The sequence below is a fragment of the Streptomyces flaveolus genome (assembly GCF_000716535.1).
Classification (GTDB): Bacteria; Actinomycetota; Actinomycetes; order Streptomycetales; family Streptomycetaceae; genus Streptomyces; species Streptomyces flaveolus_A.
Genome location: NZ_JNWV01000031.1, coordinates 1 through 170,583, shown reverse-complemented (window position 1 = coordinate 170,583; position 170,583 = coordinate 1). Strand labels below are relative to the sequence as shown.

The 170,583-nt window shown below is 72.6% G+C and carries 173 protein-coding genes, 1 rRNA gene, 3 pseudogenes and 1 riboswitch; of the genes and pseudogenes, 90 read left to right on the top strand and 87 right to left on the bottom strand.

The window, feature by feature from the left end:
* Positions 1-95: 95 nt before the first annotated feature.
* Positions 96-587, bottom strand: a complete 492-nt coding sequence (locus OO52_RS31480) for a hypothetical protein (protein ID WP_231406661.1) — start codon at positions 585-587, stop codon at positions 96-98.
* A gap of 125 nt (positions 588-712) precedes the next feature.
* Here OO52_RS31480 and OO52_RS31475 point away from each other — a divergent pair, with 125 nt between their 5' ends.
* The gene (locus OO52_RS31475; protein WP_030655256.1) at positions 713-1,072 is read left to right on the top strand and encodes a DUF779 domain-containing protein; all 360 of its coding nucleotides are present in this window, start codon (positions 713-715) and stop codon (positions 1,070-1,072) included.
* Positions 1,073-1,212: 140 nt separating this feature from the next.
* On the top strand, positions 1,213-2,385 hold the full coding sequence (locus OO52_RS31470; RefSeq protein WP_037630569.1) for a phosphodiester glycosidase family protein: 1,173 nt from the start codon (positions 1,213-1,215) through the stop codon (positions 2,383-2,385).
* A gap of 7 nt (positions 2,386-2,392) precedes the next feature.
* Here OO52_RS31470 and OO52_RS31465 read toward each other — a convergent pair whose 3' ends face one another.
* From OO52_RS31465 to OO52_RS31440, 6 genes are all read right to left on the bottom strand, one after another.
* Positions 2,393-2,587: a hypothetical protein gene (locus OO52_RS31465; protein ID WP_030655251.1), complete on the bottom strand. Its 195-nt coding sequence runs from the start codon at positions 2,585-2,587 to the stop codon at positions 2,393-2,395.
* A gap of 103 nt (positions 2,588-2,690) precedes the next feature.
* Positions 2,691-3,554, bottom strand: coding sequence for a phosphatidylinositol-specific phospholipase C/glycerophosphodiester phosphodiesterase family protein (locus tag OO52_RS31460; RefSeq protein WP_030655247.1), 864 nt, complete (start codon positions 3,552-3,554; stop codon positions 2,691-2,693).
* Between the two features lie 158 nt (positions 3,555-3,712).
* Positions 3,713-4,786, bottom strand: coding sequence for an acyl-CoA dehydrogenase family protein (locus tag OO52_RS31455; RefSeq protein ID WP_030655244.1), 1,074 nt, complete (start codon positions 4,784-4,786; stop codon positions 3,713-3,715).
* The gene (locus OO52_RS31450; protein ID WP_030655241.1) at positions 4,783-5,964 is read right to left on the bottom strand and encodes an acyl-CoA dehydrogenase family protein; all 1,182 of its coding nucleotides are present in this window, start codon (positions 5,962-5,964) and stop codon (positions 4,783-4,785) included. Before OO52_RS31450 ends, OO52_RS31455 begins: the two co-directional genes overlap by 4 nt.
* The gene (locus OO52_RS31445) at positions 5,961-6,932 is read right to left on the bottom strand and encodes an NADPH:quinone oxidoreductase family protein (RefSeq protein WP_030655237.1); all 972 of its coding nucleotides are present in this window, start codon (positions 6,930-6,932) and stop codon (positions 5,961-5,963) included. Before OO52_RS31445 ends, OO52_RS31450 begins: the two co-directional genes overlap by 4 nt.
* An 86-nt stretch (positions 6,933-7,018) precedes the next feature.
* Positions 7,019-7,591 carry a helix-turn-helix domain-containing protein gene (locus OO52_RS31440; RefSeq protein ID WP_030655234.1) on the bottom strand — a complete coding sequence of 191 codons (573 nt, stop codon included), beginning with the start codon at positions 7,589-7,591 and terminating at the stop codon, positions 7,019-7,021.
* Positions 7,592-7,656: 65 nt separating this feature from the next.
* On the opposite strand from OO52_RS31440, the gene OO52_RS31435 reads away from it, so the two are divergent.
* The 8 genes from OO52_RS31435 (at position 7,657) to OO52_RS31400 (ending at position 15,597) form a co-directional block, all read left to right on the top strand.
* Positions 7,657-8,607, top strand: a complete 951-nt coding sequence (locus tag OO52_RS31435; protein WP_030655232.1) for an NAD(P)/FAD-dependent oxidoreductase — start codon at positions 7,657-7,659, stop codon at positions 8,605-8,607.
* A 106-nt stretch (positions 8,608-8,713) separates the two neighbouring features.
* Positions 8,714-10,252 (top strand): ATP-dependent DNA ligase, encoded by a 1,539-nt coding sequence (locus OO52_RS31430; protein ID WP_030655230.1) that lies wholly within the window; start codon positions 8,714-8,716, stop codon positions 10,250-10,252.
* Positions 10,249-10,737, top strand: a complete 489-nt coding sequence (locus OO52_RS31425; RefSeq protein ID WP_030655228.1) for an NUDIX domain-containing protein — start codon at positions 10,249-10,251, stop codon at positions 10,735-10,737. Before OO52_RS31430 ends, OO52_RS31425 begins: the two co-directional genes overlap by 4 nt.
* Positions 10,738-10,832: 95 nt before the next feature.
* The gene (locus tag OO52_RS31420; protein ID WP_030655226.1) at positions 10,833-12,218 is read left to right on the top strand and encodes an NADP-dependent succinic semialdehyde dehydrogenase; all 1,386 of its coding nucleotides are present in this window, start codon (positions 10,833-10,835) and stop codon (positions 12,216-12,218) included.
* Between the two features lie 25 nt (positions 12,219-12,243).
* On the top strand, positions 12,244-12,477 hold the full coding sequence (locus OO52_RS31415; RefSeq protein ID WP_030655224.1) for a DUF6213 family protein: 234 nt from the start codon (positions 12,244-12,246) through the stop codon (positions 12,475-12,477).
* Positions 12,478-12,783: 306 nt separating this feature from the next.
* Positions 12,784-13,848, top strand: a complete 1,065-nt coding sequence (locus tag OO52_RS31410) for a type III polyketide synthase (RefSeq protein WP_030655222.1) — start codon at positions 12,784-12,786, stop codon at positions 13,846-13,848.
* Positions 13,845-15,068, top strand: coding sequence for a cytochrome P450 (locus OO52_RS31405; RefSeq protein WP_030655220.1), 1,224 nt, complete (start codon positions 13,845-13,847; stop codon positions 15,066-15,068). Before OO52_RS31410 ends, OO52_RS31405 begins: the two co-directional genes overlap by 4 nt.
* A 7-nt stretch (positions 15,069-15,075) precedes the next feature.
* On the top strand, positions 15,076-15,597 hold the full coding sequence (locus OO52_RS31400) for a cupin domain-containing protein (RefSeq protein ID WP_030655218.1): 522 nt from the start codon (positions 15,076-15,078) through the stop codon (positions 15,595-15,597).
* Between the two features lie 14 nt (positions 15,598-15,611).
* On the opposite strand, the gene OO52_RS31395 is transcribed toward OO52_RS31400, so the two are convergent.
* Positions 15,612-16,838 carry an acyl-CoA dehydrogenase family protein gene (locus tag OO52_RS31395; RefSeq protein ID WP_030655216.1) on the bottom strand — a complete coding sequence of 409 codons (1,227 nt, stop codon included), beginning with the start codon at positions 16,836-16,838 and terminating at the stop codon, positions 15,612-15,614.
* A 170-nt stretch (positions 16,839-17,008) separates the two neighbouring features.
* Between OO52_RS31395 and OO52_RS31390 the strand changes: the two genes are divergently transcribed.
* Positions 17,009-17,653, top strand: coding sequence for a TetR family transcriptional regulator (locus OO52_RS31390; RefSeq protein WP_030655215.1), 645 nt, complete (start codon positions 17,009-17,011; stop codon positions 17,651-17,653).
* Between the two features lie 10 nt (positions 17,654-17,663).
* On the opposite strand, the gene def is transcribed toward OO52_RS31390, so the two are convergent.
* Complete coding sequence (gene def, locus OO52_RS31385) at positions 17,664-18,263, bottom strand: peptide deformylase (protein WP_048910391.1); 600 nt, start codon at positions 18,261-18,263, stop codon at positions 17,664-17,666.
* A gap of 152 nt (positions 18,264-18,415) precedes the next feature.
* On the opposite strand from def, the gene OO52_RS31380 reads away from it, so the two are divergent.
* The 8 genes from OO52_RS31380 to rocD all read left to right on the top strand — a co-directional run bounded on the left by OO52_RS31380 (position 18,416) and on the right by rocD (position 25,703).
* A complete protein-coding gene (locus OO52_RS31380; protein WP_030655212.1) occupies positions 18,416-19,654 on the top strand; it encodes a MurT ligase domain-containing protein in 1,239 nt (412 codons plus the stop codon).
* A 29-nt stretch (positions 19,655-19,683) separates the two neighbouring features.
* Positions 19,684-20,412, top strand: a complete 729-nt coding sequence (locus OO52_RS31375; protein ID WP_030655209.1) for a type 1 glutamine amidotransferase — start codon at positions 19,684-19,686, stop codon at positions 20,410-20,412.
* Positions 20,413-20,639: 227 nt separating this feature from the next.
* Positions 20,640-21,665, top strand: coding sequence for a 6-phosphofructokinase (locus OO52_RS31370; protein WP_030655206.1), 1,026 nt, complete (start codon positions 20,640-20,642; stop codon positions 21,663-21,665).
* 103 nt (positions 21,666-21,768) lie between these two features.
* On the top strand, positions 21,769-22,719 hold the full coding sequence (locus OO52_RS31365) for a cytochrome c oxidase assembly protein (protein ID WP_030655203.1): 951 nt from the start codon (positions 21,769-21,771) through the stop codon (positions 22,717-22,719).
* Positions 22,720-22,832: 113 nt separating this feature from the next.
* Positions 22,833-23,000 (top strand): hypothetical protein, encoded by a 168-nt coding sequence (locus OO52_RS50035; RefSeq protein WP_014671269.1) that lies wholly within the window; start codon positions 22,833-22,835, stop codon positions 22,998-23,000.
* A gap of 37 nt (positions 23,001-23,037) precedes the next feature.
* Positions 23,038-23,523 (top strand): Lrp/AsnC family transcriptional regulator, encoded by a 486-nt coding sequence (locus OO52_RS31355; RefSeq protein ID WP_030655198.1) that lies wholly within the window; start codon positions 23,038-23,040, stop codon positions 23,521-23,523.
* A gap of 153 nt (positions 23,524-23,676) precedes the next feature.
* Positions 23,677-24,486: a dimethylargininase gene (gene ddaH / locus OO52_RS31350; RefSeq protein WP_030655195.1), complete on the top strand. Its 810-nt coding sequence runs from the start codon at positions 23,677-23,679 to the stop codon at positions 24,484-24,486.
* Complete coding sequence (gene rocD / locus OO52_RS31345) at positions 24,486-25,703, top strand: ornithine--oxo-acid transaminase (protein WP_030655192.1); 1,218 nt, start codon at positions 24,486-24,488, stop codon at positions 25,701-25,703. Before ddaH ends, rocD begins: the two co-directional genes overlap by 1 nt.
* Before the next feature lie 48 nt (positions 25,704-25,751).
* Here the strand turns inward: rocD and OO52_RS31340 are convergent, their stop codons facing one another.
* From OO52_RS31340 to OO52_RS31325, 4 genes are all read right to left on the bottom strand, one after another.
* Positions 25,752-26,396: a DUF305 domain-containing protein gene (locus OO52_RS31340; RefSeq protein ID WP_030655190.1), complete on the bottom strand. Its 645-nt coding sequence runs from the start codon at positions 26,394-26,396 to the stop codon at positions 25,752-25,754.
* Positions 26,397-26,489: 93 nt separating this feature from the next.
* A complete protein-coding gene (locus tag OO52_RS31335) occupies positions 26,490-26,900 on the bottom strand; it encodes a DUF6153 family protein (protein WP_030655187.1) in 411 nt (136 codons plus the stop codon).
* Positions 26,901-27,031: 131 nt separating this feature from the next.
* Positions 27,032-27,469, bottom strand: a complete 438-nt coding sequence (locus tag OO52_RS31330) for a cupin domain-containing protein (RefSeq protein WP_030655184.1) — start codon at positions 27,467-27,469, stop codon at positions 27,032-27,034.
* 238 nt (positions 27,470-27,707) lie between these two features.
* Entirely contained in the window at positions 27,708-28,478 is a 771-nt protein-coding gene (locus OO52_RS31325; RefSeq protein WP_030655181.1) for a methyltransferase domain-containing protein, read from the bottom strand.
* Positions 28,479-28,506: 28 nt separating this feature from the next.
* Here OO52_RS31325 and OO52_RS31320 point away from each other — a divergent pair, with 28 nt between their 5' ends.
* The 3 genes and pseudogenes from OO52_RS31320 to OO52_RS31310 all read left to right on the top strand — a co-directional run bounded on the left by OO52_RS31320 (position 28,507) and on the right by OO52_RS31310 (position 30,958).
* Entirely contained in the window at positions 28,507-29,016 is a 510-nt protein-coding gene (locus OO52_RS31320) for a MerR family transcriptional regulator (protein ID WP_078877368.1), read from the top strand.
* 142 nt (positions 29,017-29,158) lie between these two features.
* Positions 29,159-29,881 carry a lysophospholipid acyltransferase family protein gene (locus tag OO52_RS31315; RefSeq protein WP_030655165.1) on the top strand — a complete coding sequence of 241 codons (723 nt, stop codon included), beginning with the start codon at positions 29,159-29,161 and terminating at the stop codon, positions 29,879-29,881.
* Between the two features lie 58 nt (positions 29,882-29,939).
* Positions 29,940-30,958 (top strand): annotated as a pseudogene (locus OO52_RS31310) (NAD-dependent epimerase/dehydratase family protein).
* A 72-nt stretch (positions 30,959-31,030) separates the two neighbouring features.
* Here the strand turns inward: OO52_RS31310 and OO52_RS31305 are convergent.
* The 9 genes from OO52_RS31305 to OO52_RS31265 form a co-directional block, all read right to left on the bottom strand.
* Positions 31,031-32,596, bottom strand: a complete 1,566-nt coding sequence (locus tag OO52_RS31305) for an alpha/beta hydrolase (RefSeq protein ID WP_030655163.1) — start codon at positions 32,594-32,596, stop codon at positions 31,031-31,033.
* Between the two features lie 186 nt (positions 32,597-32,782).
* Positions 32,783-33,541 (bottom strand): urease accessory protein UreD, encoded by a 759-nt coding sequence (locus OO52_RS31300; protein ID WP_030655160.1) that lies wholly within the window; start codon positions 33,539-33,541, stop codon positions 32,783-32,785.
* A complete protein-coding gene (gene ureG / locus OO52_RS31295) occupies positions 33,538-34,215 on the bottom strand; it encodes an urease accessory protein UreG (protein ID WP_030655157.1) in 678 nt (225 codons plus the stop codon). The genes OO52_RS31300 and ureG overlap by 4 nt, the downstream gene beginning before the upstream one ends.
* A gap of 57 nt (positions 34,216-34,272) precedes the next feature.
* Positions 34,273-34,947 (bottom strand): urease accessory protein UreF, encoded by a 675-nt coding sequence (locus tag OO52_RS31290; RefSeq protein WP_030655154.1) that lies wholly within the window; start codon positions 34,945-34,947, stop codon positions 34,273-34,275.
* Complete coding sequence (locus tag OO52_RS31285) at positions 34,947-36,668, bottom strand: urease subunit alpha (protein WP_030655151.1); 1,722 nt, start codon at positions 36,666-36,668, stop codon at positions 34,947-34,949. Before OO52_RS31285 ends, OO52_RS31290 begins: the two co-directional genes overlap by 1 nt.
* The gene (locus OO52_RS31280) at positions 36,661-36,972 is read right to left on the bottom strand and encodes an urease subunit beta (RefSeq protein WP_030655148.1); all 312 of its coding nucleotides are present in this window, start codon (positions 36,970-36,972) and stop codon (positions 36,661-36,663) included. Before OO52_RS31280 ends, OO52_RS31285 begins: the two co-directional genes overlap by 8 nt.
* Before the next feature lie 9 nt (positions 36,973-36,981).
* On the bottom strand, positions 36,982-37,284 hold the full coding sequence (locus OO52_RS31275; protein WP_030655145.1) for an urease subunit gamma: 303 nt from the start codon (positions 37,282-37,284) through the stop codon (positions 36,982-36,984).
* Between the two features lie 247 nt (positions 37,285-37,531).
* Complete coding sequence (locus OO52_RS31270) at positions 37,532-37,810, bottom strand: type II toxin-antitoxin system Phd/YefM family antitoxin (protein WP_030655143.1); 279 nt, start codon at positions 37,808-37,810, stop codon at positions 37,532-37,534.
* Positions 37,811-37,841: 31 nt separating this feature from the next.
* The gene (locus OO52_RS31265) at positions 37,842-38,876 is read right to left on the bottom strand and encodes a S1C family serine protease (RefSeq protein WP_048910392.1); all 1,035 of its coding nucleotides are present in this window, start codon (positions 38,874-38,876) and stop codon (positions 37,842-37,844) included.
* Between the two features lie 253 nt (positions 38,877-39,129).
* On the opposite strand from OO52_RS31265, the gene OO52_RS31260 reads away from it, so the two are divergent.
* The 3 genes from OO52_RS31260 to OO52_RS31250 all read left to right on the top strand — a co-directional run bounded on the left by OO52_RS31260 (position 39,130) and on the right by OO52_RS31250 (position 41,127).
* Entirely contained in the window at positions 39,130-39,765 is a 636-nt protein-coding gene (locus OO52_RS31260) for an ATP-dependent Clp protease proteolytic subunit (protein ID WP_030655137.1), read from the top strand.
* A 7-nt stretch (positions 39,766-39,772) separates the two neighbouring features.
* Positions 39,773-40,078, top strand: a complete 306-nt coding sequence (locus tag OO52_RS31255) for a hypothetical protein (protein ID WP_030655135.1) — start codon at positions 39,773-39,775, stop codon at positions 40,076-40,078.
* Positions 40,079-40,653: 575 nt separating this feature from the next.
* The gene (locus OO52_RS31250) at positions 40,654-41,127 is read left to right on the top strand and encodes a C40 family peptidase (protein WP_030655132.1); all 474 of its coding nucleotides are present in this window, start codon (positions 40,654-40,656) and stop codon (positions 41,125-41,127) included.
* 305 nt (positions 41,128-41,432) lie between these two features.
* On the opposite strand, the gene OO52_RS31245 is transcribed toward OO52_RS31250, so the two are convergent.
* Complete coding sequence (locus tag OO52_RS31245) at positions 41,433-41,888, bottom strand: ATP-binding protein (RefSeq protein WP_030655129.1); 456 nt, start codon at positions 41,886-41,888, stop codon at positions 41,433-41,435.
* A gap of 213 nt (positions 41,889-42,101) precedes the next feature.
* Between OO52_RS31245 and OO52_RS31240 the strand changes: the two genes are divergently transcribed.
* Positions 42,102-42,962, top strand: coding sequence for a helix-turn-helix domain-containing protein (locus OO52_RS31240; RefSeq protein ID WP_030655126.1), 861 nt, complete (start codon positions 42,102-42,104; stop codon positions 42,960-42,962).
* 9 nt (positions 42,963-42,971) lie between these two features.
* Positions 42,972-43,193, top strand: coding sequence for a DUF397 domain-containing protein (locus OO52_RS31235; RefSeq protein WP_030655123.1), 222 nt, complete (start codon positions 42,972-42,974; stop codon positions 43,191-43,193).
* Positions 43,194-43,267: 74 nt separating this feature from the next.
* Here the strand turns inward: OO52_RS31235 and OO52_RS31230 are convergent, their stop codons facing one another.
* On the bottom strand, positions 43,268-44,395 hold the full coding sequence (locus tag OO52_RS31230) for an 8-amino-7-oxononanoate synthase (protein ID WP_030655121.1): 1,128 nt from the start codon (positions 44,393-44,395) through the stop codon (positions 43,268-43,270).
* Positions 44,396-44,542: 147 nt separating this feature from the next.
* On the opposite strand from OO52_RS31230, the gene bioB reads away from it, so the two are divergent.
* The 4 genes from bioB to OO52_RS31210 all read left to right on the top strand — a co-directional run bounded on the left by bioB (position 44,543) and on the right by OO52_RS31210 (position 48,832).
* Positions 44,543-45,691 (top strand): biotin synthase BioB, encoded by a 1,149-nt coding sequence (gene bioB, locus OO52_RS31225; RefSeq protein WP_030655120.1) that lies wholly within the window; start codon positions 44,543-44,545, stop codon positions 45,689-45,691.
* Positions 45,684-46,964, top strand: a complete 1,281-nt coding sequence (locus OO52_RS31220) for an adenosylmethionine--8-amino-7-oxononanoate transaminase (RefSeq protein ID WP_030655117.1) — start codon at positions 45,684-45,686, stop codon at positions 46,962-46,964. The genes bioB and OO52_RS31220 overlap by 8 nt, the downstream gene beginning before the upstream one ends.
* A 1-nt stretch (position 46,965) precedes the next feature.
* Positions 46,966-47,682: a dethiobiotin synthase gene (gene bioD, locus OO52_RS31215; RefSeq protein WP_030655113.1), complete on the top strand. Its 717-nt coding sequence runs from the start codon at positions 46,966-46,968 to the stop codon at positions 47,680-47,682.
* A gap of 457 nt (positions 47,683-48,139) precedes the next feature.
* A complete protein-coding gene (locus OO52_RS31210; RefSeq protein WP_030655110.1) occupies positions 48,140-48,832 on the top strand; it encodes a class I SAM-dependent methyltransferase in 693 nt (230 codons plus the stop codon).
* On the opposite strand, the gene OO52_RS31205 is transcribed toward OO52_RS31210, so the two are convergent.
* Positions 48,833-49,207, bottom strand: a complete 375-nt coding sequence (locus OO52_RS31205) for a hypothetical protein (RefSeq protein WP_030655107.1) — start codon at positions 49,205-49,207, stop codon at positions 48,833-48,835.
* Positions 49,208-49,211: 4 nt separating this feature from the next.
* Entirely contained in the window at positions 49,212-49,454 is a 243-nt protein-coding gene (locus OO52_RS31200) for a hypothetical protein (protein ID WP_030655098.1), read from the bottom strand.
* 211 nt (positions 49,455-49,665) lie between these two features.
* Between OO52_RS31200 and OO52_RS31195 the strand changes: the two genes are divergently transcribed.
* From OO52_RS31195 to mug, 7 genes are all read left to right on the top strand, one after another.
* The gene (locus OO52_RS31195) at positions 49,666-50,553 is read left to right on the top strand and encodes an LLM class F420-dependent oxidoreductase (protein WP_030655095.1); all 888 of its coding nucleotides are present in this window, start codon (positions 49,666-49,668) and stop codon (positions 50,551-50,553) included.
* 45 nt (positions 50,554-50,598) lie between these two features.
* Positions 50,599-51,024 carry a GNAT family N-acetyltransferase gene (locus tag OO52_RS31190; protein ID WP_030655092.1) on the top strand — a complete coding sequence of 142 codons (426 nt, stop codon included), beginning with the start codon at positions 50,599-50,601 and terminating at the stop codon, positions 51,022-51,024.
* A gap of 151 nt (positions 51,025-51,175) precedes the next feature.
* Positions 51,176-52,627 (top strand): hemolysin family protein, encoded by a 1,452-nt coding sequence (locus OO52_RS31185; RefSeq protein WP_030655091.1) that lies wholly within the window; start codon positions 51,176-51,178, stop codon positions 52,625-52,627.
* The gene (locus tag OO52_RS31180; protein WP_030655087.1) at positions 52,624-53,643 is read left to right on the top strand and encodes a hemolysin family protein; all 1,020 of its coding nucleotides are present in this window, start codon (positions 52,624-52,626) and stop codon (positions 53,641-53,643) included. The genes OO52_RS31185 and OO52_RS31180 overlap by 4 nt, the downstream gene beginning before the upstream one ends.
* Positions 53,644-53,912: 269 nt before the next feature.
* Positions 53,913-54,701 carry an SGNH/GDSL hydrolase family protein gene (locus OO52_RS31175; RefSeq protein WP_030655084.1) on the top strand — a complete coding sequence of 263 codons (789 nt, stop codon included), beginning with the start codon at positions 53,913-53,915 and terminating at the stop codon, positions 54,699-54,701.
* A 167-nt stretch (positions 54,702-54,868) separates the two neighbouring features.
* Positions 54,869-56,311 (top strand): adenylosuccinate lyase, encoded by a 1,443-nt coding sequence (gene purB, locus OO52_RS31170; RefSeq protein ID WP_030655081.1) that lies wholly within the window; start codon positions 54,869-54,871, stop codon positions 56,309-56,311.
* Positions 56,312-56,400: 89 nt separating this feature from the next.
* Positions 56,401-56,931 carry a G/U mismatch-specific DNA glycosylase gene (mug, locus tag OO52_RS31165; protein WP_078877364.1) on the top strand — a complete coding sequence of 177 codons (531 nt, stop codon included), beginning with the start codon at positions 56,401-56,403 and terminating at the stop codon, positions 56,929-56,931.
* On the opposite strand, the gene OO52_RS31160 is transcribed toward mug, so the two are convergent.
* Genes OO52_RS31160 through OO52_RS31150 form a run of 3 tightly spaced genes read right to left on the bottom strand, consistent with a single transcriptional unit; the run spans position 56,892 to position 59,014 of the window.
* The gene (locus OO52_RS31160) at positions 56,892-57,335 is read right to left on the bottom strand and encodes a hypothetical protein (RefSeq protein WP_030655075.1); all 444 of its coding nucleotides are present in this window, start codon (positions 57,333-57,335) and stop codon (positions 56,892-56,894) included. The two genes, mug and OO52_RS31160, sit on opposite strands and share 40 nt — an antisense overlap.
* Positions 57,336-57,380: 45 nt before the next feature.
* Positions 57,381-58,091 (bottom strand): ABC transporter permease subunit, encoded by a 711-nt coding sequence (locus OO52_RS31155; RefSeq protein ID WP_030655072.1) that lies wholly within the window; start codon positions 58,089-58,091, stop codon positions 57,381-57,383.
* 2 nt (positions 58,092-58,093) lie between these two features.
* Positions 58,094-59,014 (bottom strand): ATP-binding cassette domain-containing protein, encoded by a 921-nt coding sequence (locus OO52_RS31150; RefSeq protein WP_030655069.1) that lies wholly within the window; start codon positions 59,012-59,014, stop codon positions 58,094-58,096.
* 107 nt (positions 59,015-59,121) lie between these two features.
* Here OO52_RS31150 and OO52_RS31145 point away from each other — a divergent pair, with 107 nt between their 5' ends.
* The 3 genes and pseudogenes from OO52_RS31145 to OO52_RS31135 form a co-directional block, all read left to right on the top strand.
* A complete protein-coding gene (locus OO52_RS31145; protein WP_030655068.1) occupies positions 59,122-60,276 on the top strand; it encodes a sensor histidine kinase in 1,155 nt (384 codons plus the stop codon).
* 14 nt (positions 60,277-60,290) lie between these two features.
* The gene (locus tag OO52_RS31140; RefSeq protein WP_030655066.1) at positions 60,291-60,947 is read left to right on the top strand and encodes a response regulator transcription factor; all 657 of its coding nucleotides are present in this window, start codon (positions 60,291-60,293) and stop codon (positions 60,945-60,947) included.
* 98 nt (positions 60,948-61,045) lie between these two features.
* A pseudogene (locus tag OO52_RS31135) lies at positions 61,046-62,117 on the top strand (ROK family transcriptional regulator); the annotation flags it as partial.
* 641 nt (positions 62,118-62,758) lie between these two features.
* On the opposite strand, the gene OO52_RS31130 reads toward OO52_RS31135, so the two are convergent.
* A complete protein-coding gene (locus OO52_RS31130; protein WP_030655061.1) occupies positions 62,759-63,520 on the bottom strand; it encodes a GntR family transcriptional regulator in 762 nt (253 codons plus the stop codon).
* A 285-nt stretch (positions 63,521-63,805) separates the two neighbouring features.
* The gene (locus OO52_RS31125; RefSeq protein ID WP_030655058.1) at positions 63,806-64,690 is read right to left on the bottom strand and encodes an RNA polymerase sigma-70 factor; all 885 of its coding nucleotides are present in this window, start codon (positions 64,688-64,690) and stop codon (positions 63,806-63,808) included.
* A gap of 121 nt (positions 64,691-64,811) precedes the next feature.
* On the opposite strand from OO52_RS31125, the gene OO52_RS31120 reads away from it, so the two are divergent.
* The 6 genes from OO52_RS31120 to OO52_RS31095 all read left to right on the top strand — a co-directional run bounded on the left by OO52_RS31120 (position 64,812) and on the right by OO52_RS31095 (position 74,365).
* The gene (locus OO52_RS31120; protein WP_030655055.1) at positions 64,812-65,465 is read left to right on the top strand and encodes an NADPH-dependent F420 reductase; all 654 of its coding nucleotides are present in this window, start codon (positions 64,812-64,814) and stop codon (positions 65,463-65,465) included.
* A 164-nt stretch (positions 65,466-65,629) separates the two neighbouring features.
* Positions 65,630-66,460, top strand: coding sequence for an alpha/beta fold hydrolase (locus OO52_RS31115; RefSeq protein ID WP_030655052.1), 831 nt, complete (start codon positions 65,630-65,632; stop codon positions 66,458-66,460).
* Between the two features lie 117 nt (positions 66,461-66,577).
* A complete protein-coding gene (locus OO52_RS31110) occupies positions 66,578-68,164 on the top strand; it encodes an alkaline phosphatase D family protein (RefSeq protein WP_030655048.1) in 1,587 nt (528 codons plus the stop codon).
* A gap of 496 nt (positions 68,165-68,660) precedes the next feature.
* Positions 68,661-70,070, top strand: a complete 1,410-nt coding sequence (locus OO52_RS31105; protein WP_030655044.1) for an SWIM zinc finger family protein — start codon at positions 68,661-68,663, stop codon at positions 70,068-70,070.
* Positions 70,067-72,778: a DUF6493 family protein gene (locus tag OO52_RS31100; protein WP_030655041.1), complete on the top strand. Its 2,712-nt coding sequence runs from the start codon at positions 70,067-70,069 to the stop codon at positions 72,776-72,778. The genes OO52_RS31105 and OO52_RS31100 overlap by 4 nt, the downstream gene beginning before the upstream one ends.
* Positions 72,779-72,964: 186 nt before the next feature.
* A complete protein-coding gene (locus OO52_RS31095; RefSeq protein WP_234339904.1) occupies positions 72,965-74,365 on the top strand; it encodes a GNAT family N-acetyltransferase in 1,401 nt (466 codons plus the stop codon).
* 40 nt (positions 74,366-74,405) lie between these two features.
* On the opposite strand, the gene OO52_RS31090 is transcribed toward OO52_RS31095, so the two are convergent.
* A complete protein-coding gene (locus OO52_RS31090) occupies positions 74,406-75,608 on the bottom strand; it encodes a trans-sulfuration enzyme family protein (protein ID WP_030655035.1) in 1,203 nt (400 codons plus the stop codon).
* 60 nt (positions 75,609-75,668) lie between these two features.
* Between OO52_RS31090 and OO52_RS31085 the strand changes: the two genes are divergently transcribed.
* Positions 75,669-76,154: an Lrp/AsnC family transcriptional regulator gene (locus tag OO52_RS31085; RefSeq protein ID WP_030655033.1), complete on the top strand. Its 486-nt coding sequence runs from the start codon at positions 75,669-75,671 to the stop codon at positions 76,152-76,154.
* A 53-nt stretch (positions 76,155-76,207) separates the two neighbouring features.
* Complete coding sequence (locus tag OO52_RS31080; protein ID WP_030655032.1) at positions 76,208-77,899, top strand: DUF885 domain-containing protein; 1,692 nt, start codon at positions 76,208-76,210, stop codon at positions 77,897-77,899.
* A 55-nt stretch (positions 77,900-77,954) separates the two neighbouring features.
* On the opposite strand, the gene OO52_RS31075 is transcribed toward OO52_RS31080, so the two are convergent.
* Complete coding sequence (locus OO52_RS31075) at positions 77,955-78,797, bottom strand: SDR family oxidoreductase (protein WP_030655031.1); 843 nt, start codon at positions 78,795-78,797, stop codon at positions 77,955-77,957.
* A gap of 136 nt (positions 78,798-78,933) precedes the next feature.
* On the opposite strand from OO52_RS31075, the gene OO52_RS31070 reads away from it, so the two are divergent.
* From OO52_RS31070 to OO52_RS31055, 4 genes are all read left to right on the top strand, one after another.
* On the top strand, positions 78,934-79,611 hold the full coding sequence (locus tag OO52_RS31070; protein WP_037630563.1) for a hypothetical protein: 678 nt from the start codon (positions 78,934-78,936) through the stop codon (positions 79,609-79,611).
* A 158-nt stretch (positions 79,612-79,769) separates the two neighbouring features.
* A complete protein-coding gene (locus tag OO52_RS31065; RefSeq protein WP_030655029.1) occupies positions 79,770-80,000 on the top strand; it encodes a ferredoxin in 231 nt (76 codons plus the stop codon).
* Positions 79,990-81,381, top strand: a complete 1,392-nt coding sequence (locus OO52_RS31060; RefSeq protein ID WP_030655028.1) for an NAD(P)/FAD-dependent oxidoreductase — start codon at positions 79,990-79,992, stop codon at positions 81,379-81,381. The genes OO52_RS31065 and OO52_RS31060 overlap by 11 nt, the downstream gene beginning before the upstream one ends.
* Positions 81,382-81,417: 36 nt before the next feature.
* Complete coding sequence (locus OO52_RS31055) at positions 81,418-82,656, top strand: cytochrome P450 (protein ID WP_030655026.1); 1,239 nt, start codon at positions 81,418-81,420, stop codon at positions 82,654-82,656.
* A gap of 13 nt (positions 82,657-82,669) precedes the next feature.
* On the opposite strand, the gene OO52_RS31050 is transcribed toward OO52_RS31055, so the two are convergent.
* The 5 genes from OO52_RS31050 to OO52_RS31030 form a co-directional block, all read right to left on the bottom strand.
* Complete coding sequence (locus OO52_RS31050) at positions 82,670-83,770, bottom strand: sensor histidine kinase (protein WP_030655024.1); 1,101 nt, start codon at positions 83,768-83,770, stop codon at positions 82,670-82,672.
* The gene (locus OO52_RS31045; RefSeq protein ID WP_030655022.1) at positions 83,767-84,420 is read right to left on the bottom strand and encodes a response regulator; all 654 of its coding nucleotides are present in this window, start codon (positions 84,418-84,420) and stop codon (positions 83,767-83,769) included. The genes OO52_RS31050 and OO52_RS31045 overlap by 4 nt, the downstream gene beginning before the upstream one ends.
* Before the next feature lie 134 nt (positions 84,421-84,554).
* Complete coding sequence (locus OO52_RS31040) at positions 84,555-85,211, bottom strand: histidine phosphatase family protein (protein WP_030655019.1); 657 nt, start codon at positions 85,209-85,211, stop codon at positions 84,555-84,557.
* A 156-nt stretch (positions 85,212-85,367) separates the two neighbouring features.
* A complete protein-coding gene (locus OO52_RS31035; RefSeq protein ID WP_030655017.1) occupies positions 85,368-85,871 on the bottom strand; it encodes a GNAT family N-acetyltransferase in 504 nt (167 codons plus the stop codon).
* 76 nt (positions 85,872-85,947) lie between these two features.
* Positions 85,948-86,424 (bottom strand): rhodanese-like domain-containing protein, encoded by a 477-nt coding sequence (locus OO52_RS31030; RefSeq protein ID WP_030655014.1) that lies wholly within the window; start codon positions 86,422-86,424, stop codon positions 85,948-85,950.
* A 94-nt stretch (positions 86,425-86,518) separates the two neighbouring features.
* Here OO52_RS31030 and OO52_RS31025 point away from each other — a divergent pair, with 94 nt between their 5' ends.
* The gene (locus OO52_RS31025; RefSeq protein WP_030655013.1) at positions 86,519-86,965 is read left to right on the top strand and encodes an Lrp/AsnC family transcriptional regulator; all 447 of its coding nucleotides are present in this window, start codon (positions 86,519-86,521) and stop codon (positions 86,963-86,965) included.
* On the opposite strand, the gene OO52_RS31020 is transcribed toward OO52_RS31025, so the two are convergent.
* The 5 genes from OO52_RS31020 to OO52_RS31000 form a co-directional block, all read right to left on the bottom strand.
* Positions 86,962-89,955: an AAA family ATPase gene (locus OO52_RS31020; RefSeq protein WP_030655010.1), complete on the bottom strand. Its 2,994-nt coding sequence runs from the start codon at positions 89,953-89,955 to the stop codon at positions 86,962-86,964. The two genes, OO52_RS31025 and OO52_RS31020, sit on opposite strands and share 4 nt — an antisense overlap.
* Positions 89,952-91,115, bottom strand: coding sequence for an exonuclease SbcCD subunit D (locus OO52_RS31015; protein ID WP_030655008.1), 1,164 nt, complete (start codon positions 91,113-91,115; stop codon positions 89,952-89,954). The genes OO52_RS31020 and OO52_RS31015 overlap by 4 nt, the downstream gene beginning before the upstream one ends.
* Before the next feature lie 107 nt (positions 91,116-91,222).
* A complete protein-coding gene (locus tag OO52_RS31010) occupies positions 91,223-91,849 on the bottom strand; it encodes a YigZ family protein (protein ID WP_030655005.1) in 627 nt (208 codons plus the stop codon).
* Positions 91,850-91,885: 36 nt separating this feature from the next.
* Positions 91,886-92,428, bottom strand: coding sequence for a SixA phosphatase family protein (locus OO52_RS31005; RefSeq protein WP_030655002.1), 543 nt, complete (start codon positions 92,426-92,428; stop codon positions 91,886-91,888).
* Positions 92,429-92,713: 285 nt separating this feature from the next.
* Positions 92,714-93,556, bottom strand: coding sequence for a hypothetical protein (locus tag OO52_RS31000; RefSeq protein ID WP_030655000.1), 843 nt, complete (start codon positions 93,554-93,556; stop codon positions 92,714-92,716).
* Between the two features lie 142 nt (positions 93,557-93,698).
* On the opposite strand from OO52_RS31000, the gene OO52_RS30995 reads away from it, so the two are divergent.
* The 3 genes from OO52_RS30995 to OO52_RS30985 all read left to right on the top strand — a co-directional run bounded on the left by OO52_RS30995 (position 93,699) and on the right by OO52_RS30985 (position 97,254).
* Positions 93,699-94,106 (top strand): CoA-binding protein, encoded by a 408-nt coding sequence (locus tag OO52_RS30995; protein WP_030654997.1) that lies wholly within the window; start codon positions 93,699-93,701, stop codon positions 94,104-94,106.
* A gap of 201 nt (positions 94,107-94,307) precedes the next feature.
* A complete protein-coding gene (locus OO52_RS30990; protein WP_037630558.1) occupies positions 94,308-95,948 on the top strand; it encodes an APC family permease in 1,641 nt (546 codons plus the stop codon).
* A gap of 85 nt (positions 95,949-96,033) precedes the next feature.
* The gene (locus OO52_RS30985) at positions 96,034-97,254 is read left to right on the top strand and encodes a 4-hydroxybenzoate 3-monooxygenase (RefSeq protein WP_030654992.1); all 1,221 of its coding nucleotides are present in this window, start codon (positions 96,034-96,036) and stop codon (positions 97,252-97,254) included.
* Positions 97,255-97,258: 4 nt separating this feature from the next.
* Here OO52_RS30985 and OO52_RS30980 read toward each other — a convergent pair whose 3' ends face one another.
* Positions 97,259-97,624 (bottom strand): ArsR/SmtB family transcription factor, encoded by a 366-nt coding sequence (locus tag OO52_RS30980; RefSeq protein ID WP_234339903.1) that lies wholly within the window; start codon positions 97,622-97,624, stop codon positions 97,259-97,261.
* 61 nt (positions 97,625-97,685) lie between these two features.
* Between OO52_RS30980 and OO52_RS30975 the strand changes: the two genes are divergently transcribed.
* Positions 97,686-98,756 (top strand): cation diffusion facilitator family transporter, encoded by a 1,071-nt coding sequence (locus OO52_RS30975; protein ID WP_030654989.1) that lies wholly within the window; start codon positions 97,686-97,688, stop codon positions 98,754-98,756.
* Between the two features lie 29 nt (positions 98,757-98,785).
* Here OO52_RS30975 and OO52_RS30970 read toward each other — a convergent pair whose 3' ends face one another.
* Complete coding sequence (locus OO52_RS30970) at positions 98,786-99,343, bottom strand: YbaK/EbsC family protein (protein ID WP_030654984.1); 558 nt, start codon at positions 99,341-99,343, stop codon at positions 98,786-98,788.
* Positions 99,344-99,375: 32 nt separating this feature from the next.
* Positions 99,376-99,948 carry a helix-turn-helix domain-containing protein gene (locus OO52_RS30965; RefSeq protein ID WP_030654982.1) on the bottom strand — a complete coding sequence of 191 codons (573 nt, stop codon included), beginning with the start codon at positions 99,946-99,948 and terminating at the stop codon, positions 99,376-99,378.
* Positions 99,949-100,057: 109 nt separating this feature from the next.
* Between OO52_RS30965 and OO52_RS30960 the strand changes: the two genes are divergently transcribed.
* Entirely contained in the window at positions 100,058-100,915 is an 858-nt protein-coding gene (locus tag OO52_RS30960; protein ID WP_030654978.1) for an EamA family transporter, read from the top strand.
* 10 nt (positions 100,916-100,925) lie between these two features.
* Here OO52_RS30960 and OO52_RS30955 read toward each other — a convergent pair whose 3' ends face one another.
* Positions 100,926-101,690: an acyltransferase gene (locus OO52_RS30955; RefSeq protein ID WP_030654976.1), complete on the bottom strand. Its 765-nt coding sequence runs from the start codon at positions 101,688-101,690 to the stop codon at positions 100,926-100,928.
* 109 nt (positions 101,691-101,799) lie between these two features.
* Here OO52_RS30955 and OO52_RS30950 point away from each other — a divergent pair, with 109 nt between their 5' ends.
* Entirely contained in the window at positions 101,800-102,327 is a 528-nt protein-coding gene (locus OO52_RS30950; protein WP_030654973.1) for a gamma carbonic anhydrase family protein, read from the top strand.
* A gap of 21 nt (positions 102,328-102,348) precedes the next feature.
* Here the strand turns inward: OO52_RS30950 and OO52_RS30945 are convergent, their stop codons facing one another.
* Complete coding sequence (locus OO52_RS30945) at positions 102,349-102,993, bottom strand: DedA family protein (RefSeq protein WP_030654971.1); 645 nt, start codon at positions 102,991-102,993, stop codon at positions 102,349-102,351.
* 251 nt (positions 102,994-103,244) lie between these two features.
* Between OO52_RS30945 and OO52_RS30940 the strand changes: the two genes are divergently transcribed.
* The gene (locus tag OO52_RS30940; protein ID WP_030654969.1) at positions 103,245-104,297 is read left to right on the top strand and encodes a lysylphosphatidylglycerol synthase transmembrane domain-containing protein; all 1,053 of its coding nucleotides are present in this window, start codon (positions 103,245-103,247) and stop codon (positions 104,295-104,297) included.
* 88 nt (positions 104,298-104,385) lie between these two features.
* Here the strand turns inward: OO52_RS30940 and OO52_RS46180 are convergent, their stop codons facing one another.
* Both OO52_RS46180 and OO52_RS30930 read right to left on the bottom strand, forming a co-directional pair.
* Entirely contained in the window at positions 104,386-104,640 is a 255-nt protein-coding gene (locus tag OO52_RS46180) for a hypothetical protein (RefSeq protein ID WP_051818927.1), read from the bottom strand.
* On the bottom strand, positions 104,628-106,544 hold the full coding sequence (locus OO52_RS30930) for an RICIN domain-containing protein (RefSeq protein WP_051818925.1): 1,917 nt from the start codon (positions 106,542-106,544) through the stop codon (positions 104,628-104,630). The genes OO52_RS46180 and OO52_RS30930 overlap by 13 nt, the downstream gene beginning before the upstream one ends.
* Positions 106,545-106,844: 300 nt before the next feature.
* Here OO52_RS30930 and OO52_RS30925 point away from each other — a divergent pair, with 300 nt between their 5' ends.
* Entirely contained in the window at positions 106,845-107,273 is a 429-nt protein-coding gene (locus OO52_RS30925; protein ID WP_030654965.1) for a VOC family protein, read from the top strand.
* A 264-nt stretch (positions 107,274-107,537) separates the two neighbouring features.
* On the opposite strand, the gene OO52_RS30920 is transcribed toward OO52_RS30925, so the two are convergent.
* A complete protein-coding gene (locus OO52_RS30920) occupies positions 107,538-107,999 on the bottom strand; it encodes a DUF4442 domain-containing protein (RefSeq protein ID WP_030939710.1) in 462 nt (153 codons plus the stop codon).
* Positions 108,000-108,060: 61 nt separating this feature from the next.
* Here OO52_RS30920 and OO52_RS30915 point away from each other — a divergent pair, with 61 nt between their 5' ends.
* Positions 108,061-109,119, top strand: coding sequence for a hypothetical protein (locus tag OO52_RS30915; protein ID WP_030654960.1), 1,059 nt, complete (start codon positions 108,061-108,063; stop codon positions 109,117-109,119).
* Between the two features lie 79 nt (positions 109,120-109,198).
* Positions 109,199-110,497, top strand: coding sequence for an MFS transporter (locus OO52_RS30910; protein WP_030654958.1), 1,299 nt, complete (start codon positions 109,199-109,201; stop codon positions 110,495-110,497).
* Here the strand turns inward: OO52_RS30910 and OO52_RS30905 are convergent.
* Both OO52_RS30905 and tuf read right to left on the bottom strand, forming a co-directional pair.
* The gene (locus OO52_RS30905) at positions 110,459-111,304 is read right to left on the bottom strand and encodes a spermidine synthase (protein WP_030654955.1); all 846 of its coding nucleotides are present in this window, start codon (positions 111,302-111,304) and stop codon (positions 110,459-110,461) included. The two genes, OO52_RS30910 and OO52_RS30905, sit on opposite strands and share 39 nt — an antisense overlap.
* A gap of 60 nt (positions 111,305-111,364) precedes the next feature.
* Positions 111,365-112,534, bottom strand: a complete 1,170-nt coding sequence (gene tuf, locus OO52_RS30900) for an elongation factor Tu (RefSeq protein ID WP_030654952.1) — start codon at positions 112,532-112,534, stop codon at positions 111,365-111,367.
* Between the two features lie 374 nt (positions 112,535-112,908).
* Here tuf and OO52_RS30895 point away from each other — a divergent pair, with 374 nt between their 5' ends.
* The 3 genes from OO52_RS30895 (at position 112,909) to OO52_RS30885 (ending at position 115,501) form a co-directional block, all read left to right on the top strand.
* On the top strand, positions 112,909-114,060 hold the full coding sequence (locus tag OO52_RS30895; RefSeq protein ID WP_030654949.1) for a glutathione-independent formaldehyde dehydrogenase: 1,152 nt from the start codon (positions 112,909-112,911) through the stop codon (positions 114,058-114,060).
* 196 nt (positions 114,061-114,256) lie between these two features.
* Positions 114,257-115,024, top strand: a complete 768-nt coding sequence (locus OO52_RS30890) for a TVP38/TMEM64 family protein (protein WP_030654946.1) — start codon at positions 114,257-114,259, stop codon at positions 115,022-115,024.
* A gap of 33 nt (positions 115,025-115,057) precedes the next feature.
* On the top strand, positions 115,058-115,501 hold the full coding sequence (locus OO52_RS30885) for a hypothetical protein (RefSeq protein WP_030654943.1): 444 nt from the start codon (positions 115,058-115,060) through the stop codon (positions 115,499-115,501).
* A 68-nt stretch (positions 115,502-115,569) separates the two neighbouring features.
* Here OO52_RS30885 and OO52_RS50030 read toward each other — a convergent pair.
* Together OO52_RS50030 and OO52_RS30880 are read right to left on the bottom strand one after the other, a co-directional pair.
* A pseudogene (locus OO52_RS50030) lies at positions 115,570-115,710 on the bottom strand (steroid 3-ketoacyl-CoA thiolase); the annotation flags it as partial.
* A gap of 88 nt (positions 115,711-115,798) precedes the next feature.
* On the bottom strand, positions 115,799-116,968 hold the full coding sequence (locus OO52_RS30880) for a thiolase family protein (RefSeq protein WP_030654940.1): 1,170 nt from the start codon (positions 116,966-116,968) through the stop codon (positions 115,799-115,801).
* 105 nt (positions 116,969-117,073) lie between these two features.
* Here OO52_RS30880 and OO52_RS30875 point away from each other — a divergent pair, with 105 nt between their 5' ends.
* The 3 genes from OO52_RS30875 (at position 117,074) to OO52_RS48090 (ending at position 118,893) form a co-directional block, all read left to right on the top strand.
* Positions 117,074-117,544: a winged helix-turn-helix transcriptional regulator gene (locus OO52_RS30875; RefSeq protein ID WP_030654937.1), complete on the top strand. Its 471-nt coding sequence runs from the start codon at positions 117,074-117,076 to the stop codon at positions 117,542-117,544.
* A gap of 96 nt (positions 117,545-117,640) precedes the next feature.
* Positions 117,641-118,516 carry an undecaprenyl-diphosphate phosphatase gene (locus tag OO52_RS30870; protein ID WP_030654933.1) on the top strand — a complete coding sequence of 292 codons (876 nt, stop codon included), beginning with the start codon at positions 117,641-117,643 and terminating at the stop codon, positions 118,514-118,516.
* A gap of 197 nt (positions 118,517-118,713) precedes the next feature.
* Entirely contained in the window at positions 118,714-118,893 is a 180-nt protein-coding gene (locus OO52_RS48090) for a hypothetical protein (RefSeq protein WP_078629772.1), read from the top strand.
* 57 nt (positions 118,894-118,950) lie between these two features.
* Here OO52_RS48090 and OO52_RS30865 read toward each other — a convergent pair whose 3' ends face one another.
* The gene (locus tag OO52_RS30865; RefSeq protein ID WP_030654930.1) at positions 118,951-119,571 is read right to left on the bottom strand and encodes a DUF4291 domain-containing protein; all 621 of its coding nucleotides are present in this window, start codon (positions 119,569-119,571) and stop codon (positions 118,951-118,953) included.
* Positions 119,572-119,666: 95 nt separating this feature from the next.
* Here OO52_RS30865 and OO52_RS30860 point away from each other — a divergent pair, with 95 nt between their 5' ends.
* Together OO52_RS30860 and lnt are read left to right on the top strand one after the other, a co-directional pair.
* Positions 119,667-120,131 (top strand): nuclear transport factor 2 family protein, encoded by a 465-nt coding sequence (locus OO52_RS30860; protein ID WP_030654926.1) that lies wholly within the window; start codon positions 119,667-119,669, stop codon positions 120,129-120,131.
* A 100-nt stretch (positions 120,132-120,231) separates the two neighbouring features.
* The gene (lnt, locus tag OO52_RS30855; RefSeq protein WP_030654923.1) at positions 120,232-121,806 is read left to right on the top strand and encodes an apolipoprotein N-acyltransferase; all 1,575 of its coding nucleotides are present in this window, start codon (positions 120,232-120,234) and stop codon (positions 121,804-121,806) included.
* Here lnt and OO52_RS30850 read toward each other — a convergent pair.
* Together OO52_RS30850 and OO52_RS30845 are read right to left on the bottom strand one after the other, a co-directional pair.
* On the bottom strand, positions 121,724-122,635 hold the full coding sequence (locus OO52_RS30850; RefSeq protein WP_030654922.1) for a Gfo/Idh/MocA family protein: 912 nt from the start codon (positions 122,633-122,635) through the stop codon (positions 121,724-121,726). The genes lnt and OO52_RS30850 overlap by 83 nt on opposite strands.
* A 10-nt stretch (positions 122,636-122,645) precedes the next feature.
* A complete protein-coding gene (locus OO52_RS30845; RefSeq protein WP_030654919.1) occupies positions 122,646-123,821 on the bottom strand; it encodes an FAD-dependent oxidoreductase in 1,176 nt (391 codons plus the stop codon).
* Between the two features lie 74 nt (positions 123,822-123,895).
* On the opposite strand from OO52_RS30845, the gene OO52_RS30840 reads away from it, so the two are divergent.
* On the top strand, positions 123,896-124,528 hold the full coding sequence (locus OO52_RS30840) for a TetR/AcrR family transcriptional regulator (RefSeq protein ID WP_030654916.1): 633 nt from the start codon (positions 123,896-123,898) through the stop codon (positions 124,526-124,528).
* A 675-nt stretch (positions 124,529-125,203) separates the two neighbouring features.
* On the opposite strand, the gene OO52_RS30835 is transcribed toward OO52_RS30840, so the two are convergent.
* From OO52_RS30835 to OO52_RS30805, 7 genes are all read right to left on the bottom strand, one after another.
* The gene (locus tag OO52_RS30835; RefSeq protein ID WP_030656447.1) at positions 125,204-125,716 is read right to left on the bottom strand and encodes a hypothetical protein; all 513 of its coding nucleotides are present in this window, start codon (positions 125,714-125,716) and stop codon (positions 125,204-125,206) included.
* Positions 125,717-125,825: 109 nt separating this feature from the next.
* Positions 125,826-126,509 (bottom strand): uracil-DNA glycosylase, encoded by a 684-nt coding sequence (ung, locus tag OO52_RS30830; protein ID WP_030656445.1) that lies wholly within the window; start codon positions 126,507-126,509, stop codon positions 125,826-125,828.
* A gap of 119 nt (positions 126,510-126,628) precedes the next feature.
* Positions 126,629-128,206 carry an ABC transporter substrate-binding protein gene (locus OO52_RS30825; RefSeq protein WP_030656443.1) on the bottom strand — a complete coding sequence of 526 codons (1,578 nt, stop codon included), beginning with the start codon at positions 128,204-128,206 and terminating at the stop codon, positions 126,629-126,631.
* Between the two features lie 193 nt (positions 128,207-128,399).
* Entirely contained in the window at positions 128,400-129,161 is a 762-nt protein-coding gene (locus OO52_RS30820; protein ID WP_030656440.1) for an SDR family oxidoreductase, read from the bottom strand.
* A 21-nt stretch (positions 129,162-129,182) separates the two neighbouring features.
* The gene (gene fabG / locus OO52_RS30815; RefSeq protein ID WP_030656438.1) at positions 129,183-129,944 is read right to left on the bottom strand and encodes a 3-oxoacyl-ACP reductase FabG; all 762 of its coding nucleotides are present in this window, start codon (positions 129,942-129,944) and stop codon (positions 129,183-129,185) included.
* A 147-nt stretch (positions 129,945-130,091) separates the two neighbouring features.
* Positions 130,092-130,541: a DUF3037 domain-containing protein gene (locus OO52_RS30810; RefSeq protein WP_030656435.1), complete on the bottom strand. Its 450-nt coding sequence runs from the start codon at positions 130,539-130,541 to the stop codon at positions 130,092-130,094.
* Complete coding sequence (locus OO52_RS30805; RefSeq protein WP_030656433.1) at positions 130,538-131,326, bottom strand: HipA family kinase; 789 nt, start codon at positions 131,324-131,326, stop codon at positions 130,538-130,540. Before OO52_RS30805 ends, OO52_RS30810 begins: the two co-directional genes overlap by 4 nt.
* A gap of 170 nt (positions 131,327-131,496) precedes the next feature.
* Here OO52_RS30805 and OO52_RS30800 point away from each other — a divergent pair, with 170 nt between their 5' ends.
* Positions 131,497-131,946: a Rieske (2Fe-2S) protein gene (locus OO52_RS30800; protein WP_030656431.1), complete on the top strand. Its 450-nt coding sequence runs from the start codon at positions 131,497-131,499 to the stop codon at positions 131,944-131,946.
* A 6-nt stretch (positions 131,947-131,952) separates the two neighbouring features.
* Here the strand turns inward: OO52_RS30800 and OO52_RS30795 are convergent, their stop codons facing one another.
* Complete coding sequence (locus tag OO52_RS30795; protein ID WP_030656429.1) at positions 131,953-132,597, bottom strand: cysteine hydrolase; 645 nt, start codon at positions 132,595-132,597, stop codon at positions 131,953-131,955.
* A 99-nt stretch (positions 132,598-132,696) separates the two neighbouring features.
* Between OO52_RS30795 and OO52_RS30790 the strand changes: the two genes are divergently transcribed.
* Positions 132,697-133,167, top strand: coding sequence for a pyridoxamine 5'-phosphate oxidase family protein (locus OO52_RS30790; RefSeq protein ID WP_030656427.1), 471 nt, complete (start codon positions 132,697-132,699; stop codon positions 133,165-133,167).
* 16 nt (positions 133,168-133,183) lie between these two features.
* On the opposite strand, the gene OO52_RS30785 is transcribed toward OO52_RS30790, so the two are convergent.
* Complete coding sequence (locus OO52_RS30785; RefSeq protein WP_030656425.1) at positions 133,184-134,086, bottom strand: LysR family transcriptional regulator; 903 nt, start codon at positions 134,084-134,086, stop codon at positions 133,184-133,186.
* Positions 134,087-134,160: 74 nt separating this feature from the next.
* Between OO52_RS30785 and OO52_RS30780 the strand changes: the two genes are divergently transcribed.
* Positions 134,161-135,102, top strand: coding sequence for a DMT family transporter (locus tag OO52_RS30780; protein WP_199820044.1), 942 nt, complete (start codon positions 134,161-134,163; stop codon positions 135,100-135,102).
* 118 nt (positions 135,103-135,220) lie between these two features.
* On the opposite strand, the gene OO52_RS30775 is transcribed toward OO52_RS30780, so the two are convergent.
* Positions 135,221-136,552 carry an aminotransferase class I/II-fold pyridoxal phosphate-dependent enzyme gene (locus OO52_RS30775; RefSeq protein WP_106972092.1) on the bottom strand — a complete coding sequence of 444 codons (1,332 nt, stop codon included), beginning with the start codon at positions 136,550-136,552 and terminating at the stop codon, positions 135,221-135,223.
* Positions 136,553-136,603: 51 nt separating this feature from the next.
* On the opposite strand from OO52_RS30775, the gene OO52_RS30770 reads away from it, so the two are divergent.
* Positions 136,604-137,284: a pyridoxamine 5'-phosphate oxidase family protein gene (locus OO52_RS30770; RefSeq protein ID WP_030656420.1), complete on the top strand. Its 681-nt coding sequence runs from the start codon at positions 136,604-136,606 to the stop codon at positions 137,282-137,284.
* Between the two features lie 10 nt (positions 137,285-137,294).
* Here OO52_RS30770 and OO52_RS30765 read toward each other — a convergent pair whose 3' ends face one another.
* The 3 genes from OO52_RS30765 to OO52_RS30755 form a co-directional block, all read right to left on the bottom strand.
* Positions 137,295-138,248, bottom strand: coding sequence for a DMT family transporter (locus tag OO52_RS30765; protein ID WP_030656417.1), 954 nt, complete (start codon positions 138,246-138,248; stop codon positions 137,295-137,297).
* Between the two features lie 199 nt (positions 138,249-138,447).
* Positions 138,448-139,452: an EamA family transporter gene (locus OO52_RS30760; protein WP_030656415.1), complete on the bottom strand. Its 1,005-nt coding sequence runs from the start codon at positions 139,450-139,452 to the stop codon at positions 138,448-138,450.
* A 130-nt stretch (positions 139,453-139,582) separates the two neighbouring features.
* Positions 139,583-140,182, bottom strand: a complete 600-nt coding sequence (locus tag OO52_RS30755) for a Clp protease N-terminal domain-containing protein (protein WP_234328792.1) — start codon at positions 140,180-140,182, stop codon at positions 139,583-139,585.
* A gap of 243 nt (positions 140,183-140,425) precedes the next feature.
* Here OO52_RS30755 and OO52_RS30750 point away from each other — a divergent pair, with 243 nt between their 5' ends.
* Positions 140,426-140,854: a type II toxin-antitoxin system Rv0910 family toxin gene (locus tag OO52_RS30750; protein WP_030656411.1), complete on the top strand. Its 429-nt coding sequence runs from the start codon at positions 140,426-140,428 to the stop codon at positions 140,852-140,854.
* Positions 140,855-140,952: 98 nt separating this feature from the next.
* Here OO52_RS30750 and OO52_RS30745 read toward each other — a convergent pair whose 3' ends face one another.
* Complete coding sequence (locus OO52_RS30745) at positions 140,953-141,588, bottom strand: PadR family transcriptional regulator (protein ID WP_030656409.1); 636 nt, start codon at positions 141,586-141,588, stop codon at positions 140,953-140,955.
* A 234-nt stretch (positions 141,589-141,822) separates the two neighbouring features.
* Here OO52_RS30745 and OO52_RS30740 point away from each other — a divergent pair, with 234 nt between their 5' ends.
* Positions 141,823-142,635: a PhzF family phenazine biosynthesis protein gene (locus OO52_RS30740; protein ID WP_030656406.1), complete on the top strand. Its 813-nt coding sequence runs from the start codon at positions 141,823-141,825 to the stop codon at positions 142,633-142,635.
* An 8-nt stretch (positions 142,636-142,643) separates the two neighbouring features.
* Here OO52_RS30740 and OO52_RS30735 read toward each other — a convergent pair whose 3' ends face one another.
* On the bottom strand, positions 142,644-143,444 hold the full coding sequence (locus tag OO52_RS30735) for a CPBP family intramembrane glutamic endopeptidase (protein ID WP_030656404.1): 801 nt from the start codon (positions 143,442-143,444) through the stop codon (positions 142,644-142,646).
* A gap of 332 nt (positions 143,445-143,776) precedes the next feature.
* The gene (locus OO52_RS30730; protein ID WP_030656402.1) at positions 143,777-145,294 is read right to left on the bottom strand and encodes a glutamate--cysteine ligase; all 1,518 of its coding nucleotides are present in this window, start codon (positions 145,292-145,294) and stop codon (positions 143,777-143,779) included.
* Between the two features lie 569 nt (positions 145,295-145,863).
* Between OO52_RS30730 and OO52_RS30725 the strand changes: the two genes are divergently transcribed.
* Positions 145,864-146,448 carry a hypothetical protein gene (locus tag OO52_RS30725; protein ID WP_030656400.1) on the top strand — a complete coding sequence of 195 codons (585 nt, stop codon included), beginning with the start codon at positions 145,864-145,866 and terminating at the stop codon, positions 146,446-146,448.
* Between the two features lie 286 nt (positions 146,449-146,734).
* Positions 146,735-146,941: a DUF5999 family protein gene (locus tag OO52_RS30720; RefSeq protein WP_030603474.1), complete on the top strand. Its 207-nt coding sequence runs from the start codon at positions 146,735-146,737 to the stop codon at positions 146,939-146,941.
* Positions 146,942-147,124: 183 nt separating this feature from the next.
* Here OO52_RS30720 and OO52_RS30715 read toward each other — a convergent pair whose 3' ends face one another.
* Positions 147,125-148,603 (bottom strand): glycoside hydrolase family 43 protein, encoded by a 1,479-nt coding sequence (locus OO52_RS30715; protein WP_030656398.1) that lies wholly within the window; start codon positions 148,601-148,603, stop codon positions 147,125-147,127.
* 218 nt (positions 148,604-148,821) lie between these two features.
* Here OO52_RS30715 and OO52_RS30710 point away from each other — a divergent pair, with 218 nt between their 5' ends.
* From OO52_RS30710 to OO52_RS30675, 8 genes are all read left to right on the top strand, one after another.
* On the top strand, positions 148,822-149,352 hold the full coding sequence (locus tag OO52_RS30710; RefSeq protein ID WP_030656396.1) for a universal stress protein: 531 nt from the start codon (positions 148,822-148,824) through the stop codon (positions 149,350-149,352).
* 143 nt (positions 149,353-149,495) lie between these two features.
* The gene (locus OO52_RS30705; protein WP_030656394.1) at positions 149,496-150,053 is read left to right on the top strand and encodes a hypothetical protein; all 558 of its coding nucleotides are present in this window, start codon (positions 149,496-149,498) and stop codon (positions 150,051-150,053) included.
* A 249-nt stretch (positions 150,054-150,302) separates the two neighbouring features.
* Positions 150,303-152,261, top strand: a complete 1,959-nt coding sequence (locus OO52_RS30700; protein ID WP_030656392.1) for an APC family permease — start codon at positions 150,303-150,305, stop codon at positions 152,259-152,261.
* 114 nt (positions 152,262-152,375) lie between these two features.
* The gene (locus OO52_RS30695; RefSeq protein ID WP_030656391.1) at positions 152,376-152,771 is read left to right on the top strand and encodes a TOBE domain-containing protein; all 396 of its coding nucleotides are present in this window, start codon (positions 152,376-152,378) and stop codon (positions 152,769-152,771) included.
* Between the two features lie 200 nt (positions 152,772-152,971).
* Complete coding sequence (gene modA / locus OO52_RS30690) at positions 152,972-153,796, top strand: molybdate ABC transporter substrate-binding protein (protein WP_030656389.1); 825 nt, start codon at positions 152,972-152,974, stop codon at positions 153,794-153,796.
* Positions 153,793-154,653 carry a molybdate ABC transporter permease subunit gene (gene modB / locus OO52_RS30685; protein WP_030656387.1) on the top strand — a complete coding sequence of 287 codons (861 nt, stop codon included), beginning with the start codon at positions 153,793-153,795 and terminating at the stop codon, positions 154,651-154,653. The genes modA and modB overlap by 4 nt, the downstream gene beginning before the upstream one ends.
* Complete coding sequence (locus tag OO52_RS30680; RefSeq protein ID WP_234339935.1) at positions 154,650-155,873, top strand: ABC transporter ATP-binding protein; 1,224 nt, start codon at positions 154,650-154,652, stop codon at positions 155,871-155,873. The genes modB and OO52_RS30680 overlap by 4 nt, the downstream gene beginning before the upstream one ends.
* A gap of 28 nt (positions 155,874-155,901) precedes the next feature.
* Positions 155,902-156,321 carry a TOBE domain-containing protein gene (locus OO52_RS30675; protein WP_030656379.1) on the top strand — a complete coding sequence of 140 codons (420 nt, stop codon included), beginning with the start codon at positions 155,902-155,904 and terminating at the stop codon, positions 156,319-156,321.
* Positions 156,322-156,375: 54 nt separating this feature from the next.
* Here the strand turns inward: OO52_RS30675 and gcvP are convergent, their stop codons facing one another.
* Positions 156,376-159,261 (bottom strand): aminomethyl-transferring glycine dehydrogenase, encoded by a 2,886-nt coding sequence (gene gcvP / locus OO52_RS30670; RefSeq protein ID WP_030656376.1) that lies wholly within the window; start codon positions 159,259-159,261, stop codon positions 156,376-156,378.
* Positions 159,262-159,435: 174 nt separating this feature from the next.
* Positions 159,436-159,530, bottom strand: a riboswitch (glycine riboswitch).
* A gap of 119 nt (positions 159,531-159,649) precedes the next feature.
* Here gcvP and OO52_RS30665 point away from each other — a divergent pair.
* Positions 159,650-160,021: a PRC-barrel domain-containing protein gene (locus tag OO52_RS30665; protein ID WP_030656372.1), complete on the top strand. Its 372-nt coding sequence runs from the start codon at positions 159,650-159,652 to the stop codon at positions 160,019-160,021.
* Here the strand turns inward: OO52_RS30665 and OO52_RS30660 are convergent.
* The 11 genes from OO52_RS30660 to rrf form a co-directional block, all read right to left on the bottom strand.
* Entirely contained in the window at positions 159,943-161,433 is a 1,491-nt protein-coding gene (locus tag OO52_RS30660) for a DNA polymerase IV (RefSeq protein ID WP_030656370.1), read from the bottom strand. The two genes, OO52_RS30665 and OO52_RS30660, sit on opposite strands and share 79 nt — an antisense overlap.
* A 66-nt stretch (positions 161,434-161,499) precedes the next feature.
* Positions 161,500-162,183, bottom strand: a complete 684-nt coding sequence (locus OO52_RS30655; protein ID WP_106972091.1) for a MerR family transcriptional regulator — start codon at positions 162,181-162,183, stop codon at positions 161,500-161,502.
* 261 nt (positions 162,184-162,444) lie between these two features.
* Positions 162,445-162,918 carry a bifunctional nuclease family protein gene (locus OO52_RS30650; RefSeq protein ID WP_026253112.1) on the bottom strand — a complete coding sequence of 158 codons (474 nt, stop codon included), beginning with the start codon at positions 162,916-162,918 and terminating at the stop codon, positions 162,445-162,447.
* A gap of 85 nt (positions 162,919-163,003) precedes the next feature.
* Positions 163,004-163,741, bottom strand: coding sequence for a transcriptional regulator FtsR (gene ftsR / locus OO52_RS30645; RefSeq protein WP_030656365.1), 738 nt, complete (start codon positions 163,739-163,741; stop codon positions 163,004-163,006).
* Between the two features lie 44 nt (positions 163,742-163,785).
* A complete protein-coding gene (locus OO52_RS48080; protein WP_199820043.1) occupies positions 163,786-164,616 on the bottom strand; it encodes an FHA domain-containing protein in 831 nt (276 codons plus the stop codon).
* Positions 164,617-164,806: 190 nt separating this feature from the next.
* The gene (locus OO52_RS30635) at positions 164,807-165,670 is read right to left on the bottom strand and encodes a DUF881 domain-containing protein (RefSeq protein WP_030656363.1); all 864 of its coding nucleotides are present in this window, start codon (positions 165,668-165,670) and stop codon (positions 164,807-164,809) included.
* A 5-nt stretch (positions 165,671-165,675) separates the two neighbouring features.
* Positions 165,676-166,008 (bottom strand): small basic family protein, encoded by a 333-nt coding sequence (locus OO52_RS30630; RefSeq protein WP_003988855.1) that lies wholly within the window; start codon positions 166,006-166,008, stop codon positions 165,676-165,678.
* The gene (locus OO52_RS30625; protein ID WP_199820042.1) at positions 166,005-166,913 is read right to left on the bottom strand and encodes a DUF881 domain-containing protein; all 909 of its coding nucleotides are present in this window, start codon (positions 166,911-166,913) and stop codon (positions 166,005-166,007) included. The genes OO52_RS30630 and OO52_RS30625 overlap by 4 nt, the downstream gene beginning before the upstream one ends.
* A 131-nt stretch (positions 166,914-167,044) precedes the next feature.
* A complete protein-coding gene (locus OO52_RS30620; protein WP_030656361.1) occupies positions 167,045-169,540 on the bottom strand; it encodes a mannose-1-phosphate guanyltransferase in 2,496 nt (831 codons plus the stop codon).
* Positions 169,541-169,654: 114 nt separating this feature from the next.
* A complete protein-coding gene (locus OO52_RS30615) occupies positions 169,655-170,263 on the bottom strand; it encodes a CDP-alcohol phosphatidyltransferase family protein (RefSeq protein WP_030656360.1) in 609 nt (202 codons plus the stop codon).
* 71 nt (positions 170,264-170,334) lie between these two features.
* Positions 170,335-170,463: ribosomal RNA gene (rrf, locus tag OO52_RS54710) — 5S ribosomal RNA — on the bottom strand.
* Positions 170,464-170,583 lie beyond the last annotated feature (120 nt).

The following is a 170,583-nucleotide window of genomic DNA, read 5'->3' as shown; positions in this document are numbered from 1 at the left end:
CAACGGCCGGACGAACTCCCACTCGGCATCGGACAGTTCATGGCGACGTATCACCCGTCCATGATCCACCACTCAAGATCATTTGAAGACACTGCCTAGCGCCCCTTGCCGTCCTTGCGGCGCTTCCGGTTCGGCCGGTGAGGCCGGTGTACCGTGTCCAGCTCCCCCACCGCCGCGCGCACATGGGCCGGATCGCCGGGCCGGCCGCCGCCGGCGCAGCTCCAGACCGGGCGGCCGGACTCCTCCCCCAGGTGCATCCCGAGGCCGTGGAGCGTGCAGACCGGCCACGCCTGCCACAGGCACCCCGTGATCGTGTCCTGGGCGGCCTCGGCGACGCCCCACAGCGCCCAGTCGGTGGAGCCGGTCGGCTGCAGGGAGTTGCCGTGCGCGTTGCCGTCGGCCAGCGCGACGTAGACCTGTTCGTCCTCGCGTTCGTCCGCCGGGTACGCGATGAGGCACAGGGGGCGCTGTTCGGGGAGGGTGGCCGCGAGGTCCCGGTTGACCGCTGCCAGTGCCTCGTCCCACAGCGGGTGTTCACCGGCGGGGACGACGTGCGGCTCGGGCGGGCTCGGGAAGGAAGGGTGCATGGGCCCCATGGTCCCAGCTCACCGCGGGGGCGGACGCGGCGGGCAACGAGGCGTTCTGGACGGGTTCGTGGCCATCCGTGAGACTGAGCGGACGATCCGACGCTCCCGCTGTCCAGGACGGTGCCATGGAAGAGGAAGTCCCACGCGTCGCGCTGACCCCGCAGGCCGCGGAGCTGGTGCGCCGCCTGCGCGCCGAGCACGGCCCGCTGATGTTCCACCAGTCCGGCGGCTGCTGTGACGGCAGTGCTCCGATGTGCTACCCGGACGGCGAGTTCCGCACCGGCGGCTCGGACGTGCTGCTGGCCGAGCTGACGGTGGACGGCGTGCCGGAGCCCGTCACGTTCTGGATGTCGCGCAGCCAGTACCAGGCCTGGAGCCACACCCGGCTGATCGTGGACGTGGTGCCTGGACGGGGCAGCGGTTTCTCCCTGGAGGCACCCGAGGGGGTGCGTTTTCTCACCCGTTCTCGCGTCGTCGACGCCTAGTCGGCCCGCCGGTCGCCCGATTCTGGTCCACTGCCCCTGCATTCAGGGCAGTTGACGAGACATCAGGGGGCACGGTGACGGGACCTCGCAGGCGTTCGGCGGCGGGCAGAGCGGTTCTCACGGTTGTCACGGCGTTCGGTGTGCTGGCCGGTGCGGCCCTGGCGGGGGCGGCCCCCGCCGGTGCTGCGCCGGCCGGCAGACGGCTCGCGCCGGGCGTCACCTACCGGCAGTTCGACATCGACGCGGCGGCGGGGACGGCCCGCGCCCACCTCCTCACGGTGGACCTGGCCGATCCGCACGTCCACGTCGACCTGCTGTACCCGGGCGCGGTGGCGGCCCGGGCGACGGTATCCCGGCTGGCGAACTCGTCCGGCGCGGTCGCCGGGGTGAACGGCGACTTCTTCAACATCACCGAGACGCAGCACCCGGGCGTGGATGCCACGGGTGCGGCCGTCGGACCGGCCGTGGCCGACGGGCAGGTGCTCAAGGCGGCGGTGCCGAAGGGCCAGCGGTTCGGACCCGCGCTGCCCCCGGGGACGACCACCCGGGACGTGTTCGGCGTGGGCACCGACCGGCGGGCCCGCCTGGACCGCCTCTCCCTCTCCGGCTCGGTCGGCACGCCGGAGGGGCGGCTATCGCTGAAGGGCCTCAACCAGTACGCGCTGCCGGTGGATTCGGTCGGCGCCTTCACCGCGCGCTGGGGCAGCGCCTCCCGGGTGCGGGCCGTGTGCGGCACGGACACCGAACGCGCGGCACCGTGCAGCGACGACACCTACGAGGTCAAGGTGCGCGGGGGCCGGGTGGTCTCCGCCACCGACGCCCCGGGCAGCGGCTCGATCCCGGCGGACACCACGGTCCTGCTGGGGCGCGAGGAGGGCGCGCGGCAGTTGCGCAAGCTGTCGGTCGGTGACCTGGTGGACGTGACGCACACCCTGGTGGCGGCCTCGTCCGGGGTGCCGTACACGTTCGCCATCGGCGGCTTCCCGATCCTGCGCGACGGCAGTCCGCTGTCCGGCCTGGACGACAGAACCTCGGCGGTGCGGACGGTCGTCGGGTACAAGGGCGGTGGACGGCAGATGCTGCTGCTGGCGCTGGACGGCTCGGCGAACTACCGCGGTGGGCTGACCGTCGCCGAGGAGGCGGAGACGATGCGCTCGCTGGGGGCCACCGCCGCCTTCAACCTCGACGGCGGCGGCTCGACGGAGATGGTCGCCCGCGACACGGGCGCCGCCTCCGTGACGGTGCGCAACCACCCGAGCGGCGGCGCCGAACGCCCGGTGCCCAACGGCGTCGGCGTCTTCTCCACCGGCTGAGGACGGCTCAGGGCCGCAGGCCGCTCACCAGGTCGGCGGTCGCGGTGAGCCCGCTGTGGATGGTGGGCGCCATGCTGGTGCTGGCCAGGTAGAACCCGAGCAGCAGGCAGACCAGGGCGTGGGAGATCTTCAGTGAGCAGTTGCGAATGAAGATCACGGCCAGGATCAGCAGCAGCAGCACCACAGAGATGGAAATGGCCATCGGGAACCCTCCTCCGCCACGCCCCGTGTACGGCGTTCGGCCGCAAGTGTGGCGTAGCGGAGGGTTCGTCCGGGCTGCTGACGTGTCCTCCGATCGTGTGGTCTTACGCGGAGGGGTGGGCGTCGAGGAAGGACTCCAGGCCGGCGAGGTCGTCGGTGTTGAGGTAGTCGACCCCGGCGGCGAGCAGTTCCGTCCACAGCGCGTCCCGGGCGGGGCCTGCGGTGTCGGGGGTGGCCCAGAACCGGACCTGCTGCCCGCGCGCGTGGGCGGCGCCGGTGATGCTCCGCAGCTTCTGCCGCTCGGCGTCCGGGAACGTCCCGACGCCCGTCCAGGTGAAGTTCTGCGTCCAGTTGTCGCTGATCAGCGAGATGAAGGAGGCCGGGGCGGGGCCACCGAGGTCGGCGAGGCGGCCGTCGTAGAAGGCGCGGCGCTCGGTCTGCGCCTCCATCGGGGTACGGGCCGCCCGGTCACCGGAGATGACCGCGGTGACGGGGCCGGGGTGGACGCGGCCGTGCGCGTACCGGGTGAACAGGTGCGGGTAACGGCGCAGGTGGCGGTCGAGTTCGAGGTACGTGGCGGAGCCCTCGGTCTTGATGTCGATCAGGAGCTGGAGCGGGCGGCGCGAACCCCGGGAAACCTGGCCGTGATTGGCCTTGACCCGGGCGGCGAGCGGTTCCAGGTAGAGGGATTCGAGGGTGCGGGACGGATCGAGGTCGGATGCCTCGTGGCCGATGAGGAGCTGGTCGCCGACGAGGAAGATGTCGGCTTCGACACTGCCGAAGCGGTGGTCGAGGGCGTCGAACAGGGGCCGCGGGTGCTCGTAGTCGTTGTGGGCGTGGGCGTGCCACAGCGGGCGCGGGTGCCGCGTCCGTTCGCCGGCCAGGGCGTGGCTCGCGGGCAGGGCGAGCGTGCCCGCGAGGGCGGCACCGAGGGTGGTGAGGGCTCTGCGACGGGTGGTGAGGGCCATGTACTGCCTCCCTGGGGGTGATGGGGACCGGGGAGAGTATGCGTGCGCCTGCCACCGAAGGGGCCCCCTCGCACCGGGAGTTGGCGCTCTGTTCACTTCGTCGGTGTGCGCGAACGAAAAAGCCCGCCCCGGGTGGGGCGGGCTTCACCGTGGATGTGTCAGGGTGCCTGGAGGTCGACCAGCGCGGCCAGCGCCTCCCGGTGGGCGCCCGCCGTGCCGTACGCGATCGAGTCCGCCTTGGCCCGCTTGAGATACAGGTGGACCGGGTGCTCCCAGGTCATCCCGATCCCGCCGTGGAGCTGCAACGCCTCCTCGGTGACATGGACGGCGACGGGCGCCGCGTACGCCTGTGCGACGACGACCGAGACCTCCGCGTCCTCTCCGGTGGCGAGCGCGTCGGCGGCGGCGCGGGCGGCGGCCCGCAGATGGACGACCTCCAGCCACAGCTGGGCGAGCCGGTGCTTGAGCGCCTGGAAGCCGCCGACCGGCCGGTTGAACTGCTTGCGCTCCTTCAGGTACCGGACGGTCTCCGTCAACGCCCAGTCAGCGATGCCCAGTTGCTCGGAGACGAGCAGTCCGGCGGCAGCGCGCAGGGCACGGCGTACGGCGGGTTCGGCGGCGCCGACCCTGCGGCCGGGAGCGCCCTCCAGCCGTACGCTCGCCAGGGGGCGGGTGAGGTCCAGGGAGACCTGCGGGGTGATGGTGACGGCGTCGGCGGCGACGGCGTACAGGCCGCCGTCGTCGGCCGGAACGAGCAGGACGTCGGCGACGGCCGCGTCCGCGATCCCCGTCAGCTCGCCGTGCAGGGTGCCGTTCTCCACGCGTACGGCCGTGACGTCGGCGCCCGGGGCCGTGTGCAGGCCGACCGCGAGGGCGCCGATGGTGCGCCCGGAGGCCAGCCGCCCGAGCAGCTCTGCGTCGTCGCAGGCCAGCAGGGCCTCGGTGGCCACGACCGCGCTGGTGAGGTACGGCACGGGAGCCACCGCCCGCCCCAGCTCCTCCAGCACGACGGCGACTTCGCGCGCGGAGGCGCCCTGGCCGCCCCGCTCCTCGGGCACCAGGAGGCCGGCGAGGCCCATGCCGTCGGCGAGCAGCTTCCACAGGGCGCGGTCGTGCGGGGCGTCCGACTCGGCGCGGGTGATCACGTCGGCCGGTGGGCAGTGGTCCGTGAGCAGGTCGCGGACGGCGGCCCGCAGCGCCTCTTCCTCCTCGGAGTACAGCAGGTCGGTCATCGGGCGAGGTCCTTCCAGGCGACGTCCTTGTCGGTGCGCGGCTCGGCGGGCAGGCCCAGGACGCGCTCGGCGACGATGTTCAGCAGGACCTCGCTGGTCCCGCCCTCGATGCTGTTGCCCTTGGAGCGCAGGTAGCGGTACCCGGCGTCGCGGCCGGTGAAGTCGACGAGTTCGGGCCGGCGCATGGTCCAGTCGTCGTACAGCAGGCCCTCCTCGCCGCGGAGTTCGACCTCCAGGCCGCTGATCTCCTGGTTGAGGCGGGCGAAGGCGAGCTTCATGCCGGAGCCCTCGGGGCCGGGCTGGCCTGCGACGAGCCGCTGGCGCAGGCGTTCGCCGGTGAACCGGGCGACCTCGGCCTCGACCCACAGCTTCAGCAGGCGCTGGTGCAGGTCGTGGGTGCGCAGTTCGGGGCGTTCCCGCCAGGTCTTCGCGACCGGGCCGATCATGCCGCCCTCGCGGGGCAGGGCCATGCCGCCGATGGAGACCCGTTCGTTCATCAGCGTGGTCTGGGCGACCCGCCAGCCGTCGCCGATCTCGCCGAGGCGGCGGTCGTCGGGGATGCGGACGTCGGTGAGGAAGACCTCGTTGAACTCGGCCTCGCCGGTGATCTGGCGCAGCGGCCGGACCTCGACGCCCGGGTCGGTCATGTCGCAGACGAAGTAGGTGATGCCCTGGTGCTTGGGGACGTCCGGGTCGGTGCGGGCGATGAGGATGGCCCAGCGGGCGACGTGCGCGCTGGACGTCCACACCTTCTGCCCGTTGACCACCCAGCGGTCGCCCTCACGGACCGCCCGGGTGCCGAGCGCGGCCAGGTCCGAGCCGGCGCCGGGCTCGCTGAAGAGCTGGCACCAGACCTCCTCACCGGTCCACAGGGGGCGCAGATAGCGCCGCTTCTGTTCCTCGGTGCCGTACTTCAGGATGGTCGGCGCGGCCATGCCGAGGCCGATGCCGATGCGCCGGGGGTCGTTGTCGGGGGCGCCGGCCGCCGCCAGCTCGGCGTCCACGACGCCCTGGAGGGTGCGCGGGGCGCCCAGTCCGCCGAGGCCTTCCGGGTAGTGCACCCAGGCGAGGCCGGCGTCGAAGCGGGCCCGGAGGAAGTCCAGGCGGTCGGTGCTCGCGGGCGGGTGCTGCGCGAGCAGCTCGCGGGTACGGCGGCGCAGTTCCTCGGCGTCGGTCATGCGACGGCTCCGTTCTCGAGCACGACGGCGATCCGGCCGGTGGTCACCCCGTCGGCGACCCGCTGCACGGCACCGGCCGCCTCGGCTAGCGGCACCCGCTCGCTGACGAGCGGCTTGACGACGCCCCGGGCGGCCAGCTCGGTGAGCTGCTCGTGGCACTGCTGGACCAGCTTGGGGTTCTTGGTGTTGTACAGGCCCCAGTGCAGGCCGACGATCGAGTAGTTCTTCACCAGGGCGTGGTTGAGGGCCGGGCTGGGGATGCCGCCGCTGGCGAAGCCGACCACGACGATGCGGCCCTCGAAGGCGACCAGCTTGGCGGACTGGGCGTAGGCCTCACCGCCGACGGGGTCGTAGATCACGTCGGCGCCCCGGCCGCCGGTGGCCTCCTTCACGGTGGCCACGACGTCCTCGGAGCGCCGGTCGACCACCACGTCACAGCCCAGCTCCCGGGCGACGGCGGCCTTGTCCGCGCCGCCCACGACACCGATGACCGTGGCACCGGCCGCCTTGCCGAGCTGCACGGCGGCGCTGCCCACGCCTCCCGCGGCGGCGTGCACCAGCAGGGTCTCCCCGGCCTCCAGGCGGGCGCGGCGGTGCAGGCCGAACCAGCCGGTCTGGTAGCCGATGTGCAGGGCGGCGGCCTCGGCGTCGTCCAGCGACTCGGGCGCGGGGAGCAGGGCGCGGGCGTCGGCGAGGGCGTACTCGGCGAAACCGCCGTACGGCAGCGCGGGGTTGGCGATCACCCGGCGGCCGTCCTCGGTCTCGCCGCAGATCTCCACGCCGGGCGTGAAGGGCAGCGGCGGACGCACCTGGTACTGGCCGCGGCACAGCAGCGCGTCCGGGAAGTTGACGTTGGCGGCGCGTACCCGCAGCAGCACCTGGCCGTCGCCGGGCGTGGGCCGCTCGACGTCGTGGAGGCGCATCACCTCGCTCGGCTCGCCGTTCTCGTGCACTTGCCATGCCTGCATGCGGGGCCTCCACGGGACTGCTTCGTCTGACCGGGTCCGACGGCATACTAAGCGGTCGCTTGCCGATCAGGGAACAGTCGCGTGGGTCACGTCCCGGCGGGCCGTGCCCGTACGTGCATCCGCTCGCCCTGCGGCCCGAACAGACTCAGGAACTCCACCGGCCCCTCCCCCGTCGACCCGAACCAGTGCGGCACCCGGGTGTCGAACTCGGCCGCCTCGCCCGCGGACAGCACGACGTCGTGCTCGCCGAGGACCAGACGGAGCCGGCCCGAGAGGACGTAGAGCCACTCGTAGCCCTCGTGGGTGCGCGGGTCGGGCTCCTGCCTGCGCTGGGGTTCGAGGACCTTGAAGGCCTGGAGGCCGCCCGGCTGGCGGGTCAGCGGCCAGTGGGTGCGCCCGCCCCGGACGATCGGCCTGGACCGCACCCGCGGGTCCCCGACGGGCGGCGCCCCGACCAGCTCGTCCAGCGGCACCTGGTGGGCCTGGGCGATCGGCAGCAGCAGTTCGAGGCTGGGCTTGCGCAGGCCGGACTCCAGCCGGGAGAGGGTGCTCACGGAGATGCCGGTGGCCTCGGACAGCGCGGCCAGGGTCACCTCCCGCTCCTTGCGGATGCGGCGCAGCCTCGGGCCCACGTCCGCCAGTACGTCGTCGGTGCTCATGGCCACTATTGCAGGAACGGCAAATCTGTTTGTCAATCCCGCGGCCGTCGGGCGACCGTCCCCTCATGACCGAGAACAACAGCTACGAAGTTGTCGTCGTCGGCGGCGGAGCCGCCGGCCTGTCCGCCGCGCTGGTGCTGGGCCGGTCCCGGCGCCGCACGCTGGTCGTCGACGCGGGCGAGCCGCGCAACGCGCCGTCCGCGCACATGCAGGGCTACCTGTCCCGGGACGGCATGTCCCCGGCCGAGTTCCTCGCCGTCGGGCGTGAGGAGATCGCCCGGTACGGGGTGGAACTGGTACGGGACCGGGTCGTGGACGTGACCCGGGAGGGGGACTTCACCGCCGTCCTCGCGAGCGGCCGGACCGTACGGGCCCGGCAGCTGGTGATCGCGACCGGCCTGAAGGACGAGCTGCCGCCGGTCCCCGGGCTCGCCGAGCGGTTCGGCCGGGACGTGGTCCACTGCCCGTACTGCCACGGCTGGGAGGTACGCGACCTGCCGACCGGCGTCCTCGCCACGTCACCGCTCAGCGTGCACCAGGCGCTCATGGTGACCCAGTGGTCCAAGGACGTGCGGCTCTTCCTGCACGAGGTGGGCGAGTCGGAGCTGACGGACCAGGACCTGCGCCGGCTGGCCACCGCCGGGGTCGCGGTCGTACCCGGCGAGGTGGCGGAACTCGTGATCACCGACGACCGGCTCACCGGCGTCCGGATCGCTGGGGGCGGCCCCTCCGGGGAAGGCACGGTCCACGACCTCGAGGTCCTGTACGCCGCCCCGCGCGCCGTCCCGAACAACGACCTGCTGATCAGGCTCGGCGCCGAACTGCGCGAGACCCCGTTCGGCAGCTATCCGGTGATCGACGAACGGGGTCTGACGACCGTGCCCGGCCTGTGGGCGGCCGGCAACGCGAGCGGCTTCGCGGAGCAGGTGATCAACGCGGCCAGCAGGGGGTACCGGGCGGGGGCGGCGATCAACGGAGAGCTCCTGATGGCCGACCTCGACGCCGGCACCCCGTGAGGGGCGCGGCGAACCGCGCGATCAACCCCCGCACACCCGCGGGCCACAACGCACCCGCGCGGAACGGAACCGCGCACCCGGCGGAGCGCTGGGGCACGATGACTGCATGCTGCTGACCCGGTTGGCCCAGGTGTCCCGGGAGGTCGCCGCGACAGCGGCGCGGTCCCGGAAGATCGCGCTGCTCGCGGAGTTGTTCCGGGACGCGGAGGCGGACGACGTACCGATCGTCATCCCCTATCTCGCCGGACGGCTGCCGCAGGGCCGGCTCGGCGTCGGCTGGAAGGTGCTGAGCCACCCGGTCCCGCCCGCCGCCGAGCCCTCCCTCACCGTGCGGGAGGTCGACGTCCGGCTCACCGAGCTGGGCAAGGTGTCCGGGCCCGGCTCCCAGGCGGAGCGGACCCGGATCGTCGGGGAGCTGATGGGCGCGGCCACCGAGGAGGAGCAGCGCTTCCTGCTCGGCCTGCTCACCGGTGAGGTCCGGCAGGGCGCGCTGGACGCGGTCGCGGTGGAGGGACTGGCCCGGGCGACCGGCGCGGACCCGGCGGACGTGCGGCGGGCCGTGATGCTGGCGGGGTCGCTGCAGACGGTGGCGCAGGCCCTGCTCGGCGAGGGGCCCGGATCGCTCGACCGGTTCCGGCTGACGGTCGGCCGGCCCGTGCTGCCGATGCTGGCGCACAGCGCGTCCTCGGTCGCTGAGGCGGTGGAGAAGCTGGGCGCGTGCGCGGTGGAGGAGAAGCTGGACGGCATCCGGGTCCAGGTCCACCGGGACGGCGACTCCGTCCGGATCCACACCCGCACCCTGGACGACATCACCGACCGGCTGCCCGAAGTGACGGCCGCCGCGCTGGAGTTGCGGGGCGAGCGGTTCATCCTGGACGGCGAGGTGATCTCCTTCGACGCGGCGGGCCGGCCCCGGTCCTTCCAGGAGACCGCGGGCCGGGTCGGCTCGCGCATGGACGTGGCGAGGGCGGCCGAGGAGACCCCGGTCTCCCCCGTCTTCTTCGACGCCCTCGCGGTCGACGGCCGTGACCTGCTCGACCTGCCCTTCGCCGAGCGGCACGCGGAGCTGGCCCGGCTGGTGCCCGAGCCGATGCGGGTCCGGCGCACGGTGGCCTCGGGCCCCGAGGACATTCCGGAGGCGGAACGGTTCCTCGCCGAGACCCTGGCCCGCGGCCACGAGGGCGTGGTGGTCAAGGCGCTCGACGCGCCCTACAGCGCGGGCCGGCGCGGCGCCGCCTGGCTGAAGGTCAAGCCCGTGCACACCCTCGACCTGGTGGTGCTGGCCGCCGAGTGGGGCCATGGCCGGCGCACCGGCAAGCTCTCCAACCTCCACCTCGGCGCCCGCACCCCGGACGGCGGCTTCGCGATGCTCGGCAAGACCTTCAAGGGCATGACCGACGCGATGCTCGCCTGGCAGACCGAGCGGCTGAGGGAACTGGCGGTCGAGGACAACGGCTGGGTGGTCCGGGTCCGCCCGGAACTCGTCGTGGAGATCGCCTACGACGGTCTCCAGCGCTCCACCCGCTACCCGGCCGGTGTCACCCTCCGCTTCGCCCGCGTGGTCCGCTACCGCGAGGACAAGCGTCCCGAGGAGGCCGATACCGTGGAGGCCCTGTTGGCAGCCCACCCGGAGGTCACGCCGTGACGGTGCGGACGACGAAGCGCAGCGCGGGACTGCTGTTGTTCCGGCACACCGACCAGGGGCTGGAGGTATTGCTCGGCCATATGGGCGGACCGCTCTGGGCGAAGAAGGACGCGGGCGCCTGGACCGTGCCGAAGGGCGAGTACGACCCGGCGGAGCCGGCCTGGGAGGCGGCCCGGCGGGAGTTCCAGGAGGAGCTGGGGGTGGCGCCGCCCGACGGGGAGGCCGTACCGCTGGGCGAGGTCGTGCAGCGCAACGGCAAGATCGTCACGGCGTGGGCGGTGGCGGCGGACCTCGACCCGCGGGCGATCACGCCGGGGACCTTCACGATGGAGTGGCCGCCGCGGTCGGGCCGGACGCAGGAGTTCCCGGAGCTGGACCGGGTGGCGTGGTTCGGGCTGGCCCGGGCCCGTGAGGTGATCATCACGGCACAGGCCGCGTTTCTCGACCGGCTGGCGGAGCACTCGGGCCATGAGGGACGCTCCTGAGGCGACCGGAAGAAAACGCCCGAGGGCCTGTCGCGTTGCGCCTTGCCGGGCCGCGCGCGAAGGTCGAGACAAGCCCGCTCCCAGGGAGGTCAGCCATGCCCATCGCGACGGTGAACCCGGCGAACGGCGAGACGCTCAAGACGTACGAGCCCATGGACGAGGACGAGCTGGAACGCCGGCTCGAACTCGCCGAGGCCACCTTCCGCACGTACCGGACGACCTCCTTCGCCGAACGCGCCCGACTGCTGAACAAGGCCGCCGACCTGCTGGACGAGGACCAGCGGGAGATCGGCCGGATCATGACCACCGAGATGGGCAAGCCGGTCAAGCAGGCCCGCGCGGAGGCCGCGAAGTGCGCCAAGGCGATGCGCTGGTACGCGGAACGCGCCGAGGGGCTGCTGGCCGACGAGGAACCGGCCGAGTCGGACGTGACGGACTCCGGCGCCTCCCGGGTCCGGGTCCGCTACCGGCCGCTCGGCCCGGTGCTCGCGGTGATGCCCTGGAACTTCCCCCTGTGGCAGGTCGTCCGGTTCGCGGCGCCGGCGCTCATGGCGGGCAACGTGGGCCTGCTCAAGCACGCCTCCAACGTCCCGCAGACGGCGCTGTACCTGGAGGACCTGTTCCACCGGGCCGGCTTCCCCGAGGGCTGCTTCCAGACGCTGCTGATCGGCTCGGCCGCGGTGGACGACATCCTGCGCGACGAGCGCGTGAAGGCGGCCACCCTGACCGGCAGCGAGCCCGCGGGCCGGGCGGTCGCCTCGACCTCCGGGGAGATGATCAAGAAGACGGTCCTGGAGCTCGGCGGCAGCGATCCCTACGTCGTCATGCCCTCCGCCGACCTGGACCGCGCGGCCGCGGTCGCGGTGACCGCCCGCGTGCAGAACAACGGGCAGTCCTGCATCGCGGCCAAGCGTTTCATCGTGCACACCGACGTCTACGACGCGTTCGCCGAGAAGTTCGTCGCGGGCATGAAGGCCCTCAGGACCGGCGACCCGCTGGCGGAGGACACCGAGATCGGGCCGCTCGCCAGCGAGCAGGGCAGGAACGACCTGGAGGAGCTGGTCGACGACGCCAGGCGGAGCGGGGCCGAGGTGCTGTGCGGCGGGCAGCGGCCGGACGGGCCCGGCTGGTACTACCCGCCGACCGTCCTCGCCGGCATCACCCGGGAGATGCGCATCCACCGTGAGGAGGCGTTCGGGCCGGTCGCCACGCTGTACCGGGCGGGCGACCTGGACGAGGCCGTGCTGATCGCCAACGACTCGCCGTTCGGGCTGAGTTCGAACGTGTGGACGCGGGACGAGAACGAGGTGGAACGGTTCGCGCGCGACCTGGAGGCCGGCGCCGTGTACGTCAACGGGATGACCGCCTCCCACCCGGCGTTCCCGTTCGGCGGTGTGAAGCGGTCGGGGTACGGGCGTGAGCTGTCCGGGCACGGAATCCGGGAGTTCTGCAACATCACCACGGTTTGGCAGGGTGCGTGAGCACCGCACGGCTACCATCCCGTTTGTGAACCGCGAAGTGACCCTGCCTCTGATCGTCGACGACCGCGGGACCTTGCAGGTGGCCGCGGTGGACGTGAGTAAGTTGTTGCGGACCGTGGGAGCGCGGTGGCTGCACCTTGTCGAGGCCGGGGAGCAGGGGCTGGACGAGGACACGGTCGCCGCGCTGACCATCGAGCTGGCGAAGCTGGCCGACCGTATCGACGTGGCGTGCATCGCCCACAGCAGCGGGGCGCCCTGACAGCCCGGTGCCTGCCTGTGCTCGCCTGTGCCCGGCTGTGCTTGCCTGCGGGCGGCTGCGCCGGCCTGTGCGCGGCTGTGCTTGCCCGTCGTCACAGCCGCCCCCCTTGTAACGGCCGTACCCGCGTTTTCCCTCGTCCGGCGGCATGAATCGCCCTGCGCGCCTGACCCCCGGGTCCCCGATTCGGAGTAACCCAGCGCGAGATCGTCGTCCTCCCGGGTGACGGTGGGTGTAGCACCCACAAGGTGAACCCACCTTCTCGCCGGTGGGCGAAGGACCCCGGAGAGCGGAAAGCAGGGACGGTTCATGGCGACTTTGTGCAAGCCCTCGGTGTCGGTCCCGGAGCACGTGATCACGATGGAGGAGACGCTGGAGCTGGCGCGTTCGCGCCACGCGGACCACCCCCAACTGCCACTGGCCCTCAGGCTGATCGAGAACACCGGCGTCAAGACACGGCACATCGTGCAGCCCATCGAGGAGACCCTGAAGCACCCGGGCTTCGAGGAGCGCAACAAGCTCTACGAGGCCGAGGCCAAGGCCCGCGTCCCCGCCGTGATCCAGCAGGCGCTGGACGACGCGGAGCTGCTCACCAGCGACATCGACGTGATCATCTACGTCTCGTGCACGGGCTTCATGATGCCCTCGCTCACGGCCTGGCTGATCAACGAGATGGACTTCGACAGCACCACCCGCCAGCTCCCCATCGCCCAGCTCGGCTGCGCGGCCGGCGGTGCGGCCATCAACCGGGCGCACGACTTCTGCTCGGCCTACCCGCACGCCAACGCGCTCATCGTGGCCTGCGAGTTCTGCTCGCTGTGCTACCAGCCCACCGACCTGGGCGTCGGCTCGCTGCTCTCCAACGGACTGTTCGGTGACGGCATCGCCGCCGCCGTGGTCCGCGGGCGGGGCGGCACGGGCGTCCGTCTGGAGCGCAACGGCTCCTACCTCATCCCGAAGACCGAGGACTGGATCGCCTACGACGTCCGGGCCACCGGCTTCCACTTCCTGCTGGACAAGCGGGTGCCCGCGACCATGGAGCCGCTCGCCCCGGCGCTGAAGGACCTGGCGGGCGACCACGGCTGGGACGCCTCCGACCTGGACTTCTACATCATCCACGCGGGCGGTCCACGAATACTCGACGACCTGAGCAAGTTCCTCGAGGTCGATCCGCACGCCTTCCGGTTCAGCCGGTCCACGCTCACCGAGTACGGCAACATCGCCAGCGCCGTCGTCCTGGACGCGCTGCGCCGGCTGTTCGACGAGGGCGGCGCCCATGACCGGGCGCGCGGACTGCTCGCCGGCTTCGGTCCCGGCATCACCGCGGAGATGTCGGTGGGCCGCTGGGTCACCGCGGACGGCGACTCCCGATGATCGAGGAGGCGACGCGCACCGGCGTCGAGGTCATGCCCCCGATCCGGCACTGGCCGGCGCTCGACCTCACGGGCACGGACTTCGACCCGGTGCTGGCCGAGCTGATGGCCGAGGGCCCGGTCACCCGCGTCCAGCTGCCCAACGGCGAGGGCTGGGCCTGGCTGGTCACCCGGTACGACGACGTACGCCTGGTGACCAACGACCCCCGCTTCAGCCGGGAGGCGGTCGTCGACAAGCCGGTCACCCGGCTCGCCCCGCACTTCATCCCCGACCCGGGCGCGGTCGGCTTCCTCGACCCGCCCGAGCACACCCGGCTGCGCCGCTCGGTCGCCGCCGCCTTCACCGCGAAGGGCGTGGAGCGCGTCCGCGACCGGGCGCGCGCCATGCTGGACGAGCTGGTCGACGACCTGCTCGCGGCCGGCCCGCCCGCGGATCTCACGGCGGCGGTCCTCGGCCCGTTCCCGATCGCGGTGATCTGCGAGCTGATGGGCGTCCCGGCCGGCGACCGGCACAGCATGCACACCTGGACCCAGCTCATCCTGTCCTCCGCGCACGGCAAGGAGGTCAGCGAGCGGGCCAAGCGGGAGATGAGCGCCTACTTCGCCGACCTGATCGGGCTGCGCGAGAACAGCGCGGGCCAGGACGTCACCTCGCTGCTCGGTGCCGCCGTGGGCCGCCGCGAGATCACCCTGGACCAGGCCGCCGGCCTGGCCGTCCTCCTCCAGATCGGCGGCGAGGCGGTCACCGCCAACAGCGGGCAGATGTTCCACCTGCTGCTGACCCGCCCCGGTCTGACGGAGCGGCTGCGCGCGGAGCCGGCGATCCGCCCCCGGGCGATCGACGAACTCCTGCGCTACATCCCGCACCGCAACGCGGTCGGCCTGTCCCGGATCGCCCTGGAGGACGTGGAGATCGCGGGCGTCCGCATCCGCGCGGGCGACCCGGTGTACGTCTCCTACCTGGCCGCCAACCGGGACCCGGACGTCTTCCCCGAGCCGGACACCATCGATTTCTCCCGCTGCCCGAACCCGCATGTGGCGTTCGGCTTCGGCCCGCACTACTGCCCGGGCGGCATGCTGGCCCGGCTGGAGGAGGAACTGCTGATGAACGCCCTGCTGGACCGGGTACCGGGCCTCAGACTGGCCGTACCGCCGGATCAGGTCCCCTTCATGAAGGGCGCGTTGATCCGGGGGCCCGAGTGCCTGCCGGTGACGTGGTGAGGGTCCCATGACAGAGACCGAGGGACTGTACGTGCCACCGGGCCACGGCCGGGTCGTCGAGACGCCGGCCCAGCGGGTGACCTTCAAGGTCACCGGCCTGCACTCGCGCATGGCCTCCACCTTCGAGGTGGAGGTCCCGCCCGGCTTCGACGTGGGCGCCCATGTGCACACGCGCAGCGAGGAGTTGTTCTACGTCCTCGAAGGCGAACTGGACGTGCTCGCCTTCGAGCCGCGCGTGCGCACCCCCGACAACTGGCGGAAGTGGGAGTCGTCCTCGGGCAGCCGGGTGGTCCGGGCGACACCGGGCACGGTCATCGTCGTGCCGCCCGGCTGCCCGCACGCGTTCGCGAATCCGACGGAGGCACCGGCGAAGATGTTCTTCCAGGCCTCTCCCCCACCGGACCACGAGCGCTATTTCGAGGAGCTGCTGGACATCCTCGGCAACGGTGGTCCTCCGGACCAGGAGGCCATCGAGGCGCTGCGGGCCAAGTACGACATCGAGCAGCTCACACCGCTCAGGCACCGGTGAGGCGCCGGTGACCGCTAGCGGATGGGCATCCCCGACAGGGTCCGCGCGATGACCAGCCGCTGGATCTCGCTCGTGCCCTCGAAGATGGTGTAGATGGCCGCGTCCCGGTGCATCCGCTCGACCGGGTACTCGCGGGTGTAGCCGTTGCCGCCGAGGATCTGGATCGCCTGGGCCGTCACCTTCTTGGCGGTCTCACTGGCGAACAGCTTCGACATGGAGCCCTCGGCGGCGGTGAACGGCTTGCCGTTGATCGCCATCCAGGAGGCACGCCACACCAGCAGGCGGGCGGCGTCGATCTGCGTACGCATGTCCGCCAGCTGGAAGGCCACGCCCTGGTTGTCGATGATCGGGCGGCCGAACTGCTCCCGGGTCGTGGCGTAGTCGAGGGCGACCTCGTACGCGGCCCGGGCGGTGCCGACCGCCATGGCGCCGACCGCCGGGCGGGACGCCTCGAACGTGGCCATGGCCGCGTTCTTCACGCGTTCGCCGCCCTTCTTCGCCTTCTCCCGCGCCCGGGCCAGCCGCTCGTCCAGCTTCTCCTTGCCCCCGAGCAGGCAGGACCCGGGCACCCGGACGTTGTCGAGGATGACCTCGGCGGTGTGCGAGGCGCGGATGCCGTGCTTCTTGAACTTCTGGCCCTGGGAGAGTCCGGGCGTCCCCGGCGGGACGATGAAGGAGGCGTGGCCCTTGGAGCCCAGCTCCGGGTCGACGACGGCGACGACGACGTGGACGTTGGCGATGCCGCCGTTGGTCGCCCAGGTCTTCGTGCCGTTGATCACCCACTCGTCCTTGGCCTCGTCGTACACGGCACGGGTGCGCATGGAGGCGACGTCGGAGCCGGCGTCGGGCTCGGAGGAGCAGAACGCGGCGACCTTGACGTCGTTCTGGTCGCCGTACATCTGGGGTATCCAGGTGCCGATCTGTTCCTCGGTACCGTTGGCGAGCACGCCCACGGCGGCCAGGCCGGTGCCCACAATGGAGAGGGCGATGCCCGCGTCGCCCCAGAACAGCTCCTCCATGGCCATCGGGATGCCGAGGCCGGTGGAGTCGAAATACTGCTGCGCGTAGAAGTCGAGGGAGTAGATGCCGACCTTCGCCGCCTCCTGGATGACCGGCCAGGGAGTCTCCTCGCGCTCGTCCCACTCCGCCGCCGCGGGGCGGATCACGTCCGCCGCGAAGCCATGGAGCCAGTCGCGTACTTCCTTCTGTTCCTCGTTCAGCTCCATGGTGAACTCGGCCATGTCCCCTCCAGCGGCGGTGGTGCGATGTTACTTGCGGTAACCCGAGTGTGTTACTGATCGGTAGGAAAAGTCAACCGCCGATGACGCCTCGGCAGCCCGTTCGATGTCAGAGGCCCGGTCAGTGCTAGTTTGCGCAGGCGTCACCGAATCAGCACGGGTGGGGAGAGCACATGGACACCACGCAGCGGACCGATCAGCAGCGGTCCGCCGACCGCCGACGGCGCGAGCTGCTGGAGGCCGCCGACCGGGTGGTGCTGCGCGACGGCCCGCAGGCGTCGATGAACGCGATCGCGGCGGAAGCGGGTATCACCAAGCCGATCCTCTACCGGCACTTCGGCGACAAGGGCGGTCTTTACGCGGCCTTGGCCAAGCGGCACACCGACGCGTTGCTGGCCTCGCTGCGGGCGGCGCTGGACGCGCCGGCCGACCGTCGCGAGCGGGTCGAGTCCACACTGGACACGTACCTCGCCGCGATCGAGGCGCGGCCCCAGGTGTACCGGTTCCTCATGCATCCGGCGGAGGGGAGCGCGGGCGGCGACCAGGGCTTCGACGTCGGCAAGCACTCGGCTCCGCTGCTGCGGCGGATGGGCGAGGAGCTGGCCCAGGTCATCGAGGAGCGGGTGGACCTCGGCCCGGAGAGCCAGCGGCTCGCGCGGGTGTGGGGCCACGGGATCGTCGGGATGATGCACGCGGCAGGTGACTGGTGGCTGGGAGAACGGCCCTGTTCCCGGGCCGAGTTGGTGCGGTCCCTCGCCGACCTGCTGTGGGGTCGCCTGGCCGCGGCCGGGGACAGGGTGGGAGGCCCGGGGTTCTGACGGTCGCTCGTCAACCGCGGGCCGGCGGGGGCTGGTCGCGCGGTTCCCCGCGCCCCCGAGTCGGACCGCTCGCCCGGTGCCACGAGGCTCGGGAGACCTGTCGCATCAGCCTTCGGCGGCGCCACCCCACCAAGTGGTCGGCGTACACCGTGCCCTCCAGGTGGTCGCACTCGTGTTGCAAGCATCTGGCAAAGAAGCCGGTGCCGTGCAGGGTGACCGGATCGCCGTCCAGCGTGAAGCCCTCGACGACCGCGTGGTCGTAACGCTCGGTTCCCGCCTCCAGGCCCGGCAGGGACAGGCAGCCCTCGGGACCGCGGACCACCACGCCGTCCGCCTCCACCAGGCGGGGGTTCACCACGTGCCCCAGGTGACGCACGTCCTCGTCATCCGGACAGTCGTACACGAACACCCGCAGACCGACCCCGATCTGATTCGCGGCCAGGCCCACCCCCTGCGCCGCGTACATCGTGGCGAACAAGTCCTCCACGAGGGCGGCGAGGCCGGGGCCGAAGTCGGTGACGTCCCGGCAGGGCTCGCGCAGTACCGCGTCGCCGAGCAGGGTGAGGGGCCGGACGCGCCCGTGGGCGCCCGGAATGGAACCGTGTCGCATGGCGGCAAGGGTACGGTTCGTTCAGCTCATGCCCGCCGCTCAAGGCCTGGGCCGGGATTCGGGTGTGGGAATGGATCTCGATAGGCTGAGGTTCACACCACGTTGCCGGATGGCCCCAGGCGCGGCGCGTACGCAAGGAGGATCGAGAACTGATGGCAGGCAACTCGGACCCGCTCACGCCGCGGGCCAAGCTGGCCGTGACCGCGGGCAAGGCGGTCGCTGCGGCATCGCGGGCCGCTGGGCGCGGCAGCGGGTCGGTGATCGGTGGCCGGGTCGCGCTGAAACTCGACCCCGATCTGCTCGCGCGGCTCGCCCAGAACCTGGACGTCGTCCTGGTGTCCGCCACCAACGGCAAGACGACGACCACCCGGCTCATCGCGGAGGCGCTGCGCGCCGCGGGCCCGGTCGTGTCGAACGCGCTCGGCGCGAACATGCCGGCCGGTATCACCTCCGCGCTGGCGGGCGGCTCGGACGCCAAGTTCGGCGTCATCGAGGTCGACGAGAAGTACCTGGCCGGTGTGGCCCGGGACACCAGCCCGAAGTGCATCGCCCTGCTGAACCTCTCCCGTGACCAGCTCGACCGCGCCGCCGAGACCCGGATGCTCGCCGAGAACTGGCGGGAGGGCCTGGCCGGCTCCAAGGCCGTCATCGTCGCCAACTGCGACGACCCGCTGGTGGTGTGGGCCGCGTCCTCGTCCCCGAATGTGATCTGGGTCGCGGCCGGGCAGATGTGGAAGGACGACGCCTGGTCCTGCCCGTCGTGCGGTGGCGTGATGCAGCGCCCGGGTGACGACTGGTTCTGCGGTGAGTGCGGGTTCCGGCGTCCGACGCCGACCTGGGCGCTCTCCGGCGACCACGTGCTGGATCCGCACGGGTCCGCCTGGCCGATCCACCTCCAGCTTCCGGGCCGTGCCAACAAGGCGAACGCGGCCTCCTCCGCGGCCGTCGCCGCCGTCTTCGGGGTGCCGCCGCAGGTCGCCCTGGAGCGGATGTACCAGGTGCAGGCGGTGGCCGGCCGGTACGACGTCGTCCAGTTCCAGAACCGCGATCTCAGGCTGCTGCTGGCCAAGAACCCGGCCGGCTGGCTGGAGACGTTCTCCCTGATCGACCCGCCGCCCGCGCCGGTGATCCTGTCCGTGAACGCGCGCGGGGCCGACGGCACCGACACCTCCTGGCTGTGGGACGTCGACTACACCCGGCTGACCGGCCACCCGATCTTCGTCATCGGCGACCGGAAGCTGGACCTCGCCGTCCGTCTGGAGGTCGCCAACCAGCACTTCCAGGTCTGCGACAACCTCGACCAGGCCGTGCAGATGTGCCCGCCGGGCCGGATCGAGGTCATCGCGAACTACACCGCGTTCCAGGACCTGCGCCGCCGCGTCGGCAACTGATCTTCTGATCTTCGAAGGGCGATCACCTCATGAGCGACAACCAACTGCGGCTGGTGTGGATCTACCCGGACCTGCTGAGCACCTACGGCGACCAGGGCAACGCGCTCGTCGTGGAGCGGCGGGCCCGGCAGCGCGGCCTGGACGTGGCCCGGCTGGACGTGCGCAGCGACCAGCCGATCCCGACCTCCGGTGACATCTACCTCATCGGCGGCGGCGAGGACCGTCCGCAGCGACTCGCGGCGGAGCGGCTGCGCCGGGACGGGCATCTGCACCGGGCGGTGGAGAACGGCGCGATCGTCTTCTCGGTCTGCGCCGGCTACCAGATCCTCGGCCACGAGTTCATCAACGACCTCGGCCAGCGCGAGCCCGGCCTCGGCCTGCTCGACGTGGTGTCCGTGCGCGGCGAGGGCGAGCGGTGCGTCGGTGACGTGCTGGCCGACATCGACCCGCAGCTCGGTCTCCCCCCGCTGACCGGCTTCGAGAACCACCAGGGTGTCACCCACCTGGGCCCCACGGCCCGCCCCTTCGCCCGGGTGCAGATCGGCAAGGGCAACGGCACCGGGGACGGCACGGAGGGCGCGTACAACGGGACCGTGTTCGGTACGTACATGCACGGGCCGGTCCTTGCCCGCAACCCGCAGATCGCCGACCTGCTGCTGAAGCTGGCGCTCGACGTCAACGCGCTGCCGCCGATCGACGACCGCTGGTACGAGGCGCTCCGCAACGAGCGCATCGCGGCTGCGCAGCAGCCTGCGTGACGACAGCTGCGCAGCAGCCTGCGTAACCCGTTCTTCAGCCGGATTTCAGTGTGGTCCGGCAGGCTCGTGGCGGGCCCGCCTGACGGTCCGTCCGCTCACATGTGCGGGCGCGTCCAGCAGGCGGACGCCCGCTACGGCGACACCCCCTCACGCCGGTAGGGTGACCGGGAATCCGCCGGACAACGTGGTCCGGTTACCCGGCCCACGTTGAGAAGGTATTTCGGGCTATGCGCATTGGTGTCCTCACGTCCGGTGGCGACTGCCCCGGCCTGAACGCCGTCATCCGGTCCGTCGTGCACCGTGCCGTCGCCGACCACGGCGACGAGGTCATCGGTTTCCGGGACGGCTGGAAGGGCCTCCTGGAATGCGACTATCTGAAGCTCGACCTCGACGCCGTGGGCGGCATCCTCGCGCGCGGCGGCACCATCCTCGGCTCCTCCCGGGTCCGCCCGGAGCATCTGCGGGACGGTGTGGAGCGGGCCAAGGGCCATGTCGCGGAACTCGGCCTCGACGCGATCATCCCGATCGGCGGTGAGGGCACGCTGAAGGCGGCCCGGCTGCTGTCGGACGCCGGGCTGCCCATCGTGGGCGTGCCCAAGACCATCGACAACGACATCGCCGTCACCGATGTCACCTTCGGTTTCGACACGGCGGTGACCGTGGCGACCGAGGCCCTGGACCGGCTGAAGACCACCGCCGAGTCCCACCAGCGCGTGCTGATCGTCGAGGTCATGGGCCGGCACACGGGCTGGATAGCGCTGCACTCCGGCATGGCGGCCGGCGCCCACGCCGTGGTGGTGCCCGAGCGGCCCTTCGACATCGACGAGTTGACGAAGAAGGTCGGCGAGCGGTTCGAGGCGGGCAAGCGGTTCGCCATCGTGGTCGCCGCGGAGGGGGCCAAGCCGCGGCCCGGCTCCATGGACTTCGACGAGGGCGGCAAGGACATCTACGGCCACGAGCGCTTCGCGGGCATCGCGCGGCAGCTGTCGGTCGAGCTGGAGCAGCGGCTCGGCAAGGAGGCCCGGCCGGTGATCCTCGGGCATGTGCAGCGGGGCGGCACGCCGACGCCGTATGACCGGGTGCTGGCGACCCGCTTCGGCTGGCACGCGGTGGAGGCCGTGCACCGGGGTGAGTTCGGCAAGATGACGGCGCTGCGCGGGACCGACATCGTCATGGTGTCGCTGGCGGAAGCCGTGGAGACGCTGAAGACCGTACCGGCGGAGCGGTACGACGAGGCGGAGTGCGTGCTGTAGTCCGGCCGCGAACAATGCGCCCCCGGTCACAGCCGTGACCGGGGGCGGTTCTACTCTTGGGGGCGGACAACTCGCACAACCCCCATGAAACAGGAGCCGGCGGATGGATCACAGCGGGCACGGCATGACCATGGATCTGCCGCCGTTCACGCTGGGGCGGGGGCTCGAATGGTCGGCGGACCCCTTCTTCCTCGTCGCCTGCCTGGCCGGTCTGGCCCTGTACGGCTGGGGTGTCGTGCGGCTGCGGCGGCGCGGGGACGCCTGGCCGGTGAGCCGTACCGTCTCGTACGTCGTCGGTGTCCTCACCATCGCGCTGGTGATGTGCACCAGGCTGAACGACTACGGCATGGTCATGTTCAGCGTGCACATGGTGCAGCACATGGTGATCAGCATGCTGTCGCCGATCCTGATCCTGCTCGGTGCCCCGGTCACGCTGGCGCTGCGCGCGCTGCCGGCGGCCGGCAAGGGCCGCAAGGGGCCGCGTGAGCTGCTGCTGATGCTGCTGCACAGCCGGTACATGCGGATCATCACCCACCCGGCGTTCACCATTCCGCTGTTCATCGCGAGCCTGTACGCCCTGTACTTCACCCCGCTGTTCGACTTCCTCATGGGCTCGAAGACCGGGCACGTCGCGATGATGGTGCACTTCCTCGCGGTCGGTGTCGTGTTCTTCTGGCCGATCATCGGTGTCGACCCGGGCCCGCACCGGCCGGGCCATCTGATGCGGATGCTGGAACTGTTCGCGGGCATGCCGTTCCACGCGTTCTTCGGCATCGCGCTGATGATGGCGTCGACGCCGATGGTGGAGACCTTCGAGCACCCGCCCGCCTCGCTGGGCATCGACGCGCTGTCCGACCAGAGCGCGGCGGGCGGCATCGCCTGGGCGTTCAGCGAGATCCCGTCGGTGCTGGTGCTGATCGCGCTGCTGTTCCAGTGGTACCGCTCCGAGCAGCGGCAGGCCAAGCGCAAGGACCGGGCCGCCGACCGGGACGGCGACAAGGAGCTGGAGGCGTACAACGCCTATCTGGCCTCGCTGAACGCGCGCCAGGGCTAGCCGCACCGCGTGCCGGGGCCGGCCGGACCGCGTGCGCGGACCGGCCGCACCTATCCCGTCGGGCTCGAACCGGGGCACCATGGTCGTGGACGGACCATGAGGAGGGTGTCGCGATGCCCGGTTCCACGAACGGTTCCACCAAGACGATGGGGGCGCTCACGGTCGGCGGGCTGGTCGTCGTGACCGCCTACACGGTCGCGCTCGGCAGCAACGGCTGGTTGTGGTTCGGATGGGTGGTGCTGGGGCTGCTGACGCTCGCCCTGGTGGTCACCCAGTCGTGAGCCGCGCGGGGCGGGCGGGGCTGGCTACAGTGCCCGCATGAACAGCAGGACGCCCTCGTTCGACGAGCTGGACCGCCAGATCACCACCGCGCTCATGGCGAACGCGCGGACCAGCTTCGCCGAGATCGGAGCCGCGATCGGGCTGTCCGCCACCGCGGTCAAGCGGCGGGTGGACCGGCTGCGGGAGACCGGGGTGATCACCGGGTTCACGGCGACGGTCAAGCCCTCCGCGCTGGGCTGGCGCACGGAGGCGTACGTCGAGGTGTACTGCGAGGGCGCGGCCCCGCCCCGGCGGCTGGCGGAGGTCGTCCGCAACCATCCGGAGATCGCGGCGGCCATGACGGTGACCGGCGGGGCCGACGCGCTGCTGCACGTGCGCGCCCGGGACGTGGAGCACTTCGAGGAGGTGCTGGAGCGGATCCGCGCCGAGCCGTTCATCCGGAAGACGATCAGTGTGATGGTCCTGTCCCACCTGCTCCCGGAAAGCCCGGAAGCGGGCGCCACCCACGCGGCCCCCGAGTGACCGGACCGGCGCGCAGCAGTCGTGCGTGCGCCCCGGCAACAACGCAGCGATGCTGCGCAACCGCGCAGCTTTCCTCGCTTGTCGCCCGTCTTCCTCCCTTCCTACCGTGGTGTCACCCCTCAGTGACACACAGGAAAACGGAGGAAACCCTCTGTGTCCGACAGTCGTGTGCCGCGTTCCCGGCGTTTCCTCGTCTGTGAACCCAGACACTTCGCCGTCCAGTACGCGATCAATCCGTGGATGCATCCCGACAAGCCCGTCGACGTGGATCTGGCCCAGGAGCAGTGGCAGCAGCTGATCCGCGCCTACCGGGACCACGGCCATGCCGTGGACGCCGTCGAGCCGGTCCCCGGCCTGCCGGACATGGTGTTCGCCGCGAACGCGGCGTTCGTCGTCGGCGGCCGGGTCTTCGGCTCCCTGTTCCACGCTCCGGAGCGCCGCCCGGAGTCGGAGCACTACGACACGTGGTTCAAGGCGGCCGGCTACGACGTGTACCGGCCCGAGTCGGTGACCGAGGGCGAGGGCGACCTGGTGTGGACGGGCCGGTACGTGCTCGCCGGCACCGGGTTCCGCACGACCCGTGAGGCGCACCGGGAGGCACAGGAGTTCCTCGGCCACCCGGTGATCGGCCTGACCCTGGTGGACCCGTACTTCTACCACCTGGACACGGCACTGTTCGTCCTCGACGACGACAACATCTGCTACTACCCGGAGGCCTTCTCGGCGGGCAGCCGGGAGGTCCTCAAGCGCCTGTACCCGAACGCGGTGCTCGCCACCCGCGAGGACGCGATGGCGTTCGGCCTGAACTCCGTCTCCGACGGCCGGAACGTCTTCATCGCGCCCCAGGCGGAGGCGCTCGCCGAGCGCCTGGCCGGCCACGGCTATGTCCCCGTCCCCGTCGACCTGTCCGAGTTCCACAAGGCCGGCGGCGGCATCAAGTGCTGCACCCAGGAGATCCGCTGATGACCGCACCCGCGCGCACCCGTACGTCCGACGACCTGATCCGCGCGGAGGAGCCGGTTCTCGCGCACAACTACCATCCGCTGCCCGTGGTGGTGGCCCGTGCCGAGGGCACCTGGGTGGAGGACGTCGAGGGCAACCGCTACCTCGACATGCTGGCCGGCTACTCGGCCCTCAACTTCGGCCACCGGCACCCGGCGCTCGTCGAGGCGGCGCACCGCCAGCTCGACCGGCTCACCCTCACCTCCCGCGCGTTCCACAACGACCGGCTGGCCGAGTTCGCCGAGCGGCTCGCGGAGCTGACCGGCCTGGACATGGTGCTGCCGATGAACACCGGCGCGGAGGCGGTGGAGAGCGGCATCAAGGTGGCCCGGAAGTGGGCGTACGACGTGAAGGGCGTCCCGGCCGGTCAGGCGACGATCGTGGTCGCGGCGGAGAACTTCCACGGCCGTACGACGACCATCGTCAGCTTCTCCACGGACGAGACGGCCCGGGCCGGCTTCGGCCCGTTCACGCCCGGCTTCCGGATCGTGCCGTACAACGACCTGGCCGCGCTGGAGGCGGCGGTCGACGACACCACGGCGGCGGTGCTGATCGAGCCCATCCAGGGCGAGGCCGGGGTGATCGTCCCGGACGACGGGTACCTCGCCGGGGTGCGGGAGCTGACCCGCCGCAAGGGCTGCCTGTTCATCGCGGACGAGATCCAGTCGGGCCTCGGCCGGACGGGTCGTACCCTCGCCGTCGAGCACGAGGACGTCGTCCCGGACGTGCTGCTGCTCGGCAAAGCGCTCGGCGGCGGCATCGTGCCGGTGTCGGCGGTGGTGGCCCGGCGCGAGGTGCTGGGGGTGCTGCACCCGGGTGAGCACGGTTCGACGTTCGGCGGCAATCCGCTCGCCGCGGCGGTCGGCACGGCCGTGGTGGAGCTGCTGGAGACCGGTGAGTTCCAGCGCCGGGCGGCCGAGCTGGGTGTGCTCCTGCGGGACGGGCTGACCGAGCTGACCGGCAAGGGTGTGACCGGGTTCCGGGCGCGCGGGCTGTGGGCCGGCGTGGACGTCGACCCGGCGCTCGGCACCGGCCGGGAGATCAGCGAGCGCCTGATGCGCGAGGGGGTCCTGGTCAAGGACACCCACGGGTCCACGATCCGGCTCGCGCCGCCGCTGACGATCACGGCGGAGGAGCTGCGGTCGGCGCTGACGGCCCTGGAGAAGGTGCTGGCCTGAGGGACGGGCGGGGGCCGGTGGCGGCACCGGTCCCCGCCCGCCGTGCCGTCAGTCCGTGCCGAGGAGCTTCTTCATCTCCTTGATCTCGGCGTTCTGCGCGGTGACGATGGCGTCCGCCATGGTCTTGGCGGGACCGTACTGGCCCTTCTCCTTCTCGGTGGTGGCCATCTCGACGGCGCCCTCGTGGTGGTCGACCATCATCGACAGGAACTCGGTGTCGAAGTCCTTGCCGGTGGCCTTCTTCAGGGCCGTCATGTCGGACTCGCTCATCATCCCGGACATCCCGGAGTGGGCGGAGTGGTCCATGCCGGCCATGGGGACCTGCTCGCCCCAGGACGTCAGCCAGCCGGTCATGGTGCGGATCTCCGGGTCCTGCGCCTTCTCGATGCGCGAAGCGAGGTCCTTCACCTGCGCGGAGGAGGCCCGGCCGTCGGCGAGCTTCGCCATCTCCAGGGCCTGCTGGTGGTGCGGGATCATGCCCTGCGCGAAGGAGACGTCCTGGGCGTTGTGCGCGGTGGCCGACGCGCTCGCAGTGGCGGACGCGCTCCCGGAGGCCGGGGAGCCGTGTCCGGTGTGGCCACCGCCGGCGTTGTCGTTGTCGCCGCCGCAGGCGGCCAGGACGAGGGCTCCGGTGATGGCGACCGTGGCGAGGGCGGCACGGCGCGTCAGGGTACGGACGTTACGGATGGTCATGCGGGAACTCCTGCTGTTCTGGGGGGATTCGGGGCACGCGTGGGCACGACCGCGACACCTGCGCCGTGGCAGGGCGGGCGGCCGGGGCGGCCTCTAGATCCGCAGGAGTTGGAGTTCCGCCAGATCGGGCGGGGCACGGGCGCCGTCCGGCGCGGTGGCCGGACCGGGGCGCGGGCAGGGGGCCGGTGCTACGACGGCCACCGGGCCGGGGGCCGGCACGGGGAGGTGGGGGCCGCCGTCCAGCGCGCCCGAGGCACAACTGGGGTCGGCGTGGTGCAGCCGGTGGCCGCCGCAGTGGCCGGCGGCGTCCGGGCAGTCGTCCGGTGCGCTGACGGCGACCGCGCCGTGCGCGGCCCGGGGGTGTCCGCCGTGTCCGGCGTGTGTCATGCCCCCGCCGGGCGCCAGCGCGTGCATCCCGAGCAGTCCGGCCAGCAGGGCGAGCACGAGCAGCGCGCGGTGCCGCCGCTGGGGCGGTCGCAGGGCGCGTGCTCGGGTGCCGGTCATCGGGGACATCGTACGAGGGCCGGATGCGGCCGGTGTGCGGGGGCACGCCGGTCGCGGCCGGCACGCCGAAGCGGAGCGGGGAGGGAGCCGGACCGAGGGGCCGTGTCCGGGGCGTCCGACGCTCTCGCGGGTCAGCTTTCGGAGGGACGCGGGGCGCGCAGGTGCGCCCGTTCCTTCAGCTCGTCCTCCTCGACCAGCGTGAGCATCGGCTGACCCGGCGCGCACACCATGGTCACCACGAACCTGGTCGGTGCGTCCGACAGGGCGTTGCCGTCCTGGTAGTGGATCACGTCACCGCCCGGCTCCCAGAACGTCCCTCCCGCCTCGACCACACGCTCCGGCTCACCCTCGAGCTCGAACCGCAGCGCGCCCTCCATCACGTAGCCGAACGACGGGCCCGAGTGGCGATGCGGAGGGAGCCCGGGGTGACCGGGAGGCCAGTCGACGAGGATGGTCATTCCCGAACCGCCTTCGGGAAAGAAGGGGGGAGTGACGTCCTGCAGCACCTTGACTTCGGGCGGCAAGGAGGTCTCGCGGGCGGTCCTGTGCTCGGGGTTCTTCTCTGACATGCACCACACCTCCGTCGGTGTACCGGCCCACTCGTTCGGTGGCACCGTGACAGGCCGTGCCCTCTGATCCGTGACAGGCCGTGCGCCTTCCGCCTCGCCCGAACGTTCTCAAGACCACCCTGCCTCCCGTCGGCGGCCGCCACAATCCGGGGTTCGCCCTCACCACGGCCCGCGTCGGGAGATCAAGGCACCGGAGAGCGCAACACTGGACGCGGGAGCCGCAGCGAAGACGGCACTCTCAGATGGGCGCGGTGGCCGCGGCCAGGAACATGGGCAGTGCCAGGAAAAGCCGGTCGGCTTCGCCCCGTGCCCGCTGCTCCGCGGTCCAGCCGTCTGCCTGCTCGCGGGTGACGGCTCCGACGGAACAGGCGCGCTCGGCCAGTCCGACCAGCAGCGGCAGCATCGCCGGCCCGGTGAACACGCCGGTGCGGACCTCCACCGTCACCTCGTCGAATCCGGCGTCCAGCAACAGATTGCGGTACCGGCGGGCAACCCGCGGGCCTGCGGTCAGGTCGGCCCGGGCGTGCAGGATCGTGCGAGTGAGTTCCGGGTCCCCGGAGTCGATGACGAAGGTGTCCCAGTCCTGTCCGACCAACACGATACGGCCACCGGGCCGAAGCACCCGGCGGGCCTCCGTCAGCGCCGCCTCCGGCTCGGTCAGTTCATGGAACACCTTGTCGGCCCGGTAGCCGGCCGTCGAGGCGTCCGCCAGCGGCAACTCGTACGCTCCGGCGACCCGGAAGTCCGCTTCCGGCCACCGGCTGCGGGCAACGTTGATCATTCGCTCGTCCGGGTCCACCCCGACCGTCCTCACCCCCCGCTCGGCGAGTTCGGCAACGGCTCGCCCGGCTCCGCACCCGACGTCCACCACAGGCGTTCCGGGGCCCGCATGGAGCAACTCGTAGCTCCGCGCCCGCAGTTCGGCTGCACCCGGCAGTCGCTCGCCCGCATCGAGCAGCGCGATCAACTCGTCCGTCGAGGTCTGGATCGTTTCCGACTTCTTGGTCATGCGCGCCAGGTTGCGACTTAATGTCGACATGAAGTCAAGCGAGTACGGTACGCCAGCCGACGGCGCGGACGAACCGCTGAGCATCGGCGCCCTGGCAGGGCATTTCGGTCTGGCCGCCCACGTCCTGCGCCACTGGGAGGCGATGGGCCTTCTGAACCCCCCGCGCGACTCCGCCGGCCGCCGCCAGTACGGCTCCGCCCATATCACCCGAGTCGCCGTCATCATGCGGGCCAAGGAAGCCGGGTTGTCTCTGGAGACCATCCGCTCGCTGTCCGCCACAGCCGATCCCGTGCAACGACGCGGCATCCTGCGCGAACAAGCGGAGGCATTGCGCTTCCGCATCGCGGCCGCACGGGCATCCCTGGAGCTCATCGAGTGCGCGCTCGACTGCGATCACGAGGACGTCACCCAGTGCCCCCACTTCCAGCAGACGGTGGCGGACGGTATCGGCGGCTTTTCACCTGGTTCGCCTACGAGGCGCGAGCCGACCGATGGGGTGCCAGGCGTTCGAAGGGGATCTCGTCCCCGTTGCTCGTAACCGCATTCGGCAAGGGTCAGCATAAGACCGCACCAACATGGCTACAGATGACGGCAAGTGTGCATCAGCCCGTGCCCGTAATCCCGGGTTGACCTGGGAAAACGCCGGTTCCAAGGGGAGCCGGCCGAGTGAGGAGCGAGCCGTGTTCTACTACCTGCTCAAGTACGTGGTCCTGGGCCCGCTGCTCAGAGTGGTCTTCCGGCCCCGGATCGAAGGCCTGGAGCACGTGCCCGCGTCGGGGCCGGCGATCATCGCCGGGAACCACCTGTCGTTCTCCGACCATTTCTTGATGCCGGCGATACTCAAACGCCGCATCACCTTCCTCGCCAAGGCGGAGTACTTCACCGGCCCCGGGGTGAAGGGCCGGCTCACCGCGTTCTTCTTCCGCAGCGCCGGTCAGATCCCGGTGGACCGCTCCGGCAAGGAGGCGGGGCAGGCCGCGATCCGTGAGGGGCTCGGGGTACTGCGCAAGGGGGAGCTGCTCGGTATCTATCCGGAGGGCACCCGTTCGCACGACGGCAGGCTGTACAAGGGCAAGGTCGGGGTCGCCGTCATGGCGCTCAGGGCAGGCGTCCCGGTCGTGCCGTGCGCGATGATCGGCACGTTCGAGGCACAGCCGCCCGGGAAGGTCGTCCCCAGGATCCGCCCGGTGACCATCCGGTTCGGCGAGCCCCTGGACTTCTCGCGCTATGCCGGCATGGAGCACGAGAAGGCCGTGCTGCGCGCGGTCACCGACGAGATCGTCTACGCCATCCTGACGCTCTCCGGGCAGGAGTACGTCGACGAGTACGCGGCCGTCGTCAAGGAACGGCAGGCGGCGGAGGAGAACGCCAGGCGCAGGTTCCCGCGGGCGCCGCTGAGCTGATCTCCGCCATCGGCAGAAAGAGGGCGGCGGGCCGGGGCCGGATGCCTGGGCTCGGCGCATGAGGACAGCTGTGGTGATCGGGGCGAGCGGGCAGATCGGGCGTCCGGTGGTGGCGCCGGCGCGGGGCGGCTGGGAGGTGACGGCCGCCTCGCGCGGCGGCGGCCGGGACACGGCGTGGGGTGACGGATTGCGGACCGTCCGGCTGGATCATGCCGACGACACGGCCCTGGCCGCGGTGGTGGACGACGGCTGCGATCCGCTGGTCGACGTGGTCGCCTACGACGCGGGGCGCGCGCGGCAGGTGACGGGGCTCGCGGGCCGGGTCGGCTCGGCGGTGGTGATCTCCAGTGTGGCCGTGTACGAGGACGGCGCGGGACGGGGCTTCGACGCGATGGGCGAGCCGGACGGCTTCCCGGACTACCCGGTGCCGGTCCCCGAGACCCAGCCGACGGTCGCTCCCGGTGAGGCCACCTACAGCGCCCGCAAGGCCGCGCTGGAGCGGGAACTCCTCGGTGCCGGCGTCGGCTCGCCGGTCACCGTGCTGCGGGCGGGCGCGGTGCACGGGCCGTACAGCCCGCTGCCGCGGGAGCTGTACTTCGTGCGGCGGAATCTGGACGGTCGGCAGGGCCGGGTGCTGGCGTACCGGGTGAGAGCCGGTTCCATCCGGCGAGTGCCCGGAACATCGCCGAGCTGGTGCGGCTGGCGGCGGCCCGGCCGGGCTCTGGGGTGCTCAACGCCTGTGACGGTCAGGCGCCGACGGTCGCCGGGATCGGTGCCGCGATCGACGCCGTGATGGGGGTGGAGGCCCGGACCGTGTACGTCGACGGGCCGCCGGCCGGCCCGGTGGGTCGGACGCCGTGGTCGGTGCCGCGGCCGGTGGTGTGCGACATGTCGGCCGCCGAGCGGGAGTTGGGCTACCGGCCGGTGGTGTCGTACGCCGAGAGCCTGCCGGAGACGGTGGAGCGGCTGACCGGGGCGCTGCGCGGCCGGGACTGGCGGGAGGTCTTTCCGCTGCTCGCCCGGGCCTGTCCGGACCCGTTCGACTACGCGGCGGAGGACGCCTGGCCCACGGCGTAGCGGCGGGGACGGGGGCACGGGGAAGGGGCGGTCGGGAAGGTCCGGCCGCCCCTCGTCACCGTGTCGGCACGGTCACGGCTTGGGCGTGGCGTGCGGGGCGCAGGTCACGTCCTTGCCGTCCAGCGAGCCGTCGAGCAGGTAGGCGTCGACGCGCTGGTTGATGCAGGGGTTGACCAGGCTGGTCACGCCGTGGGAGCCCGCGTCCTTCTCGGTGATCAGGCGGGAGCCCTTGAAGCGCTTGTGCAGTTCGACGGCGCCGGCGTACGGGGTGGCGGCGTCACGGGTGGACTGCACGATCAGGACCTTCGGCAGTCCGCTGTGCGTCTTGACCTCGAGCGGGGTCTGCTGCTTGCTCGGCCACGTGGCACAGGGGAGGTTCATCCAGGCGTTGGCCCAGGTCATGAACGGGTGGTCCTTGTGCAGCCGGGTGTTGTCCCGGTTCCACTTCTGCCAGCTCGTGGGCCACTTGGCGTCGGCGCACTCGACGGCGGTGTAGACGGCGTTGCCGTTCTCCGCGCTGATGTTGCCGGCCGTGTCCGACAGGTCGGGGGCGGCGGCGTCGACCAGCGCCTGGGTGTCACCGGCGACGTACTTGCTGAAGACCGTCGCCACCGGCACCCACGAGGAGTCGTAGTACGGGGCGCTCTGGAAGAAGGAGATCAGCTCGGCCGGGCCGACGACCCCGCCGATCGGGTTCTTCTTGGCGGTGGCGCGCAGTTCGAGCCACTTGTCCTGGACGGCGGCGCGGGTGGTGCCGAGGTGGAAGGCCGCGTCGTTGGCGGCGACCCAGTCCTGCCAGTCCTTCCAGCGGCCCTCGAAGGCGACGTCCTGGTCGAGGTTGGCCTCGTACCAGATCTTCTCGCGGGAGGGGTTGACCACGCTGTCCACGACCATCCGGCGGAGGTGGCCGGGGAAGAGCGTGCCGTAGACGGCGCCGAGGTAGGTGCCGTAGGAGACGCCGAGGTAGTTGAGCTTCTTCTCGCCCAGGGCGGCGCGGATGACGTCGAGGTCGCGCGCGGTGTTCGGCGTGGTCATGTGCGGCAACATCGCGCCGCTGCGTTCGGCGCAGCCCTCCGCGTACTCACGGGCCAGCTTGCGCTGCGCGGTCTTGTCGGCCTCGCTGTCGGGCACCGGGTCCAGCTTGGGTGCCTTGACGAACTCCTGCGGGTCGACGCAGGAGATGGGCGCGGAGTGGCCGACGCCGCGCGGGTCGAAGCCGACGAAGTCGTAGGCCTTGGCGACGTTCGCCCAGACCGGGGCCTTCGTGGTGACCCGGCGCGGGAAGCGCAGGCCGGAGCCGCCGGGCCCGCCCGGGTTGTAGACGAGCGCGCCCTGGCGTTCCTTCTTGGTGCCGGTGTTGCCGATGCGGTCCACGGCGAGCTTGATCTGCTTGCCGTAGGGGTGGGCGTAGTCGAGCGGCACGCTGACCCAGCCGCACTGGATGGGCTTCTCCAGCCCCCAGTCGGCCGGACAGTCCTGCCACTTGACGCCGGCCTTGGCGGCCCGGGCGGCGGCGATCTCGACGCCCTTGGCCTCCCGGTCCTGCGCGGGCCGGCCGGCGGCACCGGCCGTGGGTGCCGAGACCGCGCCGGCGATCAGGGTGGCGGTGACGAGTGCTCCAGCGGAACCGAGTGCCATCAGGCGGCTCTTCGGTCTGTTCTCCCTCAAGTGGGCCCCTCCCCGTACCTCGCTGTGAGTTGTCAGGCGGGGATCCTCTCGGCTGTGAGTCGGCTGAGAACAGGGGTCGACACCTATCTTTACCAATCCGATAACCGGATGATCATGTTCGGTTCCTCGAACTGCCCGGACACTTCGCCGGATGCGTCAGCCGAGCCCGGTCAGTGCCTCGTCCAGGAGCCCGCGCAGTCGCAGCGCGTCCGGCGCGACGGCGGTGACGAGGGCGGCGGGGCCCGCCAGGGGTACCAGCGAGGCGTACTCCCCCAGCATCCGCGCGGCCACCGGTGTTGCCGCGAACTCAGGGCGCACGACGACGAGTTGTCCCACCGCACGAAACCCCGACAGCACGGCCGGCCCGTCCCAGCCGCCCGGCGCGCCGGGGCCGCAGGCCAGCTCCTGGTCCAGTACGGTCCGGCCCGCGACCCGCACGGTGAGCCGGCTGGTGAGGCGCCCGGGCTGCTCCCCGGTCCGCCCCAACACCTGTTCCTCGCGCAGCACGAGCCGGGCGCCGGCGGCGAGGTCGGCCCGGGTGGTGACGCGCAGGTCGCTCCCGCCGGCGGAGATCAACTGTTCCGGCAGCCAGCGCAGTTCGGCACCGGAGGCCACGTCGAGCCGGACGTCGTACCGGGCCTCGCCCTTGGCCTGGCCCGGCAGGGCGAGGGTGGCGGCGGCCGATCCGACGTGCAGCCGGGCGCCCTCCTCCACCCGTGCGGTCAGGGTGAAGCGGTCGCCGCCGAGCGGCCCGCTCATCGCGCCGACGACCATGACCCTCGCCTCGGCTCCGGCCGACCGGGTGCGGCGCGGCGCCAGCGGGCCCTCGCCGTCCAGGACGGGCAGGGCCGTACCGCCGCGGCCGTCGGGGCGGGCGACGATCCGGGCGCTTCCCCGGACCCCGGTGACGGTCACGCCGTCCACGCGGCGAGCCGCTCCCGGACCCAGGCGGCCACGTCGGCGACGCCGGTCTCGCCGCGCAACGACTGGAAGACGACGGGGAGTTCGGCACGCTGCGCCTTGGCGTCGGCGGCCATCCGGGCGAGGTCGGAGCCGACGTAGGGGGCGAGGTCGGTCTTGTTGACCACGAGCAGGTCGGCGGTGGTGACGCCAGGGCCGCCCTTGCGCGGGATGTCGTCGCCGCCGGCCACGTCGATCACGAAGATCTGGGCGTCCACGAGCCCCTTGGAGAAGGTGGCGGTGAGGTTGTCGCCGCCGGACTCGACGAGGATCAGGTCCAGGGGGCCGACCGCGTCCTCCAGGTCCTCGACGGCTTCGAGATTGGCGGAGATGTCGTCACGGATCGCGGTGTGCGGGCAGGCGCCCGTCTCGACGGCGGTGATCCGCTCGGGCGGCAGCACGGCTTCCCGGAGCAGGAACTCGGCGTCCTCGCGGGTGTAGATGTCGTTGGTGACGACGGCGAGGGACAGCTCGTCGCGCAGCGCCCGGCACAGGGCGGCGACGGTGGCGGTCTTGCCCGAGCCGACCGGGCCGCCGAGCCCGATCCGCAGGGCACGGCGGGTCCCGTCGGGGCGGCGCGCGTCCGCGCTGAGGGCGGCGGGGGCGGGGTGCGTGTGGTCGAGGTGCATGTACGGCTCCTGGGGTGGGTCAGTCTTCAGCCGAGCGAGTCGGGCGGGTGGGCGAGCTCATGACGCGAACAGCCGCACGGGCCAGCCGGCGTGCCACTCCGCGCCCACCTCCAGCAGGGGCGCGGACGCCGCGGGCAGCGCGTCGACCCCCGCGTCAGCCACTCTCCGTGCGGCCTCCACGGCGGTGTCGGCCACGCGGTCCAGTTCGGGCGCCAGCCGGGCGAGGACTCCGGTCGCGTCGAACGGGTCGAGGCTCAGCAACCGCACGGTGGCCGTCGCCGGCCCGCTCACGCTCTCGTACACCGCGCAGTGGGCCGCGTCCTCGGGCGTGAGTCCGGCCGCCCGGGCGGCGAGACCGAGCACGACCGGCTGATGGGCGCCCTTGGGGAACCGGCGGGCCAAGGCGTCGAGTTCGGCGGACGGCCAGGTCGCCCGGGCGGCCCGGAGCAACTGTCGGCCGAGGCGCCGCGCGGCGGCCCGCAGGGCCGGGGACGGCGTCCGCGCGTCGGCCGCCGCGTCCAGCTCGCCCGGGTCGGCGCCGAGGACGGCCGCCGCCGCGAGTGCCGCCGCGACCAGCCCGGAGGTGTGCAGCCGGCCCCGGCAGAACCGCTCCAGGGTCGGCGCGTCGGTGATGCGGCCCGCCTTGACGGCGGCCTCCGCCCCGCCGGAGTGCGCGTGCCCTCCGGCGGGGAAGCGGCCGTCGGCCAGGACGAGCAGTGCTGCCCTGGACACTAGAAGAGGAAGTAACGCTGGGCCATGGGCAGTTCGGCGGCCGGGGTGGCCTCGACCAGTTCGCCGTCGATGTGCACGGCGAAGCTGTCGGGGTCGATCCGGACGTCCGGCCGGGCGTCGTTCTCGCGCATGTCGGCCTTGGTGACCGCGCGCGTGGACTCGATCGCCACGAACCGCTTGCCGAGTCCCAGCCGTTCCGGCAGCCCGTCCTCGATCGCCGGGCCGGCCACGAAGTTGACGGAGTTGGCGGCGGGGGCCCGGCCGATGGCGCCGTACATCGGCCGGGGCAGGATCGGCTGCGGGGTGGGGATGGAGGCGTTGGCGTCGCCCATCTGCGCGTACGCGATCTGCCCGCCCTTGATGACGAGGAGCGGCTTGACCCCGAAGAAGGCGGGTTCCCACAGCACCAGGTCGGCGAGCTTGCCGGTCTCGACGGAGCCGATCTCGGCGGCGAGGCCCTGGGCGAGCGCCGGGTTGATCGTGTACTTGGCGACGTAGCGCCGTACCCGGTGGTTGTCGGCGCGGCCGTCGCCCGGCAGGGCACCGCGCCGGCGCTTCATGACGTGGGCCGTCTGCCAGGTGCGCAGGATCACCTCGCCCACCCGCCCCATCGCCTGGGAGTCGGAGGAGATGATCGAGATCGCGCCGAGGTCGTGCAGGATGTCCTCCGCGCCGATGGTGGAGGGGCGGATCCGGGACTCGGCGAACGCCAGGTCCTCGGGGACGGCCGGGTTGAGGTGGTGGCACACCATCAGCATGTCGAGGTGTTCCTCGGTCGTGTTGACGGTGAAGGGCCGGGTCGGGTTGGTGGAGCTGGGCAGGACGTTCGGCTGCGAGACGACCGTCATGATGTCCGGGGCGTGGCCGCCGCCGGCGCCCTCGGTGTGGTACGAGTGGATGCCCCGGCCCGCGATGGCGGCGAGGGTGTCGCCGACGAACCCGGCCTCGTTCAGGGTGTCGGTGTGGATGGCGATCTGGATGCCGGTGCGGTCGGCGACCGTGAGCGCCGCGTCGATGACGGCGGGCGTGGAGCCCCAGTCCTCGTGCAGCTTGAGACCGACGGCGCCGCCGCGGATCTGGGAGAGCATCGCCTCGTGGCTGACGGTGTTGCCCTTGCCGAGGAAGCCGACGTTGACCGGGTAGGCCTCCATCGCCTCCAGCATCCGGGCCAGGTGCCAGGGGCCGGGGGTGACCGTGGTGGCCTTGGAGCCCTCGGCGGGTCCGGTGCCGCCGCCGACCAGCGTGGTGACACCGGAGGCCAGCGCCTCGTCGGCCACCTGCGGGCAGATGAAGTGGACGTGGGCGTCGATGGCGCCGGCGGTCAGGATGCGCCCGTTGCCCGCGATGATCTCGGTCTCGGGGCCGATGACCAGGCCGGGGTGGACGCCGTCCATGGTGTCCGGGTTGCCGGCCTTGCCGAGGGCGGTGATCCGGCCGTCGCGGATGCCGACGTCGGCCTTGACGACGCCCCAGTGGTCGACGACGACGGCACCGGTGATCACGGTGTCGGGGGTGCCCTCGGCGCGGGTGGCACGGGACTGGCCCATGGACTCGCGGATGACCTTGCCGCCGCCGAAGACCGCCTCGTCGCCGGAGGCCCCGGGGCCGCCGGAGCGGTCCTCCTCGATCTCGATGAGGAGGTCGGTGTCGGCGAGGCGGATCCGGTCGCCGGTGGTGGGCCCGAACAGGTCGGCGTAGGCGGCGCGGGAGATCTCAGGCATCGAGGGCACCTCCGGTCTCCCCGCGCAGCCCCGGCACGATCCGGGCGCCGGTCAGGGGCACGAGCTCGACTTCCACGGGGATGCCGGGCTCGAAGCGGACGGCGGTGCCGGCGGCGACGTTCAGCCGCTTGCCGCGGGCTGCGGCGCGGTCGAACTCCAGGCCGGGGTTGGCCTCGGCGAAGTGGTAGTGGGAGCCGACCTGGACCGGACGGTCGGCGGCGTTGAGGACGGTCAGCCGGGTGACCTCGCGGCCCGCGTTGCAGACGACGGGGTCGTCCGCGAACAGGATCTCTCCGGGAATCATCGCGGCCCCTCAGACGATCGGCTCGTGGACGGTGACGAGCTTGGTGCCGTCCGGGAAGGTGGCCTCGACCTGGACGTCGTGGATCATCTCGGCGACGCCGTCCATGACGTCGTCCCTCGTCAGGATCTTGCGGCCGGAGGACATCAGCTCGGCGACGGTACGGCCGTCCCGCGCGCCCTCCAGGATGTGCGACGTGATGAGGGCGACCGCTTCCGGGTGGTTGAGCCTGAGCCCGCGGGCCCTGCGCTTCTCGGCCACGTCGGCCGCCACGTGGATCAGCAGCCTCTCTTGCTCATGCGGGGTCAGTTGCACGTCCCACCTCACAGTCCTCGCTCCGGACCGTGCGGGGTCCGGTTGCCGCGGCCACCACGACGGGGACAGATGTAACACACAGACAAATCCCCGGAGCTTCCTCAATCCGGGCAGAAAAACCCCTGGTGGCGTGGATCGGCAGGCTAGAACGCCGGAGTTTCAACGACGTTAACCAGACCTTGACGCGCGCATGACCGCGCTATGGGTTCGTGCAGAGACGGAGACGTGGGCTCGCGCGCGGACGGGCTCAGGAGGTGCCGGGCCGGCGGTGCTCCGCCGCGATACCGAAGCGCTGCTGTCCGCGCGGCGCGGAACGGGGCTCGCGGACCCCGGACACCGAGCTGATGACCTGCTCCCCGGCCTGCTCGTCCAGCGCTTCCAGCCGCTCCAGGTCGGCGGCCGAGACCAGCGCGACCAGCGGCTTGCCGTGCCGGGTCACGACAACGCGCTCACCGCCGTACACGACCCGGTTGATCAGGTCGGCGAGTTCAGCTCTGGCTTGCGTCACCGGAATCTCGTAGGCCATACCCCCAGCTTACGGGGCGCCCCCGCGGGACCTACTTCTTCGGCAGGAGCAGATCGGTGCTCCAGTCTTCACCGAAACGAGTGACGTGGCCCTCGTCCGTGGTCGCGCCGGCATTGAGGCTGTACTTGCCTTCGAGCGGGAGCTTCTCCCCGGGAGTCGCGGACTGCAGGACGTCGCAGAGGTCGCCGACCGTGGCCACGGGAGTGTCCTTGACCGCGGTGATCACGTCGCCGATCTCCAGGTTGGCCTTGGCCGCCTCCGAGTCGGTCGCCACGTCCTCCACGAACAGCCCGCTGGTGCCGTCCTTCAGCAACCGCTCCTGCGTGTCGGCCACCAGCCGCTCCGCCTTGGGATCGTCGCGGTAGGTGGAGCTGAGTTCCGGGTCGTCCAGCGAGCCGACCAGCCAACCGGGGTCGTTGTGTCTGTCACCGGCGGCCAGCCCGTCCAGCAGCGGGCGCACGTGGTCGCTGCTGATCGAGTAGTACTGCCCCTGCGCCTCGGGGTTCCCGAGGGTGTTCACGCCGATCACCTTGCCGTCGGCGTCGAGCAGCGGCCCTCCGGAGTTCCCGGGGTTGATGGTGGCGGAGTGCTGGATCGTCTCCGCGTAGTGGGGCAGGGAGGGCGAGGGATCCGCCGGCACGTTCGGCGACTGGACGCTGCCCGCGGTGTAGACGGGCTTCTGCGCCTCCACGTTCTTCTCGAAGGACGTCGGGTAGCCGATGGCCGTGACGGCGTCGGCGGCCTTGACGTCGCGGCTGTCGGCGAACTCCAACCCCTTGAGGTCCTCCTGCGGCGTACTGAACTGCAGGACGGCGACGTCCTCGCACGGATCGGTGCCCAGGATCCGGACGGGCATCTCCCCCTTGTCCTGGACGACGACCTTGAGGGCGTTCTCCCCCGCGACGACATGCGCGTTGGTGACGATGAGCCCCTTGTCGGCGTCGTAGATGAAGCCACTTCCCGCCCGGGTCTTGCCCACCACGTGGACGGTGCCCGGCGCGGCCTCCTCGAAGATGTCCTGCGGCGAAACGTCCGCCGGGGCCGCGTTCGCCACCGTTCCGCCCATGACCAATGACGCGACCGCTGTTCCGACGAGCGCGGCTCTTACTTTCGCACCCACGGCGTGGAGCCTTCCGACGACGGGCGGCACCCACCGGGACCAGCCCGGAAATGATCGCTTACACCTCCAGCTTAGGCGCGCGACCACGCGCTGTCCTGATGAGTCGTTACCGCAGCCGACCCCCTGCGTTCTGTACGTGCTGTACATTTTTTACAGAGAGCCCACCGAAGGTGGCTCCGCCGTGAGGAGGGGTATGTCCATGTCCCGACCGTCCGCCCGCCACGTCCTGCCCGAGTTCACCGAGCGCACCGGGAGCGCCGTACGCACCCTCGATCCGTACGCGAAGCTCTTCGAGGACCGGATCGTCTTCCTCGGCACGCCGGTCGACAACGCGGCGGCGAACGACGTCACGGCACAGCTCATGTACCTCGAACACGCGGCGCCGGACCGGGACATCACGCTGTACGTCAACTCGCCGGGCGGCTCGTTCGACGCCATGGCGGCCATCTACGACGTGATGCAGTACGTCGGCTGCGACGTGGCGACCTACTGCCTGGGGCAGGCGTCCGCGTCGGCCGCGGTGCTGCTCGCGGCCGGCACCCCGGGCAAGAGGTTCACGCTGCCCGGCGCCCGCATGGTGATCGAGCAGCCGGCGCTGCCCGAGCCGGTGCGCGGACAGCCCAGCGACCTGCTCATCCAGGCGGAGGAGTTGACCCGGATCCGCGCGACGCTCGCGCAGATGCTCGCGCGGCACACGGGGCGCACGGCCGGGCAGGTCCACGAGGATCTGGAGCGTGACCTGATCCTGGACGCCGCCGGGGCGGTCGCCTACGGTCTGGTGGACGGCATCGTGCCGAGCCGCCGGGACACGCCCGGCGCACCGGACGCGAGGTGAGCCGCTCATGCTGCCGGACTTCCCCCCACTGCCCGCGCTGACCCGCGCGGAGGGCGAGTTGATCGACCGTTACCTGGAGGCGGTCGACCTGCTGGGCCGTATCAATCCGGCCCGGCCCGGGGACACCTACCGCGGGCTGCGCGCGGCCCAGGCGCTGGTGCGCAAGGCGGCAGAGCTGCGGGACGCGCTCGCACTGATGCACCAGCGGGGCGAGACGGAGCTGCACGGGGACACGCTGGCACGCGCGTTGCGGGTGCTGGACGGTGAGCGCCGGGCCGCTCGCGTCGCGCTCCCGCCGGACGGCGTCGGCTGAGGCGGACGCTCCTGCGGTCCGGTGGGTGCCGCGCGTCGACACGCGTCGTTCGGACGGGACTTGAAACGGCCCGAACGACGTACCGCCGACCGGTGTACTTCCAGATCGTTTTCCGGGCCTCCCGAGTTGCGCGCAGCGCGACCGCATGAGCCGCCGGGAGGCGCTTCGCCCCAGGTCGGGGGCTACGTCCGGGATCTGACGGACGCTCGAACAGAGCAGTGTCCACCCGAACGGGTGAGTGGTGAGTAACGCCACAAATCCCCGATTCCGTTGGGATTTTCGGACAGTCGTGAGCCAAGATCCCTGTCTGACGACAAGCCCCCGCCACCGCGGCGGGGCGATCCGGGCGGACGCCGAGTCCTGCCGCCGCCCGGATGACCGGTCGACGGAGTGGATCGGCAGGAGTGGAGGACCCAAGCAAGGCGGGTCGCCGGAACAGATGTTCGTCCGTACGACACGGACGGGTGTCGGCTCCGGGCGACCCTTGGGGTGAAGCCGTGGCAACGCGGCCGGGCAACTTCGCCAGCCCGAATCCGACAGGTCATCCTTCACAGGCGGCTGACGAAGGGTTGCGCATGACTGCGCTCAATCGTGTCCCGTCGCTGATGGCCCGGGCCGGCACGGCCTCGGCCCTGACCCTCGCCGCCGTGGGCGGCTCGATCGCGGTGCCCGGCCTCGCCACCGACGCCTCCGCCGCGACCATGGCGACGAAAGCGCTCAAGGTCGCGGCTTCCAAGAAGGGCGCGCCCTACGCGTGGGGAGCCACCGGGCCGCGCAGGTTCGACTGCTCGGGGCTGACGCTCTACTCGTACAAGAAGGCCGGCAAGAAGCTGCCGCGCACCGCCGCCCAGCAGTACAACAAGACGCACCACATCTCCGCCAGAAGCCGCAAGGCGGGCGACCTGGTCTTCTTCCACTCGGGTTCGTACGTCTACCACGTGGGCATCTACGCCGGTCACGGCAAGATCTGGCACGCCCCGAAGACCGGGGACGTGGTGAAGCTCGAGAAGATCTGGACGCGGAGCGTCTGGTACGGCCGGGTCAGCTGACCCGTCCTCGGGCCGGGAGCGGCTCCAGCAGCAGGGCCGCTCCCAGCGCCGTCAGCGCCACCCCGGTGCCCGCCCGCAGCCCACGGGCGGCCCGGGGCCGACGGCGTGTCACGGGCCCACGAAGGGGACGAGCGCCCCGGCTGGTGTTCGCCGGTGGGGTCGAGGTCAGCGCCCGCCCCTCCACGGCTCCCTCCCGCGTCTGGACGGGCCGCCGTAGCGCCACAGGGCGCACGTCCCGAGCTGGAGCACACGGACGCCGCCCAGCGCTCGCCCTGCCCGGGAACGCCCCGGCCCCGCCCGGAGGACTAGGGCTCCTGCTGGCCCGCCGGTACCGGGGCCGCCGGGATCGTCCAGGGAAGTTCGATGGATACCGTCTTGCCGCCCTCCCGCGTGGGGCGGATGCGGAGTCTGCCGCCGCACTCCGCGGTGAGCCAGCGAATGATGACCATGCCGCGACCGTTGTCCTGCTGGACAGCGGCGGGCAGTCTCTTCGGGAAGCGGGGATGGCTGTCCGTGACGCCGATGCGCAGATGTTCGTCATGGTGCAGCGCGATGTCGACCGTGAAGGTGGGTGACTGGCCGAAGGTGTGCTGTACGGCGTTCGTGGCGAGTTCGGAGACGATGAGCCGCACGGTGTCGGCGACGTCGCTGTCGGACGGCAGGCCCCACTCCGCCAGGGTGCCGACGACGTAGGAGCGGGCGGCGGCGACCGAGGCCGGATCGCTCGGCAGAGTGAGGGATGCTTCCAGGTGGTCTGCCATGGCGACGTCGTCCCTTTCCCACGGGGCCGTGGTCCGACATGTGGCGGAGGGTTCGAGTACGGTCCCGGACTGGTGCTTGTTCGCCAGACTGCCACCAACGGGCCGGTCACGGGGAGCCATCCACCAAGATATGCATATATCTGTCGCTCGAAGCGGTGAACTCTGCGACGCGAGACCGTATGTGGGCGGCCCGGAAGGAGTAAGGAGGAGCCCATGCAGAACGGTCCGGCAGTGCGCCGCCGCAAACTGGGCGCCGAACTGCGCATGCTGCGTACCGGCGCGGGGCTCACGAGCGGTGACGCCGCCCGGCTGGTCGGCTGGCACCAGTCGAAGGTGAGCCGCATCGAGACCGGCGCCAGCGGTGTGAAACCGGCCGATCTGCGGTTACTGCTCGACGCCTATCAGGTGCGGGACACGCATCTGCGCGAGTTGCTGCTGATGCTGGCGGGGTCGGAGGACGCGGGCGGCCGGCACCGCTGGTGGCACGCCTACCGCGGGGTGCTGCCACCCACCTACCGCGACTTCATCAGCCTGGAGTCGCAGGCGAGCGCGATGCGCACCCTGGAGACGACGGTGGTGCCGGGCCTGCTCCAGACGCCGGAGTACGCCCGCGCGGTGACCCGGGCGGCCGTGAAGGACCTGGACGAGGAGCGCCTGGACACGCTGGTGGAGGTACGTCTGGCCCGGCAGGACGTGCTGCGTTCCGATCCGCCGCTGGTGCTGAGCGCCGTACTGGACGAGGCGGTGCTGCGCCGCGAGGTCGGCGGTCCGGAGGTGATGGCCCGGCAGCTCGAACGGCTGATGGAGGCCGCCCGGCTGCCCCAGGTACGGCTCCAGGTGCTGCCGTTCGCCGCGGGAGCGCATGTCGGACTCACCGGCCCTTTCGTTATCTTCTCATTTCCGAGCACTTCTGATCTGGACGTGGTTGTTCTCGACCAGTTGACGAGTAGCCTCTACCTGGAGCGGAAAGAAGACCTCATGGCCTACTCCGAGGCCTTCAACACCCTTCAGTTCCACGCCCTTTCCCCCGAGGAATCGTTGGACTACATCGCCGGGATAGGTGACGGCGCGTAAGGAGGCACCATGTCAGCTCTGCCTCGGAACGTCCCTGCCAGTACCGACCTGCACCCCGTGCGCTGGCTGCGCAGCAGCTACAGCACGGGAGCGAACAACTGCGTGGAGACGGCCCGGCCGCGCTCCGGCCCCGCCGCCGGACTGCTCGCCGTGCGCGACTCCAAGAACCCCGCCGGACCCGCGCTGCTCTTCTCCGCCGGCAGCTGGGCGGAGTTCGTCACCAGGCTCTGATCAGAGGTCACGTCCCCTGATCGGACCCCTTGCCGTTCATCACCCTCGTGCGACACACGGCCGTGTACGCCGACTCATGGTCGGGTTTCGCCGATGACTCGTACAGCGCGTTCGATCTCCGCCCCGGAGAGGTCCGCCCGGGCGGTCAGCCTCAGCCGTGAGATGCCGTCGGGCACGGAGGGAGGACGGAAACAGCCCACGGCCAGGCCTGCCGCACGGCAGTCGGCCGCCCAGCGCACCGCCTGCTCCGGGGACGGAGCCCGCACGGAGACCACCGCGGCGTCCGGACGCACCGCTTCCAGACCCGCGGCGGTCAGCCGTGCGTACAGCTCCGCGGCCACCTCGCGGGCCCGAGCCGCCCGTTCGGGCTCGCGCTCCAGCAGCCGCAGCGCGGCCAGCGCGGCACCGGCCGCCGCCGGCGCCAGGCCGGTGTCGAAGATGAAGGTCCGGGCCGCGTTGACCAGGTGGTCGATCACCCGGGCCGGGCCGAGCACCACCCCGCCCTGGCTGCCCAGCGACTTGGACAGGGTGGCCGTGACGACCACGTCCTCCGCGCCCGCGAGCCCGGCCGCGTACGGCGCGCCCCGGCCGCCGTCGCCCAGCACGCCGAGCCCGTGCGCGTCGTCCACGACGAGTCCCGCGCCGTGCTCCCGGCACACCTCGGCCAGCGCGGCCAGCGGTGCCCGGTCCCCGTCGACGGAGAACACCGTGTCGGAGACGACGATCGCCGCGCCCCCGCGCGTCGCCAGGGCCTTGCGCACGGCCTCCGGATCGGCGTGGCCGACGACCTGCGTCTCGCCCCGGGCGAGCCGGCAGCCGTCGATGAGGGAGGCGTGGTTGCCCGCGTCGGACACGATCAGCGAGCCGTGCGGGCCCAGCGCGGTGACCGCAGCGAGGTTGGCGGCGTACCCGGAGGAGAACACCAGGGCCGCCTCGAACCCGCAGAACGCGGCCAGCGCCCGCTCCAGTTCGGTGTGCAGGGCGGTGGTGCCGGTGACCAGCCGGGAGCCGGTGGAGCCGCCGCCCCAGGTCCGGGCGGCCCCGGCCGCTCCCTCGACGACCTCCGGATGGCGGGTCAGACCCAGGTAGTCGTTGCTCGCCAGATCCAGCAGCGGCGCGTCGGCGGGACGCGGACGCAGGGTGCGGACGAGTCCGGCGCGGCGGCGCGCCTCGGCCTGCTCGTCGATCCAGCCGAACGCCATGGGTCCTCCGGTGCTTTTGTAGGTAGCGGACAGACCCTAGCGGTACGACCAGCCGCCCAGGGTGTGGCAATACCCACACGGTGAACCTGCTCCGTTGTGCAAAGTCTCCTTGGCCCGGGGCCGTCCCGTAGGACAGGATCAGGCCTCATGGACCTGCTGAACACGCTGGTGGACAAGGGGCTTCGGCGCGAGCTGCCGACCCGCGAGGAAGCGCTCGCCGTGCTGGCCACCTCCGATGACGACCTGCTCGACGTGGTGGCCGCGGCCGGCAAGGTGCGCCGGCACTGGTTCGGGCGCCGGGTGAAACTCAACTATCTGGTGAACCTCAAGTCGGGCCTGTGCCCGGAGGACTGCTCGTACTGCTCCCAGCGGCTCGGTTCCAAGGCCGACATCCTGAAGTACACCTGGCTCAAGCCGGACGAGGCCTCCCAGGCCGCCGCCGCGGGCCTCGCGGGCGGCGCCAAGCGGGTCTGTCTCGTGGCCAGCGGGCGCGGCCCGACGGACCGGGACGTGGACCGGGTCTCGGAGACCATCAAGGCCATCAAGGACCAGAACGAGGGCGTCGAGGTGTGCGCCTGCCTCGGCCTGCTCTCCGACGGCCAGGCCGAACGGCTTCGCGAGGCAGGCGCGGACGCGTACAACCACAACCTCAACACCTCGGAGTCCACGTACGGGGACATCACGACCACCCACACGTACTCCGACCGGGTGGACACGGTGCAGAAGGCGCACGCGGCCGGTCTGTCCGCCTGCTCGGGTCTGATCGCGGGCATGGGCGAGAGCGACGAGGACCTGGTCGACGTGGTGTTCTCGCTGCGTGAACTGGACCCGGACTCCGTTCCGGTGAACTTCCTGATCCCGTTCGAGGGCACCCCGCTGGCCAAGGAGTGGAACCTCACGCCGCAGCGCTGCCTCAGGATCCTCGCGATGGTCCGGTTCGTCTGCCCGGACGTGGAGGTCAGGATCGCGGGCGGCCGTGAGGTCCACCTGCGCACGATGCAGCCGCTGGCACTGCACCTGGCCAACTCCATCTTCCTCGGCGACTACCTGACCAGTGAGGGCCAGGCCGGCAAGGCCGACCTGGAGATGATCGCGGACGCCGGGTTCGAGGTGGAGGGCGCCGACCAGGTGACGCTGCCGGAGCACCGGACGGAGGCCGGGGGCTGCGGGGACACCGGGGGCTGCCACGACGGCGGCGTCTGCGGGTCGGCGCCGGCGCCGGCGGGCGAGCCGCGGACCGACCTGGTCGCGGTCCGCCGCCGGGGCGCCGGGACGGACCTCGCGCCCAATGCCTGAGCTCGGTGTGCCGGAGCTGCTGGAACTGGACCGGCGGCACGTGTGGCATCCGTACGGCCCGATGCCCGGGCGCGCGGAACCGCTCGTCGTGGAGGCGGCGAGCGGGGTCCGGCTGCGGCTGGCGGACGGGTCCGGCGAGCTGGTCGACGGCATGTCGTCGTGGTGGTCGGCCATCCACGGCTACCGGCACCCGGTCCTCGACGAGGCCGTGCGCGAGCAGCTCGGGCGGATGAGCCACGTCATGTTCGGCGGGCTCACGCACGAGCCCGCCGTGCGGCTCGCGAAGCTCCTTGTCGACATGTCGCCTGATGGCCTGGAGCACGTCTTCCTGGCCGACTCGGGGTCCGTGTCGGTCGAGGTCGCCGTGAAGATGTGCCTCCAGTACTGGCGCTCGCTCGGCCGGCCGGGCAAGCAGCGGCTCCTGACCTGGCGCGGCGGCTACCACGGCGACACCTGGAACCCGATGTCCGTGTGCGACCCCGAGGGCGGGATGCACCAGTTGTGGTCCGGTGTGCTGCCCCGTCAGGTTTTCGCGGACGCGCCGCCCGCCGGGTACGAGGAGGCGTACGCGGACCATCTGCGGGAGCTGATCGCGCGGCACGCCGACGAGCTGGCCGCGGTGATCGTGGAGCCGGTGGTGCAGGGCGCGGGCGGGATGCGGTTCCACTCCCCCGCCTATCTGCGGGTGCTGCGCGAGGCGTGCGACGCGCACGACGTGCTGCTGGTGTTCGACGAGATCGCCACCGGCTTCGGCCGCACCGGCGCGCTGTTCGCGGCGGACCACGCGTCCGTCAGCCCGGACGTGATGTGCGTCGGCAAGGCGCTGACCGGCGGCTACCTGACGATGGCGGCCACCCTGTGCACCCCGCGGGTCGCCGACGGCATCTCGCGGGGCGAGGTGCCGGTGCTCGCGCACGGACCGACGTTCATGGGCAACCCGCTGGCCGCTGCCGTGGCCTGTGCCTCCGTCGAGCTGCTGCTCGGACAGGACTGGCTCGCGGAGGTGGGGCGGATCGAGGCGGCCCTGCGGGAGGGCCTGGCGCCGGCGCTCGACCTGCCCGGGGTACGGGATGTCCGCGTCCTCGGCGCCATCGGGGTCGTCCAGCTCGACCACGCCGTGGACATGAAGGCCGCGACCGACGCCGCCGTACGGGCGGGCGTGTGGCTGCGCCCGTTCCGCGACCTGATCTATACGATGCCGCCGTACGTCACCTCGGACGAGGACGTGGCACGGATCGCGCGCGCGGTGTGCGCCGCGGCGCGGGAGGGATGACATGCCGGTACTGGTGATCACGGGGACGGGCACGGAGATCGGCAAGACCGTCACCACGGCCGCCGTCGCCGCCGCGGCGCTCGCGGCCGGGCGCTCGGTGGCCGTACTCAAGGCCGCCCAGACGGGCGTGGGGCCGGACGAGCGGGGGGACGCCGACGAGGTCGCGCGCCTCGCGGGCCCGGTTACGACAGCCGAACTCGCCCGTTTCCCCGAGCCGTTGGCGCCGGGTACGGCGGCCCGGCGGGCCGGGATGACGCCGGTGCACCCGCACGAGGTGGCCGAGCGGGCCGCCAAGCTGGCCACCGAGCACGATCTGGTGCTGGTCGAGGGAGCGGGCGGGCTGCTCGTCCGGTTCGACGCGGCCGGCGGCACGCTGGCCGACGCGGCCAAGCTGCTGGGGGCGCCGGTGCTGGTCGTCGCGCAGGCCGGGCTGGGCACGCTCAACGTGACGGAGCTGACGACGCGCGAACTGCGGCGCCGCGGCCTGGAGCCGGCCGGAGTGGTGATCGGCAGCTGGCCCACCACGCCCGATCTCGCCACCCGCTGCAACGTGGCCGACCTGCCGGAGGTCGCCGCCGCCCCCCTGCTCGGCGCGCTGCCCGCGGGCGCCGGCGCCCTGCCCCCCGCGGAGTTCCGCACAGCGGCCCCGGCCTGGCTGTCCCCCCGCCTGGACGGCACGTGGGACGCGGAGGCGTTCCGGGTACGGGAGACGCCGTAGCCGTACCGGGCCCGGACGTCGGCCGCGCGCCGCGGCGGTGCCGGGCGGCCGAGACCGGCGGAGCAGCGCTGCGGTGCCGGGCCCGGGCGTTGGCAGCGCACGGCGGCGGTGCCGGACGGCCGACGTTGGCGGGATACCGGCACCGAGCCGGGTCCGGACATCGACGGAGCACCGCAGCGGTACCGGGCAGCCGAGGCCGACGGATGGCCGCGCCGAACCGGGCCCGGACGTCCTTGGAGCGCCGCAGCGGTTCCAGGCGCCAGCCTGCGCAACGCCCGAGTGGCTCAGCGGGGGCAACGCCGCAGAACCTCCACCCGGCGACGGACTCCCGTGCCGTGCGGGCCGCCGCGCGCGGCCTGCGGCGACCGGCCCGGCATGCCGCAGGCTGTTCGATGGGGTGCGTCGGGGCGAGTCTGGGGACACTGTTCCCAGGGGCGTGCTGTCCAGGGAGGTTGCCATGCGGCTGCTGTCCGCCCGTTCCGGCCAGGTGGCGCGGGGTCCCGTCCACCATCCGCTGTTCGCCCGTTACTACGCCCGGATCAGCGTCGGCGCCGAGTCCCGGCTCGGGATGGCCGGGGTGCGGGAGCGGATGCTAGCGGGGCTCGCCGGCCGGGTGATCGAGATCGGCGCGGGCAACGGGCTGAACTTCCGGCACTACCCCGGCACCGTCGCGGAGGTCGTCGCGATCGAACCGGAGCCGTTGCTCAGGCAGTTGGCGCTGGAGTCCGCGCTGCGCGCCGAGGTGCCGGTCGACGTGGTGCCGGGTGCGGCGGAAGCGCTCCCGGTCAAGAGCGAGGCGTTCGACGCGGCCGTGCTGTCGCTGGTGCTGTGCAGCGTGCGGGACGTCGCGCGGACGCTCGGTGAGGTACGACGGGTGCTGCGGCCCGGCGGCGAGGTGAGGTTCTTCGAGCACGGGCGGGGCGGCGGCCGGGTGATGACGGTGACCCAGCAGGCCCTGGACCGCACCCTGTGGCCGGTGCTCAATGGCGGCTGTCATCTCTCCCGTGAGCCCGTCGCCGCGCTGCGCGCCGCGGGATTCCGCCTCGGCCCGCACCGACAGGTACTGCTCCCGGAGAAGGGCCCCACGCTGCCGACCTCCTACTGCGCGCTCGGCGTCGCCTGGCGGCCGGACGAGCCGGAGGCCCGCTGATCACAGGCTCCAGCCGCGCAGCTCCCGCGCGATGTCGTCGACGTTCGCCGAGCCGTCCTTGACCAGCCGCGCCAGCTCCCGGACCTGCTCGGGCGTGGTGGCGACCTTCTCGCCGCTGGCGACCAGATAGGCGTAGGCGACCGCCGAGGCGAACAGCGCGTTGGCCCGTTCCAGCGCCGGGACGTGGATCAGCAACTGGAGCAGGGAGGCGGCGCGGGCGTGCGGGGTGTCGTACACGGGCACGCCGAATATCTCGGCCCGGTGCCGGGCGACGGCGGCGACCAGGGCGCCCCAGTCGGTGACCTGAGGATCCCCCGGGGTCTTCTGTTCGGCGAGCATGAGCAGCCAGGCGAGGTCGATGCTGAGACCGTTCAAGGGATCAGCGGCGGCCTTCACCGGCGTCGGTGCCGCGGGTCTCGGCGAACTCCTCCGCGAACACGGACTCGTACTGCTTCATGAAGTCGGCGGCGGCCTCGACGAAGGTGCGGCCCGCCTCGCCGGCGTCCTGTCTGACCAGCTCTTCGATGTAGCGGTTGACGCTCATCCCGCGGGCCAGGGCACGCTCGCGGGCGGCACGGGCGGTGCCCTCGTCCACGCGCACGTTCAGCTGGGTCTTCGCCATGCCTCGACGCTAGCGCCGGAACGCTAGCTGCGGCAAGGGCGCACGGAAGCACGAGGCGGGGCCTTCCCGAGCCGGTCCTTCGTGGACGAGCGGACCGGCGGCCCCTTCCTCGCCGGCGGGCGGATCGTCGACGAGGTTCTGATCGCTGGGGCCGAGGTCGGACATGATGGAAGCGGACCAGACTCATGTCACCGCTGACCGGGGAGAGTTCATGCCGCGTCCGTTCCGCTTCGGAGTCAACCTGCTCGCCTCCGCGCCCGCCGACGAGTGGCGCGCCAAGTGCCGCCGCGCCGAGGAGCTGGGGTACGACGTGATCCTCGTCCCGGACCACCTCGGCATGGTGGCGCCGTTCCCGGCACTGGTCGCGGCGGCGCAGGCGACCGAACGGCCCCGGCTCGGCACGTTCGTGCTCAACGCGGGCTTCTGGAACCCGGCGCTGCTGGCCCGTGAGGTGGCGACCACCGACGCGCTGACCGGCGGCCGGCTCGAACTCGGCCTGGGCACCGGGTACGTACCGGCGGAGCACGAGGCGGCCGGGCTGCCGTACGGCTCCCCGCGCGAGCGGGTGGACCACCTGGAGCGCACGGTGGCGGAGCTGGAGCGGCTGCTCGGTTCCGCGGAACACGCGCCGCGGCCCGTCCAGCCCCGGGTGCCGCTGCTGATCGGCGCCAACGGCGACCGGATGCTGCGCCTGACCGCGGCCCACGCGGACATCGCGGCCTTCACCGGTGCCCGGCCCGGCAGGACACCCGGCACGCTGGATCCACTGAGTGCCGAGGAGCTGGACGAGCGGGTGGCCCGCTACCGCGCGTCGGCGGCGGACCGGGCGGAGCCCGCCGAGCTGAACCTGCTGATCCAGGTCGTGGCCGTCACCGACGATCCCGAGCCGGTGCTCAAGCCGCTGCTGGAGCGGCGGCCCGGTCTGACCGTGGACCGGGCGCTGGCCCTGCCCCTCGTGCTGGCCGGTCCGCTGGAGGAGGTCGTGGCGAAGGCGCGGGCCCAGCGGGAGCGGTTCGGGTTCTCGTACCTGACCGTGCTGGAGCCGTTCATGGAGGCGTTCGCGCCTGTGATGGAACGGCTGCGCGCACAGCCCGCATGACGGAATCCGGGGCGGCGCGCGGACGTCCCCGATCATGATGAGCGCATGACTGATCTGCGTCTGCGCGCCGCCGTGTCCGACGATCTCGACGCCGTCCTCGCGTTCTGGAAGACGGCCGCCGAGGGCACCAGCATCAGCGACGACCGCGCCGGGCTGGAGCGCCTGACCGACCGCGACCCCGAGGCCCTGATCCTCGCCGAACGGAACGGCGAGCTGGTCGGCACGGTGATCGCCGGCTTCGACGGCTGGCGGTGCCACCTGTACCGGCTCGCGGTGCACCCGGAGCGGCGGCGGCAGGGCATCGCCTCGGCGCTGCTGGCCGCCGCCGAGGAGCGGTTCGTACGGCTCGGCGGGCGGCGCGCGGACGCGATGGTGCTGGTGCGCAACGAGACCGCGCACCACGCCTGGGGTGCCGCCGGGTACGGGCCGGAAGAACACTGGCGGCGCTGGGTGAAGCCGCTCACGGACTGAGACCGAAAGCTTCTTTGCTCATCCTTTACCCTTGAGGGAGCACTCGGCCCTCTATGAAAGGTTGTGAGCGTCCGCCCATGGGCGAGCCTCCCAGTCCGCGATACCGCGCGTTCTCCCGAACCCTGTCCGATCCTGGGACGGGGGTGACCTGATGACCGAAGTGCTCCTCCTTCTGGTGGCGATCCTGCTGTCGCTGGCCTGTGGCGCCTTCGTGGCGGCGGAGTTCTCGCTGACCACGGTGGAACGCGGCGAGCTGGAACGGGCCGCCGCGCGCGGCGAGCGCGGTGCCGCCGGCGCCCTGAAGGCCGTACGGAACCTGACCTTCCAGCTGTCCGGCGCGCAGCTCGGCATCACCGTCACCAACCTGGTGGTCGGCATGCTCGCCGAGCCGTCGATCGCCAAGCTGCTCGCCGGCCCGTTCCAGGCGGTGGGTCTGTCCCGGACCACGGCGAGCTCGGCCGCGCTGGTCCTGGGCACGGCGCTGTCGACGGTGGTCCTGATGGTCGTCGGCGAGCTGGTGCCCAAGAACTGGGCGATCTCCTCGCCACTGACCATGGCCAGGCGGGTCGGCAACGCGCAGCGCTTGTTCAGCGCCGCCTTCCGGCCCTTCATCACCCACCTGAACAACACCGCCAACCGCTTCGTGCGCCGGCTCGGCATCGAGCCCGCCGAGGAGCTGGCCTCCGCGCGCGGGCCACAGGAGCTGGCCGCCCTCGCCCGGCACTCGGCCAAGGAGGGCGCCCTGGAGGCGGACACGGCCGAGTTGTTCGTCCGGACGCTGAACCTGGCCGACCTCACCGCCGAGAACGTGATGACCCCGCGCGTCCAGGTCGTCGCCCTGGACACTCAGGCGACCTGCGAGGACGTGGCCAACGCCACCCGGGCGACCGGCCTGAGCCGGTTCCCGGTCTACCGGGGCAACCTGGACTCGGTCGTCGGCACCGCCCACATCAAGGACGTGCTGGCCGTCCCGGCCGACCAGCGGCGCCACCGCACGGTCGCCCAGGTGATGCGCGAGCCGCTGCTGGTTCCCGAGTCCCTGACGGTCGACCGGCTGCTCGACCGGCTCGGCGGCAGGCGCACCATGGCCGTCGTCATCGACGAGTACGGCGGTACGGCCGGGGTGGCCACCCTCGAGGACATCGTCGAGGAGGTCGTCGGCGAGGTACGGGACGAGCACGACCCGCACGAGACGCCCGACCTCGCCCCCGCCGGCGCGGACGAGCGGGGCCGGGCCCTGTACGCGGCGGACGGCGCCGCCCGCACCGACCAGCTCGCGCGCGTGGGGCTCCGCGTGCCCGAGGGGCCGTACGAGACCCTGGCCGGCCTGGTCGCCACCGAGCTGGGCCGGATACCCGCCGCCGGTGACAGCGTCGAGGTGGCCGGCTGGCAACTGGACGTGGTCGACGCCTCGGGCCGCCGGGCCGCCAGGGTGCTGATGCACGCGCCGCTGGACGACGAACGGTCCGTCGGACCCGACGGATCCGACCGGACCGCCGGAACCGGCCGGACCGCCGGAACCGGCCGGACCGAGCGCAGCGGCGGGACCGGGGGACGCCGTGGGACCGACGGTCCCCGTGGGACGCGGGAGGGGACGCGATGACCGCCGTACAGCTCCTGATCGGGCTGGCGACCCTCGTCGTCAACGCCTTCTTCGTCGGCGCCGAGTTCGCGCTGATCTCCGTGCGCCGCTCACAGATCGAGCCGCTGGCCCAGGAGGGCGACCGGCGCGCACGCAGTGTGCTGTGGGGTCTGGAGCACGTGTCCGCGCTGCTGGCCGCCGCCCAGCTCGGCATCACCCTGTGCACGCTGGTCCTGGGTGTGGTGGCCGAGCCGGCCATCGCGCATCTGCTGGAACCGGTGTTCCACGCGGTGGGCGTGCCCGTGAGCGCGGGTCACGTCGTGTCCTTCGTGATCGCGCTGACCCTCGCGACCTATCTGCACATGCTGCTGGGCGAGATGGTGCCCAAGAACATCGCGCTCGCCGAACCGGTGCGCAGCGCGCTGCTGCTCGGTCCGCCGCTGGTCACGCTGTCCCGGGCGCTGCGTCCGGTGATCTTCGCGATCAACGCCTTCGCGAACGGACTGCTGAAGCTGCTGCGCGTGGAGGCGAGGGACGAGGTCGCGGCGACCTTCACGGACGCCGAGCTGGCCGAGATCGTCAAGGACGCCAGTGAGGCCGGCCTGATCGACAACCGGGCGCAGGAACGGCTGCACGACGCGCTGGAGCTGGGCAGCCGGCCGGTGCGGGACGTGGTCGTACCGCTGCAACGCGTCGTCTACGCGCGCGTGGGCGTCACCCCCGAGCAGGTGGAGCGGCTGTCGGCCGAGTCGGGCTTCTCCCGGTTCCCGGTGGTCGACACCAGCCGCCGGATCGTGGGCTACCTGCACGTCAAGGACGCGCTGGACGCCTCCCCGCGGGACATGCCGTTCCGTCTGGGCGACATGCGGTCCATCGCCCGCGTCCGCGAGAGCACCCCCCTGGACGACGTCCTCACCGCGATGCGCGGCAGCCGCACCCATCTGGCGGCCGTCCTCGGCGACGACGGCCGGCTGGCGGGCCTGGTGACGATGGAGGACGTCCTCCGAGAACTGTTCGGCCAGCCCGTGCAGGGCTGAGCGGGGCGCTGACGCCGGACGGCCGAAGGGGCTTCGTCCCGCGTCAGGCGCCGGCCGGCGCCTGACGCGGGGGCGGCTCACGGGTCGCTCCCGGGCGGGCCGTGAGGGGACGGGCGGGTCCGCAACCACATCGGACCAGGCCTCGAACCCGGCCTGTCGGGCGGAACAAGGCGGCCCGGACGACGGGGCGGGCCCCGGGGCTGGGCCGGACGGGTGGCGCGGGCCGACCGACCGGCAGGTATTGGCCTCGGGATACCATCTCTGTCGCCATGCAGACGAACCCCACTCCTCCCCCGTACACCAGCCTCGTCGCGGTCGGCGACTCCTTCACCGAGGGCATGTCGGATCTGCTGCCCGACGGCTCCTACCGCGGCTGGGCCGATGTGCTCGCCGCGCGAATGGCCGCCCGCACGCCCGGGTTCCGGTACGCCAACCTGGCCGTGCGCGGGAAGCTGATCGGGCAGATCGTCGACGAGCAGGTGCCGGTGGCCGCGGCCATGAACGCCGACGTCGTCACGCTGGTCGGCGGGCTGAACGACACCCTGCGCCCCAAGTGCGACATGGGCCGGGTCCGGGGCCTGCTCACCGAGGCCGTGGAACGGCTCGCGCCGTCCTGCAAGCAGCTGGTGCTGATGCGCAGCCCCGGCCGCCAGGGCCCGGTGCTGGAGCGGTTCCGGCCGCGCATGGAGGAGCTGTTCGCCTGCGTGGACGAGCTGGCCGAGAAGCACGGCGCCCTGGTGGTCGACCTGTACGGGGCGCCCGCGCTGGCCGACCCCCGGCTGTGGGACGTGGACCGGCTGCATCTGACGGCCGAGGGACACCGCAGGGTCGCCGAGGCCGTGTGGCAGACGCTCGGGCACGCCGCCGAGGACACCGAGTGGCATGTGCCGATGGCGGCGACGGCTCCGCCGGGCTGGGTCACGCGCCGGGTCGCGGACGCCCGGTTCGCCCGGCAGCACCTGCTCCCGTGGATAGGCCGCCGCCTGACCGGCCGGTCCTCCGGCGACGGCCGGCCGCCGAAGCGGCCGGAGCTGCTGCCGTACGAAGCCGAGGCGTAGCCTGCTCCGGGACCTGCCCGGCACCCCCTGGACAACCCGTTCGCGCTGTGCCACGCCGATGTGCCGGCGGAGCCGGCCGACGCCGACGAGGTGACCGGGGTCTCGTAGCTTCCACCGAACACACCCATGGCGCTGGCCTGCACGAACCGCCAGTAGAATCTGGACACGTGACTTCTGCGCCCGCCAAGCCCCGCATCCCCAACGTCCTCGCCGGACGCTACGCCTCCGCCGAGCTCGCCACGCTCTGGTCCCCCGAGCAGAAGGTGAAGCTGGAGCGTCAGCTCTGGCTCGCCGTGCTGCGGGCCCAGAAGGACCTCGGGATCGAGGTGCCGGACGAGGCGATCGCCGACTACGAGCGCGTGCTCGACACCGTCGACCTGGCCTCCATCGCCGAGCGCGAGAAGGTCACCCGGCACGACGTGAAGGCGCGGATCGAGGAGTTCAACGACCTCGCCGGGCACGAGCACGTGCACAAGGGCATGACCTCCCGCGACCTCACGGAGAACGTCGAACAGCTCCAGATCCGGCTCTCGCTGGAGCTGGTGCGCGACCGTACGGTGGCCGTGCTGGCGCGCCTCGGCAAGCTCGCGGGCGAGTACGCCGAGCTGGTCATGGCCGGCCGCTCCCACAACGTGGCGGCGCAGGCCACCACCCTCGGCAAGCGGTTCGCGACCGCCGCCGACGAGCTGCTCGTCGCCCACGGCCGGGTGGAGGAGCTGCTGGCCCGCTATCCGCTGCGCGGCATCAAGGGCCCGGTCGGCACCGCTCAGGACATGCTGGACCTGCTGGGCGGGGACGCCTCGAAGCTGGCCGAGCTGGAGAACCGGATCGCGCGGCACCTGGGCTTCTCCCAGGCGTTCACCTCCGTCGGCCAGGTCTACCCGCGCTCGCTGGACTACGAGGTCGTCACCGCGCTGGTGCAGCTTGCGGCGGCGCCCTCCTCGCTGGCCAAGACGATCCGGCTGATGGCCGGGCACGAGCTGGTCACCGAGGGCTTCAAGCCGGGCCAGGTCGGCTCCTCGGCGATGCCGCACAAGATGAACACCCGCTCCTGCGAGCGCGTCAACGGCCTCATGGTCGTCCTGCGCGGCTACGCCTCCATGACGGGCGAGCTGGCGGGCGACCAGTGGAACGAGGGCGACGTGTCCTGCTCGGTGGTGCGCCGTGTCGCGCTGCCGGACGCCTTCTTCGCCCTGGACGGCCTGCTGGAGACCTTCCTGACCGTCCTTGACGAGTTCGGTGCCTTCCCGGCCGTGATCGCCCGCGAGCTGGACCGTTACCTGCCGTTCCTGGCCACCACCAAGGTGCTCATGGGCGCCGTGCGGGCCGGGGTCGGCCGCGAGGTCGCGCACGAGGCGATCAAGGAGAACGCCGTGGCCACCGCGCTGGCGATGCGTGAGCAGGGCGCCGAGCGCAACGACCTGCTCGACAAGCTCGCCGCCGACGAGCGACTGCCGCTCGACCGCGAGCGGCTGGCCGCGCTGATGGCCGACAAGCTCTCCTTCACCGGCGCCGCCGCCGACCAGGTCGGTGTGGTCGTCGGCCGGATCGAGGAGATCGTCAAGCGGCACCCGGAGGCCGCCGGCTACACCCCCGGAGCGATCCTCTGACCGGCGCACCCCGCTCACCCCGTTCACCGGGCACACCGCGCTTCACCAAGGCGGAACTGGAGGCCGCCCGCGACCGTCTCGTCCCGGACGTGGTCGCGGACGGCCTCCGGGTGCTGTTCTGCGGGATCAACCCGGGGCTGATGACGGCCGCGACCGGCCACCACTTCGCCCGCCCCGGCAACCGGTTCTGGCCGGTGCTGCACCTGTCCGGCTTCACACCCCGGCTGCTGAGGCCGGCCGAGCAGGAGGAGCTGCTCTCGTACGGCCTCGGCATCACGAACGTGGTGGCGCGGGCGACCGCGCGGGCGGACGAGCTGACCGCCGAGGAGTACGTCGAGGGCGGGCGGCTGCTGGCCGAGAAGGTGGCGCGGCTGCGGCCGAGGTGGCTGGCCATGGTCGGCGTGACCGCGTACCGGGCAGCCTTCGGTGACCGCACGGCTCAGGTCGGTCCGCAGGAGCGGACGATCGGGGACTCCCGGGTGTGGGTGCTGCCCAACCCCAGCGGGCTGAACGCGCACTGGACGGCGGCGACGATGGCGGAGGAGTTCGCCCGGCTGCGGGAGGCCGCGGGGCTGCCCGGTCAGGGCGGGTCGGTCTCCGTCACTATCCCGAGCAGCTGAAACGGCAGTTCCTTGTCCCACTGGGACACACCGAGGGCGACCCAGCGGCCCGCCTCCGGGACGCGCCACAGGTGGACGTCGGGGACGTGGCCGCTGAGCCCGGCCCAGGGCTCCGCGACGTCCTCGCCCGCCAGGGTCCGGTCGAGCACGCTGTACAGGCTGAACTGCTGCGGCCGGCCCCACCGCTCCCCGAGCCGCTCCGCGAGGCCGTCCCGGTCGGCCTCGTACTGCGCCTCCGTCTCCTCCCGTGCGCTGCCGTCGCCCTCCCAGAAGTCCTCGCTCGTCTGTAAAGCGGCTATGTGATAGCCGGGCCCGCTCTCGCCGTGCTCCGTCCTGCCCTGCGCCGACGGGAACTCCCGGGCGCACAGCAGGTCGACGAGGGTCAGGCACTTCGCGATGTCCATGGGATCCAGTAAAGCGGGGGCCACTGACAATTGGCGGTGCGTCAGTCAGGCGTCCCTGCGCAGCACACTCCACCCGCCCGCCACCAGGGCCGCCGCCGTCCACAGCGCGGTCACCGCGAGCCCGCTCCACGGGCCGAGGGTGCCGTCCCAGGTGCTGTGCAGGGCGACTTGGCCGGCCCGGTCGGGGAGGAAGTCGGCGACACCGCCGGACAGGTCGCCGACGACGAAGGAGACGATCAGCAGGAACGGGATCAGCACGGAGAGGGTCGCGACGGCGCTGCGCAGCACGGCCGCGAGTCCGGCGGCGAACAGGGTCATCAGCGTCAGGTGCAGCCCGCAGCCGACGGCGCCGCGCACGCCCTCGGCCCAGCCGGGTGCGGACGCGCCGAGCGCCGCGCGGCCCACCAGGAGCGTGACGAACCCGGTGAACAGCCCGACGGCCAGCGCGGGCAGCGCGATCGCCGTCGTCTTCGCGGCGAACCAGCGCCCGCGGTCGGGCACCGCCGACAGCGTCAGCCGCAGCGTGCCTCCCCGGAACTCCGACGCGACGGCCGTCGTACCGAAGGCGATGGCGGCTGTCTGCCCGAAGTTGATGCCGAAGAACACCGAGAACAGCGGGTCGGTGTCGTCGGCGTCGGCTGCGGCGAGCGCCGAGAACGCGGCGGTGGCGACGAGGACCGCGGCGAGGGCGCCCAGCAGGGAGCGCAGGGTACGGATCTTGATCCACTCGGCGTGGAGCGCGGGTGCGAAGGACATGGTCAGGCCTCCTGGGGCTGTGCGGTGAACTCGGCCTCGGCCACCGTCAGATCGAGGTAGGCCTCCTCCAGGGTGGCCTCGTGGGCGGAGAGTTCCAGGACGGGGACGCCCGCCTCGGACATCAGCCGGCCCAGGTCGTCCACGCGCGAGTGCCGTACCGTCCAGGTCCCGTCCTCGCCCCTGGAGGCGTCGAGGCCGTGCCGGGCGAGGAGGTCGCCGAGGGCCGCGGGGTCGGTGGTGCGGACGCGGACGTGGGGCCGTACGCGCGCGTGGATGAACTCCCGCACCGGTGTGTCCGCGAGCAGGCGGCCCCGGCCGAGGATCAGCAGGTGGTCGGCGAAGGCGGCTGTCTCGCCCATGAGATGGCTGGAGACCAGGACCGTACGGCCCTCGGCGGCGAGCCGGCGCAGCAGCGTGCGGATCCAGATGATGCCTTCGGGGTCGAGGCCGTTGGCGGGTTCGTCGAGCAGGACGACCTCGGGGTCGCCGAGCAGGGCGGCGGCGATGCCGAGCCGCTGGCGCATGCCGAGGGAGTACGTCCGTACCCTGCGCCGCGCCACGGGCGCGAGGCCGGTCTCCTCCAGGACCGTGTCGGCCCGGCGGGCCGGGATGCGGTTGCTCGCGGCGAGGGCCAGCAGATGGTCGCGGGCGATGCGGGATCCGTGCGCGGCGCCCGCGTCGAGCAGGGCGCCCACCCGGCGCAGGGGTTCGCGGAGCCGAGGGTAGGGGTGGCCGCCGATCGTGGCGGTGCCGGCGGTGGGCCGGTCGAGGCCCAGGACGAGGCGCAGGGTGGTGGACTTGCCCGCGCCGTTGGGACCGAGGAAGCCGGTGACCCGGCCCGGGCGCACGCGGAAGGTGAGGTGGTCGACGGCCCGCCGGCCGCCGTGGTCCTTGGTGAGGTCTCGTACGTCGATGCTGGTCATGGCAACAGCCTGGCCGGGAGCGGCGGTTGGCTCCTCCCCCGCCGGTGGAGACCGTCTCCCCCGTGCGGGGGAGGCCCGTTGTCGGTGCCGCCTGCGACGATGAGGCCATGGCTCGCCTTCTGCGCCCGCTGCTGCGCGGGACGACGTACACGCGCCTGCTGCATCTGTGGGTGCCGATGCTGGTGGTCAGCGTCTGGCTCTTCGTCTTCCCGTCGGTCCCCTGGGTGCCCGCGCTGTTCCTCGTCCCGCTGGGTCTCGTGCCCGCTGTGCGCCGGGGCGAGGGGCTGCAGGCGCGGCTGCTGCTCACGCCCGGTGAGCCGGAGCCGGGCATCTCCGAGGCGCCGGCGACGACCTGGCGGGACCGGCTGCGTACGGTGCTGTGGCTGGAGCTGCGCATGCTGCTCGGCGCCGTGACCGTGTTCGCCTCGGTGTGGTTGCCCATCGTCGGCTTCGAACTGGCGCGGTGCGCCTGGGGCGGGGCGCCGGGCGGGGTCCCGCTGCTGGACCGGCTGCCGGCGCACCGCGCCTGGGCGCTGCTGGCGCCGCTGCCGCTGCTCGCCCTGTACGGGCTGGTCGTCGGGCTCGGTGAGCTGGTCACGGCCGGTGCGCGCCGGCTGCTCGGGCCGGCGGCGGCCGAGCGGCTGGCCGCGCTGGAGGAGCGCACCGAGCAGTTGCTGGAACGCACGCGCATCGCACGGGAGTTGCACGACTCGATCGGGCACGCCCTGACGGTGGCCGTGGTACAGGCGGGCGCGGCGCGGGAGGCGGGCGATCCGGAGTTCACCGACCGGGCGCTGGGTGCCATCGAGGAGACCGGCCGGGCCGCGCTGGAGGATCTGGAGCGGGTGCTGGGCGTGCTGCGGGAGTCCGAGCGGCCGGTGAGCGCGCGGCCGACGCTGGCCGACGCGGGGCGGCTGCTGGAGTCGGCGCGGGCCTCGGGGGCGAAGATCGACGCCGAGGTCACGGGTCCGCTGGAGGCCGTGCCGGGCCCGGTGTCCCGCGAGGGTTACCGCATCCTCCAGGAGGCGCTCACCAATGTGCTGCGGCACGCGGGAGCCGTGCCCGTGCGGGTCCGGGTCGCGGTCGGCGACGGGACGCTCGCCCTGGAGGTCCGCAATCCGCTGCCGGGAGCGATACCCGGCCCGGGGCGGGGCAGCGGCCTGCGGGGCATACGGGAGCGGGCCGCGCTGCTCGGCGGCGCCGCCCGGACCGGCCCGGACGAGGGCGACTGGCAGGTCCGCGCGGAGCTGCCGGTCGGCTGATCTACGCTGACCGGATGCCGGTCACCGTACTCCTCGTCGACGACGAACCCCTGGTCCGCGCGGGTCTTCGGGCCGTGCTGGAGGCGCAGCCCGACATCGAGGTTGTGGGTGAGGCGGCCGACGGTGCGGCGGTCATCCCGCTCGTGCGGCAACTGCGGCCCGACGTGGTCGCCATGGACGTACGGATGCCCCTGATGGACGGCATCGAGGCCACGCGCGCGGTGCTGCGCACCGTGGCGGAGCCGCCGAAGATCCTCGTGGTGACCACCTTCGAGGACGACGAGTACGTGTACGAGGCGCTGCGCGCGGGCGCCGACGGGTTCCTGCTGAAGCGGGCCCGCCCGGCCGAGATCGTGCACGCGGTGCGGCTGGTCGCGGAGGGCGAGTCACTCCTGTTCCCGGCGTCCGTACGACGCCTCGCCGCCCGGTACGGCGACGGCGCCCGTCCGGCGCGGACGGTGCTGGAGCGTGCCCGGCTCACGGAGCGGGAGGCGGAGGTGCTGCGGCTGATGGCGCGGGGGCTGTCGAACGCGGAGATCGCAGCCCGGCTGGTGGTGGGCGCGGAGACGGTGAAGTCGCATGTGAGCGCGGTCCTGGCCAAGCTCGGCGCGCGCGACCGCACCCAGGCGGTGATCGCGGCCTACGAGTCCGGGTTCGTGGAGCCGGGGTGATCGAAGGGCCCGGCCGCGTGCGGGACCGGACACTCGCCGGGGGTGGACCGGGCCGAGTACGATCCGCCCAACACGCCCGCGAGCTGGGAGGACGGACGGTGGGGCAGCTGACCGGTGGCGATCCCTCGCTGCTGCGAAGGATCAATTCCGCGGTGGTGCTGCACGCGCTGCGTGCCAGGGACTGCGCGACGCTCACCGAGATCACCCGCGTCACCGGACTGTCCCGGCCGACCGTCGAGGGAGTGGTGGAGGGCCTCATCGAGGGCGGCCTCGTCGTGGAGGCGGCGGCCGAGGACGGCGGCGCGCGGCGGCAGGGGCGGCCCGCCCGGCGGTTCCGGTTCCGGGCCGAGGCGGGGCATCTGCTGGGCCTGGAGATCGGCCCGCACCGGGTCGCCGCGCTCCTGTCCGACCTGGACGGGCGGGTGCTGGGCGCGCAGGCCAAGGAGGTCGCCGAGAAGGCGCCGGCGGACGAGCGGCTGGACCGGCTGCGCGGCGCGGTCGCGGAGCTGCTGCGCCGGGCCGGGGTCGCGCGCAGCTCGCTGCGGGCGGTGGGCGTGGGTACGCCGGGCATCGTGGAGGCGGACGGCACGGTGCGGCTGAGCACGGCCCTGCCGCAGTGGACGGGCCTGAAGCTCGGCGAGCGGCTGAGCCGTTCCTTCCGTTGTCCGGTGCTGGTGGAGAACGACGCCAACGCGGCGGCGGTCGCCGAGCACTGGAAGGGTGCGGCGGCCGAGACGGACGACGTGGTGTTCGTACTGGCCGGGCTGAGCCCGGGGGCCGGTTCGCTGATCGGCGGGCGGCTGCACCGGGGTTACGGCGGGGCGGCCGGGGAGATCGGCGCACTGCATCTGCTGGGCCGGGAGGCGACGCCGGAGACGCTGCTGTCCACCACCGACGAGCCGCTGCACCCGCTGGACGAGCAGGCGGTGGCCGAGGTGTTCGCGCTGGCGCGCGAGGGCGACCAGCGGGCCCGGGCGGCCGTGGAGCGGTTCATCCAGCGACTGGTGCACGACGTGGCCGCGCTGGTGCTGGCGCTCGATCCGGAGCTGGTCGTGATCGGCGGGTGGGCGGCCGGACTGGACGGTGTCCTGGAGCCGCTGCGCTGCGAACTGGCCCGGTACTGCCTGCGTCCGCCCCGGGTGGCGCTGTCCATGCTGGGGGAGGCGGCCTCGTCGGGTGACCGGAGCGCCCGGCATGGTGAGCGCTCGTCGGTGACCAGAGCGCCCGACACGATCACCACCCGCCGGCGACCAGACCGCCCGACACGATCACCACCCGCCGGCGACGCGAGTGCCTGGCACGGTGACCGCGTGTCGGGTGACCAGGGCGCCCGGCATGGTGAGCGCTCGTCGGGTGACCGGAGCGCCCGGCATGGTGAGCGCTCGTCGGTGACCAGAGCGCCCGACACGATCACCACCCGCCGGCGACCAGACCGCCGGACACCACCACCCGCCGGTGACGCGAGTGGCTGGCACGGTGACCGCGTGTCGGGTGACCAGAGCGCCCGGCATGGTGAGCGCCTGCCAGCGACCAGACCGCCCGACACGGTCACCACCCGCCAGCGACCAGACCGCCCGACACCATCACCACCCGCCGGCGACCAGACCGCCCGACACCATCACCACCCGCCGGTGATCAGGGGACCGCCCCGTCGGTGACCAGGGTGCGGGGTGCGGCGATCGTGCCGGGTGCAGCGGTCCCGTCGCTGACGTGGATGTGCCACGCGCTGCGCCTTCGTCGCGGGTCGCGCCCGCGTGGCGGAGCCGCACACGAGTGCGGCCCCGCGCCCCGGGGACGGCTGTCCGCCGGCGTCAGGAAGCTCGCTTCTCCGGGTCGTGGTGTATTTCCACCCCGGCCGACTCGCCGAAGGTAAGCCGGCAGGTGTCGGCGCGGTAGGTCGCGACCGAGAGTGCCGCGGTACGGCCCTGGACGAAGAAGCGGGTGGTGACGACGAGGACGGGCGAGCCGGGGAGCCGGTCGAGTTCCTTGGCGTCGTCCGCGCGCGCGGAGCCGAGCTCGACGGCGCGGTCCTCCCCTTCCAGCTGCAGGTGCTGCAACTCGCGCAGCACCGCACGCGCGCGTGCCGCGCCGGACGGGGCGTCGATCGCGGTCAGGCCGGGCACGGAAGCCGCCGGGATGTAGAGCAGTTCCGTGGCGACCTGCTGACCGTGGGACATGCGGGAGCGGCGGACGGTGTGGACGGGCTCGTCCGCGCCGGTCTCCAGGGCCGCGGCGACGGCGGCGGGCGGTGGCGCCTGGACGCTGTCGACGGGCTGCCAGGCGTCTCCGGCGGCGCCGGGCCAGGTGTGCTGTTCGGTGCCGACGGCCACGCCCACGCGCGGGGGTGCGACGGTCGTACCGACCCCGCGGCGGCGCTGCAGCCGGCCCTCCAGCTCAAGCTGTTCGAGTGCCTGGCGGAGCGTGGCGCGGGCCACGCCGAAGCGGGCCGCGAGATCACGCTCGTTGGGCAGGATCTCGCCGACCGAGAACTCGGAGTCCAGTGCCTCGGTGAGCACGGTCTTCAAATGCCAGTACTTCGGTTCCGGTACCGATTCCAGCTGCGTGGTCCCCACCCTGTCCTCCGCAAGAGCCGTGGTCCGGCGGTTTTTAGCGCCCTTGTTTATTAAAGGTTGTTGCACTTCTCTGCGACGATAGGGCGGCCGTCACCCTTGGTCAAGACCAATCCTCGGTCGCTGCGCGAACGGACAGGCGACCCACGCGCGGCGTTCACGCGGCGTTCGTGTGCGGGGGTGCGTGTGACATCTCGGCAACGCGCCCGTCGCATGGCGGAGCCCCCGTCGCACGGCGGAGCCCCCGCCGGACGAAACGGGGGCTCGGGCGCGCGGTGGGGCGGTGGCTCAGTGACCGGTGAGGTGCCGCAGCTTGTCGGGGTTGCGGACGACGTAGACGGCGGTGATGCGGCCGTCGGCGATGTCCACCTGGAAGAGGCTGTCGGGCTTGTCGCCGGACAGGAGCAGCAGGGCCGGGCCGCCGTTGGCCTCCAGCAGGCGGTAGGACATGTCCGCCGGGGCCGAGCGCGCGGCGCCGACGAGGAAGCGGCCGACCTTGTCGGCGGTGTGCAGGACGCGCACCGGTGCCTTGGCCTTGCCGCCGCTGTCGCCGACCAGCCGGACGTCCGGGGCGAGCAGGGACATCAGCCCCTGCAGGTCGCCCTCGGACGCGGCGGCGAGGAAACGTTCGGTCAGGTCCCGGCGCCGCACGGGGTCGACCTCGTACCGGGGGCGCCGTTCCGCCACGTGCCGGCGGGCACGCCCGGCGAGTTGCCGTACCGCCGGCTCGGCGCGGTCGAGCAGCGCGGCGATCTCGGCGTACGGGTAGCCGAACGCCTCCCTGAGCACGAACACCGCCCGCTCCAGCGGGGACAGGGACTCCAGGACGACCAGGACGGCCAGGGAGACCGTGTCGGCGAGCACCGCGCGGTCCGCGGTGTCCGGCGCGGTGTCGGCGAACTCGGTGAGGTACGGCTCCGGCAGCCACGGTCCGACGTAGGCCTCGCCGCGCGTCTGCACCTGGCGCAGCCGGTCGATGGCCAGCCGGGTGGTGACGCGCACCAGGTAGGGGCGTGGTTCGCGGACCGCCGCGCGGTCGGCGTGGTACCAGCGCAGCCACGCGTCCTGGACCACGTCCTCGGCGTCGGCGACCCGGCCGAGCATGCGGTACGCGACCCCCATGAGCAGGGGCCGGTGCTCTTCGAAGACATCGGTGGCGAGGTCGGCGGTCACGGGTCCATCCCAGCCGACACGCCTGTCGCTGTCCACCCGGAATGCCCGGCTCCAGGAGCGGTCCGGATCACAATGACCGCGGACCGCCGGCGGTCGGCGGCCGGTGACCGTGAGGTGGGCGATGCGGTACGCGGTGCTGGGCACGGGCGAGGTGGGCCGCACGCTGGCCGGCCGGCTGCTGGAACTGGGGCACGAGGTGACCCTCGGGTCGCGCTCCCGCGACAACCCTGTGGCGGTGGAGTGGGCGACGGCCGAGGCCGGCCGGGCGCACGCGGGGACGTTCGCGGAGGCCGCCGCGGCGGGCGAGGTGGTCGTCAACGCGGTGGGCGGCCGGGTGGCGCTGGACGCGCTGGCGGCGGCGGGCGAGGAGCACCTGGACGGCAAGGTGCTGGTGGACGTCTCCAATCCGCTGGCGTTCGAGGACGGGCAGCCGCGGCTGGACCCGGTGGAGTCGGACAGCGTGGCCGAGCGGATCCAGCGGGCGTTCCCGCACGCGCGCGTGGTCAAGACGCTGAACACCGTCAACTGCCAGGTGATGGTGGACCCGCGGAGGGTGCCGGGCGACCACCACGTGTTCGTGTGCGGGGCGGACCCCGGCGCCAAGCAGCAGGTGACGGCGATGCTCGCGGAGTTCGGCTGGCCGGCCGGCCGGGTGCTGGACCTGGGCGGCATCCGGTCGGCACGCGCGGTGGAGATGTATCTGCCGCTGTGGCTCGCGCTGTTCGGCCGCTTCGGGAACGCCGACTTCAACATCGAGGTGCGCCGGGCGCGTTGAGGACCGTACGACGGGACCGTGCGAAGGCGCCGTACGAGACGGCCGCGCGAAAGGGCCGTACGGAACGGCCGTGCGACGGGCACGAGGCTGGGGGCTACCGGCCGGTAGCAATTGCTGACAAGCTGTCTACGGCGTCCGTCAGCAGCCCAGCCGAGGAGCACCCCATGTCCGCCACCGTCTCCTTCAAGGTCCCCACCCCGAACGGCCCGCGCGATGCGCGCGTGTCCTACGCGCGCGTGGGCCGCGGCGAGCCCCTGGTCCTGCTGCACGGCATCGGCCATCACCGGCAGGCCTGGGACCCGGTCGTGGACATCCTGGCCACCGAGCGGGAGGTGATCGCCGTCGACCTGCCGGGCTTCGGCGCGTCCCCGGGACTCCCGGAGGGCCTGGCCTACGACCTGCCCACCACCAACTCCGTGCTCGGCGCCCTGTTCGAGACGCTGGAACTGGAGCGTCCGCACGTCGCCGGCAACTCGCTGGGCGGCCTGCTCGCCCTGGAACTGGGCCGGGAGAAGCTCGTACGGTCCGTCACCGCCCTCTCCCCCGCCGGTTTCTGGTCCGAGGCCGAGCGGCGGTACGCCTTCACGATGCTGCTCGCGATGCGGGGCATCGCCCAGCGGCTTCCGCTCCCGCTGGTGGAGGGGCTGTCCCGCACGGCTGCCGGTCGCACCGCGCTGACCAGCACCATCTACGCCCGCCCCGCCCGCCGTTCGCCGGAGGCGGTGGTCGCCGAGACGCTCGCGCTCGTCGGCGCCACCGGTTTCGAGGCGACCCTGCGCGCGGGCACGACCGTCCGGTTCACCGACGACCTGTCGGGCCTGCCGGTCACGGTGGCCTGGGGAACCCGCGACCGGATCCTCGTGCGCCGCCAGGGCGTCCGCGCCAAGCAGCTCATCCCGCACGCCCGGCTGGTGCGGCTGCCCGGCTGCGGCCACTGCCCGATGAACGACGACCCGGCGCTGGTCGCGCGGGTCATCCTGGACGGCAGCCGCTGAGCACCGCTGACCGCCCGCCGGCCGACTGGAGTTCACTTCCGGTTCGTGTGCGCGCCGCAGCGCCCCAGTAGGTGTGGCTCTGCACACTGGCCGGATCCCGTCCCTGGAGGCGCAGCCATGTCCCACCGTCCGCTCCCCGGTCGCCGCAGCGTTCTGCGCGGCTCCCTCGCCGCGTCGGCGGCCCTGACCCTGCCCGTGGGCCTCGGCGCGGCCCCGGCGTTCGCCCGCTCCGGACGCCCCGCGGCGGGCTGGGGCGTGCAGACCGGTGACGTGACCGCCGACTCCGGTCTGGTGTGGGTGCGTTCTGACCGGCCGGCCCGGATGATCGTTGAGACCTCGGCCACCGAGTCGTTCCGCAACCCGCGCAGATGGCACGGCCCCCTGCTGGGCGCCGGCACGGACTTCACCGGCACCACCCGGCTGCACGGCCTGCCCTCCGGCGAGCAGATCCACTACCGGGTGCTGCTCGCCGACCCGGACGACCCGCGCCGTACCGGCGAGCCGGTGACCGGCACCTTCCGCACGGTCTCCCGGCGCCGCCGGGACGGCGTGCGGTTCCTGTGGTCGGGCGACCTGGCCGGCCAGGGCTGGGGCATCAACCCCGACCTCGGCGGCTACCGCATCTACGACGCGATGGCGAAGCTGGACCCCGACTTCTTCCTGTGCAGCGGCGACAACATCTACGCCGACGGCCCCATCACCGCCACCCAGGCGCTGCCCGACGGCAGCACCTGGCGGAACATCACCACCGAGGAGAAGTCCAAGGTCGCCGAGACCCTCGCGGAGTACCGGGGCAACTTCCGCTACAACCTGCTCGACGCCAACCTGCGCCGGTTCAACGCCCAGGTGCCGTCGATCATCCAGTGGGACGACCACGAGGTGCGCAACAACTGGTACCCGGGCGAGGTGATCGCCTCCTCCGACACCCGCTACACCGAGAAGAGCATCGACGTCCTCGCCGCGCGCGCCCGGCGGGCGTTCAGCGAGTACTTCCCCCTCTCCACGCTGCGTCCCGGCGCCAAGGAGGGCCGCGTCTACCGGGTGCTGCGCCAGGGCCCGCTGCTGGACGTGTTCGTGCTCGACATGCGGACCTACCGCAACGCCAACTCCACCGACGACCGGACCGTGGACCCGCAGGGCATCCTCGGCCGGGAGCAGCTTGAATGGCTCAAGCGGGAGCTGGCCCGGTCGCGCGCGGTGTGGAAGGTCATCGCCGCCGACATGCCGCTCGGCCTCGTCGTACCGGACACGACGGAGAACAAGCCGAACATCGAGGCGGTGGCCCAGGGCGACCCGGGCGCGCCGCTCGGCCGCGAGCTGCAGATCGCCGAGCTGCTGCGGTTCGTCAAGCACCGGCGGATCACCGGCACGGTGTGGCTGACGGCGGACGTGCACCACACCTCCGCCCAGCACTACCAGCCGTCCCGGGCCGCGTTCACCGACTTCGAGCCGTTCTGGGAGTTCGTCTCGGGACCGCTGAACGCCGGCGCGTTCCCGGCCAGCGCGCTGGACGACACGTTCGGCCCGGAGCGGGTGTTCGTGAAGGCGCCGACCGCGTCGAACGTCTCGCCGGCGGGCGGGTACCAGTTCTTCGGCGAGGTCGACATCGACGGGGACAGCGGCGAGCTGACGGTACGGCTGCGGGAGCAGGACGGCACCGTTCTGTTCACGCAGACGCTGCAGCCGGGCCGGGTCGGTCAGTAACCGGCACCCGCGGGACCGCCGCCAGGAGGTCCCGGACGGTCAGGATCGTGCCGCGCACCGGTGTCGTCTTCCGGTGCGCGGCACGGCTCCGCTCGCCCCGCCGGTTGCGTGGCACGGCTCCGCCCCTCCCACCCGGTGCGCGGCACGGCTCCGCTCGCCCCGCCCGGCGCGCGACACGGCTCCGCCCATCCCATCCGGTGCGTGACACGGCTCCGCTCGCCCCGCTCGGTGCGTGACACGACTCCCGCCCCTCCCACCCGGTGCGCGGCACGGCTCCCCTCCCACCCGGTGCGGCACGGCTCCCCTCCCACCCGGTGCGTGGCACGGCTCCCGTCCCGCCGGGTACGTGGACCGGCTCCGCTGCTCCCGCCCCGTGCGCGCCCCGCGCCGCGCCAGCCCGGAACGCGGCCCCGGACCCGCGGCCGGCAACTCTGCCTCGCGGCGGGCGTTTTCGCAGGCCAGGCCGATTGTCAGTGGTCGCCTCTACGGTTTTCCCATGACGCGATCTGTACAGGCCGTGGCCTATCGACGACCCTCCGTGCTGGAGTCCTCCGCGGACGGGCGCCGGCTCGGGCTGGAAACGGCCCGGGGTGCGACCCCCATGGGGGTGGAGGACCATCCGCGGTTCTTCGCGGGCTTCCTGACCTCGCCTCAGGTCGCCGCCGCGGCACTGCTGGCCGTGGCCGACGTGGCGGCGGCGCGCTACTACCAGCCGCAACTGCGCGCCTCGCTCGACCCCGTGGTCACGGGCAACGGCGACCGGCTGCGCTTCGAGTCCTTCTCCGGCTGCGGCGGGGTGTACGCACGGCTGGACGTGCTCGCCCCGGGCCTCGACGGCGGCGAGGTGGGGCACGGCACGACGAACGTCGACGTCAACAACCCGCTGCGCGAGGCCCTGTCCCGGCTCGGCACGGACGACCCGCTCCATCTGCGGGTCGGCCCGGACGAGCTGGCGGTGACGACGCTGGACGGCCCGGTCGTGGAGAAGAAGGTCCCGCTGCCCGACCGGTGGCTGCGCGGCTTCGCCGAGGCCCAGGTGATCGCGGCCGGCTTCGACCTGCGAGCGGAGCTGCCGGCGGACGAGGCGGTGCGGTTCCTGCGCGGCCTGCCGAGGGCGGGCGGGGGACGGCGGGCCCCGGTCGGGCCGCGCTGGGTGGTGCCGGTGGGCCGGGGGCTGCGGCCGACGACACGGGCGGTGCCGGGCGCGGTCTGCCTGCCGGGCCCGGAGCGGCTGGCGGCGCTGCAGCGGGTGCTGCGGCACGCGACGGCCCTGCGGGTCTACGGCCCCGCGCGCGGCGGTGGCGCCACGGCCGCGACGGCCGCCGCCTGGGAGATCGTCCTGCCCGGCATGCGGCTCACGCTCACCCTGTCCCCCGACGCCTCGCGCGGCTTCTCGGGCGAGGGCGGTGTGCTGGACGCCCTCGCCACGGAGGAGGCCGCCGGGGACGCCGAACTGATCGCCGTGCTGCTGGCCTGGGAACCACGCGTCGAGGTGGCCTCTCTCGCGGCGGCCTCGGGCCTGCCGCCCGAGCGGGTGCGCGCGGCCCTGGTCCGCCTCGGCACCTCGGGCCGAGTCGGCTACGACACGGCGGAGGCGGCCTACTTCCACCGGGAACTGCCCTACGACTCCGCGCGCGTCGAGAGACACAATCCGCGGCTGCGCTCGGCGCGGGACCTGGTGGCGGCGGGTGCGGTGACCCTGGACGGCACCCTGGCGACGGTGACCGCCGAGGACGGGCACGCACACCGGGTGCGGGACGAGGCGGGGGTGCTCAGCTGCAGCTGTCTGTGGTGGGCGAGGTACGGGGGCGGGCGCGGGCCGTGCAAGCACGCGCTGGCGGTGCGGATGGTGCGGCGGGGCGCCGCGCCGGGACAGGACATGGCGATCGACGGGGGTGTGCGATGACCGCGCTGACGGAGGCGGTACGGGCCGGGAGCACGGCGGACGTGCTGCGGCTGGTGACGGGCATGTCGGCCGCGGCACGGCGGGCCTGCCTGGGCGAGTTGAAGGAACTGCGCAAAGAGCTGCGTGGCGTTCCGGTCTGGGGGAACGGAACGGAGCGGGTCCGCCGGGCGCTGCACCTGGCCGGGGCCGCCTGCCACACGGGAGCCGCGGCGGCCGCCGCCTGGCTCGCCGCGAGCGACATGCGCTGGACCCAGGCGCCCGCCGAGGAGCTCCTGCGCGCGCTCGAGTCCCGAAACGCGGGCTGGCTGGCCGACGTGGCGCACCGGCTGGCGCGGCGCCCGGTCTCCGCGCGCGTCAGGTACGAGCTGATGGCGGGACTGGTCAGCCGGGCGGGGTGCGAGGTGCCGGTGACGGACGCCTATGTGATCGGCTGGGTCCGGCACATCAGCGGCCGGAGCCCGAGCCGGGACGGCATGGCCGCTCTGCTGCGCCATGAGCCACACCTCGCCCCGCTGGTCGGCGGGCTGTTCACCCTCTCGGACGTCGGCGAGGCCCGCTGGCTGCTCGACGAGGGACCGGGCTGGTGGCAGAGCTCCGTGGCGGCGCTGGCCGGAGAGGGCCTCCTGGAGCGGACGTCCCTGATCGACGCCTGCGTCGCCCGGCTCTTGCGCGGCGGCGGCCCCACCGACCACCGGACCTTCCTGCCGTTCCTGACGGAACTCTCGCTCACCAGGGACGAGGAGCGCGCGCGGATCCCGGACTGGACGGCACTCGCCCGTGACGCGGCCTCCCCTGTCGCCTCCCACGCGCAGACGGTGCTGACCGCCCTGGCACTGGACGGCGACCTGACGACACGGCAACTGGCCGAGGCGTCCGAAGGTCTGCTGTTCCGCGCGGAGAAGAAACTCGTGCGGGCCCAGCTGGTCCTGCTCGGCAAGGTGCTCTCCCACGACCCCTCCTCGGCGGCGGAGCTGCTGCCGGTGACGGCCCAGGCGTTCGGGCACGAGGACACCCAGGTGCAGGAGCGGGCGCTGAAGCTCGTCGAGCGGCACGCGAAGCGGCTCGACAGCGACGGGGCGCGGGACGAACTCGTCACGGCCGCGGATCAGCTGACCCCGGCACTGCGCGCCCGGGCCGCCGCCGCGCTGGGTGTCGCCGCGGTCGGTTCCGAGGAGGTGTTCGAGGAGGTGCTGCCAGCCGCCCCGGAGCCGGTACGGCTGGAGCCCGCGCTGGCCACGGCGGAGGAACTGGCCGAGGAGCTGTCGGCGTTGCTGGTCTCCGGCGGTGACGTGGCCGCGTTCGAGCGGGCGCTGGACGGTCTGGTGCGGCACGCGTACGAGGACGCGGACGCGCTGCGCGAGGCGCTCGTACCGATGCTCGCGCACCGCTGGTGGGCGGCGGACGAGCCCCGTCAGTGGCCGCGCGTGGACGACATGTTCGGCAACAGCCGCTACGGCACCCTCGACACCCGGGACGGCCTCGATCTGCTCCTCGCCACCCTGCACGGCAAGGTGAGCACGGCCACGCTGCATGCGGCGGTGCGGCGGGGACCGAACGAACACGAGTGCGCGCACAGCGGGCTCGCCCGGGTCTTCGACGCCCGCCTCCGCGAAGCGGCCTACCGCCTGCGGACCGAGCCGCTGCCGCTGCTCCTGGCCACGCCCACCTGGAGCACGGGCCTGCTGGAGCCGGCGGAGCTGGTGGACCGCCTCACCGAGTACCGGCGCCTGGACGCCCGGGTCGGCGCCGTAGATTTCGCCCAGGCCTTGCTGCGCGTGCGCAGAACCGACCGTGCGGCGGCCGAGGAGGCGGCGGCGCGGGCGAAGGCGCTCGGCACCCGGGAGGGCGGACGGCTCGCCCGCTGGCTGACCGCCGACAACGCCGCCCCGGGCAGCGGGCCCGCCCACCGGCTGCCTACGGGCACCACCACCGCGGAGCCGGCCAGGCGCCGGACCAAGGGCGTACGGATCCTCGTCGAGCTGGGGGAGGTCCCGGAGCTGCGGGCGGGCTTCCCGCAGGAGTTCCGCCGGCTCGGCCAGCCGCTGTCCGTCTTCACCGACGGCCGGCACTGCTCCCACTGGAGCGAGGCGATACGTCCGCACTGGCTCGCCGTCCTCCCGGAGCGGCGGGAACTGGTCGCGGCGCGGCTGCTGCCCGACCTGGCCGGCACGGCCGTCGACGACGAGCGTGGCGCCGCCGTGCTTCCCCTGCTCGCCGAAGCGGGCGGCGAGGCGGGCGAGGCCGTGCACCTGTGCGTGGCGTACGGACTCGGCGCGCGGCAACACGAGGACCGGCTCGCCGCGGTGGACGCCCTGCTGGTGCTCGCCGCGCGGGGACAGCTCGACGCGGTGCGGCTGGGCACGGATCTGGGAGAGCTGGTGGGGCGGGGTGCGGTGAAGTCGCAGCGGCTGGCCGAGTCGGCGCGGACCGGGGCCGCCACGGGAGCGCACGCGACGATGTGGGAGGTACTCCGGCACGCCCTGCCCGTTCCGCTGGCGGGTCTCGCGACCGCCCGCCCGGAGGCGGCGGCCGTGGCGGCCCGGGGCCTCGGGGACCTGCTGGCCGTCGCCGCGGAGTGCGCCGAACGGTGCAGGGCCCGGGGAGACGTGCCGCATCTCCCGGAGACCGCGAACCGCGCCGGCTCCTCCCGGCTGGTCACCCAGGCGCGGCGGCTGCGGGACGCCCTCGGTGTGGAGGTGGCCGCCTGACCCGGACCGCGACGCCCGCGCCCACGCGCGCGCCCGCTCTCTCTCCCCGACGCATCCGTTCCCGCAACTGCTCCCGTCAACAATAGAAAATGCAACAAAAAGGACGGAGCATGCTTTACCCATCGGTCACAATCAGTTCGTGATCACGCAACACCCTTCCTTCACAGTGGCTGCATGACTCCAGACATGCCTGATGTGACCCGGGCGAAGCACGGGCGGCCCGTGCACCACTGGCGGCGGGACGTCGTCGAACTCGCCGCGCTCTTCACCGCCGTGGCCGTCGCGGACGCGGTGGCCAACCTGATCGGGCACGGGCCCGACGGCCCGGCCCTGTTGGTGATCTCGGCCATCGTGCTCGCGGCGACGGCGGGCTTCCACGTGTGGTGGTCACGCCGCCACGGACACGCGCCGCCGGTGAGCGATACCGGTGCCCGGTCCGCCGTCGAGACGCGGCTGGCCGGGCCTTCCGAGCAGCCCTCGGCCGAGGAGGTCGCGGGCGCGCTGTGGCGGATGCGGACGACGGTGAAGGACGAGCCGGGCTCCCTGGCCACCCTGTGCACGGCGCTCGCCGGGCAGCGGGTGGACATCCTGAGCCTGCAGACGCATCCGCTGGCCGACGGCACGGTGGACGAGTTCCTGCTGCGGGCGCCGGGCACGCTCGCGGCGGCCGAGATCACCCGGGCGGTCGCGCTGGCCGGGGGCGCGGCCACGTGGATCGAGCGGGCCGACGCCCACGACCTGGTCGACGCGCCCACCCGGGTGCTCGGACTGGCCGCCCGCACCGCCCTGGACACCGCGGAACTGCCGCTCGCGCTGCGCCAGTTGCTGGGGCGCTGCACGATCCGGACGCTGCCCGGCACGCCGGCCGGGGGCGGCCGGGGGCCCGAGCCGGTGCCGGTCGAAGGGGTCCTGGAGGACACCGTGATGCGACTGCCGGCGCCCGAGGGCGGTGTGCTCACCGTCGAGCGGCCGTATCTGCCGTTCACCCCCACCGAGTTCGCCCGCGCCCGGGCGCTCGTGGAGCTGGACACCCGGCTCGGTCCCCGCATCCCCCGCGGTCACGATGTGCTGACCCTGCCCGAGGGCGACCACATCACCGTGCGCCGGGTCGACACCGGGGACCTGCCGGCGGCCCGGGCTATGCACGACCGGTGCTCGCCGCACACCCTCGGCCTGCGCTACCACGGCCCCGTCGGCGACGCGGACCGCTATCTGAACCACCTGCTCAGCCCCCGCTTCGGCCGGACGCTGGCCGCGCAGACCGGCTCCGGCCGGATCGTCGGCCTCGGGCACCTGCTGTGGGACGGCGACGAGACCGAGGTCGCGCTGCTGGTCGAGGACGACTGGCAGCAGCGGGGCGTCGGCGGCGAGCTGCTCAACCGGCTGGTGGCGATGGCGGCGGAGGCCGGCTGCGAGAGCGTGTACGCCGTGACGAAGGCGTCCAACACCGGGATGGTCGCAGCGATGCGCGGACTCGGTCTGCCGCTGGACTACCAGGTCGAGGAGGGCACGCTGGTCATCACGGCCCGCCTGGACGCCACACGGGTGGCCACGTCACCCGGCTCCCGGTCGCCGCGGCTCGACTGACTGCCCCCGTCACTCCGCGACCACCCGGCTGGGCCTCCCCTCAGCGCACCGCTTCCCGCAGCGGCGTCACCCGGCGTTCGAGCGGAGCGCCCAGGGCCTGGTCGAGGTCGGACCACAGGTCGTCGACGTCCTCCAGGCCCACCGACAACCGCAGCAGCCGGTCGCTCACCCCGGCCCCGCGCCGGTCGTCGGCGTCCACGATGCGGTGGCTGATGGACGCGGGGTGCTGGATGAGGGTGTCGACGCTGCCCAGGCTCACCGCGGGGGTGACGAGCCGGACCCGGGAGATCACCTCGTGCGGGTCGCCGTGCACCTCGAAGGCGATCATCGCGCCGCCGAGCCGCGGATACCGCACCCGGGCCACGCGCGGGTCGGCGGCGAGCCGGCGGGCCAGTTCGGCGGCGTTCGCGGAGGCGGCCCGCACCCGCACCGGGAGCGTGGACAACCCGCGCAGCAGCAGGTAGCCGGCGAGCGGGTGCAGGACTCCCCCGGTGGCGAACCGTATCTGCCGCAGCCGGCCCGCGAACTCCTCGTCGCAGGCGACGACCCCGGCCAGCACATCGCCATGGCCGCCCAGGTACTTGGTGGCGCTGTGCAGCACCAGCCGGGCGCCCTGCTCGGCCGGGCGCTGCAGCACGGGCGTGGCGAAGGTGTTGTCGGCGAGCAGCGGCACCGAACCGCAGGCGTGCGCGATGCCCCGCAGGTCGAGTTCGGCGAGGGTCGGATTGGCCGGGGACTCGACCATCACCAGACCGGTGTCCGGGCGCAGCGCGTCGGCGATGCCCGCCGGGTCGGTCCAGGTGACCTCCGTGCCGAGCAGCCCGGCGGTGAGCAGATGGTCGCTGCAGCCGTAGAGCGGCCGTACCGCGACGACGTGGCGCAGCCCCACGGCGGACCGGGCCAGCAGGACCGCGCTGAGCGCGGCCATCCCGCTGGCGAAGGCGACGGCGGACTCGGTGCCCTCCAGGCGGGCGAGCGCGGTCTCGAAGCGGGCGACGGTCGGGTTGCCGAGGCGGCCGTAGACGGGCGGTCCGACCGGGTCCGCGCCGTCGGTGGCGAAGGCGTCGATGCGGGCGGCCTCGGCGCGGCTGTCGTAGGAGGGGTAGGTGGTGGACAGGTCGATCGGCGGGGCGTGCAGGCCCTGGCGGGCGAGATCGTCGCGGCCGGCGTGCACGGCCTCGGTGGCCAGCGCTCTCGATGCGGTGCGTACGTCGTCGTAGGCACTCGTGCTCGATGTGTCCATGGCGGGAAGGGTGAACAGCGAACGGTTCCCGGGGGCCGGACGCCGTGCTACGTTCGGCCGGTGGCCGAATCTGTCGTACTGGATCCGGTCGATCTGCATCTGCTGCGGCTGTTGCAGAACGACGCCCGGACCACCTACCGCGACCTCGCCGCGCAGGTGGGCGTGGCGCCGTCGACCTGTCTGGACCGGGTGACCCGGCTGCGCCGCTCGGGCGTGATCCTCGGGCACCGGCTGCGGCTCGATCCGGCCAAGCTCGGGCGCGGCCTCCAGGCACTGCTGTCGGTGCAGGTGCGGCCGCACCGGCGGGAGCTGGTGGGACCGTTCGTGGAGCGTGTCCGGGCGCTGCCGGAGGCGCGGACGGTGTTCCACCTGACCGGGCCCGACGACTACCTGGTGCATGTGGCCGTCGCGGACATGGCCGACCTGCAACGGCTGGTGCTGGACGAGTTCACGGCGCGGCGCGAGGTGGCCCGGGTGGAGACCCGGCTGATCTTCCAGCAGTGGGAGTGCGGGCCGCTGCTGCCGCCCGGCCACGCCCAGAGCTGAATCCCGGCAAACCCGGGTGACGTGGCGATCGTCCTCGTACGAGGATGGGCCGCATGTCTGAGACCCAGAGCCCGCTGCCCCGTCAGGTCGCCGACGCCTACGTGGACGACCTCATCGCCCTCGACCCGGTCACCGGTACGTACCTCGGTGTGAAGGAGAGTTCGAGCAGGCTGCCCGACTACTCACCGGCCGGCCAGCAGGCCCTTGCCGAGCTGGCGCGGGCCACCCTCGCGAAGCTCGACGAGGCCGAGCGGCGGCCTGGTGCGGACAGCGACGCGGAGCGGCGCTGCGCGCGGCTGCTGCGGGAGCGGCTGACCGCCGAACTCGCCGTGCACGAGGCGGACGAGCACCTGCGGGCGATCGGCAACATGAGCACGCCGGGCCACTCGGTGCGGGACATCTTCACGGTCACCCCGGCGCAGACGGAGGAGGACTGGGCGGCGATCGCCGAGCGGCTGCGCGCGGTGCCGGGAGCACTCGCGGGCTACCGTGAGTCGCTGCGACTCGGCCTGGACCGCAAGCTGTTCGCCGCTCCCCGGCCGACCGCCGCGTACATCGACCAGCTCACCGAGTGGACGGACACGGACGGCAAGGGCCGCGGCTGGTACGAGGACTTCGCCGCCGCGGGTCCGCAGGCGCTGCGCGCGGAGCTGGACGAGGCGGCGCGTACGGCGACCGGCGCCCTGGTCGAGCTGCGGGACTGGCTGCGGGACGTGTACGCCCCGGCGATCGAGGGCGCTCCGAACGTGGTCGGCCGGGAGCGGTACGCGCGCTGGGCCCGCTACTTCAACGGCACGGACCTGGATCTGGACGAGGCGTACGCGTACGGCTGGGCGGAGTTCCACCGCATCCTCGGCGAGATGGAGAAGGAGGCGGAGAAGATCCTGCCCGGCGCGGAGACGCCCTGGGTGGCGCTCGCGCACCTGGACGAGCACGGCCGGCACATCGAGGGCGTGGACGAGGTCCGGGAGTGGCTCCAGGGCCTGATGGACAAGGCGATCGAGGAGCTGGACGGCACGCACTTCGAACTCGCCGAGCGGGTGCGGAAGGTGGAGTCGCGCATCGCACCGCCCGGCGGTGCGGCGGCCCCCTACTACACGGCCCCGTCGGAGGACTTCTCCCGGCCCGGCCGCACCTGGCTGCCCACGATGGGCCTGACCCGCTTCCCGGTCTACGACCTCGTCTCGACCTGGTACCACGAGGGCGTGCCCGGCCACCACCTCCAGCTCGCGCAGTGGGCGCACGTGGCCGAGAACCTCTCCCGCTACCAGGCGACGGTCGGCGGGGTCAGCGCCAACGTGGAGGGCTGGGCGCTGTACGCGGAGCGGCTGATGGACGAGCTCGGCTACCTGACGGGCCCGGAGGAGCGGCTCGGTTACCTGGACGCGCAGATGATGCGGGCGGCCCGGGTGATCGTGGACATCGGCATGCACCTGGAGCTCCGGATCCCGGCGGACTCGCCGTTCCACCCCGGTGAGCGGTGGACGCCGGAGCTGGCCGAGGAGTTCTTCGGCGCGCACAGCAGCCGCCCGGCGGACTTCGTGGAGAGCGAGCTGACCCGGTACCTGACGATCCCGGGCCAGGCGATCGGCTACAAGCTCGGGGAGCGGGCGTGGCTGCTGGGCCGGGAGAAGGCGCGCGAGCGGCACGGCGACGCGTTCGACCTGAAGGCCTGGCACATGGCGGCGCTGTCGCAGGGCTCCCTGGGCCTGGACGACCTGGTGGACGAACTGTCCCGGCTGTGACCAGCCGGGCTGCCCGGCAGTGAGCACTCACGCTGCCCTGCCGTGAGCGCCCGTGTCAGCGCCGGAAGCCGCCTTCCGAGTTGATGACCTCGCCCGTGATCCAGCCCGCCTCGTCGGTGGCCAGCCAGGCGATGAGGCGGGCCGGGTCGTCGGGCGCGCCCCAGCGTCCGGCGGGGGACCGCGCGGCCACGGCCGCGTGGACCTCGCCGGTGGCGTACCCGGTGTCGACCGGGCCGGGGTTGACGGCGTTCACCGTGATCCCCCGCCCGGCGAGCGCCGTGGACAGGGAGCGGGTGATGGAAGCGAGGGCGCCCTTCTGGAGGGCGTAGGCGATCTCGCCCGGCATGCCGCCGCCGAGGTCCTGCCCGGACGTCATCAGCGTCACGCGTCCGCCGGGGGTGCCCGGTGGCAGGGCGGCGCGCGAGCGGGCGTACGCCTGGACGAGCAGCAGCACCGAGCGGGTGTCCACGGCCCAGTGGGCGTCGAGCATCGCGGCGTCGATGTCGTCCAGAGTGCCGTCGGAGCCGCTGAGGGCGTGGTTGGCGACCAGAATGTCGAGGCGGCCGAACTCCTCGGTCACGGTGTCGACCAGCCGGGCCGGTTCCGTCGGGTCCGCCAGGTCACCGGGGCCCGACACGACCCGCGCCCCGGGGTCGCCGAGCGCCTCGCGCACGGAGTCGGCGACGGCGTCGGGGCTGTCGGCGCCCCAGGGCATGGCGGCGTCGTGCGGCACGTGGTGGTGCAGGTACACACTGGCGCCGTAGGCGGCCAGCCGCCGGGCCACGGCGTGCCCGATCCCGGCCCGCCGGCTCGCGCCGGTGACGAGTGCGGTACGGCCGCGCAGGGGCAGGGGGTCGCGGCGCAGTTCGGCGGCGGTCGGCTGCGGGGGTGTGGGCATGGACGCCCACCTTAGGGAGGGCGTCACGCACGGCGCGAGCGGATTTCCCCTCGGCCGTACGGCCGCCTCCCGGTGGCGCGGGCGGGACGCGGGCGGCTAGCTGGTGCCGGGGGCCGATGCGGAAGGCGGGCCGGGCATGCAGGAGATGGGGCCGGGGCAGCAGGCGCTGCGGACACCGCGCGCGGCGGGGCTGGCCGGGGTCGTCTTCGCGCTGCTCCTGGCGGCGACGATCGTCCTGTTCAGGCTGGGGATCCCGGACGGGGCAGACGCGGTCACCGCGCTCGGCTTCACGGACTCCGCGCGGCGCCAGGCGCTGCGTACGGCCCTCGCGCTCGTGCCGTTCGCCGGCATCTTCTTCCTGTGGTTCATCGGCACGATCCGGGCGCACGTCGGGGCGGGCGAGGACAGGTTCCTCGCGACCGTCTTCCTGGGCAGCGGGCTGGTCTTCACCGCCACGATGTTCGGTGCGGCCGCGGCGGGGAGCGCCGTGCTGGTGGTGTCCCACCCGGCCGGCCTGCCACCGGTGCCGGCCACCTGGGACTTCGGCCGCCACTTCGCGTACACGCTGATGACGGAGTACGCCACGCGGATGGCGGCCGTCTTCGTGTCCTCCATGTCGGTCATCGGCCGCCGCCTCGGTGTGCTGCCGCGCTGGCTCACGCTGCTGGGCTTCCTCACCGCCCTGACGCTGCTCTTCGTGTCGTCCAACGTGCCCTGGGCGGAGCTCGCCTTCCCGGCCTGGTCGCTGCTGCTCAGCGTGCACATCCTCGTGGCGGCCAGCCGTGACCGGTCCCGGCCCGCCGTGGCGGGATGACGCCCGGGCCGCCGGCCGCTCACTCGATCGGCGTGCCCGGCGCGCGGTCACCCCGTCCCGGCTCGCATGCTGGCGTGCGGGGGACGACCGCCGTCCGGAGCCGCCCGCGCGCGCCGCGCGGCACGTCCGGACCTGGCCATGGGAAGGGCGGAGCGTCGATGAGGCTCGTCGTCGATCTCAACAAGTGTCAGGGGTACGCGCAGTGCGCGTTCCTCGCGCCCGACGTCTTCGCCATGCACGGCGAGGAGGCGCTGATCTACAACCCGCGCGCGGAGGAGGAGCAGCGGGAGCGGGTGGCGCGTGCCGTGGCCGCGTGCCCGGTGCAGGCGATCACGGCCGACGGACTGGAGCCCACGGGAGAGGCGCGGGAGGCGTCCGATGGCCGCTGACTACGTGGAGTGGCTCAGGCGTGAGGGCCGGATCGTGATCGTGGGTGCCTCGCTGGCCGGTCTGCGGGCCGCCGAGACGCTGCGCGCGGAGGGTTTCGCCGGTGAGCTGACCCTGATCGGTGACGAGCCCTACGAGCCGTACGACCGGCCGCCGCTGTCGAAGTCCGTGCTGCTGGGCAAGGCGTCCCCGCACCACACCGAGCTGCCGCACCGCCGGGAGATCGACGCCAAGTGGCGCCTCGGCGTGGCCGCGACCGGCCTGGACCTGACGGCCAAGCGGGTCCGGCTGGCCGACGGGGACGAGGTGGAGTACGACCGGCTGCTCATCGCGACCGGTGTGCGGGCACGGCCGTGGCCGAAGGAGGAGGAGGCCCGGCTGGACGGCGTGTGTCTGCTGCGCACGCGGGAGGACGCGGCGGACCTGTACCGGCGGCTGAAGGCGGGGCCGCGCCGGGTGTTCGTCATCGGCGCCGGGTTCGCCGGTTCGGAGGTCGCCTCGGCGTGCCGGGAGATGGACCTGCCCGTGACCGTGGCGGAGCGCGCGGGCGGGCCGCTGGTGGGCGCGCTGGGCGGGGTGGTCGGCGCGGTCGCGGCGGACCTCCAGACCGAGAACGGCGTGGATCTGCGCACCCATGTCACGGTGACCGCGCTGGAGGGTGACGCGGTCGGCAGGGTGCGGGCCGTCCACCTGTCCGACGAGCGTGTGGTCGAGGCGGACGTGGTCGTGGTCTCGCTGGGTTCACTGCGGAACACCGAGTGGCTGACCGGGTCGGGGCTGGGTGCCGGGCCGCGGGGCATCGCCTGCGACGCGGGCTGCCGGGCCTTCGACTTCCGGGGCATCGTCACGGACGACGTCTTCGTGGCGGGCGATGTGGCGCGCTCCCCGCACGCGCTCTTCGGGTACCAGTTCCTGTCGCTGGAGCACTGGGGCAATGCCGTCGCGCAGGCGGAGACCGCCGCGCACAACATGATCTGCCACGGCGCCGACCGGCGGCCGCACCTGTGGATGCCCGCCTTCTGGTCGTCGATGTTCGGTGTGAACATCAAGTCGGTCGGGGTGCCGCCCATGGGCGAGCAACTGATGATCACGCAGGGTTCGCTGGCCGAGCGCCGGTTCGTCGGGGTCTACGGCTACCAGGGCCGGGTCGTGGCGGCCGTGGCCTTCGACAACACGCGGTGGCTGGAGTTCTACCGGGGGCAGATCGAGCGGGGGGCGCCGTTCCCGGTGGAGTACCCGACGGTGGACCGGCGTCCCGAGGGCCGGCAGCCGGTGCCGGCCGGGTTCCCGGACCCGTCCCTGCCGACGCACGGCCCCATGGTCACCCTCAGCGGCTACTCGCCGGCCGACCAGCAGCTGGTCTTCCACCCCGCCCGCCACTGACTCCGCCCACGGCCCCGACGCACCAAGGACCCGCCAATGCCGCACGCCTCGATCGCGCGCCAGATCACCGACTACGCCAACCGCGCCAACCCGTACCCGGTCTACGAGGAGCTCCGCAGGACGCCGGTGCTCCACGAGGAGGAGGGAGGCCCGTACCTCATCAGTTCGTACTACGACATCAAGGCCCTCCTCCACGATCCGCGGATCAGCTCCGACGCCGCCAACCTGGCCGCCGCCGGAGGCGACGAGCTCGGCCAGACCGAGGAGACGGCGGGACTGCCGCCGTCGTTCCTGCGGCTGGACCCGCCCGAGCACGACCGGCTGCGGCGCATCGCCAACAGCGCTTTCGGACCGCCGCACCGGCCGCGGCGGATCGAGAACATGCGGGGCGAGATGCGGGAGATCGTCACCGGGCTGATCGACGGTTTCGGCGACGCGCGCCAGGTCGACCTGGTCGACCAGTTCGCCTACCCGTTCCCCGTGACGGTGATCTGCCGGCTGCTCGGGGTTCCCCGGGAGGACGAGCCGCGGTTCCGCACCTGGGTCGACCCGCTGGTCGCGAGCCTCGACCCGGCGGCCGGCCCGAACGAGGACGCCGACGCCCAGAAGACGGCGCGGGAAGCCCGTATGCAGCTCGGCATGTACCTGGCTGGGCTGGTCGAGGAGCGCACCAAGGAACCGCGGGACGACCTGTTGTCCGACCTGGTGGCCAGCCGCGGCCCGGACGGCTCCCTGTCGATGATGGAGGTGCTCAGCACCTCGGTGCTGCTGCTGATCGCCGGTCATGAGACGACGGTCAACCTGATCACCAACGGCATGCTCACCCTGCTGCGCCACCCGGAGATCCTCCAGCGGCTGCGGGAGGACCCGGGCCTGTCGGTCAACATCGTGGAGGAGCTGCTGCGGTACGAACCGCCCGTGCAGATGGTGCCGCAGCGCACCTGCATCACCGACATCGAGGTGCGCGGGGTCACGATTCCCAAGGGTTCGCGGATCTGGCTGGTCCTCGCCGCGGGCAACCGTGACCCGGAGCGTTTCAAGGACCCCGGGCGGTTCGACCCGGACCGCGGCGACATCCAGCACCTCGGCTTCGGCAGCGGCATCCACAGCTGTTTCGGCGCTCCGCTGGCCCGGCTGGAGACCCAGATCGCGCTGTCCGAGCTGGCCCGGCGGCTGGAGGGTCCCCGCCTGGTCGAGGACCCGCCGCCGTACCGGCGGAACGCGGTGCTGCGCGGCCCCCGGCATCTGAACGTCGCCTTCGACGGGGTGCGCTGAGCACGCCGTCCGCTCACCCCGTGACTTCCGCCGGCAGCACCACGCAGACCTCGTAACCGCCGTCGCTCGTCGGGCCCGCGGTCATGGTGCCGCCGAGGAGTTCGGCGCGCTGGCGCAGCCCGATCAAGCCGTGATGGGCGCCGGGCAGCGGCAGCGGCGGCTGGGTCGGCGCGGTGTTGGTCACCCGGACCCGGACGGAACCGTTGGCGTGCAGCAGGTCGATGCGCGCCTTCGCGCCGGGAGCGTGTTTGCGGGTGTTGGTCAGCGCTTCCTGGACGGTGCGGTAGACCGCGCGCTGGACGGTGGCCGGAAGCCCGTCGGGCAGGTCCGTCTTCAACTCGGTCTCGATGCCGCAGCTGTCGGCCAGCCGCTGGATGTCGGTGAGCGCGGGTTGCGGGGTCAGTTCCGTGGGGTGGCCGCCGGAGGCACGCAGGACGCCGACCATGTGGCGCAGCTCGTCCAGCGTCTGCACGCTCAGTCGCCGGATCGTCGCTGCGGCTTCCTTGGTGTCCGCGTCGTCCGCGCCGACCTGGAGCGCTCCGGCACGCACGGCGATCAGGCTGACCTGGTGGGAGACGACGTCGTGCATCTCCCGCGCCAGTTGGGCGCGTTCCTTGGCGAGGACGGCCTGGGCCGTCAGCAGCTGCTGGTGGTCGCGCGCCTCGGAGATCTCGGTCAGTCTGAGCGACAGGTCGCGCCGGGTGCGCACCAGTTGCCCGAGGAACACGGCGGCGGCCGCGGTGGCGGCGCTGTAGCCGAACGGGATCAGTCTGGCGAGCGCGGTCAGATCGAAGTTCGGTGACGGCAGGGCCGTCGTGTCGCAGAACGCGAAGGCCAGGACGCACATGAGCAGCAGCGTCCGGGGGCGGCTGAGGGAAGCGAGCGTGTACAGCGCGGCCAGGCAGGCGACGACCGAGTCGGACAGCAGGACGGCCGGGAGGGTCAGCAGGAAGGTGAGCAGCGGCTGCCGCCGGCGCAGCAGCAGCATGACGGCGGCGCCCAGGGCGCAGGCCATCCGCAACGGCTCGCCGATGTCCCAGTGGGCCCACACGTCGAGGAGGGCCATGGCCATCGCCACGCCGTCCAGCATCAGCGGGGACGGACGGCGGGTCATCCCGTCTCCTCCGCGAGGAGTCCGGCCCGCTGGGCGAAGAGGGCGGCCTGGACCCTGCCGCTGACCTCCAGCTTGGTGAGGATCGCGCTGACATGATCCTTGACCGTGCCGGTGCTCAGGTGCATCCGGGTCGCGATCTCGGCGTTCGACAGGCCCTCGGCGATGAGGAGGAGCACCTCGCGCTCCCGGCCGGTGAGACGTTCGAGGGCCTTGGGCGGGCGCTCCGGCGCTCCGGCGCTGAGGTAGCCGTCCACCACCGTGCGGGTGACCTTGGGCGACAGCACCGTGCCGCCGCGGGCCAGGCTCTGCACCGCCAGCGGCAGCGCCTCGGGGTCGGTGTCCTTCAGGAGGAATCCGGCGGCGCCCGAGCGCAGTGCCGTCTCCACGTACTCGTCCATGTCGAACGTGGTCAGCATGGCCACCACGGGGGGCTCCCGCAGCCGGCGGATCTCGCCCAGGACGGTGAGCCCGTCCACGTCGGGCATGCGGATGTCCAGCAGCACGACGTCGGGGCGCTTCTCGCGCACCGTCGTCAGGGCCTGACCGCCGGAGACGGCCCCGACGACCTCGATGCCGTCGGCGGCGGCCAGGATGCGCTGGAAGCCCGTGCGGATCAGGGCTTCGTCGTCGACCACCAGTACCCGGATCACGTGCGCTCCAGCCTGTATGGAACCACTGTCCGATTCGTACCACGCCCGGGGCGGCTTCGCCGCTGGGCGCGGTACGGACAGGCGCCATGACTCTCGGAGCCGTGATCACGCGATGGCGCGTCCCCCCTGCCGTGTCAGGGCCGGCCGGTGAGGCACACGCGCCGTCGCGTGGTGGGCGTGGTCGGCACCGCGACGGTGGGGACGCCTTCGGCGGTCTGCCGGCGACGGGGGACGGTCAGCCGGTCGAACCGGGTGCTCCAGCAGCCGTCGCGCAGCGTCAGCGTGACCGTGGACGCGGGCGGTACCTGGAGGTGCCCGAAGGAGCGGGCGGGTACGGACAGGGCGTGGACCAGCGCGGCTCGGATGAAGGACGCCTCGGTGATGGCGAGGATGCGGCCGGTGCCGGCGGGCAGGGTGTCCAGCCAGGCGGCTGTCCGGCGGCAGAGCTCGCGGACGGTCTCGCCGCCGTGCGGTGCGGCGTCGGGATCCGTCAGCCAGACGGACAGACCATGGGGGTCCACGGCCGCGATGTCCTCGGGGGTACGGCCGTCCCACCTGCCGTGGTCCAGATCGCGCAGGGCGTGCTCGGGCGTGGCCGCGATGGCGAGGGCCTCGGCGGTCTGCGCGCAGCGTGCGGAGGGCCCCCGCAGGGCCAGTGCGTACGGCGGAAGGGTCGCTGTCATGGCTGCCAGCTCACGCCGGCGGCGGTCACTCACGGCACCGTCCCCGAAGACCCGGCCGAGGCCGCCCTCCGCGGTGGTCGCGCAGAACATCGTCAGTCGCACCGTCACTGTCCGACCTCCTTCTCCGATCGGGAGGGCCACGCGGCCGGCGTACCAGCCGGGGCAGAGCCGTTTCCCTTGGACACAACGTTCCAGGAAAGGTGCTCCTTCAACCTCCGGCAGGTGGCCGGACCACCCCCGCCGGTCGGCGGGTCGCCCGTCGGCCTAGGGCTGGAGTGCGACCAGGTCGCGCTGGTACCAGGTGCCCGGCTTGCCGCCGAGGTCGGCCGGGTCGGCCGGTCCGATCGGGACGAACCCGGACTTGGTCAGCACCCGGTGGGACGCGACGTTGCGGTGGCTGGTGGCCGCCCGCAGGACGCGCAGTCCGTACCGGCGTGCCGCCAGGCGGCACAGCTCCCGGACGGTCTCGGTGGCCACGCCTCGGCCGGCGACGTGCTCGGCGACCCGGTAGCCGAGTTCCGCGGTGCGGTTCTCGATGTTGACCAGGTTGAACCGGCCGAGGACCGACCCGTCCTCGGCGAGGAGCACGAAGCAGGCGCAGCTGCCGGCCTCCTGCTCGGCCAGCAGGGCGTTGTAGCGCTCGGTGAACTGCTCGTAGTACTCGTCGCCGCGGTCGGAGACGAAGGCGGCGAAGTAGGCGCGGTTCGACAGCTCGAAGTCCAGGACCGCGGGGGCGTGGCTGGCGTGCAGCCGCTTCAGCTCGGGCACCGCCCGACTCTACCCGGACGCGGTGCCGGGGCCACGCGCGTTCCGCCGACCGACGAGCGCGGCGCGCGGGGGTGCCTCAGCAGCCGCACGTGCCCGCCACGGGTGCCGTCAGCGGGTCGGCGTCGCGGCGCGCCGGGCCCTGCCAGGTCTCGTAGGGGAAGCCCTCGCGGGCCCAGTACTCGAAACCGCCGAGCAGTTCCTTGACCTGGTAGCCGAGCTCGGCGAGGGCGAGGGCGGCGCGGGTGGCGCCGTTGCAGCCGGGGCCCCAGCAGTACGTCACCACCGGCACGTCCGGGTCGAGGAGCTGTGCGGCCTGCTTCGGGATCAGCGCGGTCGGCAGGTGGACCGCGCCGGGGATGTGGCCCTGGTCCCAGGACTCGGTGGAGCGCGAGTCCACGACGACGAAGCCGGGGTCGCCGCCGGCCGCGAGCGCGGCGGCTACGTCGGAGACGTCGGCGTGGAAGGCGAGGCTCGCCCGGAAGTAGGCGGCGGCCGCTGCGGGAGCGGCCGGGGCGACACGCAGGACGGGGTTCTCGGAAGCCGTGTTGATCATGACGGGAAATCTACGGTCCACGGGCCGCCGTCTGAAGGGGCGATCCCCGGGCTTGCCCTTGCCCGGCCGGGGATTCCCCTGCTATCCATCCGGGATGACCGTGCATTCCCCGGACGCCACCGACTGGCGCATCCTCGACGTCCTCCAGCGCGACGGACGGGCCAGCTACGCCGAGCTGGCGCGGGCCGTGTCCATGTCGCCGAGCGCTGTCACCGAGCGGGTCCGGCGGCTGGAGGAGGCCGGTGTGATCCAGGGGTACGCGGCGGTGGTCGATCCCGAGCGGCTGGGCCTGCCGATCCTGGCGTTCGTGCGGCTGCGCTATCCGAACGGCAACTACAAACCGTTCCACGACCTGGTCGCGGCGACGCCCGAGATCCTGGAGGCGCACCACGTCACGGGCGACGACTGCTTCGTCATCAAGGTCGCCGCGCGGTCGATGTCCCACCTGGAGGAGATCTCGGGACGGATCGGCGCGCTGGGCTCGGTGACCACCAGCGTCGTGTACTCGTCCCCGCTGACCCGGCGGCCCCTGGGCCGCTAGACCGCCCCCCGCTGCCGCAGTGTCGAGCCCGAGCGGTCCTTGACGATCTCCAGTTGGGCGTGGATCCGGCGGCGCAGGTCGGCGACGTGGCTGACGATGCCGACGCTGCGGTCGCGTTCGCGCAGGGAGTCCAGGACGTCCAGGACCTCGTCCAGGGTCTGGTCGTCCAGGCTGCCGAAGCCCTCGTCGATGAAGAGGGTGTCGAGGCGGACGCCGCCCGCCTCGTCGGTGACGACGTCGGCGAGGCCGAGCGCGAGCGCGAGGGAGGCGAAGAAGGTCTCGCCGCCGGACAGGGTCGCGGTGTCCCGTTCCCGTCCGGTCCAGGCGTCGACCACGTGCAGGCCCAGCCCGGAGCGCCCGCGGCCGGTGCGGTCGTCGGAGTGGACCAGGGTGTAGCGGCCCGACGACATGCGCTGGAGGCGGACGGTCGCGGCGGCGGCGACCTGTTCGAGACGGGCCGCCAGGACGTACGACTCCAGGCGCATCCGGCGTTCGTTGTCGGCGGAGGTGCCCGCGGTGAGGGCGGCGAGCCGGGCCACGCGGTCGTACTCCTCGCGCAGCGGGCCGAGCCGGCGTACGGCCTGGACGGCGCGGGCGGAGAGGCGGTCGAGCTGCGCGCAGCAGCGGGCGGCGGCGTCGCGCGCGGAGGCCGCCTCGCGCAGCCGCCGTTCCGCGGCGGCCGCCGTCCGCTCGGCCGTGACCGGGTCCGCGGGCGGCTGCTGGGCGGCCGCCGCGGTGCCGGGCTCGGCGAGGACCGCGCGGACGGCGGCCTCCTCCTGCTGCCAGGCGTCCAGGCGGTGCTGGAGGTCGCGGTGGGCGGCCGGGTCCAGGAGGGCCGCCGCGGCGGCCTGCGGGGTGTCGAAGCCGGCCCGGTAGGCGGCGTCGGCGAGGCGGGCGTCGGCGTCCTTCAGCCGCTGGGCGGCGTCCTCGGCGCCGCGCACGGCGTCGGCGGCCTCGGTGAGCAGGGCCGCCCGCCGCTCCAGCTGGGCGGCCCGCGCGGCCACGCTGCCGGCGCTGCCCCGGGCCTGGTCCAACACCTCGTGGAGTTGGGCCTGTTCGCGCTCCATGGTGTCGCGGCGGGTGAGCCGGGAGGCGGCCCGCACGGCGGCCTGCTGGCGGTCGGCGAGCCGCTGCTCGCGCTCCCGTTCGGCGCGCCGCAGCTCCTCCTGGGCGGGGTGCAGCGCGGAGGCCGCGCGGCGGGCGTGGATGTATTCCTGCTCCAACTGGTCGGCTTCGGCGGCGAGTTGTGCGGTGGGCGTGTCGCCGGCCTCGGCGGTGGCGGCGGCCAGGGCCTCGCGGACCACGCCGAGCCGCCGCTCGTCCTCGGTGTGCTGCTCCTCGGCCCGCTGGTAGGCGGCGAGGGCCTGGTCCTCGGCCTCGCGGTCGACGTGTCCGGCGACCTTGCGGGCGGGGGCGGGGTGTTCGGTGGCTCCGCAGACCGCGCAGGGCTCGCCGTCGGTGAGATGGGCGGCCAGTTCGGCGGCGATGCCGTTCAGCCGCTGTTCCTTGACGTCGAGCCAGTGGGCGCGGGCGTCGAGGGCGCGCTGCCGCGCGGCACGCGCGTGCCGCTGAGCCTGTTCGAGGTCGGCGGCGAGCTGGTCGCGGGTGCGGGCCGCGTCGAGCCGGCGCCGCATGGGGGCGCGCTGGACGGAGAGCTGTTCGGCGCGGGTGGCGGCCTCCTGGGCGGAGTCGACGCGGGTCTGGAGGGCCGCGCGGACGCCGTCCCAGTCGGCGAGCCAGGCCTCGGCCTCGCGCAGGACGTCCTCGTCGGCGCGCTCCTGCCGGTCGAGGCCGGCCCGTTCCTCGGCGAGTTCGGCGAGCCGCCGTTCGGCGCGCCGGGCCGCGTCCAGACCGCCCAGTTCCTCGGCGGCCCGGCGGGCGGCGGCGGCGAGTCCGCTCGCGCCCGCGTCGGCGTAGGAGTCGGGCAGCAGTCCGCGCGCGCGGGCCTCGGCCGCGGTGGCCCGGCTGTGCTCGGCCTCGGCGGCGTCCCGCAGCTCCAGGGCGGGGGCGACCGCTTCCGCCTTGCGGCCCCGCTCCATGCGCTGCTGCGCCTCGCGGTGGGCGCCGACCCGCTCCTGGAGGCGCTCGGCGCGCTGCCGGGCCTCGGCGAACCGGGCCTGGAGGCGGGCGAGTTCGCGTATCTCGTCCAGGGCGCGGCGGGCCGCGGCGTGGGCGGACTCGGCGGCGGAGAGCCGGCAGTGGGCGACGGTGAGGCGTTCCCGGGCGGTGCTGCGGGCCACGGCGGCGGCGCCGAGCACGGCCTCGGCCAGGCCCGGGTCGCCGGGGGCCAGGTCGGGCAGCTCCATGGCGTCGCCCGCCTCCTGCTGCATGCGGTGGGCGTCGGCGAGCAGGGCCGTGTCGCCCTCGCGCACGCGTGCCTCGGTGGCGCGGCGGCGTTCGGCGAGGCGCTTCTCGACGTCGGCGAAGCGCTGGGTGTCGAAGAGGCGACCGAGGAGCCTGCCGCGGGCCTCGGCGTCGGCGCGCAGGAAGCGGGCGAAGTCGCCCTGGGGCAGCAGGACGACCTGGCAGAACTGCTCGCGGCTCATGCCGAGCAGTTGGGTGATCTCCTCGCCGATCTCCTGGTGGGAGCGGCTGCGGTCCTTCCAGGCGCCGGCCGTGCCGTCGTACTCGCGCAGCCAGGTCTGGGCCTTGTCGACGGTCGTGCCCGTGCCCCGCAGCTTGGGGCGCTCCCACGGGGGCTGCCGGGTGATCTCCAGCCGGCGTCCGGCGACGGTCAGTTCGAGGCGGACCTCGGTGCGGGTGCCGGGCCGGGCGTGGTCGCTGCGCAGGTTCATGCCCTGGCCGCTCTGCCGGGCGCCGGGGACGGAGCCGTAGAGGGCGTAGCAGACGGCGTCCAGGACGGAGGTCTTGCCGGCGCCGGTGGGGCCGTGCAGCAGGAACAGCCCGGCGGCGGACAGGGCGTCGAAGTCGACGGTCTGGGCGCCGCCGAAGGGGCCGAACGCGGTGATGTCGAGCCGGTGCAGCCTCACCGGGCCACCTCCCGCACGGCGTCGTCGGCGCGCACGGCGTCGAACGCCTCGCGCAGCACGGCCGCCTCCCGCTCGTCGGGTCCGGCGCCGCGCACATGGGCGACGAAGTCCTGTGCGATCTGCTGGTCGCTGCGGCCGGCGAGGCGGCGGGCGTACGACACCTGGGGGTCGTCCGGGGTGCGCTCGGGGGCGAAGACCAGGCTGAGCGTGTGCGGGAAGCGCTCGGTGAGCCGGGCCATGGGGTCGGCCGGACGGACGGGGTCGGTGAGGGTGGCCTCGATCCAGGCGTCCTCGTGGCGGGTCAGCTCCGGGTCGGCGAGGAGGTCGTCCAGGGTGCCGCGGACGCGGGCGAGCGGGCGGGGCACCGGGCAGTCGACGCGTTCGGCGGTGACCGAGCCGTCCGCGTCCAGGTCGATCAGCCACATGCTCTTGCGGTGGTCGGCCTCGGAGAAGGAGTAGGCGAGCGGCGAGCCGGAGTAGCGCACGCGCTCGGTGATGGTCTGGCAGCCGTGCAGGTGCCCGAGCGCCACGTAGTCGACGCCGTCGAAGACTCCCGCCGGTACGGCGGCCACCCCGCCGACGGTGATGTCCCGCTCGCTGTCGCTGGCCTGGCCGCCGGTGACGAAGGCGTGGGCGAGGACGACGGAACGCGTGCCCCGCGCGCGCGTGGCGAGGTCGGCGCGGACCCGGTCCATGGCGGCGCCGAGCACGGCCTCGTGGCCGGCCCTGTCGACGCCGAACTCGTCCTTGACCAGGGCCGGTTCCAGGTACGGCAGGCCGTAGAAGGCGACGTCGCCGTGGGCGTCCCGGAGCACGACGGGGGTGCCGGCGGCGGACGGCTCGGTGCGCAGGTGGATGCCCGCGCGGTCGATGAGTCCGGCGCCGACGCCCAGGCGGCGGGCCGAGTCGTGGTTGCCGGAGATCATCACCGTGGGCACGCCGAGGTCCGCGAGGCGGTGCAGGGCGGTGTCGAACAGCTCGATCGCGGCGAGCGGGGGCACCGCGCGGTCGTACACATCGCCCGACACGACCACCGCGTCCACCTCGTGCTCACGCACGGTGGTGACGAGGTGACCGATGAACTCGGCCTGGGCCCCGAGCAGGTTCACCCGGTGGAAGGCCCGGCCGAGGTGCCAGTCGGACGTGTGCAGGATTCTCATGATCCCCGAGACTAACGGCCGGGTCTGACATCACGGGCGGTTACTCCCGTATCAGCCCGCCATGACCCGTACAACATAAGACCGTTATGCCCGATACGCGCCAATCGTCAGGCGTCTCCGTAGGCTTCGCCGCCCAGTTCGAAGCCGGCCGTGCCGGCCGTCACATCGGCGAGCCAGGCGCGGAAGGCGTCCACGTCGGCGTCCGGCAGGCCGACCTCGATGGTGACGGCCTCGCCGTAGCGGACGTCGCGCACCTCGCGTCCGGTGGCGCGCAGGTCGTTCTGGACCTTGCCGGCGCGCTGGTGGTCGACGGTCACCGTGGCCAGCCGGAAGCGGCGCCGGGTGATCGTGCCGAGCGCGTCCAGGGCCTCCCCGACCGAGCCGCCGTAGGCGCGGATGAGTCCGCCCGCGCCGAGCTTGACGCCGCCGTAGTAGCGGGTGACGACGGCCACCACGTACCGCATGTCGCGGCGCAGCAGCATCTGCAGCATGGGCACGCCGGCGGTGCCGCCCGGCTCGCCGTCGTCGCTGGCCTTCTGCACGGAGGCGTCGGCGCCGATGACGTACGCCCAGCAGTTGTGGGTGGCGTCGGCGTGCTCCTTGCGCACGGCGGCGATGAAGTCCTGGGCCTCCTGCTCGGTGGCGGCCGGGGCGAGGGCGCACAGGAAGCGGGAGCGGTTGATCTCGGTCTCGTGCACGCCCGCGCGGGCGACTGTGCGGTACTCGTCCTGCATCCCGCCAGCCTATGCGAGCGCCGGGACGCCTCTTCGTCAGCTTTTCTTCTTCCCGCGCGGGACCGTGAACGAGGTGAGCAGGGCCGCGCCGGGGGCGAGGGCCGGCCAGTCGGTGCCGTGCCAGGCGAGCACGGCGACGGCGCAGGTCGGGAACTTCGCGCGCACCCGGTCCAGCGAGTCGTCGAGGCCGTCCGCGGCCAGCGTCAGGACCAGCTCCTCCAGGCCGGGGTTGTGCCCGACCAGCAGCAGCGTCCGGACCTCCGGCGGCACCTCGCGCACGACCTCCAGCAGCTCCGGTACGCCGGCCGCGTACAGCCGCCGGTCGTAGCGCACCGGCGGCGGCGTGGCCCACTCGGCGGAGACCAGCTCCCAGGTACGGCGGGCACGTACGGCGGTGGAGCACAGGGCGAGGTCGGGCAGCGTACCGGCGGCGAGGGCGCGCCCGGCGGCCGGAGCGTCCCGCAGCCCGCGCGGGGCGAGCGGCCTGCGGTGGTCCTCGACACCCTCGGGCCACGCGGACTTGGCATGCCGCAACACCACCAGCCGCCGCAGCGGCCCGGCACCCGCCGGGGCGTTCACGCGGGGCTCCCGGCATCGTGCGGGCCGACCGGCCCGCGGCCGTCCCGGACACCCGCGAGCCACGCGGGCCCGGCGCGCCCCGGCACCCCCACCCACCACAGCGGACCCGTGCCCGCCGGGGCGCTCACGCGAGGCTCCCGACACCACACCGGACGAGCGACCCGCGGCGACCCTCGACAGCCCCGCTGATCGCCCCACGGCCGTCCCCCACACCCTCAAGCCACGTCGACCCGGCATGCCCCGACACCCCCACCCACCACAGCGGACCCGCGCCCGCCGGGGCGTTCACGCGGGGCTCCCGACGTCGTGTGCGAGGTCGAGGGCGAGCAGGCGGTCGGCGTAGGCGTACGTCTCGAAGCGGGCTCCGTCGGGGAGGTCGGGGGCGCGCGCCACGTCCCGCAGCACGTCCAGCACGCCCGGCAGGTCGAGATCGTCCTCCCAGGCGGCCCGCAACCGATCACGGACCGGTTCCGGCACCGGTCGCGAGGGGTGCCGTGCCCATCCGGCAACGGCCCGCCGCCAGTGCGCGAGCTGCCCGGCGGCCCGCTCCAGGGCGGCGCCGTCCAGCCGCGCGGGCTGGTGCCGGGGAACGGAGAGCAGGGCGAGCCGCAGCGCGGCGGGGTCGGCGAGCAGGAGCGGAAGCGGCGGCTGCGGCCCGAGCCACTCCACGGGCGCCACAGCGGCCAGGGGTCCCTCGTCCCGTGTCTCCGGCGCCGAGCCCCCCGTCGGCCCTCCGGCCGACGGGGCCTTCGGCGCCGGGTCGTCACCCTGCCGAGCCGTCGCGTTCTCCGCCCGCTCCCCCGGCGGGCCTGTCGGAGACCACCGTGCGACGTGGATCACCTGCGCCTCGCCCAGTCCGGACGCGAGGTCACGGTCGTCCTCGAAGGGGCGGATGGCGAGGTGGGTGGCGGCTGTGCGGAGTTCCGGCCGGTCCCGGGGGGCCGTGAGGATCGTCCAGACCGGGCTGCCGCCCAGTTCCAGCGCCCGCACCAGCAGGTCCGCGGTGAGCAGCACCCGCAGGGCCGTCGGGTCGAGGCCGCAGGCGTGGGTCTCGATGCGGGTCAGGCCGCGGCGGGCGGGCGCGGCGGGGACGGACTCACCGGTTCGGGCGTCGAGAATGCGCAGCACGGAGCGAGCGTAGGCGGGCGGGCGGCCGTATGCAGCAGCTTGCACCGATTCCGGACGGCGTGGCGAGGTACGGCGGGAATCCACACCCGCCGCGACGATGTTGCCCCCACGCACAGTTCCCCGCAGCCCGAGGAGGCGGCCGATGTACGGCGACGAAGCCACGATCCGCAGGATTCTGACCGAGCTGGGCGACACCTGGGCGGTGGTCGGCCTGTCCTCGAACCAGAACCGGCCCGCCTACGGGGTGGCGCGGGTGCTCCAGCGGTTCGGCAAGCGGATCGTGCCGGTGCACCCCAAGGCCGAGACGGTGCACGGGGAGCAGGGCTACGCCTCCCTCGCGGACATCCCCTTCGACGTGGACGTGGTGGACGTCTTCGTCAACAGCGACCTGGCCGGCGCGGTGGCGGACGAGGCCGTGGCGAAGGGCGCGCGAGCGGTGTGGTTCCAGCTGGGGGTCGTCGACGAGGCCGCCTACGAGCGGACCCGGGCGGCGGGTCCGGAAATGGTGATGGACCGGTGCCCGGCTATCGAAATTCCGCGCCTCAACTAGCCTGTCTCACTTTCTTCTCACAATTCCAAGCTGAATATTGACATTCTGAAACCGCGCTGACCTGTGCGAAGAGTCGACCAAGACAACGGAGATCCCGAGTCAAAACTTGGTCATCAGACTTCTGTCGGCGCGGAATGCCTCCCTAATCTGTGGCCTCCTTGCTCGTCAGTCCCGCGTCAACGATCTGAGAGGCCACTCGACATGCCGAAAGTCGACCATGCTGTGCCGGTAGCCACGACGGATTCAGGCGGTCTGCGCCGGGACGTCGGGCTCATCGGTCTGATGTGGGCCTCGGTGGGCTCCATCATCGGATCCGGCTGGCTCTTCGGCGCCGAGAAGGCGGTCGTCGCGGCGGGCCCCGCGGCGATCATCTCGTGGCTGATCGGCACAGTGGCGATCGTGCTGCTCGCGCTGGTGCACGCGGAGCTCGGCGGCATGTTCCCGGTGGCGGGCGGCACGGCCCGCTATCCGCACTACGCGTTCGGTGGTCTGGCCGGCATGTCCTTCGGCTGGTTCTCCTGGCTGCAGGCGGCGACGGTGGCCCCGGTCGAGGTCGAGGCCATGATCGGCTACGCCAAGCACTGGCGGTGGGCCGACGGTCTCCAGCACCACGACCAGACGCTGACCGCGAGCGGCTTCGCCGTGGCCGTGGTCCTCATGGCCGTCTTCGTCGGCGTCAACTTCTTCGGTGTCCGCGCCCTCGCGCACACCAACAGCGCCGCCACCTGGTGGAAGATCGCCGTGCCCCTCGCGGCGATCTTCATCATCGCGATCGGCAACTTCCACCCCGGCAACTTCACCTCCGAGGGCTTCGCGCCGTTCGGCGCCAAGGGCGTGCTCGGCGCCATCAGCGACAGCGGCATCATCTTCGCCCTGCTCGGCTTCGAACAGGCGATCCAGCTGGCCGGCGAGAGCCGCAACCCGCAGCGGGACCTGCCGCGCGCGACGCTGGGCTCGGTCGCGATCGGCGCCGCGATCTACGTCCTGCTCCAGATCGTCTTCATCACCGCCCTGCCGCACACCTCCTTCGCGCACGGCTGGGCCCACCTGGACTTCCCGGGCATCAGCGGCCCGTGGGCGGGCCTCGCCACCCTGGTCGGCCTGGGCTGGCTGAGCGTGGTGCTGTACATCGACGCGGTGATCTCGCCCGGCGGCACGGGTCTGATCTACACGACCGCCACCTCCCGGGTCTCCTACGGCCTCGCGAAGAACGGCTACGCGCCGAAGCTGTTCACGAAGACCGACAAGCGCGGCGTGCCGTGGTTCGGCCTGATCGTCTCGTTCGTCACCGGCGTGATCTGCTTCCTGCCGTTCCCGAGCTGGCAGACGCTGGTCACGTTCATCACTTCGGCGAGCGTGCTGATGTACGCGGGCGCGCCACTGGCCTACGGAGTGTTCGCCGACCGGCTGCCGCACCGCGAGCGCCCGTACCGGCTGCCCGGCGGCAAGATCATCTCCCCGCTGTCCTTCGTGGTCGCCGACCTCATCATCTACTGGGCCGGCTGGGGCACCCTGTGGCGCCTGGGCTTCGCGATCCTGCTGGGTTACGTGCTGCTCGGCTCGTACGCCTGGTACGCGATCCGCAAGGGCCTGCCGGACGCGCCGCGCCTGGACTTCAAGGCCGCGCAGTGGCTGCCCGGTTACCTGGTGGGCATGGGCGTGATCTCCTGGCTGGGCGGCTTCGGCGGCGGCCGGGGCACCATCGGCCTGTGGTGGGACATGCTGGTCGTGGCGGCCTTCTCCCTGGTCGTCTACTACTGGGCCAAGGCCACCGCGTCGCGGCCCGAGGCGATCGAGCGCAGCATCGACGAGGTCGTGGTGACGGACGCGCCGGTGCACTGACCGCGTCCGCGCACCGATTGCGTCCACCGCACCCACGGTGTCCCGTCGGCCGCCCGGCTGACGGGACACCGTCATAATTCCCCGGGTGACGCCTCCTTCCCCCCATCCCAAGTCCCCTTCCACCGCGCACTGTCCGGTCGTCGTCGTGGGCGCCGGACCGGCCGGCCTGACCGTCGGCAACATCCTGCGCGCCGCCGGTGTCGACTGCCTGGTCCTGGAGACCGAGAGCAGAGCGTTCATCGAACAGCGGCCGCGCGCCGGTGTGATCGAGGAATGGGCCGTACGCGGCCTCGAACAACGCGGCCTGGCCGACGGCCTGTCGAAGCGTGCCGAGCGGCACACCGAGTGCGAGTTCCGCTTCGACGGCCGCGGTTACCGCTTCGCCTACACGGAGCTGACGGGCTGTCATCACTGGGTCTACCCGCAGCCGTTGCTCGTGACCGATCTCGTGCGCGAGTACGCCGACGTGCGCGGCGGTGAGATCCGGTTCGGCGTGCGGGACGTACGCCTGCACGACCTGGACTCGGACCGGCCCGCCGTCTCGTACACCGACCCGGACAGCGGTGAACGGCACCTGGTGACCTGCGAGTTCGTGGCCGGCTGCGACGGGGCGCGCGGGGCGAGCCGGGCCGCGCTGCCGCCTCGGGCGCGGATCTCCCGGCACGACTACGGCATCGGCTGGCTGGCGCTGCTGGCCGAGGCGCCGCCGTCCTCGGATCGCGTGCTGTTCGGCATGCACGCGGACGGGTTCGCCGGGCACATGCCGCGCAGCCCCGAGCTGACCCGTTACTACCTCCAGTGCCCGCCCGGCGACGACCCGGACTCCTGGACGCACGAACGCGTCTGGGGCGAGCTCCAGCGGCGGCTGCGCGCGGCGGACCGCCCGCCGCTGACGGAGGGACGGCTGCTGGAGAAACGCGTGCTGGACATGCACACCTACGTGGTGGAGCCCATGGTGTTCGGCCGGCTGTTCCTGGCCGGGGACGCCGCGCACCTCGTCGCGCCGATCGCCGCGAAGGGCATGAACCTGGCCCTGCACGACGCGTTCCTGCTCGGCGACGGGCTCGTCGCCCAGCTGACCGGGGGCGACGCCACGGGGCTGGACGGCTACTCGGACGCGTGCCTGCGACGGGTGTGGGACTACCAGGAGTTCTCGGAGTGGCTGTCCGAGATCTACCACGGCACCTCCTCCGGCGACCCCTACCGCACCGGCACCACCCTGGCCCGGCTGCGCCGGCTGTTCACCTCGCCGGTCGCGGCGGCGGCCTTCGCCGGGCAGTACCTCGGGACGGCCGACGCGTTCTGAGCCGTCAGCGCCCCGCCCCGCCGCCTCGTTCGGCGAGGCGGTGGTCGGCCGTCCGGAGAGCCTCCTCGACCAGGCGCCGCAGGTGCCCGTGACGCAGTGAGTAGATCACCCGGCGGCCCTCCTTGCGGGTGTCCACCACTCCGGCCAGCCGCAGCCGGGCCAGGTGCTGGCTGACGGCCGGCCGGGCGGCGCCGCACGCCTCGGTGAGCGTGCCGACGTCGGCCTCGCCGGCCGTCAGGGTGTGCAGCAGGGCGAGCCGGGTGCGGTCGCCGAGCAGGGCGAGGAGTTCGGCGGCGAGCGCGAACTGCTCCTCGCCCGGGCTGCGCTCGTGCGCATGGTGCGCAGGTGGCAGGTGCATGCGTGCGCTCATACGCACATAATGGCTCCGTGGGCGCCGTGCGTCCACTCCCGCCCACCGGAAGGGGATCGACGTGAGCGACCGGCACCGTCATGAGCACGGCCCGCACGAGCACGGCCCGCACCACCACGGCGCGCACGGGCATGCGCACGGCTCCTTTAGCCCGCGCCACCGTCTGGCCCATCTCCTCACTCCGCACTCCCACGAGACCGCCGGGAAACTGGATCCGGCACTGGAGTCCTCGGCGCGCGGCATGCGCGCGCTGTGGGTGTCGCTGGCCGTGCTGGGGGCGACCGCGCTGGCCCAGGCGGTCGTGGTGGCCGTGTCCGGGTCGGTGGCGCTGCTCGGGGACACGGTGCACAACGCGGCCGACGCGCTGACCGCCGTCCCCCTCGGCATCGCCTTCGTGCTGGGCCGCCGGGCGGCGACCCGCCGGTTCACCTACGGGTACGGCCGCGCCGAGGATCTCGCGGGGCTGGTGATCGTGCTGACCATCGCCGCGTCGGCGGCGTTCGCCGCGTGGGCGGCCGTCGGCCGGCTGCTCGACCCGCGCCCGGTCACGCAGGTGCCCGCGGTCGCGCTGGCCGCACTGCTCGGCTTCGCCGGCAACGAGTGGGTGGCCCGGTACCGGATCCGGGTGGGCCGGGAGATCGGTTCGGCCGCGCTCGTCGCCGACGGGCTGCACGCGCGCACCGACGGATTCACCTCGCTGGCCGTGCTGCTGGGCGCCGGCGGGTCGGCGCTGGGGTGGCACCTGGCCGACCCGCTCGTGGGTTTGGCGATCACTGCCGCGATCGTGCTGGTGCTGCGGGACGCGGCGCGGGAGGTGTTCCGGCGGGTGCTGGACGCCGTCGACCCGGCACTGGTGGACCGGGCCGAGCGCGCGGTGCGGGAGGTATCGGGGGTGCGTGAGGTGGGCGAGCTGCGCCTGCGCTGGATCGGGCACCGCCTGCGGGCCGAGCTCACGGTGGTGGTGGACGGCGAGGCGACGCTACGACAGGCCCACGCGATCGCCGTCGAGACCGAGCACGCCCTGCTCCACGCGGTACCGCGCCTGACGGCCGCCCTGGTGCACGCCGACCCGGCCCCGGCCCCGGACGAAGCGGACCCCCACCTGCCCCTGGCCCACCACGCGACGGCGTGAGCCGGGCCGGTGTGGGACCGGCCGGGGGGTCAGGCGACGCCCAGGTCGTCCAGGACCACCGCGCCGGGCAGGTCGGCCAGGGCCTTGCCGGGGACCAGGAGTTTGCCGCGGCGGCGACCGCTGCCCACCAGGACGTAGGGCAGGTCGACGACGGCCGAGTCCAGCAGGACCGGCCAGCCGGTGGGCAGGCCCAGGGGGGTGATGCCGCCGTACTCCATGCCGGTCTCGCCGGTCGCTGTCTCCATCGAGGCGAAGGAGGCCTTGCGGGCGCCCAGTTGGCGCCGGACGACCCCGTTGACGTCGACCCGGGTGGTGGAGAGCACCACGCAGGCGGCGAGCGTGGTCTCGCCGGCCCGCTTGCCCGCGACCACCACACAGTTCGCCGACCGCTCCAGCAGGTCCCGGCCGTAGTGCTCCACGAAGACGGCCGTGTCGGCCCACTGCGGCTCGGTGTCGACGTACAGGATCCGGTCGGCCGGGACCGCGCCCTGCCAGTCGCGTACGGCGTCGGCGACGGGAGCGGTCAGTTCGTCCAGGCAGTCCGGCGCCGGTACGGCGGTGTCGAAGTCTCCGATGGGTGCGCGCATGGCCGCACGCTAGCAGCCCCCCTCGGCGCGGTTCAGCGCACCGGCGGCACCGAGACGGCCATCACCATCTCCATGGGTTCCGCGCCCTCGTTGCCGTACGTGTGCGGCGCACTGGCCTCGAACGTGGCGCTCGCCCCGGCCGGCACCAGGTGCTTCACCCCGTCGACGGTGAGGGTCAGTTCGCCGGAGGTGACGTGGACGAGTTCCACCGTGCCCGCCGGATGCGGGTCGGACGGGCTCTGCTCGCCGGGCATCAGCCGCCAGTCCCACATCTCCAGCGGGCCGGGCGCCTCCGTTCCCGCCAGCAGGCGGTTGTAGCTGCCCGCGTCGGTGTGCCACAGCCGTACGGCCTGCTCGGCGGGGACGATGCGGACCTTGGGGCCCTGTTCGTAGTCGAGCAGCGTGGTGACGCTGACGCCGAGCGCGTCACCGATCTTGACGACGGTTCCGATGCTGGGGTTCGTCCGGGCCTGCTCGATCTGGATGAGCATGCCACGGCTGACCCCCGCGCGGGCGGCGAGCGTGTCCAGGGTGAAGCCGCGCTCGGTGCGCCACCGCTTGACGTTGCGCGCCAGGGACTGGGTCAGCAGGTCGAGGTCCGACACGTTGGGTCCAATATCCGGGACGGTCAATATAATTGATTACTCAGTTCAATGAACTGCATTACGGTGAGGTGCACCTGATCGTTCACCGAACTGTACTGCGAGGCCGGCCATGACAGCATTCTTCGCCTTGACCACCAGCCTGCTGTGGGGGCTGGCCGACTTCGGCGGCGGACTGCTGACCCGGCGTACCCCGGCGCTGACGGTCGTGGTGGTCTCGCAGGCCGTCGCGGCGGCCGTCCTCGGCGCGATCGTGCTCGCCACGGGCGGCTGGAGCGAGGCCGGGCCCCGGCTGTGGTTCGCGTTCGCGGCGGGCCTGGTCGGACCGGTGGCCCTGCTCTCCTTCTACCAGGCCCTCGCCCTCGGCCCCATGGGCGTCGTCTCCCCCCTCGCCCCCCTCAGCGTCGCGGTCCCCCTCGGCGTCGGCCTCGCCCTCGGCGAACGGCCGGGGCTGCTCCAGGTCGCGGGCATCGCGGTCGCCGTCACCGGGGTCGTCCTCGCCGGCGGCCCGCAACTGCGGGGCGCGGCCGTGCAGCGCCGCGCGGTCCTGCTCACCCTGGTCGCGGCGCTCGGCTTCGGCACGGTGTTCGCCCTGATCACGGAGGCCTCCACCGACGTCACGGGCCTGTTCCTCGCTCTGTTCGTACAGCGGTTGACGAACGTCACGGTGGGCGGGGCCGCGCTCGCCGTCTCGGTGCGGCGCGGCGGCACGGCCCTCCCGGAGGGTGGTTTCCCCTGGGCCTCGCTGCCCGCGCTGGCCTTCGTCGGACTCGCCGACGTCGCGGCCAACGGCACGTACGCCGTCGCCGCCCGGAGCGGACCGGTCACCGTCGCGGCCGTGCTCGCCTCGCTGTATCCGGTGGTGACCGCGCTGGCCGCACGCGGTTTCCTCAGCGAGCGGCTGCGCGCGGTCCAGACGGCGGGGGCGGCCCTGGCCCTGCTCGGCACGCTGCTGCTGGCGACCGGCTGAGCCGGTCCGCTCAGCCCTCGCTCTCCAGCGCGGCGAGCCGCGCCACCGCGTCCTCGTCGAGATCCGCGAGCGCCCGCAACTGACCCGGCGTCATGCCGTCCGGGATCGGCACCGGGGCGGGGGTCCGCAGGGGCGGCTGCCAGCCCTCGTCGGGCGTCCAGCGCCGTACGACCTTGGCGGGCGCGCCCGCCACCACCGCGTGGTCGGGCACCGTGCCCCGCACCACCGCGCCGGCCGCCACGACCACGTTCCGGCCGATCCGCGCCCCGGGCAGGATCACCGCGCCGGTGCCGATCCAGCAGCCCGGCCCGATCTCGACCGGCTCCATCCGCGGCCACTGCCTGCCGATGGGCTCGTGCGGATCGTCGTAGGAGTGGTTGGTGGAGGTGACGTAGACGTACGGGCCGAAGTAGCAGTCGCTGCCGATGGTGACCGTGGTGTCCGCGATGACATGGCTGCCGCGGCCGAGGACCACGCCGTCGCCGATGCGCAGGATCGGCTCCGGACCGAGGTCCAGGTCGGGCATCAGGCCCGCGGTGAGGGTGACCTGCTCGGCGATGATGCAGTGGGAGCCGAGCCGGATCCAGGGTTCACCGAAGACCGTGCCGAGCGGGAAGGCCAGACGGGTGGCTTCGCCGATGGAGCCGAAGCGGAAGCCCGCCGGTCGCTCGGCCGTGACGGACCCGTTGCGCTGCATCCAGGACCAGGCCGCGTGTACGGCTCGCTGGGCGAGGCCCCGTCGCCAGGATGAGAACGTGTTCTTGCGCTTCGGCACGGGGTCACGTTACTCACCGGTCGCTTCCGGCGGAGAGGGCGGGCCGCTGTGATCTTTGCCCCACCCGGTGTCGTACGGTGCCGGGTACCGCTGACACGAGGAGACGGTGATGACGCACAAGGCGCTGATCGTGGGTATCGGGGGCAAGGAGCCGCGGGTCGATCCGGAGGCGTTCGTCGCGCCCACGGCGTCCGTGATCGGGGACGTCACCCTGCACGCGGGGGCCAGTGTCTGGTACGGGGCCGTGGTGCGCGGTGACGTCGAGAAGATCACCGTGGGCGCGCAGGCCAACGTGCAGGACAACGTCACCCTGCACGCCGATCCCGGGTTCCCCGTCACCGTCGGGGAGCGGGTGTCCATCGGGCACAACGCGGTGGTGCCCGGGGCGACCGTCGAGGACGACTGCCTCATCGGGATGGGGGCGACCGTGCTCAACGGGGCGGTGATCGGCGCGGGGTCGCTGGTCGCGGCCCAGGCGCTGGTGCCGCAGGGCATGGTGGTGCCGGCCGGGTCGTTGGTGGCGGGGGTGCCGGCGAAGGTGAAGCGGCCCCTCTCCGAGGAGGAGCGGGCGGGGGTCACCCTCAACGGCACCCTCTACGCGGAGCTGGCCAAGGCGCACCGCGGGGTGCACGAGTAGGGCACGTCGGCGGGGTGCCGGTCACTCCCCGGCGTTCACCGGTTCCGCTTCCCGCTGGGCCGGCTGGGCCTTCTTCGCCTTGCGCCTGAGGATCAGCATGGAGGCCAGGCCGATCAGCACCGCCACGCCCAGGCCCACGTACGAGAAGCGCTTCAGCCAGTCCTCGGCGACGATGCCCACGTAGTAGATGACGGCCGTCGTGCCGCCGGCCCAGCAGATGCCGCCGAGGACGTTGGCGATCAGGAACTTCCAGTACGGCATGTGCAGGACGCCCGCGAGGGGACCGGCGAAGATGCGCAGCAGTGCGACGAAACGGCCGAAGAAGACCGCCCACATGCCCCACTTCTCGAAGGACCGCTCGGCGGTGGCCACATGGCCCTCGCTGAAGTGGCGTGGGAACTTCCTTCCGAGCCAGGCCAGCAGCGGACGTCCGCCCTTGCGGCCGATGGCGTAGCCGATGGAGTCGCCGATCACCGCGCCCGCGGTCGCGCAGGCACCGAGGACGACCGGGTTGACACCCGAGTGCTGGGAGGACAGCAGCGCCGCGGAGACCAGGATGATCTCCCCCGGCAGCGGAATGCCCAGGCTCTCCAGACCGATCACCAGAGCCACCACGGCGTAGACGGCGACCGCCGGCACCGAGTCGAGCCATTCCTGGACGTGCACCGCCGGTCCTCCCCTGTCGCTGTCCTTGCCCGCCGGGTCGTCGCATGTAAAGCGCGTCCCAAGGGAAGGCTACCTGGTCGGCGGTGAACGGCCGCTTGCCCGCGCCCGACCGGCGGCACCGTCCCGCCCTCGCCCCTTTCTTTTCCGGCCATCCCGGTGTCACGCGGGAGGGGAAGGCTCTCCGCGGTTCCGCCCGGCCCGCCTCCCCCAGGCCCCCGCCGTGGGGCCCGCCGCGGAAGGACGACGTCCCCGTGTCCTCACTGTCCCCGTCCCGCTCGCTGCCCCCGGCCACGGCTCCCTGTCCCGGGTCCGCCCCGTCCGCCCCGGGTCCCTGTCCCGTGACCACGGCACCGGCCCGCCCGGCGTCCCGCATGTCCGCCCGGCCGGTACGGCTGGCCCTGTGCCTGGCGCCCCTGCTGCTCGCCGCCGGCTGGGCCCTGGCCAACCGGCCCGTGGTGTACGAGGGGGTACGGCGGCTGGTCGCGGCCGACCCGGGGTGGCTGCTGGCCGGAGCCGGTTTCACCTGTCTGACCTGGGTGGCCGCCTCCTGTGCCCGGCAGGGCGCCCTGCCGGACCGGCTGCCGCCCGGGCTGCTGCTGGCCTCGCAGTTCGCCGCCGGCGCCGCCAACCACGCGCTCCCCGCCGGGCTCGGGGCCCACGCGGTCACCCTGCGGTTTCTGCGCGGCCGGGGCGTACCGCTGGAGCGGGCGACCGCGTCGATCGGCCTGTACTCGCTGGCCAGGTCCACCGCGAAGACGCTGGTCCTGCTGGTGTTCCTGGCACTGTCCCCGCACTGGCGGCGCCTCGGGGACCTGGTCCCGGACGGGCGGCTGCTGGTGCCGCTCACCGCCGTCGCGTGCGGGGCGGTCGCGGTGGCGGGGGTGCTGCTGACGGTCGTACGGCCGTTACGGCGGCCGGTGACCGGGCTGCTGCGCTCCGCCCTGGCCGACGTGCGGGTGGTGCACTCCCGGCCCCGCCGGGCGCTCGCCCTGTGGGGCGGGGCGGTCGCCATGCCGCTGGTGCAGGCGGGCACGCTGGCCTGTGTCGGGGCCTCGCTCGGGCTGGGGCTGCCGTGGGAGCAGGTGGTGCTCGCCTACCTGGCGGCCGGCACGGCCGTCGGGGCGGTGCCGGCGCCGGGCGGGCTCGCGGTCGACGCGGCGCTGGTGTGGACGCTGGTCACCTTCGGCGCGGAGCCCGCGGTGGCGACCGCCACGGTGATCGGGTACCGGGTGCTGTCCGACTGGGTGCCGTTGCTGCCGGGGGCATTGGTGTTGTCGGCGTTGATCCGGGCGAAGGTGCTGTGAGCCGTGTCCTTGCCCACCGGCCCGCCGAGAAGTCCGGCAGCAGCAGCCGCTGCGCCGGCACCAGGTCGACGGGGTCCGAGTCACCGCGTTACACGCCGAGGACCGGGCAGCGTACGGCCCTGATCCGGGCCTCGGTGAGCACCCGGCCGGCGGGGACGCCCCGGCTGAGGGTGGTCTCGCGGGCGAGGCGGGCGGTGTTGTGGCCGCGGTGGGCGGTGATCCGGGCGAGCGCGTCCGGCTCGCTGTACGCGAGTTCGGTCAGCACCCGGCGCGGGATACGGCCGGGCTTCGCGGCCCACGCGGCCGTGGCCGGCTCGGACCAGAGCAGGGTCAGGGTGGCCACCCGGCCCGGGTGGCGGACCGCGTAGCCGAGGGCGATGGCGCCGCCGTAGGAGTGCCGACGAGGTGCGCGGGCCCGGTCACTCCCCGCGAGGACCGTGCGGAGCATGCCGCTGACGTCGGCGAACACGGTGTCGGGGGTGGGCTGCGCCGGGGCCGGCGGGGGGGTTCGCGAGGTGCCACCGCCCCCTCGCGTCCGGGAGCCTGCCCGGCACCACCCTTCGACGCCTCCGGCCGCCCGCCACCGGTCCGTCCGGACCCTGCGGCATGCCGAGGCCGTGCCGGCCTCGGCCCCACCGGCCCGGCGCCGAAGCCCTCGGGCCAGACATCCGACCCGGGACCCGACCCGTCCGTTCCGGTACCGAAACCCTCCGGTCCGGCACCGGAACGCGCCGTGCCGCCCGCACCCGCCGCCAGCACCCATCGCTGCTTCGCCGACCCGTCGCGCTCCCCCACCTCGACCCCCGCACCGGGACGGCCGGACCCCGGCGTCAGGGCCAGCCCGTGGTGCCGGCGCAGCAGGATCTCGCCGCGCACCGTGACGTCGTACGACACCTCCCCGGCGGGCACGACGCAGCCGGCCAGCGCGACGCTCTTCGTCCTGGGGTCGGCGGCGAGACAGAGGGTGGGGTCGGCGGCGCTGCGCAGCAGACCGTCGTCCTGGTACGACCACTGCTGCGAGGCCGCCGCCGAGCAGGGTGCGAGCCGGGCGCCCGCGCCGGCCGTGATCCGGTCGCCGCGCACGTCCAGGCAGAGCCCGGAGGCCAGACCGCGCAGGGCGCCGCGGGCGACCTCGACGGGTGCGCCCGCGGAGGCCGCGGAGGGTGAGGTGGCGGGCCGGCCGCCGGTGCCGTTCGGCCGTGTGATGCCGCCCGCGGGGGCGCCCCAGGTGGCGCCGGGAACGGGGGCACGGTTGTCCTCGGACCGGCTCCGGACCACGAGGACGCCGGCGAGCAGCACGAGGGAGGTGAGTCCGACGCCGATGGCGACGGCCTTGCGGTGGCGGTGACCGGGTCCGGTGCGGTGCCGGCCGCCGGTGACCGGGGGTGCGGCCGACGGGGCCGGCGGGGGCGGCCACTCCTCGCGGACGGCGCGGCCGGGGCGTGAGTCCAGGTAGCGGCGGGCTCCCCAGCCGAGCACGGTCTCGGCGAGCAGCAGGGGCAAGGCGTCGTCGAAGAGGCCGAGTTGTTCGGCGGCGTACCGGCAGTGGGCGCAGACCGTCAGATGCCGGCGCACGTCCGGCAGCAGGGCGCCGCCGCGCCGGATGGGGACGTCGAGGAGCCGGTTGTAGTAGCGGCATTCCTCGGTGGGCGCGAGTTCCCGGTGGGCACGTACGCAACCGGCCCGGAATTGTTCGCGCGTCTGCTCGAGGGTGGTTGTCGCGGTGGCTGTGTCGACCCCCGACAGACCGGCGGGTATGTTTATGGGTTCGGCTTCGACCTCGGTGTGCCAGAGAAGGCATTGCGCGGTGCCGGGAAGGGCCCGGAATGCGCGGGCGGCGAGCTGTCTGTTTTCCGGCGGCCCGGGCTTTGTGGCGCGCAGCCCGCGCCCACCGGTGGTTTTACGCAATTCCGGCAGGGCGATACGGGCCACCTCGTCCGCGGCCCAGGCGCGGACGGTGTCGCGGACGGCGACCAGAAGTCGCGGGCGCAGGGCGCCGCCGGCCGCACCGCCGAGCACCTGGTGGAAGGCGGCGGTGGCCACCATATGGGCGCTGGGACCGGCGGCGGTTAGGCAGACCACGGCATAGTCGCGGGTGGCCCGCCAGTGCCGGGCGAGCAGCAGGGCGACGGCGTGATGGCGGCCGTCGTGCGGGCCGCTCAGCCGGGCGACGAGCGCGCGGTCGGACTCCCCGGCCGGGCCGGGCAGGGGTGGATGGGGCGGGCGTGGGGGGTGAGAGGACTGCACGGAACCATTTCCTTTCCAGCCGCGGGACCGCATGTGGGGGGCGGATCCTGCGGGAAAGCAGTGCCTGATTGGTGCGTACCTAAAGGGCCGGCCTTGACGTCGACGTCGTCCGCCTTTGCCCTCCGTGGGGAGGCTCACCTTGGCACAAGCTACTCACGGGGAACAAGAAGCAAGAATGCCTCCGGTGGGAAAGTCGGTTCGCGCACGGGGGTTACCGCCGGTATCCGCGAACCGGTCCCCGATCGGCCGTCCAGATCCCCACCGGGGACGAGCGACAGAACCCCCTGCTATGGTGCGCCGATGTCGTCGATCAAACAGTTCCAAGTCACCTTCGACTGCGCGGAACCTGAACGCGTCGCTCGTTTCTGGTGCGAGGTGTTGGGGTACGTCATACCGCCGCCGCCCGAGGGATTCGCCACTTGGGACGATTACGACCGTTCGCGGCCGCCCGAGGATCGGGGTTCATGGTTCGCGTGCAGTGATCCCTCGGGCGTGGGGCCGCGGCTGTACTTCCAGCGCGTTCCCGAGGGCAAGGTCGTCAAGAACCGGGTGCACCTCGACGTGCGGGTCGCTACCGGGCTCGTGGGTGAAGAGCGCCTCGCCAAACTCGAGACGGAATGCGCGCGGTTGACCGAGCTCGGCGCGGTACGCGTGCAAGTGCTGTACGACGGCCACGACGCGTGCATCGTGATGCAGGACATCGAGGGCAACGAGTTCTGTCTCGACTGAGCGGCTTCCTCGCGGAACCGCTCGCGGGCCGAGGGCCCGCGCAGGCCGACAGCGTGGTCAGCGGCCGGCTTCAGCACCACGAACTCCGCGGCCGAGGGCGGTGACCGGGGGCGCGGTCGTCACGTACGTCGAACCGGTCGGTGAGCCGGCTCGGGCCCTGAAACGGCTGGATGAGCCCAGCACGATGAACTAGAAGAGCGACCGGCGCGGTAACTCCCGATGGGCGGCGCCCCGCTCCGGTGAGTCGGGAGCGGGGCGTGGTGCTCACTTCTGCCGGTCGGCCGGCCGGAGGGTCCACACGACGGTCATCTCGCCGGTCACCGCGCCGTCCGCGCGCCGGATCTCGACCGACACGGGAAACTCGGGCCGCTGCCCGGCGTCCAGTTCGGCGACGACCTCGGCGGCCGGGCGGCCCAGCGTCGCGGTCGCGGTGACGACGCCCATGGCCAGCTTCTTGTAGGCGATCTCGGCCCGTACGGCGAGCGGCACGGCGCGCGAGAGCTGGTCCCCGAAGGCGGCCAGCACGATGGCACCGCTGGCCGACTCCCCGAGGGTGAACATCGCACCGGCGTGCGGGCCGCCCACGTGGTTGTGGTACGCGCTCTGGTCCGGCAGGGAGACCACGGCCTTGTCGGGCGCGGTCTGAAGGAACTCCAGGTTGAGGGTCCGGGCCATGGGCACGGTGGCGGCGAGCATGTCGCCGATCGACGTCTGGTCTGCGCTCATGGCCGACATGTTACTCACGAGTAGCCGAGCCTGACCAGGGAAGCCACTAGGGTTACTGGCCATGTGGCCAGACCAGCAGCCGCCAGGGGGCGCGCCGAACCCGCAGCAGAACCAGCAGAACAACCCGTACCAGCAGCCTGGTTACCAGCAGCCGAACCCGTACCAGCAGCCCGGCTACCAGCAGTATCCGCAGGCCGGCCCGTACGGTCAGCAGCCGCAGGCCGGTCCGTACGGTCAGCAGCCGCAGTGGGGGCAGCCAGGACAGCCCCCCGGCGCGCCCGTGCCCCAGCCCCCGCAGGGCGGTGGCGGCCGCACCAAGCTCGTCGCGATCGTCGCGGCCACGGCCGTCGTCGTCACCGCCGCCGTGACCGGCTATCTGGTGCTGGGCGGTACGAAGGACGACGAGGCGGACAACGGCAAGGGCGGACAGCACACGAGCCCGTCCCCGACGGCCACCGGGCCCGCGTCGCCCACGTCGTCCGCGACCGGCGACCCGCGCGGCAACGCGACCGAGGAGCCGACCGTGGCGGGCTGGAAGGTCGTGGTCAACCCCAAGTACGGCACGGCCTTCGACGTACCCGCCGACTGGGAGGTGGAGCGGCCCGGCGTCTTCTCCTTCTTCGAGGACGAGACGAAGGGCGACGGCTCCGCGTACATCGGCTTCTCCGGCACCACGTTCCTGAAGCCGGACTACTGCACCTCCGAGGAGAACGGCACCAAGGAGTCGCACGCGCTCGCGGCCGGCGGCACGAAGGGCGAGAACGGGGCCAAGGACACCGCGAGCATCGCCCGCGGCGACTCGGCCACCTTCGCCTTCGGCGGATACACCGACCAGTCGGAGGCCGCCAAGAAGTACCTGCGGATCGGCAAGGCGAAGCCCTTCACGACGGCGTCGGGTGTGAAGGGCAGCGTCGCCACGTCGTACGTCATCGGCGTGCCGAAGAAGAACAAGTGCGACACCGACGGCAAGGCCACCACGTTCGCCTTCAAGAACTCCACGGGCAGCTTCGTCTCGTGGACGTTCTACGGCGCGAAGGGCGTCGAGGACGAAGTGCCCGACGCGACGATGAACAAGATCCTCAGCACGGTGCGGCTGCACGGCGACCCGATCGCGGACTGACCCCGCCGGATCCGCGACCCGCCCACGACGTCCGCAAACTCACTTGGCAGTGCGGGAGCCGGGCAGGGATAGTCGGCCGGTGACCCAGACCGCCGGTTCCCCCGCCCGTCCCCGGAGACCCGCCTGGGCGGGACGCAACTACTCCCTGCTGACCGCGGCCGCCGTCGTGAGCGGCCTCGGCGCGAACGGCTCGCTGATCGCCGCCGCGTTCGCCGTGCTGGAGTCGGGCGGCGACGGCGGAGACGTCGGCCTGGTGGCCGCCTCCCGCACCCTGCCGCTGGTGGTCTTCCTGCTCATCGGCGGCGCGGTCGCGGACCGGATCCCCCGGCACCGGGTGATGGTCGCCGCCAACACGCTCAACTGCCTCTCCCAGGCGGCGTTCGCGGCCCTCGTCCTCGCCGGTGAGCCCCGGCTGTGGCAGATGATGCTGCTCACCGCGCTCGGCGGCACCGGTCAGGCGTTCTTCGGACCCGCCGCGGAGGGCATGCTGATGTCCTCCGTGGCGGGCGAACAGGCGGGCCGGGCGTTCGCCGCCTTCCGCATGGCCGCCCAGGGCGCGGCCCTCGGCGGCGCGGCCCTGGGCGGCGCCCTGGTCGCGGCCGTCGGCCCCGGCTGGGTGCTCGCCCTCGACGCGGCGGCCTTCGCCGTCGCCGCCGCGCTGCGCTCCTTCCTCGACGTCGGCCACATCCCGCCGCGCGCGCCGGGCGGGGGCATGCTGGCCGATCTCCGCGAGGGCTGGCGGGAGTTCACCGGCCGGCCCTGGCTGTGGGGCATCGTCGTACAGTTCTCGATCGCCAACGCGGTGGTCGGCGCGGCCGAGGCGGTCTACGGCCCCCTCGTCGCCCGCGACAGCCTGGGCGGTGCGGGCCCCTGGGGCCTGGCCCTGGCCGCGTTCGGCGCGGGCACGGTGGGCGGCGCCCTGCTGATGACCCGCTGGAAGCCCCGCCGCCTGCTGTTCGCCGGCACGCTGTGCGTCTTCCCGCTGGCCCTGCCGACGGCCGCGCTGGCCGTTCCGGTGCCGCCGGGCGTGCTGTACGGGGTGATGTTCGTCGCGGGCACGACGGTGGAGGTGTTCGGCGTCTCCTGGATGACCGCGCTGCACCAGGAGATCCCCGAGGACAAGCTCTCCCGGGTCTCGGCCTACGACTGGTTCGGCTCGGTCTCCCTGATGCCGCTCGGCACGGCCCTGGCCGGCCCGGCCGAGGACGCTGTCGGCCGCGCGGCCGCCCTGTGGGGCTGCGCCGGCCTGGTGGTCCTGGTCACCGCCCTGGTGCTGCTGGTCCCGGACGTCCGCGGTCTCACCCGCCGCACGCACCCGGTCGCCGGCTCCCCGGCGCACTCAGCCGATGCCGAACGCCCCGTCGGGGGGCTCGGGTGACGGTACGGCGTCGGCGTCCTCCACCGGCCGCGCCGCCCCGATGAACTCCCGCACCGCCGCGCCGTGTTCGACCCGCGCCGGGAAGGCGTCCGCCGCGGCGCGCCGGGCCGGCGTGGCGGTGTCCAGCGGCCGGTGCGAGGCCACGACCACCGCGTTCCCGAACCGCCGCCCGCGCAGCACGGCCGGCTCCGCGATCAGCGCCAGTTCCTCGAACACCGCCCCCAGCGTGGCCAGTTGTGACCGGAGGAACGCGAACGGCGCCGCGTCCGCGAGGTTGGCCAGGTACACCCCGTCGGCCCGCAGCACCCGCTCGGCCTCGCGGACGTAGGCGAGCGTGGTCAGGTGCGCCGGCACCCGGGACCCGCCGAACACGTCGGCGACCAGCACATCGGCGTGGTCGTCCGGCGCGCCCTCCAGCCAGGCCCGGGCATCGCCCGCGTGCAGCGCGATGCCCGAGCCGTCCGGCAGCGGCAGCCGCTCGGTGACCAGCTCCAGCAGTCCCCGGTCGGCCTCGACGACGTCCTGCCGGGAGCCGGGGCGGGTTGCGGCGAGGTACCGGGGAAGCGTGAGCGCTCCCCCGCCCAGGTGCACCGCGTCCACCGGCCGCCCGGCCTCGGCGACGGTGTCCAGGACGTACCCCAGCCGCCGCGCGTACTCGAACTCCAGATACTCCGGATCGTCGAGGTCGACGTACGACTGCGGCGCCCCGTCGACCGTGAGCAACCAGGCCCGCTCACGGTCGACATCGGGCATCAGCTTGGCGGTGCCGTGGTCGGTGGTGCGGGTGACGGGTATCGATGCGTTCACCTCTCCATTGTCGGCGCCCGCGTCCCCGCCCCCGCTCACCCCCGCGCCTCCCGCGCCCGCTCACCCCACGGCGACGACGGTCCCCGCTCCCACGGTCCGCCCGCCCTCACGGACGGCGAAGCCGAGCCCCGGCTCCAACGGCACCTCCCGTCCCAGTTCGACGCTCATCTCGACCGTGTCCCCGGGCCGGGCCACGGCCACCTCGCCGAGGTCCACGGAGCCCACGACGTCCGCCGTCCTGATGTAGAACTGCGGCCGGTAGCCGCTGACGACCGGCGTCGTACGACCCCCCTCACGCCCGGACAGCACGTACACCCGCGCCGTGAACCGCCGGCTCGGCACCACACTTCCCGGCGCCGCGACCACGTGTCCGCGCCGGACGGCGTCCCGGGGCACCCCCCGCAGCAGCAGCGCCACGTTGTCCCCGGCCTGCGCCTCCTCCATCGGCTTGCCGAAGGTCTCGATCCCGGTGACCACGGTCTCGGTGTCCGCGCCCAGCACCGTCACCCGGTCGCCCAGCCGGAGGGTCCCCCGCTCCACCGCGCCGGTCACGACCGTGCCCCGCCCGGTGATGGTGAGCACGTTCTCGACCGGCAGCAGGAACGGCGCGTCCAGATACCGCTCCGGCATCGGCACGTACGTGTCCACCGCGTCGAGCAGCGCCTCGACGGACGCCGTCCAGCGCGGGTCGCCCTCCAGGGCCCTCAGCCCGGAGACGCGGACGACGGGTACGGCGTCGCCCGGGTACCCCTGGGTGGTGAGCAGGTCGCGGACCTCCAGTTCGACCAGGTCGGTCAGCTCCTCGTCCCCGGCGTCGGCCTTGTTCAGCGCGACCACGATGTGGTCGACACCGACCTGCCGGGCGAGCAGGACGTGTTCGGCGGTCTGCGGCATGATCCCGTCGAGCGCGGAGACGACGAGGATGGCCCCGTCGAGCTGGGCGGCCCCGGTGACCATGTTCTTCACGTAGTCGGCGTGGCCCGGCATGTCGACGTGGGCGTAGTGCCGGGTGTCGGTCTCGTACTCGACGTGGGCGATGTTGATGGTGATGCCGCGGGCGGCCTCCTCCGGGGCGCGGTCGATGCGGTCGAACGGTACGAAGGTGCCGGTGCCGCGCTCGGCGAGGACCTTGGTGATGGCGGCGGTCAGGGTGGTCTTGCCGTGGTCGACGTGACCCATGGTGCCGATGTTCAGGTGCGGCTTGGTGCGCACGTAGGCCGTTTTGGACATGGCTGTACCTCGAAGCCTCTCAGCCGTGACAGAAGACGCGGGACCCCGGGGACCGGCCGACCCTCCCCCTGCGGGGTCCGCCGGACGATCCGGAGAGGGTCAGCTTCGGGCGCCGTCGACGGCGGCCACGAGGTGCGGCACGGCAGCCTTCGGAGCATCCGCGACGGCGGACGCTGCGACGAGGAAGGCGTACCGGAACATGCCGTCGATCATCGCCGACCGGCGCGTCCGGCGTCGAATGGTTTTCCTGGTCGTTCAGGCCGGCGGCTTCGATGCCGGATACATCGATCGTTTCCGACGTGGCTTGCGACCCCTTCCGTACGGGCGTTCCCTGGAAGAGCAGGGGGGTGACGCTCGACGCGGAGGTGACAGACGTGAAAGCCGTCGTCTACGAAGAGCCTTTCAGCGTGGTGGTGAAGGAGGTCCAAGACCCTTCGATCCAGCACCCCAACGACGTCCTCGTACGGGTCACGTCGACCGCGATATGCGGCTCGGACCTGCACATGTACGAGGGCCGCACGGCGGCCGAGGCGGGCATCGTCTTCGGACACGAGAACCTGGGCATCATCGAGGAGGTCGGCAGCGGGGTGACCTCCCTGTCCGAGGGTGACCGCGTCGTGATGCCCTTCAACGTCGCCTGCGGATTCTGCAAGAACTGTCTCGTCGGGAAGACCGGCTTCTGCCTGACGGTCAACCCCGGATTCGCCGGCGGGGCCTACGGCTACGTGGCGATGGGGCCGTTCATCGGCGGCCAGGCCGAGCGGCTGCGGGTGCCGTACGCCGACTTCAACTGCCTGAAGCTGCCTCCGGGCGAGGAGTTCGAGACCGACTTCGTGCTGCTCGCCGACATCTTCCCGACCGGCTACCACGGTTGCGAACTCGCCCAGGTGTCCCCCGGTGAGTCCGTGGCCGTCTACGGCGCCGGACCGGTGGGCCTGATGGCCGCCTACTCGGCACTGCTGCGCGGTGCGGCGAAGGTCTTCTCCGTCGACCGGGTGCCCGAGCGGCTGGCCAAGGCGGAGGAGATCGGAGCCATCCCCATCGACTTCACCAAGGGCGACCCGGCGGAGCAGATCAAGGAACAGACCGGAGGTGAGGGGACCGACAAGGGCGTCGACGCCGTCGGCTACCAGGCCCAGGCCCACGACGCCAGCCACGAGGAACCCGCCATCGTCCTGAACGAGTTGGTCGAGACGGTACGGCCGACCGGCATGCTCGGCGTACCCGGTCTCTACGTGCCCTCGGACCCCGGTGGCCCGGACGAGCACGCCAAACACGGCCAGCTGCTGGTCTCCATCGGCAGGATGTTCGAAAAGGGCCAGCAGATGGGCACCGGTCAGTGCAACGTCAAGCGGTACAACCGCCAGCTGCGCGACATGATCATCGCCAGGCGGGCCAAGCCCAGCTTCGTGGTCTCCCACGAGCTGCCGCTGGACCAGGCACCGCAGGCGTACGAGAAGTTCGACAAGCGGGTGGAGGGCTACACCAAGGTCGTCCTGCACCCCGGTCACGCTCTGGCCGCATGAGGCACGCGTCCGGCTCACCGCCCGAGGTCGCGGTCCGAGCCGCCGCGTGAGGTACGGGTCCAGGCGTCACGAACGCCTGGACCCCTTCTCGTTCGTCTTCTCGCGCACCGGCGTCCCGGGGCGCCGGTGCCATGCTGTGACGGTCAGGGAACGCTACTGACGACGATCACACACGTTCGTCGGTTAATGTCATCGGATGCTCGATGCCAACCGCTCTGGCACCGCCACGGCCTCTCCCCGGGCCACCGCCCAGGAGCTCGTCGTCCCCGTCCTCCCCCTGCGCCCCGCGGGGTTCGCCGCCCGCTGCACGCGCGTACTGCTGTCGCCGTACGCCCGGCTGTCGCTGTTGGTCGCCCTGCTCGTGGGTGCCGCCGCGTGCGTGCTGCTCTTCGAGCCGCAGCGGCTGCTGACGCACGGCTGGCCGCCGCAGCTCGGCGGGGCCGCGGCGGCCGTCGTGTTCGGCGCGGCGTACGGACTGTGCACCGTGGCGTTCGTGCCACGTCCCTTGCTGAACCTGGCCGCGGGCGCGCTGTTCGGCTCGCAGCTCGGGCTGACGACGGCGCTGGCGGGCACGGTGCTCGGGGCCGGGGTCGCCTTCGGGCTGGGCCGGCTGCTCGGGCAGGACGCGCTGCGCCCGCTGCTGCGGGGCCGCTGGCTGCGGGCGGCCGACGGGCAGCTCAGCCGGCACGGTTTCCGCTCCATGCTGGCCCTGCGGCTGTTCCCGGGGGTGCCCTTCTGGGCGGCGAACTACTGCGCGGCCGTCTCCCGCATGGGCTGGCTGCCCTTCCTGCTGGCCACCGGTCTCGGCTCGATCCCGAACACGGCCGCCTACGCCGTCGCCGGCGCCCGCGCCTCGGCGCCGACCTCCCCCGCCTTCCTGATCGCGATGGCCTGCATCGCCGTACCGGCACTGGCGGGCACGGTGGTCGCCTGGCGCAAGCGCCACCAGTTGCGCGGCCGGTGAGCACCGGCGCCCCTCCGCGCAAGGGAGCCTTCGATGTGGTCCAGCGTCATCGCGGTCGTCGGCACGCCGCTCGGCGGCGCTTTCACCGCGCTGCTCCAGTCCCGGCGTGAGCGGGCCGCCCGCGCGGGGCGGAGGGCGCAGGCGCTGCGCGTGGCGCTGGGCGAGCTGGTGGCGGCCCTGGGTGACCACCGGCGGGCCCTGTGGCACCGCGAGGATCTTCGTCTGAACGGCGTGGGCCGGGACACCGCCGAGGCGGCGCGGGCGGCGTCCCACGCGACCCGGTCGGCCGTGACCGCACCGTTGGTCGCGGTCTGCGTCCTCGAACCGTCCCTGGCCGAACCGGCCCGTCAGGCGGCTCTCGCGGCGTTCGGTCTGCGTGACGCCGCCGACCGCACCGTACTGGCCGCGCGCCGGGAGGCGGCCATCGCGGCGGCCGACGAGCTGGTGGCCGCCGCCGGGCGCGTCATGGCCTGGTGACCGGCGGCGACGGCACCCCACCCCCTCCGGTCCCCGTGCCGGAACCCGCTCTCAGACGCCTTCCAAAACATCGCGTTGGCGAGTCCACCCGCCTCGCACATGGTCTGCAGGGCGTAGCGGGCACCACGTTCACGCATCGCATGGACCAGAGTCGTGGTCAGGCGGGTGCCGCTCGCGCCGAGGGGGTGACCGAGGGCGACGGCGCCGCCGGGCGCGTCATGGCCTGGTGACCGACGGTGCCCGGCGCACCGCTCGACGCCACCCCCGCCCCGCCGGTCCCCGTGCCGGAGCCCGCTCTCAGACGCCTTCCAGGACCATCGCGTTGGCGAGTCCGCCCGCCTCGCACATGGTCTGCAGGGCGTAGCGGGCACCACGTTCACGCATCGCGTGGACCAGAGTCGTGGTCAGGCGGGTGCCGCTCGCGCCGAGGGGGTGACCGAGGGCGATGGCGCCGCCGTGCACGTTGACCTTGGCGAGGTCGGCGCCGGTCTCCTGCTGCCAGGCGAGCACCACGCTGGAGAAGGCCTCGTTGACCTCGAACAGGTCGATGTCGTCCAGCGTCAGTCCGGCCCGGCGCAGCACCTTCTCGGTGGCCGGGATGACTCCGGTCAGCATCAGCAGCGGGTCGGAGCCGGTCACGGCGAAGCTGTGCAGTCGGGCCAGCGGGCGCAGGCCGAGCCGGGCCGCGGTGTCGCTGGAGGTGATCAGGACGGCGGAGGCGCCGTCGTTGATGGGGCTCGCGTTGCCGGCGGTGACGTTCCACTCGATCTGCGGGAAGCGCTCGGCGAAGCCGGGGTCGTAGTAGGCGGGCTTGAGTCCGGCGAGGATCTCCGGGGTGCTGTCCGGGCGGACGCACTCGTCGCGGGCGACGCCGTGCAGCGGTGCGACCTCGGCGTCGAAGAGCCCGGTCCGCCACGCGGCGGCGGCCTTGTGGTGCGAGGAGACGGCGAACTCGTCCATCCGCGCCCGGGTGAGGGACCACTTGGCGGCGATGAGTTCGGCGCTGATCCCCTGCGGAACCAGGCCGTCCGGGTAGCGCTCGGCGACGCCGGGCCCGAACGGGTCCTTGCCCTCCGGCACGTTGGACCACATCGGCACCCGGCTCATCGACTCCACACCGCAGGCGACGACGAGGTCGTAGGCGCCCGACATCACGCCCTGCGCGGCGAAGTGGACGGCCTGCTGGGAGGAGCCGCACTGACGGTCCACGGTGGTCGCCGGGACGGACTCGGGGAGGCCGGCGGCGAGCACGGCGTACCGGGTGGTGTTCATGGCCTGCTCGCCGACCTGGTCGACGGTGCCGCCGATCACGTCGTCGATCAGCACCGGGTCGACGCCGGAGCGCTCGACCAGGGTGCGCAGGGTGTGGGCGAGGAGTTGCACGGGGTGGACGTGGGCGAGGGAGCCGTTCGGCTTGCCCTTGCCGACGGGGGTGCGTACGGCTTCGACGATGACCGCGTCTCGCATGGCGCCGGCCTCCAGCTTGATCGGACGAGCTACCGGTGAGTAGGAAATGCGAACTCACCATAACTCCTAGGGTTGGAAAATCAAACCCTCCTCTAGACTGGCCCCATGGCCGCCACGAAGGATCCGCGCCCCTGCTCCATCGCCGACGCCCTGACGGTCGTCGGCGAGAAGTACTCCCTGCTCGTGCTGCGGGAGGTGTGTCTGGGCAACGGCCGCTTCGACCAGCTCGTACGCAACATCGGCGCCCCGCGCGACATCCTGTCCACCCGGCTGCGCCGCCTCGTGGAGGCCGGCATCCTCACCAAGCGCCTGTACAGCGAACGCCCCCAGCGCTTCGAGTACCGGCCCACACAGGCCGGACTGGAGCTGGAGCCGGTCCTGATGACCCTCAAGGAGTGGGGCGACCGGCATCTGCGCAAGGGCGTCGACCTGCCCATGGTCGTCGAACACCGCTGCGGCGCGGAACTGGTGCCGGTGGTCACGTGCCAGGCCTGCGGCGACCCCGTGCGCCACGAGGACCTGGCGGCCCGTCCGCAGGCCCCGGGCTGGACCGTCACCGGGCCGTCGGCCGCCTAGGAGGGACCTCGCCGCCGCGCTGTCGGCGGGGACCGCTACGCTTCCTCCGTCACATGATCACCTCTTCATCCCTCAGCGCTTGGACGCCATACCTTCATGTCTTGGTTTGAATCCCTCGTCCTCGGACTCGTCCAGGGGCTGACCGAGTTCCTGCCCGTCTCCTCCAGCGCGCACCTGCGGCTGACCGCGGCGTTCTCGGGCTGGAAGGACCCTGGGGCGGCCTTCACGGCCATCACGCAGATCGGCACGGAGACCGCGGTCCTCATCTACTTCCGCAAGGACATCGGCCGGATCATCACCTCCTGGTTCCGCTCACTGTTCGACAAGGCGATGCGGCACAACCACGACGCGCAGATGGGCTGGCTGGTGATCGTCGGCTCGATCCCGATCGGGGTGCTGGGCGTGACGCTGAAGGACCAGATCGAGGGGCCGTTCAGGGATCTGCGGATCACCGCCACGATGCTCATCGTCATCGGCGTGGTCATCGGCATCGCCGACCGGATGGCGGCCCGCGACGAGACCGGCGGCCGGCACCGGGCGCCCAAGCAGCGCAAGACCCTGGAGAACCTCGGCGTCAAGGACGGCCTGATCTTCGGCCTCTGCCAGGCCTGCGCCCTCGTCCCCGGCGTCTCCCGCTCCGGGGCGACCATCAGCGGCGGCCTGTTCATGGGCTACCGGCGCGAGGCCGCGGCCCGCTACTCGTTCCTGCTCGCCATCCCGGCCGTCCTCGCCTCCGGCGCCTTCGAGGTGAAGGACTCGCTGGGCGAGGGCCACGTGGACTGGCCGCCGACCCTGTTCGCGACGGTGATCGCGTTCGCCTCGGGATACGCGGTCATCGCGTGGTTCATGAAGTGGATCTCCAACAAGAGCTTCATGCCGTTCGTCTGGTACCGCATCGCCCTCGGCGTGGCGATCATCGCTCTGGTCGGCGCCGGCGTGCTGAGCCCGCACGCGGCGGAATCGGCGGGCTGACGGAGCCCGCGCCACCACCTCTGTTTCGGACATCTTCGCGCCCGCGGCGGCCCGCCCACGACCTGGGCATCGCGCCGCGGGCGCCGGTCTGTTCGCGGCCACGAACGGACGACCGGCCGCCGCCGGTGACCAACCCCATACCTTCTGCGTAGCCGCGTGGTAGCGCACGGTCAGCCCTTGCCCCTAGGCTGGTCGGCATGTCCCCCGAATCCCCGCCCCCTGGTTCCGTGCGCTCTGCTGCCGAGGTGAACGAGCAGATACGGGCGCTGTGGCTGCGTGCGGGCGGCACCCTGTCGGCCCAGGAGCGCGCGGAGTACGAGCTGTTGGTGATCGAGTGGGCCGAGGCGATCCGCGGCCAGGTCATGGAGGCGGCCTGACCCGACCCGGCGCCCCCTGCCCGGCGCCCAGGTCTCCGCGAGCACCCCGTCGTCGCCCTACGCCCGCAGATGCGCCAGCACCTCATCGGCCACCGGATACGGCCGCTCCTGCGGCAGCAGTCCTTTCGCCCGCTCCAGTTCTCCCGCCCGCACCAGCCCGTGGATCTCCGTGGCCAGCGGCGTGACGTCCTCGATGCCGACGATCCACTCGTCGGCGTACCGTTCGGCCGCCTCCCCGGCGAGGCCGAGCTGCAACGACCGGTACGGCAGCGGGTCGAGGCGCAGGTTCCGCTCCGGGTCCCACTGCACACGGGCCGGGCAGCGGGCCAACTCCGCCTTCCAGGCGGCCTTGTCGGCGTGCAGCGCGGGCACGTAGTGGGACAGGCAGGCGTGGCGCAGGGCCCACTCGAAGCCGTCCCGGCCGATCTCGACGGCCAGGACCGTCTCCTGGCTCTCCTTGGTGCCCCAGCCGCAGCGGTACATCATCCACAGGAACGACGGCTTGATCCAGGTCATCCGGCCCCGCTTCCAGGCGGACGGAAAGCGCCCGGCCCGGGCGGCCGCACGGCCGATCCGAGGGCGGTAGGCCTGGTAGACGGTGACCGTGCTGTCGGTGTGCCGGGCGCGGACCCGGAACGTGGGTTCGGTGTCGACGAGTTGTTCGTTCTGTTCGTTCACCGGGACAGGTTCGGCCGCCCGGCCCGCCCGGCACCACCGAATATTCACCCCGCAGACCTCTTGGCTCCGCGCCCGCCGTGCCCAACACTGTGCCGATGACCCAGCGTGCGGAGTTCGCGACCGTGAGGGACCGCCTGGCCGTGGACGACCTGGTCACCGCGTACGCGGTGACGGTGGACGACGGCGACTGGACGGCGTACCGGGGGCTGTTCACGGCGGACGGACGCGCCGACTACCGCTCGGCGGGCGGGATCGAGGGCGACGCCGGACAGGTCACCGCCTGGCTCGCCGAGAACCTGACCCTGTTCGCCATGCGCCAGCACCTGATCGTCAACCGGCAGGTCCGCTTCGGCATCCTGGACCAGGACACCGGCGACACCGCCCGGGTCCGCGCCGACTACCTCAACCCCATGCGCTTCACCGGCCCCGACGGCTGCGCCGCACCGGACCTGGTGTGCGGCGGCCGCTACGACTTCGGACTCCTGCGCACACCGGACGGCTGGCGCTTGCGGGAGGTCGTCGTACACGAGAAGTGGCGCCGCGGTCCCGGCGCTCCCTAGGCGCGCCCGGCCGCCGGACCACCGCCCGCCCGGGCCGAAACGCGCAAGCCGCCCCGCTCACCGCGCACACTGGACCTATCGCTGGGTAGGGAGGCTCCCTATGAGGACGATCAACCGCTGGCTGACCTCCCCCTGGCGCCGCTCGGCCGCCGCCGCCCTCGCCGGTGCCCTGCCGGTGCTCTCGTTCCCGGCCCCCGCGCTGTGGTGGTTCGCGTACATCGCGCTGGTGCCCTGGATCCTGCTCGCCCGCTCCGCGCCGACCGGACGGCGGGCCGCGTACGACGGCTGGTGGGGCGGCATCGGCTTCCTGACAGCCGTCCACCACTGGCTGCTGCCGAGCCTGCACGTGTTCATCTTCCTGATCGCCGCGCTGCTCGGCCTGCTCTGGGCGCCCTGGGGACTGCTGGTGCGCCGGTTCCTGGGCGGGGTGCCGTCGGCGGGCCGGTGTGCGGCTGCCCTGGTAGTGCTGCCGTCGGCCTGGCTGGCGGTCGAGCTGGTCCGGTCCTGGCAGGGGCTCGGCGGGCCGTGGGGCATGCTCGGCGCGAGCCAGTGGCAGGTGGGCCCGGCGCTGCGGCTGGCCTCGGTCGGCGGGGTCTGGCTGCTCAGCTTCCTGGTGGTGGCCGTCAATGTGGCGGTGGCCGTGCTGCTCGCCGTCCGCGCCTCGCGGGTGCCGGCCGTGGCCTCGCTGGTCGCCACGGCCGCCGCGGCCTCCGCCGCGTGGGCCTGGGCGCCGCGTCCGGACGTCGACGGGCGGGTGCGGATCGCCGTCGTACAGCCGGGGATCGTGGCCGGGCAGGACAGTGGGGACAAGCGGTTCGCCCTGGAGGAGCGGCTGACCCGGCGGCTCGCCGGGCAGGGCGCCGACCTGGTCGTCTGGGGGGAGTCCAGCGTCGGCTTCGACCTGGACGACCGTCCCGACCTGACCCGGCGGCTCGCCGCGCTGTCCCGCGAGACCGGCGCCGATGTGCTGGTGAACGTGGACGCACGCCGCTCCGACCGGCCCGGCATCTACAAGAGTTCGGTGCTGGTCGGCCCGGACGGCCCGACCGGCGACCGGTACGACAAGATGCGGCTGGTCCCGTTCGGCGAGTACATACCGGCCCGTTCGCTGCTCGGCTGGGCCACCTCGGTGGGCCGCGCGGCCGGCGAGGACCGGCACCGCGGCACCGAACAGACCGTGATGAACGTCGGTCACGGACTGCGGATCGGCCCGCTGATCTGCTTCGAGACGGCGTTCCCGGACATGAGCCGGCACCTCGCCGAGGACGGTGCGGACGTCCTCCTCGGCCAGTCGTCCACCTCGTCCTTCCAGCACAGCTGGGCGCCGGAGCAGCACGCCTCGCTGGCCGCGCTGCGCGCCGCGGAGACCGGCCGCCCCATGGTGCACGCCACCCTCACGGGCGTCTCGGCCGTGTACGGCCCGGACGGGCAGCGCCTCGGCCCGTGGCTCGCCACCGACGCGAGCGCCACGCGCGTGTACGACGTACCGCTCGCCCACGGCGTCACGCCGTACGTCCGCTACGGCGACTGGCCGGTGGACGCGGCGCTGCTGGTGCTGGCCGCGCTGGGCGTGACCGAGGGGGCGCGGGCGCTCAGGCTGCGCCGCGGCGCTCCTGAACCGCTCGGACCACCCGCTCGCACAGTTCATGAGTCGCCAGCGCGTCCCTGGCGCTGAGCGTCTTCCCGGCCCGCACGGCGCCGAGGAACGTGAGGGCCGCCTGCTCGATGCCGCGCTGTCGGGCCACCGGCACCCAGTCGCCGCGCCGGCGCACGGTCGGCTGCCCCTTGTGGTCGATCACCTCGGCGAGGTTGATCACCTGCCGCTTGGTGTCCTGCCCGGACACCTCCAGGATCTCCTCGGCGGAGCCGCTGAGCCGGTTCATCACGCCGAGCGCGGTGAAGCCGTCGCCGCCGAGCTGGAGCACGACGTGGTGGAGCAGCCCGCCCTCGGCGCGGGCGCGCACGGTGACGTCGTCGACCGGGCCCGGCACCAGGAACCGCAGGGTGTCGACGACGTGGATGAAGTCGTCCAGGATCATCGAGCGCGGTTCCTCGGGCAGCCCGATCCGGTTCTTCTGCAGGAGGATCAGCTCGCGCGGGTGGTCCAGGCACTGGGCGTACCCGGGGGCGTACCGGCGGTTGAAGCCGACGAACAGGGAGACGCCCCGCCGCTCGGCGAGGCCGACCAGCCGCTCGGAGTCGGCGAGTTCGTAGGCGAGGGGCTTGTCCACGTACGTCGGCACGCCGGCCTCCAGCAGCCGGGTGACGATCTCGGGGTGGACCGCGGTGGGCGCGTGCACGAAGGCCGCGTCGAGGCCGGCGGCGAGCAGCGAGTCCAGGGTGGCGTGCCGCTGCTCCTGGGGCAGGTGCAGGCTGTCGCCAACCCGGTCCAGGGTGGCGGGCGTACGGGTCTGCAGGTGCAGTTCGACCCCCGGCTGCGTGCCGAGCACCGGCAGATACGCCTTCTGCGCGATGTCCCCGAGTCCGATGCAGCCGACCTTCACGTGCTCTCCCCTACGGCTTGCCTGCGTGTTTCCTGCCGGAAGCATACGGGGGCCGCCAGTCGGCGATGCCGTCGAAGCCGCGCAGGAAGAGCGCGGGCCCGGCCTGCGACAGGGCCGCGATGACCGTGTTCCGTACGGCCACGACGGCCCGGTTCCCGGCCATGTTCAGGCGGGCGACCCGGACGGCCTGGCGGGCGATGGCGGTCGTGCGCGGGAGCCGGTCCGCGGTGTAGGCGGGCAGGTCGCCGCTGTGGTGGGCGAGGACGACGGCGTCCTCGAGGGCCTGGTTGCCGCCCTGGCCGAGGGTCGGCGGCATGGCGTGGGCGGCGTCGCCGAGCAGGACGGTCCGGCCCGAGTGGTGGGCGGGAAGGGGCCGGGCGAGGTGGTGGACGTCGTGCCGGAGCACGCCCTCGGGCCGGGCGGCGGCGAGCACGGCGGGGATCGGGTCGTGCCAGTCGCCGTAGCGGCGCAGCAGTTCGGCCTTCTCGTCGTCCGGGGCCCGCTCCCCCGCCGGGAGCGTGGCGGCCGCGTAGGCGTAGACCCGGCCGTCCTTGAGGGGCTGGGTGCCCCAGATGCGGCCCCGCCCCCAGGTCTCGTGGGGGGCGAACTCGGCTCCGGGCACGGGGATCAGCAGGCGCCAGGTGGTGAACCCGGCGTACACCGGTCCGGGATGGGCGGGGAACAGGGCAGGGCGGACGCGGGAGTTGACGCCGTCCGCGCCGACGACCAGGTCGGCTTCCAGCTCCTCCTCGCCTGCGGTCACGCGTGCGGGGCGGTCCCGGTCGCCGGGGTCGGCGAGGCTCGCGGACGTCCCGGTGCGGACGGCGCCGGGCGGGAGCAGGGCGGCGAGCCGGTCGACGAGGGTGGACCGGGGCAGCAGGACCAGGGGGTCGCCGAAGCGGGCGGTCGCGGCCTCGGCGTCCGAGCGGGACAGCCAGCGCCCGCCCGGGGTGCGCAGTCCCCCGTCGCCCTGCCAGGCCGCCAGGTCGCGGATCTCGTCGCCGATGCCGAGGGCGTCGAGAGCGCGCAGGCCGTTCGGGGCGAGGGAGATGGCCGCGCCGACGGGGTCCAGGGCGGGGGCTCGCTCCAGCACGGTCACCGCCCAGCCCTTCCGGTGCAGGGCGGCTGCCGCGGCCAGCCCTCCGATCCCGCCGCCGATGACGATCACGCGGGCCGTCTCCGCCATGACCCCTCCTTCGCACTACACCTGTAGTACAACTGAATCTACTACAGCCGTAGTGGGAGGGATAGGGTCACCTCATGTCCGCACAGCGCCCCGGCACCACCGACGTCCCCGGCACCTCCCGCGCGGATCTCGTCGCCGACGCCGCCCTCACCCTGCTCGCCGAGCGCGGCATGCGCGGGCTGACGCACCGGGCGGTGGACGAGGCGGCCGGACTGCCGCTGGGCTCGACGTCGAACGTGGCGCGCACCCGGCAGGCCCTGCTCGAACTCGCGGTGCGGCGGCACGCGGAGCGCGAGGCACGGGTCCTGGCGCTGGCGGAGATGCCGGACCCGAGCGGCGGCCCCCGGGCGCTGGCGGACGGGCTGGCGCTCGCGGTCCACCGCTCCCTGACCCGCAACCGCGAACTGCTGATCGCCCGGTACGAACTGGCCCTGGAGGCCACCCGCCGGCCCGAACTGCGTGCCTTCTACGACCGGACGGGCGCCGTCTTCAAGGAACAGCTGACCGCGCTGCTCACCGCCGTGGGCTCACCCGACCCGGCCCGCCACGTGCTGTCCCTGGTCGCCTGGGCGGACGGACTGATGTTCTCCTGCGCGGCCGGCTCCTTCAGCAGCCGGACACCGGATCTGGAGGAGATCCGCACGGGGCTGCGGGAGCTGCTCGGGGGCCTGCTGGGCGTGCGGACCGGGGGCGCCGACGGCGGCTGAACGTCAGCACGGGTACGGCGCATCCCTCGGCGGGGGTACGCGGTCACCCGGACGGGGCACGGGATCGGGCTTCCCGGGTGCCGAGCCGGCTGCCGGCCCAGCAGAGTTGCGCGGGTGCATCGAACGACGACCACCGCAGCGCTTCTGGTCACCGTGGCCGTCTCGGCCCTCTCCGGCTGTGTGACGGTGCGGAGCGCGGCGCCCCCGGGGTCACCGCCGGACAGCGCGCCCTCGCGGCAGCCGGTGCCCCGGCCGGACGGCAGCGCGGAGCCCCGGGTGGTGCAGGCACCGGTCCGCGAGGCACTGGAGATGACGGGCCCGTCCCGGCGCCCGGAGCACTCCGGACCGCCCGCCCGGCACCGGGCCCCTGCCGCACCCGGCACCACTCACCGCCCGCCGGCCCCACCCGGGCCCCCGCTCCCGGCCCCCTCCCGCCGGCCGCACACCCCCGGGCCCCTCCCGCCCCCGGCGGTGACCCGCCCTCCGGACGTCTGCGCCCTGGGCAAGACGTACGGCGGCTGGCAGAAGGACGGTCCGGAAGCGAGGATCTGCGAACAGGCATACGGCCACCGACCGGCACCCCGAAGGCAGTGAACTCCCGGTGGTGCCGGGCAGCTTCAAGATCCGGCCGCGGAACCGGCTCCAGGGCCTGCCCGACAGGCCCTAGCCCTAGCCCTAGCCCTGGCGCGGCGGTCTCCAGCCCCCGCCGCCCAGCGAGCCGTCCTCCCCCAGCCGCAGTGCCAGGCGGCTGATCTCGGACCGGACACCCGCGCCGTAGCCGTCGTCGGCGAGGCACCGCGCGGCGCTGCGGGCCCGGCGCAGATGGCTGCGGGCGGCCTCGGCGCGGCCCAGCTTGGCGTAGTCGGCGGCCAGGTTGAGGTGCAGGGAGGGGAAGAAACCCCGCACGCTCGACGGGTCGGCTCCCACGCGGCCGTCGGCGATCTCCTCCGCCGCCGACAGCGCCCGCAGGTCCCAGGCGAGTTCGTCCGCCGGGTCGTCCTGGGTGTCGGCCAAGTAGTGGGCCAGGGTGCAGCGGTGCAGCGGGTCGCCGTCCTCCCCGACCTCCGCCCACAGGTCCAGGAAGCGGCTGCGGGCCTCTTCGCGGTCGCCTCCGTGGTGCAGCATCACGACCTGCCCGATCCGCGTCAGCACGGCGTCCGGCGCCGCCTGTTCCTGTCGCTCCACCACGGGTGCCCTCCGGGCCGTCGGCAATGGTTCGTTCCCGACGCTAACCGGCCCCGCGGGGATTCCTGGTCAGGCGGCGCCGTTGCGGTGGGGGCCCGGTCCCCGGCGGCCGTCACCCGAGATTCGGGATGCGCCAGTCGATCGGCTCGTGCCCCTGCGCGGCGACCGCCTCGTTGATCTGCGTGAACGGGCGGGAGCCGAAGAACTTCTTGGCGGACAGCGGCGAGGGGTGCGCGCCCTTGACCACCACGTGCCGGGTCTCGTCGATCAGCGGGAGCTTCTTCTGCGCGTAGTTGCCCCACAGGACGAAGACGGCCGGGTCGGGCCGGGAGGCCACCGCGCGGATCACCGCGTCCGTGAACTTCTCCCAGCCCTTGCCCTTGTGCGAGTTGGCCTCGCCGGCCCGGACCGTGAGGACCGCGTTGAGCAGCAGCACGCCCTGCCGGGCCCACGGCATCAGATAGCCGTTGTCCGGGACGGGCAGGCCCAGTTCCTCCTGCATCTCCTTGTAGATGTTCCGCAGGGAGGGCGGGGTCTTCACGCCGGGGCGGACCGAGAAGCACAGGCCGTGGCCCTGACCCTCGCCGTGGTACGGGTCCTGGCCCAGGATCAGGACCTTCACCTGCTCGTACGGCGTGGCGTCCAGCGCGGCGAAGACCTCCTCACGCGGCGGGTAGACGGGACCCCTCGCCCGCTCCTCCTCGACGAACTCGGTCAGCTCCTTGAAGTAGGGCTGCTGCAGCTCGTCGCCCAGAACCCCGCGCCAGGACTCGGGCAGCATGGCGATGTCGGTCACGTCAACGTCCTCACGGTGTCGATCAACCACGGTGTGGTCACTTCCAGGTTTCCGAACCTACAGGCGACCACTGACAACCGGGGCCGCGAGAGCCGTTCCACCCGGCCCGACGACCGGGCTCACCAGCTGGTCTTGCGGTGCAGTGTCCACATCATCATGATCGTCGAGGGGTCCAGGGCCTGTTCGCCGCCGGAGATGTCGACGTTGGCCGCGAGGAACTGCCGGCCCTGCCACAGCGGGATCAACCGGGCGTCGTTCACCATGATCCGCTGGGCCGCCTCCACGTCCTTGACGGTCTGGGCGCGGTCGCTCTCCGCGCGCGCGTGGGGCAGCAGCCGGTCGGTGATCTCCTCGGCCGGGTAGGGCGTACCGAGCGCGTTGTGCTCGCCGACGAACGGGGCGATGAAGTTGTCGGCGTCCGGGAAGTCCGGGAACCAGCCGCGCCCGAACACCGGGTACTCGCCGTTCTGGTAGCCGACCACATAGCTCTTCCAGGGGCGGCTCTTGAGGGTGATGGTGAACAGGCCGGAGGCGTCCAGCTGCCGCTTCAGCTCCCGGAACATCAGGGCCGTCTCGGAGCCGTAGCGGTCGGTGGTGTACCAGAGGGTGAGCGGGACGGGCCGGGTGATGCCGGCGTCGGAGAGGATCTTGCGGGCCTTGGCGACGCTCGGTTCGCCGTAGTCGTCGAAGAACGGGGTGGCGTGGCCGGTCAGGCCCTTGGGGACCATCGAGTACAGCGGGTCGACGGTGTCCTTGTAGACCTTGTGCGCGATGGCGCCCCGGTCCACGATCTGGGCGATGGCCTTGCGCACGGCGGGCTGCTTGGCCCAGGGGTCCTTGGGGTTGAACACCAGGTAGCTGATGTCGGTGCCGGCGCCGTCGACCAGTTGCAGGTCCTCGCTGTCGTGCTCCTGGAGCGCGAGGATGTCGTCGGCGGCGAGACCGCGGTAGGTGACGTCGATCTGCTTGTCCCGCAGCGCCTTGACCATGCCGGCGGAGTCCTTGAAGTAGCGGATGGTCACCGCGTCGTTCTGCCGCTTGGCGAAGCCCTGGTAGGAGTCGTTGCGCACCAGGACGGCCTTGCCGCCCTCCTCGTAGGACTGGAGCTTGTACGGGCCGGAGCCGTGGACCGTGGTGTCCTTGCGCAGGGAGTTGGCGGGGTAGTCGTCCGGGTCGACGATCGACATGGCGGGGGTGGCCAGCACGAACGGGAAGGTGGCGTCGGGCTGGTTGAGGTGGAAGACGATCTCGCGGTCGCCGTTGGTCCGGACGCGGTCCAGGCTGCCGAGCAGCCCGGCGGGGCCGCCGGGGGCGTCGATGGTGCGGATGCGGTCGATGGAGTGCCGGACGGCCTCGGCGGTCAGCGGGTCGCCGTCGGCGAACTTCAGGCCCGCGCGCAGCTTGCAGCGGTAGGTGCGGCTCGTGGAGTCGGTGAAGGAGCAACTCTCTGCGGCGTCGGGCTGGGGGGTGGTGGCGCCGTTCGGGTAGGCGAGGAGCGTCTGGAAGATGTTCCGGTACAGCTCCCAGGAACCGTCCCAGGCACCGGCCGGGTCGAGGGTGCTGGGGGCGCTGGTGGTACCCACGACGATCGGCCCCTGGCTGTCGGGGTCACCGTCGGACAGCAGACTGCATCCGGCCACCAGGGATATGGACGCGATCGCCGCGACTCTCCGCAGGAATCGGTTCCGGTTGAACACGCGCACGCTCCTCGATCTGCCATACCAAGGGTCGGCAGACCATACCGCAGCGTCAGGGAGCCTGAACCTGCCCGAATTCAGACCTTCTTGATCGACTGAGCGTTGACGACGTTGTCATTCCGCTGTGCGGACTCTGTACGGCGTTCCGGGCGCCGATCCGTCCGAAAATCGACGCCCGGAAGAGATGCGCGGCTCAGCCCACGCCGGCGTTGAGGAAGATGCCGCCGTCCACGACGAGGGTCTGACCGGTGATCCAGTCGGACTGCTCGGAGGTGAGGAACGCGGCGGCCCCGCCGATGTCGGAGGGCACACCGAGCCGGCCGAGCGGGTAGGCGGCCGCCGCCTCCTCCTCACGGTTCTCGTAGAGGGCCTGGGCGAACTTGGTCTTGACGACCGCCGGGGCGATCGCGTTGACCCGCACCCTGGGCGCGAACTCGTGCGCGAGCTGCTGGGTCAGGTTGATCATCGCGGCCTTGCTGACGCCGTAGGCGCCGATGAAGGGCGAGGGCGCGAGGCCCGCGATGGAGGCGATGTTGACGATCGCGCCGCCGTTGTCCTTCTGCCAGGCGTGCCAGGTCTTCTGGGCGAAGCCGAGGGCGGAGATCACGTTGGTCTCGAAGACCTTGCGGGCGACGTTCAGGTCGAGGTCCGCCATCGGGCCGAACACCGGGTTGGTGCCCGCGTTGTTGACGAGGAAGTCGACCCGGCCGAAGGCCTCCATGGCGCGTTCGACGACCTCGCTCTGGTGGTCGAGGTCGTGGGCCTTGCCGGCGACGCCGATGACCCGCTCGGCGCCGAGCTTCTCGACGGCTTCCTTCAGGGCGTCCTCGCCCCGGCCGGTGATGCACACGCGGTCGCCGCGCGCGATCAGCGCCTCGGCGACGCCGTAGCCGATACCGCGGCTGGCGCCGGTGACGATGGCGACCTTGCCGGACGGCTCCGGGAGTTCAGTCATGTCCGTGTTACCCCTGGATCCCTAGTCGAGCGGTCCGCCGGCGACGTACAGCACCTGGCCGGAGACGAAGCCGGCGGCCTCGCCCGTGAAGAACGCGATGGCGTTGGCGATGTCCTCGGGCTCGCCGACGCGCTGCACCGGGATCTGGGTGGCGGCGGCCTTCTTGAAGTCCTCGAAGCCCATGCCGACCCGGTCGGCGGTGGCCTTGGTCATCTCGGTGGCGATGAAGCCGGGGGCGACGGCGTTGGCGGTGATGCCGAACTTGCCCAGCTCGATGGCGAGGGTCTTGGTGAAGCCCTGGAGACCCGCCTTGGCGGCCGAGTAGTTGACCTGGCCTCGGTTGCCGAGCGCAGAGGAGGAGGAGAGGTTGACGATGCGGCCCCAGCCGGCGTCCACCATGTGCTTCTGGACGGCCTTGGTCATCAGGAACGAGCCGCGCAGGTGCACGTTCATGACCGTGTCCCAGTCGGAGACGCTCATCTTGAACAGCAGGTTGTCGCGCAGCACGCCCGCGTTGTTGACCAGGATGGCCGGGGCGCCCAGTTCCTCCACGATCCGGGCGACGGCCGCTTCGACCTGCGCCTCGTCGGAGACGTCCGCGCCGACCGCGATGGCCTTGCCGCCGGCCGCGGTGATCTTCTCGACGGTGTCCTTGCAGGCGGCCTCGTCCAGGTCGATCACGGCGACCGCGCGACCCTCGGCCGCCAGTCGTACGGCGGTGGCGGCGCCGATGCCGCGCGCCGCGCCGGTGACGACCGCGACCCGCTGTTCAGTGGTGGACATTGCTGTGTCTCCTCGCCCTTGAGAGAACCTGTCGGGCCCTCGGAGAGGACCCCTGGTGCGGTGAGCGACCGCTTAGTACCTTCAGCACCCGTGACGCTAGAAGCCCTGACACCCGGTGTCAACGGCACATCCGCCCGGTGTGATCCATTACCTCACCAGGAGGTCCAGCAACCGCTCCGTCTCGGCGGGCGGGTCGGTCGTCAGGCCGGTGTGCACGGGGCCGGGCTGGACCACGGTGGAACGGGGCGCGATCACCCAGCGGTAGCGGCGCCCCGCGTCGTCGCCGGCCGCCTGCCCGGCCTGGTCGCCGCCCGCGCAGTGCCGCTCGATCGCCCGGAGCGCGGCGCGCACCCCGGCGACATCGGCGTGCGGGTCCAGAGCGAGCAGCCGGGCCTCGTCCAGATGGGTGCGGGCGCCGACGTAGCCGCGGGCGCGGCAGTACACGACCACGCCCGCGTTGACGCACTCCCCGCGCTCCACTCGGGGCACGACCCGCAGCAGCGCGTACTCGAACACGTCCCGGTCGCCGCCCTGGCCCGCCCGGGTGATGTGCCGCTCGGTCACATGGCCGGCCATGTGGATGTGGCGCTCGCTCACTTGCCCTCCTCGGTTCCGGAGCCGTTACCCGTGCCGATGCCGGTGATCCGCTCGGCGATGACGGCCGCCCGCGCGAGCAGCGGCCGCGCGTAGGCCCGGCGCAGGTCGTCCGGGGTGTCGAAGCCGGGCTCGCCGGCGAGCCAGACGTCGGGGATCTCGGCGGTGACCTCGGCGAGCAGGTCCGCGGTGACCCGGGGGGCCAGCTCGGCCGCGGCGGCGGACACGTCCGGGGCGAAGCCGGCGAGGGCGTGGTCGGAGGCGTCGTACGGGCGGGCCGCCGAGGCCTCGGCGGCGGGCCAGTTGTGGTGCCAGATCATGGTGGCGCCGTGGTCGATGAGCCACAGCTCGCCCTGGTGCACCAGCAGGTTGGGGTTGCGCCAGGAGCGGTCGACGTTGTTGATCAGCGCGTCGAACCAGACGATCCGGCCTGCCTCCTCGGGGCTCACCGGGAAGGCGAGCGGGTCGTAGCCGAGGGCGCCGGACAGGAAGTCCATGCCGAGATTGGTGCCGCCGCTGCCCCGGAGCAGGTCCTGCACCTGCTGCTCGGGCTCGCCGAGACCGAGGACCGGGTCGAGGTGGACGGTGACCAGGCGGGGCATGCGGAATCCGAGGCGCCGGGCGAGTTCGCCGCACACCACCTCGGCGACCAGCGTCTTGCGGCCCTGTCCGGCGCCGGTGAACTTCATGACGTACGTCCCGAAGTCGTCGGCCTCGACGAGCCCCGGCAGCGAGCCCCCCTCACGCAGGGGCGTGATGTAGCGGGTCGCGGTGACTTCCTTGAGCATCGCCCCAGGTTACTGGCGTACGGCCCGGCGTCCGACCGTCGGCCCACAGCCGTCGCTTACGGCCCGCTGATCACCGGACGGGAAGGATCTGGGCGCACGCCTGAACGGCCGCCGTCCCCGGGCCGTACCCCATGACGCATCACGAGAAGCTCCGCGGAAGGAACCCTCACATGACCAGCCCATCCCTCCACCCCGCAGCGGGACCGGCCCGCCGTACCGTCATGGCGGCGGCCGGAGCGGCGGGGCTCGCCGCCGCGCTGACCGCCTGCGGTTCCGGTGACGACTCGTCCGGCACCGTCGACACCGGCTCGAAGTCCGGCGGGACCACCGGCGGCACCGCGCTGGCCAAGACCGCCGACATCCCCGAGGGCGGCGGCAAGATCTTCAAGGACCAGGGCGTCGTGGTCACCCAGCCGTCGGCGGGCACCTACAAGGCGTTCTCGTCCAAGTGCACCCACCAGGGCTGCGCGGTGGGCAGCGTGGCGAACGGCGTGATCGTCTGCCCGTGCCACAACAGCGAGTTCTCCGTGACGGACGGCAGCGTGAAGAAGGGGCCCGCGACGCGGCCGCTGCCCGCAGCGGAGATCACCGTGTCCGGCGACGAGATCAAGCTGGCCTGAGCGGGCTCAGCGCCGTCCGCGTGCCCGTTCGAGGCAGCCGAGCAGCTCGTCGGTGGTCGCGACCGTGGCGACCAGCGCGAGGGTGTTGCGGACCAGCGCGGGGGTGTAGTCGGCGGGCACCCCCGCGATGGCGTCGGCCGGGACGACGGCGGTGTAGCCGAGGTTGACGGCGTCGAACACCGCGTTGGGAACGGCCACGTTGGCCGAGACCCCGGTGACGATCAGCGTGCGGCAGCCGAGGTTGCGCAGCAGGGCGTCGACCCCGGTGCCGTGGACCGGGGACAGCCCGTGCAGCCGCCGTACGACGAAGTCCTCCTCGGCGACCTCGATCGGGGGCGCTACGCGGACCGCCGTACTGCCGGTCAACTGCTGTACCGGAAGCCGCTCGGCGGCCCGGAACAGGCGCGCGTTGCGGTTCGCGCCCCGGCCGTCGGGGCGGCGCTCGGCGACCGCGTGGATCACCTGCACCCCGGTCTCGTGGGCGGCGGCGACCAGCCGGGCCACGTTGCGCAGGGCGCCGGAGGAGCGTGCGGCGCGGGCGAGTTCGGGCAGTGCGCTGTCGGGGCCGACGACCCCCTGCTGGCACTCCACGGTGAGCAGCACGGTGCTCGCGGGATCGAGGAGGTCGTCGAGTCGCTCGTACGACGGCATGGCAGCGCCTCCTTGCAGACGACGGCTTCTCTTTTCTGACGTGATGTCAGAGGATCACACCATAGTTTTCCGACACGACGTGGGAGAAGAGGGGGCCGCATGACCGTCACACAGCAGCGCCGGGGCCGGAAGATCATGATGACGCCCGGCGAGCTGGACGAGTTCCTCACCGCCCAGCGCACCTGCCGGGTCGCGACCGTCTCGGCCGACGGCGCACCGCACGTCAGCGCGCTGTGGTTCGCCTGGGACGGCACGTCGCTGTGGCTGTACTCGGTGGTGCGCAGCCGGCGCTGGGCACAGCTGCGCCGCGACCCCCGGGTGGCCGTCGTGGTGGACTCCGGCGAGGAGTACGACCAGTTGCGCGGGGTCGAGCTGTCCGGCCGGGTGGAGTTCGTCGGCGAGGTGCCGCGCCGGGGCGAGCTGTGCGCCGAACTCGACACGGCCGAGACGCTGTTCGCGCGCAAGAACTTCGGCCTGGACGAGATGCCGCACGACGGCCGGCACGCGTGGGCCCGGCTGACCCCGGAGAAGATCGTGTCGTGGGACTTCCGGAAGCTGGGCGGGGCGTAGCGCAGGACCCCGGGTCTCAGTCCAGCTTCCGGGCCGCCGTGCGCAGCGCCTCGACGGCGGCGCGGATGGAGGGCCGGCGGTCGGCGTCCGCCCGCCAGACGACGTACACATGGCGGCGCACGCGCTGCTTGAGCGGCACCAGGACCACACCCTCGGGCACCGGGTGCCGGCCCAGCAACGGCGCGATGCACACGCCCAGTCCGGCCGCGACGAGCCCGAGTTGGGTGTGGGTCTCGCCCGCGCGGTGGCCGACGATCGGCTCGACGCCCTTGGACCGCAGGGTGAACATCAGCCACTCGTGGCAGAACTCGCCCTCGCCCCAGGTGATCCACTCGTCCTCGGCGAACTCGGTGAGGTCCACCTCGTCCCGGTCCGCGAGCCGGTGGGTGGCGGGCATGGCGACCTCGGCCGGGTCGTCCAGCAGGGGTGCCTTGACCAGGCCGTCGGGCACGGGCATCGGCTTGTTGTACCAGTCCAGGACCACCGCGAGATCGAGATCGCCGCGCACGACCCCGGCGATGCCCGCTTCCGGCTCCAGCTCGCTGGAGCGCACGCGCAGCCCCGGGTGCTCGGTGCGCAGCGCGCCGAGCGCGGCGGGGAACAGGCCGCGGGCGGCGGTCGGGAACGCCGACAGCCTCAGTTCGCCGACGACCTGGCCGCGGTGTGCCTCCAGGTCGGACTGGGCCAGCTCGACCTGCGACAGGATGCGGGCCGCGTGCTCCGACAGCAGCCGGCCGGCGTCCGTGAGCCGTACGCCCCGGCCGTTCTTGGCGAGGAGCTGCTGGCCGACCTCCCGCTCCAGCTTGCCCAGCTGCTGCGAGACCGCGGACGTGGTGACGTGCAGCGCGTCGGCGGCGGCGCTGACCGAGCCGTGCCGGGCCAGGGCGTCGAGGGTGCGCAGGCGCTCCAGGTTCAACATGTAAGCGATTCTAAGAGGTACCAGGTGAGAAATTTCGATTGTGCTACGAGATTGTCTCCAGCATCGTGGAGACCATGAGCACGGTCACCGCATCGACCCGAACCAGGTCGCAGTCCCCCGCCCCCGCCCGGACGCGCGCCCGCCTCGACTGGCGGGTCCGTTTCGGTGTCCTGTCCCTGATCTGGGGCTTCAGCTTCCTGTTGATCAAGGTGGGGACCGAGGGGTACGCACCCTTCCAGGTCACCCTCGGACGGCTGGTGTTCGGCACGGCGGTCCTGGTGGCGGCGATGGCGGTGAAGCGGGAGCGGCTGCCGCGCGGGGCCCGGCTGTGGGGGCACATGGCGGTCGCCGCGTTCCTGCTGAACGCCCTGCCGTTCTCCCTGTTCGCCTACTCCGAGCTGACGATCCCGTCCACCCTGGCCGGCATCTGCAACGCCACGTCGCCCCTGTGGGGCATGGCCCTGTCCCTGGTCGCGCTGTCCGAGGACCGGCCGACCCGGGTGCGCATCGCCGGGCTCGGCCTGGGCTTCCTGGGCGTCCTCACCGTGCTCGGCGCCTGGCAGGGCTTCCACGGGCTGGACGCCACGGGTACGGCGATGGCGCTGCTGGCCTCGCTGAGCTATCCGGTCGGCTGGATCTACGTGCGGCGGACACTGGCCGGCACGGGGAACTCCCATCTGTCGATGACCGGGGGGCAGTTGCTGCTGGCGACCGTGCAGCTCGCCGTGGTGACGCCGCTGTTCACCAGCGCGCCGGACCACTTCCCCGTCGTCCCGCTGCTGGCGGTGGCCGCGCTGGGCGCGTTGGGGACCGGGCTGGCGGTGCTGATCCAGTACGGGCTGGTCGCCGAGGTCGGACCCACCACCGCCCAGATGGTCACGTACTTCATCCCCGTCATCGCGACGGCCGCGGGGGTGGCGATCCTCGGGGAGTCCCTGCGGTGGACCACGCCGGTGGGGGCGGTGATCGTGCTGGCGGGGGCGGCGCTCACGCAGGTGCGGGGCAAGGGCGCGTGAGGGGTCGGCCGTGGGGGTGCGGGGTCCGCGGTGGCCCCACGCGCCCACGCGGCGGAGCCTCGCATCGATGCCGCGCCCCTCTCGACGCCCCCTGGCCACGCGCCCCTCTCGGCCTCCGCTAGCCATAGGTGCGGGCCGGACTCGGGCGTACCGCCGCCGCCACCGCGTCGGCCAGCGGAGCGATGTCCTGCGCGGTGAGCGGTGAGACCGTGATGCGGACCGCCTGGGGGGAGGCCAGGCGGAAGCGGGCGCCCGGGGCCACCGCCCAGCCCCTCTGGAGCAGGCGGGCGATGGCGCCCGTCTCGTCGGACACCGGCACCCAGACGTTCATGCCGCTGCGGCCGTGCGCGACGACCCCCCGCTCCGCCAGCGCGTCGACCAGGCCGGCCCTGCGGGCCCGGTACGACCCCGCCACCGCCGCCCGGTCGACCGCGTCGTGGCTCCAGAGGTGGGCCACGGCCCGTTGCAGGACGAGACTCACCCAGCCGGGGCCCAGGCGCTGGCGGCCGCGGACCCGGTCGACCGTGACGGGGTCCCCGGCGAGGACGGCGAGGCGCAGGTCGGGGCCGTAGGCCTTGGCGGCGGAGCGGACGAAGGCCCAGTGCCGGGTGACGCCCGCGAGGGGGTGCAGCGGCAGGTCGACGATGCCGTGGCCGTGGTCGTCCTCGACGAGCAGCGTCCCCGGGTGGTCCCGCAGCACCGCGCGCAGGGCCCGCGCGCGCGTGGCGGTGACCGAGGCGCCGGTCGGGTTCTGGGCCCGGTCGGTGACGATCAGGGCGCGGGCCCCGGACTCCAGGGCGCGGCGCAGGCCGTCCGGGCGCGGTCCGTCGTCGTCCACGCCGACCGGGACCGTGTGCAGGCCGAGGGCGGGGACGAGGTCGAGGAGGCTGCCCCAGCCCGGGTCCTCGACGGCGACCGTGTCGCCGGGCCTGAGGTGTGCGGTGAGGACGCGTTCGACGGCGTCGAGGGAGCCGGAGGTCACGGTCAGCGGGCCCGCGGGGACGCCGTCGGCGTCGAGTTCGGCGCGGGCGAGGCGGACGAGGACCGCGTCCACGGGGTCGTCGCCGTAGAGGACGGGCCGGCGGTCGCCCTGCTCCGCCGCCGCCGCGAGGGCCGGGCCGAGACGGGGCAGCAGGGCCGGGTCGGGATTGCCCGTGGAGAGGTCCCGGCCTCCGGGGGGCACCTCCACGCGCAGCTGCTCGCGGCCCGTGGTGGCCGGCTTGGACCGGATGCGGCTGCCCCGGCGGCCGGCCGTCTCGATCACCCCGCGCTCGCGCAGGATGCGGTAGGCGGCGGCGACCGTGTTCGCGTTCACCCCCAGCTCGGCCGCCAACTCCCGCATGGGAGGCAGGGCTTGGCCCGGTTGCAGCTCACCGGTGCCGACCGCCTGCTCGACGCCGGCCGCGATCTCGGCTGCGCCACGTCCCCTGATCCGATATTCTCCTAGCACAAACGACATTATGCACTAGTGCAAAACTCGCCGCCATCGGAGGGGACCGACATGCAGGGCACGACCGAGGACACGCGGGCCGCCGCCTACACGCCGACCGACCGGACCGTGCCCACGCGCTCCGCGGAGCGGGCGTCGTACGACAAGGAGCTGGTCCACGCGATTCTGGACGAGGGGTACGTGTGCCACCTCGGCTTCGTCCGGAACGGCGCCCCGGTGGTGCTGCCGACGCTGTACGGCCGGGTCGGCGAGCGGCTCTACGTGCACGGTTCGACCGGCTCCCGGCCGCTGCGGATGACCGGCCAGGCCGACCCGGGTCTGCCGGTGTGCCTGACGGTCACCCACGTCGACGGGCTCGTGCTGGCCCGCTCCGCCTTCCACCACACGATCAACTACCGCTCGGTCGTGGTGCACGGCGTCGCGCACGAGGTCACCGACCCCGAGGAACGGCGGCTGGCCCTGGACGCGCTGGTCGACCATGTCGTCCCGGGCCGGGCCGCCGACTCCCGGCCCGCGAACAAGAAGGAGCTGGCCGCCACCGCGGTCATCCGCCTGGACCTGGAGGAGGTGTCGGCCAAGGTCCGCACCGGTGACGCCGGCGACGAGCCCGAGGACATGGACCTGCCGCACTGGGCCGGGGTCGTCCCGCTCCGCAAGGGTTACGCCACACCGGTCCGCAACGCCGACCTGGCGCCCGGCATCGAACTGCCGGACTACCTGGCGGCGCGGTAGCGGCGCAGGGTCACACCGGGGCCGGTTCCCGCCGGCCGGCCGCGCGGGTCTCGCTCACCGCCAGGCCCGCGACCGCGCCGAGCATCAGCAGGGTGCCGGCCGCCGTGGTCACCGTGAGCCGCTCACCGAGCAGGGCGACGGCGAGCACGGCCGCGGTCACCGGCTCCAGCAGCATGATCACGGAGACGGTCGCGGACCGGACGACGGCTGCTCCGGCGAAGTAGAACGCGTACGCGAGGGCCGTGGGCACGGCGGCGACGTAGAGCAGCAGCCACAGCAGCCGGACCGGGTGGGCGGTGTGCGGGAGCAGCCCCTCCGCCACCGCGAACGGCAGCAGGCACAGGCTGGTCACGGCGAAGGCGCCCACCGTGGTGCCGGCGGCGTCGGCGCCGCCGGCCCTCCCCCACCAGCGGGTGAGCAGGGTCATCGCGCCGTAGCCCGCCGCCGAGGCCAGGGCCAGCAGCACACCCGTCGGCCGTACGGTCGCGGCCGAGCCGCCGAAGGTGAGCACGGCCAGCCCGGCGAGCGCACCGGCGACCGCCGCGACACCGCCGGCGCCGAGCCGTTCCCCGAGCAGCAGCCGGGCGCCGAGCGCGATGAGCACGGGGCCCGCGCCGAGGGTCACGACGGTGGCCACGGCCAGCCCGGTCGACGCCACCGCCGCGAAGTAGGCGGTCTGGAACACGGCCAGGCCGAGCCCGGTGGCCGGCGCCCTCACGAGCGTGCGCCGCAGCCGCAGGGGCCGGGCCGGGCCCGTACGGCGGACGCGCGGCCGCAGCAGCCGGCCGGCCAGCAGGAGGGCGAGCCCCAGCGCGCAGCGCCAGAAGGAGAGGGCGAAGGCGCCCATGTCACTGGTCCGGTACACCAGCGAGGCGGCGGCGCCCACGGTGCCCCAGGCGGCACCGGTGACGATCAGGTAGAGCAGGCCACGCCCGACGGGCAGGCCTGAAGCAGGGTGCGACAAGGTCGACAAGGGAATCTCTCCGCAGAAGCGCACGTGGAGGTGCGGAAGTTCGGGAGCGTCCCGCTTCGGCGGGGCGCACGGACTTCATCTGCGGGCAGCACCGTCCGGCCCGGCGCGCACGCGCCGGGCGAGACCCGGAGGCCCGCCTCAGGCGGCCGGGGGCGAGAGGACGAGTGCGAGGTGCGCCATGGCCGGGACTCTAGGCGGCCGTACCCCGCGCGGACAACTCCCTTTCCGCGCCACCCGAGACGACCGGCTCCGAGGAACCTCCGGCCGGGGTGGCGGACTGGGCGATGAACGCGCCGACCAGCACGACCGCGCCCCCGGCGACCTGCGGCGCGGACAGGTGCTCGCCGAGCAGCACCCAGGCCAGCACGGTCGCGATGACCGCCTCCAGACAGGCGACGACCCCGGCGACCTGCGGCGACAGCCGGCGCACGGACAGCACGCCGGTGACGTACGCGATGACTGTGGCGACCAGCACGATCCAGGCGAGCAGGGCGACGGCCGGTACGGCGGTGCCGTTCAGCTGCGCGGAACCGGTCAGCACCGACCAGTCCATGCTCCAGGGGCGGGCCACCGCGGTCAGGACGGCGGCGCCGACGAGCAGCCCGTAGGCGATGACGCCGAGCGGGTCCGGCGCCGCGTCACCCGCGTCGCTGCCCTGGTCGGACAGTACGAAGTAGCCGACCTGGCAGCAGGCGGCGCCGAGGGCGAGCACCAGGCCCAGCGCGTCGAAGCTCAGGCCGGACCAGACCTCGACCACGCAGGCGAGACCGCCGGCGGCGAGGACCACGCCGAGCGCGGCGGCGCGGCTGACGGGCCGCCGCTGCACGAACCGCACCCAGCCCAGCACCAGGGCGGGAGCCAGGTACTCGACGAGCAGGGCCACGCCGACGGGTATCCGGGAGAGCGCGGCGAAGTAACAGGCCTGGACACCGGCGACGGCGAGCAGTCCGAACCCGGCGAGCAGCGCCGGCCGGCGGCGGGGCAGCGCCCGGTGCCGGATCGCGACCGGCAGCATCACCAGGGCGGCGCCCGCCACCCGCAGCCACACCACGTGGAGCGGGTCGAGCCCCGCCTCGATCAGCGGCTTGGCGGCCACTCCGGACCCGCCGAAGGCCAGCGCCGAGCCGAGCGCTAGACCGAGCCCGGCTCCCTTGCCGGGGCTGTCCTGACTGCTCACAGACGTACGCACCGGCACATGATGACAGGCGACGACAGGAGCGTCACCCCCGGTGACACCTGTCTCAGCTGGTGGACGAGCCCGTCAGCGGGGACGAGAGGGCCAAAAAAGAGGGGGCAGAGGGCCGGGACGGAGCGGAACCAAGGGGTCAGCGGGTCGGCCCGCCGTCGTCGGCGTACACGTCCGCTCCCGACTCGATCCGCGCGGACAGTTCGCGCGCGGGGATGCCGGCGCGTTCGAGGACCTCGACCGCCCGGGACCGCGGGTCCGCGGCGAGCGCCGCGAGCAGGTCGGTGCCGGCGACGCGGGGCGCGCCCCGCCGCCGGGCACGCGCGCGGGCGTCCGCGAGCGCGGCGGACGCGGCGGGGGACCAGCCGTCGGCACCCTTGCCCGGAGCGTCGAGACCGGCGGGGCCGACGGGGCCGGCCGGAGCGGGGACGAGGGGAATCGCGCCCGAGTCCTCCACGCTGCCCTGCCAGCGCAGTCCGTAGCCGATGCTGCGCTGCACCAGGTAGCCGAGGACCCGGGCGAGCCGCTGCGGACCCCCGACGGCGGCGCGGGCCTCGGGGTCGTGTTCCAGCAGGGCGTGCAGCAGATGGGCGGTGTCGGTGTGGCGGTCCCTGTCCCGGACGGCCCTCCGGCGGGCAGCGGCGACCACCGCTGCCAGCTCGGCACCGAGCCCGGCAGCGCCGTCCTGGTGCGGAACCGCTGCGTCATCGGCGGTCCGGTGGGCTGTACGGGGTTGCACATCCCCTACCTCATCAGCCTCAACGGGACGGGGCATCCACGAGGGGAACCATTTTCGCGTCCCACGCGGAGTGGACATCGGCGACCCGGATCTCATCCTTACGGAGGAGATCAGACCGATCCCGCGCACGGACGGGACCTCCCACACAGTTCCTGACGGTTCATCAATATTGAATGTTCGCGCCCGTGCGGCTACGTTCCGCGACACCGTAGCCCGATACGCCCGATCCGAAGGGGTGGTCGCATGGCCGAAGTCAGCGCGGAGGCACGCATCCAGGCGCCGGCCGAGAAGGTGTGGGCCCAGCTCACCGACTGGCCGTCGTACGGGGCGTGGAACGCGACCCACACCAGCTTCCCGCGGGGCGGCCCGGAGACCCTGGCCGTGGGCGGCACGTTCCAGGAGAACATGAAGCTGATGGGCTTTCCGGCGCAGGTCGACTGGACCATCGAGGAGCTCGAACCGGCTCGGGTGTTCGCGATCCGCGGCAAGGGCCCGATGGCGGTGACCGTCGCCACCCGCTACACGCTGACCCCGGACGGGGACGCCACGACCCTCCGCATCGACGGGGAGTTCACCGGCGCCGCGGTGTCGTTGATGGCGGGCAAGCTCAAGGACTCGGCGGCGGCCGCGCTGAACGAGTCACTGCGCAAGCTGGACGGCCTGGTGGCCTGAGCCGAGGGGCACCCGAGCCGGAACGGACGAAGGCGCCCCGCGCGGATACCGCGGGGCGCCCGGACCGTCGTGCGGCGACGGCTCGTGTATTACGAGGCTCAGTGCTCGTCGGCGAGGATGAGGTACAGCTTCTTGCGGGCGTCGTTGATGACGGCGAGCGCCTTCTCGCGCTGCTCCTTGCTGCCGGTCTTCCACACCTGGCCGAAGGCCTCCATCAGGCCGAAGCCCGCCTGGCGGATCTCGGTGAGGGCCTCCCAGTCGACTCCGCGCGAGGCCTCCTCCCAGGGGGCGTCCGGCCCCTCGTCGGCGACGGCGCGTCCACTCTCGGTCAGGGAGAACAGCTTCTTGCCGCCCTCGCTCTCGCTGACGATCAGACCCTCGTCCTCCAGCAGTTGGAGGGTCGGGTAGACGGAGCCGGGGCTGGGCTTCCAGGCGCCGCCGCTGCGTTCGGCGATCTCCTGGATCATCTCGTAGCCGTGCATGGGCCGGTCCTTGAGCAGGGCCAGGATCGAGGCGCGTACGTCACCGCGCCGTGCCCGCCCGCGCGGACCGCCCCTACCGCGCGGCCCCCAAGGACCCGGTCCGAAACCGGGTCCGCCGGGACCGAAGCCCGGTCCGCCGGGGCCGAAGGGCCCGAAGGCGGCCCGTCGTCCGTCGAAGCCACCGAAGCCGCCCATGCCCCGCCGGCCGGGGCCCTCGTGCCGATGTCCACGCTCGAAACCGTGGGTGCGCATCGTGATCACTCCATTCCATCGTTGATCTGTCACGTCTGCATCGCATATCGTTCGCGATGCTTCAACGATATATCGGAACCGATCGCCTGACAACCCCCTTCCCGGCGAGGGGGAACGTGATGCACAGGGGCGCGCGCCCGCTGGTCCCCGTGCGGCGGGCCAGGCCGGGAATCAGTCCGGCATCCCCGAATTGGCCTTGGTCCGGGGGCCGTCGCAGCCGCTAGCGTCGGCGCCATGCGCATCCGAATCGTCGACGCCTTCACCGACCGCCCCTTCGCCGGCAATCCGGCCGGGGTCCTGCTCCTGGACGACGTCTTTCCGGAGGACGACTGGCTCCAGAACGTCGCCATGGAGGTCAACCACGCCGAGACGGCTTTCGCGCACCGGCTGCCCGCGGGCGGCGAGGCGGACTGGGCGCTGCGCTGGTTCACGCCCGTCACCGAAGTCGCGATGTGCGGCCACGCCACCCTCGCCACGGCCCACGTCCTGCACACCACCGGCGCCCACGAGGGTCCGGTGCGGTTCGCCACCCGCAGCGGCGTGCTGATCGCCACGCCCGGCGCGGACGGCTCGATCACCCTCGACTTCCCGACCGCCCCGCTGACGCCGGTCGACATCCCGGCCGGGGTGGCCGAGGCGCTCGGCGCGCGGCCGGTCGCCGCGTTCGACACCGGCCCGAACGTCGGTGACCTGCTGGTCGAACTAGCCGACGAGAAGACCGTGCTCGGCCTCTCCCCCGACCACCGGGCCCTCGGCGCCTACTCCTCGCGCGGCATCATCGCCACCGCCCGCGCCGACGACCCGGCCCGTGGCTACGACTTCGTCTCCCGTTGCTTCTTCCCGAACGTCGGCATCGACGAGGACCCGGTGACCGGCAGCGCCCACACCGCGCTCGCCCCGCACTGGTCCACCCGCCTCGGCCGCGACGACCTCACCGGGCTCCAGGCCTCCCGCCGCACCGGGCTGGTCCGCACCGGCCTGCGGGGCGGGCGCACCCTGCTCACCGGCTTCGCGGTGACGGTCATCGACGGCGAACTGCGCGCCTGAGGGCTCGCTCAGGCGGTCGGCAGCCAGCCCACCTTGCCCGCGAGGAGGGCGTAGCCGACGAACGCGCCGATGTCGAGCAGGGAGTGCGCGACGACCAGCGGTCCGACCCGGCCCCAGCGGCGGTACAGGTAGACGAACACCACGCCCATGACCATGTTGCCGAGGAAGCCGCCGATGCCCTGGTAGAGGTGGTACGAGCCGCGCAGGACCGCGCTGGCCACCAGTGCCGCCCCCGGGGTCCAGCCCAACTGCCCCAGCCTCCGCAGCAGGTAGCCGACGACGATCACCTCTTCGAGGATCGCGTTCTGCAGCGCGGAGAGGATGAGCACCGGGTACTTCCACCACACGTCCGGAAGTGCCTCGGGTACGACGGTGAGGTTGAAGCCGAGGCCGCGGGCGGCGAGGTAGAAGGCGATGCCGGTGCTGCCGATCACGGCCGCGATGCCGGCACCCCGGGCGAGGTCTGGCCAGGGACGGGTGCGGTCGAAGCCGAGGGTGCGCAGGCCCGCGCCCTCGCGCAGCAGCAGGTGGGCGACGAGTGCCACGGGGACCAGCGCGGTGGCGATGCCGAAGAGCTGCCAGGCCAGGTCCAGCCAGGGGCGGCCGGGGGCGGCGGAGGCGTTGAGGGTGGCCGCCTGGTCCTTCAGGCCGCCCGGCTTGGTGACCGAGCCGATGAAACTGATCAGCGCGGACACCCCGCTCGCCCCGAGCGAGAGCGCGAGGACGAGCAGCGTCTCGTCCCGCAGGATCCGCCGCGGGTCGCGCTGCCGCGCCGCGGAATCGGCCACCGAGTCAGCCTCCACCTGCACCCCTGCCTCCAGCCGGCTCACGGGCCACTGGCCCACCCTTCGCCTGGCAAGGATCGCAGAAGGAACTGTGAAGGGCGCGCCATGCCCCCCGCCACCCCGACGCCTGGTCGTACGGCCTTACGGCAGCCCCCTGCCGTCCGCCGCTGACACCGCCGACACACCCCCGCGCCGCCCACCGCCGTCTCCTCTCCGCGGCACGACACTCAGCGCCCACTCCTCAGCCGGCGACTCGCGCGGCCCCGACCCGTGACCAGCCCCTGCGATGCACCCCCCACCCCCGGGCACGGCCGGGGGTGGGTCGGCCTCTCCAGTGGCTCGGCGGAGCCTGGCGCTCAGCCCAGCGGGACCGGTTCCGGCAACCCGACCGGCCACGTGTGCACCGGCTCCCCCACATGCATCAGCTCGGCGTACCGCCGCGTCGTCGCCGCCAGGGCCGCCTGCCGCGACAGCCCCTGCTCCAGCGCCCGGTGGAAGGTGGCCGCCTGCCAGGACGCCCCGTTGACCCGGCGCCGGCAGCGTTCCTCGATCACGCCCAGGTAGAGGTCCCGGTCGGCGGCCTCCACACCCCACGCGTCCAGTCCGGCCGAGGCGAGCGGCAGCAGCTCGTCGCGGACCAGCGTGACGGCGTCGACCTCGCCCGCGCCGCCGTACCGCCCCCGCCGGGGCCACACGAAGCGCGCGTCGATGCCGTACCGGCACGCCGCGTCGAAGTTCGCCTCGGCCGCGGCGAACGGCAGCCGGGTCCACACCGGCCGGGACTCCTCGGCGAGGGCGCGGACGAGGCCGTAGTAGAAGGCCGCGTTGGCGATCACGTCGGTGATGGTCGGCCCGGCCGGCAGCACCCTGTTCTCCACCCTGAGGTGCGGGACGCCGTCCGCGATGCCGTACACCGGCCGGTTCCAGCGGTAGATCGTGCCGTTGTGCAGCACGAGCTCGGCGAGCTTGGGCACCCCGCCGGCCTCGATGACCTCCAGCGGCTCCTCGTCGTCGCAGATCGGCAGCAGGGCCGGGAAGTAGCGCAGGTTCTCCTCGAACAGGTCGTACGCGGAGGTGATCCACCGCTCGCCGAACCAGGTGCGCGGCCGGACGCCCTGCGCCTGGAGCTCGGGCGGCCGGGTGTCGGTGGACTGCAGGAACAGCGGGGGCCGGGACTCGCGCCACAGCTCGTGCCCGAAGAGGAACGGTGAGTTGGCACCGACGGCGATCTGCGCGGCGGAGGCCGCCTGGGCCGCGTTCCACACGTCGGCGAACCGCCCCGGGGTGACCTGCAGGTGCAGTTGAAGGGAGGTGCACGCGGCCTCGGGCACGATCGACTTCGAGGTGCAGACGAGGTGCTCCACGCCCTCGATGTCGAGCCGGAAGTCCTCTCCGCGTGCGGCGACGATCTGGTCGTTGAGGAGCGTGTAGCGGTCGACCTCGGAGAGGTTGGAGGAGACCAGGTCGTCCCGGTCGAGGGTGGGCAGGATGCCGATCATGACGATGCCCGCGTCCACCTCGCCGGCCTTGCGGTCGGCGTAGGCGAGCGAGGTGCGCAGTTCCTCGGCGAGCCGGTCGAATACCCGGCCGCCCAGCCGGTGTGGGGCTATGTTGACTTCCAGGTTGAACATGGCGAGTTCTGTTTGGAAGTCGCGGCTCGCGATGCGCTCCAGTACCTGCCCGTTCAACATTTTCGGCATACCGTCCGACCCGGCGAGATTCAACTCGATCTCGACTCCCATGAGATTCTTGGGACGATCGAATCGCTTCTCGCGCAGCAGCCGCTCCAGTCCCGTCAGGCACTGCTGGAGCTTTTCGCGGTAGCGCTGGCGATCGGACAGGTCGAACTGCCCTGCCACGACCTTCTCCCCCATCGAAGTGTCCCTCCTCGGATGGGCGGGCCGACGATCCGGCCGCCTGGCTCCCGGGTCAGGTGGGATGATGCCCAGCCGAAGCGATCGATAACGTCCCGCGCGGGCCCGCCGCCCGCTAGTCTGTCTGAATGTTCCCGGCGGCACATTCACGGGGCATGCCGCACTCGCACCTTCGGGTGCCCCGCACGCCTCGTGAAAAACGCCGACGACATTCGGCCGACCGTTACCGGTGCGTATGACGAGGTCAGCGACGGGGGCCCGGTCCGGAAATCGGGATGATTTCCGCAAATCGACGACCTAATTCCGCCTTGCCCGACCGGCCGGAATCGGATAGACGAAACACCGGCCGAACACACGTCGTATAAACTTCGTCCACAAGGCAGAAGGTTGGCGCCCTCGGTCCTGGTTTCCGCGGTGTTCCTGCCGTCCCCGTTGACGGGCGGCAGACCGAGCCGCACTCTCTTTCACACCAACCCGGGCCCCCACCTCTCCGGCCTTCCGTGAGCTGACAGCGCCGTCCGCCCCACCCTCCTCGCGCCGCCGCGCCTGTCGAATGAGAGGCGACCCACATGCCGCTGCACGTGCCCCCTGCCCCCGCGCCTGCCCTGCGCTCCGTCCTCACCGCCCTCGGTTCCCCCACCGCGGTCCGTGAGGCCCGTACTCCTTCCCTGCGCGCCGCGCAGGGTCCGGCCACACCGGAACTCCCGTTGCCCGTCCACGTGCTGGACCGGATCACCGCGCAAGGCCTGTCCGCGACCCGACTGGCCGGCTGGCGCTTCCTGATCCGGTGCGGTGATCGCGCGGTGGCCGCGGCCGAGACCATGCTGACTCCCGACGGCTGGGCCTTCTCGCACTTCTTCGAGGGCCCGTACGTCGCCTCCACCGAACGCGCCCTGCAACAGGCCGAGGCCCTGCAACAGCCGTACCAGGCGCGGCTGTTGTCCGTCCCCGGGCTGTACATGCTCACCCTGTGGCTGCACGGCGACTGCTCCGGCGACGGCAGCGAGGGCCATCCCGCCGCCACCGATCTGCTCGTACCGCTGGCGCCCGCACCGCCCGGCATTCCGACGCACCGTCCCTTTCCGGTCGCCGAGTTGCTTCCGGTGCTGACCCATCGGGCGACTCCTCTCCCGCTGCTCGGCTCGCCTGCCTGACCGACGCCCGCGTACCCCGCTGCCCGCGAGGGAAGCGGGGTACGACTGTCTTTCGAGCACTTCACCGCCCGGGGCCATCCGGACTAGTCCCATCCGGCCACTGCGAACCACCCGAAGGGACAGTGCAGTTGGACTGAACCGTCCGCCCGGGTGACGCGTCCTGAACCTGTGAGAAGCGGTGCTGTGAAATCCCTGCGGAACGACGCCCAGAGGACAACACTGGTTTCCGACCGACTCATCACCACGGGGGACGGACATGATCACGACAGAGCGAAAGATCCCGCCCATGTGCCAGCACCAGCCGCCTTGCCCACCAGCCGAATCCGCCGACCGGGAGTCCGCCCGCCTCGTGGCGCACCACCCGGAGCAGGGGTGGAGCCTGCTGTGCAACGGCGTCCTGCTGTTCGAGGACACCGGTGAGCTGCTGCCCGACGGCCGCATCATCGCCCCGCACCGCCCGCTCGGTGCGGAACAGGTGATGACCGCCGCCTGAGCGCGGCACGGTGACCCGACCTGGGCCCGGCACAGTGACCTGACAGGGGCCCGGTGCCCCGAGGGGCCGGCCGCACATGACCCGTGCGCTCCGGCCCCGACGCGTGCCCGGGTGCGTCCCGGACCAGGCCCCCACCCCACCCTTTCGAAACTTTCGAAATCGTTCGGCGCGTCAGGGGGTCGCCTACGGCGTGGCGGGCGCGTACTCGAACCAGTCGAAGGCCGCGCGCCCCTCGGTGACGTACATGCCGATGACCCGACCGGTGAAGCCGGCGGCCACCTCCGTGGACAGATAGCGGCCGTCGAGTTCGGCGAGCCGGACGGTTCCCCCGGCGGTTCCCACGGAGAAGGCGAGGGTGTCGGGGCCGTGCTGCGTCCCGGGGTCCCGGGTGGCGCGGATCTCGACGGCCAGGGTGACCGGACCCGCCGGCACCGCGTGTTCGGCGACACGCTGCCGCAGCGGTCCGATCCGCGCGATCACGGCCGCGGTACCCCCGCTCACCTCCAGGTCGTAGTGGTGGGCCTCGTCCAGCCGCACCGACAGCCCCGCGCGCGCGGCCTCGCCGGGCTCCAGCGACGCCGCCGCCCGGCAGTCGTGGTGCTGCTGGCGGCGGCCGACGAAGGTGTACCCGGGCCGGTCGAGGCTGTCACCGGTGGCGGTCAGGGTGAGACGGCCCGGCCGCTCGGTCAGCGACCAGCAGCCCTCGGGCCGGCGTCGCGGGGATATCCAGTGCGGCGCGAGCACCGGCCCGGTGAAGTCGTCCCGTACCGGCGGCTGTTCGACGGGCGCCCAGGCGGCCGGTGCCGGATGCCGCTCCTGGACCGGGCCCGTCCGCGGCCAGCCGTCGGCCCACTCCACCGGGACCAGGAACGTCTCCCTGCCGAGGACGTGGAACTCCGGGAACCAGCCGCGGGGCCGGGTGCCGAGCAGCACCATCCACCAGGTTCCGTCGGCCGCCTGGACCAGGTCGCCGTGGCCGGTGCACTGGATGGGCAGGCCGGTGCCGCGGTGGGACAGCAGCGGGTTGCCGGGAGCCGGTTCCCAGGGACCGCGCGGCGAGCGGGCGCGCGCCACGGAGACACCGTGGCCCAGTGCGGTGCCGCCCTCGGCGAGCAGCAGGTACCACCAGTCGCCGATCCGGTACAGGTGCGGGGCCTCGGGGTCCCGCAGGCCGGTGCCGGACCACATCGGCAGCGGGCCCTCCAGCACCCGTCCGGTGCGCGGGTCGATCCGGGCGACGCTGACCCCGGCCATCGCGACCCAGCAGGTACCGTCCTCGTCCCAGGCCAGGTCGGGGTCGATGCCGGGCAGATCGATCCACACCGGGTCGGACCAGGGGCCCTCGGGGCGCTCCGCGGTGACGAGGAAGGTGCCGCCGGCGCCCGCGCTGGTGGTGATGACGTGGAAGAGTCCGTCGTGGTAGCGGATCGTCGGCGCGTAGATGCCGGCGGACGCCGGGACGTCGTCGGGCAGGTCCAACTGCTCCGGCCGGTCCAGCACGTTGCCGAGCTGGCGCCAGTGCACCAGGTCCCGGCTGTGGAACAGCGGAACGCCGGGGAAGTACTCGAAGCTGGAACACACCAGGTAGTAGTCGTCGCCGACCCGGCACACGCTGGGGTCGGGGTGGAAGCCCGGGATGACGGGATTGTCGTAGGTTCTCATGTTCGCCTCCTGGAGGCGCTCGAAAGTTTCGTTCTGAGCGCCGAATTTTAACGGCCGGAGAGGCGTTCGTGGGGGTGTGCGTGCCGCCCGGCTGGTCGAATCGCCGGCACGGGAGTGGGATGGAAGGAAGCGAGGACCTCGCAGCGGGGACGCCCCGCGGGTGTCACGGGTGTCACCCGCTCCGGCGGTGCCCCTCCGGAACGGTGGAGTCGTGAGTCATGTCCGGTTACGACGCCTCGGCGGTCACGCGCGTGGTCGTCGGCGTGAGCGGCTCGCTGAACAGCGTCACGGCCCTGCGGCGGGCCACCGCGCTGGCCCGCCGGCTGAGAGCCGAGCTGTGGCCCGTGCTGGCCTGGGAGCCACCGGGCGGTGACTCCGCGGCGCGGCGCTCCCCCGCCGCCGGACTGCTGGTCGAGGAGTGGCAGCGGCTCGCCAAGCAGCGGCTGGCCTCGGTGCTGGAGGAGATCTTCGACGCCGAGGGTCCCGGTGTGCCGATGCAGCCCGTCGTCGTACGCGGCGCCCCCGGCCCGGCGCTGGTGGCGACGGCGAACCGGGAGGACGACGTCCTGGTCGTGGGCACCGGGCGGCGCGGACTGCAACGGGCGTTCTCGGGCCGGGTCTCCCGGCACTGCCTGGCCCACGCGGTCTGCCCGGTCCTGGCGGTACCCCCGTCCCCGCTGGAATCGGAGCTGCTGTCCGTCCACCGCCGCAACACGTGGCATCTGCGCATCGACACCCGGGGGTTGTGAAGGGGGCGACCGGGTCACGCACCGGCGAGTGAGGCGCGGGGGTGACGCCGGGCCCGCTGTCGTCCCGTCAAGAACAGGTGCTGAGCCGTCAGAGCACCGTCAAGGGGGACCCCGGGCACCCTGGGCGGACTACCGTTTCCCTCATGGAGCACGGCAACGACACCCGCCCCCAGCCGACCGGCGCATACCCGTCCGGCACCGGGACGGTGGTGTACGACCGCGGCTGGACCAAGGACGCACGCACGTCGGCCCGCTGTGCCGGCGCGCTGTTCGGCCTGCTGCTGTGCGTCGACTGGGCGGCTGGCTCGCTGACCTGGTGGCGCGGTGCCCTGTGGCTGCTGCTGGCCCTGCTCCTGCTCCTCGTGCTGTTCCCGGTGCGCGTGTCCGCCGGACGGGGCTGGCTGACCGGCCGGCGCCTGTACCGCACCCGCCGCGTCCGCACCGATCTGCTGACCGCGGTGCGCCCGCTGGACGGTGTCACCCAGCGCCTGGTGCTGCGGGACGCCCTCGGCAACCGGATCGAGATCGACCCGGAGGTCCTGATCCGCAACCCGGAGCTGTGGTTCCGGCTGGACGAGGGCGCCCGCCGCTCGGAGGCCGCCGGCACGCTGCTGTTCGGCACGTCGGCGCTGCACCGCCTGGCCCGCCGCGTGGACCGCGAGACGGCCCTCGGTGTGTTCCGGGCGTCGGGTCTGGAGTGACGCTCGGTGGCCGCCGCCCGGCCCCCTCACGCGCCGACTCTCCGCGCTCCTCCGCTCCGCCCCATCCCGGCCGACCCGCCCCGGCCTCCCCTTCTTGGTGCGGTCTCTCCGCTCGCGGGCCATTCTTAACGCAAGCTTGACGCCGCCCGAGCCGTGATCCATAGGCCCAGGCGTCACGCTCTGCTTACGCTGGTGCCGCCGTCCGCGTGATGGCCGCAAAGAGCTGAGCCGCACATCAGGAGCACGCCGATGGTCACGACCGAGCGCCCTCCCAGTACCAGCCGCCTGCGCGCGTGGATGCTGGAGGGCCTGTCCGACATGGGCAAGGGCGGTGGCCACACCGGACCCCACGCCGAGCCGGAGCCCCCGCACCAGGGACAGCGCTGGTGGCGGGTGATGTGCCTGACCGGTGTCGACTACTTCTCCACCCTCGGCTACCAGCCCGGCATCGCGGCCCTGGCCGCCGGTCTGCTGTCGCCCGTGGCGACCATCGTGCTCGTCGTCGTGACGCTGGCCGGCGCGCTGCCGGTCTACCGAAGGGTCGCCGAGGAGAGCCCGCGCGGCGAGGGCTCGATCGCGATGCTGGAGCGGCTGCTGTCGTTCTGGCAGGGCAAGCTGTTCGTGCTCACGCTGCTGGGCTTCGCGGCGACGGACTTCCTCATCACCATCACGCTGTCCGCCGCCGACGCCTCCACCCACCTGGTGGAGAACCCGCATCTGACGGAGGCCCTGCAGGGCAAGCAGATGGTGATCACGCTGTTCCTCGTGGCACTGCTCGGCGCCGTCTTCCTCAAGGGCTTCCTGGAGGCGATCGGGGTCGCGGTCGCCCTGGTGGGCGTGTACCTCCTGCTCAACCTCGTCGTCGTGATCACCGGCATATGGCACGTCGTCACCGCCGGGCACGTGATCATGGACTGGAGCAGCGCGCTGACCACGCAGCACGGGAACGTCTTCGCGATGATCGGCGTGGCACTGATCGTCTTCCCGAAGCTCGCCCTGGGCCTGTCGGGCTTCGAGACCGGTGTCGCCGTCATGCCGCATGTGAAGGGCGACGCCGGCGACACCGAAGAGCGGCCCGTCGGCCGGATCCGGGACACCAAGAAGCTGCTGACCACCGCCGCGCTGATCATGAGCTGCTTCCTGATCGCCACGAGCTTCATCACCACGCTGCTGATCCCGGAGAAGGAGTTCAAGACGGGCGGCCAGGCCAACGGCCGCGCGCTCGCCTACCTCGCGCACGAGTACCTGGGCAACGCCTTCGGCACGGTGTACGACGTCTCGACCATCGCCATCCTGTGGTTCGCGGGCGCCTCCGCCATGGCCGGCCTGCTCAACCTGATGCCGCGCTATCTGCCCCGCTACGGCATGGCGCCGCACTGGGCGCGGGCCGTGCGCCCGATGGTCATCGTCTTCACCCTGGTGGCCTTCCTGGTGACCTGGATCTTCGACGCCAACGTCGACAAGCAGGGCGGCGCCTACGCCACCGGTGTGCTGGTGCTGATCAGCTCGGCCGCGATCGCCGTGACCATCGCCGCGCGCAAGGCGGGACAGCGCGGCTGGACCGTCACGTTCGCGGTGATCTCGGTGGTGTTCCTCTACACGACCGTCGTGAACGTCATCGAGCGCCCGGACGGCGTGAAGATCGGTGCCTGTTTCATCGCGGGCATCGTCCTGGTCTCCCTGCTGTCCCGGCTGGCCCGCGCCTTCGAGCTGCGCGTCACCAGCGTGTCGCTCGATCCCATGGCGGAACGCTTCATACGGGACATGGCCAGCCGCAAGATGCGGTTCATCGCCAACGAGCCGGACCGCCGGGACAAGGCCGAGTACCGCGACAAGATCGAGCAGATCCGCGCCGACAACGACATGCCCGAGCAGGAGGACTTCGTCTTCGTCGAGGTCACGGTCACCGACCCCTCCGAGTTCGAGGCGGGCCTCACCGTCCGTGGCGAGGTGCTGCACGGCCGCTACCGGGTGCTGACGCTGGAGTCCGCCTCCATCCCGAACGCCCTCGCCGCACTGCTGCTGCACGTCCGTGACGTCACCGGCTGCACCCCGCACATCTACTTCGAGTGGACCGAGGGCAATCCGTTCGCCAACTTCCTCCGGTTCTTCCTCTTCGGCCAGGGCGAGGTCGCCCCGGTCACCCGCGAAGTACTGCGCGAGGCGGAACCGGACCGCGAACTCCGGCCACGGGTGCACACGGGCTGAGCCGAGCCGCGCGGCCGGAACGCTGGAACCGCGCACGGTACGGCGCGATCACGGCACCTCCGACGGCCGACCCGCGCCCACGGTTCCCGGGTACGTGGCCCTATCGTGACCGGCATGCAGTCCTACACGATCGGTCAGGCCGCGCGGCTGCTCGGCGTCAGCCCGGACACCGCCCGCCGCTGGGCCGACGCGGGCCGGGTGGCCACGCACCGCGACGAATCCGGACGGCGGCTCATCGACGGCAGGGACCTCGCCGCGTTCTCGGTCGAACTGGCCAAGGCGAGCGCCGCCGAGGAGGACACCTCGTACACCTCGGCCCGCAACGCCTTCCCCGGCATCGTCACCGCGATCAAGCTCGGCGACGTCGCCGCCCAGGTGGAGATCCAGGCGGGCCCGCACCGGCTCGTCTCGCTGCTGACCCGGGAGGCGGTGGAGGAACTGGGCCTGGAGGTGGGCATGGAGGCCACCGCGCGCGTGAAGTCCACGAACGTGCACATCGACCGGACCTGACCGGGCACGTTGGGCCGTCACACCTCGGGTCGACGAGCGCCGTACAAACGCACATGCGAGCTGGAAGCCGAGAGGGCCCAGCTCATGCGATGCAACAGAAGACTTCCACCTGGCAGATGCGGCAGTATCATCACCGCACGGCCACTACTCGGCCGTGCCCGGGCGCGACAGTCGTTCGACAACCAAGGAGTAGCTCCGTGATGACCCGTTCCGTGCGCCGGCCCCGGCGGTTGCTCCAGTTGGCCGGTGCGGGAGCCGTCGCCGTGATGGCCCTCAGCGCCTGCTCCTCCTCGTCGGACTCCACCGGCCCGGCCGACTCCCCCTCCGGCACATCGGCGTCCCCGAAGCTCTCCGGCACGGTCACCGTGTTCGCGGCGGCCTCGCTGAAGGAGAGCTTCACGGCCCTGGGCAAGGAGTTCGAGAAGCGGCATCAGGGCACGAAGGTCAGCTTCAACTTCGGCGGCAGCGACACCCTCGCCGCGAACATCACCAGCGGTGCCCCGGCGGACGTGTTCGCCGCGGCCAGCCCCAGGACGATGGCCGTCGTGACGGACAAGCAGGACACGGCCGGCACCCCGGTCACCTTCGTCCGCAACCAGTTGGAGATCGCGACCGTACCGGGCAACCCGCACAAGGTGTCCTCCCTGAAGGACCTCACCGAGGCCGGTCTGAAGGTCGTCCTGTGCGACAGGACCGTGCCGTGCGGAGCCGCCGCCCAGAAGGCCCTGGACGCGAGCAAGCTGAAGCTCACGCCGGTCTCCTACGAGCAGGACGTCAAGGGCGCCCTGACCAAGGTGGAGCTGAAGGAGGCCGACGCGGCGGTGGTGTACAGGACCGACGTGAAGGCCGCGGGTGACAAGGTGGAGGGCGTGGAGTTCCCCGAATCGGCCGGTGCCGTCAACGACTACCCGATCGCGCTGCTGAAGAACGCGCCGAACGCCGAGGCCGCCAAGGCGTTCATCGCCCTCGTACGCTCCGCCGAGGGCCAGAAGGTGCTGGACGAAGCCGGGTTCCTCAAGCCGTGACCTCGCTCGACGAGCCCGGTGCGGCCACCGGCCCCCGCTCGGGCCGGGCACGGCGCCGCCGCGTCGGCGCGGGGAGCCGGCGCGGGGCGCCGCTGCCGCTGCTGCTGCCGGGGGTGCTGGCCCTGGCGTTCCTGCTGCTGCCGCTGCTCGCGCTGCTCGTCCGGGCGCCCTGGCGCGGACTGCCGGATCAGCTGTCCAGCGCCGAGGTGTGGCAGGCGCTCCAGCTTTCCCTGGTGAGCGCCACCGCGGCGACCGCCGTCAGCCTCGTCCTCGGTGTGCCACTGGCCTGGCTGCTGGCCCGTACGGAGTTCCCCGGCCGGGGACTCGTACGCGCCCTGGTGACCCTCCCGCTGGTGCTGCCACCGGTGGTCGGCGGTGTGGCCCTGCTGCTCGCCCTGGGCCGCAACGGCGTCATCGGGCAGTGGCTCGACGCGTGGTTCGGCATCACGCTGCCGTTCACCACCACCGGGGTCGTGATCGCGGAGGCGTTCGTCGCGATGCCGTTCCTGGTGATCAGCGTGGAGGGCACGCTGCGCGCCGCCGACCCGCGCTACGAGGAGGCGGCGACCACGCTCGGCGCCTCCCGCTTCACCGCGTTCCGCCGGGTCACGCTGCCGCTGATCGCGCCCGGCATCGCGGCCGGCGCGGTACTGGCCTGGGCCCGCGCGCTCGGCGAGTTCGGCGCGACGATCACGTTCGCGGGCAACTTCCCCGGCCGCACCCAGACCATGCCCCTCGCGGTCTACCTGGCCCTGCAGAACGACCCCGAGGCCGCCATCTCCCTCAGCCTGGTCCTGCTGACCGTGTCGATCGCGGTACTGGCGGGCCTCAGGGACCGCTGGATGACACCCTCATGACGACACCCCGCCCCAGGACCCCCGACACCACCGACCCCGCACGGAACGCGGCCGCAGCCGCCGACGGCGCTTCCGACCCACAGGGGCCACCCGCACCGGACGACGAGACCCGCACAGGTGCTGCGGGTGGAAACCGGAAGCCCGCCGAAGGCCGGCCGGCCACCACACACCCGCACCAGCCCCCCGGCCTCGACGCCCACCTCGTGGTCGACCGAGGCACCTTCCGCCTGGACGTGACCCTGAGAGCCACCCCCGGAGACGTCCTCGCCCTGCTGGGCCCCAACGGCGCCGGCAAGACCACCGCCCTGCGCGCCCTCGCCGGCCTCACCCCCCTCACCGACGGTCACCTCCACCTGGACGGAACCCCCCTGGCCCACACGCCCCCGGAGTCCCGGCCGGTCGGCGTCGTCTTTCAGGACTACCTCCTCTTCCCCCACCTGTCCGCCCTGGACAACGTCGCCTTCGGCCCCCGCTGCCAGGGCGTCCGCAAGGCGGAGGCCCGCGCGCAGGCGGCGACGTGGCTGGAGCGGATGGGCCTGGCCGCCCACGCGGGCGCCAGACCGCGAAGCCTGTCCGGCGGCCAGGCCCAGCGCGTGGCCCTCGCCCGCGCCCTGGCCACCCGCCCCCGGCTGCTGCTCCTGGACGAACCGCTGGCGGCCCTGGACGCCCGTACCCGCCTGGAGGTCCGCGCCCGGCTCCGCCGCCACCTGGCCGAGTTCGAGGCGGTCTCCGTGCTGGTCACCCACGACCCGCTGGACGCCATGGTGCTCGCGGACCGGCTGGTGGTCGTGGAGCACGGCCGGGTCGTCCAGGAGGGCACCCCCGCCGACATCGCCCGCCACCCGCGCACGGACTACATCGCCCGGCTCGTCGGCCTCAACCTCTACCGCGGACAGGCCGCGGGGCACACCGTACGGCTCGACACCGGGCCCGCGATCACGACCACGGAGGAGTTGTCGGGGCCGGTGTTCGTGGCCTTCCCGCCGTCCGCCGTGACCCTGTTCCGGGACCGGCCCTCCGGCGCCAGCGCCCGCAACCTGTGGCGCTGCGAGGTCGCCGGCCTGGAGACGCACGGCGACCAGATCCGCGCCGACCTCACCGGCGAGCTGCCCCTCGCGGCGGACCTGACGACGGTCGCCGCCGCCGAGCTGGACCTGCACCCCGGTGCACCGGTCTGGGCGACGGTCAAAGCGACGCAGACCCACGCATACCCGGCCTGAGCGGACCGGCGCTCTACGGTGGGTGCCCATGACCCTGAGCATCCGCAACCAGCTGCCCGGCACCGTCACCGAGGTGCACCCGGGCGAAGTCATGGCGACCGTCAAAGTCCGGCTCACCGGCGGCCAGGACCTCACCGCGGCCGTCACCCTGGAAGCCGTCGAGCAGCTCGGCCTCGCCCCGGGGTCCCCGGTGACCGCCCTGGTCAAGGCGACGGAGGTCTCGCTGGCCGCCAACCGGGTCGAGGGGCTGTCGATCCGCAACCAGCTGCGGGGCACGGTCATCCGTCTCTCGCTCGGCGAGGCCATGGCCACCGTCCGGGTCGCCGTGGAGGGCGGCGAACTCACCGCCGCGATCACGAAGGACGCGGCCGGGGACCTCGGCCTGTTCGTGGGCTCCGACGTCGTCGCCCTGATCAAGGCGACCGAGGTCGCGCTGGCGACGGCGTAGGAAAGCCCGAAGGCCCCGCCCGGAACCCGGGTGGGGCCTTCGTCAGCGGTTCGCTCAGTCCTCGTAGGCGTCCAGCGGCGGGCAGGAGCACACCAGGTTGCGGTCGCCGTAGGCCTGGTCGATGCGGCGCACCGGCGGCCAGTACTTGTCGGCGGCCGAGACACCGGCCGGGAAGACGGCCTCCTCGCGGCTGTAGGCGTGCGTCCACTCACCGCCGAGCGCGGCGGCGGTGTGCGGGGCGTTCCGCAGCGGGTTGTCCTCGGCGGGCCACGTACCGGCACCGACCTTCTCGATCTCCGCGCGGATGGCGATCATCGCATCGCAGAAACGGTCCAGCTCGGTGATGTCCTCCGACTCGGTCGGCTCGATCATCAGCGTGCCGGCCACCGGGAAGGACATGGTCGGCGCGTGGAAGCCGTAGTCGATCAGGCGCTTGGCGACGTCGTCGACGCTCACGCCGGTCGCCTTGGTGATCGGACGCAGGTCGATGATGCACTCGTGCGCGACCAGGCCGGCGGGGCCGGTGTAGAGCACCGGGTAGTGCGGCTCCAGGCGCTTGGCGATGTAGTTGGCGGAGAGCACCGCGACCTGCGTGGCGCGCTTGAGGCCCTCGCCGCCCATCAGACGGACGTACGCCCACGAGATCGGCAGGATGCCCGCGCTGCCCCACGGGGCGGCCGAGATCGGGCCCACGCCCGTCTCCGGGCCGGCCTCCGGCTGGAGCGGGTGGTTCGGCAGGTACGGCGCCAGGTGCGAGCGGACCGCGACCGGGCCGACGCCCGGACCGCCGCCGCCGTGCGGGATGCAGAACGTCTTGTGCAGGTTCAGGTGGGAGACGTCACCGCCGAAGTGGCCGGGCTTGGCGAGGCCGACGAGCGCGTTGAGGTTGGCGCCGTCGACGTACACCTGGCCGCCCGCCTCGTGGACCTGGGCGCAGATGTCGGCGACGTGCTCCTCGAACACACCGTGCGTCGACGGGTAGGTGATCATCAGCACCGCCAGCTCGTCGCGGTACTGCTCGATCTTGGCGCGCAGGTCCTCGACGTCGATCTCGCCGTCCTCGGCGGTCTTGACGACGACGACCTTCATGCCGGCCATCACGGCGCTGGCCGCGTTGGTGCCGTGCGCGGAGGACGGGATGAGGCAGACGGTCCGCTGCTCGTCGCCGTTGGCACGGTGGTAGCCGCGTACGGCGAGCAGACCGGCCAGCTCGCCCTGCGAGCCGGCGTTCGGCTGGAGGGAGACCTTGTCGTAGCCGGTGACCTCGGCGAGGCGGTCCTCCAGCTCGTGGATGAGCGTGAGGTAGCCCTGGGCCTGCTCGGCGGGCGCGAAGGGGTGAAGCTGCCCGAACTCGGGCCAGGTGACCGGCTCCATCTCCGTGGTCGCGTTGAGCTTCATGGTGCAGGAGCCCAGCGGGATCATGCCGCGGTCCAGCGCGTAGTCGCGGTCGGCCAGCTTGCGCAGGTAGCGCAGCATCGCGGTCTCGGAGCGGTGCTGGTGGAAGACCGGGTGGGTGAGGTAGGCGTCGGTGCGCAGCATCGCCTCGGGCAGGGTGTCCTCGGCGGTCTCGTCCAGCGCGTCGATGTCGCCCTCGACCCCGAAGGCGGCGAAGACGGCGGCCAGCTGGGCCCGGTTGGTGGTCTCGTCGCAGGCGGCCGAGACGTGGTCGGCGTCGACGAGACGCAGGTTGACCCCGTTGTCCCGGGCGGCGGCGACGACCTCGGCGGCCTTGCCTGGCACGCGCGCGGTGACCGTGTCGAAGTACGCGCCGTGGACGATCTCCACGCCACCGGCCTTCAGCCCCTCGGCGAGGATCGTGGCGTACCGGTGCGTGCGCCGGGCGATGGTCTTCAGGCCCTCCGGCCCGTGGTAGACGGCGTACATGCCGGCCATCACGGCGAGCAGCACCTGCGCGGTGCAGATGTTGCTGGTGGCCTTCTCGCGGCGGATGTGCTGCTCACGGGTCTGCAGGGCCAGGCGGTAGGCCTTGTTGCCGTCGGCGTCTACGGAGACGCCGACGAGCCGGCCGGGGAGGCTGCGCGCGAACTTCTCGTGTACGGCCATGTAGCCGGCGTGCGGTCCGCCGAAGCCCATCGGCACACCGAAGCGCTGGGTCGTGCCGACGGCGATGTCCGCCCCGAGCTCGCCCGGCGAGGTCAGCAGGGTCAGCGCGAGCAGGTCGGCGGCGACCGTGACGAGGGCGCCCAGCTCGTGCGCCTGGTCGATGACGGGCTTGATGTCCCGTACGGCACCGGAGGCGCCCGGGTACTGGATCAGCACGCCGTTGATCTCGCGCTCGGCGATCTCCGCCGGGATGCCGTCGCTGAGGTCGGCGACGACGACCTCGACGCCGGTCGGCTCGGCGCGGGTCTCGATCACGGCGATGGTCTGCGGCAGCGCGTCCGCGTCGATCAGGAACAGACCCTTCTTGTTCCTGCCCATGCGCCGGGACAGCGCCATGGCCTCGGCGGCGGCGGTCCCCTCGTCCAGCAGGGAGGCGCCGGAGGTGGGCAGGCCGGTCAGGTCGGCGACCATCGTCTGGAAGTTCAGCAGGGCCTCCAGACGGCCCTGGGAGATCTCCGGCTGGTACGGCGTGTAGGCCGTGTACCAGGCCGGGTTCTCCATGACGTTGCGCAGGACGACGGGCGGCGTGAAGGTGCCGTGGTAGCCCAGGCCGATCATGGACCCGAGGACCTGGTTGCGGTCGGCGAGCGAGCGCAGCTCGGCGAGCACCTCGGCCTCGGTGCGGGCGCCCGGCAGGTCCAGGGCATCAGCGTTCTTGATCACATCCGGGACCGCGGCGGCGGTCAGCTCGTCGAGCGAGCCGTATCCGACCTGCGCGAGCATCTTGGCCCGCGCCTCCTGGTCGGGCCCGATGTGGCGCTGCTCGAACGGGGTGCCCGCTTCGAGTTCGGAGAGCGGAATGCGATGGGCGGTCATTGCGGAGGCCTCCTGGTCTGACGCGACCTGCGAGGGGCACCACGGCGCGGGTACCCCGACGGCCTCCCCCTCTGTCATCTCGACCTGAGAGCTTCACCGGACGCCCATGAGCACCGGCTTTCCCCGTCGGTGAGGGCGGAAGCCGTCGACATCCGCCCTGCTTTCCAGAGTGACCTCGTCCGTGCGGTACGTGAGCCTGAGAGATTCCGGGGAGGATTTGCTCCTTCGGCGCCTCCGAGGTGGTCGGAGGACTCTCCCGCACGGGGTCAGCAGCCGCTGTCAGCCTACCAGCGAGGTCAACGCCGGGGCCTTCGAGTGGCCGCCTCCTTGAATGTGCTCTTTTGTAGTGCTTACGGATGAGTTGCGACCACGTGGAGGGAGAGGGACCGTGCAGACCGACATCGATCCACGCAACCTGATCGGCCGCAAGGCGTTCGACCGCAATGGCACCAAGATCGGCACCATCGACGAGGTGTACCTGGACGACGCGACCGGCGTGCCCGAATGGGCGGCCATACGCACCGGTCTGTTCTCCCGGGACGCCTTCGTGCCCCTGGAGCCCAGCGAACTCGTCGACGGCACCCTGCACGTCCCCTTCGACCGCGCCCTGATCAAGGACGCCCCCGACTTCGGCGTGGGCCGCCACCTCTCCCCCGAACAGGAACTCCAGCTCTACCACCACTACGGCCTCGACGTGGCCTCATCCCCCAAGGTCCCGGACCACGACTTCGGCAAACTGGCGGGCTCGGAAGAAACCTGATCGCGAGTTTCTTCCGGGGTCCGTGGCACAGCCCCGTGCGGGTCGCTGTCCGGGGGACCCGGACGGGCGAACGGGCGGGAAGCGTCCAGGACCAACGGCAGCGGATCAGCACCCTCCAGCGCGGGATCGTCGACGAGAAACGTCCGCACCCGCCCCGGAGGGGACTGCGGCGTCTCGAACCGCACGGTCACCCGCCCCAGCCCGCTCCCCTGCACCCACCCGTGCCCGAACTCGGCGTGCCGCACATCCTGCCCGGCCCGCCACTGCCGCTCGACAGGCTCCGCCCGCTCCACGACGGTCTCGGCGACGGCCTCCTCCGGTGCCTCCTCGACCCGCGAGGGCACCGCCTGGGCGAACAGGTCCTCCTGCGTGTAGTCGGCGAGCCCGGACACCCCCACCCCGAGCAGTCGCACCCCGCCTGTCGTGTCCACGGAGTCCAGCAGCCGCGCCGCCGCCTCGCGGATGACCACGGGGTCGTCCGTGGGCCCCCTGAGCGTCTCGGAGCGGGTCAGGGTGGAGAAGTCGTACCGCCGCACCTTCAGCACGATGGTCCGCCCGGACAGCCCGGCCTCGCGCAGCCGCCGCACGCACCGGTCGGCCAGCCGCTGCACCTCCAGACCGACCCGCAGCCGGTCGTGGATGTCCACGTCGTACGTGTCCTCCACCGACACCGACTTGGCCTCCCGCTCGGCCACCACGGGCCGCTCGTCCCGGGCCAGGGCCATGGCGTACAGCGCCTGCCCGTGCGCCTTGCCGAGCAGCCGGACCAGTTCGTCCTCGCCGGCCTGCGCCAGCTCCTCCACCGTGGTGATCCCGGCCCTGCGCAGATGGTCACCGGTGGCCGGTCCGACCCCCGGCAGGGTGCGCACCGGCATCGGCGCCAGCAGCGCCCGCTCCGTGCCCGGCTCGATGAGCACCAGGCCGTCCGGCTTGGCCTGCTCGGAGGCGATCTTCGCGAGCATCTTGGAGGCGGCGAGCCCCACCGATCCGGTGAGCCCGGTGACCGCCCGGATGTCCGCGCGCAGCTTCTCCCCGGCCCGCCGCGCCGACTCCTCGTCCCAGGCCGCTCTCCCGGCCTCCAGGTCCACGAACGCCTCGTCCAGACTCAGCGGCTCGACCAGCGGTGACAGCTCCCGCAGCAGCGCCATCACCTGCTCGCTGATCGCCCGGTACAGCGTGAAGCGCGGCACCAGATAGGCGGCGTTGGGAACCAGCCGGCGCGCCTGGGCCATGGGCATCGCCGAGCGCACCCCGAACACCCGTGCCTCGTACGACGCGGTGGCGACCACCCCGCGAGGACCGAGCCCGCCCACGACGACCGCCTTCCCGCGCAGGCTCGGCTTGGACGCCTGCTCCACCGAGGCGAAGAAGGCATCCATGTCGAGATGCAGGATCGTGGGCGCGTTTCTCACATCTCCGATGCTGCACCACGGCACTGACAACGGGTGATGCCGGAGCGCCCCGCGGGAGTGCGTCGGTCAGACCGCCCGGTTGCGACGCCGCGCCAGCTCGTCCGCGGGGTTGTGTCCGACGAGGGTCTCGCCGGTGTCGATGCGCTCGCCGTGCAACTGGGAGAGGGCGCTTTCCACGTCCCGCCACACCACGCCGACGGCGATCCCGAAGATGCCCTGACCGCCCTGGAGCAGGGCGTGCACCTCGTCCGGCGAGGTGCACTCGTACACGGTCGCGCCGTCGCTCATCAGGGTCATCCGCTCCAGGTCACGGAAACCGCGTTCCCTGAGGTGCTGGACGGCCGTTCGGATGTTCTGCAGCGACACCCCGGTGTCCAGGAACCGCTTCACGATCTTCAGGACGACGACGTCCCGGAAGCTGTACAGACGCTGGGTGCCCGACCCGTAGGCGGGCCGTACGCTGGGCTCGACCAGACCGGTGCGCGCCCAGTAGTCGAGCTGCCGGTAGGTGATGCCGGCAGCCGCGCAGGCCGTGGGCCCGCGGTAGCCGATCTCCTCGGACGTCATGGACGCCACCCCTCCGCCGTTCGGCACCGCCGTCGGCAGCTGCGGAGCGTGCTCCACCGCGCTGCCGGGATGGGCATGTCCCCCGCCTGAACGCGGCCGCGAGCTCGGGGGCGGGTACGGACCGCTCTCCCCGAAACCGCGTCCGGGGGCACCCCCAGCCGTACCGTCGCCGCTGGTTCTCACGCCGACCTCCGTCCTTGACCTGCCTTCTCGACGGTAGTGCAGTCACCAGGGGTGCGTCAACGATCGCCACACTCGGCACGCCGAGTGATAATCACCCAAGGAGTGGTTTCCCGTGTCCCACCGCGGGGAAAGGCTAGCCGAATGCGCTGGCGGGGGGCCGTAGGACGCTCTCACTGGCCGGAGGCAATTGCCGGGGCGCGGGCCGCGCGGGGCCACCGTCCGCCCCGGCGGAACCCGGGGCCGACGGGTCGGACCCGCGCCTCACTGACTGCTGGTGCCGAAGTCCTCGGGCGAGATCTGGTCGAGGAACTCGCGGAACTTCTCCACTTCGTCCTCCTGCTCGTCCGGAATGGCGATGCCCGCGTCGTCCAGCACCGTGTCACTGCCGTAGATCGGCGTTCCGGTGCGCAGGGCCAGCGCTATGGCATCGGAGGGGCGGGCGCTGACCTCGACCCCACTGGCGAACACCAGCTCCGCGTAGAAGACACCTTCCCGCAGATCGGTGATGCGCACTTCGGTCAGCTCCTGGCCGACGGCCTCCAGCACGTCCTTGAACAGGTCGTGGGTCAGCGGTCGCGCGGGGGCCATGCCCTGCTGGGCGAAGGCGATCGCCGTCGCCTCCCCCGGCCCGATCCAGATGGGGAGGTAACGATCGCCTCCCACTTCGCGCAGGAGCACGATCGGTTGGTTGGAGGGCATTTCGACCCGGACACCTACGACATCGAGCTCGTTCACACAGCAACCCTAGGCCGTGCCCGGGACGTTTGGGTAGTCGGGCCGGGAACAGGTGCCCGATCCGGCCGCTCCCCGGCCCGCCGTATCAGGGCAGCCGCACGCCGAGAGCGGTCTTCACCAAGGCCGCGTGCAGCTTCACCGTCAGGGCCGCCAGCTCCTTCGTACGGGCCTCGGCGTGTGCCCTGGTCTGGGGGTTGCGGTGGCGTTTGAGCGGGGCCACCACCTGGTCGACCAGGCCCGCCTCACGGTCGGCGGCGGCCTTCATCACCCGGAGGTGGCGCGGCTCGATCCCGAACCGGCCCAGCTCGGCGATGAGGGAGGCGACGGTGACGGCCTCGGCGTCGTACGCCCCGTCCTCCAGGGGAGCGATGAGCCCGTAGGACTCCCACTCCTTCAGGTCGTCCTCGTCGATGTCCGCGGCGGCCAGCAGCTCGGCCTTGCCGACCCGGGCCACCGTGGGCCCCTCCACGCGCGCGGGCACGTCGTCCGGCGTGCGCTGACGGCCCACCACGGGCAGCGGGACGGCCTCGCCCCGCTCCATGGCGTCCAGGTGCTCACGGATCACCTTGAGCGGCAGATAATGGTCCCGCTGCATCCGCAGGACGTGACCGAGGCGCTCGACGTCCCCGGCGCTGAACTTGCGGTACCCCGACGGGGTCCGCTGCGGCTCGATGAGCCCCTCCGACTCCAGGAAGCGGATCTTGGAGATGGTGACTTCGGGGAACTCGTCGCGCAGCACGTTCAGCACCGTGCCGATGCTCATCAGCCCACTGTCCCTGGCGGCGGTACCGCTTCCGGCACCGCCGCTCGGTGTTTGAAGCATGGACCTTCCCTGGGGGTCCCCCCGGACGTCAGTCCGGGGGCGGGTCAGATGCCCTGCCGGCTCGCGTAGAACACCAGCCGGTACTTGCCGATCTGCACCTCGTCACCGTTCGACAGGGCGACCTGGTCGATGCGCTCCCGGTTGACGTACGTGCCGTTCAGGCTGCCCACGTCGGCCACCGTGAAGGAGCCGTCCGGGGAGCGCCGGAACTCCACGTGGCGCCGGGAGACGGTCACGTCGTCCAGGAAGATGTCGCTCTGCGGGTGACGGCCGGCCGTGGTCAGGTCGCTGTCCAGCAGGAAGCGGCTGCCCGAGTTCGGGCCGCGGCGCACCACCAGCAGTGCCGAGCCCATCGGCAGCGCGTCCACCGCGGCCTGCGCCTCCGGGGAGAGCATCGGCAGCGGCGTCTGACCGGTCGCCTCGGAGTCGTACGCCTCCAGACCCGAGATCGAGATCGTGGACGTCGTCTCCGATGCCCGCTCGGGCGTCAACCCAGGACGCAGCGGCGCCCCGCAGTTGGAGCAGAACCGGGCGTTCTCCGCATTCCGGTTACCGCACCTCGTACATACCAGGACCGACATCGACGGATCCTCCTGCCGCGGCTGCCCCGCCGGGGCGTTGGACGCGTACGGGCCGGGAGTGAACCCTCCACCCGTACCTGAGGTTGACGGTTGCCCGAAACCTATGCCGCCGGACCGGGCAGGGTCAACAGACGCCGCGCCCTGACCTCCCGAAATGTCACCGCCCGGACCAGCGACCTGGTCCCGGAACAGTGGGCGCTGGCCCTCCGCGTCAGGCTGTGCGCGATGACGAGCGGTCGCGTTCTCGCTGCCCTCTCGCGCGCTCTTGCCGAACAACTTCGCAAACAACTTCACGGGCGATTCCCCTTGACCGAAACAGACCCGCCCGTGGGGCAGGACGAACCCTGATTGCCTACACCGGCCGAGCCGGACATTCTCACAACGTCCGTATCCATCAGACAGTTTCCACCACGCACCACCCCTTCGGTGCGCCGACCCCCCGCAACCTCATGCCCCTGCCGGACGGCCCCCATGCACCGCCGGTTCACTGGGAGGACGACCGAGCGTAGTCAGGCCGCTTCGCCTGTCGCAAGGCGTCCACGACGATCTTGTCCGACCGCTCGACGGTCGCCGTGGCCTGCTCCTTCTCCAGAGTCTGCACCACGCCTCCGGGGATGTTCAGCGCGGGCTCGAGGTCCTGCGGCTTGCCGATGACCTGGAAACGATAGGGCGCGTTGATCTTGTTCCCGTCGACGCTCACACTCTTGCCGGAGTCGGTGAAGTACGTACCGGCGACCACCCGGACACCGTTGACCTGGATCGCCTCCGCACCGGCCGCGCGCAACTCCTGGATCGCGTCGAGCAGCATGTCCGCCTGGACCGTCCCCTTCGTGTCCTCGATCGTCATGGTGATGCCGGGACCCTGCGCCGCCACGGTGCCCGCCAGGATGCCGAGTTGCCTCTCCTTCTCGGCGGTCTGCCGGCGCGCCTCCGCGGCCTGGTCGGAGCTGGTCTGCAGCTCCTGGCGCTGCTTCTCGAGTCCCTGCTTCTCGTCCTGAAGACGCTGAGTACGCGAATCCAGTTCATCGAGGATGCGTACAAGATCTTCTTGACGGGCACCCCGCAGCGCGCTGTCGGTGTCGCTGTTGGACGCCACCTGCACGGCCAGGCCGAAGCCGAGGCCGAACAGCAGCACCGCCACGATGAGTTGAGCACGCGTGAAGCGCGGCGGCCACAGCCCCTTGACGAGCCGCTGCCGGCCCGTCAGCGGCTGCTGCTGCTCCCCTTCGGCCGGCTGTCCCGCCTCGGGCGGGGGCGCGGGCACTTCCGCCGGAAGTTCCCTGCGCAACCGGTTCTCCGGCTGATCGTTCCGGCCGTTGCCGTCGTTGCTGTCGTTCTGTTCGCTCATCGGTGTCACGCCCGGAACACGTGCCGCCGGATCGCCGCGGCGTTGGAGAAGATACGGATGCCCAGGACCACGACGACCCCCGTGGACAGCTGCGCGCCCACGCCCAACTTGTCGCCGAGGAACACGATGAGGGCGGCGACGACCACGTTCGACAGGAACGACACCACGAAGACCTTGTCGTCGAAGATGCCGTCGAGCATGGCCCGCAGACCACCGAACACGGCGTCCAGCGCCGCCACGACGGCGATCGGAAGATAAGGCTCGACGACCGCCGGAACCTCGGGCCGGACCAACAGGCCGGCCACGACTCCCACGACGAGGCCCAGTACGGCGATCACGATGTGCCCTTCTCGGTTTTCTCTGACTTCGGCTGTGCTGTGCGTACGATCACACTGGGTGCGGCGGGCAACCGGACGTCGCCCTCCGCGGAGATGGTGGCGCGGATGCCGTAGTTCTCCTCCAGGGCATGCAGATACAGGCCGTCGGCACTGTTCTGGAACCGGGTGCTCAACCTCTCCTCGTCCCCCACCGCCAGCACCGTGTACGGCGGCACCAGCGGCCTGTTGTCGACCAGTATCGCGTCACCCGCGGCCCTGATCGCGGACAGGGCGGTCAGCCGCTGCCCGTTGACGGAGATCGCCTCGGCCCCGGAGGCCCACAGTCCGTTGACGACGCGCTGCATGTCGCGGTCCCGTACCCGGCCGGTGTCGGAGAAGCCCGACGTCTCCCGCGGGTTGGAACCGTCCCCGCCGCCGCTCGCCTCCTTGGCGTCGTTCACGACGAGCTTGACACCGGGACCGTGGACCGCGGTGGCACCCGACAGCAGACCCACCAGGTCCGCCTCGGCGCTGCCCCCGCTCGACTTCAGAGCCGCCCGCTGGCGCGCACTGACGTCGTCGCGCAGGGTGTCGACGGTGCTCTCGAGCTTGTCGGCGTCCGCGGTCTCGCTGTCGATGCGGTCGATCAGCTCCTGGCGCTCCTTGGCCACCACGGGCGCCGTCACCCGCGCCTGTGCCGCCCCCACTGTCACGACGAGCGCCGCGAGGACGAGACCGGCGGCCAGGCCCAGCTTGGCCCGGAGCGTCTTCGGCAGGCCGCCCTCGCCCTCGGACGTCCTCCGGGCGGCGGCCTCGGCGTACCCGTCGTCGAGGCTGTGGTCCATGACGTTGGTGATCAACGACATGGAGGCGTCCGGGCGCTGCGGCCGCGTGGGGCTGCTCCGAACGGGGGGTTGCTGCGGCATGCCGCACATCGTCGCATGTCGCGAGCAGTACCTCCGAACGGCCCCACCGGCGTGCCGGACAGGCCCCCTTGGGGGACACTTGTCCGGCACGCACGCGTGCAGCGGGTTTTGCCGTTCTCAGGCGCGGACGGTCACCGGCCGGCGCTGTCCACGACCGCCGCCCACTCGTCCAGCAGGGCCTGCGCCGAGGCGTCGTCCGGCCCTTCCGCCCACAGATGGGTGACCGCCTCGGCCGGGTCGGGCAGCACCATCACCCAACGCCCGTCGGTCTCCACGACCCGCACGCCGTCGGTCGTGTCGACAGAGCGGTCTCCTGCCGCCTCGACCACCCGTCGCATCACCAGACCCTTGACGGCCCACGGCGTCGCCAGGTCCCGCTTGAGGACGTGCGCCCGCGGGATCCGGGCATCGATCTGGCTGAGCGTGAGCTGCGTCCGCGCGACGAGACCGATGAGACGTACGAAGGCGGCCGTGCCGTCGTACACCCCACTGAACTCGGGGACGATGAACCCGCCCTTGCCGTCACCACCGAAGATGGTGCCCTCCTCGCGCCCCACGCGCGTGAGGTCGTCGGGCGAGGTGGTCGTCCACTCGACCTGCGTGCCGTGGTACGCGGCCACCTGCTCGGCGATCCGGGTCGTGGTGACCGGCAGCGCCACCCGTCCGCTGCGCCGCTCGGCGGCCACCAGGTCCAGCATGACCAGCAGCGCCCGGTCGTCCTCGATGATCCGGCCCTTCTCGTCCACGAGCGACAGCCGCTCGCCGACGGGGTCGAACCGCACACCGAACGCGGCACCCGAGGACGCCACGATCTCGCCGAGCCGCACCAGCCCCTTCCGTCGCATCTCGGCCGTCTCGGTCGGCCGGGACTCGTCCAGACCCGGGTTGATGGTCAGCGAGTCCACACCGAGCTTGCCGAGCAGGCTGGGCAGCACGAGCCCGGCGCTGCCGTTCGAGGCGTCCACGACCACCTTGAGGCCCGACTCGGCTATCCCGGTCGTGTCGACGTTCCGCAGCAGCGATCCGGTGTACGAGTCGAAGACGCTGGCCGGGAAGTACAGGTCACCGATCTCGCCGGGGAACGCCCGCCGGTACTCCTGGCGTGCGAACACCCGGTCCAGCTTGCGCTGGCTGCCCTGCGAGAGGTCCGCGCCCTGCCCGTCGAAGAACATGATGTCGACCGAGTCCGGGACACCCGGGGAGGTCCGGATCATGATGCCGCCGGCGCTGCCGCGCGCGGTCTGCTGCCGGGCCACGGGCAGCGGTACGTTCTCCAGGTCGCGTACGTCGATGGCGCTGGCCTGGAGCGCGGAGATCACCGCCCGCTTCAGCGCCCGGGCACCCCGGGAGTGGTCGCGGGCCGTGGTGACGGTGGAGCCCTTCTTCAGGGTGGTCGCGTAGGCGCCGGCGAGCCGCACCGCCAGCTCGGGCGTGATCTCCACGTTGAGGATGCCGGTGACGCCCCGGGCGCCGAACAGATGGGCCTGCCCCCGGGACTCCCAGATCACCGAGGTGTTGACGAAGGCACCGGCCTCGATGGTCTTGAACGGGTAGACGCGGACATTGCCCTGAACGATCGATTCCTCACCGATCAGGCACTCGTCACCGATGACCGCGCCGTCCTCGATCCGGGCCGCACGCATGATGTCGGTGTTCTTGCCGACGACACAGCCCCGCAGATTGCTGTGCTGCCCGATGTACACGTTGTCGTGCACTACGGCCTTGTGCAGGAAGGCACCGCTCTTGACGACGACATTGGAGCCGACGACGGTGTGCTCCCGGATCTCCGCGCCGGCCTCGACCTTCGCGTAGTCGCCGATGTACAGCGGCCCGCGCAGGACGGCGTCGGGATGCACCTCGGCGCCCTCGGCCACCCAGACACCCGGGGAGATCTCGAAGCCGTCGATGTCGACGTTGACCTTGCCTTCGAGGACGTCCGCCTGGGCCTTCACATAGCTCTCGTGCGTGCCGACGTCCTCCCAGTAGCCCTCGGCGACATAGCCGTAGATCGGCTTGCCTTCCTTCATCAGCTGCGGGAAGACATCGCCGGACCAGTCGACGGGCACATCGGCTTCGACGTAGTTGAAGACCTCGGGCTCCATGACGTAGATGCCCGTGTTCACCGTGTCGGAGAAGACCTGCCCCCAGGTCGGCTTCTCCAGGAAGCGTTCGACCTTGCCTTCCTCGTCGACGATGGTGATGCCGAACTCCAGCGGATTGGGCACGCGGGTCAGACAGACCGTGACGAGCGCACCCTTCTCCTTGTGGAAATTGATCAGCTCGGTGAGGTCGAAGTCGGTCAGGGCATCGCCGGAGATGACGAGGAAGGCATCGTCCTTCAACGCCTCTTCGGCGTTCTTGACGCTTCCGGCGGTACCGAGTGGCTTCTCCTCATTGGCATACGTGAGCTCCATGCCGAGCTCTTCGCCGTCGCCGAAATAGTTCTTGACGAGCGAAGCCAGGAACTGCACGGTGACAACGGTCTCGGTGAGCCCGTGCCTTTTGAGCAGCCGTAGCACGTGCTCCATGATCGGGCGGTTGGCCACGGGCAGGAGCGGCTTGGGCATGCTAGAGGTCATGGGGCGCAGGCGCGTGCCTTCGCCCCCGGCCATCACGACGGCCTTCATGTCGGAAGCGTCCTCCTCCAAGAGACGACGGTCTAGCCGACTTCACCCGTCCAGATTGTCCCGCACTTTTCCACCGCGGGCCATCGAGGCTTCAGGTCTGGACAATCACCGAGCTCAATCGGCCGTGGCGTCCGCGCGAACCAAGCGGCGGACCTGTACCACGTAAAGCACTCCTGCCCACCAGTAGAGGGTTGTACCCCATCCGGCGAACGCCCATCCGAAAATAGCAGCGAGTGACGCGATCCAACCACTTCCGTCACTGAGCAGCAGGAGCGGGAAGGCGTACATCAAGTTGAAGGTCGCGGCCTTCCCGAGGAAGTTCACCTGCGGCGGCGGATATCCGTGCCGGCGGAGGATGCCCACCATCACCAGGAGAACCAGTTCGCGGGCCAGCAGCAGGGCGGTCAGCCAGAGCGGCAGGATCTCCCGCCAGGTGAGGCCCACCAGAGTGGAAAGCACGTAGAGGCGGTCGGCGGCGGGGTCGAGAAGCCGGCCGAGGCTGCTGATCTGATTCCAGCGCCGGGCGAGCTTGCCGTCGAGATAGTCGCTGACACCGCTCAGGGCCAGCACGAGGAGGGCCCAGCCATCACTCTGGGGCCCGCCGAACTCCGGCCTGAGGATCAACCACAGGAAGAGGGGTACGCCGACGAGCCGCGCCATGCTGAGGATGTTGGGGATGGTGAGGACCCGGTCTGTCTGGACACGGGTCTCCTGGACCTCCACCCGGGGGCCTCCTGTGCGAAATGAACCAACGATGCCCCCCGACCTTACCTCAACGCAAAAAAGCTCCGGCCCCTGGGCAGTGCCCAAGAGCCGGAGCTTCAAAAGGAGTTCGGCGCCCCTGCAGTACCATCGGCGCTGTGAGGCTTAGCTTCCGGGTTCGGAATGTAACCGGGCGTTTCCCTCACGCTATGACCACCGAAACACTATGAAACTGAACGCCGCACCACGCTCTGTGAAACGTGGGGCTGTTCGTGGTTTCAGAACCAACACAGTGGACGCGAGCAACTGAGGACAAGCCCTCGGCCTATTAGTACCGGTCA

Coding starts and splice junctions, on each gene's coding strand:
- OO52_RS31480 (WP_231406661.1), bottom strand. CDS start 587: ATGCACCCTTCCTTCCCGAGCCCGCCCGAGCCGCACGTCGTCCCCGCC.
- OO52_RS31475 (WP_030655256.1), top strand. CDS start 713: ATGGAAGAGGAAGTCCCACGCGTCGCGCTGACCCCGCAGGCCGCGGAG.
- OO52_RS31465 (WP_030655251.1), bottom strand. CDS start 2,587: ATGGCCATTTCCATCTCTGTGGTGCTGCTGCTGCTGATCCTGGCCGTG.
- OO52_RS31460 (WP_030655247.1), bottom strand. CDS start 3,554: ATGGCCCTCACCACCCGTCGCAGAGCCCTCACCACCCTCGGTGCCGCC.
- OO52_RS31455 (WP_030655244.1), bottom strand. CDS start 4,786: ATGACCGACCTGCTGTACTCCGAGGAGGAAGAGGCGCTGCGGGCCGCC.
- OO52_RS31450 (WP_030655241.1), bottom strand. CDS start 5,964: ATGACCGACGCCGAGGAACTGCGCCGCCGTACCCGCGAGCTGCTCGCG.
- OO52_RS31445 (WP_030655237.1), bottom strand. CDS start 6,932: ATGCAGGCATGGCAAGTGCACGAGAACGGCGAGCCGAGCGAGGTGATG.
- OO52_RS31440 (WP_030655234.1), bottom strand. CDS start 7,591: ATGAGCACCGACGACGTACTGGCGGACGTGGGCCCGAGGCTGCGCCGC.
- OO52_RS31435 (WP_030655232.1), top strand. CDS start 7,657: ATGACCGAGAACAACAGCTACGAAGTTGTCGTCGTCGGCGGCGGAGCC.
- OO52_RS31430 (WP_030655230.1), top strand. CDS start 8,714: ATGCTGCTGACCCGGTTGGCCCAGGTGTCCCGGGAGGTCGCCGCGACA.
- OO52_RS31420 (WP_030655226.1), top strand. CDS start 10,833: ATGCCCATCGCGACGGTGAACCCGGCGAACGGCGAGACGCTCAAGACG.
- OO52_RS31410 (WP_030655222.1), top strand. CDS start 12,784: ATGGCGACTTTGTGCAAGCCCTCGGTGTCGGTCCCGGAGCACGTGATC.
- OO52_RS31405 (WP_030655220.1), top strand. CDS start 13,845: ATGATCGAGGAGGCGACGCGCACCGGCGTCGAGGTCATGCCCCCGATC.
- OO52_RS31400 (WP_030655218.1), top strand. CDS start 15,076: ATGACAGAGACCGAGGGACTGTACGTGCCACCGGGCCACGGCCGGGTC.
- OO52_RS31395 (WP_030655216.1), bottom strand. CDS start 16,838: ATGGCCGAGTTCACCATGGAGCTGAACGAGGAACAGAAGGAAGTACGC.
- OO52_RS31390 (WP_030655215.1), top strand. CDS start 17,009: ATGGACACCACGCAGCGGACCGATCAGCAGCGGTCCGCCGACCGCCGA.
- def (WP_048910391.1), bottom strand. CDS start 18,263: ATGCGACACGGTTCCATTCCGGGCGCCCACGGGCGCGTCCGGCCCCTC.
- OO52_RS31380 (WP_030655212.1), top strand. CDS start 18,416: ATGGCAGGCAACTCGGACCCGCTCACGCCGCGGGCCAAGCTGGCCGTG.
- OO52_RS31375 (WP_030655209.1), top strand. CDS start 19,684: ATGAGCGACAACCAACTGCGGCTGGTGTGGATCTACCCGGACCTGCTG.
- OO52_RS31370 (WP_030655206.1), top strand. CDS start 20,640: ATGCGCATTGGTGTCCTCACGTCCGGTGGCGACTGCCCCGGCCTGAAC.
- OO52_RS31365 (WP_030655203.1), top strand. CDS start 21,769: ATGGATCACAGCGGGCACGGCATGACCATGGATCTGCCGCCGTTCACG.
- OO52_RS50035 (WP_014671269.1), top strand. CDS start 22,833: ATGCCCGGTTCCACGAACGGTTCCACCAAGACGATGGGGGCGCTCACG.
- OO52_RS31355 (WP_030655198.1), top strand. CDS start 23,038: ATGAACAGCAGGACGCCCTCGTTCGACGAGCTGGACCGCCAGATCACC.
- rocD (WP_030655192.1), top strand. CDS start 24,486: ATGACCGCACCCGCGCGCACCCGTACGTCCGACGACCTGATCCGCGCG.
- OO52_RS31340 (WP_030655190.1), bottom strand. CDS start 26,396: ATGACCATCCGTAACGTCCGTACCCTGACGCGCCGTGCCGCCCTCGCC.
- OO52_RS31335 (WP_030655187.1), bottom strand. CDS start 26,900: ATGACCGGCACCCGAGCACGCGCCCTGCGACCGCCCCAGCGGCGGCAC.
- OO52_RS31330 (WP_030655184.1), bottom strand. CDS start 27,469: ATGTCAGAGAAGAACCCCGAGCACAGGACCGCCCGCGAGACCTCCTTG.
- OO52_RS31325 (WP_030655181.1), bottom strand. CDS start 28,478: ATGACCAAGAAGTCGGAAACGATCCAGACCTCGACGGACGAGTTGATC.
- OO52_RS31320 (WP_078877368.1), top strand. CDS start 28,507: ATGAAGTCAAGCGAGTACGGTACGCCAGCCGACGGCGCGGACGAACCG.
- OO52_RS31305 (WP_030655163.1), bottom strand. CDS start 32,596: ATGGCACTCGGTTCCGCTGGAGCACTCGTCACCGCCACCCTGATCGCC.
- ureG (WP_030655157.1), bottom strand. CDS start 34,215: ATGCACCTCGACCACACGCACCCCGCCCCCGCCGCCCTCAGCGCGGAC.
- OO52_RS31285 (WP_030655151.1), bottom strand. CDS start 36,668: ATGCCTGAGATCTCCCGCGCCGCCTACGCCGACCTGTTCGGGCCCACC.
- OO52_RS31280 (WP_030655148.1), bottom strand. CDS start 36,972: ATGATTCCCGGAGAGATCCTGTTCGCGGACGACCCCGTCGTCTGCAAC.
- OO52_RS31270 (WP_030655143.1), bottom strand. CDS start 37,810: ATGGCCTACGAGATTCCGGTGACGCAAGCCAGAGCTGAACTCGCCGAC.
- OO52_RS31265 (WP_048910392.1), bottom strand. CDS start 38,876: ATGGGCGGAACGGTGGCGAACGCGGCCCCGGCGGACGTTTCGCCGCAG.
- OO52_RS31260 (WP_030655137.1), top strand. CDS start 39,130: ATGTCCCGACCGTCCGCCCGCCACGTCCTGCCCGAGTTCACCGAGCGC.
- OO52_RS31255 (WP_030655135.1), top strand. CDS start 39,773: ATGCTGCCGGACTTCCCCCCACTGCCCGCGCTGACCCGCGCGGAGGGC.
- OO52_RS31250 (WP_030655132.1), top strand. CDS start 40,654: ATGACTGCGCTCAATCGTGTCCCGTCGCTGATGGCCCGGGCCGGCACG.
- OO52_RS31245 (WP_030655129.1), bottom strand. CDS start 41,888: ATGGCAGACCACCTGGAAGCATCCCTCACTCTGCCGAGCGATCCGGCC.
- OO52_RS31240 (WP_030655126.1), top strand. CDS start 42,102: ATGCAGAACGGTCCGGCAGTGCGCCGCCGCAAACTGGGCGCCGAACTG.
- OO52_RS31235 (WP_030655123.1), top strand. CDS start 42,972: ATGTCAGCTCTGCCTCGGAACGTCCCTGCCAGTACCGACCTGCACCCC.
- OO52_RS31230 (WP_030655121.1), bottom strand. CDS start 44,395: ATGGCGTTCGGCTGGATCGACGAGCAGGCCGAGGCGCGCCGCCGCGCC.
- bioB (WP_030655120.1), top strand. CDS start 44,543: ATGGACCTGCTGAACACGCTGGTGGACAAGGGGCTTCGGCGCGAGCTG.
- OO52_RS31220 (WP_030655117.1), top strand. CDS start 45,684: ATGCCTGAGCTCGGTGTGCCGGAGCTGCTGGAACTGGACCGGCGGCAC.
- bioD (WP_030655113.1), top strand. CDS start 46,966: ATGCCGGTACTGGTGATCACGGGGACGGGCACGGAGATCGGCAAGACC.
- OO52_RS31210 (WP_030655110.1), top strand. CDS start 48,140: ATGCGGCTGCTGTCCGCCCGTTCCGGCCAGGTGGCGCGGGGTCCCGTC.
- OO52_RS31200 (WP_030655098.1), bottom strand. CDS start 49,454: ATGGCGAAGACCCAGCTGAACGTGCGCGTGGACGAGGGCACCGCCCGT.
- OO52_RS31195 (WP_030655095.1), top strand. CDS start 49,666: ATGCCGCGTCCGTTCCGCTTCGGAGTCAACCTGCTCGCCTCCGCGCCC.
- OO52_RS31190 (WP_030655092.1), top strand. CDS start 50,599: ATGACTGATCTGCGTCTGCGCGCCGCCGTGTCCGACGATCTCGACGCC.
- OO52_RS31185 (WP_030655091.1), top strand. CDS start 51,176: ATGACCGAAGTGCTCCTCCTTCTGGTGGCGATCCTGCTGTCGCTGGCC.
- OO52_RS31180 (WP_030655087.1), top strand. CDS start 52,624: ATGACCGCCGTACAGCTCCTGATCGGGCTGGCGACCCTCGTCGTCAAC.
- OO52_RS31175 (WP_030655084.1), top strand. CDS start 53,913: ATGCAGACGAACCCCACTCCTCCCCCGTACACCAGCCTCGTCGCGGTC.
- OO52_RS31160 (WP_030655075.1), bottom strand. CDS start 57,335: ATGGACATCGCGAAGTGCCTGACCCTCGTCGACCTGCTGTGCGCCCGG.
- OO52_RS31155 (WP_030655072.1), bottom strand. CDS start 58,091: ATGTCCTTCGCACCCGCGCTCCACGCCGAGTGGATCAAGATCCGTACC.
- OO52_RS31150 (WP_030655069.1), bottom strand. CDS start 59,014: ATGACCAGCATCGACGTACGAGACCTCACCAAGGACCACGGCGGCCGG.
- OO52_RS31145 (WP_030655068.1), top strand. CDS start 59,122: ATGGCTCGCCTTCTGCGCCCGCTGCTGCGCGGGACGACGTACACGCGC.
- OO52_RS31140 (WP_030655066.1), top strand. CDS start 60,291: ATGCCGGTCACCGTACTCCTCGTCGACGACGAACCCCTGGTCCGCGCG.
- OO52_RS31120 (WP_030655055.1), top strand. CDS start 64,812: ATGCGGTACGCGGTGCTGGGCACGGGCGAGGTGGGCCGCACGCTGGCC.
- OO52_RS31115 (WP_030655052.1), top strand. CDS start 65,630: ATGTCCGCCACCGTCTCCTTCAAGGTCCCCACCCCGAACGGCCCGCGC.
- OO52_RS31110 (WP_030655048.1), top strand. CDS start 66,578: ATGTCCCACCGTCCGCTCCCCGGTCGCCGCAGCGTTCTGCGCGGCTCC.
- OO52_RS31105 (WP_030655044.1), top strand. CDS start 68,661: ATGACGCGATCTGTACAGGCCGTGGCCTATCGACGACCCTCCGTGCTG.
- OO52_RS31100 (WP_030655041.1), top strand. CDS start 70,067: ATGACCGCGCTGACGGAGGCGGTACGGGCCGGGAGCACGGCGGACGTG.
- OO52_RS31095 (WP_234339904.1), top strand. CDS start 72,965: ATGCCTGATGTGACCCGGGCGAAGCACGGGCGGCCCGTGCACCACTGG.
- OO52_RS31090 (WP_030655035.1), bottom strand. CDS start 75,608: ATGGACACATCGAGCACGAGTGCCTACGACGACGTACGCACCGCATCG.
- OO52_RS31080 (WP_030655032.1), top strand. CDS start 76,208: ATGTCTGAGACCCAGAGCCCGCTGCCCCGTCAGGTCGCCGACGCCTAC.
- OO52_RS31075 (WP_030655031.1), bottom strand. CDS start 78,797: ATGCCCACACCCCCGCAGCCGACCGCCGCCGAACTGCGCCGCGACCCC.
- OO52_RS31070 (WP_037630563.1), top strand. CDS start 78,934: ATGCAGGAGATGGGGCCGGGGCAGCAGGCGCTGCGGACACCGCGCGCG.
- OO52_RS31065 (WP_030655029.1), top strand. CDS start 79,770: ATGAGGCTCGTCGTCGATCTCAACAAGTGTCAGGGGTACGCGCAGTGC.
- OO52_RS31060 (WP_030655028.1), top strand. CDS start 79,990: ATGGCCGCTGACTACGTGGAGTGGCTCAGGCGTGAGGGCCGGATCGTG.
- OO52_RS31055 (WP_030655026.1), top strand. CDS start 81,418: ATGCCGCACGCCTCGATCGCGCGCCAGATCACCGACTACGCCAACCGC.
- OO52_RS31050 (WP_030655024.1), bottom strand. CDS start 83,770: ATGACCCGCCGTCCGTCCCCGCTGATGCTGGACGGCGTGGCGATGGCC.
- OO52_RS31030 (WP_030655014.1), bottom strand. CDS start 86,424: ATGATCAACACGGCTTCCGAGAACCCCGTCCTGCGTGTCGCCCCGGCC.
- OO52_RS31025 (WP_030655013.1), top strand. CDS start 86,519: ATGACCGTGCATTCCCCGGACGCCACCGACTGGCGCATCCTCGACGTC.
- OO52_RS31015 (WP_030655008.1), bottom strand. CDS start 91,115: ATGAGAATCCTGCACACGTCCGACTGGCACCTCGGCCGGGCCTTCCAC.
- OO52_RS31010 (WP_030655005.1), bottom strand. CDS start 91,849: ATGCAGGACGAGTACCGCACAGTCGCCCGCGCGGGCGTGCACGAGACC.
- OO52_RS30995 (WP_030654997.1), top strand. CDS start 93,699: ATGTACGGCGACGAAGCCACGATCCGCAGGATTCTGACCGAGCTGGGC.
- OO52_RS30990 (WP_037630558.1), top strand. CDS start 94,308: ATGCCGAAAGTCGACCATGCTGTGCCGGTAGCCACGACGGATTCAGGC.
- OO52_RS30980 (WP_234339903.1), bottom strand. CDS start 97,624: ATGAGCGCACGCATGCACCTGCCACCTGCGCACCATGCGCACGAGCGC.
- OO52_RS30970 (WP_030654984.1), bottom strand. CDS start 99,343: ATGCGCGCACCCATCGGAGACTTCGACACCGCCGTACCGGCGCCGGAC.
- OO52_RS30960 (WP_030654978.1), top strand. CDS start 100,058: ATGACAGCATTCTTCGCCTTGACCACCAGCCTGCTGTGGGGGCTGGCC.
- OO52_RS30950 (WP_030654973.1), top strand. CDS start 101,800: ATGACGCACAAGGCGCTGATCGTGGGTATCGGGGGCAAGGAGCCGCGG.
- OO52_RS30925 (WP_030654965.1), top strand. CDS start 106,845: ATGTCGTCGATCAAACAGTTCCAAGTCACCTTCGACTGCGCGGAACCT.
- OO52_RS30920 (WP_030939710.1), bottom strand. CDS start 107,999: ATGAGCGCAGACCAGACGTCGATCGGCGACATGCTCGCCGCCACCGTG.
- OO52_RS30915 (WP_030654960.1), top strand. CDS start 108,061: ATGTGGCCAGACCAGCAGCCGCCAGGGGGCGCGCCGAACCCGCAGCAG.
- tuf (WP_030654952.1), bottom strand. CDS start 112,534: ATGTCCAAAACGGCCTACGTGCGCACCAAGCCGCACCTGAACATCGGC.
- OO52_RS30890 (WP_030654946.1), top strand. CDS start 114,257: ATGCTCGATGCCAACCGCTCTGGCACCGCCACGGCCTCTCCCCGGGCC.
- OO52_RS30885 (WP_030654943.1), top strand. CDS start 115,058: ATGTGGTCCAGCGTCATCGCGGTCGTCGGCACGCCGCTCGGCGGCGCT.
- OO52_RS30880 (WP_030654940.1), bottom strand. CDS start 116,968: ATGCGAGACGCGGTCATCGTCGAAGCCGTACGCACCCCCGTCGGCAAG.
- OO52_RS30875 (WP_030654937.1), top strand. CDS start 117,074: ATGGCCGCCACGAAGGATCCGCGCCCCTGCTCCATCGCCGACGCCCTG.
- OO52_RS30870 (WP_030654933.1), top strand. CDS start 117,641: ATGTCTTGGTTTGAATCCCTCGTCCTCGGACTCGTCCAGGGGCTGACC.
- OO52_RS48090 (WP_078629772.1), top strand. CDS start 118,714: ATGTCCCCCGAATCCCCGCCCCCTGGTTCCGTGCGCTCTGCTGCCGAG.
- OO52_RS30860 (WP_030654926.1), top strand. CDS start 119,667: ATGACCCAGCGTGCGGAGTTCGCGACCGTGAGGGACCGCCTGGCCGTG.
- lnt (WP_030654923.1), top strand. CDS start 120,232: ATGAGGACGATCAACCGCTGGCTGACCTCCCCCTGGCGCCGCTCGGCC.
- OO52_RS30845 (WP_030654919.1), bottom strand. CDS start 123,821: ATGGCGGAGACGGCCCGCGTGATCGTCATCGGCGGCGGGATCGGAGGG.
- OO52_RS30840 (WP_030654916.1), top strand. CDS start 123,896: ATGTCCGCACAGCGCCCCGGCACCACCGACGTCCCCGGCACCTCCCGC.
- OO52_RS30820 (WP_030656440.1), bottom strand. CDS start 129,161: ATGACTGAACTCCCGGAGCCGTCCGGCAAGGTCGCCATCGTCACCGGC.
- fabG (WP_030656438.1), bottom strand. CDS start 129,944: ATGTCCACCACTGAACAGCGGGTCGCGGTCGTCACCGGCGCGGCGCGC.
- OO52_RS30805 (WP_030656433.1), bottom strand. CDS start 131,326: ATGCTCAAGGAAGTCACCGCGACCCGCTACATCACGCCCCTGCGTGAG.
- OO52_RS30800 (WP_030656431.1), top strand. CDS start 131,497: ATGACCAGCCCATCCCTCCACCCCGCAGCGGGACCGGCCCGCCGTACC.
- OO52_RS30795 (WP_030656429.1), bottom strand. CDS start 132,597: ATGCCGTCGTACGAGCGACTCGACGACCTCCTCGATCCCGCGAGCACC.
- OO52_RS30790 (WP_030656427.1), top strand. CDS start 132,697: ATGACCGTCACACAGCAGCGCCGGGGCCGGAAGATCATGATGACGCCC.
- OO52_RS30785 (WP_030656425.1), bottom strand. CDS start 134,086: ATGTTGAACCTGGAGCGCCTGCGCACCCTCGACGCCCTGGCCCGGCAC.
- OO52_RS30780 (WP_199820044.1), top strand. CDS start 134,161: ATGAGCACGGTCACCGCATCGACCCGAACCAGGTCGCAGTCCCCCGCC.
- OO52_RS30770 (WP_030656420.1), top strand. CDS start 136,604: ATGCAGGGCACGACCGAGGACACGCGGGCCGCCGCCTACACGCCGACC.
- OO52_RS30750 (WP_030656411.1), top strand. CDS start 140,426: ATGGCCGAAGTCAGCGCGGAGGCACGCATCCAGGCGCCGGCCGAGAAG.
- OO52_RS30745 (WP_030656409.1), bottom strand. CDS start 141,588: ATGCGCACCCACGGTTTCGAGCGTGGACATCGGCACGAGGGCCCCGGC.
- OO52_RS30740 (WP_030656406.1), top strand. CDS start 141,823: ATGCGCATCCGAATCGTCGACGCCTTCACCGACCGCCCCTTCGCCGGC.
- OO52_RS30730 (WP_030656402.1), bottom strand. CDS start 145,294: ATGGGGGAGAAGGTCGTGGCAGGGCAGTTCGACCTGTCCGATCGCCAG.
- OO52_RS30725 (WP_030656400.1), top strand. CDS start 145,864: ATGCCGCTGCACGTGCCCCCTGCCCCCGCGCCTGCCCTGCGCTCCGTC.
- OO52_RS30720 (WP_030603474.1), top strand. CDS start 146,735: ATGTGCCAGCACCAGCCGCCTTGCCCACCAGCCGAATCCGCCGACCGG.
- OO52_RS30715 (WP_030656398.1), bottom strand. CDS start 148,603: ATGAGAACCTACGACAATCCCGTCATCCCGGGCTTCCACCCCGACCCC.
- OO52_RS30710 (WP_030656396.1), top strand. CDS start 148,822: ATGTCCGGTTACGACGCCTCGGCGGTCACGCGCGTGGTCGTCGGCGTG.
- OO52_RS30705 (WP_030656394.1), top strand. CDS start 149,496: ATGGAGCACGGCAACGACACCCGCCCCCAGCCGACCGGCGCATACCCG.
- OO52_RS30700 (WP_030656392.1), top strand. CDS start 150,303: ATGGTCACGACCGAGCGCCCTCCCAGTACCAGCCGCCTGCGCGCGTGG.
- OO52_RS30695 (WP_030656391.1), top strand. CDS start 152,376: ATGCAGTCCTACACGATCGGTCAGGCCGCGCGGCTGCTCGGCGTCAGC.
- modA (WP_030656389.1), top strand. CDS start 152,972: ATGACCCGTTCCGTGCGCCGGCCCCGGCGGTTGCTCCAGTTGGCCGGT.
- OO52_RS30680 (WP_234339935.1), top strand. CDS start 154,650: ATGACGACACCCCGCCCCAGGACCCCCGACACCACCGACCCCGCACGG.
- OO52_RS30675 (WP_030656379.1), top strand. CDS start 155,902: ATGACCCTGAGCATCCGCAACCAGCTGCCCGGCACCGTCACCGAGGTG.
- gcvP (WP_030656376.1), bottom strand. CDS start 159,261: ATGACCGCCCATCGCATTCCGCTCTCCGAACTCGAAGCGGGCACCCCG.
- ftsR (WP_030656365.1), bottom strand. CDS start 163,741: ATGCTTCAAACACCGAGCGGCGGTGCCGGAAGCGGTACCGCCGCCAGG.
- OO52_RS30635 (WP_030656363.1), bottom strand. CDS start 165,670: ATGAGCGAACAGAACGACAGCAACGACGGCAACGGCCGGAACGATCAG.
- OO52_RS30625 (WP_199820042.1), bottom strand. CDS start 166,913: ATGCCGCAGCAACCCCCCGTTCGGAGCAGCCCCACGCGGCCGCAGCGC.
- OO52_RS30620 (WP_030656361.1), bottom strand. CDS start 169,540: ATGAAGGCCGTCGTGATGGCCGGGGGCGAAGGCACGCGCCTGCGCCCC.